Origin of the sequence: Serratia sp. JSRIV004 (assembly GCF_019968705.1) — a bacterium.
GTDB lineage: Bacteria > Pseudomonadota > Gammaproteobacteria > Enterobacterales > Enterobacteriaceae > Chania > Chania fonticola_B.
On sequence record NZ_CP074140.1, the window covers coordinates 744103 to 974788 of the forward strand.

Genomic DNA, 230686 nt, shown 5'->3' on the forward strand with positions numbered 1-230686 from the left:
GGTGCGCGTGGGGCTGGCCGGGCTGGCCGTGGTATTATTGTGGTGGGGGCTAGACCATTGGCTGTCTGGCCTGCTGTCGACCTTATTGCCTGGGTCAGCATCATGAGTCCACGGTGGCGATGGGGTCTATGGCTATGGGCTGGCTTATTGGCCAGCATCCTCTGCCTGTTTTTCCTGCCTCTCTCCCCCCCCTGGCGCTGGATAGCCTTCTTGCTCGTGATGTTGACCGGTGCTGTCGGCATCTGGCGAACGGGCCGCCAGCCGAGTGCGGCATTGAACGACACCCGGCTCGACGGACTACCGCCCGAGAGTTACCGCTTGCCCGTGGTGCTGGTCTGTGGTGACGGCCTGGCCTCGCTGTTTGGCAGCGGCAACCTGCACCAGGGCGCTCAGGGATGCTGGTTACGGGTGGATGACATCAGCCAACTGAGCCCGTTTACGCGGCAACTGCTGTGGCGACGCCCCGCGTGGGCAGCACAGTTGGCCGTGATGGTTTCGGTCAACCCACAGCAACAGACGGACGAACGCACACTCACCACGGTGTTACATGAATTACGCTGGCAACGGATGCAACTGCGCCGAGAGACCTCTTGCACGTTACCGGTCCTGTTGTGCAGTACGGTGGCGACCTGCCTCGCTAATGCCCCTCAGTGGCTCTCCCAACAGCAGGCGAAGCCCGTTACCGTATGGCCGACTCTCACCCTGCCGGAACCCCTGGCCTACTGGCAACGCCAAGGCAGCAATAGCCAACAGGCGGAGCGGGTGCAACAGACCGTGCTGTTCCGCCACCACCATGAGTGGCTACAGGCACAGGTGCTACCGGTATTGCAAGCCCGTCATGACGACGTTGCCTGCATCGTCCCACAACAGGTGCTCCTGCATCACGTCGCCGGGTTACCGGGCCTCAAACCTGCCTCTCTCTGGCAGCAGTGGCTGGTGACCCATACCGCCCTGACGCAAGTGGCGGGCTGGCATCCGGCGCAAGCCGCAGAAGACACTGTGCGACTACCTGATTTTATCTTTGCCGATCTTCCGGTCGGCGGCGGTGTATCGTCACGCCAGCGCACATTGCGCCATGCAGTGACCTTGCTGACGGGGGCTGTCGTGCTGGCCTTATGCAGCAGCGCGTGGCACAACCAGCAATTACTGCACCGTATCGTCTTCGATATTCGCTATTACGACAGTGTGGATGCGAAAGATCCCCTCGCAAAAGCCAAGGCGGTTGAGATATTGCGGCAACATGCGGCACAGCTCAATGACGGGTTCCGCAACGGTGAACCCCTGCGCCTGAGTCTGGGACTGTACCAAGGTGAACGCCTGCGTCAGCCGCTACTGGCGGCGATCAAACGCTATGTTCCGCCGTTGACCTCCCCGACAGCCCCCATTGCCGAGTCTGTTCTACACACCGTGCGCCTCGACAGCCTCTCGCTGTTTGACACCGGCAAAGCGGTGCTCAAACCCGGCTCAACCAAGGTCCTGGTCAGTGCGCTGCTCAACATCAAAGCCAAACCGGGCTGGTTGATTGTAGCAACGGGGCACACCGACAGCACCGGCGATGCACAGACCAACCAGCAGCTCTCACTCAAACGGGCCGAAGCGGTGCGTGACTGGATGTTACACACCAGCGACGTGTCGCCCACCTGTTTTGCCGTTCAGGGGTATGGCGCAAGCCGCCCGGTGGTAAACAATGACACGGAGGCAGGCCGTGCGGCCAACCGCCGTGTTGAAATCAGTCTGGTACCGCAGGCAGATGCCTGCCAGGTAGCAGACTCTCCCCCCGCGTTATCGGCTAAGGACGACGCACTCACTCAAAAAATGGAGAAGTAACCCATGGCAATTCCTGTTTATCTGTGGCTGAAGGACGACGGCGGTGCCGACATCAAAGGCTCCGTCGATGTGAAAGACCGTGAAGGCAGCATCGAAGTGGTGGCTCAGGAGCACAACCTGTATATCCCGACCGACAACAACACCGGCAAACTGACGGGCACCCGTATCCACACCCCGTTCCTGTTCACCAAGGAAATCGATGCGTCCAGCCCGTACCTGTACAAGGCGGTGACCACCGGCCAGACCCTGAAATCCGCCGAGTTCAAATGGTATCGCATCAACGACGCGGGCCAGGAAGTGGAGTATTTCAACACCAAACTGGAAAACGTCAAACTGGTGAAAGTTGCGCCAAAAATGCACGACGTCAAAGACCCGGCCAAAGAGAAGCATAACCACCTCGAAGCCATCGAACTGCGTTACGAAAAAATCACCTGGACCTACAAAGACGGCAACATCATTCATTCCGATTCCTGGAACGAGCGTACTACCGCGTAATACAGACTGCAGACGGCGCTGTCGTCTGCTTTTTTCACAGTGCCTGCGTGCGGGTGCTATGAAAAAATCCGAACCCTGCCTCTACGACCTTATGCGCTTTGGTTGACAGCGAAGGGCGGTAGCGTGCCCGAACCTGAACACCCTCAAGAGAGAATCGATATGGAAAGTCAATCTGCTGTTTTGTTGCGCCGTTTGAACCCTTATTGCGCCCGTGCGCTGGAAGGCGCGGCCTCGCTGTGTCAGACCCGTGCCCATGCCCAGATCACCCCGGAACACTGGCTGCTGAAACTGCTGGAGCAGGGCGAAGGCGACCTCACCGTGCTGGCCCGCCGTTATGAGTGGAATATGGATGCCGTCTGGCAGGCGTTACTCGGCTGGCTGGACGACCACCCCCGCTCGGTGCGCAGCCGCCCGGCACTCTCGGCCTCACTGGAAACGTTGCTGAAACAGGCCTGGCTGACCGCCAGCCTGGCCGGTGATGACCAGATCCGCAGTCAACATCTATTAACCGCCCTGCTGGAAACCCCCACACTGGTGCAATGTGACGGCATCTGGCCGCTCCTCACCCTCACCGCCAGCCAGCTTGAGCGCCTGCGCCCGCTGCTCGACAACCAATCGGAAGAACGCCCCGAACGGCAACAACAGGCCAGCCTCAATCTACCCAGTTCCTCGCTCACTGAACCCACTGCCGACAGCGACAGCATTAACCTCGCGGGTCACACCTTGAGCGAAGCCCTGCAGGCCGCGCTGGATAAATACACCCTCGACGTCACCGCCAAAGCCAGAGCCGGGCAGATCGACCCGGTGTTCGGGCGCGACACCGAGATCCGCCAGATGGTGGATATCCTCTCCCGTCGCCGCAAAAACAACCCGATACTGGTCGGTGAACCGGGCGTGGGGAAAACCGCCCTGGTGGAAGGGCTGGCGCTGCGCATTGCTGAGGGCAACGTGCCGGACAGCCTGAAAACCGTCAGCCTCCGCACGCTCGATCTCGGCCTGCTGCAAGCCGGGGCGGGCGTCAAAGGCGAGTTTGAACAGCGGCTGAAAAACGTCATCGAGGCAGTGCAACACTCGCCGACCCCGGTGCTGCTGTTTATCGACGAAGCCCACACGCTCATCGGTGCCGGTAATCAGGCCGGTGGCGCGGATGCGGCCAACCTGCTCAAACCGGCGCTGGCACGCGGCGAACTGCGCACCCTTGCGGCTACCACCTGGAGCGAATACAAACAGTACTTTGAACGTGACGTCGCCCTCGAGCGCCGCTTCCAAATGGTGAAAGTGGACGAGCCGGACGACGACACCGCCTGTCTGATGCTGCGCGGGCTGAAATCGCGCTATGCCGAGCATCATGGTGTCCATATTACCGATGACGCGGTAAAGGCGGCGGTCACGCTGTCGCGCCGTTACCTGACCGGTCGCCAACTGCCCGACAAGGCGATAGACCTGCTCGATACCGCCAGCGCGCGGGTGCGCATGGGACTGGATACGGAACCGGAGGTGTTGATGCAGGTCAGGGCCGAGCGGGCGGCGTTGCAACTGGAACAGCAGGCGATAGAAACCGATAACCAACTGTGTGCCGACACCGAACCGACGCGACTGGCGGACATCAGTGACCGTATTGAGGTCTTGTTGTGCGAGCAACACGCCCTGGAACACCGTTACGAACAGGAACGCACCCTGGCGCAACAGCTTCTGGTAGTACGGCAGGATCCGAACCGGTCGGCGGAGGTGGTGGCACTGCGGCAGCAGTTGATTACCCTGCAGGGCTCAATGCCGTTGCTGTCACTGGATGTCGACCCTCGGACGGTGGCCACGGTGATTGCCGACTGGACCGGGGTGCCACTCTCGTCGTTGATGAAGGACGAACAGAGCGACCTGCTGACGCTTGAACACCCGCTGGCCACCCGCGTGGTTGGCCAGGCTAAGGCGCTGAATGCCATCGCCCAACGGCTGCGTGCCGCCAAAACCGGCCTGACACCGGAGAACGGCCCGCAAGGGGTGTTCCTGCTGGTTGGCCCCAGCGGTGTCGGCAAAACTGAAACCGCGCTGGCGCTGGCAGACGTGCTGTACGGCGGGGAGAAATCGCTGATCACCATCAACCTCTCCGAATACCAGGAACCCCACACCGTCAGCCAACTCAAAGGCTCACCGCCGGGCTACGTCGGTTACGGCCAGGGCGGCATCCTCACCGAGGCGGTGCGCAAACGCCCCTACAGCGTGGTGCTGCTGGACGAAGTGGAAAAAGCCCACCGGGATGTGATGAACCTGTTCTATCAGGTGTTTGACCGCGGCTTTATGCGCGACGGTGAAGGGCGTGAGATTGATTTTCGCAACACGGTGATCCTGATGACCTCGAACCTGGGCAGTGACTCGCTGATGCAGTTGCTGAATGAACAGCCCGAGGCCACCGAAGGCGACCTGCACGACCTGCTGCGCCCGGTACTGCGGGACCACTTCCAGCCTGCGTTGCTGGCCCGCTTCCAGACCGTGATATACCGCCCACTGGCGCAGGAAGCGATGCGCACCATCGTACAGATGAAATTGCATCAGGTCAGTCAACGCCTGCAACGCCACTACGGGCTCACGGCCCACATAGGCGACAGTCTGTATGACGCACTGACTGCCGCCTGTCTGCTGCCGGATACCGGTGCGCGTAATGTCGACAGCCTGCTCAACCAGCAGATATTGCCGGTGCTGAGCCAGCAGTTACTGACTTATATGGCGGCGAAGCAGACGCCCAAGACCCTGACACTGGGCTGGGATGAAGAAGACGGCATTGTGCTGGAATTTAACGGAGAAGAGCAATGAGTGACAAAATCCCTGCTATCGCCTTCGACCACAGCCACCATAAACTGACGGTTCGCGGCAACAAGGCCCCGCTGGATGTGGTCGGTTTTGGCGCGGAAGAAGCCCTGAGCGCCCCCTTCTGCTATGCCATCGAATTCAGCAGCAGCGAGCAGCATATCGGCCCGGCGACGATGTTGATGCAGGATGCCTCGCTCACCCTGCAAGCCACGGTGGTGAAGGCGTTTGGCGTGGCTATCCAACAGCCGCAGCGCGTCATTCAAGGCATCATCACGGGTTTTAAGCACCTTTCTACCTCGAAAGATGAAAGCCGTTATGAAGTTTGCCTGCAACCGCGTTTGGCTCTGCTGTCGCGCAGCCACCAGAACTGTATCTATCAGGACATCTCGGTGCCGGGCATTGTGGAGAAAATCCTGCGCGAGCGCCACGACATGCGCGGTCAGGATTTTGTCTTTACGCTGGTTAACGAATACCCTCGCCGTGAACAGGTGATGCAGTATGGCGAAGACGACCTGACCTTTATCACCCGCTTGCTGGCGGAGGTAGGTATCTGGTTCCGTTTTACCGCCGACCCCAAGCTTAACATTGACGTGGTGGAGTTTTACGATGACCAGCAGCATTACTCGCAGGGACTTACCCTGCAGGCAGTGCCCCCGTCCGGCATGCATGACAGCGGTGTTGAATCGGTGTGGGATTTATCCAGCAGCCACCAGGTGGTGGAGAAATCGGTCAGCACCCACGATTACAACTACCGCACCGCCATTGCAGACCTGAGCAGCCAGGTGGATGTGACCCGCGGTGACGCCACCACCTACGGTGAAGCGTATCACTACGCGGACAACTACCTGACGGCAGGCAGTGAAGGGCGTGACCCGGAGCCGGAAAGCGGGGCTTTTTATGCTCGTCTGCGTCATGAGCGCTACCTGAACAACCAGACAGGCTTCTCCGGTGTTGCCAATACCGCCAGCCTGGTACCAGGGTTAGAGCTGAAAGTCACTGGTCCACATGCCCCCCCGGCCTTTACCCAAGGCGTGATTATCGTGCGTACCCGCAGTTCCGCCCGCCGTGACCGCAGCTTTGAGGTAGCGTTTGACGCGATACCCTATTCGGAGGATTACTGTTTTCGCCCGGCGCTCATCAGCAAGCCCACCATGGCGGGCACCTTGCCTGCACGGGTGACCAGCACCACCGCCAACGACCCTTACAGCCATATCGACAAAGAGGGACGTTACCGGGTCAACATGCTGTTTGACCGCGACACCTGGGAGCAGGGGTATGAAAGCCTGTGGGTTCGGCAAGCTCGCCCCTACGCGGGAGACGCCTACGGCCTGCACCTGCCGCTGTTGGCTGGAACCGAAGTGGCGATAGCGTTTGAAGGTGGCAATCCGGATAGGCCTTACATTGCGCACGCCTTGCATGACTCGGCGCACAGCGACCCTGTGACTATCCGCAACTACAAGCGCAACGTCCTGAGGACCCCACGGAATAACAAGATCCGGCTGAGCGATGAGAAAGGCCGCGAGCATATCAAGGTCAGCACGGAATTCGGCGGTAAGAGCCAGCTTAACCTGGGGCATCTGGTCGACAGCGAAAAGCAGCAGCGGGGGGAAGGCTTTGAGCTGCGCACCGACCTGTTTGGGGCGATACGCGCGGAGAAAGGGATATTTATCAGCGCCGATGGGCAGGCCAAGGCACAGGGCAAGGTGCTGGAGATGCAACCGGCCATCAACCTCTTGAACCGCACCCAAGACCAGATGCGGGGTATTTCAACAGATGCGCAAAGTGCCAGCGCCAACCCGGCAGACGTGCAGGCACAAATTCATTTGTTGCAGCAAAACCTGAATGAATTAAAAGCCGCGGTTTTACTGTTGAGCGCCCCCAAAGGGATTGCCCTGACCAGTGGTGAACATCTGCAACTGTCAGCTAATCAGAACCTGATCGCCACGGCGGGTAAAAATGCGGATGTCAGCGTAGCCAAAAACTTCTTTATCGGTGTGGGGAATACCCTGAGCGTTTTTGTGCGCAAGCTGGGGATGAAGTTGATTGCCAATCAGGGGCCGATCACCGTACAGGCGCAGAACGACCTGTTCGAGTTACTGGCCCGCAAGGCCATTACTATCACCAGTACCGAAGATGAAATCCAGATCACCGCAAAAAAGAAGATCACGCTGAACGCGGGGGGCAGTTATATCACACTGGATGCGAACAAGATTGAGTCGGGAACGGCGGGCGATTATCTGGTAAAGAGTGCGCACTTTGGTTACAGCGGTGCGGCCACACAAAGCGTAGAGCCCCCGACCCTGTCAGACAGGGTTACAGACCCTGCAGTACGTTCATTATTTTCTTGATTAAGGTACAGAACAATGATTATCAGTCCTCCGAGATTACGTGACCAAAACAGTTCAGAAAGCGATGCCGATTGGGTAGAACGGATGATCCCGATTGATGTCCAGCGCAATTATCCGCTTAACAGCCGTCATGCCTGGCACGGTGGTGTGCATTTGGTGCACAGCGATATTGGCAGCAACGTGGAATATATACGTGCGATTGCGGATGGTATGGTGATCTCGTTGCGTCAACCCAGTCAGGAAAAACGGGATAAACCGCCGTTGAACTACAACGGGGGGACTGATTTTGGCTACGTCTTGCTCAAGCATGAGACTGAAATAGGCAGCGGTGAGGCTGGTAAAGTCGAGTATTACTCCCTGTATATGCACATGGGGAGTATCAAAAGTGAGGTAAAACAGGGAGCCAGGGTTTATCGCAAAGACCCACTGGGCCAGGTGGGAAAGATTGATGGTCGAAATGGTATTCACTTCCAGATATTTTGCGATGATGCCAATCTGCCAAAACTGGTGGGGCGCACGACGCCGGAGCTGGATCTGAGCAAGGATGGGCGCACGGATGCGGTCTACGGTGATATGCACTTTTATCTGCCTACCGGTACGCCATTTTACCCAGCGAGGCCGGCGAATAACGGGTTAACGCCGAGAGAAAACGCACTGTATAGAAGTAGCGAACCGCTGTTTGTGACCATGCGTTTTGATAAAGGCAGTTGCAGCATGACTACCCGGCAGAAAGCCCCCGCGCCGAAAAGCGGCTATACGGAAGTGGGGGACGTGTTGGTTAACGCGGATGGGGCGGATTATGAATATAATCTTTATAAAACCACGCTTGATTTATATCCGGACAGCCCGAGTGCCGGTTATGAGTTATTGCGTTTTGGGCGGGTGATTAATACCGAACATGAAACTCTGGTGCCAGCCAACGCGCCGTTGTGGCGTACCGTCAACTATCCGGGAGGTAAAGGCTGGGTCAATCTGGCGGCCAGTGAAATCAAAAAGTTCGGCGACGGAGATTTTCCGCACTGGATGGGGTGGCTGCTTGTCGACGACGATACCGATACTAACAGCCAATGCAATTCGCTGAGTGTGATGTGCCGAACGCGCGATGAACTGAGTCGAACGATTTGTCATTTTCCGCTGGAATGGAATGAAGTAACGGCGGAGGCGCGTTATGGTTGGTTGAAATCGGCGCTGACAGACGTGAGTGTTGATATTGAAAAAGCGAATGAAGTCTTGTGTACCAAGCCTGATACGGTGGCGGGTTTTTCACCCCCTGTCTCTGCTGAGTTTGAACTGGCTGCTGCGCAGGTCAGTCTGGCGGAAAAAGACTGGAATGCGTTGATAGCGCATATCAAAGCCTTATGCTTTAACACCGATGCGTTGGGTTTACCCTCTGGGCTGGTCTGGCACTTTGAGCCACGGCAGTTTATTACGCATTTTAGGAAGTGTAATTGGAACTCAAAAAATGAGTTGGCATTAATATATCCAGATAATATATACCCTGTAACTATTTTGAAAAAAATAAGTAAAACACCGGACTCTGTACGAGAAAATTACCGTAGTATAATTAATAAAGCTTTGGAAAAATATCTAATTGTCACTCCCACAAGGAAGTCTCATTTTTTTGGACAGGGAGCGGTTGAGTCATATATGCTTGTTCTGATGATTGAAGGTGCAGCTAGCTTTAGTAAGAATCCATCTCACCCCAGCTTTGGTAGTGAAATTGATGGATATTATAATCCACCTACAGGAGGATATCTTGATTATCTAAATGGTCGTCTAGGTAATATTGAGTCAGGTGATGGTCCTAAGTTTAGAGGGCGAGGTATGAAGCAGTTAACGGGTAGGGAAAATTATAGTAAATATTGGGGGTACAGAGGATGGATTGATATAATGAAATACAAGATGACATATAAAGGGTTTGTTGAGCAGTGGTGGAATCCAACAAGAGTCAGTAAAGCACCTGTAATTTCAGAACCTCAGGCATTATCTTTAAATAATTACAACTGCATTGATGCTGGTGGTTGGTATTGGACTGCGGGAGCTAGGCCTAATAAATTTTTATCAATTAATAAAGCTATTATTGAAGGTGGTGTTAGTTTTGAACATTCAAGATCTGTGACATACTCTATTAATGGTGGGCATAATGCTGATGTGGAACGATGGAATCATACTGTTAGGATATCTAAAGTATTAATGGATGGGATTAATTGATATGAGGAAAAACATTATAATTTCATGTTTAGCGTTAATGTCAATATGTTATTTTTTAGGTTATAGTTTCGCCTTTGCACTTACTGTTGATAAGTCGGGAAATAGCGATGTTAAAATTAAAAATCTAGGGAGGTATCTTTACCTTAAAACAGATGTAAATTTGACAGGTTATAATATTAATTGCTCTGGGGATAGATTGATTTTATGGGGACACCCTATAAAAATTAATGAGAGTAACCCGCAGGATAGTACTGTGATTTTATTTGATTTATCAAAACAAAAAATTTTGAAGAAGATTGGTTTTAGTAAGGGAGTTTTTGATGTTGACTTTTTAACGAAATCTGATGAGGCATATATTGGTAGTGACCCTGGTTTCATTATCAATACTAATACGGGGGGGGTGGCTACAGTGCCGCAAGATTTTGTTCCTGATGCTCATGGCCTTTTCGAACAATGCGTAAAAGATAAAGGCTGGAAATATGATAAATATGAAAATTAAGGGTAGGGAAATAAAACGATGAAAGGAGTTATTCGTATCGGTGATAAAACCACCCACGGCGGTACGGTCACAGCGGGGTCGTCCACTATGAAATTCGGTGGTATTGGTGTTGCCCGTCTCGGGGATCCAGTCTCTTGTCCCCAACACCGAGATACTGTAATCAGCGAGGGGCACGCTACGTTCTGTGATAACGGGATCCCGGTGGCCTTCCACGGCCATCGGTGTGCCTGTGGGTGTACCCTGCTATCTTCCCTGTCTCAAGCCACAGCGAGTTAATCCTTATGCCTGTCAGATTGGATCGTCTACCCGGATTGGCACCGCGTCCGGTGCCAATCCGCTGGTGGCGTTGGCTGGGCGTTTTTCCCTGTTTCCTGCTGACTGGGGTGCTGGCGACGGCATTACGGGGGGGAGAGTCCGTGGGGCGTCAGCCGTTACTGTTCTGGCTACTGGCCCTGGGGATCCCCTCACTGTTCTGGGGCCTGTTGGTTACGGTACGTTGGTTGGTCTACGTCGGTCAGCATCTGGTGGCCGATGGTTGGGATGAACGCCATTGGCAGGTGTTGTTACAGCAAACCCGACAAGGCCGCCGTTCACTTCAGGTGTTGGCAGCGGTATTACACACAGCACATACCGATGAGGAAAATCCTGATGCTCAGCTTTCTGCTCTGGTGCAAAACGAAAATGCCCTGTTATCACAACCCTCCTGGCAAGGTCAGGCCGCAGTGCGGCATAGCCGGTTGCCGCAGTTTGAGGGCGAGTCATCGGAAGTGATGACGCAACGCCTGCTATTTTCGGTGTTCACGACGCTGGCTGAAACCTTAGCCCCCTTGGCGGATGACATTCCCCTAAAGCTGATATTGGGATCTGATACGGCATTATCTGACGAGGCATTACAACAGGTGTGGCAGGCCGCCTGGAATGATGCGGATATTGTCCACTCAATGAGCCGTGTTGACTGTGTGGGATTGTCGGGGGTGGATGACTGGCTGGATAACCATATTCATGAGGAGGCACTCCTGGTTGTGGTGGCGTTGCAGATACATTCTCAGCAACCAGAGATGACCGCCGAATCGGTCGTAGGGCTGATTTTCGGCAACCGGTTGACCCAAAAAACGTTGCCTCCGTTGGCGTATCTGCACCGTCCGGAATTCGCCACTGAAGCTCGACTGGAATACGGTGTCCGTCAGGCCCTGGACTGGGTACCGATTTCCCCTGAGTCACTTAACCATGTGTGGTTTTCCGGCCTGGACGAGGAGAATATAGCCTCGCTCAGCACGGTAATGGAAACGGTGGCATTTCCGGTGACACGTGAGCAGGGCATTTACGACGTGGGCACCTCGCTGGGTCACCCCGGATGCGTTACCCCCTGGCTGGCGATTGCTGCTGCCACACAGGCCGCTCAGTTGACACAGTCCCCCCAGTTTATCTTTAGTGGGGCGTCAGCGCCTGGCGCTGGCGTCTGGAATACCGTGGTTTCTCCCTATAATCCTTCGCAGGAGATGACGCAGTGATGCGCACCTGGACTCGTTCTTACTTCTGGCCATTAGCTATCCTCGTACTGCTAACCGCTGCTATCATGAGCTGGCTGGTCTGGCGTCAACCGCATGTGCTGGGGATCCCCCCCAACAGTAACGCACACCGTTTCTGGCAATGGGGCATTGTAGGCGGTACCGGTTTTTTCTTGCTGTCGATAGCACTCTATTATGCTGCAATCCGTCGTGCAGGTCGTCAAGCCTATGAGGCACAGCGGCAAGCACTGAAAGGGGATGATGTCTTGCGGGCAGAAAAAGAGGTACAACGCGTCCCGCCATTACAAAACGAAACTGCATTGCTTAAAACCCACCTGCGCCGCCGCTATGGCCTGTTCTGGCGTTATAAAGTGCGGTTGCTGATGGTGGTGGGTGAGCCTGAACAGATTGCCGCTTTGGCCCCCACACTGGCTGATCAAGGTTGGCTGGAAGGGCAGCGCACCGTCTTGCTGCACGGCGGCAGCCTACGTGAACTGATCGACCCGGCACGCCTGACTGCATGGCGCACACTGTGCCGCAGTCGCCCGTTGGATGGCGTGGTCTGGGCCGTCACTCAGGCACAGAGCGAGGGTGCCGCGTGGCTGGATAATGGCCTGCGCACGCTGGAAAAAGCCGGTGAGGCGCTGCGCTATCAGCCCCCCGTTTATCTGTGGCAGGTGTGTGAGAGCGGTTGGGCGCAGGATGAGCGGGTCACGCAACCGGTCGGTGTACTGTTCCCGGCGAAGGCCACCCCAACGACCCTTGAACAGCAGTTGATCTCGCTGTTACCGCCGTTACGCGGACAGGGCATGCAGCAGGTCTTGGCGCAGCCGTCGCATGATTTCCTGTTGCGCTTGGGGCAATCACTAAAAAATAAACAGGCCGCCCGCTGGCGACAGGTGTTGACACCATGGTTCGCCGATTACGCTACCCGCATTCCGTTGCGTGGGTTGATGTTCAGCCTGCCAGAGGTGTCCACGAACGCTTCTGCGAACGTGCATGAAAAAGCCTGGAGCGCTCCGGCCAGTTGGCAAGGGCTGCTGGCGGATTGCCGTTCGGCTCCGGGCCGCCGCGTCGGTCTTCCCTGGGAGCAGACGCTGTATACCGGCCTGCTGACATTGATGGTGTTGTGGGGCGCAGGCAGCGTGGCGTCGTTTACCGTCAATCGCCAGCAGATGCTCTCGGTCGCTGAGGGGGCACAGCGCCTTGCAAAGCCGCAGCCCGTGTCGGATGAACAGGTGATCGCCCTGCATGCGCTGCGTAATGATATTGGCCGTTTACAGTCGCGCGTGGCGAATGGTGCGCCGTGGTATCAGCGTTTTGGTCTGGACCATAATGCCCAACTGCTTGCGACCCTCATGCCGTGGTATGGCAACGTCAGCAACCGTCTGATCCGCGATGCCGCTGTAGAAAGCCTGCAACAACAACTCGGCGTCGTGGCCAACCTGCCCGCCAATAGCCCGAAACGCGCTGCACTGGCAAAATCCGGTTATGACCAACTGAAAGCGTACCTGATGATGGTGCGCCCGGAAAAAGCCGACGGTGCCTTTTACGCTCAGGTGATGAAAACCACCGAGCCACTTCGCCCGGGTGTCTCTCCCGGTCTCTGGCAGAGTCTGGCACCCGACCTGTGGCAGTTTTATGCCCACAACCTGCCCGGCCAGCCGAGCTGGAAAATCGTACCGGACAAGGCCCTGGTGTCACAGACCCGGCAGGTGTTGCTGGGTGAAATCGGCCAGCGTAATGCCGAAAGCACGCTGTATGAAAACATGCTGCTGTCTGTGCGCCGCAACTCTGCGGACATGACGCTTGTTGACATGACGGGGGAAACCGATGCGCAACGGCTGTTCACGAGCGCTGAAACCGTACCGGGCATGTTCACCCGCAAAGCGTGGGATGAACAGATCCTGCAGGCGATAGACAACGCGGTCACTTCGCGGCGTGAAGAGATTGACTGGGTGCTCAGCGATAACCGCCGTGCCATCTCCGATGACATCTCACCGGAAGCACTGAAAAAACGCCTGACCGAACGTTACTTCACCGACTTTGCCGGTGCCTGGCTGAGTTTTCTCAACAGCCTGCACTGGAATGAGGCGAAAAACCTGTCTGATGTGATTGACCAACTCACCTTGATGAGTGATGTTCGCCAGTCGCCGTTGATTGCGCTGATGAACACCGTAGCCTGGCAGGGACAAACCGGGCAGCAGACCGACGCGCTGTCAGACTCGCTGGTGAAATCGGCCAAGGCCCTGATGAATAAAGACGCCGAACCGGCGATAGACCAGCAGGCCAGCGGCCCGGTCGGCCCGTTGGATGAGACCTTCGGGCCGTTGTTGACGTTGATGGGCAAAGGCAACGCGCAGACGATGATGTCGTCCGATAGCTCACTTAGCCTGCAAACATTGCTGACCCGCGTTACCCGTGTGCGACTGAAACTCCAGCAGGTTGCGAATGCTTCAGACCCGCAGGCAATGACGCAGGTCCTGGCTCAGACCGTTTTCCAGGGCAAAAACGTCGATCTGACTGATACGCAGGAATACGGCAGCCTGATCGCCGCCAGTCTGGGTGAAGAATGGAGTGGCTTCGGCCAGACGATGTTTGTTCAGCCGCTGACACAGGCCTGGGAAACGGTGTTGCAGCCTTCGTCAGCCAGCCTGAATGACCGCTGGAAAAACGCCATTGTGGCGAACTGGAAGTCGGCCTTTGACGGGCGCTACCCGTTTGCCGTCAGTAAAAGCGATGCCTCCCTGCCGATGCTGGCCGACTTCATCCGCAAAGACAGCGGGCGCATCGACAGTTTCCTGACCCGTGAACTGAGTGGGGTACTGCATAAAGAAGGCACCCGCTGGGTACCGGACAGGGTCAACAATCAGGGGCTGACCTTTAATCCCGACTTCCTGGCGGCCATTAATCAGCTGAGCCAGATTTCTGACATCCTGTTCACCGACGGCAGCCAAGGGCTGCGGTTTGAGTTGTTGGCTCGTCCGGTGCCGGATGTGGTGGAAACCCATCTGTCGATTGACGGACAAAAACTGCATTACTTCAATCAGATGGAAAGCTGGCAGAGCTTCCGCTGGCCAGGCGATACCTATAAACCCGGGACCCTGCTGACATGGACCACGACATCCGCCGGTGCCCGTTTGTACGGTGACTATCAGGGCACTTGGGGGCTTATTCGCTGGCTTGAACACACAAAACAGAAAAAGCTGGACGAAGGCCGCTATCAGTTGACGTTCACGACACCGGACAAGCAGCCGCTTCAATGGATATTGCGCACCGAGCTGGGCAAAGGTCCGCTGGGTCTGTTGCCGCTGCGTAACTTCACGCTGCCCAATCAGATCTTCCTGATACAAACACCGGTGCAAAGCGAACCCCCTTTTGATCCCGATGCGATCGCCGAGGAACAATAATGGCCACATTGACCACACTACAAAACGCCTGTGGTGCAGAACGTGAATCGCTTTTAAAACAGGCGCATCTTCAGGCTGAACGTTGGGATAATTGGCTGAAACCGATCTCGTCAGATCACCCTGCCGGAACCGACCCCGGCTACGACGATGATTTTCAGCAGATGCGCGAAGAGGTCAATAAGCTCTCTGGCGCAGACACCACGCTGACCTGCGCGCTGGCGGAAAAACTGCTGACGGGTCAGTGCAAGGACGTTCGTGTTGCGACGTATTACCTCTGGGCTCGGCTGCATCGTGACGGCGAGGCGGGTCTGGCCGAGGGCCTTTCCCTGCTGGCCGGGCTGATAAACCGCTTTGGTGAATCGTTACATCCGCAGCGGGCCGCAAGCCGAAAAGCGGCGCTGGAATGGATCTCCGGCCCCCGCGTACGGGATAGCCTGTCGCTGTATCCGGAAGTCGACAACGTTGATTTTGCGCGTATTGTGGGCGCACTGACGGTCATAGAACACGGCGTGAGCAGCTGGGATGACGCCTCTCGTCCGCAACTCGGCGCATTGTTTTCCTCACTCGAAAATCGGCTCGTTCAATCCGGTGGGATGAACGCCGTCGTTCCGCAAAACAGCAGTGCGTCTTCCTCTGCGCAGGAGAGCAACAGTGCATCGCCTTCATTGCGGCCTGTGCAATCCGGGCGTGATCTGCTCGATCAGGCCAAATCGCTGGCGAAGTACCTGCGCGATCAACCGTTGGGTTGGCTCGCCGGGCATCATCTTATTAAAAGCGTGCGCTGGGACACGGTACACGAACTGCCCTCGCTGGATGCCCGCGGGCGAACCCGCCTGATGCCACCACGCCCCGAATACCGCGCACAGCTCAAACGCCTATACCTGCAACAAAGCTGGATCGACCTGCTGGATCAGGCAGAGTCGATGTTTGCCGAAGGCGCGAACCACTTCTGGCTGGACGTGCAGTGGTATTTACACCAGGCACTCACGAAATCTGGCGCACCCTATGAAGGCTGGGCAACGTGCATTACGCAGGATCTCAATCTGCTTCTGACCCGTCTGCCGGGGATGGAAAGTTTATGCTGGAGCGACGGCACGCCGTTTGCTGATGAAGTGACACAAAGCTGGATCACTCAGCAGGTGCTGGAGTCTGCCAGCGGATGGGATAGTGAAACCGCCGTTGCGGTGACGTCGGGCGAAGACGATATTCTTCAGTTCGAATCTGAAGCGCTGGCGCAAGCCGACAGCGACGGTGTTGAAACGGCGCTGCAGTGGTTGCAGTCACGCCCGGGGATCAGTACGCCGCGTCACCAGTGGCTGATACGTCTGGTGATGGCACGCGTTGCGGAGCAGTTCGGTAAAAGTGATATGGCCTTGCATTTGCTGGACAATCTCGATAACGGGGGGACGGTGCTCACTTTGCAACAGTGGGCACCAGAATTAATTTTTGAGGTCAAAGCCCGGCGGCTGAAGCTTCTGCGCATGAAAGCACAACGTAGCGGCGGTGACAAAAACAGCCTGTTGACGGAAATGGACAACCTGCTCAGCGGGTTGATAGCACTCGATCCTGCCCGCGCTGCCGTGCTGTGTGGCTAACCAATAACTCTGCCAGATTAACTGTGGATCTCTATGGACGATTTAACCCTGCGTTATTTTGAAGCCGAAATGCGTTACCTGCGCGAGGCGGGCGACGAATTTGCGCGTGCGCATCCCGACCGGGCGTCTGCACTCAACCTTGACAAAACCGGGGCCCGTGACCCGTATGTGGAACGCCTGTTTGAAGGTTTTGCCTTTCTGATGGGGCGTCTGCGTGAAAAGCTCGACGATGACCTGCCCGAACTGACCGAAGGGCTGGTCAGCCTGTTGTGGCCACACTATCTGCGCACCATTCCCTCCCTGTCTATTGTGGAGTTCACTCCGGAATGGCAGAGCATGAAAGAGCCCATGGCGGTGAGTAAAGGCTTTGAAATACTTTCGCGCCCTATCGGTGAACGTCGCACACGCTGCCGGTACACCACCACGAAGGATATTGAGCTGCTGCCTCTCACCCTGAACCGCGCGGTGCTGGATACCGAGCCAGATGGCCGCTCGGTGATCCGCTTGCGCTTTACCTGCAGTGAACTGGTGGACTGGAGCGTCATCACTCTGCGCCATCTGCCGTTCTATTTTGACGCCGATACACCGCTGGCCTGCGCCTTGCATGAGGCGCTAACGCTTAACACCGCCAAACTCTGGATACGCCTGCCGGGCCAGGCTGACCGTCAACCGCTGGACGCATTCTTTGCGCCACAGGGCTTTAGTGATAAGGACACACTGTGGCCAAAAGGGGACAGTGCGTTCAGCGGTTATCAACTGCTGCTGGAGTATTTCACCTTCCGTGAAAAATTCATGTTTGTCGCGCTCAGGGGACTGGACGCGGTGACGTTACCGGCAGATCTGGCCTGGTTTGAAATCGATGTGGTGCTGGAGAAGCGCTGGGAGCACGACTTCTCGTTCTCGGAAAAACACCTGCGGCTGCACTGCGTGCCGGTCATTAATCTCTTTCCGCTGGAATCGGATCCACTTTCACTTTCCTCGTTACAGACGGAATATCTGCTGCACCCGATGCGCGTGCAGGATGGCCATACCGAAATTTACTCGGTGGATGCGGTGATCTCCTCCAAACACTCTGGCCACCAGGTGTATGTGCCGTTCACCAGTTTCCGTCACAAAGGTGGGATGCTGCGACACGACGCGCCGGAATATTACTACCATACACGCGTCAAGCGAGGCCCTTCCGGCCTGCACGATACGTGGCTGGTATTGGGCGGCGAGGCGTTTGATAACCACACCGTACCGGACAATGAAAACCTCTCCCTCAGTCTCACTGGCACCAACGGCCAGTTGTCGCGCAAATCCCTGCAAAGCACGGTGCTGGATACGGCGGTGAAATCTACCGGGGTCAACGTGCGGGTGCGTAATGTATCCGTACCTACCATGCCGTGTTATCCGCCGAACCGTGACCGTTTTCACTGGCGTGTATTGAGCCATCTGGGCAGCAGTTTCTTGTGGATGATGGACAGCGCGGATGTGCTGCGTGGTACTCTGGCGTTATATGACTGGACGGAAAACGAGATGAACCGCCGCCGTCTGGAGGCCATCGTCGAGGTGAAACACAGCGAGATCGAACGCTTTGAACGCGGCTATCTGCTGCGCGGGGTCCATATCGAGATCACACTCGACAGCAACGGCTTTGCAGGTACCGGTGATATCAGTCTGTTCGGTGAAATGCTCAGCCGCTTTTTTGCGCTGTATACCGACATTCATCTGTTCAACCGTCTGACCCTGATACTGCAACCGACAGGAGAACGTCTGGAATGGGAAGAGAACCACAAAACCCGTCTTCCCTGCTAATCGCCAGGCTTGAACGGGATATTGGCAAGATTAATTTCTTCCGCCTCTGTCAGTTACTCGAGCAGCAACCCGGAACGCTGCCGCTGGGCAGTACCGCGGATCCTGCCGATGACTGTGTGCGTTTTCGTCCGCACCCCGGAATGGGATTTCCGGTCAGTGAGTTGAAGGCGTTGGAAATGGACGCAAAACATCAGGATGCGCCGCCGACCATTCGCACCACGTTTATGGGGCTGTACGGGGTGGATTCGCCGTTGCCGACGTCCTATATCGATGACATCACCCAACAGCGCGAAGGGCATGAGGCACTGGAAGGGTTCCTCGATATTTTTAACCACCGGTTCATGACGCAGTTTTACCGGATTTGGCGAAAGTACTCCTATCCTGCCACGTTCGAATCGGGGGGGAAAGACAATACCTCGCAAAGCGTGCTGGGGCTTATTGGCATGGGGATCCCCGGCACTCAGTCGCATTTTGCGACGCCGACCTCACGCTTTCTGGCGTTACTGGGCGTGATGCGCTTGCCAGGAAGAACGGCGGAAGGCGTGCAGGCGCTGGTGCGTCTGTTAGCCCCTTTTACGCAGGCCGATGTCACGCCGCATTGCTTGCGCACGGTGCGGATCGCTGCACCGATGCGGTTTGCCGATGACGGCACTCACTGGCTGGATGGCGGTACGGTGATGGGGGAGGAGGTCATTGATGCCAACAGTCAGTTGCTGATTTCCTTGCACACATCAGACCGTGAGGAGGCAAGAGACTGGTTGCCAGATGGTGTACTGTATACCGATTTTTTAGTGTTACTCAGGGTGTATCTGGGCTGGCGCTACACCGCCTGCATTCAGTTGACGGTACCGACACGGCTGCTCCCGGCCCCTGTTCTGGGGGAACCCGCGATAAGGCTGGGTTTGACTGGCGTACTGGGGCTGGGTGATGACGCGTCGTCAGACGATCTCCCCGCATACTTTACCGTGGCGCTGGGTCGCTACAGCGGAATGGCACCTGACAGACATAAAGAAGGAAATGGTCGTGTTATTAAATACCACGTTGAAAAGTAAACTTTGGCTGCCTGCGCTGGCTTTATTACTGAGCGGCTGCGGGCTGACCCAGACGGTGACCGATGGCACTGTCTCAGCAACAAAATCTCTGTTTTATAAGCACATAAAAGTGCTGCATCTGGATTTTACCGGACGTGAAGCATTGAATACCGATGCACACGAGGAAAGTTCGTCCTCGCAGCCAGTGTTGGTTCGCGTCTATCAGCTACGTGATGATAAAACCTTCCAGAAAACGGTGTATCAGCAGTTGGTTGATGGGGGCGATGACGCACTGAAAGCGGATCTGCTGGCCAGCCGCGATGTGGTTGTCAAACCGGGAAATGCCGTATCGCTGGATATGCCGATGGAGAAAGACGCTCAATTTGTTGCGATCGTCGGCCTGTTCCGTGATCCGGATATGTCGAAAGACCAGTGGCGTCGGGTGTTGACCCGCGACGATCTGGATCCGGATAAGCCGCGCACTGTCGAGGTGGGAAATAACACGTTGACCCTGCTTGCGGAGAAAAAATGATGTCCGGCGCTCTCTCACTCTACGAAATACTGCTGGGTAACTTTGCCGGTGGTCTTGAGCTGCATCAGGTCAACGAAGCCGATCAGGTGATCCTCTCGGTACTCGACAACATGCAGCGCATTCTCAACTGCCGGGCAGGCACGCTCAGCCATTTGCCGGACTACGGTTTACCGGACATGAGCAAAATCCTGCAAGGCATGCCCGGCTCGGCGCATGAGCTGATGGTCACGCTCTCCGCTGTCCTGCTGAAATACGAGCCACGCCTGAAGAAGGTTGACGTGGTGATGCAGGAACAAACGCAGCCGGGCGAACTGCGATATGCCATTGATGCACAACTGAAAGACCACGGATTGGTGCGCTATGGCACCGAATTTATGCCGGAGGGCAAGATAGTGATTCGGCACCTACAACAACAGCAGTGGCTGTCTTAATCAGGGTAACCACACACCATGACCTTTCTGTCTCAACGCTACCTGAAAACCGGTGGCGACCCGCGTGCGTTGGCTGATTATGCCGCACTTCGCGATGAACTGAGTAAACTCACCCACCCGGCGCGCCCGGATGTGGGCTGGCATTATGCCGAAAAACTGTGCCTGTCGCTGTTTGAACACAACGGCGTGGAGCTGCAGACGGCGGCCTGGTATACCCTGACCCGCACCCAGTTGGCCGGGGTTGCCGGGTTGAATGAAGGGCTGTCGATTATTGAGGCGCTGGTTAGCCACCAGTGGGGCGCATTGTGGCCACAACCGGTCCATGCCCGTGTAGAAATCCTCTCAGCACTCACTCAGCGTTTACATGGGGTATTGCGTACCCTGAACTGGCAATACAGTGACCTGTCTGCGTTGTATCAGTCGGAACAACGACTAAAACACTTTAGCGAGGTTTTACAGCGCCTCGAACTGCGCCACATGAGCCAACTGGATACCCTGGTGCAACTGTTGCACATCGCCGCAGTAAGGCTGGAGAATGCTCAAGGCAATGAGCAGCAATTCGCGCCAAACATCACCGGCGGGATGTTGCCGCCCCCGCAGTCGACACCAGCACCTCAGCCTTCATCAAACGTGCAACAGCCCTGGGTGTATATCGCCCAACCGGAAATGTCGCCTAAAGTTAGGGTAGTGACTACAGCGCAGAAAAAACGGCGGGAGTGGAAAGGCTTTTTTGCTGGCGTCGGCGTCAGCATGTTGTGTGCGGTATGCGTTGGCTGGATGGTTTACAGCCATTACGTCACTGATGTGCAAGCACAGGTGAAAAGCTCGCTCGCGTCGTTACCGCAAGCGTTGCCTGAGGCGGTGCAGTCTCAACTGCGCTGGGGCGAGTCAGACGCATTGAATGCTGCCGCCCCGGCATTGCTGGCGTTGACAGACAAACAGCTCTCACAGTTGGCGATGTTATCCCCCCACTGGGTGCAAGACTACGGGATGGCATTGATAAAACAGACCCACACTCTGTGGCCGGAGAGCCCGACAGCCGCCGCGCTGCAGCAGCGTTGGCAGCAGACCCTCAACGCCAATGCCTTGCCGGTTGAACAGCTGGAGGACAGCTATCAGGCACTGGCCCGGTTGCAGGCGCTGGTGACCCAACTCAACGGTCTCGATGAAAAACGGGGAAAGTACCTGACCGTCTCTGAACTGAAATCTGCACTTTATGCCATACAGCAGCCTTTACTGCGCACACCGCCGTTGGAGAGCTTGTTACGAGAACTGGCTCAGAAACCCCAGCGGAACGTTTCGGCTTCCTTGAAAACGCAAATCGACAGCCGATTGACGCAGTTGCTTAATCGTTATGCGCTGATAAACCCAGCGCAAACGGTGTCATCTTCACCAGCCCAATGACATTAACGGTAGGCAGAGAATGATGTTTGATAAAACGAGTCAACTCCGTTCAGGCCAATACTGGTCACCGGATGATATTACATTTATTAAGCGACACTATGCTAAAAAAACCATGGTGGATATCGCAGTTAAATTGGGGCGGACACAAGGTGCGGTGAGAGCCCAGGCGAGGAGGCTAGGCCTTAAGCCGCCAATCTCCGCGAAGGTCTTGCGGGAACCCCCCTCCGATATCAAGCCAGGCAACCACCGTTCACGTTGGACCATAACAGAGCTGAACTATGTGGAAACCCACTACGGTAAAACACCCACACGCGAAATTGCGGCTAAACTCGGGCGTGGGTATTCTGCGGTCCATATGGCGGCTCAGAGTTTAGGGCTTTGCAAAAAACAGGCTCAAGAATGGAGTGAAGAAGATATAGCGGTATTACACACCCATTATGCCGAGGGGGCCGGTATCACTTACGTACAAACACTACTCCCTGGGAGGTCAAAACAGTCTATTTCCGTCAAGGCTCGAGAGTTAGGTATAAGGAGTGGCTATCATTGGGAACCGAGTGAAGAGCGCATTTTACGCGACTTTTACGCACAAATGGGGGCAAAAGTGGCAAGCAAACTGCCGCGCAGAAGTGCTGATGCAATCAAGTACAAAGCCAGACTGCTGGGATTGCGCTATAACAAGCTAAAAGATATACAGGTCTCTTTTAAGCCGTGGAGTGAGGCGGAGTGGCGCTTACTGGAGAGTACCCTTGACTTGTCTTGCAGCGAACTGATGCCCCTTTTCCCACTGCGTTCACAACGATCGCTGGAAAAAGCCAGGGAAAGACTCAGGAAACGGCTGAAGGCTAAAAAGTGAGCGGAGACCTGGGGACTGCCGCACGCAATAGCATGGCTGTTTTCCTTATCGGCTTCGGAGTTGCAGGGTGCAAATGGTCTGAAACTGGTATCCACCACCATTTATCCAATGGCTATTCACGTAACTGGTGTCAGTTTGGCAATGACGAATGGCTGTTTGGGTTCCGTAATTGGTAAAAGATCAGGAGCATGGTCGATCGCCCATGCAGGTATAACCCAAGTATTCTTTCATTGATTAGTAATATCATTATTCATCATTTCCATAGCAATACTCATTCTCTATTGTCTAAAGGCTCATCAAATGCTTGGAACATTATGCTTATAAGAGTACCGTGCAGTTGGAGCGGGTTTTTTCGCTGAATGGTGAGTAGCTGATAAAAATGGATACTCCTTTGTGAGCTCTGAAATTCAATGATGTTCAGCAGTAATTCTGGTATTATAAAAAACGAATACACCTAAGTGGTTATTGACTGCCCGTAGATTGAAAAGGATGTTATATTGATGGTGATTCTATTTTTTATTCAATTGACGGATGCGTTAGGATATGTAGTGTTCGGTAAGGTGACTTAGCTATCCCGGTAGTATGTCGTTAATGCAAAGTTGGCTTTCATTCTTATCAAGTCAATGTTTCCGGTAATGCCACTAGTTAGAGTAATCAAGGGTTATATTTAATGGTAATCATTAGTAATAAAATGCCTTATTCTAAAAAATACACGCCATTGTTATATCTGGTGATGGTGCTAGCATTTTTTTTGCACATTGATAACTTTTTTTTAAAAACCAAGGGTTCTTTGGGTTTTATTGGTTTATATTTTTTATTCTTATCATTATGCCCTTATTTAATAATTATTTTTTACTTTAAAGTGTCCAAGGATTTTTACCCTTCAATTATAGGTTGTACTATTGCACTTATACTGGATAGTGTGACGCATTATTATGTTTTTATATCACCACAAAACTCAACGGCAGCCACGGGCCTTTTGTTTACGCCAGTAATGAACATTTTCCTTGTTGTTGCAATAATTGTCTTCGCTTCTTTATTTAAAAAGACAATCAAATTATTAAGTGGATTGCTTAGGAGGTAAAATAACAGAAGGAAGTTACCTAAATAGGCGCAACCAATGTCGCTATATGTCTAAAATGACGCTCTTTTTCAGTAATTTCCACATTGGGGCTCTACGCCGGAGTGCGACATGAAATTGCGTATTTACTTGTCTCATCTGTTGAGGTTGGCAGAAAGGAGGCCTGTTTTACCGTCAATAGCAGCCTGCGTGATCGCTCAGACCCGAATACGCATGGCCGCTACAGCGGATTGACGGTGGTACATCAGTAGGGGAGAGGAAATTCTTCCGCGTTAAGAATATTATTTAACTGATGGTGCCAAGTGATTATTTTATTTTGCGTAACGTAAAATTCGACGGTTCCTGCGCGGAATCGCCCTCTTGATAGTTATTACTTTGCTCCATATATCCGAATAGAGGCTTTCCCTCTTAAATATATAAAGAATTACTGTTAAGGGTCTTAAGCCTGGTCCGAAACTAATTATTGAATAAATAGGGAGACCAGAATGATGTCGACGTGATAATAAAAATACTCCGGGAAGTCACCCGGCGTTAAAATCGAGTAAATACACAGGGGAAGGGAAATAAAAAGTCAGGGGGGGTAGATAATTTTTCAAGACTAGCTTCATTGAACATAATTCTCATCCAGGCACACACCGAATTACCTGAATAAGACAAGTATGTGAGGAGAAACATGCTTAATAAAATCCACACGCTCAGTCGCACTGTGCACTGGACACCGGATGAAATTAACTTTCTTAAACAATATCAGAGTACTATGCATTTTGCAGAATTGGCTGTCTTACTGGGACGCACTCCAGGCGCGGTAAGGAGCAAGTTACATAGGTTGGGTCTGAAACAGCATAAACTTACAACGAGAGCGGAGAAGAAAATGGCACAACCCTCCTTGCCTAAAAATCATCGCTCACTCTGGACACTAAAAGAACTGAATTTCGTAGAGGAACATTATGGAAAGACATCGACACGGGAGATAGCGGGCACGCTTGGCAGGAGGCTCAGTGCTGTATACATGGTTGCGCATGCATTAGGGATTTGCAAAGCACCATCAGAACGGTGGACTGAGCAGGAAGTGGAGGTGCTGCGTAAGCATTACGCTGATGAAAGAGGTATGAGTTACGTGCAAACGTTACTTCCTAGTAGAGCCCAAAACTCCATCATAGCAAAGGCAAAACATATAGGAATAACCAGAGGGCGCAGCTGGCTCCCTGATGAAGAGCACATTTTGCGTGAATTTTACCCGGCAATAGGTACTGAAGTCGCAGAGAAACTTCAGCACAGAAGTCATGATGCAATCAAACTCAAGGCAAGTAAATTGGGATTGATATACCACAAAAAAAAGGCCACTTCAGGTACCCTATAAACGCTGGACTGATGCAGAGTGGCGTTTATTGGAAATGAACCTGGCTTTGCCCAATCACGACCCGATACGATTGTTCCCTTACCGTAAAAAGGCGGTGCTTGACAAAGCTAAGAGAGACTAAACGTAGGAGAAATTTGAAGATGTCATGATCGCTAGGCTCCGTCCTATCTGGCGATGAATGAGCTTGGAATCATATTTAAGCCTAAGTATTTAAATAAGTTTTTGCATAGAGATTGGAAGAGTTGGCATAGATATCTTCCTGGAGCGACTCCGCGAAAGTCAGACAGTAGAAGTCTCCTAATTTAAGGGATAGGCTTCGATATATGTCTAACACTAACGCTGATTTTGATATGGCCGGAATACTGTTGGGGCAATAAGCCTGTCGGCATAAAACACCTCAGGAAAAGATCGCTATTATTAAGCAGTCGATGGAACCGGGAGTGTTAGTATCCCATGTGCCCCGCTTGCATGCCATTCAGCCCAGTCTGCTGTTCAAGTGGAAACCGGCACTTACTGCAAAGGACTGACTTGGGTTTTCATCAAAAAAGGGCTCGATGTTATTAAAATCAATCGGACTGACTGTAGCTTATCTGGGATGAATTAAGGTGCTATCAGGCTATATACCGTTTTTATTATGCTGTTTGGCGCCGAAATGCCTTTAAATGAAGGCATTATCCCATTGACATAAAAAAGTATTGTTTTCTCTCCATCTAGCTTACACCCAGAGCTTGCTAAATCTCGAAGAGATGATGGCGTAATACAGTATTGCTGTTAGGTACCCAAAAATTTAGCGTGGAGTATCGGCATACAGATATTATGGCATAGAAAATGCCAAGGTGTCTGTATGGAATAGGGTAGTTGAAATGTCAACTGCTAAATATGGGGGTTAGTAAACGGATTATTTACTATAACAAAGAAATCGTTGACAGATATTGGGTTACTACATGAGGTATTTAAAGAGTAACTTGAATATACCATCTAAGAGAGATTGACACTTTGTTAATTATTTTCTCTGTTGGTTGCAAAAATGGCCGGGTAACTTTTGTTAACTCGCCAAGGTAATATAAATATTGTAATGCTCATTAGGTTTGATTTGTGTTTTACTAAAAAATTTCATCATATCAATAGCTTGAAGGGGTTGTATGAAATACAATGAAAATGAGTTGGCTAGTATTCAAGGAGGTTTTATACCACTTCTTGTTTCATGTGATAAGCATATATGTCAGGAGTGGCATAATGGTGTGAATTATTTAAACCTACTATCAATTCCGCTTAGTATACCTCAAATAGAGGGTTTAATTTATGAATTCGGAGGCAAGATTAAACTTACCCCTCCTGTAAATATAATGAAATGGTTTGCGATACTCTCTAACGGTTTTTTTCCAGTATATACAAATATTAGACCTTTAAACCAAATGGCTCAGTCTGATAAGGTGGATATGCTCCATGATATTTATGGGCACGTTCCATACTTAATTAATCCAAAATTTAACACGGTTTGCAAGTTTTTCGGGGACTCATGGGTTTCATGTGATAAAAAACACCACGAATCACTGATTAAATTGTGGTTTTATATTATCGAATTTAGCGTTATATATCAGAAGGAAAACCTCCTTGCATTTGGTGGAGGACTTATTACATCCAATTATTTTTTAAATAAATTTATAAATGGAGATATTGAAGTTCAGGAAAGTGATATATGTGAAATTCTTAATTCCAATATATCGATAACCGGCTCACCAGAGAGACTGTTTTCATTCGGATCAGTAGATGATATTTTTACTTTACTAACTTCAGGGGTTGAGCATGTTATCAAAAGCTAATGCGGAAATTTTATTTGACTTTCAATGTAAACTAAGGGGGATGTACAAAGATCTGCCTTCTTTTGAGCAGGGGTGGAAAGAAGATACAAGTAAAATCATGGAGGAGCTTTTGCTAAAGTTAGTAAATAATGATCCATTTTACCATCCTCACTATCTTGGTCATATGTCAGGCTATATCTGTGATATATCCGTTATGAGCTATTTTTTAACAATGCAAATAAATCCGAACAACCATAGCTATGATGGAGGAAGAGCAACAACAGAAATGGAAGTAGAGTGCATGAATTCAATGGCCAATATGATAGGATGGGAATCGTATCACGGCCATTTAACTTCCGGAGGTACATCAGGTAATTTAGAGGCTCTATGGTTCCATAAGGAAAATGGTGCAAAAACTATTATTTTTAGCAGTAATGCTCATTATACTCATAAAAGAATGGCAAGGCTGTTGGGGATGGATTATATCGAACTGGCATCTGATCATTGCGGTCGGATGGACATAAGGCACCTAACTAAAGTATTAACAACATTACCAACTCCATCACCTGTAATAGTCTGTACACTAGGTACAACATTAATGGGGGCGTTAGACCCTTTACATGATATTCTTGAGTTAAGAAAGAACCATTCATTTATTATACATGTTGATGCTGCATATGGTGGGTATTTTTACTTGATTAGAAATAGTTTGTCCTATGTAAATAAAATCATATATGATTCATTACCTAAAGCTGACTCTGTTGTCATAGATCCTCATAAGCATGGACTTCAAGGTTTTGGATGCGGGGCTGTACTATTTAATAAGGGCAGGCAAAGTGAAATTGAAAATGCTTACCGTCATGACTCACCATATACTTATTTTGATAGGAGAGGGAAAAATATAGGGGAAACCTCACTTGAGTGCTCTAGGCCTGGCGCAGCCGCAGCAGCTTTGTGGGCAACAATGAATTATTTACCTTTAATTGAAAATGGAGAATTTGCAGATGCTCTGATGAGTTGTCATATAACAGCAAAAAAAATCGCAAAGAGATTGGATGAGTCTGGCTTATTTAAATTACTCACTCCAGATCCTGACTTGGATATTGTTGTTTTTTATATAGACTGTATTAATATTACAGCTTCAACTGAGAAATTATATGACAGGCTGCGCCTTATAGGCTTTTATGTCGCATTAGCTCAATGTGATATAGTTTCTCATGCAGGTACGTTAAGTAGTGAGAAATGTATTAGAATGACATTAATGAAAAAGGAACATAGTGATGTATGTGATTTATTAATTGAAAATATAATCTCAATTGGTGAGGAGATCATTAGGGGAATTTAAGGGAGGTAATTAATGCTGTTATGGGAAGTTACTACATACCTTATATTTTAATTGGGAATTCACTCAATCTAGAAGGTTCACACGATGGGTTATTCTCAATTAAATCAATATAGATAAAACTCGGTTGTACATTGTGGTGGATTTTAAACTTAATTCTTTAGGATGCTGAATTAATCACTGGTAAACAATACGCCGTTTTTGCCGATAATGTAATTAAAATATCACACAAGTCTGTCTGTATAATATATCACTTACTCTGATTATATAATTAAGGATGTTGCGATTATTGAAAGTATGTGAGTTGGTTTTAATGACTCAATTAAGATGATAGCAACAAACTATAGCGTTATGGTCAAATCAACGGCGACTCTTAACATTGGTGGGTGAATAATGGTTTATATATTCGGTGGCGGTATCTCTGGCTTGTGCTTGAGTATTCTTCTTTCGAGGAATGGTGTGGATAATCATATTTATGACTCCAATGATACATATAATTCCAGGGGGTTGGGGTATACGATTTTACCAAATGGAATCTCTGCATTTGAGAGATTAGGGCTTTCTGAAAAAATAATTTCACAATCAATTAAGTTAAATAATGCATTGATAAAATCATCCAGTGAGATTAGTTTGTCATACAAACTTCCTGATTACTGCTATGGAATAACAAGGGAGTGTTTAATGAATATTCTATATGAGGAGGTGTCACCGGGTTCAGTTTCATTTTCAAAAGAGTTTGTTGGTTTTGAAAAATTCGAAAATGGATGTTATGTTAATCTTTTTGACGGAAAATATAAAAGCATCAGCAAAATGAGAGTGGATTTATTGCGTGATGTGTGTGTAGGTGCTGATGGGATAAACTCAAAAGTAAGAGGTTGTATTTTTCCTGATGTAAGTTTAAATGATAGTACAGTGAGAGAAATGTCACTAATCGCTCATCATGAAAACTTAAATGCTCTTGTAGGTAGTGACTTTATCGAAATGCATCACCCTTTAGGCGGGTTGACTTTTGGTATCGCCCCCTTGAGCAAAAACATTGCAGTTATGTATATAATTTATAGCAAAAAAAATCGAAAAAAAATAGAATGTATGAAAGGTAAATCATATTTAAAAAGCATAATAAGAGAAATAACTAATGATAAGCTATTTTGCCATGTTTTAGATTTGTGTGATTTAAATAACTCCTATCGCTGGCTATATCGAGATGCTGAGTTATTGCCTGATTTTCATAAAGGAAGAGTTGTCTTAATTGGTGATGCCGCGCACCCGATGTTACCATTTTCAACACAGGGGGTTAGTTCAGCAGTAGAAGACGCGGTGACTTTATCTGACTGTATTGTCACACATGGGAACTTAGAGGGTAATATAGATGAAATATTGAACTCATATAATAAAGCAAGGAATGCCAGTATGCAAAGTAAAATAGATGGTTCAAGGTGGTTAATGAAGCAGTTTATGATGGAAAAAAATGATTTCTCGCTGGTGAGACCATCCATTATTTTATAGGGGCATAAAAATCTTCTCTTTAGCGCATCGCTTAACATTTTATTTTTATGATTTCATCTAATGCTTTTGTTGATTAAGCATATACATTATCCCAATAATATTACTGCATAATATGTTCGCAGGTCTCTGGCTTAGGTCTTGAGCCTGCTAAATATCGAAGAGTGAGGGTGAACGCATCCCAACGATTTGAGAGCGGCCAAGGATTCTATCGGTGAGGTGTGGATAACTGTGCAGGACGTGATGCTCGGAGCGGTGGAAAGCGCTTCGGTGAAACGCCCCCGGACAAGTCGGAGCAGTGGCTGACGGACAACGGTTCGGCGTATACAGCGCATGATACGCGCAAGTTCGCCAGAGAGCTGAATCTGGAAGCCTGCACAACGGCAGTGAGCAGCCCACAGAGTAACGGAATGGCAGAGCGGTTCGTAAAAACGATGAAGGAAGACTACATCGCGTTCATGCCAAAACCCAATGTGAGAACGGCACTGCAGAATCTTGCTGCGGCGTTCAACCATTACAATGAAAACCATCCGCATAGCGCGCTGGGATACCACTCCCGGAAGGAATACCGGCGCCTGCGGGCATCGTTAACTTAAGATACAAAAGCTGTCTGAAGATGGCGGGTCAAGATCAGGTTGGCTAAGGTGGAATGGTAATATGCAAAGTTATTTAGGCTAAATTGGAGTGATATCGATAATTTTTCGTGATTTTTATGGGTGAAATTTGATGAAGTTCAATATTAAAAATTCTTATGTTTTTGACCTAAATAAGTTCAGCAGCAAGGCTGTTTTGACTTTATATCCTTATACCTATGCTGAGAAAAAGGATACACCTTTGCTTAATAATCCAAATCAAGGAATGTGTGCAGGTCTTTCGTTGTGCCTGATTAGAGTACTTTGCGAAGAAATGTCTTCTGCTAAGGGGTTAATTACGCCTGGTGATGCCCATCGTATAGCAAGTTGCTTTATTGAGGTTATTAAAAAGGCGGAAGGATACTGCAGAGATAATAAAAGTAAAAATCACGTTGAGCCTTTAAAAAAAGCCTTGTCTAGTAGAGGTATTGCCAGTGGCTTCTATGAGGGGTTTTCTTCTACAATAAAAGAAGACTCTTTTGTTAAAAAAATGACGAGTAAATTTAACGTTCCTAACAGTGATGAACACATCAAAAAAAATGCAATCTTAGTCGTTGAAAAAAAAAGAGAAAATTTCTGAGTTAGAGCATTCTTTAAGCGTTGTATTAAATGAGATTAAATTACATCAAATGGAACAAGACTCATATTTTGATGGTCTTTCTTCCGTAAATGAGTTTATTGATCCTGATGGGAGTGATAGTATTGACTTTGGATTGGGGTTGTTATCGATATACTGCAGCGAGACTCATGGTGTGAGTTATGGCTCTGTCGCTAAAGAACACAAAAATGAATTTTTAAGTGTTGAAAAGAAATATAATGCTGATCATATGGGGTTGGCAATGTGGAATGCTAATTCGGCATTTGTATTTGATCCGGCCCGAGGGTTGATTTTGGTTGAGTTTGAGCGTCTGAAAAGTAATTCAGAATTGTATGTGCTGATTGATACTGTTCTTGATGAGTGGAATGGCATCATTAAGCTATCTTTTCAACAAGTATTATGTAAGATTGCTGGTGTGAAGAAAAACATAAATTTTGATTATTTTGAAAAAAAATTAAATAATTTGAGCATGGTGAAGAAAGAGAGTAGATCTCTGTATCTGAGACCTTTATTTGAGATTTCTTCATATCCATCTTCTATCTCGTCATTGAGGAAGTAGCTGAGTAACAGCTGAATTATCTTCTCATATGAGCTAGATGTGGTAAGGCTTCCAGAGGGGGCCTATTTTTGAGGTTCTGTCGAAAATACGAAAGAGATATTATACTGCAGCCCATCAGTCCCCGCCGAGGTTGAAACAGCATAATAAAATGAGTTTTGCCAACAGAACTGAGTACCCAAAAACCTTGGAAAAACTTAAAGGACTTATCGAGCAGGGGGAGCTTAAAGTCGACTCGATCATTGCAGGGCATGATACTCCGATACATGACGTAGGCCTGATCGATCACTACCTTACACTGCTTGAGAAGGCGCCTAAGTAAACGAAGAGGTTCACGCATAGGAAATGGTTCTGTTGCATTAAGGTGTTCTCAGGTAATATGCTGTTTTGATGAGCGCGGTATTGTCGTTGACCATTCAACGCTGCATCGTTGGGTTATCCGTCTGGTTCCCGCTGGATAAGGCTTTTCACCGACACAAGCGCACAGTCGGTCGACGGTGGCGAATGGATGGAACCTACATCAAGGTCAAAGGTCAGTCGAAATATCTGTACCGCGCGGTGGATACTTCAGGCCAAACCATCGACTTCCTGCTGACCGCCAAACGGGTTGCTGCAGCGGTATTACGCTTCTGTCGCAAGGCCATTCGACACCACGGCGAACCTGAAATAGTGGTCATTGATAAAATTGGTGCCAACACGGCAGCGCTGACTACACTCAACGCCGACAAACCAGAAGAAGAAATCATGACTGTCAGACAGAACAAGTATCTGAATAATATGGTTGAACAAGATCACCGCAACATCAAAAGCCGCATACGCCCGATGCTGGGATTCAAATCGTTTCGGCGAGCGCAGACGATCCTGTCCGGAATCGAGCTGCTCCACATGATACGTAAAGGACAATATCAACATCCGCAAAGTGAAGGGTTGTCACCTGCGGAACAATTTTATTTATTGGTTGCCTGAAAATTAGGCAACGCAACTGTTGCTAACTTGCCTACGCTAGTGCGACACAACCAGTCTGAGACAATGGCAGTCGGCCCTGATAGTTGCCAGGGCCATCAAATTCAACATAAACAATAAACTATCTCCTTAGCGTGGTTTTTTACATCATTGGCCCTCCCCCCTATTACTGCATGGAGTCAAACCAGCTTTTCCAAAGTGGGACGGCAGTGGCGAAGGTACCTCTATGTGTCGTTTCTCCTGTAGATATGGCTTCAACCAGCGTATTACCTGTCCCCATTGACTGCGCATAAGTCATTGCCATTTTACCTACCCCAATGGTAATCGCTTCATCGCTCTCTCCGTAGTAGTTATGTACTGGGGATGCGATGACCCATCGGTAAGCCTGGGCAGAACTAATAAGCCGGCCATAGGCTGAGTTCGCAAAAAATTGCGGGTTAAAATATTCAGGACGAATAAGCTTGTGGAGATCTGAGGTGATGTCTTCAGGATTGAAAGGTTGACGATCATACGCTTTCTTAGCCACGTCATAATATTCATCCGTGAGCACAGAATGTGCCAGACCAGGGATCCCGTAGTAGTTCTCATAGGCAAAGGCTGAAAGTATCATGATACTGTTCAACCAGTTGGCATCAAATTTACGCGGAAATGAAAGGAATCCATTCATCAGGGCAAAAACGTCAAGTGGTGCGCTTGCGGTTGCCGTTGCCTGAACCTTCATCCCGATGCCTTCGAGCTTTTCAAGCAACGCCATCGTGACAAAACCGCCTTGTGACCAACCTGCTAAGTAAAGGCGAGTATTTGACAGTCCCATTTGAGCAAGAACCTGCTGTGATGCATTAATCATGTCATGGGTTGCTTGCTGATGACTGCCTTTTACCATGTAGCCTTCAGGTTCGGTTGAAACGCCAAGGCCAAAATAGTCTGCACCAACCATGACGTAACCCTGTGCGGCGAACTGCGCGATCATTAATTGTGTTTCGGGTGATTCATCAGGAAAAGAGGGCACCTGCTGCTTACCATAGACGGTACCATGTTGGTAAGAAATCATGGGGAAAGCATGCTCTGCGGTGTCAGGAATGGCGAGCAAGCCCGATGCCATCGTGGGTTTGTTGGCGTGTTCAGGGATCACGGAAGGGTAAGTGACACGATAAAGGTTAACGGCATTTTTAGCCTGCGTGTATTTTACATCAACGCCCGAAAATTTGGGTGTATCAACATTAAGTATGTTATTCAAATGCGCCACATCCCAGTGACCAATGAACTCATAGGTTACCCTGCCTGAAACCTGAATCGGTGTGTGAGGTGTTTCTTGCGCAAATGTTGATGCAGTACCAAATGAGAACAGAACAAATAAACAAAAACCAATCTTTCTTAACATTTCCATCTCCTCATATTTATATAAAAACACTATATATTTAATTAAAAACAAGTGAAGCGATATAGCACTCTGATACCGAATGGACTTGCCAAAGAAGCGCAATGCAGCGTTGGTGCATGGATGGCTAAACCAATACACTGGGGTCATTCCCAAACATCACCCCAGTAATGATGCCACATAAATACAACGACAAGAAACGTCACCACATCTTCAAAGCAAAATACACGGTTCTGTCGAATTAAGGCGTTGTCAGGTAACATGCTGTTTTTTGTTATGTTGCCTATTTATGTCTCTGATCTGAAACGCCTTCTGTCGCTTGCATTACCCTACCGATGTTATCGTTCAGTGCGTTCGCTGGTATCTGGCTTATGCCCTCAGCCTGCGCAATCTCGAAGAAATGATGGCTGAACGCGTATTGCTGTTGACCATTCCACGCTTCATCGGTAAGCGTACAGCGAAGGCCGTATTGACTGAGGTCGCGTAAGTTATTCTGTTGGCAATCTTATACGCCACGGCAGCAGCTCACAGACCCGGTTTAGCGGTCAGTCGGCGATCACATTCAGCACATGACGGAGATAATGCTCGGGATCGACGCCATTCAGGCGACATGTCCCCAGCAAGCTGTACAGCAACGCCCCTCGCTCACCTCCGTGATCCGAGCCGAAGAACAGGAAGTTCTTGCGCACCAGACTCACCATCCGCAAGGCATTCTCTGCGATGTTGTTATCCACCTCGGCCCAACCGTCCTCGGCATAATACGTCAGCGCTGCCCATTGGTTCAGCGCATAGGCGAACGCCTTCGCCAGTTCTGAGTGCCTTGAGAGCGTTTTCACCCTTTCCCGCAACCAGCTTTCCAACCCGTTTAGCAACGGGGTTGCCCTTCGTTGTCGTTCCAACAGACGCAGCTCTGCTGACCACCCGCGCACCTTTGCCTCGAGGGCGTACAGTTCGTCGGCATGCAGCTTGCCGTTTGTCAGCACATACTGCCGCAGAGCCTCCTCCAGCGGGGACAGCAGCCGGCAAAACGCATCTACCCACCCGACCACACCGAACGACTCAGTTCCACACCCTGTCGGGTAACCGTCGATTGTTGAACCAGTCCACCCATGCCCGTGTCGCAAGTTCCACTTCTGCGTGTGTTTTCCAGCCCTTACGGTGTATTACCTCCGCTTTGTAAAGACCATTGATACTCTCGGCCAGGGCATTATTGTAAGAGTCGCCTGTGCTGCCTGTCGACGCTAGCACCTCCGCCTTCTGCAACCGTTCGGTATACGCCAGAGACACGTATTGGGAGCCTTTGTCCGAGTGATGGATTGTACCTGAGGGGCGAGGTGCCCACAGAGCCTGTTCCAGTGCATCTAGCACGAACCTTGCTTCCATCGACGATGAGACCCGCCAGCCAACGATCGCGCCTACGAACACATCGATAATGCGACACAACCTAAAATCATCAATCACGGTCAGGAACGGGTTATCAGGAAATGCGACAGAACCGAAATGGTTTTAACTTCCTATACGTCAAGGCTATTAATGCTTCTCAATACAATAATCAATCTAGAGTGATTAATAACTTGCTTTTTAGTATTTCCGATGCTAATGTAATTTAATATCTAACGAAGTAAAAAACTTAAGGTTAGATGAAAGATGAAGCTATTATTACGGAATTTATATATGTTAGAATTTGAATTTTAATTGCCACATATAATAAACACACTTTTCCCACTAAAAAACCATGGAGCTCTTAATGAAAAAAGCTATTATAAGCGCATTTTTCTTTTTGATCATATCAAGCAGCAGTGCATATGCTAAAAAACCTGGAGGATGGACCTCTGGTAATGCAGGACATCAACTCGGTTGTCTAATAATTAGTATTCTAGGTATGTCTGGGTGTGAGAAACCGAGAATAGCTCTGCCAGATGCTAAATAGGGGCTGTCAAAAATATTCGACAAAGCATAGAGTGGCCTAACTCGGGACGTAAAAATTTTGTTACCTGACGACTCATTAATGCGACATAAACCGTAATTTTTAGCTCAGATAAATATGGAGATTTTAATAATGACAACCACATTTACAAGATTTACTGGTGACAATGCTGCGATGCTGTTGATTGATCATCAGATTGGGACTATGGGATGGGTAAAATCTATCCATTTTAATGTGATGAAGCAAAATGCACTGCTGCTTGCAAATGCAGCTAGCATACTAAAAATGCCTACTGTACTAACATCTAGTATGGAAGATAATGTACAAGGGCCTTTATTATCTGAACTTGCTAATATTCTTCCTGACAGCTTTAAAGCTCGAATTAAACGCCTTGGCGTTGTCAATGCGATGGATGATGTTAATTTTGCAACCGCTGTCGAAACCACTGGTCGAAAAAGACTGATTATTGCGGGTGTAACTAACGATGTCTGTACGGTTTACCCTGCCTTGAGTCTAGTTAATGCAGGATTTGAAGTTCAAGTCGTCGCAGATGCAGGTGGTTCACCAAGCGCTATTGCAGATGATATAGCACTTCGTCGCATGGAACGTGCAGGGGTTACACTCACCACCACAAACCAGTTATTAGCTGAATTGGCAGGAGATTGGTCCACCCCAGAAGGTACCCAATTGGTTGAATTGCTGGTAGGCACATTACAATCCCCTGCTAAGTGATATAAAGGATAGTTATATGCAACTTTATTACACATCAGGTGCTTGTTCTCTTGCTCCACATATCATGTTTGAATGGCTAAAAACGCCATATACACTTATACTCGCAGACAAAAATGACCTGAAATTTAAAAAGTCCAGTCCTATGTTGGCAGTTCCAGCACTGGTTGTTAAGGATATGGGTACGCTTACACAATGTGGGGCTATTTTACGTTATCAAACGACCCTTCCTGGGGGCGATACTTTTGGGGCAAACCCCCAAGATCTCCGTGAGTGCTACGAGTTTGATCACTGGGAATGTTTTTTGACCGGTGATGTGCATCCAGCTTTCTTTCCATTTTTCAGTCCGCAGCGTTATACCACTGATGATCGAGAACAGGTTATAGCTTCTGTTCGAGCAGCAGCTATTCCACTGGTAGAAAAAGTTTTCAATGTGCTGGATCGGCATCTTTCGGATCATGATTATATAGTCGCTAATCGAATAAGTATTATAGATGCCTATGCCACTCCAATGTTTCGGTGGGCAAAAATAAGCTTACCCGATACATTTTCAAAATACCCACATGTGGCACGACATTATAATATGATGTGTAAAAACAAAGGGGTTCAATCGGCTATGATGCAACAAAATATCTTACAATAATATTTAAAATCATAGTTTTTATTAAAATTAACCGCCCCATTTTGGGGCGGTTTTTAATTGGGCAATGTGAGGGCTACAATATGGGGTTATCGGGTGGCGCAGGGGAACCTCCCCCCTACGTTCCCACAGAACTGTAGGTGACACGGCTCTGTCCCCTTAATGCGACAGAGCCGGATTATCTCCTTGTTACTGGTTTTTCATCTGGTTGCGAAGTTTATAATATATTGAAATGCTAAGGCTTACGTGGTCGCAGGCGATCCTGAGTCTGGCACCTCTGGTCCTGAGCGCGCCAATTTCCTGAATTAGAGAAGTATACCTATAGACACACGTCAGCGCCGACGACCCAACCAGATCACTTCAGGTTCCAGTGCTGGCGCCGCCAGGTCGAGTTTGCTCAATTGCCTGTCGATTTTATTGCGATTGAACCGAACAGCATCCAGGTCGTCAACAAAGGCCCGGATATCACCGACCGTTGCTGTATCATCCGCATTAACGATGGCCTCCAGAAACGCCAGCGTCTTATCAGTTGCATTCTCGGGGGGTGCTCAGGGCATGCCATGACCGCTGATACAAAATGGTGTTTTCAGCGTTGAGTCTTCATGAATGGCCTCAACACGAACGTCATGAAGCCAGTGATCAAAGAATTAGGAATGGCTGATTAAAGACCGTTGAAGTTTATAAGGTTCATAGGCGCGAAACTCATCGTGGCGCGGGCATAAAGCCCATTCAGACGCCGGATAGATTCATGCAAGCTAACAAAATCTTCAGTATTGGTATTACAAAAACGGGAGTGACCATAGATTCCTAACTATCAAGTCTTCCATTTCACGAGACAAGACAAAAAATAAGCGGCTACAAGGATCAGCAGCGCCAGCATCACGGCCAGCACTGTTGACCTTCTTCAGAAAAACCACGCTCACTAAGCAAGGCGTCCAAACTCCCCATGCCCCACACTCTCATCATGCTCCAAGCTATCGATGTAATCAGCGTACCATTGCATCATTTCCCGTCTGCTATCAAGATATTGGGCGTGATTGTAAGTACCCCGGATGCTGTTCTTGTCCACATGCGCTAACTGGAGCTCAATCCAGGCAGTGTTAAAGTCGTGGTCGTGGGCAACAGTACTGAACACATGCCGAAACCCGTGTGCTGTCGTGTAGTCGTGCCAGCCCCGTTGTTGCAAGAAGTCATTGATGCACTTGCGATCGCGTGGGCGGTCAGGCCGACTTACGGAAGGGAACAGGTAGGATGAACCGCGAGCGGCGGTAAGCGTTTTGATTTGCGTCAGTATCGCCAGTGCCTGTCGGGAGAGAGGAACAACATGGGGTCTTCGCATCTTCATTCTCTCTTTGGGGATCTCCCATACGGCTCGGTCGAGGTCAATTTCATGCCACTCCCCCAAGCGTAGCTCACTGGAGCGTAGGGCAGTGAGTATCAGCAAGCGCGTTGCCAAGGCCATCAGGCTTTCTGCCTGGGACAAGTCATGCATGAAGGCGGCAAGCTGAGTGTCCGTCAGTGCGCGGTTATTCTGGCGTTCGGGCGGCAGTAACACCGTGTTAAGGGTGGTCACTGGATTGCCGATAGCGCGCCCGGTCGCAATGGCATAATCAAATATCTGGGCACAGACCTGACGTGTTTTACGCAGAGCTTCAAGCTTGCCCTGCGCTTCGATGGTTCGCAGACAATCAAGTACTTCAAGTGGTCTAATGTCTGCAACAGGACGGTTGCCGATAGCAGGGTAAAGGTTATTCTCAATACGGGCCACCTGATCAGCGAGATAGCGTGGCGTCCACAGACGCGCCTTGTGGGTGAACCATTCCTGCGCAATCACTTTAAAGGTACAGGTTGTTGTGTCATGGTGCGCGCGTTTGCTGGCCTGTTTTTCGTGAGAGGGGTCTTTACCTGCGGCCAGTGTCCGACGAGCATCTTCACGACAGGAACGAGCCTGTGCTAATGTGACATCAGGGTAGACACCGATGGAAAGCTTTTTCTCCTTGCCAGCAAAACGGTATTTTAAACACCAGTACCTGGCACCGGATTTTTTGACCAAAAGGTAGAGTCCCTGAGCGTCAGTGAGCTTGTAATCTTTGTCGGCGGGTTTGGCGGTTTCGATTTGTCGTGCGGTTAATGGCATGGGTAGGGTCTCCTGATTTTAGCCCCCAAAATGGCCCCCAAAAGTTTATTGATTCCCGTTGACCTCCAGTCATGATAGTCGACTAAAAACAGGGAGACAAGCCAGTAAGTATAGGGTTTGATAGGGAGTAGAAAGAAGTCTGTTGAATCTGATTGACATCAACAGACCGGTTTCGGACCTCCCTGTGGGAGAGGGTTAGGGTGAGGGGTATGTAGATCGCTAATGTTAAAGCGCTTTCAGCATGGTGACTTCGCAGTCACCGTGGCCGGTATTACCCATGGCATAGCCGATATGCTCAAAACCAAGATGCTCATACAGACCGATCGCCTGCTGCAACGTGGCGGTGGTTTCCAGATAACAACGGCCGAATCCCTGTTGGCGGGCAAACTCCAGCGCCTGCAGCGCCAGGCGTTTTGCCAAACCTTTGCCACGCAGTACCGGTAGGAAATACATTTTCTGTAATTCGCAGACGTCGGCTTCCCCGCCTTGCAGAGGCGCAACGCCACCCCCACCGGCAATCTGACCGTCTATCTCCACCACCCAGTAGGCACTGCGCGGCTGGCTATAGAGTTGGAACAAGGCGTCCAGATTGGGATCGGAAACGGTATAACCCTTATCCGCCGTCAGGCCATGCTCGGCGGAGACTTCGCGAATGACGTGAGCAATCGCGGCGTTGTCCTCGGCCGTGATTGGGCGTACCAGAAGACGCACTGGGGTAGCTGTTGTCATGTTTTTACTCACCATCAAAGGGAACCTGAAGGGCCCCGGAATTTCGTTGTTATTACGGAATGCACCGCATCAATAATACTTTGTAATAACACTTAAGCCTGGCCCTTGGCAATGCCGATAAAAAAACAGCGGGGAAAAATCACCCGCTGTTTTTGATCGGTAGCTCGCAGATTACAGCGCGGCGATAGTCGCCTGCTGTTCCTGTAGCTTCAGCTTGCCTTCTTTGCAGGCTGCCAGACGTTCACGCTCTTTGGCCACTACCGCTTCCGGTGCGCGAGCCACAAAGCCTTCGTTGGACAGCTTGCCTTCGATAGACGCAATCTCACCATCCAGCTTGCCCATCTCTTTCGACAGGCGCGCGATTTCCGCATCCTTGTCGATAAAGCCAGCCATCGGGATCAGCAGTTCGGCACCGTCTACCAGCTTGGTGACCGAAACCGGGCCTTTCTCGCCTGCAGGCAGCAGGGTGATAGAGCTCAGGCGTGCCAGGCGTTCGATAAAGCTCTGGTTTTCCTGTACGCGGCGTTGGGCATCACCATTGGCGTTACGCAGCAGCACTTCCAGCTGTTTGCTTGGCGCGATGTTCATCTCGGCGCGGATGTTACGCACCGCGATGATCGCCTGCTTGATCCATTCCAGATCGTTCAATGCCTGCTGGTCTTCCAGCGCGGCGTCGAAGGCCGGGAACGGCTGCAGCATGATGGTGTCTGCGGTTTCACCGGTCAGAGGCTTGACGCGCTGCCAGATGGTTTCGGTGATAAATGGAATGATTGGGTGCGCCAGGCGCAGCAACGCTTCCAGCACGGTGATCAGCGTATTACGCGTGCCGCGCTGTTCCGCTTCGCTGCCGTTGATCACGACCGGTTTGGTCAATTCCAGATACCAGTCGCAGAACTGGTTCCAGGTGAATTCGTACAGGATGCCTGCCGCGATATCGAAGCGATAGGTGTCCAGCGCCTCACGGTAGGCTTTCACCGTGCGGTTGAATTCGGCCAGGATCCAGCGGTCGGCCAAGGAGAGCTGCATTTCGCCACCGTTGAAGCCGCAGTCGTGCGCTTCAGTGTTCATCAGTACAAAGCGGCTGGCGTTCCACAGCTTGTTACAGAAGTTGCGGTAGCCTTCCAGGCGCTTCATGTCCCAGTTGATGTCACGGCCAGTAGAGGCCAGTGCTGCCAGGGTGAAGCGCAGGGCGTCGGTGCCGTGCGGTTCGATGCCGTTCGGGAACTGCTTCTCGGTGCGCTTGCGGATTTTCTCTGCCAACTGCGGCTGCATCATGTTGCCGGTACGTTTCTCCAGCAGGTCTTCCAGCGAGATACCGTCAACCATATCCAGCGGATCGATGACGTTACCCTTCGACTTGGACATCTTCTGCCCTTCGTCGTCGCGGATCAGGCCGGTCATGTACACGGTCTTGAACGGAACCTGCGGTTTGCCGTTTTCATCTTTGACGAAGTGCATGGTCAGCATGATCATGCGGGCAATCCAGAAGAAGATGATGTCGAAGCCGCTGACCAGCACGCTGGTCGGGTGGAAGGTCTTCAGATCTGGAGTCTGCTCTGGCCAACCCAGGGTCGAGAAGGTCCACAGTCCGGAGGAGAACCAGGTATCCAGCACGTCTTCGTCCTGGTTCAGCGCCACGTCGGCACCCAAGTTGTTTTCGCGGCGCACTTCTTCTTCGGTGCGGCCAACGTACACTTTGCCTTCGGCGTCGTACCAGGCCGGGATGCGGTGGCCCCACCACAACTGACGGGAGATACACCAGTCCTGGATATCGCGCATCCAGCTGAAGTACATGTTTTCGTACTGCTTGGGCACGAACTGGATCTCACCTTGCTCAACCGCTTCCACCGCGACTTTCGCCAGCGGCGCGGTACGCACGTACCATTGGTCGGTCAGCATTGGCTCGATAACCACGCCGCCACGGTCGCCGTAAGGCACGGTCAGATCGTGAGGTTTGATCTCTTCCAGCAGGCCGAGTTCGTCAAAGGCGGCAACCACGGCTTTACGCGCAGCAAAGCGCTCCAGGCCACGGAACTGCTCTGGCAGCTCGCCGCTGTAGGCGGTGCTGGCTTCGCCCAGGGTATCGAACACCTCTGCCACTTCGAGGATGTCACCGTCGAAGCTCAGGATATTGATCATCGGCAGGCCGTGACGCTTACCCACCTCATAGTCGTTGAAGTCGTGCGCCGGGGTGATTTTCACGCAGCCGGTGCCTTTCTCCATATCGGCGTGCTCGTCACCCACGATGCGGATGCGGCGGCCCACCAATGGCAGAATGATCTCTTTGCCAATCAGATCCTTGTAGCGTGGATCTTCCGGGTTTACCGCTACGCCGGTATCACCCAGCACGGTTTCCGGACGGGTGGTGGCAACCACCAGGTAGTCTTTGCCTTCCGCCGTTTTTGCCCCATCGGCCAGCGGATAGCGCAGGTGCCACATGGAACCTTTGGACTCGCGGTTTTCCACTTCCAGATCGGAGATGGCGGTGCGCAGTTTTGGATCCCAGTTCACCAGGCGTTTGCCACGGTAGATCAGGTCTTCTTTGTACAGGCGGACAAACACTTCTTTCACCGCGTTGGACAGGCCTTCATCCATGGTGAAGCGCTCGCGCTCCCAATCCACGGAGTTGCCCAGACGGCGCATCTGGCGGGTGATGGTGCCGCCGGACTCGTCCTTCCACTGCCAGATTTTGTCGATAAACGCGTCGCGGCCATAATCATGGCGAGTTTTATTTTCTTCTGCGGCGATCTTGCGCTCAACCACCATCTGGGTCGCGATACCGGCATGGTCGGTACCGGCTTGCCACAGGGTATTTTTACCCTGCATGCGCTGGTAGCGGGTCATGGTGTCCATGATGGTCTGCTGGAACGCGTGGCCCATATGCAGGCTGCCGGTAACGTTCGGCGGCGGGATCATGATGCAGAAACTTTCCTGGCTGGTATCGCCATTCGGTTTGAAATAGCCCTGGCTTTCCCAGTGATCGTACAGCTTCTGTTCGATCTGGGTTGGGTCATAGGCGGTATCGAGATCGGTGTTGGTCTTTTCCATTTTTATTTCAAGGTTCAGTTAGTTGGCGGCGTGGCCGTGGTCAAATGGAAGCCGACGCTGCGATAGGCTTTGTAACGTTCGCGCGCCAACTGTTTCAAGGTGTCTTCGTAAGGGACGAAGTCTACCACTTCATGGAAAGCAGTAGCAAAATCTGCAAACTGCGGCAGCAGGGCGATCAGCAGATCGCGCGGGGCATTGCCGCGTTTACCTGGCCAGCACAGCTCGACCGGGGCGCCAAAGTTTGGCCCTTCGCCTGCCAGGTTGTGCGGTACAAATTGGTGTGGCTCACGTTGCCACAGGGCTTCGTCCAGCCGCTGGGCCTGCTCCTGGCTTTCACAGGCGATCAGCACCCGCTTGCCAGCGCGCCATCTTTCGGCGGCAACGGCACAGGCCACAGCCTCGTGTGCACTGAGCGCACCAGCGGGTTCTGCGTGTTCAAGAAGGTAGAACGTTGCCTGTTTCATGATTCAATTCACCGTGGCCAAAAAATGTAAGGGCACAGCGTGCTGTGCCCTCGGTGATTATACCTGAATTACCGCGCGGATTTAATCGTCGCCGTTTAGACCAGCACGATTGAGCAGGAACTGCGCCAGCAGGGCTACCGGGCGGCCAGTGGCCCCTTTGGCCTTGCCGGAGCGCCAGGCGGTACCGGCGATGTCCAGGTGCGCCCAGCTGTACTTGCGGGTAAAGCGTGAAAGGAAGCACGCGGCGGTGATGGCACCACCTGGGCGGCCGCCGATGTTGGCCATATCCGCAAAGTTGGAATCCAACTGCTCGTAATACTCGTCGGCCATCGGCAAGCGCCACGCACGGTCACCCGATTGCTCGGAAGCGCCGATCAGCTCGTGAGCCAGCGGGTTGTGGTTCGACATCAGGCCGGTGATGTGGTGGCCCAGTGCGATCACGCAGGCACCGGTCAGAGTGGCGATATCAATCACCAGCTCCGGCTCGAAACGTTCCACGTAGGTGAGGGTATCGCACAGCACCAGGCGGCCTTCGGCGTCGGTGTTCAGCACTTCTACCGTCTGGCCCGACATGGTGGTCAACACGTCGCCTGGGCGATAGGCACGTCCGCCGGGCATGTTTTCACAGCCAGCCAACACGCCGATCACGTTCAGCGGCAGGTTCAGTTCTGCCACCACACGCATGACGCCGTATACGGTAGCCGCACCGCACATGTCGTATTTCATCTCGTCCATGCCGTCGGCCGGTTTGATCGAGATGCCGCCGGAATCGAAGGTCAACCCTTTGCCTACCAGCACGATCGGCTTAGCGTCCGGGTTAGGATTTCCCTTATATTCCATCACCGACATCAGCGATTCATTTTGCGAACCGGCACCGACCGCCAGATAGGCGTTCATCCCCAGCTCTTTCATCTGCTGTTCGCCGATGACGCGGGTGGTGATGTGGGTGCTGAAGGCGTCTGCCAACTGACGTGCTTGTGAGGCCAGATAACCGGCGTTACAGATGTTTGGTGGCATATTGCCGAGATCTTTGGCGGCCTTGATGCCAGAAGCCACGGCCAGGCCGTGCTGGATTGCACGTTCACCGCTGGTCAGTTCGCGGCGGGTTGGCACGTTGAACACCATTTTACGCAGCGGGCGACGTGGCTCCACCTTGTTGCTCTTCAACTGATCGAAGGTGTAGAGCGTTTCTTTGGCAGTTTCTACCGCTTGGCGCACCTTCCAGTAAGTATTGCGGCCTTTGACGTGCAGCTCGGTCAGGAAGCAGACGGCCTCCATGGAACCGGTGTCGTTAAGGGTATTGATGGTTTTCTGGATCACCTGCTTGTACTGGCGTTCATCGAGCTCGCGCTCTTTGCCACAGCCAATCAGCAGGATGCGTTCGGAGAGAATGTTCGGCACATGGTGCAGCAGTAACGTCTGCCCGACTTTGCCTTCCAGTTCGCCCCGGCGCAGTAGTGCGCTGATATAACCATCACTGATTTTGTCGAGCTGTTCTGCGATAGGTGACAGGCGGCGTGGTTCGAAAACACCTACTACAATACAGGCGCTGCGCTGTTTTTCCGGGCTACCGCTTTTTACACTGAACTCCATGCACTCTCCTGAATCTTAAAGACAACGACGAAAGCTACGGCTAGAATGATCTGCTCCGCCAAGATCTTCCGTCATTGAGTTAACTAACTAGGTTAACCTGAACGGCGTAAACGTTCTGTTTTGGCTACTATAGGTCTGTTCCTATAGGAAGGCCAAACAGCTTGATGTTCTAATACTATTTTAGCTGTGAAGGTTGCCACATGATGAGAAAAAATGGCGGATTAGCGATGAAACTATCGATTTTCCTGCAAAAAGACAAGTTTTCACAGGCGTAATAAGCGTGATCATCATTAGATATCTGGTACGGGAAACGCTGAAGAGCCAAATTGCCATCCTGTTTATCCTGCTTCTGATCTTCTTTTGTCAGAACCTGGTCAGGGTGTTAGGTGATGCGGTAGACGGCAATATCCCGACAAATTTAGTCTTATCCCTGCTTGCATTGGGTGTGCCGAAGATGGCGCAGCTAATCTTGCCCTTAAGCCTGTTTCTTGGCCTCTTGATGACGCTTGGTCGGTTGTATACCGAAAGCGAAATCACCGTTATGCACGCCTGCGGTCTGGGGAAACGGACCCTGATCATTGCCGCTATGGTGTTGGCGATCTTTACCTCGGCGGTGGCTGCGGTAAACGTCTTCTGGGTCGGGCCATGGGCGGCCAGCCATCAGGACGAAGTGATTGCCGAAGCCAAAGCCAACCCCAGCATTGCCGGGCTGGCTGAAGGGCAGTTCCAGCCCTCACAGGATGGTAACGCTGTGCTGTTTGTCGGCAGCGTAAAGGGCAACACCTTCAACGACGTGTTCCTGGCGCAGCTGCGCCCGAACGGTAACCAACGCCCTTCGGTGGTGGTGGCCGAGCATGGAATGATCAATCAGGGCCGCGATGGCTCGCAGGTTGTCACGCTGGACAAAGGCACCCGGTTTGAAGGCACCGCGCTGCTGCGTGATTTCCGCATTACCGACTTCACCGACTATAAAGCGGTTATCGGCCATCAGTCGGTCACTATCGATAATACCCAGTCCGAGCAGATGTCGATGCGCACGTTGTGGGAATCGAATGAACCGGATGCGCGCGCCGAATTCCACTGGCGTCTGACGCTGGTGGTTTCCGTGGTGCTGATGGCGCTGCTGGTGGTGCCGCTTAGCGTGGTCAACCCGCGCCAAGGCCGAGTGCTGAGCATGTTGCCAGCGATGCTGCTGTATCTGATCTTCTTCCTGCTGCAGACCTCGCTGCGTTCCAATGCCGGTAAGGGCAAGCTGGATCCGTTGGTGTGGATGTGGCTGGTGAACCTGGCGTACTTCGCGATTGCTCTGGCACTTAACCTGTGGGATACCGTGCCGATGCGCAAACTGCGTGCACGCCTGAGAGGAGCGGCCTGATGTTTGGTGTACTGGACCGTTATATCGGTAAAACGATTTTCAACACCATCATGATGACGCTGTTCATGCTGGTTTCGCTTTCCGGCATCATCAAGTTTGTCGATCAACTGCGTAAAGTCGGGCAGGGTGAATACTCGGCGCTGGGCGCGGGGGTCTATACCCTGCTCAGCGTGCCAAAGGATATTGAGATCTTCTTCCCGATGGCGGCGCTGCTAGGGGCATTGCTCGGTTTGGGCACCCTGGCTACGCGTAGCGAACTGGTGGTGATGCAAGCTTCTGGCTTCACTCGGCTGCAGATTGCTGGGTCGGTGATGAAAACCGCTATTCCGCTGGTCTTGCTGACGATGGCAATCGGCGAATGGGTGGCACCGCAGGGCGAACAGATGGCGCGTAACTACCGTGCGCAGCAAATGTACGGTGGCTCGCTGCTCTCTACCAAGAGCGGCCTGTGGGCGAAGGACGGCAACGACTTTATCTACATCGAACGGGTGGCAGGTGAAAAAGAGCTGGCTGGCGTCAACATTTACCACTTCAACGATCAGCGCCGGTTAGAGACGGTTCGCTATGCCGGTACCGCAGATTTTGAAGACGGCGCGTGGCAGCTTTCGCAGGTGGATACTTCCGATCTGACCAATCCGAATCAGGTCACCAGTACCCAGACGCTGACCGGGGTGTGGAAAACCAACCTGACCCCGGACAAGCTGGGCGTGGTGGCGTTGGATCCGGATTCGCTTTCCATCAGCGGCTTGCACAACTATGTGAAATACCTCAAGCAGAGTGGCCAGGAGGCCAGCCGTTACCAGCTGAATATGTGGAGCAAGATCTTCTCGCCGCTGTCGGTGGCGGTGATGATGCTGATGGCGCTGTCGTTTATCTTTGGCCCACTGCGTAGCGTGCCGATGGGCGTGAGAGTGGTGATCGGTATCAGCTTCGGCTTCCTGTTCTACGTGCTGGATCAGATCTTCGGCCCGCTGAGCATGGTGTACAGCATGCCGCCAATTCTGGGTGCCCTGTTGCCAAGCTTGCTGTTCCTGTTGATCAGCCTTGTTTTGCTGCTGAAGCGGAAATAGTCAGGCCCAATAGACTGGGCCTGTATGCAAATCAAAGCCGCGATGTGTTAGTCACCGCAGCAGAGGAAAGACGGGTGGGAGAGATCCTGCCCGTTTTTCGCTTAGAGTGCAGAGGCGCTAGAAGGGAACAGTGCAAAGGCTTCGCGGCAATCGTAAGGCTCTTCGGATCCATTACGGTTATCCAGCACTTCAAACTCTGCGGCACCGTTGTTCGCAGCCTCCAACAGCAGATCCGCCAGGGATACCGGGCCAGGTCCCATCAGGATCTGGGCATAAGAAGGTGCGGCAGGGATTGTTGCCGAGGCTTTGCTAGCCAACTGTGGTGAGCTGTCAAACACGGTGTTATCGAGCACAATATTTCTTAATGGCAGATCCTGGCCATCAGAGCTGAAGCCGCGTAAGGTGACCCGAACGTTATCTCCGTTATAAATGGAGTCTGGCGTATCCACATAGTGGTAATTCTTGATGGTGACATCTTGAATATCGGGGTAGGCCTGGCCGGTTTTTTTGCTGTAATAGGTATCTATGGTCAGCGCTTCCTGAGCGCGGCGGATGCAAATGCCATCATAGTTGATGTTCCTCACCTCTCCTCCAACGCTCATATCGGTTTTGATACGCACGCCGACGGCAAAGTCAGCATCATGGCCGTCAATGCTCATATCCCGAATCTCCACGTCTTTGACCGCGCAGTCGGTTTCACTGCCGATTGACATGCCATGGGTGAAGTAGAGGCGGTTATGCAGAATTTTGACGTTGCTGACGGTGTAAATAGGCAACTGCCCTGCATACTTTTCGGCAATCGGTGGGACACAGGCATTGCTGCTATGGGCTTTGATGGCAATACCGTCATCACCGGTACTGATGTGGTTATAGGCAATCAGGACATTCTGCGATTGGCCAGGATCGATCGCGTCGGTGTTCTTGGTCGTATCCGGGGTAAAGCAGGTGCTTGCCCGGGTATAGTTAGGGGAACCCGATGTCGCAGGGGTTGTCCCTTTCGGGCAATCATAGCCTGGAACCGTATAGGCCAGTGAAGGCGTTAACACCTTCACGCCCCAGACGACCACTCCATTGACCCCACTGGGGACAAAGTGGAATTTGGGTGCATTCTGTAAGGTGATCTTATACAGCGTGAAGTTCTGGCTGGTCGGCTTGGCGGAATTCTTGTTGGTGACCTGAATTAGCCGCGGGTTGTTCTGATTGGCGCCGGAAACGGTTTTGGTTAATGCGCCTACATCCCACCAGGTCAGGATATCGGCATATTTTCCGCTGGTGAGCACTGCTCCCCCTCGTCCGTCGATAATACCTTCACCAATCACGCCGCTGTTTATCGCATCGGTGGCGGTAATCAATGCGTTACAGCCATTATCGGCACTGGCGGTTTCGCCGCAGTTATTCTTACCGGCAATCTGGTAATCCACCGGGCTACGTGAGGCAAACAGGGTGATCCCTTGATCTACCCAGAGCGTGACGCCACTTTTTAGCGTAAGTGGGCCGCTCAAGAACGCATTCTCTTCGTTACTGCCAGCGACCAGTTTAACGGCACCGGTGTTGCAGGCGTCGATCGCGGCTTGAATACGTTGGGTATCGGGTTGGGAATCATTCACGTCAGCATCAATGGCTTCATCCAGTAGCCCTTTGGCATTCTGGTTCAGTTCGGCTGAGAGTGTTTGGCAGACTTCAGGTATTACTGGTTCTTTCCCGGCCAATTCGGGATCGTTAAGGGCTGAGGCTGGCCAGGCACCACTGCGGTCAGCGACAGGTTTCTCAGTTTCAGGGGGAACAACGGGTTTAACTGGCTCAACAGGAGAGGCGATACTACCATCCGAGTTATCACAACCCGTCAGGGCCAGCAGAAAAATCGCCATAGCTGATAATGACTTGATATTTCTTTGCATGATTTATCCCTAATAATGAAACAGCGTTCCGAAATTAGATATTGTCTTGCAAAATACGTTGCCGCAACTGTTACATGACAGGATTATGCGGTATCAAATCATTAGCCTGCATATACCTCTATTCAGCATGCCGCCGATCTTGGGGCGTTGCTTTCAGGCCTGTTGCTAAACAGAAATAACGGTTGCTTCCACCTCTTTGTTGAACAGGCCCAATTTGTTCATAGTCAGTGGGGCAGTTTTTCAAATGCCCAAAACTAACAGGTCGATGGCCGCAACCAGCTCATCACGCAGATGGGCTGCATTGGTAACTAGGCAATCTGCATTAAGATTTTTGACATCCGTAGTCGTCAGTAAACTAGTAAGGATCACGTAATCTTGTTGATCCACAGACAAAACAGGAGTCAGTGCTTTGACCTGTGAGTTTGTTGCATGCTTTAAAGCCAAGGGCATGACCAAACGAGTGCTAAGGTGATCGAGTAAATCGGACTGAACAACGATAAAGAAAGGATAGGCTTTTTTGTTTTTAGATTGATTTTTATAAACAGAAAATTGTTTCATTACAGGACACCAAAGTCAGCATCATCAGAAAAAAGGCCGTTCTCCTCAACGAAGCCATTCAATGCTTCAAGACCAGCACGATTTTCCGCTAACCAACGTTCACGTTGCCCCTTCTTCACTGCGAGTTCTAATGCGTGGTTTAGTGTAGCCGATAAGTTTAGGTCTAATGCTTTAGCCTTTTCGATCAGGTCGACACTTAAGTACACGTTAGTATTGCGCTTTTTTATTACTGAAACGGTTCCCATGGCACCTCCTGAGCATAATTTATGCGCATAACTATAGCGCATCAAAAAAAAAGCGCAACGTTGCCGCTGCGCTGTAGGAGGCTGAGATCTTACATCTGCGAGAAGATATTCATAATGACGCCACCGCCGATGATCAGCGCCATGGCGAAGATGGCAGGGAGATCCGGTTTCTGCTTGTAGAGCAGCATGGAAACGAAGGTCACCCCGACGATGCCAAAGCCGCACCACAACGAGTAGGCGACGCCCACCGGGATAAACCCCATCGCCTTGGTCAGGGCAAAATAGCACAGGCAGTAAGCGCTAATCACCAGCACCGAAGGCCCCAGCTTTTTAAAGTTGTTGGTTTTTTTGATCATCGAGGTCCCGGTGATTTCTGAACCAATCGACAGTGCCAGCCACAAGAAGCCAATGTTAAACATAGTTGATACCCTTATTCTTCGGAGGAGCCCATTTTGGAAAAGAGGTTCATGATCACGATGCCGCTGGCAATCACGATCATGCCGATAATGGCTGGCATATCAGGGTGCTGGCCGTAAAACAGCATGCCCAGGCTTGAGACCAGTAGAATCCCGGTGCCTGACCAGGTGGCGTAAGCCAGGCCGACAGGAATGTATTTCACCGCGTTGGATAACGAGTAATAACAAACGCAGTACAACACGACGATCAAGCCGAGTAATAACGTCTTGGTGGTACCTTCGCTGTTATCAAACATTTTTAAGGTTGAGGTGGCCGAGGTCTCGGAGAAGATGACCAATAACATCCATACCCATGCTTTTGCCTTGGTAGACATAGAGTTCGCTCCTGATTAATAATTATTGATATAAAGTGAAATTTTGAAGCTTGGTTATTTTTTCCCTCGGCTATATTCCAATGCCAAATCGGTCAGCTTGGCTCCCGGTGGTGAACGACCATTGAGCCGCTTGAGTTCGCTAAGCGTTACGTAGGCTTGTGGCGGCGCTGCCAAAGGCTCCGTGGCTGCGGGCTGGGCCGATAGCATCCGATCCAACGTACAGATCTCAATGCCCTGTACCGCCAGCTTTGGCAGATAATCTGCCTGAGGGGCGTTTTCCCCTGCGCGGCTCAGGCCTTTCAGCTGATTTAATTCGCTGTTCGGGTTGCAGTTATAATCCAGTGCCATAATTGGCCTACCGCTCATCCGGGCCAGATGAATAAACCGCGCAGCCTCAGACTGCAATAAACCGTTGGCCACTTCTGCCGCCGTCGCGAAATCGAGAAAAGGGATTAATACTCGCGCAATATTATCCAGCGCGCCGGTTTGACTGATTTCCGCCAGCGAAGTGATTGGCCCTAGTTGGCTCCAATCTGTTTCTGCGTGAAACTGCCGGGCATTACCGCTAAACAGGAGCACCGGCGAGAACGCCTGGCAGTGCTGCAAGCGCGCGCGGATAATTTCGTGGTAACCATCCGCTGCGGTTAACAACACCAACGCCCGTGGCCGCATCCGTGAGAGCACTTCACTGACCAACTTATCGATGATTTCACGCTGCATCATATTTGCCGCCTTAGGGAACGATAACCACGTTGTCACCGGAAGCCAGCCCGGCGGCGTTGGCTTCATCGGTATCAATGTGCAGTTCCAGAGCAAAACTGGCTTTGATCCGCACGATGACTTCGTCAAAGATCAGCCCACGCACGCCTGCCGCTTTCACCCGCACCTTCTGCCCGTTCTGCACGCCCAACCTGGCGGCATCCTGCGGGTTCATATGGATATGGCGCTGGGCACAAATCACCTGTGAATGCAGCGAAACGTAGCCCGCCGGGCCAGCCAGCATGGCGTCACCGGAGGCGTTCAGATTGCCGGATTCGCGTACCGGAGCCTTCAGCCCCAGGGTAAAGCAGTCCGCCTTGGAGATTTCCAACTGAGTACATTCGCGCGCAGGCCCCAGCACCCGCACCTTGGAGAGCGAGCCTTTTGGGCCGACGATCATCACGCACTCTTTCGCGGCGAACTGCCCAGGCTGGCGTAGCTCTTTGCATGGCGTTAGCCGATAGCCCGCACCAAACAGCTTTTCAATATCCTGCTGCGACAGATGGACATGCCGGTTAGAGACCCCAACCGGGATGGCGATGCCGGTGGGAGAAGCATAGTTCTCTGCCAGGTTATGGCGGATCCTTTCCAGTAACGACTCATTAAACATACTGTTATTCCTACCCGATCTCAGAAGCTGTACGGTTATTTAGACTCTTTCTTGCCGCCGGTGCGTGCGGGTTTGTTGTCGGCAACAGGGACTTCGACTACCGGCGCTGCGGCCTCTGCCTGCGGGGCGGCCACTTCTGCTACTGGCGCAGGCGTTTCTTGCTGTACTTTGGCCGCTGGCGGCGTAAGCTCCTTGCCTTTCAGCCCTGTCAGCAGCGCGACAACCTGTTTTTCCGGGCGGGCAATCACCAACTGGCCTTTGATAAACGCCGGTTGTTTGATCACTGCCACACCGTTGTCGATGGCGGTTTTCACCGCGCTGATTTCCCCGGCAAAGAACACGCTAACCAGGCCGGAACCAATCTTCTTGTATCCCAGCACCGTTACCGCAGCGGATTTACAGGCTGCATCGGCCGCGTGGATCGCGGCGGTCAGGCCATAGGTTTCAATCACTCCCAGGCTTAAGTTCATCTCCATCTCCTTAGTGCCTTACCAGGCGGATATCAAAGTCAAAGCGCTGGAAAAAAGCCGCCAGTTGGTCCAGTTCTTCATTGCTGTAACTTGGGTCGTCTTTGACCGGATAGATCATGTCGAGCCGCTGGTATTTGTTTTTACCCAACTGGTGATAAGGCAAAACGTCGATGCGGCTGATATTGCCTTTGCGTGCCAGGGCCATGACATAGTCAATGGCACCGGTGATGGCATCGTAAGAATCGTTATAGCCGCGTACCAAAGGCATGCGCACCACGATATGGCTGCCCAGTTCCACCAGGCGCTCCAGGTTTCTTTTTACGCCCTCGTTGCCGACGCCAAACAACGCTTTATGCCGTGCGCTATCGATATGCTTGATATCGAACAGGAACATATCGGTGCAGGTCGCCAGCTTTTCATAATTGGCTAAAGTGGTGGTGCCATTGGTTTCGATGGCGGTGTTGATCATCTGTTTTTTGCATTCGGTCAGCAGCGCGGCTGCAAAGTCGGTTTGCAGGCTCAGCTCGCCACCGCCCAGGGTGACGCCACCGCCAGAGGCATGATAGAAATCGACGTCCTGCAGGATGATATCCATCAACTCCTGCACCGTGACGTCCTTGCCCATGATGTCCAGCGCGCCGGAGATGCAGACTTCTTCGCATTTGCGGCAACCGATGCAGTCTATGTTGCGATCGAGGTGGTGCTTGAGATCGCCTTGTGCGTTTTGGCGCTGGGAATGGATCCCCACCGGGCAGACATCAACACATTGCCCACAGTCAACGCACAAATCATGTGAATACATCACCTGGAAATTGCTGGTGAGCCCCTCGGGGTTGGCGCACCAGGCGCAGAGGATGTTACAACCTTTGAAAAAAATCAGGGTGCGAATACCGTCTCCGTCATAGATCGAGTATTTCTGGATATTGAATATCCGGCCCTTTTTCTCCAGCGTGTTATCCATACTATTTTCCCCTTTCTTCGAAGGCTGATGGGATAAGACGTCCCTGTCTTATCCAAGGCTAAGGTCAGAACTTCTCAATGACCGTACGGCTTATGATCTCGTCCTGAACTTCTTTGCATAGCTCGACGAAGTAGGCGCTGTAACCGGCTACGCGGACGATCAGGTCGCGATATTTTTCTGGTTCCACCTGCGCCTGTTTCAGCACTTCGTTATCCACGTAGCTGAACTGCATCTGGCCGTTGCCCAGAATGGACGCGGTACGCAGCAGGGTGATCAGCCCGTTCTTGCCTTCCGGGGTATCGAGCAGCCCTTTGAGGAACTTGAAGTTGTGCACCATGCCGATGTTCATGGTTTCCACGTTCATCTTGCTGACGGACTTGATGATGGCGGTTGGGCCCTGCTTGTCCGCACCCTGCGTCGGGCTGATCCCGTCGGAGAGCGGCATCCAGGCCAGGCGCCCGTTTGGCGTTGCGGCGGTCAGTTCACCGATCGGCGTGTTGTTGGAAATCGACAGGGTGCCGTGGCTCAGCGTGGAGTAGAGCATCTTGTACTTGCGGCACTCGCGCTCGGTCCACTCGGTGATGTCCAGCGCGTACTGATCGACCGTGTCATCGTCATTGCCGTACTTCGGCGCGTTCAGACAGTCGCGGCGCAGCTGTTCAAAGCCTTCAAAGTTGGCCAGCAGTGCGTCACGGATCTGCTCCAGGGTGTATTTACCATCCTGATATACCAGCTTGCGGATCGCGGCCATGGAGTCGACATAGGTCGCCAGGCCGGAGAAGATCAGCCCTGGGCCGTGGTTGATCACTGCGCCACCGGCGGCTACGTCTTTACCCTGTTCCATACAGCCTTCCACCAGCAGCGACATCAGTGGTTTTGGTGCCACGTCGCGGTGGACACGCTGGCTGATCACGGTGCCAATAGCCGACAGTTTGACGATGTGCGCGATCTGCGCCTTCACCGCATTGTCGAACTCTTCGTAGGTTTTCAGGGTACTCAGCTCACCGGTATCCAAGCCTTGATAGCTGTCGAACAGCACCATGCGGCCACGGTTGAGCACGAACTCGATGGCAATCGGCCATTGGGTATAGCCGGTGGAGGTCCACTGATAGATGCGGCCGGATTTTTGCGGCTCTACACAACCCATCAGGCAGTAGTCGCGCGCGTCTTCAAAGTCGAAGCCCTTGCGCAGCATCATCTTGATGTGCGAATCATCAAAGTGGCAGGCCGGGAAGCCCATACCCGCTTTCACCACGTCGACGATCTTCTCCATGTACTTCTGCGGTGACTGGTTATGGATACGGCAGGCCAGCGACGGCTGGTACACTTTGACAAAGCGTACGGCGTCCATGATCAGATAGGTCAGGTCGTTACAGGCATCGCCACCGCTGCGTTTCTGCCCGCCGATGGTCAGGTTGATAAACGGCTGGTAACCGGCGAAGTACTTGGCGCCCAGTTCGCTGGACATCCACATCAGTTCGGCACACTTGATGATGAAGGCCTGCAACAGTTCCAGCGCCTGTTCCTGCGTCAGGCGGCCAGAGGCGATATCGGCCTGGTACATCGGGTAGCAATACTGATCCAGACGGCCCAGCGACAGCCCGGTCTGGTTCTCTTCCACTTCAAACAGCGACTCCACCGTCCAGATGCTTTGCAGCGCTTCTTGCAGGGTCTTCGGTGGGTTGGCTGGGACGTTCTCGTTGGTTTCTGCGATGGTCAGCAGCTCGGCACGGCGTGCCGGGTCTTGCTCTACTGCTGCCAGTTCACGGGCCTTGTCGGCGATGCGCTTGGCGTAGGCCACCACGCCGTCACAGGTCTCAATGGCCGCTTTGTAGAAGTAGATCTTGTCGATATCTGCCGGGTTTTCCATGCTCAGCGCCGCGAGGTGCTGCTGGGCATCGGCCTTGATGCCGTTCATCCCTTTGGTGAACAGCAGGATGTCGTAGCCTGGGCAGGTGTCGCCGCCGCCGTTAATCTGGTGGTAGGAAAGATCGCTGACAAAGGTTTCGCCGCTGAAGGCCCAAACGCCCGCTTCGCGGTACTGTGCTTCACAGATCTCATCGAGCGAACGGCCTTCCCAGAATGGCACGATCTCTTCACGGATCGTCTTCTTGTCGGCCTCGGAGATAATAAATGGATCCTGCGGACGGGTGCCCATGGTGTCCAGTTCGTCACGCACCCAGCGCCAGGCGATATCCGGTGAGAACGCCCCGGCACGCGGTTTGCCGCACGGATGGCCGACGATCAGCTCATCTTGCTGGATCAGGATCGGCGCGGTTTCACAGGCGGCACGGAAAGACTTGGCGCGCAGCAGAATGGTTGGCAGACCCGGGTTGTTTTTTGCCATCTCGGTAAAGGTGATGGCGCGATAGATAGAGACGCTAGGGCGAGCATCGAGGTAGTTGTCACGCAGGCGTTGCAGGCGCGGCGTCAGCCCTTCCATCAGTTTGTGAGTTGCCACGTCTTGCTCCGAGGCTGCCACGAACGGGGCCGATGGCGCAGTGTACTGCGGGCGAGCACCTGCCTGGCCAGCAAACAGTTTTACCTGCAGGTTGTTGTTGAGCGTCATCAGATTGCTGCGGGCTGCCAGCAACATAGCGGACAGATCGTTGATCACCAATGCCGGATCGTCGAGGCGCACGCCGTGCAGCATGGCGTCAAACATCGGGTAGCCATCCAGCTCACGTGGTGCGCGCACTTCGGAAAGCTCGCACAGCTTCAGCCATAGGCACTCGACGATTTCATAAGCCTGCTCCGGCGTCAGCACGCCACGGGTGACGTCTTGCTGATAGAAGCTGTACAGCAGCTTGTCGAAGCCGCCTGGATAAACCGCGTAGCTGCCGTTTTCCAGATGCAGCGCCAACTGGAAGAAGTAGAACGACTGGCAAGCCTCTTTAAAGCTGCTGGCCCCGTAAGCCGGGACTTTTTTCATCATGGCAGCCGCTTCCTGCAGCTCCGCCTTGCGGTACGGATGGTTTTCTACCGCCGCCATGTTTTCGGCCTTGCTGGCCAGTTTCTGCGCCAGATGCATCGCCGCATTGCAGGCGTAGATCATGGCGCGGCATTGGTTGACCTCGTCCAGCCCGGAACGGCTGACGGCGCTGCCGATGCTTCTGGCACGGTCTTCCATTTCGGCCTCGATGGCGAACAGCCCTTTGGTGATCACCGCCAGATAGTCCGGTGAGGTCTGGCCAAAGGCGGTGAAGGCCGAAGGACTGCGCAGTTCGCTTTCGCTGTGGAACACGGCGGCGCGCGGGGTGGAGGATTGGCTGCCGATGATCAGCTCATCGGGGCCGATGTAGCCGGGCAGTTGCTTGACCAGCTCATTGAACAGCTTGGCATTCTTGACCAACTGCGGCATGCCGGCCACATCGCCACCCAGCGTTTCCAGAATGGCGGCACGTTCGGTGCTGATGGTGCTGTTTTGGGATAAGAGTCTTTCTGCCAGCAGTTTTACGCGTGGCGTCAGTGAATAATGGGCCATGTTCAAATCTCTCCTGATGTCCTGCGGCTTTCACACAAATTGGCAAAATCCGTTGACTGTAATGAGTGCGTTATTGAAGCTGTACCGGGCCGCCGCTGTAGGCGAGGCGGTACAGTTTCTCCAAATCTGCCGCGTTAACGTCGCGCGGGTTGGTTGGCGTGCAACTGTCGTGCAACGCCTGCGTGGCCAGTTCGCCAAGGCAAACCTGGAAGCGGTGTTCCTCCACCCCTGCGGCTTGCAGATTGGCCGGTAGCTGCATTTCCTGTTTCAGCGTTTCGATCGCCACCAGCAGGCTATTGACGCCATCGCGTACCGAGGTGCTTGGCAGCCCCAACAGGCGCGCCAGAGCGGCATATTTGTGCGCGGCCGGGGTGTCGCAGTTGCCGTCAACGTCGGCATTGAAGGCGACCACCGAGGTCATCAGCAGCGCATTGGCTCGGCCATGCGGTATACCAAACATGCCGCCGAGGGCGTGCGCCAGGCTGTGGGTAATGCCCAACGATGCGTTGGTGAATGCCATTCCAGCCATGCATGAAGCGTTATGCATTTTTTCCCGTGCAGGCAGATTGCTGCCCTGTTGGTAGCAAGTCAGCAGGTGGCCGAATACCATCTGCACCACTTTTTCGGCCATCGCATCGCTGAAGTCGCTGGCCTTGCGGGAGACATAGGCCTCCAGGGCGTGGCACAGCACATCCATCCCGGTATCGGCGGTAATACTGGCCGGCACCGACTTCACTAGCTGAGGATCGAGGATGGCGATGTCGGGCAGCATGAACTCGTCCACCAACACCAGCTTTTGGCTGCGGGACTTGATCACCGAGAAGCTGGTGACTTCGGAACCGGTGCCGCTGGTGGTGGGGATGGCGACAAAACAAGGCTTGCTACGGCCGCTGTCTTTACGGCAATGCCACAGCGCATACATCACCGCCTTGGCTGCATCGATGACCGAGCCGCCGCCCAAGGCAATCACCAGATCCGGGTAGTCGTCATCCATCAGCTTCATGCCGCTGACGATGGCGGAAATATCCGGGTCTGAGGCCACCTCGTCATACTGACGGCAGCGGATCTGTTGCTGTTGGAGCAGGCTGGTTACCCGCTCGGCCAAGCCAAACTTCACCATCGCCTGATCGGTGACCAAAAACGCCGAGCGTCCAGGCAAGCTGCTCAGCGCGAGCAGCGCATCCTCACCGAAATGGATTTTTGGCTTAATCAGAAACTCATTCATGCCTACTTCCTCTTACTCTTAACGCTCCCGGTGAACCTTCTCGACAATGGCAACGATCGACATGGCCTTGTAGCGGTCTTTACTCAGTGCGAAATACTCTTCCACCAACACCAGATCGTTTTCACCGGCACCGACGCTATCGACGGCAACGTAGGTGCGATCTTTGATGGCTTCCAGGTCGTCACCCAGCGCCGTGACCAGTAGCAGGTTACTGCCGCGTAGTTCGTCACTTTTCTGTGTGGCCACCACATGGCCGGTTACCTTTGCGAGGATCATGTTTTCACCCTTGTTTGATGTGTTACCGGGACAGGCGTCCAAGCACTTCAGTAATGATCCGTTCGACGTTTTCTTCGGTGATGTCATTGGCTGCGGCGTTAACCACTGCGCGGGTGACCGCCCCGAAACGATCGTCGCCCTGGGCATACAGCGGTGCCGGTGCGGCCTGCGGGGTTACCGCCGCCGTTGGAGCTGCAAAGCGGTTATCGTCGAAGATGCTGGTGCTATGGTTGATTGGCGCGCTGCACGGCTGAGCTGCGGGTTGTGGTTGGCGCAGATCCTCGATGCTACGAACGCCATAGCCGACTTTACGTACGTTCAGCAGGTTCATCGGGCCGACGTTGTCCGAGCTGGAGCCGCCACCAACGGCACCGCAACCGAGCGTTAACGCAGGTATAAGATTCGTGGTTGCGCCAATGCCTCCAAGCGCGGCGGGCGTATTGATCAGGATGCGGTGCACCGGTTTTTGCAGCGCAAACTCGCGGATCACCTGCTGGTTCTGGGTGTGGATGACCAGCGTATGCCCCAGGCCTTCGTTGGTGAGCAACTCCACCACGCGGTCACAGGCGCTCATCCAGTCTTCTTCGATGTACAGCCCCAGCACCGGGCAGAGTTTTTCACGGGCGTAAGGGTTTTTACGCGAGACGCTGTTTTGCAATGAAATCAGCACTCTGGTGGTCGCAGGTACGCAGAACCCGGCGCGTTCGCTGAGGTAGATGGCGGTTTTGCCCACCACTTCAGGATTAATCATGCCGTTCGGGCGTAACAGGATATTGGCCAGGCGGGCAGATTCATCGTCGTTCATGAAGTAGCAGCCCTGAGCCAGCAGCTCGCGGTGTACATCCTGATAGATGCACTTTTCCACGATGATCGACTGCTCAGAGGCGCAGATCACGCCATTATCGAAGGTCTTGCTGGTGATGATGTCTTTCACCGCCTGCTGGATATTGGCGCTGCGTTCGATAAACGCCGGGCCGTTGCCTGGGCCACCGCTGATGGTTGGCGTGCCGGAGCTATAGGCCGCACGAACCATGCCTTCGCCGCCAGTAGCCAGGATCAGCGCGACGTCTTTGCTGTGCATCAGAGCTTTGGTGGCTTCCAGCGTCAGCTGGGTCAGGCCGTCAACGATACCTGCTGGGGCACCGGCCTGAAGCGCAGCCTGCTTGACGATTTCAATCGCCCGCTGGCTGCACTGGCGCGCATTAGGGTGCGGGGAGAAAATAATGGCGTTCCCGGCCTTCAGCGCGATCAGCGTTTTATAGAAAATAGTTGAGGTTGGGTTGGTGGACGGCACCAGGGCAGTAATAACCCCTAACGGGACGCCCACGTCCATCACTTTATTCTGCTGGTCGTCACGAATAATACCGACGGTTTTTAAATCCTTAATATGCTCAAAAACTTTTTCAGAGGCGAAAATGTTTTTTAACACCTTGTCTTGCCAATTGCCGAAGCCGGTTTCTTCATGGGCCATCTTCGCCAATTCTTCGGCATGCCTGGCCGCTTCGCTGGCAATATGTTTAATAATGCCGTCGATCTTTTCCTGTGAATATTTGGCAAACAGCAATTGTGCCTGTTTGGCATTTTTAATCAGCGTGCGAGCCTGCTGAATGGATTGTAAATCCGGATCTAATGTGGTCATTAGTCTATTCCCCTGAATAGGAGTTTAATTTTTTACTTGCTGCAATCGGGTAGAGTACTTATCTGCCACCGCCGGTGATCAGGCTGAATTACGCCTTATGCTGTGAGGCAATTTTCTCAATATCATTATGTGGGCGTGCAATAACCCGGGATGAAATCACTTCGCCAATTCGGCTGGCGGCTTCAATACCGGATTCCACCGCTGCGTTAACGGCACCCACGTCGCCTTTCACCATCACGGTGACCAGGCCGGAGCCGACGTTTTCATAGCCAATCAGTTCAATATTGGCGGCCTTACACATGGCATCGGCGGCTTCGATGGCGGGCACCAACCCTTTGGTTTCGATCAATCCGAGTGCATCTTTCATCAGTGAATTCCTTGTTATTCGGTGATTTTGTACTGCGAGATGATTTTCTGGATATCGTTATGCGGGCGGGCAATGACCAGTGAGGTAACCACTTCACCCACGCGTTTGGCCGATTCGATACCGGAATCCACCGCCGCCTTGACCGCGCCCACGTCGCCTTTCACCATCGCGGTAACCAGGCCGGAACCGACGTTCTCATAGCCGATCAGCTCCACGTTGGCCGCTTTGCACATCGCATCGGCGGCTTCAATACAGGCCACCAGCCCTTTGGTTTCAATCAATCCTAATGCGTCACCCATGATCCGTTCTCCTTGATGCGCTGTTTACGCTTTGTGCTTAATCACGATTTTGTTGATGTCGTTGTGTGGGCGGGCGATAACCAGTGAAGTCACTACTTCACCCACGCGTTGTGCGGATTCCACGCCGGAATCGACGGCGGCTTTTACCGCACCGACGTCACCTTTCACCATGGCGGTGACCAGGCCGGAACCGACGTTTTCATAGCCGATCAGTTCGACGTTGGCCGCCTTGCACATGGCATCCGCCGCTTCAATACAGGCCACCAACCCTTTGGTTTCGATTAAGCCTAATGCATCACCCATTGTTGTTTCCTCCACAAAGCCGGTTTATGAGTTGTCATCTGCTGTGCCGTTCGGCCATGAGGGGATCAAGGTTTCCGACGGCTAAGGGCACTATACCCCTCCGGTGGTTATTCAAAATATAAATTCATTAATCGATATCTATTTAGTTTTTTGTTCTAATAATAAGCCTCTATTTATCCCCTGTTTATCTTTTTGCTCTGATAATCAGCCCGAGAATAGTTCTGCTCCCTGGCAAGAAATGGCGGGTTTTGGCATTCACTTAAGGGCGGAAAAGAATGTTAAATCTATGGTATTCAAATGGGTTTTTTAGGTAGCGGAGGGGCTTGCAGACTGTGGAGTAGCGCAGGTTTTTGCCGTGGCTATTTGAGTAGCTTCACGTGCTACATATTGACCGCCGTTGTTACTGATATCACCGTACTAGCTCCCTCTCCTTTTTGGGGAGAGGATTGGGGGTGGGGGAAATAGCGATCGTCGAATAACCGGTAGGCATTATGACTATCAGGGGGGTTTTTGGGGTAATGAGAGGCAGGCCAGAGGCTTATGACAAGGGGGAACAGCTTTGCTGGGGAACGGGCGTTACTCTAACTGGCTGCCGGGTTTTAACGCGCAGATAAACAATGGGGAGTTGATCGAACTGAGCAGCACGGTGTCGGCATTGATTTTCCCCATTGCCAATTGCAGGCCGTCGTGGCTGTCTGACATTTCCCGCATAAAGTAATCGAAGATCACGTCGGGTGATTGATCGATAGAGGACTTGCTGGAAACCCAGCGGTTGATCTGATAATAGCGGGCGCCGGGGGAAACGCGCTTGCTGGTATAATCAAACTGTACGTAGCGTTGCAAATAAAGCCAGCCTACCTCGGAGTCTGAATATCCTTCCACCACGATCGAACCTTTACCTTTGGCATTAAAGTTAAAGTGAATATTGACGTTAACGGATTCAGTGACGGTGTCTTCAAAATGCATAATGGCTTTGGTTGAGCAGTTTAAAATATCATCGCGCCGGATAACATTCTGCTTAACGGTGATAAATAGTGAGACCAGTAGCAATATGATAGAGACGGCAAACAGCCTTCTCCCCCAGCCGATTGTTTTCATAATTTATTTCCATGAATAATAAAAATAGTTATCGCAGTAGCTGAATGTATTATCTTGATGTTTGGCACAGTGTGCGAGAAACGTCCGGCCTAAACCGTTGGATTGCAGCTTATCACCATAAAAGAACAGAAAACGTTCGTCTTTATCATACTTGATGTTCTTTTTTTCTTTGACGGCAATAAAGTTTTTCAGGTAATTGTCGCGCATTCTTGGATTTATCATGGTGTCGGTGGATAACACCTCAATGGGGTCCTGCGCGACGGGGGTGAAGGTGAGAGGGGTCAGGCTGCCGTTGTTACTCCACGACCAGCCGATCAGCGCGATGGCCAACAGCGATATCATCGCCCCGGCATAACCCCAGTAGCGATCGTTGCTGGTGATGACCGCCGCTACCGGCGTTGGTTCTGGAGCCATCTCGGCAGAGGATTGATGTTCGCTGGCATGTATCACCGGATGCACCAAGGAATCATCGATCACCTCGATCGTCAGCTCTGGGTTGATTTCTAGCCGGCCCCTGGCCACGGTGACGATCACGTTCTCAATGCCATAACGGCGGAAGGCTTTACGCAGGATGCTCAGGTACTGATTCAGGTTGCTGTTGGAGGACATCAGCCCGTTGTCGTCCCACACTCGCTGCATCACCGTATCGCGGCTGATCACGCCAGGATGCTGGATCATGAAGAACAGCAGGGCGTTGGCAGTGATGGTGAGCTGGCTATCTGACTTGCCGCCGTCGTCCAGCTTTAGCGAGCCTTCGGTGGCGTCATAAATAAGAAAGGCATTAATTTTGTATTTCATTATCGCCCCTGGGTGATTGGCTGCCCGCGAACCGCGGAGGTTAAAGCTCCTCGAAGGTCATTGCCGCCAGCCTCGTCACCAATGCAAGCCGCTCTTCCGGCGTCATAGTGACTCCTTCCGTGAGTTCAGAAAGCCATAGGCCGTCTGCACCATAGCGCACCAAGTTACCTACGTAGCTGCGATCCAGTTCATCGGCGTTGGCCAGATGTTGCAGCACCCAGTCCCGCCAGCATTTACGCAACACCATTTCATGCGGCATGGCCAGCGACAGCAGGGCCAATTGACGGCTGGTGTCGCTTTCACTGATACCTGCCAGGTACATCAGATAGGCCCGGGAGAAGCGCCCGCGTGGGTTATCGTCCTCGGCCATTAGCGCCATAATGCCGCGATCCATCACGGCCAGCAGGCGAATAAACAGCGCGTGGATTAGCTCCTGCCTGCCGGGAAAGTGGTGTAGCAGCCCGCCCTTACTGACCCCAGCCTGTTTGGCGACGGCGTTTAACGACAGCGCGGCAATCCCATCTTTGGCTGCGATGATACTAGCGGCTTCCAGCAGCTGCTCTTGCAGCCGTTCCGGGTCTTTTTTGCGATGCACGTGGGTATTCATGCGGCGATCATACCGACCAGCCGGTATGTCATTTTTGATCGAGGTCAATCTGCTTCCCCTAAAGGTCAGACCAATCTTGAATAATGCTAAGTAGGTCAAACTATTTTATTTATCAATCAATTAGGAAAGATTTTACTAGCTTAATCGAGGCGTCAGGCTTAATGGCGGGATACCCAAAGGTATAAAGCGGCAACTGACGGCTGCTCCGAACAAGCTCCCTCTCCCCCATACAAGTGTTGATAGTGTCTTGGTTCTTACGGTGGGAGAGGGTTGGGGTGAGGGGCGTTTACAACAACCAATCCAGTATCAGGACACCGACCAGACTGATCGCCCAGGCTAGGGTGGTGGGTACTGACCAGACCATCATCTGCTGCTTCACGTCCTTAATCCCCATCATCCGGTTGACGACCCAGAACATGCTGTCGTTAAAGTAGCTGAAGAACAGTGCGCCCATGGTGGCGGCCTGCGCGGCAGCGAGCATATTGACGCCGGGCAACTGGCTAACAATAGGAGCTGAGATAGACGCTGCGGTGATCATGGCAACGGTGCCCGACCCCTGTATCAAGCGCACCAGCGTAGCGATAAAGAAGGGGATTAACACCGGAGACAGTGGCAGATTGGCGACGTGCTGAGCCAGCAAGGTGCCGGTGCCACTTTCACGTAATACAGCCCCTAGCGCGCCACCGGCACCGGTCACCAGCAAGATAATCCCAGCGGCCTGCAAGCCTTCCTCCAGCCGCTCCAGCGTCTCGTGCTTGTCGACCTTGGGCATCAGGGTGTAAACCGCCAGCAGGACGCTGATGGCCAACGCAATCACCGGTGCGCCGAGGAAGGCAAAGGCTTGTCCCCACAGGCTTTCCCCCAGCCAGGACATTCCTTCAGCCTTGGCCAGCATAGTGTTCACCGCATTGATAAAGATCAGCACGATGGGGGCGATGATTGGCAGCAGCGATAGCGTTAAGCTCGGCAGCACCTTGGCTTCTTTCTCAGCCAGATAGCGCTGGTGGGCGGCCCGTAGGTCGTCCGGCTCATCTTCCTGGTTTTCCGGTGTAAAATCCGGGTAATAGGTGCCGAGCCAGCGCGCATAGATCACAATGCCGATCACGCAGGGAATGGCTAACACCAGCCCGGCCAGCATCATGGCGCCGATATCGACGCCGAAAATCCCCGCTACCCCTAATGGACCTGGTGTTGGTGGAACTGCGTGATGGGTAATGATCAGGCCACCCGCCAAGGCTACGCCGAGTGTCAGAAGATTGCGTTTACCCTTCTTGGCCAGTGCCTTGACCAACGGATAAAGGATGACGAAGGCCGAATCGACAAAAATCGGGATGCTGACGATATAGCCGGTGATCGCCAACGCCCACTCTTCGCGCTTTTTACCCAGCCACTTGATAAAGCTGAAGGCGATCTGCTCCGCCGCGCCGGAAACTTCCAGCACGCGGCCCATCATCACCCCCAGGCCAATAACAATCCCGATACTGCCGAGCGTGCTGCCAAACCCTTTGGAGATGGTATCTACCGTCTGCATGGCGCTCAACCCGCCGCTGATCCCGGCGATAGAGGCTGCTGCCAGCATGGCGATCAATGCATGAACCCGCGTGCGTAATACCAGCCACACCAGTACGAACACGGCCACCGCCAAACCAATGATGGGAGTATAAAGTGCCATAATCAGCTCCCGGCCTGTGGCATCTCATCACGCATAAAGGCGCGGATGATCTGCTGGAAGTTTTCATCGGCACGGAACCCCAACGCCAATGCACGTTGTATATCGAAGTTGCCCGGCCAACTGGCGACAATGTGATTGATGGCTTCGTCCGGCACAAAGTTCACCTTGGCACTAGCCTGCTCACCGGCCACCTCTTCCAGTGCGGCTAGCATCTGCTCTACTGTGACGCTGATGCCTGGCAGGTTGACGATGCGTGAGGTGCCGAACTGCGCGGTAGGCAACGTGGCGGCATGGATAAAGTTGCGTACCACGGTGCCAGGGCTGGACAGCCATAGCGTCAACTCTGGGGAGACCGGGCAGACTGAAGGCTCCCCGTGCAATGGTTCACGGATGATGCCGCTGGCAAAGGAGGACGCTGCCTTATTCGGCTTGCCGGGGCGCACGCTGATGGTGGGCAGACGCAGCACCCGCGCATCGACAAATCCTTTGCGGGCGTAATCATTGATCAACAGTTCACATAGAGCCTTTTGTGCACCGTAGGAGGATTGTGGCTGCACGGCGCACTCATCGGTGACGGTGGCCGGAAGCTGGCCGCCAAACACCGCCAGCGAGCTGGTGAAGATAAACTTCATTGCCGGGGCATTGCGGCGGGCGGCTTCCAACAGTTGGCGAGTGGCGTCAAAGTTCACCTGCATCCCGAGATCGAAGTCGCTTTCCGCATGGCTGCTGACGATGGCGGCCAGGTGATAGAGCACGCTGCAATCGTTGTCGATCAGCCGATCGGCGGCATCGTGTTGAGTGAGATCGAGCGCCAGGCAGCGAACTCGCGGATCGGCTAGCGGGGCGTTAGGTTGTTGGATATCTGCCAGCACCAGTTCGTCAAAAGGTAGCGTATTGTCTTGCAGCAACGCGGCTGCCAAGCGTTGACCCAAAAAACCTGCTCCGCCAGTAATGATGACCTTCATGGTTATATTCCTTTGTAGGGGGTGTTATCAGAGGTTGATGCTGTGCAGCCGCACGCCACGCTCTTGGAGTTGTTGCTGCGTTTCTGGCGGCAGGGCAGCATCGCAGATGATGTCGTCGAGCGCCGCCAGCGAGCAGACGCGAAACATGCCGTACTTGCCGTATTTACTGCTGTCGGAGACCAGTACCTTGCGCCGGGCCACGTCCAGCAGCGCCTGTTTCACCAGCACTTTCTCCTCGTGTGGGGTAGATAGACCATGTTCCAGATCCCAGGAACTGGTGCTGATAAAGGCCACGTCGATATTTAAGGTGCGCAACAGCATGGCGGCGCAGCTGCCGACGCAGGAATAGTTGCGCTGATCGACCCGCCCACCGGTGTGAAACAGGTTGAGCTGGGGGCGATTCATCAGGTGCTGGATAATGGAAAAATCGTTGGTGACTACGGTCAGGTTGAAGCGTTCGGCCAGTTGGCGGGCGATCTCGAAGCTGGTTGTGCCCGCGTCCAGATAGACCACTTGGCCATCTTCGACCAACCCGGCGGCATATTTGCCGATTGCTCGCTTCTGCCGGTGATGCAGTTGGGCCTTCTCTTTGTAGGCCAGCTCCTGGCGTAGCGCGTCACTCAGGCGCACACCGCCACTGACGCTAATCACCTTGCCTTCTTCTTCCAGTTGATGGATGTCGCGCCTGACGGTCATATGTGAAACGCTCATCAACTCGGCCAGGGCCACGATGGTGACCAACTGGTACTCATGTACATAGCGATAGATAAAATCGCGGCGTTCCGATGGGATCATGCTCAACTCCTGGTCGGTAGCGATGGTGCCGCTGGGTGGCTGTTATTTTTTGTTATGTTATTAATATTCAATCATTTGATTTAACAAATAAACGAGGGTTGTCACATAAGGGAGGTGGGGAGTTGTCGCGTATATTGGTATAAAATTATTTGTATTCAATATGTTGTGATTTTATTTCTCGCAAATGGGAGTCACAGAAGGTTGTGATGAAAAGTGTGAGGTGTAACAAAAAAGTGCAGGATGGTGGTGAGGGGATTGCCGGGCTCGGACAGCATGCTGACAAACTTCATCGGGTGCAAAACGTAGGAGCGCTGCATGCTGCGCCCGTTAATAGCTTGAGCCCCGCACCACTGTTCCAACACCTTCTAGCCGCGTTGACTGGGTAAGCCCAGGGTAATAAATAAGCAGAGTAAGCCGAAAAAATCGACGGGTGACGTTTTTTTCAACATTCAACTCGTTGAATGCTTGATAAGTGTTGCGCGAGGCAAGTGGGAAGGTATAATGCCCACGTTTTCCGCATACTACTTCAGTGCCGAAGTGGCGAAATCGGTAGACGCAGTTGATTCAAAATCAACCGTAGAGATACGTGCCGGTTCGAGTCCGGCCTTCGGCACCATTAGTCAGTACGCAAATCAAGTCGCCTTCGAGCGGCTTTTTTTGTGCCTGAAATTCAGTATTCGCAAGGCTTCTTGAGGTTTTTCAGACAACCTGATTCAATCAACATCAACTTGGGGTTTACGTACGAACGTCTGCAATTTGCTTTGCCACCGGATTGATTGAACGGAAAAACTCAGTGATTTCATTGCTAACCAGTGCTCAGTACTCTAGTAGAACAGTAGGCTAGGTGTCGTATGTTTGCTAGGGTTATCCATTCGCAACTCTAAATGCTTCAGACATTCTTTCCTGCTCCCGAAGAGATAGTCCCAAACCATCAGCAATTGTCCTCCATTGAGCCACGATCCCCATAAAGTTTTCAATAATTTCATCGGCCTGCGTCAAGCTCAAACGGAAATATTCAGCGACTTCACGTGCCAGTTCGAGATCTAGTGCATTATCTGCTTCGGTGATATTAAGCTTTAGGCCGTCAGACCAGGGAACGGGGTTCATATCGTAGGCTTCAGAAAGCCGCCAGCCTTTACCAGGGACCAAAATGAAACCATGATTGCGTAGGTGATCATCGGTGTTAGAGACAAGAATATTGAAAACAATCCTTGACCAGAGTTCTTGCAGGTCGGTTTTTGTTTGTGCGCCATGTCTTATCAGGACGTCTGCAAGTTCAAGATAACTGACACCTGTAGAGGCATCATCACCATCTTGATGTCTGGTCATTGTCATGGCAGAAGCAAAATGAAGGCGCTGGCCGGATCCTGTACGGTCGAACCGACGGACCATAAAGCAGTGGTAATCGCTGGCATATTTATGCGCTTCAGCTGTTGCGACGTTCAGCCCACAACCCACGGCGAGAGCATTGGCCACCATCTCCCAGCCGCCAACATCGTAATCATCTTTGGTGCTGGGAAATTTTGCGATATAGAGATGGCCATGCTTGTCCACGACACTTGCTTTGGGCCTTGCGCCACCTAGAGAACCACCCGGAGCAATGAGCATCCGCAGCCATTCCTGACCCTGTAGGGATGTATTGTCTGGATCATCTTCTAGTGCGCGGCTTGCCCTTTCTAAAGCGTGAATTTCGGTAAAGGGAGGAGCCGCTTCGTCAGCTCGGTTATCAAGAAATTCACCTTCATCATTAAGCTTGTAGCGTAGGGCCCCTACTCGATAAAGATCATGTACACCCAAGAGATAATTTGATTCGTATAGCCTGGTTCCTTCAGTTTGGATGCCGGCACGAATATCCCGTTCAAGGCGACGCTTCATCAGTATTCGGCCCCAGCGTTCGGGACTGGAGTCGCCAAATATGCCGAATTTATCCCGTGGGTGAGTGGGGTACTGGGCACCTTCGAATAAAAGAATTTCTGGATCAAGTTGCAAACGATTGAGGTCGGGATCGGCCAATGCTAGAGGGTCATACTGAAATTCAAATAACTCTCGCGTACGAGTTTGTCGGCTATGCAGGAAGCCAACTCGCTTTGGCCCGTGCATTCCATCCCAGTCTGCATATACCCCAATCATAGCCATCGTTAGCTCCCTTTGATTGACTTCTTCAATGGTTTTAGCAGAGCAACCAGATCGGCCGACGTTGTGCCTGTCGTTTTGCGGGCCGTATTGTTTGCTACGGAGCCAGCTTTTGTTGTTGCAGCTGCCTGTTTGTCTGATCTTTCGTACCTGTAGGCAACCTCAGGGCGCGGTTTTTTGTCTGCCGGGGCTTTACTTGGTTTTGCCTTGGAAGTGAAAACGATGTCGTTCTTTATCAGCCGGGAATCCTGAAGTTGGCGACCTAGTTGATCTTCGGCGGCCAACTGATTCAGATCGTTTTCAAGCCCTAACACCTGCATGACAGATAAATATGCACCTATAGTAACGCCTGCTCCTCCTGCCTCAAGCGAACGCAGTGTCATTGGCGACATACCTGCCCGTTCTGCCACCTGTTTGGCCGTTAGTTTGCGCCGAAGACGCGCAAGTTTCAGCCGCTCACCAAAATCAGTCAGCAATTGGTTAGTTGTAGGAAGTAATGGTGCTGTTTTTTTCGCCATGATGTCAATATTTTATCTTTTTAGTACAAATTACGCCATAATATTAGCATAATTTCGACATGAAGCAGCAAGGGGATGACGTGTGATACTAATATTTTTACTAAAAAGGGTTTAAAACGCCAGAATATTAGCACTTTTGAAACTGCTTCGAAGGAGGGAAGGGGATTTGTACGTATTCACTGCCCCGTATCTGCATCGTCCATTTATGCAACGTCTGTGTTACCTGGGCTCTTATGTTCCTTGCAGATAGTCAACTCGTACTAAAAGCACCCCGCTGAACCTCTGGGATGTCTAGCTTAAGGTTTGGCCCGCTTTCCAGCTTAGCCTGCAAGGATTATCATACTATCGAGACTACAGATCTAGAGAGTGTGCTATGCAACATATTATTGAAGGTTTCCTCAGTTTCCAGAAAGAGATTTTCCCGCAGCGTAAGGAGCTCTTTCGCAGCCTTGCCTCCAGCCAGAATCCTAAAGCGCTTTTTATTTCGTGTTCTGACAGCCGCCTGGTACCCGAGCTGGTAACCCAGCAAGATCCGGGGCAGCTTTTCGTTATCCGTAACGCAGGCAACATCGTCCCTTCCTTTGGCCCGGAGCCGGGTGGGGTGTCGGCGACCATCGAATACGCGGTTGTGGCGCTAGGCGTTACTGATATCGTGATTTGCGGCCACTCGAACTGCGGCGCCATGAAGGCTATCGCTTCTTGCCAGTGCCTTGACCCGATGCCTGCTGTTGCTCACTGGCTACACTATGCGGACGCGGCCAAAGCGGTGGTAGAGAAGAAAACCTGGAATAGCGAAATCGACAAAGTTAACGCTATGGTTGAAGAGAACGTGATAGCCCAGCTAAATAATATTAAGACTCACCCGTCCGTTGCCGTTGGGCTGCGCGACAACGCACTACGCCTGCACGGCTGGGTGTACGACATCGAAAGTGGCGAGATCCGCACGCTGGATAAAAATACCAAGAATTTCATTTCGCTGGCGGATAACCCCGAGGTGTACTTCGAATAACAGATGCTTGACTATGAGTGGGACCGCTCCTGGGCAGAAAACCAGGAGCCTTCTGCCTGGCGTCCTTATCTGCTATATTCGCCAGGTGGAAATTATTTAAGCAATCGGGGGTAGGTCGTTAATGGAAAACGAAGAACATATCAGTAACATTATAAAAACGCACCTCGAAGCGACATTAAACGATCTCGGGGAATTTATCTGGGCATATGTGGTGTTATCGAAAAAAGATATGTCCTGCATCTTTGGGGTAACCAACTATCCTGGTGAGTGGGTAGAGCATTATAAAGCCAACGGTTTACAGTATACCGATCCGGTGGTGATCACTGCGCTGAACCGCCTAACGCCTTTTTCATGGGATGAAAATCTGATGACGGGGGGAGGGTTTCATTTTTCCGAACTCTTCGAGCGGGCCAGGAAATTTGGGCTGAATAACGGCTATACGTTTGTATTGCATGATTATAATAATAACCTGGTCACGTTATCTTTTATTCTTGCCCCTGAAACCAGAGCGGAATTAACCCAAACGCTGATCAAGAATAAAGGTGACATCTCTGTTTTACTGGCGTCAGTGCATGAGATATATCTAACCCTGAATTCGCTGTCAGAAAAAAACGCCTCTCGCTCGGAAAAAAGCGCCCAATTTACCGAACGGGAAAACGAAATCCTCTACTGGGCCAGCGTGGGCAAAACCTATCAGGAAACGGGGATGATCCTGGGGATCACTACGCGTACGGTCAAGTTTCATATGTCCAACATCGTCAAAAAGCTTGGAGTCGCAAATGCCCGGCATGCAATACGTCTAGGTGTGGAACTTCAACTGATTAAACCGGTTAGTTGATTACAAAGAAGGCTCAGCCGCCAGCGGCCAGTCGTTCAGCCTGGTTTCGTCCGCTGTGCTGTACTTGCTGAATATCTTGGCTTTTAGCTTCCTCTGGCTCTCAGAGTCGACATGGCCGAGCAACAGATAGACCGGCTCATCTTTCTCGGAAACACCGGTTTCCAACACGGTGACATTCCAGCCGGAGGTTCTGATGATGTGCATCATCGGATGGCTGGCGACGGCAAGAATGCCATCATAGTGATGTTGCCGCGCGTAGTTAATCAGTGAGAGAAACAAAGCCATAGTGACAGGAAACTTACGGCCTAACAGCGAGTGGGTTCTTTCTTTATCCACGAAGAAACGCGTGGATTCAATGTAGTTGCCTTCTGGAATGTTGACATTGTTAAAGAATGAGGAGAATGTACTGTTCAACATATTTTGGTATTTCATGTCTATCATCCTGGTTCCGCATATAATCATGCCGTTCTCCACGCCGAAAATATAATTGGTCTTGTCATTATCAAACTGATCGACCTCCTTGCCGTCAGAGCAGTCGACAGCCCATTGCAGTCTGTCTTTAAAGGTATTTTTTCTTAACATAAAGAGATCTTCAGATTTCTCATTGCTCATTGAAGCATAGTTAACGCTGTAAATATTAAACATAATGTCACCTGTGAATGAATATATAGAGATAAGTTCATCCGGTAACATCAGTGAAGTTTCATTAAGAGCATGCCGGTACAAAGGAATGATAATGCTTTTTAATAGATTTACGCTAACCTTATTATAGGAATAAACGGGTTTTTAGCCGGTGTTGGGTGGGGCGTTTTAGGCGACACTCTGGGCTTAAAAGTGATATGTTTCTTAGCACGTGCGGACCCGAGGGAGCGGCAAGCATCTCGATCGTAGCAACGGTAACTTTTACCCATTTTTTACAACTTTATACAGATAACAGACAACTCGCTGGCCGAGACGGGCAAGAATGGATTCGATTCTTTTGACAAGGAGCTTCACCATGGATCTGAAATGTATTTTTGCGTTATTCACCCTGTCGGTGTTGCCATGGAGTGCCAGTGCCGCTCCGGCTGCCCCCAAGGTCGTCGTAAAGTCTGAAGTTGCCTCGCCAGTGGTGTTGGAAAATACCCAAGATAAAAACTACCTGAAAATCTCGTTGGTGGGCTATCCGCTGCCGCAGGAAAAACGCAGCCCGATTAATCTGGCGTTGGTCATCGACCGCTCCACCTCAATGAGTGGAGATCGTATCGAAAACGCCAGAAAGGCGGCGATCGCCGCTGTGAACATGCTCAACGGTAATGACACGCTTTCGGTCGTTGCCTATGACTCCGGGGTTGAGGTGGTGATCCCTGCCACCAAGGTCAAAGATACCAAAGAACTGATTAATAAAATTAACAAAAGTATTGAACCGCGTGGGATGACGGCGCTGTTTGCCGGGGTGAGCAAGGGTATCGATCAGGTGAGCAAGCATCTGGATAAAGAGCAGGTTAACCGAATTGTTCTGCTTTCCGACGGGCAGGCTAACGTTGGGCCAACCTCCAACAGTGAGCTGGCCGAGCTGGCCAAACTGGCGGCCAAGAAAGGCATTGCTATTACCACTATCGGCATTGGTGATGGTTATAACGAAGATCTGATGACCACCATTGCTGGCTATAGCGATGGCAACCATGCCTTTGTTGAGCAATCCAGCGATCTGGAAAAGACCTTCGCCTACGAGTTTAACGACGCTATGTCCGTGGTGGCGCAGGATGTGGTGGTGGTGATCAAAACCGCCGATAAGGTTACGCCGGTTCGTCTGTTGGGGCGTGATGGCAGCATCAGCGGCAATACGGTCACCGTGAAACTGAACCAGCTGTATTCCAATCAGGAAAAATATGTTCTGCTGGAAGTGATCCCGGCCAAGGGCAGCAACGCCCAGAGCAAACCGCTGGCCGATGTGAACGTGCGTTATGCCAACCTGAGCACCAAACAGGTCGATACCTTCAATGAGAAGGTGGCGGTGCGTTATAGCCAATCCGCTAAGGACGTGAGTGCCGCTCAGGTTGATGAGGTGCTGGTGGATTCGGCCATTCAGAAGGCAGCGATTGAAAATGAGCGAGCGGTAGAGCTGATGGATGCAGGCAAAATGGAAGAGGCCAAACAGGTGTTTAGCGCTAACGCGGCAGCCTTGGAAAGTTTGCCTGTCAGCGCCGCGCCAGCCAGACAAAAAGCCGAAGCCAGCGCGCAGAAGAACAAAGACCTGATGGGTAAAATGGAAAGCGACAGTAAGGAGTCGACCCGTAAGGCAGTGAAAGAGCAGAACTACAACATCAAAACCCAGAAGAACCAGTAGCAGGGAGCCTAATGAGCCAGCGTACTTCCAGAAGTTTGACGGTTTTTATCATCATCACCGTGGCGATCTTCAGCCTGATCGCCTATCTGGGAGTGCGCACCCTTGAGCACGAAGTGCTGCTACGCCATTACCAATCCCAAACCATGGCACAGACGCGCGTCACGCAGGCCAGCGACAGCGTTATGGACATCCTGCGGCAGAAAGCGACGCGGCTGGACGCGATCACCGACTATATTCAGCACAACGAACAGGCGCTCAAGGAGCTGGTCGAGAAGGATCACGACATTGATGGCGTGTTTGTCCTGCAGAAAAATCGGTTGTTGTATCCCAACGAAAACGGTCCACTGAGCCAAAAAGAATTAGCCTGGGTTCAGGCCATCACCCCGCTGGTGAACGATCCTTCCTTGCTGTATGGCCACAACGTAAAAAGCGAAATGGCTATCCCACAATCCGGCTGGTATATCACCGGCGAGGTGCAGGAGCCGCTGTTGATCTACTGGCGCACTATCGGCAGCGAGACCATCGGATTTCGGGTTCCTTATATCAAACTGCTATCGGACGTGATCAATGCGGTTAACTTCGATTTTGGCAAAGACACGCTGGTGCTGGTAGAGAACGGACGCCTGCTGTACCAAAGCAATCCTTACGTCGAGCTGGGAAACCTGCAGCCGTTGGCCGAACAGAGCCTGCCTTATCCGCTTACCGGCTGGCAGGTGAGCTATTACGGCAAAGCGGCCAGTACTACGGCGGTCTACCTGTGGGGCGGGGCGTTTATCCTGCTAATGCTGGCCATCATGGGCTTGATCATTTTCCGCCTCTACCGGGAATACACCCAGACGGCACGGCTGGCGCGCCAGCAGGTGGGTTTTGTCAGTCAGGTGTCCCACGAGCTGAAAACGCCGCTGACTAATATCACGCTGTATGCAGAGTTGCTGAAAGAAGAGCTGGATGAACAGCACAATGAAGGACTGCGTTACCTGGACGTGATAATCGGTGAGAGCCAGCGCCTATCGCGCCTGATCCAGAACATTCTGAGTTTTACCCGCGAGCCGAAGCTGCACATTCAGCCCATTGACCTCAACCCGCTGCTGGCGAAGATTACTCAGACTTTCACTCCGTCATATCAGGCCAAGGGGATGACGATTTCCCTCTCATTATGCGAAAGCGTGGTGGTGCAGAGTGATATCGATCGCCTGACGCAGATTATCAATAACCTGCTGAGCAATGCGGAAAAGTATGCCACGGCCGGGAAACAGGTCGATGTGCAGGTGGAGTGCAGTGCGGACAATGTGGATATCCACGTGCGGGATTATGGTGACGGTATCGCCGAGAAAGAGCTCAGGATGATTTTCCTGCCCTTTTACCGGGTGAAGTCAGGTATTACCGAGGGCGTATCTGGCACCGGCATTGGCCTGACGATTGCCCAGCAGTTGGCGCACAGCCTGGGCGGGGAGATCCTGGTGGCTCAGCAGTCGCCTGGGGTGCGCTTCACCTTGCGGCTGGCGCGTAACCTGATTACAGCACCGTAGCCGCTGTTTTTGGATAAGTGCCGCAGAGTGACTTCTATACCTGACAACAACCGCGCTCTAGCTCCCTCTCCTTTTTGGGGAGAGGGTTGGGGTGAGGGGAAAACACAGCGCTGTAGCTGATGATATCGCCCACGTCAGGCGGTAATCGCCACCGCTAATAGCATTAATTACAGGAAGTCGTAATGAAAATACTGGTCGTTGAAGACGATACGAACATTCGCCAGGGATTGGTCGAAGCGCTTTCCCGCGAGGGCTACACCCTGATCGCCGCAGAGAATGGCAAAGTGGCGTTGGAGATGTATCAGCAGGAAAAACCGGATTTTATCATCCTCGATATCATGATGCCGGAGCTGGATGGATACGCGGTATGCCGAGAGATCCGCAAACAGGATGAGCAGATCCCGATTATCTTTCTATCTGCCAAGGATGAAGAGATCGACCGGGTGGTCGGGTTGGAGCTGGGAGCAGATGATTACATCAGCAAGCCGTTTGGCATTCACGAGATCCGCGCCAGGATCAAGACCATCGCCCGGCGTTGCCTGCGTAGCAAGACCGCGCAGCCAGATGCCAGCTTTTGCTTTGGTGATTTAACCGTGTACCCGAATGAGCTATGCGCTCTGCGCCAGACGGCGAGGTTGGAGCTTTCACTGCGCGAGGTGAAAATCCTGGAGTGCCTCTATCAGCACAAGAATAAGGTCGTCACGCGCGAGATGCTGTTCGATGCCGCCTGGGGCTATGATTTCCTGCCTAACAGCCGCACGCTGGATCAGCATATCTCCAAGCTGCGCAAGACCATTGAGCTCGATGCGAATAGTCCGTTGCTGATCCGCACCGTGTATGGGATGGGGTATCGGTATTTGGGGTGAGGGTGGGCCGACATAACGTTCGGCCCAAAAGGGTTACTTCAGGGAGTGGAGCATTTTTAGCATCGAACTATCATTGGCGGTTTTAATTTTTTCGTAATATATGGGGTCTGAGATTGGTGAATCCCAAGTATGGATGTCGTTTTTATTGAATGGAATGCATTCCATAGCAACAGTTTTCAATTGCTTTATTTTTCTATCGTATTCATTCATGTCATCAAGAGTTAGCTTTAGGCTTTCCGTTCTAGCGTTAGTTATTTTAGTTGGGCAAATTAGCTGAATGTCACCTAAAGTGAAAATGTTTACGCCAGTGATAAAGAAACGACTGGGCATGTCTGGGTAGTATCTAGTATTCCATAATACACCATTAAACATAGTATGATGGTGGGTTTGGTTGTCGATATAGAAATGGTGCGTACGCCAGTCACTGATGCCCGATAGATTCATGGTCATATTTATAATCATATTAGGTATTGGGCGAACAAGTAGTGATAAAACCACCAGGGTTGTCGGTATGGAGATTAAAATTACGCTAATGCTACGTAGCATCTCACCATTCTTCTTTTCATTAATATAGATTACCCCTGGTAACATACTTAGCATGGAAAACATGAGGCTTAACATAGTAATTAAAGCTAGCTGTACGAAATCGTTACTGCCTTCGGTAAACTCTAATTGTTTCAGTAAAAATGATAGCGGAAGGATTTGCACAATTGCCGGAGTAAGCAGTAAAAATGGCATCATTATTTTTGTGGGTGTTTTCTTAAGAATGCTCTCTTCTTCGCTGTTATCTTGTGAAAGATATTTTTCTGATTTCAAAATTTTCTTATTTGTTAACCAAAAACTGAATGCTGTTGAAGTTAGCAAGAATAATGCGCTTGTTAGATAACCACTCCAATCGAAGAAATAATGAATCGAGAAAGATATCATTAATAATAGGCACGATGATAAACTGTTAAGAATGCCAACGGAAGCGAAGTTATGGGCGATTCCGTCATATTTTTTAATATCTTTTTCGTAGTTTGAGAAAGTGATGATTAGCATCAAGGATGAAACAAATAAAAAAATGCTGAAGCCCAATATTGAAAAGATAGCAAACCCTAAGATGATCCCCATGATTGACTTGACACTTGCCGCATCATGAAAGATATCTAACCTATCGATATTTGACAGGTAAAGCCATATGATTGCAAGAGTTAAACCTGTAATGAACGCAGATGAGGTGATAACGGATATGATAAATTTCTTATTTAGCATTTTTGGTGTTGAGTTATTCATGGGATGAATTCCTTTTCTGAATGTGCTCGGTAAATTATTTTTAGTGTATGCAACAAATAATCTGTAAATTCAATTTATTTTTTTTGTTGCTACTTTTTATAATTACTCAGCTAATCACTAGTGCTAATAGAATACCTGTCAGCCTAAACTTGTTAGGGGCATCGCGTTAGAGGCCTGAATTAATCCGCACCGATGTCACAGCAAGCCTTATTGATTCGTGTATAATCTCCGCAACTTTTTGTACATCTTTCTAGGGTCTTCTATGGCTGACACCAACTTCTCTCAAACTGCTGCCTTCATCTGGTCGGTGGCCGATCTGCTTCGTGGCGACTTCAAACAATCCCAGTATGGCCGTGTGATCCTGCCCTTCACGCTGTTACGCCGCCTGGAGTGTGTGTTAAGTGAGAGTAAAGATGCGGTGGTGGCCCAGGCTGAAAAAGTCAAAGCCATGAACCTGCCGGAGGAGGCACAAGAAAAGCTTATTCTGCGTGCGACCAATGATTTGGCGTTCTTCAATACCTCATCGATGGATCTCAGCAAGATGGGGCAGAACGGCATTAAGGACAACCTGGAGAACTACGTTCAGTGTTTCTCGAAGGATGCTCGTGAGATCTTTGAGCACTTTAAGTTTTATGAGTTTGTTGGCCAATTGAACGATGCCAACCTGCTGTTCAAGGTAGTAAAGAAGTTTGCCACTACCGATCTTAGCCCTGCCGCCGTGTCTAACCACGAAATGGGCTTGGTGTTTGAAGAACTGATCCGCCGCTTTGCAGAAAGCTCGAATGAGACTGCGGGGGAGCACTTTACCCCACGCGATATTGTGCGTTTGACCACTTCATTGGTGTTTATGAAGGACGATGAAGTGCTTAGCAAAGACGGCATCATTCGTACCATCTACGACCCTACAGCAGGAACTGGTGGTTTTCTTTCCTCAGGCATGGAGTATGTGCATGAGTTGAACCCAAATGCGGTGATGCGTGCTTTCGGCCAAGAGCTAAACCCAGAGTCATACGCCATCTGTAAAGCGGACATGCTGATCAAAGGCCAAGATGTCAGTCGCATCAAGCTGGGAAATACCCTGTCTAACGACCAGCTACCGACTGAGAAGTTTGACTACATGCTGTCTAACCCACCGTTCGGCGTGGATTGGAAAAAGATTGATACTGAGATCAACAACGAGCACAGCGTAAAAGGCTTTGCTGGACGCTTTGGCCCAGGGCTGCCACGCGTCTCCGATGGTTCGTTGCTGTTCTTGTTACACCTGATTAGCAAAATGCGCGATATCCGCAATGCGGATGGTTCGGTGAATGATGGTGGGCGTATCGGTATTATCCTCAACGGTTCCCCACTATTTACCGGCGGTGCGGGCAGTGGTGAAAGCGAAATCCGCCGCCATATTTTAGAGTCTGATTTGTTGGAAGGCATCGTCGCACTGCCGACCGATATGTTCTATAACACCGGCATTGCTACCTACGTGTGGATTTTGTCCAATAACAAAACCACCGATCGTAAAGGCAAAGTGCAGCTGATTGATGGCACCAACCTGTGCGGTAAAATGCGTAAGTCACTGGGCTCGAAGCGCAATATCATGGGTGAAGAAGATATCAAGCTTATCACCCAAACCTTCGGTGCCTTTAAGGTTGTGGCTCCGACCCCGTTGGATGAACTGGGCCTGGAGAAAGCCCCAGAGCAGAAATCCAACCGTGGTCGCCAGTCTGCGACCAGCAAAACCGAAGCGCCGAAAACCTTCGCTAGCAAGATCTTTAACAGCACAGATTTTGGCTATCGCCGCTTGACTATCGAACGCCCGTTGCGCTTGTCTGCGCAAATCACCGATGAGGCTATTGCCTCACTACGTTTTGCAACGAAGCCGTTTGCTGCCCCGATGGAACGTTTGTATGAAGAGTTTGGCTCACAGTGGGATAACGCTAATTACGCTGACTTCAGCGCGATTGAAGTCGAGGCCCGCGCGGTTATCAAAGCCGAATTCCCCGATCTGAAAGAGAAGCAAATCAAAGATCTGCTTGATAAGAAACTGTGGCTGGCCCAACGTACATTGATGGCAAACGCTCAGCAAATTCAAACCGCTTTTGGCAGCAAAGCCGGCGGAAAGGAGCTGGTAAGTAACGACTTTAACCAGTTTGACCTCACTTTGAAAGGTGCAATGAAAGCCGCCGATGTGAAGCTGGATGCCAAAGAGAAAAAGCAGTTTATCGATGCCATTACCACTAAAAATCCAGACGCAGAGCCGGTGGTGAAGAAGGTGCTGAAAGAGGCGGCTCAACCGCTGTATGGCGCGTTTGAATATAAGGGCAAAGTGGTGGAGTTTGAGCAAGACGGCGAGCTGCGTGATAACGAAAATGTGCCGCTAGACCCTAGCGTAGCGACCAGTATGTTGATTGAAAGCTACTTTGAGAGTGAGGTAAGGCCGCACGTCGCCGATGCGTGGATCAATGCCGACAAACGCGATGCCAAAGACGGTGAAATTGGTGTTGTGGGCTATGAAATCCCATTTAACCGCCATTTTTACGTTTACCAGCCGCCGCGTGACCTCAAAGATATTGATGCGGATCTGGATGCGGTTAGTGCTGAGATTATGAAGCTGCTGCAAGAGGTACATTCATAATGAGTAGATATCAAAGCTATCCAGAGTATAAAGATTCTGGGGTTGAATGGTTGGGGGAGATGCCTAGTGAATGGTCAGCAGTTCGCTTAAAACTTGTTGCAAATATTAATATGGGGCAGTCACCTAATTCAGAAGATTGTAACTTAGATGGCCATGGGGTTGCTTTTTTACAGGGTAATGCTGAGTTTGGCAGGGTAAATCCGAAAGAAAAACAATATTGCCCAATACCTAGAAAAGTAGCTAGGGCTGGAGAGTTGTTATTTTCAGTTAGGGCTCCCGTTGGTGCTTTAAATATAGCTGATAAAGAGTATGGAATAGGTCGAGGACTATGCAGTATTTGTAGTTCCTCATACATTAACTCATCTTATCTATGGTGGGTTTTGCCCTCTTATAAATATCAGCTGGATGCAATTGCGACAGGTAGTACTTTTGAGGCTGTCTCTGCTGAGCAAGTCGAAAATTTGTACTTTAAATTACCGAGCATTGTAGAACAATCTCAGATATCTACCTTCTTAGAACACGAAATCACAAAAATCGATAATCTAATCAAGAAACAACAGCAACTGATTGAACTGCTTAAAGAAAAGCGTCAGGCAGTGATTAGTCATGCGGTCACCAAAGGGTTAAATCCTGATGTGCCAATGAAAGATTCCGGTGTTGAGTGGTTGGATGAGATACCTGAGCATTGGGAAATAAAACGGTTAAAGCACTTCGGGAAAGTAATTGGCGGATTTGCTTTTAAAAGTAGCGACTTTACAGAGGAAGGCTATCCAGTCATTAAAATATCCAATGTTTCTCATCTCTGTTTTGAATGGGGAGATTCCTCCTTTTTACCTTATAGTTTCTCATTGCTTCATAAAGAGTATCTTGCTCCCAAAGGTTCATTGATATTCGCAATGACTAGGCCTGTCATTGCTGGTGGGATTAAAGTGACTTTGCTTGATAATGAAAGTGCTCCTCTTGTTAACCAAAGGGTCGGGTTTATGTTTGTCGAGCAAGAAGATATATCTGGTTACATATTGATTTCGACTCAGTCATCACCTTTTTTAGCTCAATTTTCGAATAACATGACTATTACGAATCAACCAAATATATCCAGTGAGGGTATTGAATCTATATATATACCAGTTCCTCCAAGAAATGAACTTAATGAAATATTGAGTTATATCGGACGCTTGACGGAGAATTATAGTGATTTAATTGATAAGGCATTTGTGCAGGTTTCTTTGTTACAAGAACGCCGTACCGCCCTAATCTCCGCCGCCGTCACCGGCAAAATCGACGTACGCAACTGGGTAGCCCCCACCAGCGACACAGAAGTGAACCAGGAGCCACAGGAGGCGACGGCATGAGCACAGACACAACCAAGGAGCTGATCTTTCAAAATGAAATGATCGATCAGATGGTGAAAAATGGTTGGATTGTCGGCAAATCAGACGGCTACGATCGTGAACGTGCTCTGTATACGTTGGATGCACTGGCTTTTGTACAAGTCAGCCAACCAAAGGAATGGGAGAAGTTTGCCAAGGTTTACCCTAACGACACCGAGCGCTATTTTCTGGATACGTTGGTAGCCCAGCTTAAAAAAGCTGATGTGAATGCCACCGATGTCCTGTCGCGCACCTATGGCACTTTGGGCGTATTACGCCACGGGTTAAAAATCCGCAATGCGCGTTTCTCCCTATGTCAGTTTAAACCCGAGCACGAGCTAAACCCTGAAACGCTGGCGCGTTACCAGCAGAATATCTGCCGCATTGTACCGGAACTGGTTTACAGCCCTTATGCCAATGCGGAGCACTTTGCCGCAACCGGCAGCAAAGCCAAAAGTTGGCGCATTGACCTGGTGCTGTTCGTCAACGGCTTGCCGGCCGCTACGCTGGAGCTGAAATCCGAGTTCAAGCAGGCGGTGCAAAACGCCATCAAGCAGTATAAAAGAACCCGTTTGCCGAAAGACCCAATTACCAAAAAGCCGGAGCCGTTGCTTAGCTTTAAACGTGGTGCGCTGGTGCACTTTGCCGTTAGCCAATATGAAGTGTTTATGGCAACCAAACTGGCAGGGGACGAAACCTTCTTCCTGCCGTTTAACAAAGGCACCAAAGAAGGCGGGGCGGGTAACGACATTCCCGACGATCAAAACCGTTATGCCACCGATTATCTGTGGAATGAGGTGTTACTGCCCAGCAACCTGTTGAATATTTTAGGCAGCTACGTTCATCTGCAAATCGAAGAAAAAGAAGACTGGAACGGGCTGAAAACCAAGAAAGAAACGCTGATCTTCCCGCGTTATCATCAATGGGACGTGGTGCGTAAACTGATTGGTGCCACAGTTGAAGAGGGCGCTGGCAATAAATACCTGATCCAACACAGCGCTGGCTCTGGTAAATCCAACTCGATTGCCTGGACTGCCCACCAACTCTCTACGCTGTATGATGCCAACGGCGAAAAGCAGTTCCATTCGGTGATTGTCGTTACCGACCGCACGGTACTCGACGATCAGCTGCAAGACACTATCTATCAGTTTGAACATGCCGACGGCGTGGTGGGGCGTATCAATAATAAAGAAGGCGACGGCTCAAAATCAGAAAAACTCGCTGCCGCGCTGGAAAATTCGCAACCGATTATCATCGTCACCATCCAGACCTTCCCGTTTGTGCTAAAAGCGATTGAAAACAGTGTCAGCTTGAAACTGCGCAAATACGCAGTAATCGCCGATGAGGCTCACTCATCGCAAAGTGGTTCTACCGCTCGTCAGTTAAAAGAAGTGCTGATGCTGGAAGAGACAGACGACGATACGGTGCTGACTTCTGAAGATGCCATCAATGCCACCATGGCTGCCCGGCGCGGTAGCAGTAACCTGAACTACTATGCGTTTACCGCCACGCCAAAACCAAAAACCTTGGAGTTGTTTGGCCGTTTGCCCAAGCCTGATGAACCGGCGTCAAAGACCAACAAGCCGGAGGCCTTCCATGTGTACTCCATGCGTCAGGCGATCGAAGAAGGCTTTATTCTGGATGTGCTAAAGAATTACACCACTTATCAGGTGGCCTATAAGCTGGTGCAAAAGATGGAGGCTGCCGACAAAGAAGTCGATAGCTCCAAAGCAAAAATCAAGTTGAGCCAGTGGGTGCGTCTGCACGATTACAACATTTCACAGAAGGTGAAGGTGATTGTGGAGCACTACAAGAACCACGTCGTGCACCTGCTTGGTGGGCAGGCCAAGGCGATGGTGGTGACCAGTTCGCGTAAAGAGGCCGTGCGTTACAAGTTGGCTTTCGACAAATACATCATTGAGAATAACTATCAGCATATCAATGCCATGGTCGCGTTTTCTGGCGAGGTGGAGTTTAACGATAAGGATCCAGACAGCCTGGCATTGCTGAACCACAAGTTCACCGAAATCAATATGAATCCGGGGCTAAAAGGCCGCGATATGCGTAAAGCCTTCGACAGCGATGATTATCAGGTGATGCTGGTTGCCAACAAATTCCAAACCGGTTTTGATCAGCCCAAGCTGTGCGCCATGTATGTAGATAAACCCTTAGGCGGGGTTGAATGTGTGCAGACGCTTTCACGTTTGAACCGTGTTTATCCCGGTAAGGTGGAATGCGGCACTTTCATCCTCGATTTTTATAACCAGCCTGATGACATCCTGCAAGCCTTCCAGCCGTATTATCAGACCGCCGAACTGATGGACGTGACCGACCCTAATCTGGTGTTCGATCTGTTCGAAAAACTCCGGTCCAGTGGCATCTTTACATGGAGCGAAGTTGAGCAGTTCTGCACCGCTTTCTTTACCAAAAACAAGTCCAACGCCGCTATCAGCAACATCTGCAAACCGGCAAAAGAGCGCTGGGAAAAGCGCTATCTTTCTGCCATTGAAGCCTATATTCAAGCTAAAGAAATCTTTGAACGCACCAAAAAAACGCAGGATGCGGTGTTAATCGCCAATGCTGAGAATACGTTTAAAGAGTGTAAAAAAGAGAAAGATCGCTTAGAAATCTTCAAAAAAGACTTGGGTAGCTTTGTTCGGTTCTACGAATTTATGTCGCAGATCGTCGAGTATGAAGATCGGGACCTGGAGAAACTTAGCCTGTATGCCCGCCATCTCAGGCCGCTGTTGCAAGAAAAGAACGTGCAGGAAGACGATGTGGATTTAGATAACGTCGTGATGAGCCACTACCGGTTATCGAGAATTCGGGAACAACATATCAAGCTGCAAGAAGACGCGGCGGATTATCAACTTGAGCCGGGTAATGACGTGGGTACGGCTAAGCCGAAAGATAAGAAAGAGGTTTTCTTATCGCATATTTTAGAGCGTTTGAATGAGCTGTTTATTACGGACAATCTTACCGATAAAGACATGGTCAACTATGCGTTTGCGGTACGTGACAAGCTCTCTGAAAACCAAACCGTCATGACGCAGATTGCCAACAATACCCGCGAACAGGCGATGCTAGGTGACTTCCCGAAAGCGATTGATGATGCGGTCATGGACAGTAACGAAGCTCAGCATGAGATGATGATGCAGTATCTGTCTAACCCGGAACTTGCCAAAGGGTTCGCCCGCGTGGTGTTTGATATGCTGAAAGGCGGGTGAAGCTAATAATGCAACATCGCAAAACTCAAACATTACCCCATGCAACAGCAAAGGAAACATCGTGATGGATATCGTTGCTAGTGTTGAAGCAGGCAAGCTGCCACTTGGTGAATTGATTAACGCTCTGGCGGAGTACAAAAATTATACCGATTCTAGGTGGGATCAGCGATATCGTGAATTTACGCTGTTGCTCCAACAACCCCTGACGTTTACCGAGCCTGAAACCGATGAGCTGGTTAAACGGCTGTGGTATGAGCGTAGTAACGGCATCGCCAGTATCCGCCAGGGGGTACCGTCTCTGGCGGAATTCCAACAGAGCCTGCCGCTGCTAAGAGATTTGACCGAGCGAATTTATCGCCAACCGGACGAGCAAACTTACCAATATGTGGGGGCAGCGTTACAACAAGCCAAGGAGACCGGGCAACTCAAACGTATGTATTGGAGTTTGAGAAACCGTGTCTTTGCGGCATTTTCTCCAGAAATCTGTACCAGCACCGTGGATGGGAATGCTTTTTCCAGAGCGGCCACGTTCCTGAATGAACAGTTCAACCTTGGCCTATCTCTTGACGGCAGTTGGCTGCAAAAAAACCATGAATTGAAACGGGCCATCAATGCGAAACTGCCAGATGCAGACCCTTATTACGTGAACATGGCGATTTGGCATCTCTATGAATTGCTTCGCGAACGCGATAACGAGGAAAAACAGGAGAAGGCCGTTAGCGATACCGCCGCCGTGGATAATACATCGGTGAGCGTTCAGTTCGCTCAGCGCTTGCCAGTGAATATGATCTACTTTGGCCCGCCAGGCACTGGAAAAACCTTCACTTTGCAGCAGAAAATGAAGGAATACACCGTTCAGGCCGCGCCAGCCGATTTTGATGCCTGGTTGGATTCTCGCCTTGAGTCTTTGAACTGGATGCAGGTGATCGCGTTGGTATTGCTGGATCTCAATAAGCGAGCCAAAGTCCGCCAATTGACCGAACATCAGTGGTTCCAACGTAAAGCGCTATTGAATGGCCGCAGCAGTAACTTTTCGCAAACTGCCTGGGCGACGCTGCAATCCTTTACCGTGCCGGGATCCACCACGGTGGCGTATAAAGGCCGCCGTGAGCCTGCAATATTCGATAAAACTGCGGATAGTGAGTGGGTCTTGGTGGAGTCACAGTTAGAACAAGTGGATGAATTACTTTCTCTTTATGCCGAGTTGAAGCACGGCCCTAAAACGGCTGAGTCTATTCAGCGATTTGCCGTAGTCACTTTCCATCAGTCTTATGGCTATGAAGAGTTTATTGAAGGTATGCGGGCTCGTGCCGATGAAAGTGGGAATATCTCTTACCCTATCGAGCCTGGTATCTTCATGCGCCTGTGTCAGCGTGCGAATGCCGATCCTGAGCATCGTTATGCCATTTTTATTGATGAGATCAACCGTGGCAACATCTCCAAGATCTTTGGTGAGCTGATCTCGCTTATCGAAGTAGACAAGCGTGCGGGCATGGAAAATGCGATGAGCCTGCAATTGTCGTATAGCGGTGAGGCATTCAGCGTTCCCAGCAATGTCGATATTATCGGTGCAATGAATACCGCAGATCGCTCGCTTGCGCTGATGGACACGGCGTTGCGCCGTCGCTTTGACTTTGTCGAGATGATGCCAGATCTCTCTTTGTTGAGCGGTGCCAAGGTCAAAGGCATTGAGCTCGAGCCATTATTGGAAAAACTCAATAGCCGCATTGAAGCGCTTTACGATCGCGAGCATACGTTAGGGCATGCGTTTTTTATGCCGGTAAAAAAGGCACTCGAGGCCGGTGATGAGGAGGTAGCGTTTAAACAGCTTAAGGCTGCCTTCCAGAAAAAGATCGTTCCACTGTTACAGGAGTATTTCTTTGATGACTGGAACAAGATCAGACTGGTGTTGGCAGACAACCAAAAGCAAGATGATGACCTGCAGTTTGTGATTGAGAAAACTGACGATCTGGATACGCTTTTTGGCAGCAATCATGCCTTACGGCGTCACGATCAGCAGTCGACGGTATATGAACTAACCGCCTTTGATCAAGAGGTTTGGAATAAGCCACTGGCTTACCGTGCGATTTATCAACCGCAACAAGCCATCCTTAATGCGCAGGTAGCACTGCATGGGTGAGGTGATCTCGGTTTTTGAATATGATCTGTTGGGGGTTGGCAAGGCCATTTCGGCTGGCGCAACCCTTATCCCGCAGGAAGCATTTGATTATCTTGAATCCCTTAGCCTGACCAGCGAACAGGGGAGCCAATTTATTAAACTCACCTCTCGTGCCGGTTGTAAGCTGCTGAAGGTGCAGAATTACGCGGGGATGCTGTATACACCCCACGGTTTACAGATTGAAATTTTGCCCAAGGTTGGTAAAAACCTCACGCGTGAACGTGCGCGGGAAACGCTGTTGATCATGCTGAGCCATCTGTCGGGCTTTCGGCATATTCAAACCCAGCAGGCAACAGTCCAGGCACAGCGAATGCCGTTGCTTGAGATATTTATCAACCAGTTTTTGTACAGCGTGAGCCAATTATTAAAACAAGGTTTACGCTCTGACTATGTGAATGAGCACGGCAATTTGCCCTTTATGAAAGGCAAGCTGATGCTCTCGGCCCAGTTACGCCATAACGTAGTGAACCGCCATAAATTTTGCGTCAATTATGATGATTACTTACCCGACTGCTCGGCCAACAGGCTGCTGCACTCGGCGTTACATAAGTTATCTAGTTTGAAGTTATCATCCGATAATCAGCGTTGGCTGCAAGAGCTACGTTTTGCTTTTGATGGCACCCCGCTTAGCCGAGATGTCGAAAGTGATATAGCGAGTTTGCGCTTGGATCGCGGTATGGCGCATTACCATGAACCACTGGCATGGGCGCAATTGATACTGAGCGGGATGAACCCGAGCGCCCTACAAGGGGAGACCAAAGCGTTGTCGCTATTGTTCCCGATGGAGGCGGTGTTTGAGTCTTTTGTCGCACAAACCCTTGCCGATGAGCTGCCGCAAAATCTCAAATTGAAATCGCAGGCAGCAACCTATTCATTGGTGAAACATGGGGAACAGGATTGCTTTAAGCTGCGCCCGGATCTATTGATCCAATCCCGTTACCCAATTAAAACCAGGATGGTATTGGATACTAAATGGAAGCTGATTAATAGCCGTTCACAACCGCAATCAATGTATGGATTGTCGCAGGCCGACTTCTATCAAATGTTCGCCTACGGCCAAAAATATCTCGCAGGAGTTGGTGATATGTACCTGATCTATCCGGAACATGACGATTTTAACCGGCCAATAGCTCAGCATTTTGCCTTCTCGGATACGTTGAAATTATGGGTTGTTCCTTATCGGATAACGGCAAAGCGAGGTCAGAGAATGATGTGGGCACATGATATCTCTGTTGCACCTCACCCCTTAAACACCTGCCCCCGATGCCACTCCACAAACTTATCCAAAGGATAATGGTCGGCGATCTTTGGCAACCGAATCGTCTTCCCAGCAAAGTCCCAGAACAATTGCTCGATCATATGGGTACCGTTCACGCCTGCAGAAACCAGCAGTTTCATGCTGTCATCAAGCCCGATGGCTCCCATATCGAATGCGGAGTGGTGCAATGAGCACAGCGCTAATCCGTTGGTCACGGTGCAGGGGCCGCCGTGTTGCTTCCATTTGATATGCGCGGCCTCCAAGCCAACGGGCGTAGTGTCGTGTTGCAGGTTGTAGCCACACACCGCGCATTGGTAGTTATAGGCACGCAATATCGTTTGCCGGAATGCTGGGTCGCGTGCTTTACGTATTCCATCAAGCTGAAAGTCCAGGCGGTTGGCTATCAGCTCCTGAACGCTGTCAGGGAAATGCTCACAGAGAATTTGCTGTGCAAGCTTGTCTATCAGAGCGGGTTGGCTGCGTAGCAGCTGATAACTTTCTTTGTCGAAGCCGCCGCTAACGCCATGTTCGATAATTTCCCGCTTAGGTGGCTCTTTGCTGCCTTTCTGCGGGCTGCAAAGCTCTGCATTCTGTAATTCCCAGAATCCGTCGCCGCGTAAACGCCAAAACGGCATGGTGGGGTAATGGTCACGCCGTTGTGGGCCGAAGCTATTGAGTAATGCCAGCAAGGGGCCGTGGATTTCTTCGCCGTAATTGAACAGCCGCTCGTGCCCTTGCTGATATTGGGAGAGCACATACAGCAGCAATAGTGGCTTATGTGGTGCACGTTGATCGCCTTTGCGCCATAAGGTCAGATTAGATATGGCGGTTTGCAGTTCCTGGCTGGTTTTCATCGGTGCATCCTGGCGGGCGGCGAAAGTGATTGCGATCATGCTCGCAAAACGAAAGGGATTCAATAGCTTCTAGGCAAGCATCAGCCACTCACTCCCTACCTTACTGGCTTTCTTACAAGGTCAGCGGGAGTCTTGATTTCAACGCGTGATCGGTTTGACAAGCTGCCACTCTGCCCCCAGCCTGATGGCATGTTTGGCATTAGTCACGCCCATCTTTTTCACAATATTGCCAATATGGAATTTTACCGTACGGACCTTCACGTCTAAAATAATGGCAATTTCCTGATAGGTTTTACCCATGCTGGCCCAATAGAGCACTTCGTTCTCCCGCGTTGTCAGGGGGGCTTTCTCTTCGCTGGAGTTATCGCGATTATTTCGTGCGGTTTCCTGGAGGCGGGTGGCGAACCTTTCGTGAACGTTAGCCAACAGCATCTGTAAACGGGCTTTGTTAGGGTGAATTTGGCCCTCTATATCGATGGATTTACTGTCATTAAGCGTCAGCGTCAGCATCGCCAGATTATGATCGTGGTCATGCAATACAAAGGTATAGCCAGTGGTAATATTATAGTTCTTTGCATGGCTGAATATATCTGAGGGCTTTAGCCTTGGGTTTATTGGTGTACTTTCATCCCAAGGAAATGGAGAGACTCTCTGCAGGGCGGAGAGTACCACGGGATCGATGCATTGGTAGTTCCTTTCTTTATAGATATCAATCCATTGGCTTGGATAACTGGAGGTTATCAATGTCTCCATAAAGTCTTTCTTGTTAAGTATCAAATGGGCGTATTTGAAATCGCCAAATTCCGCTATTTGTTTATCCAGATGGTTTTTAAAAGCGTTTTTTTCATCTTGGCTAGCACAGAAAAATGTAGACATCAAATTACCTCAATATGAAATAATAACGCTACTAACATAACTTGTGGGGTAATAATTTAATCTAGCCGTTGTTGAACGCCAGATAATATACTGGCTTTCCCGTTATTTTCGATAAAATAGCAAAAAAAACCTGACCTCGTTGGGTCAGGTTGCCACATTGGCCAACACCAGGGAAATTTTTACTGCCATTATCTTAAAGCCATCTTCTTGGTTGAGGCAAGTGCTCTGTGCCGGATTTTGGCTGTCTATCACCATTATTCGGTCTAGGATTAGTATTGCCTTACGTTGATCATTGCAGCAGCCCGGTATCTGTATTGATATTCTTGCTCCTCACTCTTGGCATTATCTGAGGTAGTTACTCAGGGCTGCATTGGTCATCCACTATTATTTGATCATTATTTGATCAGTTATGAGCCTGTTTTTCTAACGAAAAACTCTTGTAGGACCTCAATATATGCATCTCGAGTCCGCGTTATTGCTGTTTGCAGACTGCTATAAGCCGCTAATCGGGCTGTTGATATCATTGCGTTGATCAATAGATAGTTGCCATGGGGATCCAAGCTTGATCTTCACCGATAGCTAAAAAGTGAGGTCTCAGCATCGGGTTGGCGGCCTTAAAACCGCTCTCAGACGGGCTCTCATGAGATAAAACGGATTTTTTTCAATGAAAAAAGTGATTTTAATCACAAATAAAGACCCTTAAATCGCTCATTAAATGCTCATTTCGTTGCCATTATGTTGCACTGTCGTGTCTGTTAAACGGGAGGGGGTGAGACTATTCTGATTCGCGAGCTAAGCAACACGTTATAGTGTTACTTTTATGGAAATGTTCTTGATCATCCTTGTGCGTTATTCGTCCGCTAATACCCTTTATCTACTGCTGTACCAGCATTTTTTAAGAAAAAGCTTATTTATAAAGTGTGGGTGTATAAAGAATATTCTTAGTTGACTATGAGCTTCCTAATTAACTTTTTAAACTAAAATATATACTCTTAATCCTAGGAGTTTTCATAATGAATAATAACAACTTGATAGGTATTATCGATGAATAAAGCCATTCGCGATCGTTTTAACCGATTTTGAATAATTGTTTTTAGCCATTAATATTGTTTTGAAAATTAAGAAATAACTTAGTTTTGCTAAATGGTATTCTGCTCATCCAACGGCGTAATGGAGTTGGTAATATAGTAAAGAAAGGAAGGGATCCTTATGCTAAATATATTGGATTTTGGGTGCCTGCCGCAGGCCGGTTCTCCATCAAAAAGACCTTTAACCTGGCCAGATACCAATAAGTATTTCCGTGAAGGCATCGTAGGTTACTGTAACTCAGTTAATACTTCCCCGGAGCAACTCAAAGTCGTATTTGTTGACTTTCAATTAGCTAACCTGCGCCTTTTTCTGGAGCAGGACTGGCTAATGTATTCTGCTTGTAATCGCATTGTGCTGGTCACCGATAGTTACCTGTTACCCTTGGCCAATTATTATAAGAGCATGTTTCGGCAGGTTGATTCTGTGATCCAGAGAACGGGCGAGTCCAGTGACATTTTTGCTAAAATCGATCATGTTATTGCCGGGGAGCGGGTTTCTTCAACATCGCAAGTCAGGCTGTCTTCGCGTGAGATATGTTTATTACGTACTCTGATACATGGTGTCACCGTGGGCGATCTCGCCAACAGGTTGCGGCTTAGTCCTAAAACGGTTTATGCCCTGCGCCATAATATTTTAGGCAAGATGGGGTTGACTAAAATGAATGATATTTTCACTCAGGCCTATCACTCTGTCAGATAAACTATAACTACCTATTATCATAGGGCTATCAAAATTAAATGAAATATGCGGTGATTTTATATCGCAGATATTTCGTTGTTTAATTGCCGTAGGACCTTTTCGAAAATTTTAGTTTTCGAATGCGCCCTTGTGTCGCATTTATTGTGCCACGCCAGTAAATATTGGCGGGAAATTAATTGATATAAATAAAGGAAGAAATTTTATGAAGAAGTTAGCTCTGGCTTTGATTGCAGCTTCAGCGTTGGGAACAATTAATCTGGCTAATGCGGACACTCGTACTGCGAACGCGACAGCGTCTTGGGATGCAAAAGCCATTAAAGATACCAGCAGCATGCTGGTTGTTACCCCGATAAAGTCACTGACCTTTAATTACGCAGAAGGTCTGGAGCGTTTTAACTCTCAAGACGGCGCGTTCGATATCACCATCGCTGGCCAGTCTGGCGCGAGTGATTTCAAACTGACCTCTAAAATCATCTCCAACACCCTGAACCGCGCAAGCGATGACTCTGCGCTGACCGTTGGCGTTAAGTGGAACGGCAAAGCACTGTCTGAAAGCAGCGATATGGTGATGATCGATACTTCAGCAGGCATCAGCGCTGGCCTGTCAGCTCTGGCTATGGAAAGTGCTTATGCTGGTGCTAACCGTACCAGCACTCAGGGCGTGTTCGCCTTTGATATCGCGAAAGCGACCGTTGCCGGTGCTGATACGGCGTTCAAAGACCTGACTGATGGTTACTGGGATGGCAACGTAAACGTTGAATTCACAGCAACTTGGGACGGTACTTTCACCACCCTGTAAGTGATTTTGTTGTCTTAACGTAGTCAGGATTGGGGTGAATAGCCCCGATCCTTATGGAATACATGATGAACAGATGGTTTCCTACGCTGATGTGCTCAGCACTATTTTATTGTACTCACGCCGGTGCAATTAACGTTGGCGCGATTACATCAATCATTTCCCCTGAGCAGAGCGTTATCGCCAAGGAGGTGATTAATACCGTGGATGATGCCCGTCTGGTCAGCCTGAGGGTCGAGCGTATTTCCTCCCCGATGGAAGGTGGCAAAGTGATCCCCATGGAGAGCAAGCAGGAAATAATGGCCACGCCATCCAACCTGATATTGCCCGGCAAGGGTAAAGATGTTTTCCGCGTTTTCTATTCTGGGCCGAAGGACGATAAGGAGCGTTATTACCGTTTAATCTGGAATGATAATCCGGTTACCGAAGAGGGGCTGTCAAAGACCAAAAAATCCGCTTCGGCAACCACCTCGGCAACCATAAGCACCATTATGGTCGTCACACCACGGAAGGATAAGTTCGATTATCAATACCGAGATGGTGTTGCTTATAACACCGGAAACAGTTCTTTCCGCGTGGTGGCATTTGGTCCCTGTAAGCAGCCACAGACCAATGAAGAGAAAACTAAAGGGTGCCGTGAGCGTTATTACGTTATGCCGGGATTAGGCGTGCATTTGAAATTTGTTGATATCAATAATCAAAAACTCAGCGTTGGCATTTGGCACAACGAAGATTATATCAACGTGAAATAGCCTCTTTACTCATTACCTGCATCGTAAATGTTTTCCAGGTGTGGGTTAGGAGGCTATTTGGGGAAGCAAATGGGTAATAATTTCATCTTAAGGACAAGAACCAAGGCTGTAGCGTTATGTATTGCTGCGGCTCTGATGTCTATGCAGGCTAACGCCAGAAACCTACAGGATGTTCGTTTAGGAAATTATCTTATCCCGGGGGTATTTGGTCAGGCGCTGACCGAAGGTATGACCATTCCTGTATTGCTACGTTACAAAGGTGGCAACCAACAAGAAAAACAAAAGGTAGCGGATGCGCTGGTGGTGCTGGAAAAAGACCGCCTGATGATAAGAGAAATTACGCTGGCGGAAGAGTCTGAAGGGGCAACGTTGGCCGAGACGACCCAGACATTGATCCGTGGTCTGAAAGATCGTTTCTTTGATCAAAATACCCATATTGCCGTTTCGTCCGATGCCGATTTGAACCTGAATATCCGTTCATTTGTACTGACGCTGGACGTGAGTGAAAAAAGCTTGGGGACCGCAATTATCCCACGAACGAGTCTTCTGGGACTCTCTTCGGTGCCGCATTTCAGTTCGGTGCTAAATTACGATCTCGGTGTTTACCGCTCGCAGTTAAAAAAGGGCGAGAACACCTCGAATAACTATCTGACCCTGGATAACACCTTCGGCTTTGCGGAGCATCATTTCAATGTGAACGGCTCGTTTTACGGTATTGGGGAGTCCCAGCAGGATTCTCAGCTTTACCGCGCCATGTATGAACGGGACATGAGCGGACGCCGTCTGGCATTTGGCTTGGTTGACACCTGGAACCTGCAATCGTTGGGGAACCTATCGGCACTTAACTCCAGCAAGGTGTACGGCGTCACCTATGGCAATAAGTCCGCTACCCAGATCCAGAATACCCAATATTCGCTAACGCCAATTACCGTATTCTTACCTAGCGCGGGTGAAGTCCATATCTACCGGCAGGGGCGTCTGTTGAACATCCAGAATTTCCCGATGGGCAGCTTTGAGGTTGATACCAGCCGTCTGCCGTATGGGATTTATGACGTTGATGTCGATGTGGTGATCGACGGCAAAACCCATTCGCGTATGCGCCAGACGATCAACAAAGCCTTCTCTGGCAATAATGGCGTGGCGCAAGAACTTAACTGGCAGCTCTATGGCGGATATGTTAATTACGACAGCCGCAATAACCGCACCAATGGTAGCACCACCAACGAAACCTATCTGGCAGGGGCGTCGGCGGCCATGTCGATCCCGGAAATTCTCAAGATCGCCTCGGTCCCGGCGATATTTGGCCTGGCAGTGCAAACCTCGACCTATACCTTCGACAAGAAGGTGGTGAATGAAACTTCGATCAACCTCAACGTGAACCAGTTCGCCAGCTTGGGCTGGCAGGGGTTGCTGTCGCAGGGCGGGCGTTACCGCAATATTTTAAGCGCCAGCCTTATGCTACCGAAAGGCTTCGGCAGCGTGTGGGCCAACCGGGAGAAGAGCCATATCGGTAAGGAGTTGCCGGTCTATGAGTCGGACAGCTATTCCTATGGCGGAACCCTTAGCCTGAGCCGGTTCTTTGAACGTGGTGGGCAGCTTACGCTTAGCCGCACGGTAGATAAGCGCGAACGTAGTACCTCTAACAACCTGGAATACTCCACGTCACTATTCTCCGGGCGTTATGGCACGGTCAATCTACGCGCCGGTATCCAGCGTTATCGCTATGATTTCCAGTCCAATAGCACCAACCAGCGCTATATCTCGCTGGACTTCTCTTTGCCGCTGGCCGCCTGGTTAAGCACCGGTGTGTCTTCCAACAATGGCAACGTGCGGGCCAACCTGGCCGGCAACAAGAGCTTCGATGACTCGGCGTTTACCTCTGCCGGTTTCAACCTGGCCAAGCTGGTCAAGGATAAGCACAACGGTGACAGCGCTTATTCGGCCTCTGGCTATGCTGCCTTCGATACCAAATACAGCGCGGGCACCTTGTCGCTCTCACGGCCTGACAACAATCGCCTCAATGGCAACCTGACTGCGCGCGGTGCAGTGGCCTACAGCGATAAGAACTTCGCCGCCAGCGGTATTCAGGAGAAATCTGGGGTGTTGGTAAAAACCGGCTTCATCGACGATGCGGTGCTGTCGGCTCAGATCGATGGCCGCAGCTATCCGCTGAGCGGTAAGAATAACTTTATCCCGTTGCCGCCGTACTCGAGCTACAAGGTTGAACTGATGAACGATAAAAACTCGATGGACAGCTTTGACATCGTCAAGGGGCGCACTCGCAATGTCACGCTGTATCCGGGCAACGTCGCCGTTTATGAGCCGGAAGTGAAACAGTTAGTGACGGTGTTCGGCCGTATGACCATGGAAAATGGCCGGGCGATCGCCAATGCCGCTGTGCGTAACCACATCGGTAAAACCATTACGGATGCGACGGGCGCCTTCCAGATGGACGTTGATAAACGCTACCCGAGCGTGTCATTGACCATGCCAGATAATGGTATTTGCGAAGTCGATCTGGATTTGGCCAAGGCCAAGGGCGTGAAGTGGGTCGGCGATGTGGTGTGCAACGTGCAGACCATACTGGCACAACGATGAGCAAAGGGTGTGACATGAAACTGCGTAATATTTGCCAGTTGGTTGGGGTACTGATGCTGGCTGCCTTCTCTAGCCAGGCGGCCAACGTGAGCAACAGTTATTTCTTTATCGAAAATCAGGTGGATGGAGAGTACTTCATCACGCCACAGAGCACCGATCCCCGTTTCAGCGGGGCCAACGCGTTTACCAAATATGCGTCAGGCGACCAACGCAGTTTGGGCTATATGGGCTATACCGGGCTGATCCAGACCAATTCGTTCGCCGATATCTGGCTGGAGGATTCTCCCATCGCTCGGCCATTTATTGGTAACCGCTGTATGAATAATGGTAGCGGTTGCCCCTCGAACGGTTATCTGCCGGGCTATATTGGTGATAATGGCGTTTATCACGTGGCGGTTAACACCAGCAGCGGTGAAGCGCGTTATGGGCGTGGTATTTTCTCTGATTCGGCTTATGAGTATTTTAAAAATGTGTCGGTAGGCTCGACGGAAATTTATAAATACCGTTTCTGCTCTACCCGCACGGACTACAACCCTGCAGCAGGGCAAAGCTGCGTCAGCGTAGGCGGTTCGCAGACCAGCCATGAGTTCACCATCACCAAAGCGGGTAATTTGCAGTTGGAATCTACCAACGCACTGCAGGAAATTTTTATCGACAGCAATGGCAATCCGGTGATGGGAACGGGTTCTCAGTTCTGCTCTGTGGGCTACATTGGCTCACTGAGTGGCGCGATCTGTAAGCTGGTGTCTTATCAGATGCAGGGGAGTACCCTTTCGCCGATGCGCATGAACATGAAGCTCAACACTGCTGCGCTTGGGTTTACGCCTGCGGCAAATACCATTCGCCTGAGTGCCGATGGTGCCAGTGGTTGGGTGAACTACAGCGCCACGACCAACGCGGCGAATTTGATCAAAGCCGGTAGCGGCGGTATTTATGTCTTTTTATCGCAGACCTTCCTGAAGAACCTGATCGATCGGGGTGTGGATCTGAGCCACAGCCAGGATTTCTTCACTTTCCTGTTTACCAGTACGGTGGCACCGCAGTCCGGATATTACGAATTCTCGCCTTCGAACACTATCTTGCTGATCCCGCGCGATTATGGGATTAGCATTATCTCCAAAGACCTGGTGCTTAATCCCAAGCGTGAAGGCAAAGTCGGCAGCACAGAACCGCCGATCGTGTTCGACTATATTGTGACTACCTCTGGCCCAAGGCAGGCTGATAGCATTACCGCGCAGGTTTACGGTCCGGCAGGGCAGGTCAATGGGCGCCCGTACTGCGTCTTTTCCTCTACCGACGGTAAACTTAGGGTGCCGTTCTCGGCCTATCTGGCTTATACCGACAACGTCGGGCAAGTTGTCCGCACGCGTGCCAGCTGTGATGATGCACCTATCAGCCTGAATGCGGCTCGTTGGGTAAGAACCGCCTGGCCGGTTCCCTCACAAAACGATGGCAGCTTTTATCGCACCGAGTTGTCTCTCAGCTTCCCGATGAATGAGGGCAATTCGATGTGGACCCTGGATGGGCGGGATTGGATGGGGATTGTCAGCGCCACCGGCGAGGTAAGGGTCAGAGCGGTCTGGACCGGCCCTGATATCCAATAGGATCGAAAATGACGATAAGACTAGGGTGGTGGCTAGCGGGGCTGATGTTGGCGTTTCCGGCGCAGGCAATTTACCTCTCGTCCGGAGTATTTACTCTGGAGAGCGATCGCACCTTCTTCTCGCGCCAGTTTGTTAACAACACCAAAGAGACCAATCTGTATGTGATCGCTGCCTATCGGATTGCCAAACCGGGGGTTGATGAACAACCTCAGCCCCTAGAACAGGGCGAACTGCTCTATACCCCACTGCGCAAAATACTGGAGCCGGGAGCGTGGGAATATTTCAAGATCTTCTATCGCGGCCCGGCGGACGAGCGCGAGCGCTATTATCGCATAGTGATCCAGGAGATCCCGGCCAACTTGATGGAGATGCAGGGGGGAGACAAGACACCGCTGGTATCCCCGACCATGGCGCTAGATACCATCATGGTAATTCGCCCGCGCAAGATGCGTTTCACTTATCACTATGATCCGCTGGCCGGGGTGTTGAAAAACACCGGCAATACCTATTTCCGCGTGATGATCCATCAGGGCTGCGACGGGCAGGATGACACCGCCAAGGTGTTCAATCTGTTGCCGGGGGAAAGCTATCGTGGTGCCGATCTGCGTGGGCAGAATCGCAAGTTTATTATCGGGTTCAACAAGTATCAGCGTCTTGGGGAGCAGTGTTTCGAGCAGGGGCAGGGATAGGATCCCCACCCCAGTTCACCACCAAAGCTAGACTTCCTTGCGCCCCAGGTAGCGCTCTTTCATCAAAGAAACGCCAATCGCAATATCCAGCACTGGCGAAGGCGGCAGGTAGTTTGCCTTACCGAGTTCCTGCATCGCGCCAATCAGCGGATGGTCGATCCCTAGCGCATAGTCCGCCAATAACGTCCCGGCAATGGTTTGCTTGGACACGCCTGCGCCGTTACAGCCCCCGGCGGTATAAATGCCCTTCTTCAACTCGCCCCAAACCGGCGCGCCATTACGGGTGACGCTGATGGTGCCAGACCAGGTACTTGTCAGCGGCACATCCCTCAGCTGCGGGTATATCTTGTTGAAAATCTGCTGATGCAACAGGGTCGCCTGATAGGTCTGTGCAGCGGTGATCCGGCCGTTCAAGGCTGGCGTCACATGTTGGCGGATCAGGAAACGATGATCCTGGGTATAGCGCACCGTTGCTCCAGCGATCGCGTTGACCGGTGTCAGCCCCCAACTGTTCATGGTTGGCAGCTTTTGGCGTTGCTCTGCGGTTAATGGTGCGGTGATGCTGGCGAAAGTAGCCATTGCCGCCTGCTGGCTGGTAACCGGAGCCAGTTCCCTGGAGAGGGCGTTGGTGGCTAACATCACGTTGGCTGTTTTAATCGTGCCAAAGGGGGTAACCACCTGCGTCACGCTACCGTGCTGGATCGCCATCACCGGGGTATGGTTATACATCGTCACGTTGTCCGGCAGATTATTTGCCAGGCCGACGATCAGGCTGGCAGGATTAACCAGGATCGAGCTTGGGGTATAGATGCCCTTATTGTAAAAACGAGTACCCAATTTTCGATACAGCGCCTCCTTATCCATTATTTGATAGGGTTCGTTCATGGTATCGAGATTATCGGTATATTCTTTGAGCACCCGCTGATTAGTCGCATCAACCTGGCAGTGATATTTTCCGGCATTCTCCCATTCGCATTCGATCCCCTGTTGCTCAATTTGCTGGGTTAATTGATTGATCCCTTCTTGTAATAAAGAGCGATACGACTGGGCTTTTTTCAACTCCGCCGTCGAGCTGCCAATATTATGGGGTAATCCGATAATAAACCCTGAATTTCTAGCCGAAGAACTCTCAGCCGCGCAGGCTGAATCAACGATGAGGATCTTCAATTTAGGATCTTGATTGGCCAGCCGTCTGGCGAAGGAAATCCCGGCAAAGCCGCAGCCCACGACCACCCAGTCGGCCTCGGTATCGCCGATCAGCGTTGGGTAAACGGTCGGGCGCAGGTCAGGTTTTAACCAGCCATTTTGGTTTTGATTTAACGGCACTGATGCATATTTCAAACTCAAGGTCCTTTTCAAAATGTTTGCCACTCAAGGTCACTAAATAGGGTTATAAAACATTTAGCCAGGCTGAACCAGCAGATTCAGCCGTTGCTGATTCACCCCAATTTATTGACGGTCAGTTATTTATAAGCAACCGTTAAGCATTGAGACACCTCATTGGATTGCTGTAGTTTGCCAATGGGGTGGAGAGAGCGGCCTGGGGATCCTCTATGGCAGAAATTAAAATCACTCAGCAGATTTATTTCTGATTTTTTCCTTTATTCCCCTGCCATAGCTGTTTAGTATCGGAATTGGTGAGAATGCCCCATTTCTTGATGTTTTCTTCTGAAAATCGGTCATTTCCGCCCAGCAAGGTAGAGTTGTTAACTGAATTATTATTGTAACTTAGTGGATTTGACTATCCTAAACGGACTTCTAAAAAATATAAGAACGGAAATATTCTATGTCACAGATGTTAGCGCTTTTGATTGTAATGGTGATTTTATACCTGGGAGATGCGGTATCCGTGCGTACTAAAGCCTGGATCCCTTCTGTATTTGTCTGCGCGGTGTTGTTCCTGTTCGGCTACTGGACGTTTTTCCCGAAGGATATCGTCAGCCTGGCCGGTATCACACCGGCGGTAGCGGTGATGCTGATGTATCTGCTGATCACCAACATGGGGACGCTGCTCTCGGTGCCTGAGCTGATGCGGCAATGGAAAACCATTGTGATCTCGCTGTCGGGGATTGCTGGCATTATCGCCGCCGTGTTTGCGACCTGCATGCTGATGTTTGATATGAACACCGCCATCGTGACCATTCCCCCATTGGTTGGCGGCATCGTTTCGGCGTTGATCATGTCTAAGGGGGCTGCCAGCGCGGGCCTGGTTGATCTCTCGGTATTCGCTATCCTGATCTACGTAATGCAGGGGTTTGCCGGTTATCCGTTAACCGCCATCATGCTGCAGCGGGAAGGCAAACGCGTGCTGCAAAAATATCGCAATGGCGAATGGCACGAATCTGCCGCACTACTGCCAGCCGATAAAATGCCAACCACGGTCAGCGCGGAAGAAAAAATGCCGCGTATGTTTGGCCTGATCCCGGCTCATTACAATACCAGCTACTTCAAGTTTCTGCGTCTGGCGCTGGTAGGCTACCTGGCTTATCTGGTATCAGACCTGCTGGCCCCGGTGGTCACCATCAGCCCGTTCGTGCTGTGTTTGCTGTTTGGCGTAGTGGCCGCCACGATCGGTTTCCTGGAAAAACAACCGTTGCAGAAGGCCAACGGCTTCGGGTTTGCGGTGATGGGGCTGATGCTGTTTATCTTTGACACCCTGAACAGAGCAACCCCGGAAATGTTGCTGCGGCTGGTATTCCCGATGCTGGTGCTGATCGCCGTGGCGGTGGTGGGCATGTTTGTCGTCTCGTGGATCGTGGGTAAATTCCTTGGCGTCAGCATGGAGATGGCCTTCGCGATCTCCCTGACGGCGATGTATGGCTTCCCGGCGGATTACATCATCACCAACGAAGCGATAACGGCGCTGACCAAAGACGAAAAAGAGCGTGAGATCCTGACGCACCACATGTTGGCACCGATGCTGGTCGGCGGATTTATTTCCGTGACGATGGTTTCCGTGGTGCTGGCAGGCGTTATGGTCGGTTACATCACCCCAATCGCAGGATAAGTCATGAGCTATGCAAATCAGCTGCGTATTCAGCAGCATCTGGAACAACTGGCCGAGTTTACGGCTACGCCGGGCGAAGGCACGACGCGTATGAGTTACAGCCCACAAGGCCAACAGGCGCGGGCTTATATCAAGGCGCAGATGGAGGCAGCGGGCCTCAGCGTATGTGAGGACGCCATCGGCAATATCTTTGGTAAGAGCCAGGCGCAGGACCCGGCATTGCCGAGCGTGATGATCGGCTCCCACTTTGATTCTGTGCCCAACGGTGGCGCTTTCGACGGCCCTGCCGGAGTGGTGATGGGGTTGGAAGTGGCCAAGCTGTTCCAAGAACATCGGTTATTGCCGCGTTACCCGCTAGAAGTGGTGGCGCTGGTGGAAGAGGAAGGGGCCAGCTTTGGCCGTGGCCTGCTGGCTTCCTGTGCGATTGCAGGTAAGGTGGATGCTGAAGAGCTGCATCGTCTGCGCGATAGCCAGGGGCAATCGGCGGCACAGTGCATGGCGCAAGTCGGTTTTGATGCGGATCGGGTGGCCAGCGTGGTGCGGGAGCCGCAAACCCTCAAGGCGTTTATCGAACTGCATATTGAGCAAGGGCCGGTGCTGGAACAGGAAGGGTTAGACGTTGGTCTGGTAGACGTGATCGTCGGTATCACTCAGTTGGTTGTCACCATCACCGGTAAGGCCGGGCATGCGGGCACCACACCGATGGATCGCCGCCATGATGCGCTAGTGGCTGCCAGCCAGGTGATCTCTCGCGTTGGCGATTTTGCCCGCGAGGCCGGTGATGAAACGGTCGCCACCACGGGGAAAATTCAGGTGTTCCCTAACGGGGCGAACGTGATACCGAGCAAGGTGATTTTCACCGTCGATATCCGTTCCAAGCGGTTGGATAAGCTGCAACAGGTGGTTGAGCAAACCAAAGCCTGTATCCAACAGCAGGCCGGGGCGGGGATCGCCTGCCAGATTGAACAACCGTTGCTGGTAGAGCCGACGCGTCTGCACAGCGGTATCCACAGCCAGCTGCAAAAACACAGTGAAGCGCTGGGCCTGAGCCACCGGACTATGGTCAGCGGAGCCGGACATGATGCGATGATTTTTGCCGGTATCACCGACGTGGGGCTGGTGTTTGTTCCCAGCAAGGACGGCCTGAGCCACCACCCCGACGAGTGGACCGACTATGAGCAAATTCAGAAAGGCATCGACGTTATTTTTCAAACGGTAAAAGAGATCACAGAGGCAAGCAGTTATGACTAATCAAGCTATCGCGCAATCCATTAAAGCCCACGTGGAGGCGATGATTGCGTTCCGTCGCGATCTGCATGCTCATCCGGAACTGCCTTGGGAAGAGGTGCGTACCACCCAGAAGGTGGCGCAAGCGCTGGAGGAGATTGGTATTCCTTATCGTCTGACGACGCCAACGGGCGTGATTGCCGAGATTACCGGTGGGCAGCCTGGCAAGACCGTGGCCCTACGCGCCGATATGGATGCGTTGCCGGTACAGGAACTCAACGACTCATTAAGTTATAAATCGCAAACCGACGGCAAGATGCACGCCTGTGGGCACGATGCCCACACCGCCATGCTACTGACGGCAGCAAAAGCCTTGTATGAAAACCGTGAAAGCCTGCGTGGCAACGTGCGGCTGATTTTCCAACCTGCCGAAGAGATTGCTCAAGGCGCGCGTGAAATGGTGAAGCAGGGCGCGATCGAGGGCGTGGATAACGCATTTGGTATGCATATCTGGACCACCAGCCCATCGGGCAAGGTGTCTTGTAATGTCGGCTCTACTTTTGCTTCTGCGGATTTGCTGAAGGTGAAGTTCAAAGGGCGCGGCGGCCACGGCTCAATGCCAGAAGCCTGTGTGGATGCAGCGGTCGTTGCTTCGGCCTTCGTGATGAACGTGCAGGCGATCGTTTCCCGTGAAACTTCGCCGTTAGAGTCGGCAGTCGTGACCATCGGCAAAATGGAAGTCGGCACCCGGTTTAACGTGATTGCTGAAAATGCGGTGTTGGACGGCACGGTGCGCTGCTTTAACGTCGAGGCTCGTGAGCGTATCAAGGCGGCGATTGAACGTTACGCAGAGCATACGGCGGCCATTTATGGCGCGACGGCACAGGTGGAATACACTTACGGCACCTTACCGGTGATCAACGAGGAGCGCAGCGCGTTGCTGGCACAATCGGTAGTGCGTTCGGCCTTCGGCGACGAGGTGTTGTTTGCCGAGAAACCGACGACCGGCGGTGAGGATTTCAGCTTTTTTATTGAAAATATCCCCGGCTGCTTTGCCCTGTTGGGCTGCGGCAACCCGGAGAAAGGCACCGACTGGGCGCACCATCACGGCTGCTTCAATATCGACGAAGACGTGATGGCGACCGGCGCGGAGCTGTATGCGCAGTATGCATGGAGCTACTTGCAGCAGGATGCGTTTTAAGCCTGGGCAAAATTGCGTGCGGTGAGATCCCCCTCACCGCATTTATCAGTCAGTCCTCCGGCCCGCTCATCTCGCCGATAAAGTCCATTCTGTCACTGAGCCAGGTGTTCACTATCGCATCGGCAGCTTTAGCCGCCTCGCTAGCCGAGAAATGTTTCTCGGTTTGCAACCAGCCCATGGTCGCCAGACGCGCCGGTTCAATGGCGACAAGCAGTTGCTCGCGTTGTGCTTGCGGCCAAACCTTATCGTCAGACCAACTGCGGATTAGCTGTGCAGGATCGCCCGTGGCTGGCGTATTCTGGCTTGGCTTGAGGAAATCCTCGGGGGAGACGGTGGCGCGCAGGCGGAACATGGCCCAATCGGCATAGCTGGCAAAGCGGATGGTACCGGAATTCTCACTGGCCTTGCCAATCATCGGTTCTATTGCCTTGGTAAGTTGCTGCCAGGCCGGTCGTTCAAACAGATCGCCCTGCGGCGAGCAAATGGGAGCCTGTGAATCACGAGATGATCCATATAACGCCCCAAAGGCTTCATAAGCCGCTGCGCCCTGCTGCTTGAAGATAAAACAGTGCGCATAGGGGCGGCCATCGGCGTTTTCGTAGCCGGCTCGCTCAATGGTCATGCGTAAGAGCGTTAAAACAGCGACATCATGGCCGGTCTTGGGATCGTTCTCGATATCACGTAACACGGATTGGGAGAATGTGTCGTCGTTCATCGCCTTGATCACGCTTTGATGCCTGGTTTGTACCTCGGCATCCGTGACCTTGCTGGTGGGCGCAAACTGATGCAGGTAAATCAGCCAGGCGGAGGCCAGCGGGCCGCGATAAAGCTGCAACTGCTGTGCCGCCGTAACCGGGTCTGCCGGAATGCTGGCGATGATGTTATCTAGCGCCGAGGCGGCCTGCTTGGCAGTGTTCTGCAACTGGGCGGCGCGTTGGCTAAATAAATCGCTCAGGCAACTTTCCTGACCGTTGCAGGCATCCCGTTGCTTCAACCAGTTACGCTGCTCGGTGCGTAACGCGTCGGCCTGATCCCCTGGCAGGCTTGCCATTGCTAACCGGTAATTTTCGGTCAGTTGGCTGTCGAGACTGCTAAGGTCTGGGCTATTGCAGATGCTATGTTCGATATCACTGGTGGCTTTCTCACAATCGAAAGAAGCGGCTTGCACCGCCGTGTTGGCCCCGAACGCCAGGCATAGGCAGAGCAATAAGCGCGATAAAGCATGGCTGGCCAATGTTGTATCACGGAGAGAGTTAGCGCGTTGAAGCCTGACTGTCATGCTGAATTCCTTTTGGTTGTCTATTGGTTCGCCCAGTCACTATTTTTAGCTTATCGCCTATGTTTTCTAACACCTATGGAGTTGTTCTAGGCCAAAGCAGAGATGTATGAACCAAAGCGACTATCCAAACTGTATTTGACTGAATTTCGTACACTAAGCGATAATTTTGATGTGGAAAAACTTCACGTGTTCCAACAACTTCCCCTTCATGCCCCATGAAAGGAAATGCTGCGAGGCGTTCGGCTGTGGCTTCAAACAGTTCGTCCATCTTGATGGCTGCATCGGGATTTTTTTCGACAAGGTAATCCCATATCTGTTCGCTGTCATCAAGCGCCTGTTTCGTCCAATGAACTCTCACTAGTTACCCTTAACTTTTGCCCTTCGCGCTGCAAAAATAGCCTTGGCATCTTCATGTTCAACACTCTCCCCGTTCGCTATAGATTGACGGGCTGCATTGACTTTTTCTTCCAAAAAATGGCGATACTCATGGCGTTCAATATATTGTCGCATAAGCTCACGAACAACTTGTGATGCTGGGCGATGCTCCGCCTCGGCGGCAGCCATAAAAGTATCGCGTAGTTCGGCTTCAAGCTTCATGGTAAAAACGGCCTGTTTACTCATAGATAAATCCTCATCAAGGTACTAACTAAGTATATACCTTTTTATTGCCTTGAAGAAAATGACAGGGCGCTTTCATTGGGGAGACAATACCGCAATAGATCCGCGCAAAAAACAGACTGGATGGATTTACAAGAAGTTGTTCCATTGGTTGGAATTGTGATCGCAAAATGCGGCAGAGACTTGCAGATTATGAGGGCTAGCGTAAAGTCTTTGCTCTATCCTTACTCGATTTTATTACTTATCTACAATAGATTGGCAGTGGTTTCATTGTATCTATGTAATAGCTCTATGGAAGCAAGGCGACTTGGTAGCTTTAACAACCAACATCGCCCCCAACGTTCAACCCAGCGCTGCAAACCTCGCGCGGATTTCGTCTTCCGGCAAATCGATGCCGATAAACACCATCGTGCTTTTGCACTCTTCTTCTGGCAGCCATTCACGGTCCCAGTCGGCGTTATACAGCCGTTGCACACCCTGAAACAGCAGGCGGCGCGGTTCGTCTTTGATCGACAAAATCCCCTTGTAGCGCAGCAGGTTATCGGCGAACTTCAATAATAAGCCTTCCATCACCTCGGAAATCTGCATCAGCTCCAGCGGCTGGTCGTGATACACCACGATTGACTGGATATTATTTTGCGCTTGCGGAATGCGGCGGAAAACGGGGGTTGCCAGGTTGAGCTTATCGTTAAGCACAAAGCCTTCGATATCAAACAGCACGCCGAGATCGACATCACCGTGCGTCACCTTATAGACCGGCGCGCGGGCGTTCATCAGCTGTAAACGTTGGATCAGCGCTTTGTTATCCGGTACCACATCGGTTTTGGTCAGCAGAATACGGTCGGCATAGCCCACCTGGGCCTGCGAGATAGTGAACTGGTTCAACTGTTGATCGGCATGTACCGCATCCACCAGCGTGATAATGCCGTCCAGCAGGAAGCGTTGGCCGATGACGTCGTGCGAGAAGAAGGTCTGGGTGATCGGGCCGGGATCGGCCATGCCGGTGCATTCAATAATCAGCCGGTCGAATTCCAGTTGCCCCTGCTCGACGCCGTCCAACAGATCCAGCAGTGCATCTGCCAACTCGTTGGATTTACTGCAACAGATACAACCGTTGCTGAGGGTAGTGATGCGGCTGGCGCGGTCACCAATCAGCGCGTTATCGATCGGCACCTCACCGAATTCATTCTCGATGACGGCAATCTTGTAACCGTGGTTTTCATTCAGAATGTGGCGCAGCAGGGTGGTTTTGCCCGCGCCCAAAAAGCCCGTCAGGATGGTGACTGCAATGGGTTTCATGCCTGGTCCTTGTACTTACTTAACTAGCAACAGCGCATACCGCCTTTGCCATCGCCACCGTAGCGGGCATCCTGGCGTTCGCGGAAAAATTCTTTATAGGTCATCACCGGCTTGTCCGGGTGGTTGTCTTTCATATGCTGGACGTAGGTCTCATAGTCAGGCACGCCCACTAACATGCGTGCTGCCTGTCCGAGATATTTACCCGCCTGGCCGAGGTTTCCGAACATGGGTTTACTCCAAAGAAAAATACCCTACATAACGTATTATCATTATGCAGGGTATCCATCAAATCACCATCAGTGGTGCGACGAAACTTTGACGCCACCCTCAGGAACCGGCACGTATGGCGTTTCCTGATCGGTACGTTTCGGGTTTTTGTGCGCCGCCATGGCGGTTTTAATACCGAAGAAGATGATGCTGTACACCACCAACAGGAACAGGATGCTCAAACCGGCGTTGGTGTAGTTGTTCACCACGATATGGTTCATGTTGGCAACCTGCTGTGCGGTCAGTTCAGCACCGCCCTCGGCGATTTTGTCTCTGTACAGGCTGGCCTGGTAGAAGAAACCTTCCAACTGCGGATTGTCGCTGAACAGCTTCAGGCAAATCGCGTAGGTGGTACAGATCAGCAGCCAAACGGCTGGGATCACGGTTACCCAGATGTACTTGGTGCGCTTCATCTTGATCAATACCACGGTGGCCAGGACCAGCGCTACGGCAGCCAACATCTGGTTGGAGATACCGAACAGCGGCCACAGGCTCTTGACGCCGCCCAACGGATCGACCACGCCTTGATACAGCAGGTAACCCCACAGGCCAACGCAGCCGGCAGTACCGGCAATACCGGCCACCAGTGAATCGGTTTTCTTCAGGAATGGCACGAAGTTACCCAGCAAATCTTGCAGCATAAAGCGACCGGAACGGGTACCTGCATCCAGAGCGGTCAGGATGAACAGCGCTTCGAACAGAATACCGAAGTGATACCAGAAGCCCATGTTCGCGCCAGGGATGACCTGATGGAACACGTGAGCGATACCGACAGCCAGAGTTGGCGCGCCACCGGCACGGTTCAGTACCGAAGGTTCGCCGATGTCTTTGGCCGTTTGCAGGATCTGCTCAGGGGTAATCACAAAGCCCCAGGAGCTGACGGTTGCGGCAGCATGTGCGGAAACATCACGCAGTGAGGCCATGATCATCGGCGCATCTTCGGTGCCCAGACGGTGCAGGTCTGGCATGGTGATGCCCAGAGCCGCCGGTGGGGTGTTCATGGCGAAATACAGGCCAGGCTCGATGATAGAAGCCGCAACCAGCGCCATGATGGCAACGAAGGATTCCATCAGCATGGCACCATAACCGATAAAGCGGGAGTCCATTTCATTGGCCAGCAGTTTCGGTGTGGTACCTGAAGCGATCAGCGCGTGGAAGCCAGAAACGGCACCACAGGCAATGGTAATAAACAGGAACGGGAACAGGGTGCCTTTCCAGACTGGGCCAGTACCGTCAACAAACTGCGTAACCGCAGGCATTTTCAGCTCTGGGTTGAGGATCACGATACCGATCGCCAGCCCGACGATCACGCCGATTTTCAGGAAGGTAGCCAGATAGTCACGCGGAGCCAGGATCAGCCATACCGGCAGCAGGGCAGAAACGAAGGCATAACCAATCAGCGTATAGGTGATGGTGGTGTCTTTAAAGGTCAGCGCCGGGCCCCAGTATGGGTCGTGGGCAATCACTCCGCCGAACCAGATGGAGGCGATCAACAGCACGATACCGATGATCGACACTTCACCCACCTTGCCAGGACGCAGGAAGCGCATATACACGCCCATAAACAGTGCGATTGGCACGGTGGAGCAGACGGTGAACACGCCCCATGGGCTTTCGGCCAAGGCTTTCACCACGATCAACGCCAGCACCGCCAGGATGATGATCATGATCAGGAAGCAGCCAAACAGCGCAATGGTGCCAGGGATTGGACCCATTTCCTTTTTGATGATCTCGCCCAATGAGGCGCCGTTACGGCGTGAGGAGATAAACAGCACCATAAAGTCCTGTACCGCCCCTGCCAACACCACGCCGCCTAGCAGCCACAGCGTACCGGGCAGATAACCGACCTGTGCCGCCAGCACTGGGCCAACCAGCGGGCCCGCACCTGCGATCGCCGCAAAGTGGTGGCCGAACAGCACGTTTTTATTAGTCGGGACGTAGTTAAGACCGTCATTGTTCACCACCGCCGGTGTGGCGCGGGTGGGATCCAACTGCATCACCTTGGTGGCGATGTAGAGGCTGTAGTAACGATAAGCCACCAGGTAGACCGCTACCGAAGCAACGATGATCCACAGTGCACTAATGCTTTCACCACGGCGCAATGCGATGACACCCAGGCAGGAAGCCCCGAGTATCCCCAGCAGCATCCATGGGAGGTGTTTTAAAATCCCCTCGCGTTTCATGAGGTATCCTTATCCTATCTGCAAAAATTGAGTGATAAATCCGATTCTTAGATGTCGGACATTTAGCTGTAGCGTCTTCCCCTGGTTAGGGTCAGGTTTAGGAACAGCTCATCATTGCCAGGCTGGATAGGGAAAGACATCTGAATTTCAGCCAGCGGTTTTATACGCTGGCGAACGGTTGGAATGGCGGGGTGAGTGGTTTAGGCCGAAGTGTGAGTGGCGAAGGCGATCAGGTTTTGCTCCGTTTTGGCATTCGCCAACTGCTGACCCATCCAAGGGCTGAAGGCCCAGGGGGTTGCCGTTACCGCAGAGATCAAAGCGGGTAAATCAACCCAGTGGAAGTCCATCACTTCATCTGCTCTGGCTGCAACGGCACCTGTAGTCAATGCCGCATAAACCGGGCAGATTTCGTTTTCCATAATGCCGGAGGCGTCTGTCTCGCAGTAGCGAAAATCGGGATCGACGGCGGTGATCTGTTCCACGTTCAGGCCCACTTCATACAGACAACGTTGTTCGATGGCGTGTTCGGTGCTCTCTTGCCACTGCGGATGGCCACACACCGAGTTAGTCCAAACGCCGGGCCAGGCTTTTTTGCTCAGCGCTCGGCGGGTGATCAGCAACTCGCCTTGCGGGTTGAAGATCCAGGAGGAGAAAGCCAGATGCAGGGGCGTTTGTCGCTGGTGGGCCGCATATTTTTCCATCACGCCGGTGGGTTGACCTTGTTCATCAAGTAAAACGACATGCTGCTGGGTCATGAAGGTTCCAATTTAATCGCGATGTACGACTGCTACTATAGGCAAAACTGGGCGACTATCAAATATTGGGATAATCTCTCTGTTTCGATGAGGGTTGATGGAACATTCAGGAGTGAACGTGAGAAAACGGAATTTCGGTATCCTTTCGGCCCTGGTGCTGGCGGTAAGTAGCGCCATGGCATTTGCGGCCCCGGTTACGCTTTATAGCCCCTATGACCCAACGCTCGCACAGGATGCGTTTGCAATGCAGCAAACGGAGCTGGTGCTGATCCAGCCTGAGCTTAAAACGTTTGCCGATGAAAACTCGGAACAGGCGATGGATTACTCTACCGCCATGGACGACTGGTCTTATTATGCCAGCGAGATCACCCAAAGTTTTGAAGCGCTACATGTGAAGGTGGTGAGCACCGACAAACGCTATCTGATCTTTACGTTGGGTAAAGACCAACGGATGATCTTCGATAGCCAAAAACCACAGCCGGACTCGGAAGATGAGGGCGGTTGGGGAGCTTTCCTCTATCGCAAAGGGCAACCGCCTATTGCGGTTGATATCACCTTCAATGATATGGCGGTGGCAAAGGCGTATCTGGGGCTAAAATAGTTAAACCGGCGCTGCATACGGTGCCCATTCAGCCTCTATTTTCGGACCTCGTCCCAATTCAGACCAAAGCGCGCCAGGTACTTACGCAACCGGTCGGCATCGTTGGGCTGCTTTTTCTGCTGGCGCGAGACGGCAAACAGCTGTCTACCCGCTTCGGAAAGTGACGTGGAGGTTCGGCACACTTTAAGCACTGTCTCCAACTGGCTTTGCTCAAACAAATCGATATTGGCCAGCTCGACGGGGTGTTGCGCAGTGGTATTCCCCTGCCAATGGGATTTCAACCGGTCTATCTCTTCATCGACCAGCGGCAGATTAATGCGTCCTTGCTCCGCCAACGTGGCCATGCGGGCGATGGAAGATCCCAGTTCGCGGAAGTTTCCGCGCCAAGCTGCCTGCGGGGAACGGGCAAAAGCCAGGTAACGCTGTCTGGCGTCTTTATCGAAACGGACCTGCGTCTGGTTGCTGCGGGCAAAGCGCTGTAATTCGTAATCGATGTTGGGCTCGATATCTTCGCGGCGCTCAGCCAGGCCCGGCAGTGGGAAGGTCCACATATTGATACGGGCGTATAAATCCTCACGGAAACGGCCTTGGGCTATCCAGTCGCGCATATCGCGGTGGGTACCGGCAATCAGTTGAAAGTCGCTGCTGGCTTCTTTATCGGCACCAAACGGGAAGAAGGTTTTTTCCTCGATGGCTTTCAATAACATCGCCTGTTCGTCTAATCCCAACTCGGCGATCTCATCAAGGAACAGCACACCTCCGTCGGCTTCTCGCAGTAGGCCCGCCCGCGCCTGCAATGCTCCGGTGAATGCCCCTTTCACATGACCAAACAGGGTCGACATGGCGTTATCGCCGCGCAGGGTGGCACAGTTCACCGCGACAAAACGGCCTTTCACCAGATGGCGCGAGTGCCGCAGTTGGTAGATACGCTCGGCCAAAAAGGACTTGCCGGCTCCGGTGGGGCCAGTGAGCAGCATGGGGGCATTGGAACGCAGGGCCACGCGTTCAATCTGGTCGATCAGCGTGTTAAAGATGGCGTTGCGCGTTTCAATACCGGCTTTGAGGAACGACACCGAACGCTGTTGTTCATGCAGGAAACGGCTGGTGAGCGCGGTATAGCGGCTGAGATCCAGATCGATTACCGAGTAGATCCCTTGCGGGGACGGGCGATCGGCTTTTTCACCGGGAGCGGTTTGCAGCAGTTGAGCAGGCAGGTAGCGTGCCTCGGTCAGCAGGAACCAGCAGATCTGAACCACGTGGGTGCCGGTAGTGATATGCACCAGATAGTCTTCGTTCTCGGTATCAAACGGATAGCGGCTGGCGAAATCCAGAAAGGCGCTGTACACCTCTTCCAAATCCCAGGGATCTTTGAGTGCTACTTCCTGTAATACCACCTGAGTGGCTGGCGAAACTGCCACGATATCTTCCGCCACCTGCTGCGCCATACCTTTATCGCGTGGCTGATGTAGCAGCTCCAGGCGATCGATCGGCAAGTCTGGCTGCTGGCACAGCCCCACCGTTGGCCGCCACTTGTTCCAGCGGTTTTCCCGTTTGCCACGTTTATCCAGCGTGGTGCCCAGCACGCCGATCACAACTCTGCGCTTCATATTATCCCTTGCGATAAATTACTATCCTGCAAGATAAAATAACGACTTGTTGGCATCATCGCCAGTTATCTTTGATTAATTATTTATTGGTTAAATATCAATATATTGTGATTTTAATGCGTGTTTTTGACCGAGTTGGCACGCCTTTCGCTATATCCACTACGTCAAAAGAAAAAGGATGACTAAAGAATGAAGAATAATTATGAGTTGATGGCACCGGTTAACAGCGCACCGATCAAAATGTGGACACAGGGCGTGCCCGTAGAGCCAGAAGCGCGTGAGCAGTTGCTGAATACGGCCAAAATGCCGTTTATTTTTAAACATCTGGCGGTGATGCCGGATGTGCATTTGGGTAAAGGCTCCACCATTGGTAGCGTGATCCCTACCCGTGGCGCAATTATTCCGGCGGCCGTTGGCGTGGATATTGGTTGCGGCATGATTGCGGTGCGTACTTCGCTGGTGGCGTCCGACCTGCCGGATAGCCTGGCCGGGCTGCGTAGCGCCATCGAACAGGCGGTACCGCATGGCCGCACCTCGACCCGTTCCAGAAGAGATAAAGGGGCCTGGGAAACTCCACCGCAAACGGTCGATCAGCATTGGGCCACGTTGCTGCCGCGCTTCAAGCGTTTGACCGACAAATATCCGCAGTTGCTGAAAACCAACAACTATCAGCATTTGGGAACGTTGGGAACGGGTAACCACTTTATCGAGGTTTGCCTGGATGAAACGCAGCAGGTGTGGGTGATGCTGCATAGCGGTTCCCGTGGCGTGGGGAATGCCATCGGCTCATTGTTTATTGCGTTGGCGCAGCAGGATATGCAACAGCATATCGCTAACCTGCCGGATCGTAATCTGGCCTATTTCGAGGAAGGCAGCCAGCATTTTGATGACTATATGGAAGCCGTGGGTTGGGCGCAGGATTTTGCTCGTCATAACCGGGAAGTGATGATGGAACACGTGCTGGCAGCGCTGTCGCGTATCGTGACTAAACCGTTCACCACCCAGCAAGAGGCCGTGAACTGCCACCATAACTATGTGCAACGTGAGACGCACTTTGGTGAGCCGGTGTTGGTGACGCGTAAAGGTGCCGTGTCTGCGCAGAAAGGGCAGATGGGGATCATCCCCGGTTCAATGGGGGCGAAAAGCTTCATCGTGCGCGGATTGGGGAACGAAGAGAGCTTCTGCTCTTGCAGCCATGGCGCTGGCCGCACCATGAGCCGTACGGCGGCGAAAAAACGCTTCACCGTGGCCGATCAAATCCGGGCCACCGAACATGTGGAATGCCGTAAGGACAACGAGGTGATCGATGAGATCCCAATGGCTTATAAAGATATTGATGCGGTGATGGCGGCACAGTCTTCACTGGTGGAAATCGTCCATACCCTGCGGCAGGTGGTGTGTGTAAAAGGATAGCGTGATGGAACAGCAATTAAACGGCGTGGACAGCGCCATGCGGGAAAGAGTCCGGCAAGCGTTGGGTGAGGTAGAAAAACGTTACGACGTGCGGGTGCTTTATGCCTGCGAGTCTGGGAGTCGCGGCTGGGGCTTTGCCTCGCCGGACAGCGATTACGACGTGCGCTTTTTGTATGTTCACCCACCAGAATGGTATCTGCGGGTAGAAGCGCAGAGGGATGTGATAGAGCTGCCAATCGATCATGAGCTGGATGTCTGTGGCTGGGAATGGCGCAAGGCGCTTGGCTTGCTGAAACGGGCTAACCCGACGCTGATCGAGTGGCTGGATTCACCGGTGGTGTATCAGGAAGCCCCTGAGAGCGTCGCGGCGTTGCGGGATGTGGTGCCTGAGTGGTTCTCCGCGCAGCGGGCGCGTTGGCACTACCTGTCGATGGCCAGGAAAAACTTCCGTGGCTATTTGCAGGGGGAGCAGGTACGGCTGAAGAAATACTTCTACGTGCTGCGCCCGTTGCTGGCGGTGCGCTGGATAGAAGCGGGCAAGGGCGTGCCACCGATGCGTTTTGACCAACTGTTGGCTGGCACGGTGGCGGATCCGCTGTTGTTGGAGGAAATCCATGAATTACTGGCGGCGAAACGGCGCGCAGGTGAGGCAGAGTACGGCCCGCGTAGAGAAAGGATCCACGCGTTTATCGCGCAGGAACTGACGGCGGATGCCCGGCAGGAAGCCTTGCCCGACAGCCCGGCCCGCAGCGACCAATCGCTGGATGAACTGCTTTATCGCACGGTGATGGGGTAATCAACCGGGGAGAAGGAAGGCTCCCCGGTCATGAAATGATAAGGATAAAAAATGAAAACATGGTTAACACGTTTATTTGGCAAGGATATTCCAACGGCTTTCCCGGCTCCTTGGGCGGCCGACCGTACGGCAATTTATCGTTGGTTGGCACCTTGGCAGCATAGGGCCGAGCCATTGCCCGCGGAAGCGCAAACCTTGCCGGATGAGCCTCCGGCCATTGATGGCAAAATCCGTTGGTCGGCAGGGGCGCTTGATGGAGTTTTTGGTCATCATGGGGGCACAACCGAAGATGAATCGCCGGTTGAGGCCATCATGGTTACACTAAGAAGTGTGTTGCATAAGCCGCAGCAGCAGAATGTCGAGCAGCTCTATAATCTGTTGTGTCAGGAAACTCCGTTAGATTATATCGATGCATTGTTGCCTGAGGTTGCACAGGATCCGCAGTTGCCCGCCAACACATTGCAAGCTTTGGTGGAATGGCTGGCCACCGAAAGCCCGGATCGTAACGTGGTCAAGGTCGCCATGGCGCTGTTGGCTCTGTTCCCGACGCAGAAAAACCGCGAGATACTCAACGTATTGGGAGGGCATGACGAGTTCACACTCTATGCGGTAGTGGCATTAGGATCAATGCTACCCGCCGATGAGTATGAAAGCGCCTGGCTTGCATTGGCCAAGCGGACTGATGGTTGGGGAAGAGTACAACTGATCGAGCGTTTACCCACCCCCTTGACGCAACAAAGCCGCGATTGGTTGATCTGCGAAGGTTATCGCAACGCGGTGATGTATGAATACACTGCCTGGCATTGCGCTATCCATGGACAACTGCTCCAGGCAATGCAGCGGCAACCTGATGCGGCGCGGTTATTGGGCGCTGCTGAGATTTTGCAGGCGTTAATTAATGGCGGTCCGGCGCGGGATATGCATGATTATGACGATGGCGCACAGGCTTGCGAATGTTATCTGCGATGCTTGTTAGCGGCTCCTCCGGCAGAAATACAGCATTATCTGGCGGCGGGTGATATTGCACGTTTTGCACAGGAACAAAGTGGTGCAGAGAATGCCACGTGGACTCAGGATCAGTGCGGGCGGCTGGTCGAACTGACCAATGCGGTGATGGCACAGCCGCAATGGCCAGGTGTTATCGACAATGACTTGCAGGGGAGTGACAAGTATCTTTTCAATCTGGCCGTTGCCGCTAGCCGGCTGCGTCAGCAGGATCCGTGGGAGGCCATTTACTCACGGCAGTCAGCAGATCCAACGGATGACAACTGGTATCAGTTAATGCAGACCGACCAACCAGAGCATATTGCCAGAGTGATATCGCTGGCCGAACAGCAGCTGGATTTAGGGGCTATCGCCTCCGGTCCAGGAACGGCGATGGGGCTAGGGTTGGCTTACCGACAGCATCAGGCGCTGGATTTTGTGCTGCAGGATCTCAAAAAATTCCCCGGCATGGGCTGGTCATTGTTGGCGGTAGGGTTACGTAGTGAGGTGATCCGTAACCGGCATATGACGCTGAACGCTTTAGAAGCATGGCCACAGACTGCTTGGTCACCTGAAATGTTACAGGCTTTGCTGGTGGGCTTACGTATTGAACCCGATGAGCAGTTACGCGAGCGGCTGCAAGCGTTGTGCGCAAATCTGAAGATTGCGACAGCCTGAGTCGATGTAGGTTTGGTCAACCGCCCTGAGAGTCATTCTCAGGGCTTTTCAGTTTTTAGCGATAAAAATGTTTTGCCGATGATAGGCCAACTGGCTGGCATCCGGAGGGAAATCGACCGGTTGCCTCAGCCTGCGACCTTCATATTTGGCAAAATTCTCTTCGCTAATGGCGCTTTTCAGTTGTTTAAGGCGCGGTGAAAGCACCAGCTCAAGGTGTTCATTAAAGGTGATTAACCCGCGATCGAACGCTTTATCGTGCAGGTTGGACAGACATAATCCGTTGTTGGGGTTGAGCCGATGTTCAACGGTATGCTTCCACGGGCGGATATGGCTGGCGACCAGCAGCATCGGTTCTTCCAGTTCGGTCAGGCAACAGCGATTTTCATACGCATCCAGCACCCGCTTGCGGAACAACTGCTGGCCAACACGCGCATTGATGATGGTGGTTCTTTCTCTGCCACTGAAGTCTTCTATTACGCTGTCATGTAAGGCCGTGACCGGAGGCCGCAACTGTGTCATCGCCAATTGGCACTGCCGTTCAAAGGCGTCGCTGTCGAGGTTCATTTCTCGCCATAGCGCTTCATCTGCTTTGGATGCCCCTGTCAGTCCACGACGGCCAGAGTTAACGATAAACGGATCCAGACTGGCGATATTCACTAACTTCATTGCCAATGCCGAAGGTGAGCGGCCGATTAACCCTGCATAGTGGATAATGTCGGGGTTTTTAGCGTGCAATTTACCAAAAGGGATTTGGCTGTATAGCGTAAAAGCTACCAGCAACTGTTCCCGTGTCCAGAGATTGACGGCAACCATCAGGGCCTCGTTGTGGCATAACTTAATGGTGTTAGTTGAGCCACTTACTATGCCAGGCACATCGGTGATTGCCTACTTTCATCGATAACATGCAGCGCCCCTACGTGGCGAGCCAGTGAATAAATGTTTGCAGCCTCAGGGGGCCGTGGATTTTGTCTGAGATTAACGGCGTCCTGGATGACCTTTCCCATGATCATTGATCCTTTTTACGGTCAGTTAGCTATCCATTCAAACTACCGATACCGTAGGACATCGTGATCGCTGGCTCAAGATAAGCTCAGGTAATTAAGTGATAAGCTTCGTCAAGGAGCTTGACGTGGATTGACATTAGCGGGAGAGAAGCGGGAGCCAAAGGGTAAAAAGCCAGGTTGAGACTATTCTTCCCCCCCCAGCGCTGTGGCTTTCAAACGCTGGCGTAAACCGTTGCACGTTCGATTCCCTCTCCTTGGGGAGAGGGTTAGGGTGAGGGAGAATAACGCTGTTATTTCAACGCAATGCGGATCACATCATCCGGATCGGTCGCTTCTTTTTCACGGCTTGAAGCCTGTTTCACGCTCACATACAGCGTCTTACCATCTGGTGACAGTGCCAGGCTGTTTGGATGCGTTGGCGTCTTGATGGTTTCCAACAGCTTGTAGCTCTTGGCGTCGATTACGCTCACGGTGCCTTCTTTACGATGAGTGACGTAGACTTCATTACGCGCTGGGTTAAACAGCACGGCCAGGGATTCCGGCACGTCGATCTTCTGCAGAATGTTGCCGTTGTTGGTATCAACAACCAGCACCTGTGGCTGTTTGGAGTCGGTAATAAACGCACGATGGTTTGCCGGATCCAGGCTGATATTCAGGAAGAAGTGTTCCTTAGACTCATCCAGCTTCTTACGTGACAGCACCTTGTTGGTTTTGGTATCGATAGTCACCAACTCGCCATCGGCATTGGTCACATACAGGCGGCTTGCCGCTGCATCCAGCGCCAGACCGGTACCGTATTTACCGGTTTCGGTGATGGTGGTGCGCAGGGTCAGATCCTTGCCATCCACAACCCAAACCACGCTGGATTCGCCCAGGCCGGTGATATAGACGGTGTCCGTGGTCGCGTCTGCCACCAGCTCACGCGGGGCCAATGGTTTGACGGTATCAGAGCGTTTACGCGCATCCAGCACCAGGCGGCCTTTCACTTCGCCGGTTTTGCCGTCGATCGCGGTCAGCGAGTTACTGGTGGTGTTACCAAAATAGAGAGTGTCGGTCTTGGTATTGATGGCGGCACCGAACGGTTTGATATCGTTATGAATGATCTGCGTGATATCCAGCGTTTGTGGGTCGAGGCGATAGACGATGCCGCCCTTATCCAGCTTGCGGCTCTGTGAAGTTGCCAGATACAGCGCATTCTCGCCCTGGCTGTACACCATCTCGTAAGCGCCTTTACCTACCGGCTTACGCAGCAGTTCCGTTTCTGTCTGTGCCAGCACAGAGGTGGAAAACATCAGGCTGCTGAGCAGTAACAGAGGGTAAACCGCACGTCCGCCAAACTTACGGCTGGTGGTCATCATAGCGTTCATAAAAGCTCCATTTCATCAAAATACAGGTCACCACCGGGCTGCTGCTCGGCGGCTAAATCGGGCTCAACATTGAATCGAAAGCAAAATCTGGCCGGTCATGTCATTGCATGCGGCTCACTATATTTGTGAATGATAATCATTATTCTTACGGAAGGGGAGCACTTTTGTTGCTTGGGGCGATAACTGTCACGTTTAGGGAAATCAGAGAGAGGAGAATACCCGGCCAGTGTCTACTCTTCGGTCAGGATCAGGCCCAGACGCTCGGCGGTCTTTTGGATAATTTGGCCAAGGGTTTTATGGCTGAGAAGACGGCTTGAGGGTTCGACTATTGAGAGCTCACTAGCCATGACCCGTTGGCCGCCAAACAGGACCAAGGCGAAATGATCGTCATCTCTTTTTGAGTACCACTTCATTCCGTCAACGTTATGATGCTGTTGATAAATAGCCTGCGACCAGGCTCGGGTTTGTGAGTATTCGAGCTGGGTACTGCCGATCAATTCGTCACGGTCGATGCCCATATAGATGCAGTCCTGTGCTCGGCAACTGACGACGTTAAGATCCCGCTCTAGTTTCAACTGGATGTAGTGCATATTGGTAAATGGGCGTAAGTCGAAAAATTCTGTTTTGCCGGTGGCAACCACATCGTGAAAAACCGATTCTGCGATTGCGGCTTCGCAACTGCTGGCCAGATACATGGTGGGGATCAGATCCAAGGCCGCATCCCAGATAGGGCTGAAGCGGGCTCCATACTCATGGGGAAGCAATATTCTGCCGGGATTAAAACTGTCACCGGGGTACTGCGCATCATGGCAGCGATGTAACACCGTGCCTTTGGGGATGACTTCGATTCTTACCCGCAGAGTCTTACCAGGGGCAGTAATCTTGCGGCCAAGAAAAATGGGTGAACCAAAATCTTCCTTTTTGGGCTCACCCTTCTGTTTAATTTTGTTCTGCCCCATCGGCGATCCTTTTCGCTTCATATTCCGCCGCCGCAATCACATTGGCCGGATATGATTGCAACATCTCCATGGGACGGCGGCCAGCCAGCAGGGCGTTTGACGTCGCGAACCACTGGGCAAGCCCCCAGCCGTGTTTCAGGTTTTTAAAGCTGGCGAGTAACACTGCCATAACGGGGAGAGGGCGATAGTTATCATCCAGCGCATAACGGGGAAAGAGTTGTGTTGCCCCTTTCTTCAATGAAAATATGCGGTTATGGCTTTTCCATTTGCTTGGCTGGGCCGAGGGGTTCTCGGTAGCAAAGCCTGCCAGATGGGAAATCTGCTCTGCCGTGAGCCATTCACTGGCCGCCAGGATATGCTCACGTCCGCGCTCCACCTTGGAAATATCAACCAGTCCGCTGTGGTTGACGGGCTTTTGCGTATCCCGCGGAAGAATTATCCGGGCAGTGTCATCTGGATTGATCTGTTGCTCCAGGCTATGAAACATGGCTTCAAAACGTGTTTCGTCGATGTGGCATATGTCGCCATGATCGTTTTCAGCTTCTCTAACCTGGCGGAGAGTTTGCAACATGATTTTCAGGTGCTCTTCGACCACGCCGAGAGACGTTGAGTTGTCTATATCAACTTTCAGCTGAAAGAAAGGCTTCTGCGCCTTCATTTTCCTTTTACTGATGACCATCTGCAGCCCATCTTCCCTGATCCTGAGGCCATCTCTGTTGATGTCGATTTCTCGGGCCAGCATTCTCTTCTCCCGTTAGCTAAAGCTAATCGTTTTAACCATTCTAACCAAACTATCCTCAGTTATAGCAGGTTGTGTGAGAATTGACCAGAACAGATGCAGGCAACATGTTCAGTCGAAGAACGAACTCACAGCCTAATCGCACCAGCAACAGCCTGATCTGCAGCAGCTTTTTCGGCCAGATAACGGGCAGGGGGCTTACCTACTGCTTTACGGAACATGGTGACAAAGCCACTGGCACTCTCGTAGCCGAGATCTAACGCCACGGTCTGGACGCTTTCACCTTGGGTTAAGCGTTGCAGAGCCAGCATCACATGTAATTGCCGCCGCCAGTGGCCAAAGCTCATGCCCATCTGCTGTTGCAGCGTGCGACTGAGTGAACGCTCGCTCATGCCAATGCGTTGTGCCCACTGGCCCAGAGTGGATTTATCGGCGGGGTTGGCCAGCAGTTGTTCGGTCAGTTGGCGGATGCGTGCATCATTGGATACCGGCAGGTGCAGGTTCTCCAGCGGTGCGGCGGCCAGTTGATCCAACAAAACCTGCGCAATACGCCCTTCTGGGCCCTCTTCCGGGTAGAGAATATCGAACTGGCTGGCCTGCAGCAGCAGCTCTCGCAGCAAAGGGGACACTGTCAGAGTGCAGCAGTTTTGCGGCAAACCAGGGATGGCGTCCTGCTCAACGAACAGGCAATAGCATTCACTTTGGCTGGTGGCCCGCGCGTTGTGGCTGACGTTACTGGGCATCCATAGCGCGCACTGTGGCGGCACCAGCCACAGGCCATTTTCCACTTCGCAGCGGATCATGCCGCGCACCGTGTAAATCAATTGCGCCTTGCGGTGACGATGATGGGTGCATTCCCAGTCTTTCTGCACGCTTGATGCCTGAACCGCGAAGATGGCGCGTGGCACGTTATCGATATCGGGTCTGGGATGCTGGCAAGTGGCTTTCATGAGAACAATTATCACATTGGCGTGTTTGAGCAATATTATGTCTTGATTGTGCAATGTGGTCTAGCGCCAACGCCGATAGAGTAAGCGCCACTGGCGTGTTTTGTGGTAACGCGCTCATGACCGATAACGCAAAAGGAGAGGCTATGCACCAGGAAAATGTCATCAGTCAACTTCTGGCCTGGATTGAGCAAAACCTGGATCAGCTCTTGACGGTGGGTAGCATCGCGGCCAAATCTGGCTATTCCAAATGGCACCTGCAACGGATGTTTAAACACTTCACCGGTGAAATGTTGGGGAGCTATGTCCGGCGCAGAAGGCTGACGGCGGCGGCGCGTGAACTGCGCCTGACCAGCACCACGGTTGCCTGTATCGCAGATAAATACCAGTTCGATTCCCAGCAGACCTTCACCCGGAGTTTTAAAAAGCAGTTTGGTGTGCCGCCAGCGGCCTATCGCCGCAATCTGGACTGGCCTGGTGAGGGTTTGCAACCGCCGTTGCATATGACCAATGAGCCAACGCCAGAGGTGGAGATTATTGCGCTGCCGCCGATGAAATCAGGGGGGCACGTGCAGCAGGGGAGCTGTACGCTGGGGCAAGTGGGTACTCGCAACAGCCGCTGCTCCAGCAGGGATTATCCGTCACCGCGTATAGCCTGAAAGGCGACATCAGGCATTGTCAGCAGAGGTTTCAACGGCGGCAATCGGCTGTAAATATCTTATCTCGATCCACCATGGCGAGGGGGAAATGGGCTACGCTAAGGCAGGAATTTACCAAAAGAACACTTTTCCCCATATCCGGCTACAAAAAAGTGAGGTATCGGCGCGAGTAATGTTTCCATCTTGGCGGCAAGTGCACATATAATGCGCATCCGGTCAAACCAGGCCGGGCAGAACACATACCATTTTTAGCCAGTGCGGCCACCACTTTACTACGAAGATGAAAATGAGCATTCGCGCGTTATTAACCCTGTTTACCGCTCTGGTTGCATTCAGCCAGGCTGCCTTCGCCGTTGTATACCCTTTGCCCGCCAAAGACAGCCGTCTGGTTGGGGAAAATATTCAGATCACCGTGCCTGCAGACAGCAAACTGCCGCTGGAGAGCTTTGCGGCTCAATACCAGATGGGCTTGAGCAACATGCTGGAGGCTAACCCTGGTGTTGACCCGTTCCTGCCGCTGCCAGGTAGCACGCTGACCATCCCACAACAGTTGATCCTGCCAGACGCCCCGCGTGAAGGCATCATCATCAACAGCGCAGAAATGCGTCTGTACTACTATCCGAAAGGCACCAAGACCGTCGTGGTGCTGCCGATTGGTATCGGCCAGTTGGGTAAAGATACGCCGCTGGACTGGGTCACTACAGTACAGCGTAAGAAGGCAGGCCCAACCTGGACGCCAACCGCTAAAATGCGCGAAGAGTACGCTGCCGATGGTGAAATCCTGCCAGCCGTATTCCCGGCAGGCCCGGATAACCCGATGGGTCTGTACGCGCTCTATGTTGGCCGTCTGTATGCGGTCCATGGTACCAACGCCAACTTCGGTATCGGCCTGCGCGTGAGCCATGGCTGTGTGCGTCTGCGTGCTGATGACATCAAATACCTGTTCGACAGCGTGCCAGTAGGCACTCGCGTACAGTTCATCAACGAGCCGGTGAAGGCTTCCGTTGAGCCAGACGGTTCACGTTACCTGGAAGTGCACAACCCGCTGTCTGCCAACGAAGAAGAGCTGAAGTCGAAAGAGCCAGTGCCAATCACCATTACCGCGCCGGTTGGCAAAGTGCTGATGGATCCAGCCGTTGACCAGAGCGTCGTGGACGCGGCCATCAAGGCTCGTTCCGGTATGCCGGTTAAAGTGAACTGATTTAGGCTGTTGCTGTGAAAAAGACGCCTGCGGGCGTCTTTTTTTATGGAATTTAGATGGTGAGTAGATCGTTAACAATTGTGGGGTGGCGCTCAATCATCAGCAAGATTTTGAGTGAAGAGCCGGAGGGTATTCGGCGATTTTGTTCCCAACTTTGCACTAGGGAAGGACTAACTCCAACCGCCTGCGCAAACTCTTCCTGCTTCATGCCGCTGGCTTCGCGTAGTGATTTCACGTTGGGGATATGATGGCGATGGACACGAGCAGGCTGCATTTCGCCTTTTTCAATCGCGACCATCTGTTCCATGCTTTCGACCAGATCGTTAAAAAGTTCTTTGTCCACTGTGCAACCTCTAAGCAAGTGCTATACCTTGTGCGGCACCGTTTAATTCAGTTTATCCGTTAACGCTTTAAGTATCGCTTTCTCGGATTCGGTTAAGTCGTCTTTGGCGTTTTTAGGATAAACAATCAGTAGGTAAAGCTTGCCGCTGCGGGTGATAACGTAATAGATAACTCTTACACCACCTTGTTTCCCCATGCCTGGACGGTTCCATCGGATTTTTTTACAACCGCCTGTTTTACTTATAGTATCGCCGTCTGAGTGATATTTTAACAGGTGGGTTTGTAGTTCACGAAAGCTATCATCGTCTAATAGGGTTTCGCGTTGCCTGCTAAAAACTGGGGTTTCGATGAACTCAAAGTATTCCATTACGACGCCTCCATATCATTCACAATACTCGTACATAGTACGACAATCAAGTTCTGATGGTTTATTGTACAGAAAAATTGCACAGACGCCTGCGGCAATCTCAGTTTGACAATATTGTGGAGTTTGTAGGGGGGCCGTACGGGCCCCCTTGTGAGTTTGGTGGGGAATGTCTGCAGTTTCAGAAGACGCCTGCGGGCGTCTTTTTTATGGGAAAAACTCAGCGTGTTCGCTTGGCTACCAGGGTGAACTTGTAATCTTCGCTTTTAAAGAAGTTGCGGCTGAACTCAAACACCGTGCCGTCGTTGAGAAAACCGGTGGAGACCTTCTCCAGGATCGGTTTCTGCGGATCGATCCCTAACGCCTTCACCACCTCTTCGCTTGGCATTACCGGGATGATCTCCTGCTCGCTGCGGTCAATCACCCGCTTTTTAACCTGTTCGATGTAGTGATATTTGGATTTCTGCATCACTTCGTAACTGAGGTCGGGGAACAGCGCCAACGGCATCCAGGTCTCTTCCAGCGTGACCGGTTTTTGCTTGATATAGCGCACCCGTTTGACGTAATACACTTTGTCTTCAGTAGTCAGGTGCAATGCTTCGGCGATGGTTGGGCTGGCCTTGGCGACTTCAAAGATCAGCACGTCGCTGTGGGTTTCCACGTTGCGATCCGCCAACTTTTCATAAAAGCTGGTGAGCTGATAGATATCGTAATTGACCTTTTCCTCTTTGACGTACCAGCCACTGCCCTGAATGCTCTCAATCACCTGCTCTTCGGTCAGCAATTTCAACGCCTGGCGCACCGTTACCCGGCTGACGTTGTACTCCTCGCGCAGTAAAGCCTCGGTCGGTAACGCGTCGCCGGGTTTCAGTTCACCATCCGCAACCTGTTGGCGCAGGGTATCCGCAATCTGGCGATAAATAGGCTTTTTGCTCACGCTGAGTGTCCCCGGCTGGTTGTTGGATCTGCTGCCCGCATTCTAGCCTTAGGCCAGGGATAAACAAACCAATAACGCTATTTCTCGGTAAGTTGTTTTTAAGTTGAATTAATACAAATTTAATACAAAAATGACGTTGATTTGAAATTGATCACAAATTGGTGTGGATTGTGTTGGTATGATCGCCGCCTGTTTATTGACGGAGCCGCCCTGGCTTCAGCGTGAGGATTAAGATGGACCTGAGCAGCCTGACCCACCCCAGCCTGATAAACCTGCAAGTAGCCTTTGCGGGGCGCGATCAGGCCATTCATCTGCTTGCCGACCAACTAGATGCGCAAGGCAAATTACACGACAAAGCGGCTTTTCTACGCGAGGTCTTTGCCCGGGAAGCGCAAGGCCCTACCGCGCTGGGTGAAGGGCTGGCGGTGCCCCATGGTAAAAGCGATGCGGTAAAGGAAGCCGCATTTGCCGTTGCCACGCTGAACACGCCGTTGGAGTGGGAAGGGATTGATGGGCCGGAAAGCGTCAACCTGATCTTCCTGCTGGCGATCCCGCAGGCGCAGGCCGGTACCACGCATATGCAATTACTGACCAGCCTGACAACGGCGCTGGTGGATGACGATATCCGCGCGGCAGTGTTACAGGCCAGCACTCCGGAACAGTTGTTGGCCCTGTTGGCAGGAGGGACGCCGGAATCTGCCCCCAAACCGCAGGATGATTCGCGGCCTACGGTGGTGTGCGTCACCGCTTGCCCGGCCGGTATCGCCCATACCTATATGGCGGCGGAATATCTTGAGAAGGCGGGGCGTAAGCTCGGCATCAACGTGTATGTGGAGAAACAAGGGGCCAACGGGATCGAGGGCCGCCTGACGGCGGAACAGCTAAATAGTGCGACGGCCTGCGTGTTCGCTGCCGAAGTCGCGATTAAAGAAGTGGAGCGCTTCAACGGTATCCCCCGTATCGAAACGCCGGTCGCCGAGCCAATCAAACACGCCGAACGCATTTTGCAGCAGGCATTGGCTGTGGGCCAATCCGCTAACGGTGCTGAGCGGGTGCAGCAAAGCGAAGCGCCGGTGCAGAAAAATAGCGTGAAGACCGAACTCAAACAGGCATTACTCAGCGGGATCTCTTTTGCAGTGCCGCTGATTGTGGCGGGTGGCACGGTGTTGGCTGTTTCGGTACTGCTGGCGCAAATCTTTGGTCTGCAGCATTTGTTCGATCAAGAGAACTCTTGGCTGTGGATGTACCGCAAGCTGGGTGGTGGCATGCTAGGTATCTTGATGGTGCCGGTATTGGCGGCCTACACGGCATATTCGCTGGCGGATAAACCGGCCCTTGGCCCAGGTTTTGCGGCCGGGCTGGCGGCAAACATGATTGGTTCCGGCTTCCTTGGCGGTATTGTGGGCGGCCTGATCGCCGGCTATCTGATGCGCTGGGTGAAAAACCATGTGCGCCTCAGCCCCAACTTCAACGGTTTCCTGACGTTTTATCTTTACCCGGTGATTGGCACGCTGGTAGCGGGCAGCTTGATGCTGTTTGTGATCGGCGAGCCGGTGGCCTGGTTGAACAACAGCCTGACCGCCTGGCTTAACGGCCTGTCTGGTACCAACGCGTTGGTGCTGGGAGCGATCCTCGGTTTTATGTGTTCTTTCGACCTCGGCGGCCCGGTGAACAAGGCAGCCTATGCGTTCTGCCTGGGTGCGATGGCCAACGGTGTGTTCGGCCCTTATGCGATCTTTGGCGCGGTCAAAATGGTCTCGGCCTTTACGGTTACCGCTTCAACGTTGCTGGCCCCACGGCTGTTCCAACAGTTCGAGATTGAAACCGGTAAATCGACCTGGTTGCTTGGCCTGGCAGGCATTACCGAAGGGGCAATCCCGATGGCAATTGAAGATCCTGTGCGGGTGATCGGTTCCTTCCTGGTGGGATCGCTGGTGACCGGTGCGATCGTTGGTGGGATGGGGATTGGCCTGTCGACGCCGGGCGCGGGGATCTTCTCGCTGTTCCTGCTGCACGATAATGGCCTCGGTGGCTTGCTGTCGGCAGCCGTTTGGCTGGGGGCGGCGCTGCTTGGCACGGCGATCTCAACATTGGTGCTGATCCTTTGGCGCCGTCAGGCGATGAAGCAGGGCAAATACACCCTCGTTCAGCCGCAGTAATTCCAGACGAATTAGCTGTCTTATTTAGGAATTGATTATGAAAGCTGTATCACGTGTTCACATTACACCGCATATGCATTGGGATCGTGAGTGGTATTTCACCACCGAGGAGTCACGCATCCTGCTGATCAACAACATGGAAGAGATCCTGACCCGGCTGGAAACCGATCCCGAGTATCGCTTCTATGTACTGGATGGGCAAACGGCGGTGCTGGAAGACTACTTCGCCATCAAACCAGAAAACCACGAGCGGGTGAAAGCGTTGGTGCAGGCTGGCAAGCTGATCGTTGGCCCGTGGTATACCCAAACCGATACCATGGTGGTGTCAGGGGAATCGATCGTTCGTAACCTGATGTATGGCATGCGCGACTGCCTGTCCTTTGGCGAACCGATGAAGATCGGCTATCTGCCGGACTCTTTCAGCATGTCTTCGCAGTTACCGCATATTTTCAACGGGTTTGGTATCACGCGCGCCATGTTCTGGCGCGGCTGCTCCGAGCGCCACGGCACCGACAAGACCGAGTTCCTGTGGCAAAGCAACGACGGCAGCGAAGTTGCGGCACAGGTGCTGCCGCTGGGTTACGCCATTGGTAAATACCTGCCCGAAGATGAAGCCGGGCTGCGCAAACGGCTGGACAGCTATTTCACCGTGCTGGAAAACGCCTCGGTTACCAAGGATATCCTGTTGCCGAACGGCCACGATCAGATGCCGCTGCAACAGAATATCTTCCAGGTGATGGCCAAACTGCGCGAGATTTACCCGCAGCGCGAGTTTGTCATGAGCCGCTTTGAAGAGGTCTTCGAACGGATTGAGGCCAGTCGTGAACGTTTGGTGACGCTGAAGGGGGAGTTTAACGACGGCAAATACATGCGCGTGCACCGCACCATCTCGTCTACCCGCATGGACATCAAGATCGCCCACGCCGAGATCGAGAACAAAATCGTTAATATCCTCGAGCCGTTGGCGGCGATCGCCTGGTCGCTGGGTTTTGAATACCATCACGGCCTGCTGGAGAAAATGTGGAAAGAGATCCTCAAGAACCACGCCCATGACAGCATCGGCTGTTGCTGTAGCGACAAGGTACATCAGGAGATCATGACGCGCTTTATTCTGGCGGACGACATGGCGGAAAACCTGGTGCGCTTCTATATGCGCAAGATCGTCGACAATATGCCGGTACAGCACGCAGATGCCGACAAACTGACGTTCTTCAACCTGCTGCCTTACCCGCGTGAAGAGGTGATCAACACCACCATTCGTATTCGTGCCCAGCAGTTCTCGCTGGTGGACGAACAGGGCCAGCCGGTGGAGTATTTTATCCGCGCCGCGCGGGAGATCGATCCTGGACTGGTAGATCGCCAGATTGTGCATTACGGCAACTACGATCCCTTTATGGAGTACGACATTCAACTCTGTCAGCCATTGCCCGCGATGGGATATTGCACCCTGCATATTCATCCCAATCAGGCAGGCCAGCAACGCCAAGCTGCGTCGCAACCGGCAGAACTGTTGGAAAACGAGTATTACCGCATTGCCCTGAATGCCAACGGTACGTTGGATATTAGCGATAAACAAAGCGGCTATCTCTATCAGCAGGTGCTGCAACTGGAGGATGGCTCCGACGATGGCGATGAGTATGACTATTCGCCTTCCCGTGAAGAGTGGTTGATCTATTCCACGCAAAGCGCAGTGGCTACCTCCATCAAACATGAGGCTTGGCAGAGTATCGCCACACTGGAACTGCGTATGGCATTGCCAGCCAACCTGCAACAGCGGGCGGAGCGCCGTAGTGACGGTTATCTGGATGTGCTGTGCCAAGTGACGTTAGCCCACAACAGCCGCCGGATCGATATTGAGATGTGGCTGGATAACCAGGCCGACGATCACCGCGTACGGGTGTTGATCCCAACGCCGTTCGCCAGTGAAAGCGTGCTGGCGGATAACCAGTTTGGCTGCATTACTCGTCCGGTGGACGATCCGGCGATGGCCGTTTGGCAGCAAGAGGGCTGGAAAGAAGCGCCGATCCCAGTGTGGCAACTGATGAATTTTGCCGCCCTGCATGACGATCTGCATGGGTTGGCGTTGTTTACCGAGGGGCTGCGCGAGTTCGAGATTGTTGGTGAGCGCCGCGATACCTTTGCCCTGACGCTGTTCCGTTCGGTAGGCGTGCTGGGTAAAGAAGAATTGCTGTTGCGGCCAGGTCGCCCTTCTGGCATCAAGCTACCAACGCCTGATTCCCAGATGCGTGGCAAATTGCATTGCCGGTTCAGCCTGTTCGGTTTTGCAGGAGATCCACACCAGGCGGGCGTGATGCAGCAGGCTCGGGCCTACGTCACACCGGTACGCTGTTATAACAAAATCCCGTTTGATGCGATGAAGCTCAATCTGGCAAACTTCCGCACGCCGCTGCACTTTAGCCTGCTTTCGATGCCTGAGTCAGGCCCGGTGTTGAGCGTATTGAAGAAAGCCGAGGATGCCGATGCTTTGATTATCCGCGTGTATAACCCTTCGGAACAGGTGTCGATCGGCGGACAGTTAACATTGGCAGAGCCAGTCAAGGAATGGTTGGAAACTGGGATGGACGAGCATCCGCTGCCACAGCAGGATGTGGCTAAAGGGGATTTCACTAACTTGGCCCCTTGCCAGTCGAAAACCTTCCGCTTTATTCGCTAGCTAACAGCCAGAGGCGTGGATTGCCACGCCTCCGAATGCAGCTATAAACCGAATTGGCGTGCCAGTTGGTCGATAGCGTCACGCTGGAACTGGTTAAACGCTTCGCGGGGCTGCTGTTGCTGAATAAATTCCAGCATCGGGTCCTGCACCTCGGTGCGTATGCCGCTCAACTCTTCCATTACTGCCAGGCCGCAGAACGGCACATAGGCTTCGGAATAACCCCCTTCATGTACCATCACCAGCTTGCCACCACAGAGCCTGTCCGCAGCGCTTTGCACCTGCGCGGTCATAGCGCGGAAACTGTCGCTGTGCAACTGCATCCGCGCCAGTGGATCGATGGCGTTGGCATCGTAACCGCAGGCGATGATGATCATCTCTGGTTTGAACTGCTCCAGTGCCGGAATGACGATTTGCTGCATGGCGTAGTGATAGCCGTCGTCACCGGTCCCGGCCAGCAGCGGAATATTGATGTTGTAACCCGCTCCGGCCCCTTCACCGCGATCTTGTTCGCCAGCGTAGCCCGCCGGGAAACAGCCGTCTTGGTGCAATGAGATGGTCAGCACGTCATTACGTTGCCAGTAGATATGCTGGGTGCCGTTGCCGTGGTGCACGTCCCAGTCGATCACCGCCACCTTGCCTAGCCCGAAACGGTCTTTGGCGCGTTCGATGGCAATGGGAATATTAGCCAGGAAGCAGAACCCCATCGATTGATCCGGCAGGCAGTGATGGCCCGGTGGGCGCGACAGGGAATAGGCATTGTCCAGTTCACCTTTTAGCACCGCCTCGACCGCAGCGCAGGCCAGCCCGGCGGAGAGTTTGGCAATCTCATAGCTGCCTGGACCCAAAGGTGCCTCTTCTCCCAACATACCGCCGCCGTTATCACTCAGCTGTTTGAATCGTTGTAGATAATGTGCCGGATGAATGCGCAGTAAGTCTTCCTCATCGGCCAGCTCGGCACTCAGCAGCTTGAGCTGGCGCGACAGGCCGGAAACGTCCATCAGGTTTTTCATCCGCCGCTTGGTTTCCGGCGATTCAGCATGCCCAGCCCCTGAAGGCGGCTGCACCCAGCCGCCCACCGGCAGCGTGGTGGCATGTAGGCCGGTGCTATGCCAGAAACAGCGTTCATCGAAGAAAAAACCGGTTGTTCTTTTCACCTTATGACTCCTGTTAAACGGCGCGGCGCGCGCGGTGAAGCCAGCGAGATCAGCAGCAGTGACAGTAGCGCACAGCTCAATGCGCCGATCAGCAATGCGTTGATCCCGCCGGAAGATTCGATCAGGTAACCTGCCAGCGTGGGGCCAATGGCCATGCCGCCGCCAATCACCAGATTGATGCTGTTCATCAGCTTGCCGTTGTTATCCAGCACCGAGACGCGCGCCAGAATAAATGGCAGCACAAAGGTCCAGGTAAACTTGAACATCACAGCGGCGAGGGTGAAGCGAATGAGTAGCGGGTTGCGGCTCAGCAGCAGGACGCTAGCAATCAGCAGGCCGTAGCCGATCCGCAGCAGCGGTTTGTGGCTGCGTCTTGCGCCAACCAGTGCCGCCCCACCAGCCCCGATGATGCCAAACAGGGTGGCGGCGGCCAGCACCTGCCCGCTGTGCACCGGTGAAAGGCCTGCGGCCTCGGCGATAGTGCCGATAAAGGTCCACACCGCGCTCAGGCTGATGTAAAAGGCCAATACCGCCAGCACGGCAAACAGCTTGTAGATGGGGGGGCTTGGAGGCATTTGGCTGGCTGCGCTGTGACTATGGCGGAAGCCGCTGGGGAATGCGCCCAGTAACGGCAGGCAACACAGCATGATCGCCGCCAGGATCAGATAAACGGCCATCAGGCCGAAATGAGCAAACAGCGGGGGTAATGCCAGCAAGCCGAACACGCCTAGCAGCAGTTGGCCCAGCACCCAAAAGGCATAGACCCGGCTGGGGTTGGCGGTGCCCGCCGCGCAGGAAATGCAGAGGATCATCAGCGTGCCACCGGCTAGTGAAGCAATAAATCGCAAGGCCAATAGCAGGCTGAAATCGGTGGCCATCGCCGAGGCCAGATTGCCGATCAGGAAGACGATAGCCGCCAGCGTGGCGATTTTGCGCCAGTTGATCCGGCTGATCCACCACCAGGCGGGCAGCGTGGCGATGCTCATGGCTCCCAGTTCGGTGGAAAACAGATGGCCGATCTGGCCTGGTGTGAGGTGCCACTGGCTAGCTAACTGGGCAGCGACGGCGGGGGCGGTCATCAGGATCCCCGGTGCGATGGCGGCAAATACGATAATCGCCGTTAACAGCCTGGGTGGGCAGGGGAGCAAGGCCCCGGCAGAAGGCACAGAAACTGCATCACTGGACATCGTCGTTATCCTTGAGTTTCGTCAATCATTACCCTCCACGCTTTTTAAGCATGGGGAGGCCGCGCCAGCATTGGCGTATGGTTGATTGTTACTGCTTTAGTCAGGATCAGCCGTAGGCAATAAAACCGCTGGAGACCAGTTCGGTGCGATTAACCACGGCGGTTTTGGCAAAGATGTTGCGCATATGGGTTTTCACCGTCGATAGAGAGATACCCAGCTGCAAGGCAATGCGCTTATTGCTGGCCCCTTCACGCACCATATTGACGATCTCCTGCTCTTTGGCGGTGAGCAACTGGGCTTCACTATCTGGCAGTAGATCGCGGGTGGCCAACTCGATCAACGGCAGCACCGCACGTAAGCGGCTGCGCTCCAATTCGGTGAACGGCGTATCGCGGATCAGAGAAACCCCGGCAATGATCCGCTTACGCTGGCGGATAAAAATCTCCGTCATGTCACGCATGCGATTGGGTAGCATAAAGTCGTGATAATAGTGGCGGTTATTGGCGATCGCCGCTGGCGTCATGTTCACCATCTGGATGTCTTGTTGGTGGAAGTTGGCCGGTTTTAACGGGTCCAACTGTTGAAAATGGTCGAGATATTGCTGATGAGTATCAGCGCTAATACCATGAAGAATATAGTGATCTGGCCGCAGGTCCGGGTCCACCAGATAAAAAACCCCGGCAGAAACTGGGATCAGATGCGCAATGGTATTCAGACAGCTCGAGATAAAAGCATCGTTACGCATGAAGGATGATGTGGTTGTCATAATGCATTTTCCTCCGTTGATCGCTCAGTACCCTGAAGGACACCTGCAAAGGTATCTGGACAATATGTGAACGATATCAGCATAGGTGTAGCAATTATGCAACACAACGAAAACATATTAACAACGTGAGCCGGATTGCAATAAAATACATTAATAACAACATCCCCATGCTGATTGAGTGGGCATTTTTTCAGCGTTAGGTCGTGATTTCATTAATACATTAATGAATGATATTGGCGGTTGCTGCTGAATTTAAAGTGATTTCTCGTTTCTCCCTCTTCTGCTCCGCGCTACGTCCTTGACGTTTTATCTCTCCTCCGGGTTAGTTCTTAAGGACGATAGCCAAATTTTTCGATTACTTCCTACACTGCAAAACTTGGCGTGACACACCTGATGAAGAGAGGGTCGCGATTGGTTCATCCGAAAATTAATCAATTTGAGAACGGGTAACTATAGTTACCCGTAATTATTTCAAGGTTACCTATCAGAAAATGCATTGATCCCGGTAAGATTGGCCGTGAACTTCCACAGCTTTAATGCTTCTGCCGGGTCAACGGCATATTCGCAGACTCCCATGAAGGGCTCAGAATACTCAGATGCAAGTGCTGTTACATCACAATCCTCACAATAGAGCCCGCCAAGGCCGTTCAGTTTAGGGTTGGTAGCCGCCCAAACTTCGGTTGCAGCTCCCTGAGCCGTAGATTTGAAGGTCGGGTCGATTGGATTTCCCTCTTTGTCTATCCATCCTTCGCCAGCCATCTCTTCATTCGTCAGGTGGCGCTGCAACGGAGTGAAAATTTTTCCCGGATGCAATGAGAACGCACGAATATCGCGGTCTTTGCCGTAGTTGTCCAACTGAAGCGCAAACAAAACGTTTGCAGTTTTGGACTGGCCGTATGCAAGCCATTTGTCATATCCGGTGCTGAACTGGATATCATCCCACCGGATAGGCGAGTTATGGTGTCCAGCTGATGAGACGCAGACCACCCTTCCACCGGAACGAATGTTATTCCAGATTAAGTTTACCAGCACATAATGCCCTATGTGGTTGGTTGCAAACTGAGATTCCCAGCCCGATCCTACTCTACGCTCAGGGCATGCCATGATACCGGCATTGCACAGCACGTAATCGAACTGATAACGGTTGGCAGAAACAAGCGCGGCCACGCTGCTGATTGAAGCAATGTCAGAAAGATCCATCGGGAAGATAGTGATATTATCCAGCTCACTGAGGTTGCGGGCAGCTGATTCCACATCTCTTGCTCCTACAACAACATGTACTCCCGCAGTAGAGAGAGCTTTTGTTGCCTCAAGCCCCAGACCAGAGTGCCCGCCCGTTATAAAGGCAGTTTTTCCCGTCAGGTCCAGACCCCTGAGCACATCAGATGCTGTTGAAGACGCATTAAATCCTGACTTGACCGGTTTTTGAACTGTCATATTATCCTCCTGATTTTACTCTAATTCAGCCGTGGAGTGAGGGGGGTAAAACTCTTCCAGAGCAGAAATCTCGTGTTCTTCCAGTGCGATTTCAACGCTCCTGATGTTATCGGTGAGTTGTTCAACCGAAGTCACCCCGATGATGGGAAATGTCACAGCGGGACGGGATAGTAGCCGGAGATCGTTTGCCAGCCTGGATTTCGCTTCTTTGAGTCGTGTCGGATTGCCAGCAATAACCTGGGGTATGCCCCCTCATAACCACTATCTTCCTGAACCCGTCATCACAGTTCTTGTTGATAATTTTAAGAATAACAATGGGTTATTTTTATTTTCAGGTGGGTGAAACTAACTAAATAGGAAGCTGGTGTGAAAGCTATGATTATCAATCAGGAACCGACAAGTCATTACACTTATTGAATATTGCGCCTACATAATAAATACACCAAATTAAGCAATTGACCCACTAAATTCTTTACATGAATGCTGAAAAAAGGATTGAACCGCGAGATGTTATAAGTAATATCTTGGAAGTAACACTTAATTCCTGTGGTGGACTATTTGTTTGATATTAATTTAATATGGTGACAATGACCATTATAAATACACCAATTTTTAGTTCCACGGACTTTTTGATAGTCCGGCTAAATGGTTTTTCAGTTGGTATTCCTCCGATATTAGATTGTTCAGTGATTCATGCGGTCGTTCACCGTTTTATTACAACAACCTCGTCCTTAAGGACGATAGCCAGCCTTTTGCTTTCCTTCCTATAGTGAGATTACCGCCCTTGGCGGCTACAACACCGGGTAAAACTACTATAAGAGGAAGTAACCATGAACCTGTCGTCGCGGCTCAGTGCCCAGCTAGAACGGGGCAAGGTCGGGTTCCCCACCACGTTAGCCAGTTCGGTTGGGGTGATCATGGCCAGCCCGGTGATCCTCACCGTTACCAGCGGTTTTGGTATCGGTGGCGACACCTTCGCGCTGGCGATGCTGATCGCCTTTATCATGATGCAAGCCCAGCTCACCACCTTCTCGGAAGCGGCGGCGATCCTGCCCACCACCGGCTCGGTGTATGACTATATCTCCTGCGGCATGGGGCGATTTTTTGCCATTACCGGCACCCTGTCTGCCTATCTGATCGTGCATATCTTTGCCGGTACCGCCGAAACCATTCTTTCCGGCATCATGGCGCTGGTGAACTTTGAGCACCTCAATACCCTGATGGAAAGCAACAACAGCTCGTGGATGATCGGCGTGGGCTTGGTGATCATTTTCGGTATTCTGAATGCGTTTGGCATTGAAGCCTTCGGTAAGGCTGAGGTCGTGCTGACGTTCTGCATGTGGAGCACCTTGATGATCTTTTCGATCGCCGGGTTGCTTTTACCGCATGCTGTACCGCTAGAAGGTTGGTTTGGCACCACGCTGGATGTCGGCGATCCCCTGGCGGTGTTCAGCCTGGTGGGTATGGCGATGTTTATGTTCGTCGGCTGCGAGTTGGTGACGCCGATGGCGCCGGAGATCAAACGTTCTCACCGCGTGATCCCGCGTGCCATGTCCTTGGGACTATGCGGTGTAGCGTTGTGTATGGCGTTATACGGAGCAGCACTTAGCCATCAAGTGGAGAACGTGGTAGTAGATGCTGCCAATAACGTACATCTGTTGGATACGCCGATGGCTATCCCGGCATTTGCTGGCCAGATCATGGGCAACTTCGGTAAATACTGGCTGGGTGTTGGGCTGCTGTTAGCCGGGGCGGCCACCATTAACACCCTGATGGCGGCGGTGCCACGCATTATCTACGGCATGGTGCTGGATGGCGCTATGCCACGTATCTTCGCTTATCTGCACCCGCGCTTTAAAACCCCTGTGGTGGCGATTGCCGCTGCGGTGTTGATCCCCTGCGTTCACGCTTTCGCCATTCAGGGCAATCTGGACCGCATCATGCCGATGGTGCTGGCAGCAGTCTGTGCCTGGGGCGTGGCTTACCTGCTGGTGACCTGCTCGGTGGTGATCCTGCGTATCCGCCGTCCAGATCTGCCACGCGCCTATAAATCGCCTTGGTTCCCGCTGCCGCAGATTGTCTCCAGCATCGGGATCGTGCTGGCGATTTTTTACATCACGCCGCCGGGCATGAACCCACGCGATGTCTACATTCCCTTTGGCATCATGATCGGCCTGACCTCCGCCTATGCGCTGTTCTGGACCCTGTGCGTACAGAAGGTGAATCCGTTTAAACCGGTGCCGGTGGAAGAGGTGCTGGAGAGCGCCTTCAACAAGGCAGAAGCTGCGGAGGTGGAATTTGATCGGCTTACTTCCCTCACTTAATCGTTATTGGCGGCGTGACCCTCCAGGTTATCAGGCAGGGGCCACGCTCACCCGGTTGACGGCGAACCTGCAGCCTTACGCCTGTGAGCGCGTTGCCGTTAATCAGTTACGGCTCACGCTGCCACAGGGGCCGGTAATAGAGGTGGCAGAGCAGGTGCAGTCGCTGTTTTTGGCGCACATCGTCACTCACCGTTTCCGCTTGCAGGGCAACGCACGTTTTACCGAGCCGCTGGTGCTCAACATCATCACTGGTGGTTGGCTGCGTCGTAATGGCGTGGTTTATCGCACCAAGGCCAAACATGATGTTGCCCAGCAGTTGATTGCCGCGTTGCGGCAATACCCACAAATCGGCGACACGTTAGCCAAGCTCGATTTCCGCCGCGCCACGCTCACGATAACAGAGGGCAACTGGCAGTTGGATATTGAGCATTTTGCCGCTTCCGAAGTGGTCAGCCGCCTTCCCGCCAGCCGTCGCTATCTGCGGTTGGAAGCCGAGCAGCGGCGTTTGCTGTTGAGCAGTTTCCTGATGGTCAGCCAGTTGATGGAGCAATGCGATGAGTAGAGTGGTTGTGATCACCGGCGGCGGAACCGGCATTGGGGCTGCCTGTGCTCGTCTGCTGGTGCAGGAGGGGGACCGGGTATTTATCGTCGGACGTCGCCGTGAACCGCTGAACGCCTTGGCTGCGGAGATTGGGGCGTATGCCGTAGTTGGAGACGCCGCCAGCGGAGCCAGTTGGCAAACCGACATCCTGCCAGCCATTTTACAGCGGGCCGGACGTATCGACTGCCTGATTGCCAGCGCTGGCGGGATGGGGTTGGGTCGTATCACCGACGTCACCGATGTCCAATGGCAACAGGCGTTGGACAGCAATCTCAATAGTGCGTTTGCCAGCGCCCGGGCCTGTTTGCCGGAGCTGGTGAAGCACGGCGGCAATCTGCTGTTTGTCGCTTCTATCGCCTCGTTGGCCGCCGGGCCGGAGGTGTGTGGGTATGTCACCGCCAAACACGCGCTAATCGGCCTGATGCGTTCCATCGCCCGTGACTATGGCCCACAGGGCGTGCGTGCCAACGCGGTTTGCCCCGGCTGGGTGACTACGCCGATGGCCGATGAAGAGATGCAGCCGTTGATGGCGGCACATAACTTAACGCTCGAGCAGGCCTATCAACATGTCTGTCGCGATGTGCCGCTGCGCCGCCCGGCCAGTGCGCAAGAGATCGCCCAGGTGTGTCGTTTTCTCTGCTCAACGCAGGCGTCAATTATTACTGGCGCAACGCTGGTGGCCGATGGCGGTTCCACCATTGTCGATGTGCCGACCTTAGCTTTCACTTCCCTGTAAGGAGATTGTCATGAGTTCAGAAGCGGTATTTATTCAGGTTGGCGCACTGGCGGAAGGTTTCGCCCCTCACAGCCATACGCTGGAGCAGCAGGATTTGGCCGGTACTTCGTTGGCGTTCCATTTTGCCGAAGGGGAAACGGTGCAGTGCAGCTTTAACGACGATCAAACCCTGCAGTGGGGAGAGCAACGGGTTGATTACCGGGCAACCGGCATTCGCCCGGGGATCCTGTTTATCGATTTCCTCGATCCGCAGCGGCCCAACGGCAGCGTTACGCTGGTGTGCGATCGTCAGCAGGGTAACTTTACCGCCGTCTATGGTCAGTTGCCGGAGGAATCGCAGGCGCGGCTGGATGCTTTTAGCCGGGTAGAGCAGGGGTTGCCGCTCACGGCGGTGAATGCCGAATTCCGCTTTGGCCGACTGGATAGCAGCGATGCAGCATTGCCGCAGTTTACCGACGAATTGATCGGGATGCGTAATCTGTATACCTACAGCCCGACGGAGCGCTATGAGCATATTTATCTGAACAATAATTTCTACGCTTGGCAGTGCTTGGACGGGGTCGAGAAAGGGCTGGCGGATGTCGATCGCTGCCATTACGTCAAAGTGGCGGAGAAGCTGTATCTGTTCGTCTGGCGCGAGAAGATCATTCCGACGCTTGGCGTAGTGATGATCGACCTGCAAGAGATGCGCACCGATGGCAAGATCCTCGGTTATCAGGGCAGCGATTTCAGCAGCCTGAGCAACTTTGCCGTAGGCGCTCACGCGCAGATCCTGAACACCACGCATTACCCTAAGGCCTGAGCCGATGACGGCGATTTATGCCAGTGATGCGTTTGCCGGGCAGGTGGTGCTGGTGACCGGCGGTGCACAGGGCATTGGGCTGGCGCTCGTCAGCGCCTTTGCACGTTTGGGGGCCAAGGTGGTGATGGCGGACTTACAACTGCAAAAGGCACTGGAGGCGGCTGAAAGCCTGTGCCAACGGGGTTGTAACGTGGAGGCTACAGCCTGTGATATGGCCGATGCAGGGCAGATTGACGAGCTGGTCACACAGACAGCGAAGCGGCATCAACGGCTGGACGTGGTGATCCACAACGCCGCTTATTTTCCGCTGAGGCCGTTTAACCAGATTGATGCCGAACTGTTGCAACGCACCTTGAGCGTCAATTTGATGGCCCCGTTCTTTCTGGCGCAGGCGGCGTTGCCGTGGATGAAGCGCCAGGGGGGCGGACGTATTCTGGTGACCTCGTCGGTCACTGGGCCAAGGGTAGCCTACCCAGGGCTGGCGCACTATGCGGCTTCCAAGGCGGGGGTAAATGGTTTTATTCGCGCTGCCGCGTTGGAACTGGCATGTGACGGGATCACGGTAAATGGCGTGGAGCCGGGGATGATCCGCACGCCCGCGATGGCAAATCTGGGCGGGGAAGCGCTGAATCAGGCGATAGCTGCTGCGGTGCCGCTGGGCAGGTTGGGGGAGCCGGAGGATATTGCGGCAGCGATGGTCTTTTTGGCCTCGCCGGCTGCGAGTTATATCACCGGCCAGACGCTGGTGGTGGATGGCGGTGCGCTATTGCCGGAAGCCCAACCTGTCATTAATTGAGGAACCCTCTAGGTGCTGATGGGGGCTGCGAGCAGCGCCCCTATTTGTGAGCAACCACGTTGTTAGCCTGTTGATCCCCTAAGCGGATCAGCTCATCGAGCAACGTCATCAACTGATCCATCTTCTGCTTCGAGAATGCTGCTTCTATTTCCCCATATCCCTGTTCCACCTGGTGGCGTGCCAGTTCATACAGCTCCTGGCCTTGCTGGGTCAAGGACACGTACAACTTGCGCTGATCGTTAACCGGCTTGAGGCGAAAGATCAGCTTATCCCGCTCCATGCGCGACAGGATGCCGGTCAGGCTGGGGCGCAGGATGCAGGTCTCTGCGGCCAATTCATGAAACTCAATGGAACGGTTATCGGCCAATACGCGAATGATGCGCCATTGCTGCTCTGTCAGGTTGTGGCTTTTCAGGATCGGGCGGAAGAACCCCATGGCGGTTTCACGCGCCTGCAACAGGGCGATGGTTAACGATTCATGCATGTCGATGGCCTTGGCTTAATTTTATTAACAACTTAATAGTAGCCAATTTTTGACCGGCGGAGAACGGCAAAACGCGATCCGTCACGTAAAAATCCTGCAAAAAAGGTTAATTTGCTGATTAATAACGCTAATGTTCATAATTTGTGAATATTTCGTTATCACGATCACAAATTAAATTAACAACGTTGCGTAAATGCTGAACAGCGTATAAAAGTATTCATTAACATATTAATGATTGGCGTTCCGTAGAAGGAGTCTGCATGAAAGGCACCGTATTTTCCGTAGCACTTAACCACCGCAGCCAGCTTGATGCCTGGGATCAGGCGTTTCGCGCCGCCCCTTACCAAACGCCGCCCAAGACGCCGGTGTGGTTCATCAAACCGCGCAATACCCATCTTGCCAACGGTGGCAGCATCCCGTTCCCGGCCGGTGAAACCGTACAAAGTGGCGCAACGCTGGCAGTAGTGATGGGTAGCACCGCCCGCAAGGTGCCAGCGGATAAGGTGGCCGATTATGTGGCCGGTTACGCCTTGGCAAACGACGTCAGCCTGCCGGAAACCAGCTTCTATCGCCCGGCAATCAAAGCCAAATGCCGCGACGGTTTCTGCCCGTTGGGAGAGGTTGCTCCACTGGCTAGCACCAGCGGCCTGGAAATCATCACCGAAATCAATGGCGTGGAGCAGGATCGCTGGTCAACGGCCGATCTGGTGCGTTCGGTGCCGGAACTGATCGCCGCCATCAGCGATTTTATTACCCTGCAACCGGGGGATGCGGTGCTGATTGGCACGCCACACCAGCGGGTTGAGATCAAGCTAGGTGATCAAGTGACGGTGCGGGCCGCAGGTTTGCCAACCCTTACCAGCCCAGTGACGCAGGCAGGAGAATAACCATGAGACATGCTCGTATCCGCCATCATGGCCAGATTGTTAACGTCACCGTAGACGACCAGCTAAGCGTTACCCTACCCGATGGCAGTAAGCTCGATGAGTACGATGTGGAATGGCTGCCACCGGCGCAGGGCACGATATTTGCCCTCGGCCTGAACTATGCCGATCACGCCAGTGAGCTGGAGTTTAAAGCGCCGGAAGAGCCTTTGGTGTTCCTCAAAGGGCCAAACAGCCTGACCGGCCACCGCCAGGTTTCCGTGCGACCGGCGCAGGTGGAATACATGCACTACGAAGCCGAGCTGGTGGCGGTGATCGGTAAAACCGCGCGCAACGTCAGCCGTGAGCAGGCGATGGATTACGTGGCCGGTTACACCCTGTGTAACGACTACGCCATCCGCGACTACCTGGAAAACTACTACCGCCCCAACCTGCGGGTGAAAAGCCGCGACACCTTGACGCCTATCGGCCCCTACATTGTCGATCGTGACGATGTCGCGGATCCGCATAACCTGACGCTCAGCACCTATGTTAACGGTGAACTGCGCCAGCGCGGCACCACTGCCGACATGATTTTCGACATTCCGTTCCTGATCGAATACCTGAGTGAATTTATGACGTTGCAGCCTGGCGACATGATCGCCACCGGCACGCCGAAAGGGCTGGCCGACGTGCAGCCTGGGGATGAAATTGTGGTGGAGATCGAAGGCATTGGCCGCTTGGTTAACCACATCATCAGTGAAAAAGATTACGAGGAGAGCAAGGGATGAAAACCATCAACCATTGGATCAACGGCAAGAACGTCGCCAGCAAAGAGTATTTCACCACCACCAACCCGGCTAACGGCGAGGTGCTGGCGGAAGTGGCGTCCGGTGGCCAGCTCGAAATCGACCAGGCAGTAGCCGCAGCCAAAGAAGCCTTCCCGAAATGGGCCAATACGCCGATGAAAGAGCGTGCGCGCCTGATGCGTCGCCTGGGTGAGCTGATCGACCAGAACGTGCCGCAGATTGCCGAGATGGAAACCGCGGACACCGGGTTGCCGATCCACCAGACCAAAAACGTGCTGATCCCACGCGCCTCGCACAACTTTGAGTTCTTTGCCGAGATCTGCCAGCAGATGAATGGCCGCACCTACCCGGTGGACGACAAGATGCTCAACTACACGCTGATCCAGCCGGTGGGCGTGTGTGCGCTGGTATCGCCGTGGAACGTGCCATTCATGACTGCCACCTGGAAGACCGCGCCTTGCCTGGCGCTGGGTAACACTGCGGTGCTGAAAATGTCCGAGCTTTCGCCACTGACGGCGGATCGCCTGGGTGAACTGGCGCTGGAAGCCGGTATTCCTGCCGGGGTGCTGAACGTGGTGCAAGGCTATGGCGCAACGGCGGGGGATGCTCTGGTACGCCATAAAGACGTGCGTGCGGTGTCCTTCACCGGGGGGACCTCAACCGGCCGCCGCATTATTGAAAGCGCCGGGCTGAAGAAATTCTCGATGGAGCTGGGCGGCAAATCACCGGTGCTGATCTTTGAGGATGCCGATATCGAGCGGGCGTTGGATGCTGCGCTGTTCACCATCTTCTCGATTAACGGTGAACGCTGCACCGCGGGTTCACGCATCTTTATTCAGGAAAGTATTTACCCGGAATTCGTCAAACGCTTTGCCGAGCGTGCCAACCGCCTGCGCGTGGGCGATCCGATGGATCCCAATACCCAGGTCGGTGCGTTGATCAGCCCGCAGCACTGGGAAAAAGTCTCCGGTTATATTCGCTTGGGTATCGAAGAAGGAGCCACTTTGTTGGCTGGTGGTCCGGACAAACCGGCCGGATTGAGCCATGGCAACTTCCTGCGCCCAACGGTGCTGGCTGATGTTAACAACAATATGCGTGTCGCGCAGGAAGAGATCTTCGGGCCGGTGGCCTGCCTCCTGCCGTTCAAATCAGAAGAAGACGGCCTGCGCATGGCCAACGATGTGGAGTACGGCCTGGCGTCGTACATCTGGACGCAGGATGTGAGCAAAGTACTGCGTCTGGCCCGCAATATTGAAGCGGGTATGGTTTTCGTCAACACCCAGAACGTACGCGATCTGCGCCAGCCGTTTGGCGGGGTGAAATCCTCTGGCACCGGCCGGGAAGGTGGTGAGTACAGCTTCGAAGTGTTTGCCGAGATGAAAAACGTTTGTATCTCCATGGGGGATCACCCGATCCCACGTTGGGGAGTGTGAGATAGCTCCGTGCCCTTTAAAACAACAACCAAGGACTAGACCCGATAGACATCAGCCTGCGGCCAGCCGTGCCGCAGGCTGAAAGATAAAGGGAATAGGAGGACATATGGGTAAATTAGCATTAGCCGCAAAGATTACACACGTTCCTTCGATGTACCTGTCTGAATTGCCAGGAGAACACCATGGCTGCCGTCAAGCCGCCATTGATGGTCACAAAGAAATCAGTGCCCGCTGTCGCGAAATGGGCGTCGACACCATTATCGTGTTTGATACCCACTGGCTGGTGAACAGCGCCTACCACATCAACTGCAACTCGCATTTCAAAGGGCTTTACACCAGCAACGAGCTGCCGCACTTCATTCGTGACATGACTTACGAATATGACGGCAACCCGGAGCTGGGCCAGATGATTGCCGAGGAAGCTCGCAAGCTTGGCGTACGTGCCAAGGCGCACGAGATCCCAAGCCTGGAGCTGGAATACGGCACGCTGGTGCCAATGCGCTACATGAACAGCGACCGCCACTTCAAGGTGATCTCCATTTCTGCCTTCTGCACCGTGCATGATTTTGCCGATAGCCGCCGCCTGGGTGAAGCGATTAAAACCGCGATTGAGAAATACGACGGCACCGTGGCGGTATTGGCCAGCGGCTCGCTGTCGCATCGCTTTATCGACGATCAACGTGCCGAGCAGGGCATGAACAGCTACACCCGCCAGTTCGACCAGCAGATGGACGAAAGGGTAGTGAAACTGTGGGAAGAAGGGCGCTTCCGCGAGTTCTGCGAAATGCTGCCGGAGTACGCTGACTACTGCTATGGCGAAGGCAATATGCACGACACCGTGATGTTGCTGGGCCTGCTGGGCTGGGACAAATATCAGGGCAAGGTGGAGTTTGTTACCCCGCTGTTTGCCAGTTCCGGAACCGGCCAGGTCAACGGCATATTCCCTCTTCCTGCTGAAGCCTGAGGATACCCAATGCCCCATTTTTACGCTGAATGTACCGACAACATCCGCCGGGAGGCGGATTTACCCGCGCTGTTCGACAAGGTTAATCACGCGCTGGCGGAAACCGGCATCTTCCCGCTGGCGGGCATCCGTAGCCGCGCCATCTGGCTGGATACCTGGCAGATGGCCGACGGCAAGCAGAACTATGCCTTTGTGCATATGACGCTGAAGATTGGCCACGGCCGCAGCCTGGAGAGCCGCCAGCAGGTGGGCGAAATGCTGTTCATCCTGATCAAGGATCACTTCGCCGCGCTGATGGCTAACCGTTATCTGGCGCTCTCCTTCACCATCGAAGAGCTGGATCCGGTGCTCAACTATAAGCAGAACAACGTCCATGCGCTGTTTAGCAAGGACTGAACAAGGAGTGGTAAATGCTGGATAAAGACGTACTGAGCCGAGCCGTGCAGCGCCTGCATCAGGCCGAGCAGAGCCGGGAGCAGATCCGCGCGCTATCGCTGGATCACCCGGAGATCACTATTGAAGATGCCTATGCTATCCAGCGCCAGTGGGTTGAGCTGAAGATCGCCGAAGGGCGCACTCTGAAGGGGCATAAGATCGGGCTGACCTCGCGCGCCATGCAGGTCAGCTCGCAGATCACCGAGCCGGACTACGGCGCGCTGCTGGACGACATGTTCTTTAACGATGGCAGCGACATTCCGATCGATCGCTTTATCGTGCCACGCGTCGAAGTGGAGCTGGCGTTTGTGCTGGCGAAGCCGCTGCGCGGGCCGAACTGCACGCTGTTTGATGTCTATAACGCTACCGATTATGTGATCCCGGCGTTGGAGATCATCGATGCTCGCAGTCATAACGTCGATCCGCAAACCCAGCGGCCACGCAAGGTGTTCGACACCATTTCCGACAATGCTGCCAACGCGGGTGTGGTGATGGGGGGCAGGCCGATCAAGCCGGACGCGCTGGATCTACGCTGGATCAGTGCCTTGCTGTATCGCAATGGCGTGATTGAAGAGTCTGGCGTGGCGGCGGCGGTGCTCAATCACCCAGCCAACGGCGTGGCCTGGTTGGCTAATAAGCTGTCCCCGTATGACGTGGAACTGGAAGCCGGGCAGATCATTCTTGGCGGTTCTTTCACCCGCCCGGTGGCGGCGCGGCGCGGCGATACCTTCCATGCCGACTATGGCCCTATGGGCTGCATCAGTTGCCGGTTTGTCTAAGGAGAAACACCATGCTAACTAACCATTTCAAACAGGCCCTGCAGGAAAAACGCCCGCAGATCGGTCTGTGGCTGGGGCTGTGCAGCAGCTACAGCGCTGAACTGCTGGCCGGAGCCGGGTTCGACTGGCTACTGATCGACGGCGAGCATGCGCCCAACAATGTGCAAACGATATTGGGCCAGTTGCAGGCGATTGCGCCTTATGCCAGCCATCCGGTGGTGCGCCCGGCCTGGAACGATCCGGTGCTGATCAAACAGCTGCTGGACGTCGGTGCGCAAACCCTGTTGATCCCGATGATCCAAAACGCCGAACAGGCGCAGGAGGCGGTGCGGGCTACCCGTTATCCACCAAACGGTATTCGCGGGGTTGGCAGTGCGCTGGCTCGGGCCTCGCGCTGGAACCGGGTGCCGAATTACCTGCATCTAGCCGACAGCCAGATGTGCGTGCTGGTGCAGATAGAAACCCGAGAGGCGGTAAAAAATCTGGATGCCATCCTGGAAGTAGAAGGGGTGGACGGCGTCTTTATCGGCCCGGCGGATCTGAGTGCCGACATGGGCTTTGCCGGTAATCCACAGCATCCCGAAGTACAGCGCACTATCGACGATGCCATTGCCCGTATCCGTGCCGCAGGCAAGGCACCGGGCATCCTGATGGCACAGCAGGAACTGGCGCAGCACTATCTGGCATCCGGCGCGTTGTTTGTTGCCGTTGGCGTGGATACCACCCTGCTGGTGCGGGCGGCAGACTCCCTGCTCAGCAGTTTCAAACAGGATAAACCGGCGGGGACACCATCCCAGGGCGTTTACTAATCGGAGTCATCATGAGCAACGTCGATTCGCTCAAGCCGCTGAACCCGGCAGAGCAACATAAAGCGTTAACCGCCACCGAGCAGTCGGTGATTAAAAAGTTATTTCGGCGCCTGATTATTTTCTTATTTGTGTTGTTTGTTTTCTCTTTCCTTGATCGCATCAACATCGGGTTTGCCGGTTTGACCATGAAGCAGGACCTTGGTCTTAGCTCCACCATGTTCGGCCTGGCCGCAACGCTGTTTTACGTCACCTACGTGATCTTCGGTATCCCTAGCAACATGATGCTGAGCAGGGTGGGGGCACGGCGTTGGATCGCTACCATCATGGTGCTGTGGGGCATTGCTTCTACCTGCACCATGTTCGCCACTGGGCCAACCAGCCTGTACGTGCTGCGGATGATCGTCGGCATTACCGAGGCGGGCTTCCTGCCAGGGATCCTGGTGTATCTCACCTACTGGTTCCCGGCGTTTTACCGTGCCCGGGCCAACGCGCTGTTTATGATTGCCATGCCGGTCACGATGGCATTGGGGTCGCTGGTGTCCGGTTATATTCTGGCGCTGGATGGCATGATGAACCTGAAAGGCTGGCAATGGCTGTTCCTGCTGGAAGGGATCCCTTCGGTGATCCTTGGCGTGGTGGTGTGGTTCTACCTGGACGACACACCGGCCAAAGCCAAGTGGCTGACTAGTGAAGAGAAGGCCAGCCTAAAAGCGATGATGGAAGCAGACAAATTGCAACTGGTGCAGCCGGAAGGGCCAAGCAGCCACCGGGCATTGCAACAGCGCAGCCTGTGGCGTGAGGTGCTGACGCCGGTGGTGTTGATGTATACGCTGGCCTATTTCTGCCTCACCAATACTCTGAGCGCCATCAATATCTGGACGCCGCAGATCCTGCAGAGCTTCAACCAGAGCAGCAGTAACATCATGATCGGTTTTCTGGCGGCAATCCCGCAAATCTGTACCATCGCCGGTATGATCTGGTGGAGTAAACGTTCGGATCGCCTGCAGGAGCGTAAATTCCATACCGCGTTACCTTATCTGTTTGCCGCGGCGGGTTGGTTGTTGGCTTCGGCGACCAACCACAGCATGGTTCAACTGTTAGGGATCGTGATGGCGTCGGTCGGCTCGTTTACCGCGATGGCGATCTTCTGGACCACGCCGGATCAGTCAATCAGCTTCGAAGCTCGAGCGGTGGGGATCGCGGTGATCAACGCCACCGGTAACATCGGCTCGGCGGTCAGCCCGCTGCTGATCGGCTGGTTCAAGGATGTGACCGGCAGCTTTAACTCCGGGCTCTATTTTGTCTCGGCGTTGTTGATTATCGGGGCCGTGCTGGTATGGCGCATCCCGATGAAGGACTCGCGCCCGCGGGCCACGCCATAAACTTTGATAGTGCTTGAGGATACGCCCCCTCTCCCTTTGGGAGAGGGTCGGGGTGAGGGGAAATTGAATCGGTAATATTTTCCTTTTCACCCATTCCTTCTCTTATTTTCACCGGAGGATAACGTGCAGAAAAGTAACGGCTTTATCGCCAATATCGATATTGGCAAAGAGTATGACGCGCGTTACGCCGCTGATGAGGTGCACTACGAAACTTTTGCCGGGCTGGCGGCATTTTTTGGCCGGGATATGCAGGTGCACTGGCACGACCGCTTCTTCCAGTTGCATTATCTGGCCACTGGCAGGATAGAGCTACAGCTCGACGATCAGCACTATTCGGTGCAGGCTCCGCTGTTTATCCTCACCCCACCCTCAGTACCACACGCCTTTTTCACCGAACCAGACAGTGACGGTCACGTGTTAACGGTGCGGCAGGAACTGATCTGGCCGTTGCTGGAACGCCTGTATCCGGGCAGTAATCTGGCGCTGGATATGCCGGGAATTTGCCTTTCGCTGGCCGCAGTACCGCAAGAGTTGGCGGCGCTTGGGCATTATTGGGAACTGATCGCCCGCGAGTTCAGCCAAAAGATGGCCGGGCGCGAGCAGACGCTGGCATTGCTGGCCCAAGCGGTCTTCACGTTGATGCTGCGCAATACCTCATTGGATGACAAGGCCGCCAGCGGCGTGCGCGGCGAACTGAAGCTGTTCCAGCGTTTTAACAAGATGGTGGACGAGCGTTTTCGCGATCACCTGTCGGTGCCGGAATATGCCCAGTCGCTGGGAGTGACGGAATCACGCCTCAACGACCTGTGCCGCCGTTTTGCCAATCGGCCACCCAAGCGGTTAATCTTCGATCGCCTGCTGCGTGAAGCCAAACGGCTGCTGCTGTTCAGCGCCTGCACGGTGCATGAAACGGCTTACAGCCTGGGGTTCAAAGATCCCGCCTACTTCGCACGCTTCTTCAATCGGCTGGAAGGCTGTTCGCCTTCCGCCTATCGCGCTACGCAACACGTGCTGTCATAACCAGGAGCGGGTCAGCCTTTGTTGGCCACCAAATCCGCGACTAGCCGGTTGACCGGATCGCTCATATTGGTGAACTTGGTCAACTCCGAGCGGGTAACAACCACAAACACACCGATATTTTGCTGCGGCACCATCGCCATATAGGTGATGAAGCCGCCGCCGCCGCCGGTTTTCTGGATGATCCCTGGCAGACCGTCTTTCGGCGCCATATAGACCCAGCCCAGCCCTAAAGCAGAGGCTTCACCCGGTACGTCCATGCCTTTCAGTGACGTCAGATCTTTGCGCTGGAAATACATGGTTTGTTCGGTTAAAGCCGTTGGCTTGCGCGAGCCGCTTACGTTGGAGGAGAGGAACTGCTGCATCCAGCGCTGCATATCGCGCGGCGTTGAGTAAACGCCACCGCTGCCACTGGCGGCTGTGGTATCGCGGCAGGCGCTTGGCCCAGAGGCAGCCACCATCAGGCGTGAGCACTGCTCTGCGCTTGGCGTCAGCGTGGTATCAACCATCCCCAGTGGGCCAGTGACTTTCTCGCGCAACAAGACGTTATAAGGCTTGCCAGCGGCACGTGACAACGCATCGGCCAATAGGTCGTAGGCCAGATTGGAGTAGGCCGCCCGCACGCCCGGTGGCACGGTAATGGTGGCATGAGACAACCACTGCCAGCGCTGCGACTTGGTGGGCCAGGTAAACACCGGCGTTTTTGGCGGTTTCTTGCCGGGTTGCTCACGCGGCAGGGCGCTGGTGTGCGTTGCCAGGTTCAGCAAGGTAATCGGCTGGCGAGAATTGTAGGCAGGAACGACGGCCCCTTTGGGAGCATATTTGCGCAGTGGATCGGTGAGTTTAACCTTACCTTCCGCCGCCATTTTGACCATCACTTCGCTGGTCATCAGTTTGGTGATGGAGGCGATGCGGATCAGGGAATCTGGCCGTGGACGCAGATCGTTGCCCGGTTTGGTATCGCCAAAACTGCGGTTAACCACCTGATTGTTATCGATCACCACCAGCGCCATACCGGTTGCGCCGCTGTTATAGAAGATATGTTCAGCATACCGATCGACAATCTGTGAGGTGAGCTGCGCGTCGGTCGCCTGACTGGCCAAGGGGGTGGCACACAGGCCAAGCGCCAGCAATAACGTGGAGAGTGAGGTCTTCAACGGTCGTGTTCCATATAAAAATGTGGCAGGGAAGGCGTAAGTTGTCCGCTAGTGTAATGCGCTACGGCGCGATTGGCATGTGGTAAAAGTGGCGACAGGTAAAAGTTTTTCACCTTTCCCCTTCCGGCGAAGGGGAAAAGATCAGGCGACTGGCTGAGGGTGGGGGGCTAGCTGAATATTGTTGCGGCCACTGTTTTTGGCCCGGTACAGCGCGGCGTCGGCGGCACAGATCGCAGAGTCGATGTCCAGCTTATCCAGAGCAGAAATCCCGGCGCTTAACGTCACCCTGGTTGTCTCCTGCGCGTGGAAACGATGGGTGATGGTCAATTCCTGCACGCATTGGCGCACCTTTTCCGCCAGATAGGCCGCGTAATCTTCACCGACGTTGGTCAGCAGAACCAAAAACTCTTCTCCGCCGTAACGCACCACGATATCCCGTGAGCGCACCGCATCGCGGATGGTCGTTGCCACCTGGACTAAAGCTTGATCGCCCAGGGTGTGACCGTAGCGATCGTTGTAGACCTTGAAGTGGTCAATATCGAGTAGCAGCACAAAGTGGTTGCCCGAAGTGGGCGAGAGCAACTGATCCAGCTTACTCTCCAGCCCACGGCGGTTATACAGGCCGGTTAGCGGATCGATCATGCTCAGATCGCTGAACTTATCCCGTTCGTGATACAGGTTGGCCACCAGATGTTGGGTAAACATTTCGCTGCGCTTCAACAGCAAATGATGCACCGAGAAGGCGACGATTGGCAGCAGGGTGGTGAACAGAATACGCATGGTGTTATGCATGCCGTCCAGCCACAGGATTATCAGCGCCGAGGGAACGGCATGCAGACAGAAGGCCAGCAGGTTATCCGTCAGCGAGATCGCGCTGATAAAGAAAATACTGAACAGGCTGATCAGCAAAAAGCTGTGGTTGTCACTGGCGATAAGTTGACTCTTGCTATAGATGTGCGCTGCCCATAGCAACCCAAGGGTGATGGCGAGCAGGTTGAGCCTTTGGACATAGTGGCGCGGTGAATACAGCGTAAATAGCATGGCCGCCAGGCAAATTGCTGGAATGCACAATAGCGGCAGCGTGAATGCCGGGATTTCTTTAAAGGGCACGAATAAAGTAAAAATGGCAGAGGCTGCATTCATCAACAAGAAAAGAAACAGGGATAAGCGCTGTTTGCTGGTTTGCAGTTGCTGATAAGAACGCGAGTTCATACGGGGATCACTCTTTACCAATGGGGCCGGTCGAAGGAAAAATGTTGGACAATGCCTGCTGAATAATTCCAATTAGTTATTATTAACAGACTATAAATGTTAAGAATTTTCTTATATGAAACTAACATTTTTCGCGCAGGCTGTCATCCGCGTTCAGCCGGATCTTGAAAAGAGTGCGGGCCCAAAAAAAGTGTTATATGATATTGGTTATCATTATCACTTAAAGGGTGGGGTTATCATGTTAGCAGCCATGGTTACCGCTTGTGGATTATGGGGCATCAGTTGGTGCCTGGGGAATCGGCTTGCCAGCGCCTGGGGCGTGTTGCTGCCCTGTGCTCTGATGCCGTTTCTGGCGTTGATCGACCTGGATATGATGCAACTACGTACTCTGATCGTGGTTGCTATGCTGGCCACGCTGGTGATGCTGTTTAACAGCCGCTGGCGTCATTACCTGCTGCTCCCTTCCTGCATGGCTCTAGCCGGAGGACTGGCCGCAATCAGCCTGCATTTCAGCTTTAACTGAAACGACAAAACCACGCCTGAGCGTGTTGGTTTTTTCAGTGAGTTTTAATGCAGGAACAGCTAGAAGAGAACCCATCAAGTGGTGCGAAGAGAGGGACTTGAACCCTCACGTCCGTAAGAACACTAACACCTGAAGCTAGCGCGTCTACCAATTCCGCCACCTTCGCACAGTTTGATGTGTTGCTTTGATGTCGATTTATATCACCAGCTTGGTGCGAAGAGAGGGACTTGAACCCTCACGTCCGTAAGAACACTAACACCTGAAGCTAGCGCGTCTACCAATTCCGCCACCTTCGCATACGATGCTGTGCAATATAAATCATGTGGTTATTTGGTGCGAAGAGAGGGACTTGAACCCTCACGTCCGTAAGGACACTAACACCTGAAGCTAGCGCGTCTACCAATTCCGCCACCTTCGCATACCAGATACGTTACCGGAGTAACGCTACCACGGAGGCGAATTCTAGAGATTTTGGCGGGGACGTCAATAGTTATTTCCTGGATTAGCGGCGTTTGCTGTAAAAAACGGCATATCAGCGCTTTTATGGCCCTCGAACAACGTAATCAGCCAATCAATCAATACCCTGACACGAGGGGCGAGGAAACGGCCAGGCGGATACATGATGTAGATCGGCATCGGCGGTGGTGGCGTATCGGCCAGCACTTCCACCATTTCACCACTTTGCAACCAGGGAGAGAGCGTATAACGCGCCCCCTGGATGAGGCCCAATCCGGCACGGCAGGCACTGGTGTAGGCATCGGCTCCGCTAACGCTCAATCTGCTTGGCAATTCGCGAAGCTCAAGGTGACCATCACGGCAAAATTCCAGCGGGTAGTTGCGGTTATTCACCAAAGAGAAATAGCCCACCGCCCGATGATGTTGCAGCTCGTCGATCGATTGTGGGGTACCAAACGCTTTTAGATAATCGGGGGAGGCGCAGGTGAGCTGCGGCAGTTGGGCAATCCGCCGGGCAACCAGCGTATCGTCTGCGGTTTCCCAAGCCCGCAGCACGCAGTCCACACCTTCGCGCAGCAGATCAACGTGGGTGTCGTTGGCCCCCAGCGCAATTTCTATTTCTGGATAGCGTTGATAGAACTCATCGAGCGCCGGGATAACGATTTCCCGCGCCAGCGAATGGGGCATATCGATCCGCACCTTGCCGGTAGGTTGCAGCTTGTGGTGGCTGAACAGGGTATCTGCTTCTTCCAGGGCGTCCAGCAGGTGCAGACAACGTTGGTAGTACAGCGTCCCCTCGGCGGTGACCTGAACCTGGCGCGTGGTGCGCACCAATAATCTGACGCCAAGCCGTTGCTCCAGGCGTTTGAGCACGTTGCTTACCGTGGCTCGCGGCAGTTGTAACCGTTCGGCCGCGCGGCTGAAGCTGCCTAGTTCCACGATCCGGGTAAAGATGCGCATAGCCTGAACCTGATCCATTTTTCCGCCCGCATTGTTGGTGATTTATGAACAGTGATGTGCAATCTGCATTATTTATCTTTGTGGCATAAACAACCAGACTTTGTTTCGACATCCATGTTCAACAAGGACCACACAATGCAACAGCGCAAATTAGGTACTAATGGCCCCCTCGTCTCTGCCCTGGGTTTAGGTTGCATGGGGATGAGCGATTTTTACTTCACCGGCTATGACGAGCAGGAAGCGATCGCCACGCTACATCGGGCTCTGGAACTGGGGGTGACGCTGCTGGACACCGCAGATATGTACGGCCCGCACACCAATGAACAACTGATCGGCAAGGCGATCAAAGGCAAACGCGACCAGGTATTTCTGGCCACCAAGTTCGGTATTGTGCGCGATCCGGCAGATCCCACAGCGCGGGGCGTGAGCAGTAAACCGGACTATATCCGTCGCTCGGTAGAAGGCAGCTTGCAGCGGCTGGGGGTAGAAACCATCGATCTTTACTACCAGCATCGGGTCGACCCTACGGTACCGATCGAAGAGGTGGTTGGCACCCTGGCGGATCTGATCAAAGAAGGCAAGATCCGTCATATTGGCCTGAGTGAAGCCTCGGTTGCCACGTTGGAACGCGCTCACCAGGTGCATCCGATCACCGCGTTGCAGACTGAATATTCCTTGTGGAGCAGGGATGCCGAGCAGGGGCAACTGGCCGCTTGCCAACGTTTGGGCATTGGCTTTGTCGCCTATAGCCCGCTTGGGCGTGGCTTCCTGACCGGGGCGATCCAGAGTATCGAGGACTTGGCTGCAGACGATTTCCGCCGCGACAATCCACGTTTTCAAGGGGAAAACTTTGCTCGCAATCTGGAGCTGGTCACCAAGGTCAGTGAACTGGCCAGGCAGAAAGGCGTGACCCCGTCGCAACTGGTGTTGGCCTGGGTAATGGCGCAGGGGGAAAATATTGTCCCAATCCCTGGTACCAAACGTCGGCGCTATCTGGAAGAGAACGTCGCGGCAGCGGAGATCTCGTTAAGTGAGCAGGAATTGGCAGCGATCGAGGCTGTATTCCCACAGGCAGGCGTGGCAGGTGCACGCTATACAACGGTAGGTATGGAGTTGGTTAACGGTTGATGGCAGGGGGCTACAGTGAGGATATTTCCCCCTAACCAGAGTGGTAAGGGGGAATCCTGACCTACTACCTTTTCTTCTTCGCATCGCGTGGCTGGCGGGCCACGGTGGCTTTGTACACCTTGAAGCGGCCATTCTGCGCCAACACTTCATGGCTGCCGAAGGTGGCATCCAGAATATCCGGGTAAGGCAGGAAGGCGTTGGCGACGATACGCAGTTGGCCACCGATTGGCAGGTGTTTTAACGCCCCGCGGATCAGCGTTTCTGCGGCGGTCAGGCTGGTGGCCAGGCCGTCATGGAACGGTGGGTTGGAGATGATCAGGTCAAAGCGGCCGGTAATGTCGGAGTAGACGTTACTGACGATCACTTCCCCTTCAATACCGTTGGCAGCCAGTGTCGCCCGGCTGGATTCTACGGCTGCGGCGTTGACGTCGCTGAGGGTCAGCTTCATTTTCGGCGACAGTTTAGACAGCACCGAAGCCATTACGCCAGCGCCACAACCCACGTCCAGCACTTTGCCTTTCATGTGTTTTTCCAGCGTGGAGAGCAGCAGTGAACTGCCAACGTCCAGGCCGTCACGGCTGAACACGCCAGGCAGCGTCTTCACTTCCAGATCGTGCAGCTGATAGCTTTCCCACCAGTCGGCCAGATCAAACTGGGTCTGCACATCGATGCGGCCATGATACAACCCACAGCGGCGAGCGCTGTCGATCTTGGCAAGCGTGGCATGGCCTTCCAGGGTTTGTTCCGCACTGCGCACGCCGCTGCGGTTTTCACCGACGACAAAAATTTCTGCGCCAACCGGCAGCAGGGCCAGGATATTGCACAGTTGGAACTGAGCTTCCTGCTTGCTCTTTGGCCAGTAATACACCAGCGTATCGCACTCGGCGACGAAGGCAGGATCGATCGTCAGGCCGAACTGTGCATGCTCTCCCATCGTCCGGTTCAGTAACTGCCAGTGATGGTATTGCTGGGTGTGGACACGCACATCCGCGGCCTCGAATTGGGCCGGCAGGGTATCCTGCAGATCGCCGGCAAACAGCACGCGGCGTTCCATAAATTCATCACTGTGGCGCAGCATGACTTCACTGGCGGGGGTTAATGCAGACATCAGTTTTCGGCTCCTCAAGATTTAGCCGGAGATTATAGAGCTTTGTGGCCAGATGTTCGACGGGTTTGTTGGCGCAGGCTGCGCGGGTTTGTTAGCATAGCGCGGCATAGGGCAGGTAGGGTGCGTCACACACGGGGATCGGCATGGCATCAAAACGCGACTGGTTGTTACAACAGCTGGGGATTACGCAGTGGACATTACGCCGCCCTGGAGTGTTGCAGGGGGAGGTGGCGGTAAGCGTGCCCCCACACGTGCGCCTGCTGGTGGTGGCGCAGACATTGCCAGACCAGCACGACCCGCTGTTTTGTGACGTGCTGCGCAGCCTGGGGCTGACGGCGGCACAAACCTATGGCCTGACACCGGATCAGGTAGCGATGCTGCCACAAGATACCGAGTGCAACAGTTGGCGGTTGGGCGTCACGGAGCCGTTAGCGGTGGCCGGCGCGCAACTACATAGCCCGGCGCTGGCCGAGCTTTCTCAAGATGCGAGTGCGAAACGCGCGCTCTGGCAGCAGATTTGTCATCATGAACAGCATTTCTACCCTGACAGCGGCCGATCTGGCCACAGCCTTCAAGATTGAACAAGCCAGCCATGCGTTTCCCTGGACCGAGGCGACGCTAGCCAGCAATCAGGGTGAACGTTACCTTAACCTGAAACTGGAAGCTGAAGGGCAAATGGCGGGTTTTGCCATTACCCAAATCGTGCTGGACGAAGCCACGCTGTTTAATATTGCCATCCATCCAAGCTGGCAGCGCCGGGGCTTTGGCCGCACTTTGCTGACTGCCGTGATCGAGCAATTGGCAGCGCGCGGTGTGGTCACTCTATGGCTGGAGGTTCGAGCCTCCAACCGCGGAGCGATAGCACTCTACGAAGACCTTGGCTTCAATGAAGTGACGGTGCGCCGCAACTATTACCCCGCAGCCAGTGGCCGCGAAGACGCGATCGTTATGGCGCTGCCGCTGGGGTAGCTACTTATAGTTCCCCTTGTGCAGCCAGTTTGGCCTGCCATTATCTTGTACCGAAGAAACCATTGATTGTCACCGGTTGGTAAATCAGCGAAAATACTCGGCTACTATCTTTTTATTACCGCTTTGCCTGGCGCCGCGATTGGCGCGTTGTGATGATGAGCAGGGCGGACTAACCATAGAAACGTGAAAAACATGTCTCCTAGTGAATTCGCCCGCGAAGTTGCGAAAAGAAGAACTTTCGCCATTATCTCGCACCCCGATGCGGGTAAAACCACCATCACCGAGAAGGTGCTGTTATTCGGACACGCTATCCAGACCGCCGGTACGGTAAAGGGCCGTGGCTCCAGCCAGCATGCCAAATCCGACTGGATGGAGATGGAAAAACAACGTGGTATTTCAATCACCACCTCGGTGATGCAGTTCCCGTACCGCGACTGCTTGGTCAACCTGCTCGATACCCCTGGGCACGAAGACTTCTCCGAAGATACCTACCGTACCTTGACGGCGGTGGACTGCTGCCTGATGGTCATCGACGCCGCAAAAGGCGTTGAAGATCGTACCCGCAAGCTGATGGAAGTTACCCGCCTGCGTGATACGCCGATCCTGACCTTCATGAACAAACTTGACCGTGACATCCGCGATCCGATGGAAGTGATGGACGAAGTTGAGCGCGAACTGAAAATCGCCTGCTCGCCGATCACCTGGCCGATCGGCTGCGGCAAGCTGTTCAAAGGGGTTTACCATCTCTATAAAGATGAAACCTATCTGTACCAGACAGGTAAAGGCCACACCATTCAGGAAGTGCGCATCGTTAAAGGGTTGAACAACCCGGAGCTCGATGCTGCCGTAGGCGAAGATCTGGCCGCCCAGCTGCGTGATGAGCTGGAACTGGTGCAAGGGGCCTCCCATGAGTTTGAGCAGGAAGCCTTCCTGGCAGGCGAACTGACCCCGGTGTTCTTCGGTACCGCTTTGGGCAACTTCGGTGTCGATCATATGCTTGATGGGCTGGTGGCCTGGGCGCCTGCGCCAATGCCGCGTAAAACCGATACCCGTGAAGTGGTCGCCGCTGAAGAGAAATTCACCGGCTTCGTGTTCAAGATCCAGGCAAACATGGATCCTAAACACCGCGACCGTGTGGCGTTTATGCGCGTGGTGTCTGGCCGCTATGAGAAAGGCATGAAGTTGCGCCAGGTTCGTACCGGCAAAGACGTGGTGATCTCCGATGCGCTGACCTTTATGGCCGGTGACCGCTCGCACGTTGAAGAAGCCTATCCAGGCGACATCATTGGCTTGCATAACCACGGCACCATTCAGATCGGCGATACCTTCACCCAGGGTGAGGATATGAAGTTCACCGGTATTCCGAACTTTGCGCCAGAACTGTTCCGCCGTATCCGCCTGCGCGATCCGCTCAAGCAGAAACAGTTGTTGAAGGGGCTGGTCCAACTGTCGGAAGAGGGGGCGGTGCAGGTATTCCGCCCAATCGCCAACAACGATCTGATCGTTGGTGCGGTCGGCGTGCTGCAGTTTGACGTGGTGGTTGCCCGTCTGAAAAGCGAATACAACGTGGAAGCGCTGTATGAATCGGTGAACGTCTCCACAGCCCGTTGGGTCGAGTGCGACGACGTGAAGAAATTCGAAGAGTTCAAGCGTAAGAGCGAGCTGAACCTGGCGCTGGACGGCGGCAACAACCTGTCGTATATCGCACCAACCATGGTGAACCTCAACCTGACTCAGGAACGCTACCCAGAAGTGGTGTTCCGCAAAACCCGCGAGCATTAATCTCGTCAACAGGGCGCTTCTAAGCGCCCTGTGTTTTCCTTCTTCAGCCCCCATCCTGCTAATTATTAAACCCTTCTCACTAATCCTTTCGTCTAGACCGAACAAGATTTTCCGCGATCTGGCGGCAAGTTTTCGCTGATGGTCTATATTTATCAGGGTGCGTAGCGATATCTGAGCGTAAAATACTATCGTATCCACATATTTTAGAGAGTTATTCGGTAGTGTTGCCGATCGGAGACAGTCCTATCTTAGTAATATCAATAAGATAGTGATGTGGATCCCAAATCAACTGTCATATGTCTCCAATAGACGACAGTTTTGCGCTTAATTGTTGCTCATTTGTTTTGTTGTTGTTGATTTTTAACGGCGTTTTTAACTTGGCACGGGCATTGCAGGTATACTTACCGTAGAGCAATAGTCCGGTCGTGAACGTTTGATTGTATAGAGATCGTGAAGTATTCATTTGAGTTAGCCGCACTCTGGCGGCACCAGAGCCCACAGCAGTTTGGGGTTCTACAACAAGAAGGAAGAGATCGATGAAAAATACCAAGTTTGCACATTCGCTGATGGCAGTCGTTTTGGGTTCGGTACTGGTTAGTGGTTCAGCCCTGGCTGAAGAGACCATGATGAACAAAGCATCAGGCGTAGTTGATAGTACTGGTGCCAAAATCGATAGCTCCATGAAAAAAGTCGACAACTATATGGATGACAGCGGCATAACGGCTAAAGTTAAAACTGCGCTGGTTGACGATAAAGCCATCAAAAGCACCGACATCTCGGTGGAAACCGAAAAAGGTGTGGTGACGTTAAGCGGTTTTGTCGCCACTCAGGCTCAGGCTGAGAAAGCGGTAGACGTTGCAGGTCGGGTAGAAGGGGTCAAATCCGTCAGCGATAAGCTACACGTGAAAGATCAAGCGACCCAGTCGGTGAAATCCTATGCCGGTGACACTGCGACTACCAGCGAACTGAAAGCCAAACTGCTGGCCGACGACATCGTGCCTTCACGCAACGTGAAAGTAGAAACCACCGATGGTGTGGTGCAGCTTTCCGGTGAGGTGAAAACCCAGGCGCAGTCTGATCGTGCAGAAAGTATTGCCAAAGCCATTGATGGCGTGAAAAGCGTCAAGAACGATCTGGCGGTAAAACCTTAATCGTCAGTAACAGTAAGCAACAACTCCCAGGCTAACGCCTGGGATGTACTACCAGAAATAGAATAATCCGCAGTTTTAAGCCGCACCCAGCAGGGGCGAGCCAAACGCGAAATTTTTATCACCATGGTAAGGAGAGGCTTATGTTTCGATGGGGCATTATATTTTTAGTTATTGCATTGATCGCCGCAGCACTGGGTTTTGGTTCGTTGGCAGGTACTGCTGCCTGGGCCGCCAAAGTCGTGTTCGTGGTAGGGATCATTCTGTTCCTGGTCAGCCTGTTTACCGGCCGTCGGCGCCCTTAGCGTCTCTCTAAACTGTAACAAAGCTTGATTCTTTTTCTCGGCGCCAGGAGGCAGGTCATGAATAGCGACATCATTGTTGGCCGTTGGAAACAGCTGAAAGGCCAGGTTTGGCAGGCATGGGCGGAGTTTTCCGGCAATGACGGCCTGTGGCTGGCAGGGAGCAATGACTGCCTCTCTGGCGTATTACAAGAAGATTACGGAAGAGAGCAAGAAGAGGTATCCTCGAGAAAACGGCCACATTGAGGATATAGGGTTGGGATACAGAATACCCATCACGCTCGGGAATATTGAACCCCTGGCGTATAAACCATACCGGCCCGGTAAAATGGCGCTGGTGTGTGAGGGCGGCGGACAGCGCGGTATCTTTACCGCCGGTGTACTGGATGAATTCCAGCGCGCCCGCTTCAACCCTTTTGAGCTGATGATTGGCACCTCTGCCGGCGCGCAGAACCTGTCGGCATTTATTTGTGGCCAGATGGGCTACGCACGGCGGGTGATCACCCGCTACACCACCTCTGCCAATTTCTTCAACCCGCTGCGCTTTGTACGTGGTGGGCATCTTATCGATCTCGATTGGTTGTTGGACATCACCTCGCAACAGTTGCCACTGGCCTTTGACGTGGCGGAGCAACAGTTGGGCGATGGCCGTGAATTTTTGATGTGTGCCTGCCGCAGCGATGACTTTACGCCGGTTTATCTCCCTGCGGCACGGGATAGCTGGTTACCGGCAATCAAGGCCTCCAGCGCCATTCCCGGTTTTTATCGTATGGGCGTAGAGCTGGATGGCATCAGCTATCAGGATGGCGGCATCAGCGATGCTATCCCCGTGGAAGAGGCCTATCGCCGTGGGGCGGATACCATCGTGGTGATCCGCACCGTACCTTCACAGATGGTTTATACGCCGAAGTGGATGAAACGCATGGAGCAATGGCTGGGTGAAAGCAGCCTGCAGCAAATGGTGCGGGTGTTGCAGCATCATGAGCAGAGCTATTTGCGCATCCAGCAATTTATTGAAAAACCTCCCGGTAAACTGCGCATCTTCGAAATATTCCCGCCTAAGCCGCTGGCGAGCAATGCGCTCGGCAGCCGTTTGCCCGCGCTTAATCGCGATTACCATCTGGGCCGCCGTTGTGGGCGCTATTTCCTGGCTACGGTTGGCCACTGGCTGCTGGAGCAGGAAAAGATGGATGGTATGAAGGTGAAAAAGTCGCTCTCGCGTCGTCTGATCCAGCCGGAAACCGTGCGGATGCCTTCGCCGATTATTACCGATGTGCTCAACCCGCAGGGCCATGCCGTGCAACCTGAACTGCCACCAAAAATCATCCTGCCAGGTGACGGAGATGTGCTGTGAGTTACGCCTTTACGGATACCCATTGCCACTTTGATTTCCCGCCTTTTAGCGGGGATGAGCAAGCGAGCCTGGCACTGTCCGCGCAAGCTGGGGTGCAGCAAATTATTGTGCCAGCGGTAACGGCCGATCGCTTTGTGCGTATTCTCAAACTGGCGCGCGAACATACTCCGTTGTTTGCCGCGCTGGGGTTACACCCACTGTATATCGCCCAACACCATGATGAGCAGCTCGAACAACTGGCAGGTTTTCTGGCCAGTAAGCCGCAGAAGCTGGTCGCGGTGGGGGAGATAGGGTTGGATCTGTATATGGCCGAGCCGCAGTTTGAACGCCAACAGGCGTTGCTCAAGGCACAGCTGAAGCTGGCAAAGCAGTATGATCTGCCGGTGATCCTGCACTCTCGCCGTAGCCACGATCAGTTAGCTGCCGCATTGCGTCGTACCGAGGTGCCGCGCCGTGGTGTGGTGCATGGCTTTGCTGGCAGTCTGGCTCAGGCGCAGGCCTTTATTCGCCTCGGTTATTACATTGGTGTAGGCGGCACGATCAGCTACGAGCGGGCGCAGAAAACCCGCCAGGTGATGGCGCAGTTGCCGTTGACCTCGCTGTTGCTGGAAACCGATGCGCCGGACATGCCGTTGGCGGGTTATCAAGGGCAGCCGAACCGACCTGAACGGGCTGCGGAGGTATTTCAGGTACTCTGCCAACTGCGGCCTGAATCTGCCGACGACATTGCCGAACAGCTACAACAAAATAGCCAATCCCTGTTTGCATTAGATCCGTACCTCTCACTTTAAATGTGATTTGAATCACGTTGTGTGATTTTCAGTTACTTCCACTTGTATATATTTGTGACATAAAACGAGTCTCATCCCGCCTCGCTCAGTATAATTGCGTCCCATTATCGCCCTTGGGCAACCCGTTTTATCCTGCGGGTCGGGGGCATTTCTTCTTCGCAACAGGGACATATTCGTATGCAACTCTTCATGAGCCTGGTCGGTATGGTGGTCTTGATCGCCATTGCGGTGCTGCTTTCCAGCAACCGGCGCGCTATTAAACTGCGTACCGTACTCGGCGCGTTTATCATCCAGGTTGGCATTGGCGCGCTAGTGCTCTATGTCCCGATCGGGCGACGTATTCTTGGTGGCATGTCGGAAGGGGTGGCAAACGTCATCGCTTACGGTAACGAGGGCATCTCTTTTATCTTTGGTGGCCTGGTTTCCGACAAAATGTTTGAAGTGTTCGGCGGTGGCGGCTTCGTGTTCGCCCTGCGCGTGTTACCGGTGATTGTGTTCTTCTCCTCGCTGATTGCGGTGCTCTATTACCTGGGCATCATGCAGGTGGTGATCAAGCTCCTCGGCGGTGGTTTACATAAGCTGTTGGGTACTTCGCGGACGGAATCGCTGTCAGCCACGGCCAATATTTTTGTGGGGCAGACCGAAGCGCCGCTGGTGGTGCGCCCTTATATCGCCACCATGACCCAGTCGGAACTGTTTGCCGTGATGTGCGGCGGCCTGGCTTCGGTAGCCGGTTCCGTGCTGGCGGGCTATGCCCAGATGGGCGTACCGTTGGAATACCTGATCGCCGCGTCCTTTATGGCCGCGCCGGGTGGGCTGTTGTTTGCCAAACTGATGGTGCCGGAAACCGAAAATACCCAAGACCGAGCCGATGCGATGAAGCTGATCGCCGAAGATGACCGCCCGGCCAACGTCATCGACGCTGCTGCCTCGGGTGCGGCATCCGGTATGCAGTTGGCGCTGAACGTGGGGGCGATGCTGTTGGCATTTATCGCTCTGATCGCGTTGCTTAACGGTATTCTTGGCGGTATTGGTGGCTGGTTCGATTTCCCACAGCTGTCGCTGGAGCTGATCCTGGGCTGGGTGTTCTCGCCAATCGCGTTCCTGATTGGTGTGCCTTGGAGTGAAGCGATGGTGGCCGGTTCGTTTATCGGGCAGAAGGTGATCGTTAACGAATTCGTGGCCTACATGAACTTTGGTGCCTACCTGCGTCCAGATGACGTGGTGGCTGCTGAGGGTCTACAGGTGTTGTCACAGCACACCAAGGCGATCATCTCCTTCGCGCTGTGTGGGTTTGCCAACCTGTCTTCCGTAGCTATCCTGCTGGGTGGTCTAGGCAGCATGGCACCAGGCCGTCGTCACGACATTGCTCGTTTCGGGTTGAAAGCGGTGGCAGCCGGTACCTTATCCAACCTGATGAGCGCCACCATCGCCGGATTCTTCCTGGCGTTGTAAGCTATACTTGATATCAACAACCAGGCTCTTGAAGGGGCCTGGTTGCCTGCAAAAAGGGCATTCGCCTGACGACCGCCGTCTCTTTAGTGAATTTGTGAACAATATCGCGTTATTTTGTGATGATCTTCACATATAATTCAGTCCTGTTACAGTGCTATCCTGTGTAGTGTGAATCAGAGCACAAATATGCCAGAGTGATCGTGTTCAAATGGCGATTGCTGGCTATGCGAAAATCGAAGGGCTATGTGCGGTGAGAAGGATCTCAGTTGCTGGCGTGGGAAGACTATCCCGCGCGCTATCTTCAAGGAACCAAGTCCGCTCGCCAACATCAGAATGCTCAGTTGGAGAGTTTTATGACCGAATTAACCGCAGCAGCGCAACGCGCGCTGAACCTGATGGATTTAACCACGCTGAACGAAGATGACACCGACGAGAAAGTGATCGCGTTGTGTCGTCAGGCGAACAGCCCGGCAGGCCATACTGCCGCCATCTGCATCTATCCGCGTTTTATCCCGATTGCCCGCAAAACGCTGCGTGAGCAGGGGACGCCAGATATCCGTATCGCCACCGTCACCAACTTCCCCCATGGCAATGATGATATCGACATCGCCGTGGCAGAAACCCGTGCGGCCATCGCCTACGGTGCCGATGAAGTTGACGTGGTATTCCCTTACCGTGCCCTGATGGCCGGTAACGAGGAAGTCGGGTTTGAGCTGGTCAAACAGTGCAAGCAGGCCTGCGCCGCTGCCAACGTGCTGCTGAAAGTGATCATCGAAACCGGTGAGCTGAAGCAGGCGGAACTGATCCGTAAAGCCTCCGAGATCTCTATCAAGGCTGGTGCTGATTTTATCAAGACTTCTACCGGTAAGGTGCCGGTCAACGCCACGCTGGAAAGCGCTGAGCTGATGATGACCGTGATCCGTGATATGGGCGTAGGCAAAACCGTTGGCTTCAAGCCAGCCGGTGGCGTGCGTACCGCTGAAGATGCTCAACAGTATCTGCAACTTGCCGGGCGTCTGCTGGGAGAAGACTGGGCCGACGCGCGCCACTTCCGCTTTGGTGCTTCGAGCCTGTTAGCCAGCCTGCTGACCACGCTGGGGCATAGCACCCAAGCCGCTGGTAACGGTTACTGATTTTCTCTCACGTCTTGTTGCGTTGGGGCTGCCAAGCGGCCCCGTTAACGCAGCGCGCAGGCGTATCGAATGACTCTATTTAGCTAAAACAGGGGGCTACTTTGTTCTTGGCACAAGAAATAATCCGTAAAAAACGTGACGGGCAACCGTTGAGCGAAGCTGAGATCCGCTTCTTCATTAACGGCATTCGCGATAACGTGGTGTCAGAAGGGCAGATTGCTGCGCTGGCGATGACCATCTATTTCCACGACATGACCATGCCAGAGCGTGTGGCGCTGACCATGGCAATGCGTGATTCCGGCACGGTGCTGGACTGGAAAAGCCTGTCGCTGAACGGCCCGATTGTGGATAAACACTCTACCGGCGGCGTGGGCGACGTGACTTCGCTGATGCTTGGCCCGATGGTGGCAGCCTGTGGCGGCTACGTACCGATGATTTCAGGCCGTGGTCTGGGCCACACTGGCGGTACGCTGGACAAACTGGAAGCGATCCCAGGTTTTGATATTTTCCCGGATGACAACGCGTTCCGTAAGATCATCAAAGACGTTGGCGTGGCGATTATCGGCCAGACCAGTTCACTGGCTCCGGCAGACAAGCGTTTCTACGCGACGCGCGATATCACCGCTACCGTCGACTCCATTCCGCTGATCACCGGCTCTATTCTGGCTAAGAAACTGGCCGAAGGGCTGGATGCGTTGGTGATGGACGTGAAGGTTGGCAGCGGTGCCTTTATGCCGACCTACCAGCTTTCTGACGATCTGGCGCAGGCGATCGTGGGCGTTGCGAATGGTGCCGGTTGCAAGACTACCGCGCTGTTGACCGATATGAACCAGGTGCTGGCTTCCAGCGCCGGTAATGCGGTCGAAGTGCGTGAAGCGGTACGCTTCCTGACCGGGGAATATCGCAATCCGCGTCTGCTGGAAGTGACCATGGCGTTGAGCGTGGAAATGCTGCTGTCTGGCGGCCTGGCTACCGACGATGCTGACGCTCGTGCCAAACTGCAGGCGGTGCTGGATAACGGCAAAGCGGCGGAAATCTTTGGCCGCATGGTGGCGGCACAGAAAGGCCCAAGCGATTTTATCGAGCGTTACGACAGCTATCTGCCAGCCGCGACGTTAACCAAGCCGGTTTATGCCGAGAAACCAGGTATCATTACCGCGATGGATACCCGTGCTCTGGGTATGGCGGTGGTGTCACTGGGCGGTGGCCGTCGTCGCGCGACCGACAGCATCGACTACAGCGTGGGCCTGACCGATGTGGCCCGCCTTGGCGACACTGTCGATACGCAGCGTCCATTGGCGGTTATCCATGCCAACGACGAAGAAAGCTGGCAGCAGGCGGCAGATGCGGTACGCAGCGCGATGGTTCTGGGCGACAAAGCGCCAGAAGTCACGCCGGTGGTTTACAAACGCATCACCGAATAACCTCTGTCTAAAGAATCAGGAGTGGCAGCGGCCTTTTCGCTGTCGCCCTCAGCGTGAATACGCAGGAGAGTATGATGAAACGTACATTTATTATGGTATTAGACTCATTCGGCATTGGCGCGAGTGAAGATGCCAAAAGCTTTGGTGATGAAGGTTCCGATACCCTTGGCCATATCGCTGCTGCCTGTGCGCGCGGCGAAGCCAACGTGGGCCGTAGCGGCCCGCTGACCCTGCCAAACCTGAGCCGTTTGGGCTTGGGCAAAGCGGCGGAAGAATCGACCGGCAAGTTCCCGGAAGGGTTGGATAAAGACGCTGAAATCATTGGTGCTTACGGCCATGCCAGCGAGCTTTCCTCCGGTAAAGATACGCCATCAGGTCACTGGGAAATTGCCGGTGTGCCAGTCTTGTTCGACTGGGGCTACTTCTCGGACGAGCACAACAGCTTCCCGCAGGAACTGCTGGACAAGCTGGTGGCGCGTGCCAACCTGCCAGGCTACCTCGGTAACTGCCATTCATCCGGTACCGTGATCCTGGATCAACTGGGCGAAGAGCATATGAAAACCGGCAAGCCGATTTTCTACACCTCTGCGGACTCGGTGTTCCAGATTGCCTGCCATGAAGAGACTTTCGGCCTGGATCGCCTTTACGAGCTGTGTGAGATCGCTCGTGAAGAGTTGACCGAAGGTGGCTACAACATCGGCCGTGTGATTGCCCGTCCGTTCCTGGGGAATAAGCCAGGTGAGTTCCAGCGTACCGGTAACCGTCACGATCTGGCCGTGGAACCCCCGGCTCCAACCGTGCTGAAAAAGCTGGTAGATGAGAAGGGTGGCGAAGTGGTTTCCATCGGTAAGATTGCCGATATCTATGCCAACGTAGGGATCACCAAGAAGGTGAAAGCTACCGGGATCGACGCCCTGTTCGACGCCACCTTGATCGAGATGGAAAAAGCCGGTGACAACACCATCGTGTTCACCAACTTTGTTGATTTCGACTCCTCCTACGGCCACCGCCGTGACGTGGCTGGCTATGCTGCCGCGCTGGAGCTGTTCGACCGCCGTCTGCCAGAGCTGCTGAAGCTGGTGAAAGGGGATGACATCATCATCTTCACCGCTGACCACGGCTGCGACCCGACCTGGCCAGGCACCGACCACACCCGTGAGCACATCCCGGTTCTGGTCTATGGCCCGAAAGTCAAACCAGGTTCGCTGGGGCATCGCGAAACCTTCGCCGATATCGGCCAGACCGTCGCCAGCTATTTTGGCGTATCGCCGATGGATTACGGCAAATCCATGTTTTAATATCGCTTTAATGACGCTGGCCTTGATGCCAGCGTCTTTATTTCAATGAATTGAGGGAAGTGATTATGGCAACGCCACATATTAATGCTGAGATGGGTGATTTCGCTGATGTAGTGCTGATGCCGGGGGATCCGCTGCGGGCAAAATATATCGCAGAAACCTTCCTGGAAGGCGCAGTGGAAGTGAACAACGTGCGTGGCATGTTGGGTTTCACCGGCACCTACAAAGGTCGTAAAATCTCGGTAATGGGCCACGGCATGGGCATCCCATCCTGCTCTATCTATGCGCGTGAACTGATTGCCGAGTTTGGCGTGAAGAAAATCATCCGTGTCGGCTCTTGTGGCGCCGTACGTGATGACGTCAAACTGCGTGATGTGGTGATCGGCATGGGGGCTTGTACCGATTCCCAGGTTAACCGTATGCGCTTCAAAGGCCACGACTATGCGGCCATTGCGGATTTCGACATGGTGCGTAATGCGGTAGACGCTGCGGCTGCTCAGGGCATCCCTGCACGCGTGGGTAATATCTTCTCCGCCGATCTGTTCTACACGCCAGATCCGGATATGTTCCAGGTGATGAAGAAGTACGGCATCCTGGGCGTAGAGATGGAAGCGGCAGGCATCTACGGCGTGGCCGCAGAGCTGTATGAAGAGTTTGGTAGCACGGCGTTGACCATCTGCACCGTTTCCGACCATATCCTGCGTCACGAGCAGACCACTGCTGCCGAGCGTCAGACCACCTTTAACGAGATGATCGTTATCGCGCTGGAATCTGTCCTGCTGGGCGACAAAGCGTAATGACCTCGCGGGCGCAGCACGCTGCGCCCCATTTTATCTATTCACCCTTATACCAACCTTTCTAGCTAATTCTTTACCTTTCCGCTAATTAGCGCTATTACTCTATTCATCTATCTATTCACTAATCTATTCAGCGATGAGCACAGTCGAAAAAATTCTGCGTAATGGACCCGCTTCTTCCCGGGAACTGACTGCCGCATTGGGGATCAGCCAACCCACGCTGTCGCGCCGTATCCGCGATTTGGCAAGATCGGTTCTGGTCATCGACAAAGGCAGATCCACGCGTTATGCGCTCAGGCGGGAGGTGGCTGGTGAGTCGAATTTCCCACTGTATCAAATCGATAAGCTGGGTAAGGCGCATCTGTTTGCCACGCTCTATTCCCTCTATCCGGCAGACAGCTGCGCGGTGTTCGATGAACAAAGCGGTAAGTGGCAGTTGTATGATGGTTTGCCTTGGTATCTGAACGATCTGCGCCCGGTAGGTTTTCTTGGCCGCGCCTGGGGGAAAGCCGTTGCACGGCAGCTAAAGTTGCCGGAAGACGTTCTGCAATGGAATGAAGAACAGCGCCTGGTAGCGCTTTGTCATTATGGTGAGGATATGAGTGGCGATCTGTTGCCAGGCGCAGAGAGTTATCAGCGTTGGTTAACGCGTGCGGCTGAAATCCCGGTACCGATGGCGGGCAAGGCCAAGCATTACGCTACGCTGTCTACACGCGCATTAGCGGGGGAACTGATTGGTTCTTCTGCCGGTGGCGAGCAGCCCAAGTTTAGTGCCTATGCCGAACTGTCGGGAGGTCGCCGAAGTCATGTGTTGGTGAAGTTCAGTACGGTACCGGACAACGCCATTGCGCAACGCTGGAGCGATTTGCTAATCGCAGAGTCATTGGCATTGCAAGTGGTTGCAGAGGCCGGGTTGTGTTCCGCACCGACAAAGGTGCTGTTTGGCGATAACCAACAGTGTTTTTTGGAGATCGAACGGTTTGATCGTATTGGTGAACATGGGAGAGTCGCTCTGGTTTCACTGGAAGCGTTGGATGCCGAGTTTAGCGGCAGCGGCGGGGCTAACTGGGTCACCGCAGCGGAAAAGCTATTGCAGCAGGGGATCATCGATCATCAAACCTGGAAAAAAATCGGTCTATATTGGGCATTTGGCAGGCTGATCGCCAATAGCGATATGCACCAGGGGAATCTATCGTTCCTGCGTACGGAGCAGTGGCCGATGGTATTGGCTCCGTTGTATGACATGTTGCCGATGGCGTTTGCCCCTGCCAATAGCGGTAATATGCGAAAAACAGCGGTGGAAATCAGATTGGGCAATGAGGTCAACGGCCCCATTTGGCGGCAGGCCGAGTTGATGGCGGTTGAATTCTGGCAGCGTACGGCACAACATCCGCAGATCAGCGAATCGTTCCGGGCCATTGCTGCTCAAATGCGGGTACAGCTTCAGACGCTGAACGATCGTATTCAGCGCTTGGCTTAATCTTTCTTTGTCTCTTCCTGCTCTGCCGGTTTCTCGTCATCACCATCATCTACCGTGTTACCTTCTGCCAGCGGCGTGTTGGCGGTTAGCAGGTAAGGCGACTGCTGCCAGCGGCTGCGGCGGCCTTGCAACAGGGTACGGGCCAAAATAATGCCGATGGCCAGCGCCAGCAGGATCATCAGGCGCAGCAGGTTGGTGGTGTTATCCACCTGTTTGGATTCGGTGGCCAGCACGTGAGTATCCAGCGTTACGCGGATAAAGCCCAGCGGGCCATCTTTGCCCTGGATTGACTCGACAAGTTGGTGGTTGAAGTAGCTACCCGCGCGTTTGCCATCCAGCGCCAGGCGATCGCGCACGCTAATCTGCTCGCCGGAATGGGCGATCAGGGTGCCGTCCAACTGATAGACGCTGGCGTCCAGAATACGGCTGTGATCGGTCAACTGCGTGAGAATGCGCTCAACCTGCTGATTGTCTATGTCGCTGTCGCCATCCATCAGCGGAGTCAGGCTAAAAGCCACCTGCTTGGTCAAGGTTTGTGCCAATTCTTCGACCTGTTCCGATCGCGCCATTTGGTGGCTCAGGCTAAAATAGGAGGCACCTTGCATCAACAGCACCAGCAACGCCAGGCAAATCAGGATAATCGCGGTGCGATGCAGGCGGAATTTCAGTTTAGCTTTAGCCATTAGGCTTCCTTTAGGGCGGTCATCCGGGAGTCACGATTGACCACCTGGCTGTGCGGTACCGGGATGTACCAATACCGCGAGCGCAGCGATGCGCTAGAGCGGCCAACTAGAGATTCATAGGGTAATATGTTGCCAGAAGCAATGGCGATAGGATAGCTTGATGCGTCGTTTTATCATGCAGTGTTATTCAGGAGTTAAGGATGCCAAATAGTCTGACCTATTGCGATCTCCCCGCTGAGATCTCTCAATGGCCGGGGTTGCCTCTTTCGTTGAGCGGTGACGAAGTCATGCCGCTGGACTATCGGGCGGGCCACACCGGTTGGCTACTATATGGCAGAGAACTGGATAAAGAGCGTATTACTCAGTTCCAGCGCAAGCTGGGTGCCGCGATGGTGATCGTGACGGCCTGGGCGGTGGAAGATTATCAGGTGGTTCGCCTGGCGGGCACGCTAACTGCGCGCGCCAAACTGTTGGCGAACGAAAGCGGACTAGACGTTGCCCCACTGGGCAAAATCCCTAACCTGCGCAAGCCGGGCCTGTTGGTGATGGATATGGACTCAACGGCGATCCAGATTGAGTGCATCGACGAAATCGCCAAGTTGGCCGGGGTGGGCGAGCAGGTCAGTGAAGTGACCGAACGCGCGATGCGTGGCGAACTCGATTTCACCGCTAGCCTGCGCCAACGCGTGGGTACGTTGAAAGGGGCTGATGCCAATATCCTCAAGCAGGTGCGTGACGAATTGCCGTTGATGCCTGGGTTGACCAGCCTGGTGCGCAAGCTGCAGGCGCTCGACTGGCACGTCGCCATTGCCTCCGGCGGCTTTACCTATTATGCCGAGTACCTGCGTGACAAGCTCAAGCTGGTGGCCGTAGCCGCCAATGAACTGGAGATCCGCGACGGTAAGCTGACCGGCGAGGTGCTGGGGCCGATCGTGGATGCGCAGTTCAAGGCCGATACTTTGGTGGCGCTGGCAGAGAAGCTGGGGATCCCACCGCAGCAAACCGTAGCGATCGGCGACGGTGCCAACGATTTGAAAATGATGCAGGTGGCCGGGCTGGGTATTGCCTATCACGCGAAGCCTAAGGTCTATGAGAAGGCGCAGGTCTCGATCCGCCATGCTGATCTGCTGGGAGTGCTCTGTGTGCTCTGCGGCAGTTTGAAACACGATGTGAGGTAAGCTGTGGCAAAAGCAGTAAAGCGGGCATTTGTCTGTAATGAATGCGGCGCTGATTATCCGCGCTGGCAGGGGCAATGCAGTGCCTGTCAGGCCTGGAACACCATTACAGAAGTGCGCCTGGCTTCAGTCTCCTCTTCCGCTGCTCGTAGCGAGCGTTTAAGCGGCTATGCGGGCGATGCCGGTATCAGCAAGGTGCAGAAGCTTTCGGACATCAGTCTGCAAGAGCTGCCGCGTTTCTCTACCGGCTTTCTGGAATTTGACCGCGTACTGGGCGGCGGCGTGGTGCCGGGCAGTGCGATCCTGATCGGCGGTAACCCCGGCGCGGGGAAAAGTACGCTGCTGTTGCAGGTGCTGTGCAAACTCGCCGAGCAGATGAAAACCCTGTACGTCACCGGTGAAGAGTCGCTGCAACAGGTCGCGATGCGTGCCCATCGTCTTGGGTTGCCCACCGGCGGCCTTAACATGCTGTCGGAAACCAGTATCGAGCAGATCTGCCTGATCGCCGAGCAGGAGCAACCACGGCTGATGGTGATCGACTCGATCCAGGTCATGCATATGGCGGATATCCAGTCATCGCCAGGCAGCGTGGCGCAGGTGCGCGAAACGGCGGCCTATCTCACCCGCTTTGCTAAAACTCGCGGCGTGGCGATCGTGATGGTTGGTCACGTCACCAAAGATGGCTCGCTGGCCGGGCCGAAAGTCCTCGAACACTGTATCGACTGTTCGGTGTTGTTGGATGGCGATGCCGATTCCCGTTTCCGTACGCTGCGCAGCCATAAAAACCGTTTTGGTGCGGTCAACGAGCTGGGCGTGTTCGCCATGACCGAGCAGGGGCTGCGTGAGGTGAGTAACCCTTCCGCGATCTTCCTCAGCCGGGGTGATGAAGTGACTTCCGGCAGTTCGGTGATGGTGGTCTGGGAAGGTACCAGGCCACTGCTGGTTGAGATCCAGGCGCTGGTCGATCACTCGATGATGTCTAACCCACGCCGTGTTGCCGTGGGCCTTGAACAGAATCGTTTGGCAATCTTGCTGGCAGTGTTGCATCGTCACGGTGGCTTGCAGATGTCCGACCAAGACGTTTTTGTCAACGTGGTGGGCGGCGTCAAGGTTAGCGAAACCAGTGCCGATCTGGCATTGCTGTTGGCGTTGGTCTCCAGCCTGCGCGACCGCCCATTGCCTAACGATCTGGTGGTGTTTGGCGAAGTGGGGCTGGCAGGGGAAATCCGCCCGGTGCCTAGCGGCCAGGAGCGTATTTCCGAAGCGGCCAAACACGGTTTCAAGCGGGCGATCGTGCCACATGCCAACGTGCCGAAGAAACCACCGGCCAATATGCAGGTATTCGGCGTCAAGAAGCTGGCGGATGCGCTGGACGTGCTGGAACAGTTTTATTAATTGCCGCCCGCTGCGCGGAATATGCTATTTTGTTTAGCATAATAAACGGGAGGGTTTATGCGGCAGTTCGATTACCTCAAGGCAGCGATTAAGCAACAGGGATGTACCTTACAGCAGGTAGCTGATGCCAGTAGCATGACTAAAGGCTACCTCAGCCAGCTGTTGAATGACAAAATCAAAAGCCCGAGCGCGCAGAAGCTGGAGGCCCTGCACCGTTTCCTGGGGCTGGAATTCCCGCGTCGGGAGAAGAAAGTCGGCGTGGTGTTTGGTAAATTTTACCCGCTGCATACCGGCCATATCTATCTGATCCAGCGCGCCTGTAGCCAGGTTGACGAGCTGCATGTGATCCTGTGCCACGATGAACCGCGCGATCTGTTGCTGTTCGAGAACAGCTCCATGTCACAGCAGCCGACGGTCAGCGATCGTCTGCGCTGGCTGTTGCAGACCTTTAAATACCAGAAAAATATCCATATTCACTCTTTCGACGAAAAGGGCATCGAACCTTACCCGCACGGCTGGGACGTGTGGAGCAACGGCGTGAAGAGCTTTATGGAGCAAAAGGGCATCGTCCCGAGCTATATCTATTCCAGCGAAGAACTTGATGCTCCCCGTTACCGTGAACACTTGGGGATTGAAACCATCCTGGTTGATCCTGAACGTTCCTTTATGAATATCAGCGGCAGTCAGATCCGTCAGGATCCGTTCCGCTATTGGGACTATATCCCCACTGAAGTGAAGCCGTTCTTTGTTCGTACGGTGGCGATCCTGGGCGGCGAATCCAGCGGTAAGTCAACGCTGGTCAACAAGCTGGCGAACATCTTCAACACCACCAGCGCCTGGGAATATGGCCGTGACTACGTCTTCTCCCACCTCGGGGGTGACGAGATGGCGTTGCAGTATTCCGACTATGACAAGATCGCGCTTGGGCAGGCCCAGTACGTGGATTTTGCGGTGAAATACGCCAATAAAGTGGCGTTTATCGACACCGACTTTGTCACCACGCAGGCGTTCTGTAAAAAGTATGAAGGGCGGGAGCACCCGTTCGTTCAGGCGTTGATCGACGAATACCGTTTCGATCTGGTGATCCTGCTGGAGAACAATACCCCTTGGGTGGCCGACGGCTTGCGCAGCCTGGGTAGCCCGGTCGATCGCAAGGCGTTTCAATATTTGTTGGAAGAGATGCTGCACGCCAATAACATCGAATATGCTCACGTAGAGTCGAGCGATTACGAGGAGCGTTTCTTGCGCTGTGTCGAGCTGGTGCAGCAACTGCTGGCGGCGGATGCCAGCCGCTTGGTGAAGTTTTAGGGACGTTTTAGGCTGGTAAATGTCGATGTAGTGGCGATGTAGTGCCCCTCACCCTAACCCTCTCCCACAGGGAGAGGGAACCGATCGAGTGTGTTTGAAATTGTCGTGACTCACCTTTGATGGGGAGGCGATCGAGTTTGCCAAGATGTTCTCTTCACTTCCAAACGAGCAGAGGCTATCAGCTCCCTCTCCCTGTGGGAGAGGGTTGGGGTGAGGGGGCCATCGCTTAAATATCATGTATATAGCAATTTATTAATACCTGATAAATCGACCTTTCCACTAACTTAGTAAGTTATCACCAGCTTGCCCTGCATATGCCCATCCAACAGCTTGGCATGCGCGGCGGTCAACGTATCCACCGTCAGCCCCTGTAGCGTTTCGCTCAGCGTGGTGGTCAATTTACCCTCATCGAGCAATTGTGCCACCTGTTTGAGGATCTCCCCTTGCTGGGCAATATCCGGCGTGGTGAACATGCTGCGGGTGAACATGAATTCCCAATGCAGCGCCGCACTTTTCAGCTTCAACGCATTTTGATCCAGCGGTTGGCTGTTCTCAACGATGGTGCAGATATGGCCGAGTGGGGCGATCAAATCGCTGATGGCTTGCCAGTGGCCGTCGGTATCGTTCAGGCACAGGATATAATCCACGCTCTCAATCCCTTCCTTAGCCAGGTTGCCTTTCAGATCGCGGTAATCCACCACCAGTTCAGCACCCCGTTCGCGGCACCAGGCGGCCGATTCCGGGCGAGAGGCCGTAGCGATGACTTTCACCTTGCTACGCTGTGCCGCCAGGGGGATCGCCAGCGAGCCGACGCCACCGGCTCCGCCGATGATCAATAGCGTTTTACCGGCAGCCGCATGCTGAATATTCAGGTGTTCAAACAGGGCTTCCCACGCGGTAAGCGCGGTCAGCGGCATCGCGGCGGCTTGCGCCCAGTCCAGGCTGGCCGGTTTATGTGCCACGATACGTGAGTCAATCAGCTGATGGGTGCTGTTGCTGCCCGGACGGGTAATATCCCCGGCATACCACACCTCATCGCCGGGTTTGAACCCGCTAACGCTGCTGCCCACTTCGAGCACCACGCCGCTGGCATCCCAGCCGAGAATACGTGGCTGCTGCAAACCCTTCTTTTGCAGGCCAGCATGAACCTTGGTATCGACCGGGTTAACGGAAACGGCTTTCACTTCCACCAGCAGATCGTATTGACCCGGTGCGGGTTTTTCTGGAGCGATCTCGATAAAACCGGCTGGATTTTTCGGATCGACGGCAATGGCTTTGATTAACATAATTGTGCTCCTTCGCATGAATAGTTCCAGTGTAGACCCTGAGGAGTAGAGTGATAAGATGGACAATAACTAACTAAGTGTTCGTCTGAGGTGAACAATTATGTTCAAGCAGTTGCAGGATATGGCGTTGTTTGCGCTGGTGGCGGAGTGCGGCAGTTTTACTGCGGCAGCCAAACGGGCCGGGCTGCCTAAATCCAGCGTCAGCCAGCGTGTCAGCCAGTTGGAACAAAAGCTCGGTCTGCGCTTGCTCAACCGCACCACCCGGCAGTTAAATTTGACCTTTGCCGGTGAGCGCTATCTTGAACATTGCCAGGAGATGCTCTCTGCTGCCGAACGGGCCGATCTGGCCTTGCAGCGCTTACGCGATAACCCCAGTGGCCGTCTACGCATCTCCACACCAGCCGGGCTGGGGGCGACGTTGCTTCCGCGTCTGGCGGCAGATTTTCAGCGCCAATATCCGGATGTCTCGTTGGAAGTGTCAGTGTCGGATGCCATGGTGGATATGGTGCAGGAGAGCTTTGATGCGGCATTGCGTACCGGCAGGCCGCAGGATTCCTCGTTGATTGGCCGCCGTCTGGGGCATGCTCCCCGTTATTTGTTGGCTGCACCGGAGTATCTGGCCCAACATCCGCCATTGCTGCATCCGCAGCAGTTGCAGCAGCATCTTTGCATCGCTCACCGCGCCTGGCCCGCCTGGATATTGCGCCGGGGTGAGGAGTACTACCGTTGGCAATTGCCGCTGCGGCATACCACAGATAATCTGTTATATGCGCGCGAATGTGCCATTTTGGGGGCGGGCATTACACTGTTGCCCGCGTTTCTCAGCCGCGAAGTGGTCGCGCAAAAGCAGTTGGTGGAAGTGTTGCCGCAGTGGCAGGCCGAAGGGAATGAACTGTATCTGGTTTACCCGAGCCGTAAGCTTAATTCCCCGGCGCTAGCCTGTTTTATCGATGTCGTGATCCAGCATCCGGTCTTTGTGGATTATGCGCAGGCGCTGGATTGGGGATAAACAAAAAGCCCGCAGAATGCGGGCTTGAGAGCATAGATAGCCAACCGGATGTTACTTGGTGACTTTCTTGTACTTGATACGGCGAGGTTCCAGTGCATCGGCACCCAGAGTACGTTTTTTGTACTCTTCGTATTCGGTAAAGTTGCCTTCGAAGAACTCTACCTTGCCTTCATCCTGATAGTCCAGAATGTGGGTGGCAATACGGTCGAGGAACCAACGGTCGTGCGAGATCACCATCGCACAGCCCGGGAACTCCAGCAGGGCGTTTTCTAGCGCGCGCAGGGTTTCGATATCCAGGTCGTTGGTGGGTTCGTCGAGCAGCAGTACGTTGCCGCCAACCTGCAGCAGCTTGGCCAGATGCAGACGGCCACGTTCACCGCCAGACAGTTCGCCCACGCGTTTGCCTTGATCGACGCCCTTGAAGTTAAAGCGGCCAACGTAGGCACGGCTTGGCATTTCGGTGTTGCCCACGCGCATGATGTCCTGGCCGCCGGAAACTTCTTCCCACACGGTTTTGGAGTTATCCATGCTGTCGCGGAACTGATCGACCGAGGCCAGCTTGACGGTATCGCCCAGCACGATGCTGCCGGAATCAGGTTGTTCCTGGCCGGACATCATACGGAACAGTGTGGATTTACCCGCGCCGTTCGGGCCGATGATGCCAACGATGGCACCCTTAGGGACCGCGAAGGTGAGATCTTCGATCAGCAGGCGGTCGCCGTAGGATTTACGCAGATTGTTAACTTCAACCACTTTATCGCCCAGGCGGGTGCCAGGTGGGATAAACAGTTCGTTGGTTTCGTTACGTTTCTGATATTCGGTGCTGTTAAGTTCTTCAAAGCGTGCCAGGCGGGCCTTGCCCTTGGACTGACGGCCTTTGGCACCTTGACGCACCCACTCCAGCTCTTTCTCGATCGACTTGCGGCGAGCGGCTTCGGTTGAGGCTTCTTGCGCCAGACGAGCGTCTTTCTGCTCCAGCCAGGAAGAGTAGTTACCTTCCCACGGAATACCTTCGCCACGGTCCAGCTCCAGGATCCAGCCAGCCACGTTATCGAGGAAGTAACGGTCGTGGGTGATCGCCACTACGGTGCCTTCGAAGTCGTGCAGGAAGCGTTCCAGCCAGGCCACGGATTCGGCATCCAGGTGGTTGGTCGGTTCGTCCAGCAGCAGCATGTCTGGTTTTTCCAGCAGCAGGCGGCACAGCGCTACGCGGCGGCGCTCACCACCGGAAAGGTTGGCGATTTTTGCGTCCCACTCCGGCAGGCGCAGTGCATCGGCGGCGCGCTCCAGCTGGGTGTTGAGGTTGTGACCATCGTGAGCCTGAATGATCTCTTCCAGGCGGCCCTGCTCAGCGGCCAGCTTGTCGAAGTCGGCCCCTTCTTCAGCGTACAGGGCGTACACTTCATCAAGGCGCTTGAGGGCACCGACCACTTCTGCCATCGCTTCTTCAACCGACTCGCGGACGCTGTGCTCCATATTGAGCTGCGGTTCCTGCGGCAGATAGCCGATCTTGATGCCCGGCTGCGGGCGAGCTTCCCCTTCGATATCGGTATCGATGCCGGCCATAATGCGCAGCAGGGTAGACTTACCGGAACCGTTCAGGCCCAGTACGCCAATTTTGGCCCCAGGGAAGAAACTCAGGGAAATGTTTTTCAGAATATGACGCTTCGGCGGAACTACTTTGCCGACGCGGTGCATGGTATAGACGTATTGAGCCACGTTGCTCTAAGCCTCTTGGTTACTAGTGTTTATGATGTCCCACTCTTGTTATGGGGCATGTATGGGGCATTTTTGCTTAACTTTGAATTTAACAGTGCCAACTGGTCAGTATTGTGATCTGGTATCCAGTCGCCGTACACGTTAAACAGCATCTGCGCCGAGGTATGCCCCATCTGCGTTGCAATAAACGCAGGATTCGCCCCGGCGGACAATGACCAGCACGCAAAAGTATGGCGCGACTGGTACGCTTTACGATGCCGAAGTTTAGCCCGTTTCAAAGCTTTATCCCAGTTATCACTGATCGATGTGACGGTATAGCGATCTCCGACAATGCCGTGTGAGTTTATTCCCGGCTTAAAAACGAAGGTGCATGCGTCTTCCCGCCTCTTCCCCACCTCCCTTAACATCACGTCTACGGTGATCTGCGGCATCAACCTGGTTAACGCCTGCTGCCTTTTCAGTGCATCCAGCACCGGCTGCATGAGGAATATCACGCGGTCGGTACCGGCTTGTGTTTTCGGTAAGGTGTATTGCTTAACCGAGGTCCAGTTGCGGCGCACTGTCAGCGTTCCTGCCTGCAGATCGATATCCTCCCACGCCAGCGCGGCTATTTCTCCGTGGCGCAGCCCCGTATAAACGGCCAATGTCCACATGTTCACTGATTGTTCATTGCGGCATGCGCCGATTAGCCTGGCAAATTCATCCTGCGATAGTGGATCAGGGCGCACCTTCGAGCGTTTCAACTTGTTGACGGCAATCCCGGGATCCGCATCAATATAGCCATTGTCATACCCAAACTTGATCGCGCCTTTGGTGCAGGTCAGGTAGTCATTAACAGTGGCCACGCTGCGGCCTTTGGTTACCGTTTTACGATTGCGCCGCGGCCTTTGCAAGCCGGTCAGCAGCTCGTTTCTCAGCAGCAACAAATCCTCTTGTGTGAGCGTCCTAGCCAGTCGATTCTTCCCGATAATCTGGCTGCATGTTTCCAACTTAACCTGGTACCGGCGCTGAGTATTGAGGGATAGCTCAGGCACTTTTATTGAGAGGTAACGGGAGAACAGTTCGGAAACCGTCAGATCCTTGCTTGCACCTTTTCCTTCGGAAACCGCAGCTGATTGTGGGAATTGTTTGGCATAATCAAAGCTTCCAGAACGGATCGCGAAACAAACCGCTTGGCGCATTTCTCCCGCCGATTTCCGGTTCCTTGGTGTGTCAGGGATCCCCAGTGATTCCCTACGGCGTTTCCCGTTAAAGATAAACCAGATGCGAAGGAAACCACCGTGGCTCTCCACCCCGGTGGGATAACTTTTTTTCTTCTCCATGACATAGCCTTATTCATTCCGTCGGCTGGTGGCCACGCTGGCTTGTAAACCAGGCATTGATTGTGGGAAGGTGGTACATGGTGTCACTGTTGGGCTTGTTACAGCCATCGGTTGATACCAGGATCCATTCCTTCCCCTGCCGCCAGGCACCTTTACGACGGTAAGCACGTATTTTCCCATCCGTAAGACCGGTAACTAGCATCAAATGCTCTTTGGTCACCCAGTCGTTAGGCTGGACGATTATTGCGCTCATGCTTTGTAAGGCTGATAACTCGAGAGCCGCCATAGTATTTCTCCACATAGTTACAGATTAGGCCCGCTGCAACGGGCCGCCAAAAATTACAGATCTTGCTGGTGGGGTGACAATAACCGCTGGTGGATGGCTGAAACGTACTGCGCCTGGTGAATTGCATCGGCCAATGCGTTATGTCGATCACCGTTGAACGGGAGATCACGTTTTGGGTCAAACCCAATCAGCCGGCCGAGATTTACAATGGTACGAACGTCCAGGTCGTTGAACCAGTTCCAGCATGGCGGCAAGCCACAGCGCTCATAAGCACTGCGAAGGATTACGTTATCGAAAGAGGCCCCATTCCCCCACACTTTGAGATATTTTGGATCTTCACCGTGCTGGCGAACGAAAGCACTGAGTTCGCAGATGGCCACGTTAATGGTTACTGCGGCATCGGTGGTGATCGCCGCCCGGGCCTCACTGCTCTGCATCAGCCACCAGTTAATGGTATCCCCACTAGGAACGGCACCAGCCGCCATATCGCTAGCAAGATTCACTGCGGTATAGAACTGCTGGCCAAGTTCACCGGTGGTTGGCTCAAAGAATACGGCACCGATCGCCACGATTGGTGCGTTGGGCTTATTGCCCATGGTTTCCAGGTCTACCATCAAGTTATTCATTAACGTTTGCCTTCTTGTTATCCATGGCCCGCTCAATCAGCAGGCGCTCTGGGTCTTCTAAGTAATGGGTGCACATCTTGGCCACTTCACTATGTGCTTTATTCTGAGTAAGGATCACCACCAGTATTGGACTCAGCGACCGTCGGTCGACGTTCCAGCCGTACTTAGCCAGCGTGCCGATCAGGTCATCCACAATGGCCGTATCAGGTAGCTGCGGCGTGGCTGTCATCTGGGTCTCCTGGGGGCGGTGCAACTTCTACCATCGCTCTATATGCGAGGGTGACTTTATCGACCCCTCCCTCCATGGCCCTATGTCCAGCTGCCCACTGTTTTGTCGTCGGTTCGTTCGGTACCAGCTTCCAACCATCCGGAATTACCGGAGAGTTCAACGTGTAACCCTGGCTTACAGGTTCAGCTGGCATTGTGGCGCGACAGGCGTCAGGAGGAGTAATACCGTTCACCTGATCGCCCTCAGTTACCAGCCTGATAAGCATCGCCATTAGTTGCACAATTTCGCCTTCCACCTGATCCCAACTCATGCGATTTTCGGCAAAATGAACGCTAGCCTGTACCACTTCCCCGGCTTCCTCGGCCACTTTCAGCAGCACATAGTTTGGCTGCGGGTGCTTCTTCATGGCCTTATCGGCAGACAGTCGAGCCTCTACCACCAATGACGAAAAATAATCATCCGGTGCAATTGGTGCTGGCTGCTCAAGCTCTGCTATACGCCGCCCCAAAACATCGACGCTGGCCTTCAGGCTCTCTTCTCGACGTACTGCAGCAGCTAATTTAGCCCGCAGACCGTCGGCACATTCGTGCTTGCCGCTCTGGCCGCGCTGGAACGAAAAGCCACAATCACAAGTAATAGTGTCTCCTTCACTTTTCATGCTCATCAGTAACCCCCACGCCGAGTTGCCAGCCTGATTTGCTGATACATTTCACCCGCCGCTACACGTTCCTCTCCCAGATCGCAGGCGCAGAAATAAGCGTGAGCTGCCTTTGTGCATTCCCGGTGCAGGCGGAGTAACTCGATTTTCAGCGCCTCAACGTGGCATCTGCTGATAAGGTCTGCCAGGGCAGTAGGTTCCCCCTCAACGGGGCGAAGCCAGTAACATACCGGGCCATCTTCCGTGTCGTGGATAGAGCCGATAAACCAGCCTTCACCTGCTGGTGGGGTTGGGATCCACTTGCTGATATCGCCATCACCGGCTTCCAGGGCTTCCAACTGCTCATCAGTGACATCGTTTTCCATCCACTGAAGAAGGCCGGTAACGCGATTAGCATCTAGCCACGCTGCAAATTCGCCGGGATAGCTGTACTCTCTGCCGTCTGCCGGTTCGAAGAAATCAGGGTGGGTCCAGTAGCCGCACTGATCGCGCTGCGGCTCCATTGCTGTGATAATTTTTTTCATGATTTTTCCTTGGCCGGTATAACGGCTTCAACTGGCAAGCATTCATACTGGGGTGGTAACTGCTGCTGGTGGATATCCGCCAGGCAGTTGGAGCGATCCGGGTACACCCAGCCCTGTGGGACATAATCGCAAGGCTGGTAGGTGTAGCAGACGAGGAGGAATAGACCGAACATCAGGACCCCCTTACGCCGGAGAGCTGCAGGAACCGCTGCATAAACATGGTGCGGGCCTGTAGCGGATTAACAGGGCGTACCAGGATCACGTCCGAAGGTGCGATGCCTGCAAGCATCGGCCACGGCTCGGCGTCATCGATATCAAGATCCCGGCGCTCGGTCGCCAGCAGGACCAGATCGGCATGCTTGACTGCTTGGCTATGGGGCGGAGGTAGTCCGAACTTATGGCGGATCACGAAATCAATACTGTTTTCAATCCCGCGGTAATCCGGAATAAGCTTCTTCAGTGGCGATGGAATATCTTTGCAATAGGCCTCATGAGCATCATGCAATAAGGCTTCCAGCGCAAACTCACCCGGCACGATCTGGTTAACCAAAACGCAATGCTGTGCCACGCTATAGAATTCAGGCAGGTGACCGGCAAAACGGCATTCATGCGATAAAGCTTGTGCAATATCTTCAATGCAAATACTTTCAACAGTTGGTTTGGCATAATTAAAACGCTTGCCGGTGAATGTTTGAATCCATGACATATATATTTCCCCACACGGTTTAGGCAATACTTCACCAAATACCCCATTACTGGGGTATTTGAGGCTGCATTACTTAATTAAAAATCAGGCTTTAAAATTACCAATAAAGGTATCAACTGGTTTACCTTCGAATTTACCGATCAGCAGATTGCGGAATTCATTGGCGATAGCTTCTTCCTGTGCTTCAAGTTGAACGATGCGAAGGGTGAAGCACGGCTCATCACTTTTAAGAAGGCTATTGCGAAGGCTGAACGGGCGCTCACTCAGACCTTCATAGGGGACGCATTTAAATTCAAATGCAACCGGCATGACCTCTTTGCTGGTAGCCTCAACACTTTGCATCAGTGATTTTTTACCGCTGAAATCACCATCTTCATGATCCGCTTCCTGCATCTGTTTAATACTGACGCGACGAACTGCGCTAGCGGCCTGCGCTATCGTCAAAGTCTGGCCGTCAGCACTAAACGCGGTAAGGAACTCGCTCCAGTCTTCCAACCACTCTGCAATCTGCTTCTGGTTAAGGCGCTTGCCATCGATCGCCAGCAGCGCGCGGAATGGTGCAGTTTTTTTGAGTTGGATCTCAGCAGCGTTATCTGCATGCCCTGGGGCTTCAAGGGTGCCGATGTTGAACACAGCGCGGGCGCTCATGTTATCCGCGTCGATAAAACAGCGTGCAGGCTCATCAGCATTGGCGTAGCCAGCTGAGTAACGCACGAAGTCATCAATGCTGGTTGTTTCCATGCAGCCACGGAAGCGGAAACGCTCAAGATTAAAGCGCTCCAGACTTTCAATGCCAACACCTTCAGGAAGAATTGCAGTAGGGCAAGCAAGGCCATCAATATCGCGAAGATGATATCCAGAAATAACCAAGTCTTTAACTTGCTGAATTGCGGTTCCGTCTAATTGAGACATAATAATTAATCCTTATTAATATTGGATTTATAAATGCGCTTTATTACTGCGCGACTTTTAATTTTCCGTCAGGGTGACCAGCGACCGTAAATAATTGGCCTTGATCTTCCTGAAGAATAGTCAGTTTGCCACCCTTGCCGACATACATAGGTGTTTCAGTAGTATCTTCTTCTGAAACTTTCCCGCGAGGGGTAGGGGTGACAAATTTCAGTTTATGCTTAATGCTGACGCGTTTTTCCTCAACTGAATTACTGAGGCGGTCAAGATCAAATTCAAGAACGACTTTCCCCTTTCCACCATTATTGAGAACGCCCAGCGCGGTAGCGTTTAAAGCTGCTGAGATTTTGTTTTCAAATACACCGGCATCCAGTTCCCCGAGAAAATCAGGGACGTTAGTTTTGCGGTCTTCACTCATTGAAATATCCTCACACGATGCGGCGATCGCCGCGGTCATCTCCACACACCAGGTGGCGCACCGTTCCGGTTTTTCTTAGACTATCCAGGTTTAAGGGGCCGGACAGTACGCCACCTGATGTGTAAAAAGGGCGGCCAGCCTATGAACATTGTCGTCACCTCTCTGTTAGAAGAAGTTCGACTGACCGCCAAAGCTACACACAGCATTGAGTTGTGACACCAGGGCGCGACCCCTGCTTACTTCCGGCCGCTCGGTTTTAGTATTGGCGGTATGGAGGCCGCCCAGCCGATTTCCGGTCTTCCTCCCGCCTGCGGTGCAGTACGCTTGTACACATCACAACGGTCTGCTCACTCTCGAAAGGTCCCCACCATTCGCCCCCGTATTGAGGAGTCGGATATGAGTGAGCAGACCGTTATGGGCCTGGGCGCTTCTCCACCTCAGACGGCGGTGGTATCTTTGGAGTTCTCACACAACCAAAAAGCAAATCTACTGTCTAAAAAAACGGATATGTTGATCTTTCCGGTAACTGGCTGGCAAATTGGCTCATTATCTGGGCACTATGCTTTTGTACCTAAATTTCAGTTTATTACGTCACCCATTCAGCAGTTAGAAGAAGCACAAGAAACTCAATTTTTCGGAATTACTCCAGATATAGCTAAAGCCATGATCGCTGACCTGAAAAAGCACATTGAAACGGTAGAAAAGTCTTCAGGTGCAATTCATCCATCAGAGAAGCATTAACGCCGAAAACTCCTAAAATTTCCGATTTCTTGAAGAGCCGAATCTCAATGGCGCTTTTTTGCATCTTATTGTCGATCCCTAAACCCCTCACTATCGACTCCCTGAATTGAGTGTGGTCGCGATATGAGGAAACTATATACTGTCGCGAATTGCGGAGCAAGTGGGTTGAGTAAAAAATTTGTAAAGCGCTATAATCAAGTGTATAAATATACAGTATAAATTTTTTTGAATGTTTTTAATCAATAACTTAAAAGCAAATCATTGCTTTACGGGAGAATTCATGGCGATATTCGAACTCAAACGAGTTGGAGGAGGGCTGTATGAGGAGGTTACCCGCGAAGAACAATCCCCGCAGGTTGAAAATCAGTTGCGAATTTTTCTGCTTAAGAAGACAGCGACGCCTATCATTTCTACACCAGCACCTATCTCTATTAAAGGGACTCGAGGTTCATCAACACCTAAAAATTTCTTTCCGGCAACTTCTAAGTATTTAAAAACAGAGACCTCATCTTGAATTTTTGCGACAACAAAGTCATTTGATACTGGGTTTAATTTAACGTCGACAATAACACGAGTTCCGGCTGGAGCAACATCACAACCACTATCTTTTTCAATGATATATGCCCGATTGTTCAGGCCGACTTCTGCTGGTACGGTTATCACTTTATCTGTCTGACCGTCTTTGTTCCATATAGGTACAATGGCCTCGTCCCTAGGAGTGTTTTTCTCAATAATCTTAAAATCTTCAGGGTCGCCAAAAAGCAACCACCGCGAAGAAACGCCCAATGCTTTTGCAAGCATGTTGATCTCATCGAGTTTCGGTTCTCTATCACCGCTCAACCAACCGCTAACAGTTGATCTCCCTCTGCCAATTTTTTCCGCAATGGCCTCGTGAGACACCTTCTGTTGAGCTGCCAAATCTCTGGCTCGTTCATACCAATGCATAAATAAATTACCTATTTTGTTACTTTCTAACATGGTCGCACATTGCGGAGTGTCGTTCTGTTGACTATTGAGGAATTTATGCGGATACTAACTCCGAGATTTGCGACCATGAGAAACTGAAATGACCCCTTTATTGAAATTCAAGCAAGAGAAAAAACTTACTCTCAAAGACCTTTGTTTGCTGCTGGGAGAGACTACTGCATACGAGAAGGCCTTAGGTGACGTGGTTAATGGAAAACGACTGGTCCCAGTGGGGAAGGCTCTGAAATGGGCTGAAAAAACAGGGATTCATCCACATAAACTGCGGCCTGACATTTACAAAGCTAGCCATTTCCCAAACAAATTTAAGTCTCGGGCGAAGACTACCCCGATGGTTCAATGAACGTAACTACCAAAGGAAAATCAACATGGTAGAGCAAAACCTGAAAGACGTAGTTAAGAGCATGTGCAAGGCAGTTGCTGGTGGTCGTTCTGCGATGGCTGGCGCGTTGGGCATGACTGATACCACCTTCACCAACAACCTGTATGAGAAGAACGGTTGCCGCTTCTTTGAGATCAGCGAACTGGAAGCCATGGAGGATATTTCGGGCACTAACCTGCTTACGGAATATTTTGCCCGGCGCCGTGGGTTGCTGTTGGTTGAGATCCCTGTGTTCGAAGAACTGGACCAGGTGGAGCTGTTCAGCAAAAGCATTCGCACGGCTGCACGTCGCGGCCATGTGGATCAGATCATCCAGGAGTCGCTTAAAAATGGGGTTATTGATGAGAAAGAAGCGGATGAAATCATGCGCTATCACCGCAAGCATCTGCAAGCGCGTGACGCCGAGGTTAGAGCGATATTGGCGCTGTTTGGCAAAAAAGCCAATGTCCAGAAAGGTTGACGCTCAAAGGTTGCAGCCCTTGGGCGTCGGGTGCGAATAAATCGTGTGTGGAGAAATAATCGCATGAGCATTGTAACCAGAAAATCAACAGTACCGCAAATACGTTGCCGTGCAATGACTGTCGATAATTCTACTGTGTCGTTCCGGTATGAGGTCAATGTACTCGGCCAGTGGGTCACCAGCAACTACCAGTTTGCGTGCTGGGTGGTAGATAACGGCAAGTGGCTGGCGCGTGAGCGGGAGGACGGCTGATATGGGCGATAACATCCAAGAGTTAAACCGAATTTTCCGTGATCAGCATGATATCACCGTAAATGTGATCCGCTATGAGCGTGACACGCAGAGAGTTGTTTACCGCCGCCCGGGCTACGAGTGGGAGTGTGCATGCTCGTTGATCATCTTTCGGGCACGTTTTACCGAGGTTGTTGTATGAGTAGAATTTTTGAGGTTGTTCAGGCTATGTCAGGGCAGGGGAATTGCATCACGATCCCAACGCCTTATCTCGACTTTTTTTTTGCTGACCCTCAGGCACACCTACTAGGCGCCATTTTGAACCAGTTGGTCTTCTGGTCTGGTAAGCCGTCGTCTCAGGAAAATGGGTGGTTCTACAAGACGCACGAACAGTTAGCCGCTGAGATTCACGGTGCTAAACCTGATCAGGTTCGCAAGGCAGTAGACAAGATGATCACCAAGTATTTACCTGGTGTAATCCTGGAGACAAAACGCAAAGTTAACGGCACTCCGAAGAAACACTATCAGGTAAACGGAGAGGCATTAATTGCCAAAATATTCCCGCCAGCACTGGAATCGTCAGTATTGCCAAATGGAAACGGCGATATTGCCGAAACCAATCGGCAAAAAAGCCAAATAGAAACGGCAAAACTGCCAAATCTTGGAGATGGCAATATTGCCGATTCTTATCTCTATACAGATCAATACACAGATCAAAACAAACAGATCATAAAACCTGTTGGTCAACTGGCTGCGCCAGCCGACGAACCGCAGGAAGATTCTTTGAAAATCGATTATGAGGCTGTACTGAAAACCTTCCACGAAACGCTGCCAGAACTGCCAAAGGTTCTCAGACTGACCGACGAACGCCGCACGGCGCTGCGCAAGCTTTGGAAAGGCTACGACCTCAACCTCGAGAAGTGGGGCGCTTATCTGCGTTACATCTCGAAAAAATGTCGCTGGATGCTGGAAGACCGCCCAGACACCAGCGTTGGCAGGACGTGGCGTAAGAAGGACTTCGATTATCTGATCAAAGAGAAATGCTATCTCAAGGTCAAGGAAGAACGGGCCAACGACCTGCCGAAAGTCGAGAGACTGGATACCACCGCCCGCGATGATGCCTACCTGCGTATCGTGACTCAGCGTCGCAAGCCGCGCAACGAGGTAGAGACTATTGCCCAGAAACTGGCTGGTTCCTTGGGCCGTATGACTGACTACGACGCCCGCCGGGCATGGACAGGCATTTGGGCACAAGCCGTGGCTCAGGCCAGTGAGAACGATTTGGGGAGGTTGGCAGGATGAAAGTGACCGCAAACAGCTATTTCTGTGGCGCAGGGTTGATGGATATCGGTCTGATAGACGCTGGTATTCAGATCAACCAATCTTTTGAGATGGATGCCGACGCCTGCAAAACCTACCGGCATAACCTCGGAGATCACGTTAAACAATGTGATCTGACGCAGGAGCTGGTACTGGAACAAGATAAGTGCCATGGCATGTTCTTCACGTACCCATGCACCAAGTATTCCACGATTGGTGATATTCACGGCGCCCGTACCGGCGACGAGCTCTATCTCCACGCTCTACGCCATATGTTCATAGCCCGGCCTGAATTTTTCGCTGCTGAAAATGTCCCTGGCATGTTGGCTTTCCCGATCGTCATGGAGGCCATGACCAAGATGCCTGACTACTACGTGACAGTGTTCTGCCCGGTTAAGTCAGAAACATGGCTGCCACAGCGTCGCAACCGACTAATCATTATCGGCACCCGCCGCCCGTTTGCTATCCGGCCGCCGGAGAATACCAAGCCGATAGCACTCGCTGACATTTTGGAAGATGAGCCGAAAATTACGCTGCCAGCGGCAATAAAAGCTCGGCTGAGTGGAGCATATCGTGACCTGCCGATAATCAGTGATCCAGCGCGTGGCGATATAGCGCCAACATGTGTTGCCCACTATGCAAAAGACAAAAGCACTCGGCTGGTAGTGGATAAGCGCTATCCGCAAGGTGTTCGCCCTTATTCAGTCCGTGAATATGCGCGCCTGCAGGGTGTTCCTGACTGGTTTACGTTCCCTGTATCTGACACGGCAGCCTATAAGCAGATTGGCAATGGGGTTAGCAAGCAAGTTGGTGAATGGATCGGGCGTGAAATGACTCGCTACATGAACATGACGAGGGCGGCAGTATGATTTACCAATTGAATGTAGGCCGCTGTGAAGAAGTGTTGCGCGGTATGGCTGATAACTCTGTTGACTCTATCGTCACCGATCCACCGTATGGCCTGAAGTTCATGGGTAACAAGTGGGATTATCAGGTTCCGACCGTCGAGCAGTGGAAAGAGTGCCTGCGCGTCCTTAAGCCTGGTGGCCATCTGCTGGCCTTTGGTGGATCACGTACCTATCACCGCCTGGTGGTGAACATCGAGGATGCGGGCTTTGAAATCCGTGATCAGCTTATGTGGATCTACGGCAGCGGTTTCCCCAAGTCGAAAAACCTCACTGATGAGCATGCAGGGAAAGGCACAGCACTGAAACCTGCCCACGAACCGATCGTGATGGCTCGTAAGCCGCTGGCGGGGACGGTAGAGGGTAACGTTGACCAATACGGTACTGGCGCCCTGAATATCGATCTGTGCCGTGTACCAACCGAAGAAGCATTAACCGGTGGCGCCGGTGGCCTGTTGTCGCATGTACGGGATGATAAAGCCCCAGATGCAGAAGAGTGGAAAGCCGACCAGCTTGGCCGGTGGCCTGCCAATGTCCTGCACGATGGCAGCGAAGAGGTGATCTCCGAATTTCCAAAGAACGCCGGAGCCAGGGCACCAGTTAAAGGGACCGAGCCAACCAAAAACGGTTTCAGCGGTCCGGTTAAGTTCGGCGGTATGATTAACCGCGTGCAGGGTTACCACCATGGTGATCAAGGCAGCGCAGCGCGTTTCTTCTACTGCGCCAAGGTCAGCAAATCAGAGCGTGACGATGGTATGGAAAGGTTCGTGCCGTTCTCCGCCACTGATATGACCGGAGGCCGTAAAGAAGACAGCGCAGGGATCAACAACCCCCGAGCTGGCGCCGGGCGTACCGGTGGCGCCAGAAACAACCACCCAACGGTTAAACCTGTAGATCTCATGCGCTACCTGTGCCGCCTGGTCACCCCTGCTGGTGGTGTAGTGCTGGATCCGTTCATGGGTTCCGGCAGTACCGGCAAAGCAGCGCTGCTCGAGGGGCTTGGCTTCATTGGAATTGAGCTGGATCCCGACCATTTAACCACTGCCGCAGCACGTATTGGCCACTCGCTTAAAGTTCTCGGTGAGACCGATTCAGATACCTTTGAGGACTTCCAGCCAGAAGAACAACAACCAGAGCCCCAAAATATTCCAGAAATTATTTCTACTGGGGAGGTGGACGCATGATCTTAACCCTCCCATTCCCGCCAAGCATGAACAGCTACTGGCGTTCACCGAACAAAGGGCCGCTAAAGGGGCGCCACCTAATCAGAGAAAGAGGGCGCAAGTTCCGGACAGAGGCTATTGCCCGCGTGCTGGAGCAACTGCGCCGCCAGCCTAAGCCGATCACTGCTGATATTGCTGTGACGGTGGTGTTCTGCCCTCCGAACAATGCCAGCTGGGATCTGGATAACTATTTCAAGGCTCTATTTGACGCCATGACCCATGCCGGTGTGTGGCTCGATGACAGCCAAGTGAAGCGGATCGCTGCTGAGTGGGGGCCGGTAACCAAGGGCGGCAAAGTTGAGCTGTGTATCAGTGAGGTGGTTACGTGAGGGGATGTGACATCATGAAAAATAAGCAATATAGTGATCCGTGCGTATCCACCCTTGCAGGGGTAACAGATGCGCTGGTTGGTTCCGTCTATTTGCAGATAGCGGGGCGGGACCGTACAACAGCTTGTGTGGAGAAAAGAACATGAATCAGTCTAATCTGATTGGTGGCGCTTGCGCATACCAACCTACCGTTAATACCCTTGAATTAGCTATGACCAGCTTGGAGATCGCCGAGTTGGTAGAGTCTCGTCACGATAATGTAAAGCGGACCATAGAGAGCCTTGTCAGTAAGGGGGTGATTGCTTTCCCTCAGACTGAGGAAAGGCCTACTGCTGGCCGCCCCGTAAGCTACTACGTTTTCGAAGGTGAGAAGGGTAAGCGTGACAGTATCATCGTTGTTGCCCAACTTTCCCCTGAATTTACCGCCCGCTTAGTCGATCGCTGGCGGGAGCTGGAAGGGAAGGGACGTACCCCCCAAACATTCTCCGAGGCATTGCGCCTTGCCGCTGATCTGGAGGATGAAAAGCAAAGGCTCAAAAGTCAGCTTGCTGTAGCAGCCCCAAAGGTAGAGTTTGTTGATCGGTATGTTGAGGCTACTGGTTCACAGACATTCCGCCAAGTGTGCAAGCTGTTGAAAGCCAAAGAGCCTGACTTCCGCTTGTTCCTGTATGAAAAACATATCATGTACCGCCTCTCCGGAACATTTACCCCTTACCAGCAGCACATAGACGCAGGCCGGTTTGAGGTGAAAACCGGTACCAATCAGATCAATAACCATGCCTTTACGCAATCACGGTTTACTGCGAAAGGCATTAAGTGGATCGCCGGGTTATGGGCCGAACATTTGGCTAAGGCAAGTGCTGCATGAGGGCGCTACTAAAGCCGGTTGTTGTTCGTGAGCTAAACCAGGTGATATTGCGCACAGGCAAGGATCTGCTGCCTATGTTCGGCGGGCGAGTCCTGATATCGACCGAGCCGCACGAATTCAAGGCGCTGCCATCTGGCGCGCTGCCAGTGGATAACCAACACCTGGCTACAGATCCGCGCCTTTCTTCTTTCTTCTCCAATGAGCGGGTACTTTCTGCTGCTGGTGGCATCAATGCGCTGGTGGACTGGCTAGACCGGTCGAATGAGTGCCAGTGGCAAGCTTCCGCTGACGATTATCACGATCGGAACATGAGCACGATCCGGTACGGCGATGGCGCAGTTCGCCTGTGTTGGCATCACGAACACACCATTGCAGATCAGACGCTACCGGCCCTCGATGCTTTGGCGGCCAGGAACGTAGCTGATTTTGTCCTTTACCGCGCCAGAACGCACTTCCGCTTTGACGAAAACCACCAACTGAGCCTGCCGGAACTGTGCTGGTGGGCTGTGATGGAGCAGGTTTCCGACCTACTGCCGGACTCTGTGGCCAGGTTTTCTCTGCGCTTGCCACCAGCAGAGGTTCCAACCGGTACCCGGAAAGAGGGCGATATTGTGTGGGAGCGTGCGCCGATGGAGGTCATCAACGAATACGTTGAGCAGATCAAGCCGGTGCTGGCGGTCGACATCGATCCCGAGCCACCAGCAGGTTTCATGCTGCGGCCCAAGATGAAGCGGTGGGAGTGCGAGAAGTATACCCAATGGGTTAAATCGCAGGTGTGCTGCTGTGGCTGCGGGCGTCCGGCAGATGACCCGCACCACATCATCGATCATGGCTTCGGCGGCACGGGCACCAAACCACACGACATATTCGCCATTCCGTTAACACGGGAGTGCCACAACAAGTTGCATGACGATGTGGCTGCATGGGAAGCAGAGCACGGCAGCCAACTTTATCACCTGGCGCGTACCCTCGATCGGGCGTACGGCATCGGGGCAATCGTTACAGCAAATAAGCGCGGGGCAAAGGTATGAGTCCAGAATATCGAAAGTATGTTCGTGAAGCGGTATCTTTGGCCCTGACCAATCTTTCTCGGACAGGAAAAGGCCAACTTGCAGCATTCGAAGGTGCAGCGCTGGCAAGAACAACGCGCTTTAAACGTCAGCGGAACCGCACTGTGGTCGTAGGTAATAGGAAAGTGTGTGCAATCATCGATCCTTTTCACTGCCCTGAAACCCGGACCAGAAAGCAACCATTCCCCCCGATCGATCCCCTCACTTTCTCAACCAGTTCGTGGCGGCGCGCAATATCAGCGATTGAAACGCACCAGAACGCTTGGGTTCTCTATTGTTACGGCCAAGACCTTAATTATGATTATCAGGTTCTCATCTGTCAGCACATATGGGGTGAGTTTCAAAGGGAGATCCAAGGGCAAAAGGTAACAGCCAAAGTACGTAATAGATTGGCTAGCCTTGTCTGGTTGGCGGTACAACATTGGGTTGGTGTTCGTGGGGGCTTGCTTGGCCATGATTATTATGATGCTGAGCTGGCTGAACTTGTAGGTGTTGCTCCGGATAACTGGTCAAAAAACTATGCCTCTCGATGGGACACATTGCAAAGGTTGGTAACAGTGCTGGATAAGGACGCATTACAGAGTGTGGCTCGTAGCAGAAATGCAAGAAAAGAACTTTTAACGGCATGATACTTGCAAAAGTCAACAAAATAGGCCATATTTAATGTAATTTTGATATTTTGCCAATATTGCAATTGGTGCAAAGGACCTCGCTTCGGCGGGGTCTTGTCGTTTCTGGAGGTGCGCATGTCATGCTCATACTGCGGTATTGCATTGCATACCAAGGCTAACTGCCCTGATACATACTCTGTATCCTCACGGCGACTAAATCTCCGTTGCACATACTGTGGTGGTTCCGGGCATACAGCTAATGCCTGTCCGCGCAATGCTAGTTCCAGCAAGCGCAGGCAGTTAAATGATGATTTTTATTTAGATTGAGCCTCGGCATAGTCCGGGGCTTTTCCATATCAGGATTGCGCTGTTGCGTGGCCTTTTTGCATTAAAAAAAAGCCCCGAACAAGTGGGCTAGTTCAGGGCGAGGGCGTTCAGAAAGCATGTAATTATTCTACATCGGCATGCTACCGATATTATAAGCGTAGCTGATTGATTGTAATTAACTAGCTAAAAGTAAAAAAGAAATATCCTAAAACCATACAGGCTGCGCTCATGCGTGGCCTTTTTTATTCCTTACGCCGGAGCACTGGTAATGGACAATCACAACCTGCCGCCCGGCTTTGTCGAGGCGTTTCTTATGTGGATCAAACTTAACGCCCCTGCGGTATACGGCTCTTTTGCCGCGTTCGGCATGGCGACGCTATTAACGCTGCGTGATGGTAAATCGTGGCTTGATGCGCTTTATGCGGGCCTTATCTGTTTGTTAATAACGCTAGGCGTTATCAATTCCCTCGAGCTGTTTGGTATGAGTCAGGACAACGCACTGATCGTCGGTGTGGTCATTGGTGGCATGGGGGTAGAGAGATGCATCTCTATCCTCCGCATATTTGCCAGCATGAAGACCAATACACCGCTGGATGAAAAGGACAGGAAAAATGACCCGTAACTCTAAGTTATCAGAGCATTTCAGCAGTAACGAATTTGCATGCCGTTGCGGCTGCGGTGCTAACCAGGTATCGGCGGAACTGATCAAGGTTCTGGAAGACGCCCGCACACACTTTGCTGTGCCCATCACCATCGTCAGTGGTCGTCGTTGCCCGGCACATAATGCAAAAGTTGGCGGGGCAAAGTCCAGCCAGCATCTGCTGGGTACCGCCGCCGACATTCAGGTAAAAGGCATTCAGCCAGCCGCAGTGGCCGCGTATTTTGAAGGGAAGTATCCGGGCCGCTACGGTGTGGGGCGCTATGCCACGTTTACCCATATTGACGTTCGCACCGGCCCGTCACGCTGGAAGCAATGATGGATAAGTTCGGAACGATAGGTGTGTTGCTGTTGGCTATCTGTCTGGGCTGGTATGCATCCTTACTCTCAGACGATTTGGATACTGCGCAGGAGGCCAACGGAAAGTTGGTAAAAGCCCTGGAAAGTAGGGATGAAACGATCGGCGCCCTAAAAGGTGCTGCTGATGCCGATCGCCACGCCACCGAAGAACAGTTAAAGCTTGAACAGCAGAAGAGGGCAAAAGCCGATGCTGAAAACAGAACGTTACGCGACGCGCTGGAGCATAGCGGTTGCAATAACCAGCGCTTGCCTGATGATGCTCTCCGTATCCTGCGCAGAGAGACCAGCACCCCCGCCAGCCCCTAAGCTGATCTATGTGTACCCGCCAGCGGTACTGCTTCAACAATGCAAACAGACCCCGTTCACAGGGGAAACCTTCGGTGATGCCGTCATTGCGTTGCAGGTGAGCCAGGGTGAACTGGATATATGCGCCTCTCGTATTGAGGGGCTGATTAAGTGGCAGCGGGATAATCCGAGAGGTAATAATGAACATCAAAAACTTAAATAAAGCTAATGGTATAAAAATATTATTAGAAGAACTGCAAGATCAGCACCAGATGATTGTTAGGGGGGATGCATTAGGGGTAACTATCTCAGGTCGTTATCAGGACGCTGCGTTTGTTAAAACCATTCAACCTCATGTGTTGGCTGAATTGAACGGGCGTATTGAGGCAAAGAAACAAGAACTCGCTGAGCTTGGTATTACCTTCGCCTGACTGTTATGGCATTACAGGTGGCATTCACAGAGTGCCATCGATAATGCACGATAACCAAGAGCCTCGGCATAGTCCGGGGCTTTTCTATTTGAGGTACCCCAATGAAACAATTACAGCTTAAAGACGTTATGCAGCGCTTCACCATCACCACCCATGAGGATGGCTATGAGGTAAGCAACCCTGCCGGTACCGCTCAATATGATGCATGTGGCGCACGTACCACCGTGAATGGTATACCTGAATACTTCCCTAGCAGCATTTCCGTGAAGGATGGTACCAAGCCTGAAGCGGTGAGAACTGATGCTGAGTTGGCATCTGGTGGCTTCCCTGATGCTGCCAAGGTGCAGGCAAAGCAATTCAAGGTATACAAGGCAGAGATGAACATCAGCGTTAACGTTGATAAAGACAATCTCGATAAGCTTGAGGCGCAACTGAAACGCATTGCCGCACTGAGCCAGCCGCTCAAAATTAAAGATGGTCAGATATTTATCAAAGAAGCCGTGATCAATGGTTGCACTACAACCCGCTCTGCGATTGAAGTGCAAATAGCATTCCAGAACTGGCAGGAAGCGCACAACCAGCATGCCCGTGATGCGGTGCTGGAGGTCATCAATAAAGAGCTTCAGTCAGGCGGTGTTATCCACCAAGCCATGAAGCGCTAAGGCCATGCCCGCGCGTATCCCGAGAGCATGCCGCAAGCACGGCTGCCGCCATACCACCACTGACCGCTCAGGCTACTGTACCGAACACCAGAACACAGGCTGGGAAGTACACCAGCAGGGCAAGAGCAGGCACCAGCGCGGCTATGGTAACGACTGGACTATTCGCCGCGCCCGCATCCTCAAGCGTGACAACCACATCTGCAAGGAATGTCTACGGGGTGGTCGAGCGGCACCGGCTACAACCGTCGATCACATCGTACCCAAGGCACATGGGGGTACCGATGACGATTTGAACCTTGAAAGCCTGTGCTGGCCTTGCCACCGCAGCAAGACGGCAATGGAGAGACTGCGATGAGTTGCCATACCGATTGATACCACAAATAAATTATTGCATTTTGAATTATTTTATATCAAATGATATTAATTCTCATCAATGGGAGGGGGGGATCAAATCTCTGCAACATTTCGCCCAAAGTACCGCCGCTATGGTCATTTTTTTATACCCGCGAAAAATCAAATTTAATCTGGAGTGATTATGGCTGGAGCTGCAGGCCGTTCCGGGCGGCGCCCGAAGCCGACTGCACGCAAAGAATTGGCAGGCAATCCCGGTAAACGCGCTCTCAATAAAGATGAACCCGTATTTACCCCACTTAAAGGGGTTGCCCCACCGGAATGGTTTGAGGAAGAAGGGCTAAATCTAGCCTCAGTTATGTGGCAAATGACCACAAAGGAATTATGTGGGCAGGGAATTCTGTGCGTTACAGATTTGGCGGTGCTTGAGCGCTGGTGTGTTGCGTATGAGTTCTGGCGGCGGGCGGTAAAAAAAATTGCCGAGCAGGGCAATACCATTCTTGGTGCGACTGGCGGAAGGGTGAAAAACCCTGAGCTGACTGCCAAAAAAGAACAGCAGTCTGAAATGGACAGCACCGGTGCGATGCTTGGCCTAGACCCCAGCAGTCGCCAACGCTTAATTGGCCTGGCCGGGCAAAAGAAGTCCTCAAACCCTTTCATTAAGTTGATCACGTCATGACGAGAAAATCATACCCCAACGTTAATGCGGCCAATCAATATGCGCGGGATGTGGTGCGCGGCAAAATAGTGGCCTGCCAGTTTGTTATTAGCGCCTGTCAGCGTCATCTTGATGATCTGGCCGAAGAGAAAGGGCGGAAATTTCGGTACCGCTTCGATCGCGACCTGGCCGAGCAGGCTGCGCGCTTTATCCAACTGCTACCACACACCAAGGGCGAATGGGCCTATAAGCGCATGCCGATCACCCTGGAGCCGTGGCAATTGTTTATCGTCTGCGCTGTCTTTGGCTGGGTACACAAGGGGACTAAGTTGCGTCGGTTTCGTGAGGTTTACACAGAGATCCCGCGTAAAAATGGTAAATCAGCTATCTCTGCTGGTGTTGCGCTCTATGGCTTCACTTGTGATGGGGAGTTTGGCGCAGAGGTATATTCCGGCGCGACCACAGAAAAACAGGCTTGGGAGGTATTTCGCCCTGCGCGTTTGATGTGTAAGCGCACCCCGATGCTGATGGAGGCGTTCGGGATCGAGGTCAACGCTTCGAATCTGAACAGGCCAGAGGATGGCGCCCGTTTTGAGCCCCTGATCGGCAACCCGGGTGACGGTTCCTCACCCAGCATGGCGGTGGTAGATGAGTATCACGAACACCCTACCGATTCCCTGTATACCACCATGCTTACCGGTATGGGCGCACGGCGACAACCCTTGATGTGGGCGATCACCACGGCAGGTTACAACATTGAAGGCCCGTGCTACGACAAGCGCCGAGAAGTTATAGAGATGCTCAACAGCACCGTCCCGAACGATGAGCTGTTCGGCATCATTTATACCATTGATGAGGGCGATGACTGGACGCAGCCTGCTTCACTGGAAAAAGCCAATCCCAATATGGGGGTATCTGTCTATCGGGATTTTTTGCTCAGCCAACAACAACGGGCAATCAATAACGCCAGGCATGCCGGTACCTTCAAAACCAAACACCTCAATGTTTGGGTGGCGGCGAAGAATGCCTACTACAACCTGGTCAGTTTAAAGCGTTGCGAAGATACCACGCTGACGCTGGAAAAGTTTGAGGGGCAACCCTGCATTCTGGCTTTTGACTTGGCCCGCAAGCTAGACATGAACAGCATGGCCCGCATATTTACCCGAGATATTGACGGTAAGCGACATTACTACAGCGTCGCACCGCGCTTTTGGGTGCCATATGACGCCGTTTACAGTGTGGAAAGAAGTGAGGATCGCCGTACTGCCGAGCGATTCAAGGCGTGGGTAGAAATGGGGCTGCTAACTGTTACAGAAGGGGCGGAGATCGACTACCGCTACATTCTGGAGGAAGCCAAGGCGGCAAATCGCTTAAATCCGGTTGAAGAGTCCCCGATAGACCCCTTCGGCGCAACCGGGATTTCTCATGAGCTGGCAGATGAAAATATGTCGCCAATTACGATAGTCCAGAACTACACCAATATGTCAGATCCCATGAAAGAGCTTGAAGCAGCCATTGAATCCGGGCGCTTTCATCATGATGGAAACCCGATCATGCTTTGGTGTATCAGCAACGTGATCGGCAAATACCTGCCGGGTAATGACGATGTAGTGAGGCCAATAAAAGAACAGGCAAGCAGCAAGATAGATGGTGCGGTGACAGTGATTATGGGCATTGGCCGCGCAATGCTGAATGAACCTGGTGATTTCCTTTCCACTCTCGATCCAGACGAAGAACTACTGACCCTATGAAATCACTCATTATCGACCTTTGCGGGTTGGCCGGTTTCGGCTTGCTCGTCGCAGGGCTTTACCTGCAATACGGCACCGCGATAGCGCTAATGGCGGGTGGCGGTTCGATGCTGGCGTTTGCGCTGGCGGTGGCAAGGGGGAATAACCGTGCTATTTGATGCTCTTTTCCGTAATGAATCGCTGGAAAATCCCGCCACCCCGATCACCGGTGACAGTCTTGATATGGGATTTCGGTCGGGTGATGTCTTTGTCAGCCCTGAAACCTCCATGAGGTTGGCGGCGGTTTATGCCTGTATCTATGTACTGTCATCAACCCTGGCACAGATGCCGGTGCATGTGATGCGCAAAACCGGCGATAAGGTGATACAGGGCCGGGATCACCCGCTGTTTTACCTGGTGCACGACGAGCCGAACGAGTGGCAGACCAGTTATAAGTGGCGAGAGCTGAAAGAGCGCCATGTGTTGGGCTGGGGGAATGGCTACACAAAGGTCGTTCGCTCTCGCCGAGGTGAGGTTACCGCGCTGGAAGCCTGCATGCCATGGCAAACCATGTTGCTCAATACCGGTGGTCGATACACCTACGGGGTATACAACGAAGAGGGCAACTTTTCCATTAACCCCCATGACATGATCCACATTCGGGCGCTGGGCAATAACCAGAAAATGGGGCTGAGTCCCATCTTGCAGCATGCTGAAACGATCGGTATGGGGATGAGTGGCCAGCAATACACCAGTAACTTTTTTGGCGGCAATGCGCGTCCTGCTGGGATTGTCTCAGTAAAGGGGGAGCTGAATAAAGACTCTTGGGCTCGTTTAAAGGAGATGTGGCAAAAGGCTACGCTAGCACTGCGCGGCCAGGAAAACAAAACCATGCTGCTTCCTGCCGATCTAGATTATAACGCGCTGACCGTTTCACCTGTCGATGCCCAACTCATCGACTTGATGAAGCTCAACCGGTCGCAGATTGCCGGGATCTTCAATATTCCGGCGCACATGATCAACGACCTGGAGAAGGCGACGTTCTCCAACATCACCCAGCAATCCATCCAGTTTGTTCGCCATACGGTCATGCCGTGGATCGTGAACTGGGAGCAGGAACTAAACCGCCGCCTGTTCACAGCCGCAGAGCGGGCGGCCGGGTACTACATCCGGTTTAACCTGGCTGGCCTGTTACGTGGTACCCCGCAGGAGCGCGCCCAGTTCTACCACTTTGCCATTACAGACGGATGGATGAGCCGGAACGAGGCCCGTGCCTTCGAAGATATGAACCCGGTAGACGGCCTGGATGAAATGCTGGTCAGCGTCAATGCGGCCAACCCAGTCAAAGACTTTACAGACCCCAAAAAAGAGGAAAACCCCGATGAGTGACAGAGAAACACGCTGTTACGGTGGTGAGGTGCGCGCCCAGCAGGAAGAAAACCAGCCTACGCACATTATCGGCTACGGCTCGGTATTCGATAGCCGCTCAGAGGTGCTCTGGGGCTTTCGTGAAATCATCAAGCCTGGTGCTTTTGATGATGTACTCAAAGATGACGTTCGCGGCCTGTTTAACCACGATCCCAACTTCATCTTGGGTCGCAGCTCGGCGGGTACCTTGTCGTTATCCGTGGATGCGCGGGGGCTGCAATACAACATTGTGGCACCGGAAACCCAGACCATTCGCGATCTGGTGATCAGCCCTATGCAGCGCGGCGACATCAACCAATCTTCCTTTTCCTTCCGCGTCGCCCGTGATGGCGAGGACTGGTATCAGGATGAACAAGGGGTGGTGATCCGTGAGATTACCAAGGTTTCGCGCCTGTTTGACGTAAGCCCGGTGACCTACCCCGCCTATCAGGAGGCTGATTCAGCCGTCCGATCCATGAAAGCCTGGCAGGAGGCGCGTGATAGTGGCGCGTTGCAGAAAGCCATTAACCAACGAATGGCGCGCGAGCGCGTGCTGACTTTATTAAATGCGTAAGGAAAGACCATGCCTATTATCAAATTGCACGAACTGAAGCAAAAACGTAACACCATCGCCACCGACATGCGCGCTCTGAACGACAAGATCGGCGATACCGCCTGGACGGAAGAACAGCGTACCGAGTGGAACAAGGCCAAGGATGAGTTGACCAAGATCGATGAGCAAATCACCCGAGAGGAAGAGTTGCGCGCTCTGGATCAGACCTTTGTGGATGAAAACCAGCAGGAACAGCGCCAGCAGATGAACAACGGGAACCCAGAGCATCAGCAACAGGAAAGACGCGCTGCTGCGTTCGACAAGTTCCTGCGTCAGGGCTTTGCTGAACTGAGCGCCGAAGAGCGTTCCGCTGTGCGTGAGCTGCGCGCCCAAGGTACCTCTCCAGATGAAAAGGGGGGTTACACCGTTCCTACCCAGATGCTGGCTAAAATCGTGGATGCCATGAAAGCTTACGGCGGTATTGCCAGCGTGGCGCAGATCTTGAACTCTTCCAACGGTCAGGACATCACCTGGTCAACGTCTGACGGCACGGCAGAAGAAGGGGAGCTGCTGGGCGAAAACACGGCCGCATCAGAGCAGGATGTTGAGTTCGGTACCGCGATCCTTGGCGCGAAAAAGCTCAGCTCCAAAATCATCCGCGTTTCTAACGAGCTGCTGCAGGATAGCGGGGTTGATATCGAGGCGTATCTGGCTGGCCGCATCGCCCAGCGTATCGGGCGCGGTGAAGCCAAATATATCGTTAAAGGTACCGGCGCAGGCTCACCAGTGCAGCCTAAAGGGCTTGAAGTCTCCGTAACCGGTACGGTGCCGGCCAAGGCGGTAACGCTTGATTGGACGGACATTAACGCCCTGAAGCACAGCATTGATCCTGCCTACCGTAACGGGCCTAAATTCCGCCTGGCATTCAACGATTCCACGCTGAAAACGCTCACTGAGCTGGTGGACGGTAATAAGCGCCCGCTGTGGTTGCCGGATATTGTTGGCGTTGCGCCTGCGTCGGTGCTGGGCATGCAATACGTTATCGATCAGGCCATCGAAGACATGGCACCAGGCAAGAAGTTTGTTTACTGCGGTGACTTCAATCGCTTCATTCTGCGCCGTATCACCTACATGACGTTGAAACGCCTGGTTGAGCGCTATGCCGAGTACGATCAGACCGCGTTCCTGGCGTTCCACCGCTTCGACTGTGTACTTGAAGATGCCTCAGCGATCAAGGCACTTGTCGGTACTGCCAGCAAGTAAGCTATCGAGCTGACGGTACCCGCTACGACAGGTTTTTTTATGCCTGCTATCCAGGAATGGTGGCAGGCATTGGAGGATTTATGGTTCCTTCCCTCGAAGAACTGAAATTACAGTGCCGCATTGATGCTGACGATATTATTGAGGATCAACTCCTCACACTTATGTGCGCAGCCGCCAAACGGAGGGCTGAAAACTTCATTAATCGAACGCTTTATGATGAAGCCGTGCCAGAAGGTGAGGGTGAGGGGCTTGTGATCAGCGCCGATATCAAACTGGCGCTGATGCTACTGGTAGGTCATTGGTTTGAGAGTAGAGAGGAGGCTACAGGGGTACAACAAACCAGTATCCCATTTGGTTTTGCCTCTCTTTTAGAGCCTTACCGATTTATTCCGCTGTAAGGGGGCGCTATGCAAGCAGGCCGACTGCGCCACCGCGTCACCATTCAGAACTTTGTCCCGGTGGAACTCGCTTCCGGGCAGGAACTGGAGGAGTGGCGCGACGGTAAAACCGTTTATGCCGAGGTGAAAGCGATCAGCGGGCGCGAGTTGGTAGCATCCGGCGCAGAGAAGGCAGAAGCCACTATCCGCGTTTGGATGCGTCACCGCACCGATGTTTCTGCCGCCTCTCGGCTTTTGTGTCTGAATGGCCCGTTTAAAGGGGCTGTATTGGAGATTACCGGCCCACCAATCCCCGATCCCAAGGGTAGACGGCTGGAAATTCTCTGTAAAAGTGGGGTGAAACCATGATCAGCGGCAACCTGGATTTTTCCGGCCTGCTCGACATTTCGAAGGATTTGGAGCTGTTGAGCAAGGCCGAGAACCGCAACGTGTTACGCCAGGCTACGCGGGCGGGGGCAAACGTGCTGCGCGATGAAGTCAAAGCCCGAGCCCCAAAGAAAACCGGCAAACTGGCGCGTAATGTCGTTGCGGTAAACATGCGGGCCAAGGATGGCGGGGCGGTGGCTGGGGTGCATATCCGGGGCCGTAACCCTCGAACGGGCAACAGCGACAATTCGATGAAGGCCAGCAACCCGAAAAATGCTTTCTACTGGCGTTTTATCGAGTTGGGTACGGTGAAAATGGCACCGATACCGTTTATCCGGCCTGCCTACAATGCCAAGGAGGCGGAAGCAGTAGAGGCAGCATTTGCCAAGGTTAACGAGGCCATTGATAAGGTGCTTTCAAAATGACCGAAGCCGACCTGAACGCGTTGTTAAAACCGCTGGTGGGCGGGCAGGCTTATCCCTATGTCGTCAAACTGACGCCCAAGGGAGAGCCCGCAGTAAAGCCACCGTGGATCGTCTACACCGTTCCCGATGAAAATCGGGGGGATGTGTTCTGCGGTACTGCCGAAACAGCCTCCATGGTGCAGATCGACGTGTATGCGACCAGCATTGACGAGGCGAAAGCCATACGTGCCAAAGCCGAGGCAGCGGTGACGGTGTTGTTACCCGCAGAAATCCACCTCTTCAGCGGCCATGAACCCGATACCGGCCTTTTTCGTGCCTCATTCGAATTCCGAGTGTGGCAATAACCCAACCCGCTTGCACAACCGCTTACGAGCGGTTTTTTTATGTCTGGAGAAAACGTATGTCAAGTAAGTATGAAAAAACACAAGGCACGTTGATCAGCGTTTCCGCTGGTGAGGTCAGCGAAGCTAATCCTGTTGGGATTACCTGGCTTGCCGCATCGTGCAGCACCAAGGAACTGAGCTACACGGGTGGCCAAAAGGCTGATATCGATGTTACCACGCTGTGCTCGGAAGAACAGGAGATGACAAACGGCCTGAAAGCCCCGTCTGAAATGACCATTGGTAAAAACTGGAGCGGCTACGATGCTGCCCAGGATTCTCTGATGGATGCGTATGACGATGACAGTCGCCGTGCCATTCGTATCGTATTCCCTTCCGGAAACGGCTTTGCCTACCTTGCCGAGGTGCGTCAAAACAGCTGGAGTGCCGCCACATCCGGCATCGTATCCGCCTCATATACGCTGCGCATTATCGGCAAACCGGTACGTATTTACGCTGTAAACATTCCAGTGACTGGCGTCACGCTGGATAAATCCACCGCCTCCGTGGCTGTTGGTGCCAGCATCACACTGACCCCAACTATCGCCCCGGCGTCAGCCACTAACAACGGCATGACCTGGGCATCATCGGCACCCGAAAACGTCATGGTAACCAATAAGGGCGTCATTACCGGTCTTACCCCTGGCAGTTCAACCATCACCGTCAAGACCACGGACGGCGCTAAAACGGCTACGTGTGTCGTGACCGTCACGGACAAATAGGAGCATTAACCCATGGCAGCAAAGAAATTAAGCCTTAAGGCGCTGGCGTCAGCGCCGATGGCAGGGTTTCGTACCAAGTCGGTAACGATCGACGAGTGGGGTGGGGCCAAGGTGATCCTGCGCGAACCCTCTCCCGCCGGTTGGGGCCAGTGGCGCGAGATTATGGAGCCTGAAGAGCTCAAAGAGGGCACAAAGGCGGTTGCGCTTTCCATCACGGAGCAGACCCAGCGCAACATCCGCGCTGACGCGGTGATGTTTATCGATGTTCTGCTCGATGAAGATCAAAATCCGGTATTTACCCGCGAAGAGCTGGACGAGGTTGTGGGTTTTTACGGGCCGGTGCATTCCCGTCTGCTCAAGCAGGCGCTTACCCTGCAAACTTCGCAGGAAGACGCTGAAAAAAAGTCAGAGAGCCAGAAACCTTCTTCTTGATGCAACTGGCTTTACGCCTGGGTAAAACACTGGGCGAGCTGCAGCAGTCAATCAGCGTCAGTGAATTGCGTATGTGGATGGCCTTTAACCGGATAAGCCCGATTGGCGACGAGCGCAATGATTACCACGCGGCGCAAATCGCCACGGCCGTTTTCAACTCCCAGAGAGCGAAAGATCCTCTGTCTATTTCCAGCCAACTTCTGTGTTGGAATAAAGATGAGGAAGCGGAGGACGCGGAAGAAGATACGTCAGGGCTTGAGGCATTTTTGGGAAAACTGGCTGATTAATACCCGCTCACGTAGCGGGTTTTTTTATAGGTGAAATATGGCATCTTTGCGCGAGCTCATCATTAAAATATCGGCCAACTCCAGTTCGTTCCAATCGGAGATCGCCCGCGCCTCACGCATGGGGGCCGATTATCATCGAACCATGACGCAGGGGAACCGCCAGGCGGCGAATGCGACCCGACAAAGTCAACGGGCTTTAGCCGATCTGAACGTGCAACTTGCCACGGTGCGCGGCAGTGCTCTGGCGATGGCGGGGGCTTTCGCCGGGGCGTTTGCTACCGGCAACCTGATCGCGATGGCTGACAACTGGAACTCGCTGAATGCGCGGGTAAAGCTTGCGACGACGTCTGCGCAGGATTTCAGCATTGCACAAACCGAGCTGATGCGGATCAGCCAATATACTGGTTCAACGTTTGAATCTAACGCCAGTCTTTTTTCGAAAGCATCAAGTTCGCTGCGTGAATATGGGTACACAACCAAGGATATTTTGTCTCTTACTGAAGCGTTGTCTACCGGTTTGCAAGTGTCAGGGGCTTCTGCTGCGGACACCGAATCAACAATCACCCAATTATCACAGGCGTTGGGCCGCGGTGTTCTGCGCGGGCAGGATTTCAACTCCGTTGCGCAGTCCGGTGGGCGGATTATGAAAGCGCTGGCGGATGGTCTTGGCGTTGCGCAAAAAGATCTGAAAGGGCTTGCTGATGCTGGAGAACTGACAAACCCGAAGATCGTTCCTGCTTTGATCAGTCAGCTTGGCCAATTGAGGAAAGAATATGAAACGATGCCTAATAGCGTTAGCGCGGCGTCAACCCGCATCAACAACGCATTTATGCAGTGGATTGGCGGGCAGAACCAGGCGACAGGAACCACGGCAGCACTTTCCAGCATCCTGGATGGATTGGCTAAAAACATTGATACCGTCGCATTATCTCTTGGGGCACTGGTGTCTGTTGGCGCTGTGCGCTATTTCGGCGGTATGGTGTCAAGCGTGGGGAGCGCAACAGCGGGCATGGTATCCGCATATCGCGCTGAGGTATCTCTTGCGGCTGCCCAAGTACGCGGCACTCAGGTTGCAACAGCCAGAGCAAGGGCTGCTGAATACCGCGCACAAAAGGCGTTGGCCGCTGCGCGGGGAACGGATGGGCAGGCGGCAGCGGAAAGACGGCTGGAGGCTACGCAGCGTGGCGTTACGCGCAGTATTGCAGCCAGAACTGCCGCACAAGGCGCATTGAATAATGTGACAGGCTTGGGTAGCCGATTAATGTCTGGGGCGCTTGGCCTGGTTGGCGGCTTCCCTGGATTAATTATGGCAGGCGCTGCTGCCTGGTATGTTTATAACCAAAGGCAGGAACAGGCTCAACAGACAGCCATTGCCTATGCGGATTCGCTGGGTTCCGTCGTTGAGAAGATGCGTGAGCTTAATCAGGTGCAACTGAAGGGGGCTCTCGCTGAGGCGGGCGATTCCATCAAGGCACAAAGAGACAATATTGACGATCTGACCTCTGCTCAGGCAAATGCAAAGGCTGAGCTGCTTGAGCGGCTGAAACTGGTCAAGCAGTTCTCCGTTACGCAGGGGGAAAGTAACGGGCATACGACCAATGCGGCTAAACTTCAGAGAAAATACGATAAAATCACTCGTGACCTGAGCGATGCCCAGACCAAACTGGGTAGAACAATTGCAGATCAAGCCAAGTTGCAAGGTGAACTGAACCGTGTAACCACTGAGTCCGAAGCATCGTTTAATGTTTTTAAAAAGGGGCTGGTTGAAACTTTCCACCTGTCAGAAGCTGCGGCGGTGGGGTTGGCGTCAACGCTCCAGGTGCTTAAGGAGCTCAACGCCGAACAGGGAAAATCAGGTACCAGCGTAACCCCTCCTGTTGATACAGCGAAATATGACGACTTCATTAAAAAACAGCAAGAAAGCCTTGCCCTGTTAAAAGTTGAAGGCGTCGAACGGGCTAAACTGAAAGCTGTACAGGATGCCATCAAAGGTGAGGCGCTGAAAGTTGATGGCGCTGGCAATGTCGTTGCTGATATGAAGGATCAAAAAGCAGCTATCGAGGCCAATGCCGTAGCTGAATACAACCTTCAGGAGCAGCAGAAAGAACGCAACAAGACCACCAAGGCAGGGGCCAGTGTCGCGGGTGATTACCAGCAGAAGATCGCCAGCTTGAACAAGGAAATCCAGATTGAAGGTGTCCGGCTAAAAGAGGGTGACGCAGCGGCTGCATTATTCGCTGCATCTCTTGAATCTGGTACAAAGTGGACTGACGCGCAGCGAGCAGGGCTTGAGGAGCTCAATAAGAAACTTGCAGTGGCAAAACAGCGTTGGGAGGATCACAACGCTGCTATTGCTAACGATCCCTACCGACAGGCAGCCGATACTCAGAAAAAGGCCAGTGAACAGCTACAGCGTCAGATTGCAGACGGCGAAATCAACGGGGCGGAGGATATCGCCCGCCGCAAGCAGGATATCGACACCGCCTATCTGCAGGCGAAGGCCGAGGCCGCTCAGCGTTACGCTGTTTCCGGTACCGCCGAGCTGGCCGGTAATGTCGATCCTATCAAGAACCTTGAAAACCAACTGGCTAAACGGCAGGCCCTGATCGAGAGCTACGCCACTGCGGGTGTGGTGTCGCAAAGCCGCGCCAATCAACTCATTGTGGCAGCGGATCGTGAAGCGATGGAGCAGCGTTACCAGGCATCACTGCAACTGTATGCCAGTCAAGGCGATATGCAGAAGATGGCGGTTGACCTGTTCCAGACCTCACAGGAGCGGCTTGGTAATATGCTTACTGGCATGCTGACGGGTACCCAGACATTCAAGGAGGGCATGACTAACCTTTTCGCTTCACTAACGCAATCCATCATTCAAAACCTGATCGACATCGCAGCACAAGCACTGGTAACCAGCTCATTCATGCAGACGATCACCGGCGTAGTCGGTGGGCTTGCCAGTGGCATTGGTGGGGCGGCATCCGGGGTTAGTGGCGCAGCAGGATCGGCAGGAACGGGCGCGATGGGATTGAGCACGAGCTGGACTGAGTATGACCTTGGCGGCTACACAGGTGCTGGCGGTAAATATGAACCCGCTGGTGTGGTGCACCGTGGCGAATTCGTGATGACCAAGGAAGCTACTGAGCGGATCGGTGTAGAGAATCTTTACGGCATGATGCGTGGCTATGCAACGGGCGGGTTAGTTTCTCCTCCCAATGCTAGCGGTTCTCTGGGCGTACGGGCAACGACTGCTAGCCAACCGATCGGTGTGAGTGTTGGCAGTAACGCGCCGATCGTTAATATTACGGTTGAAAGCGGCGGGCAAACGACGACATCAGTACCGCCAGGCATGGAACAGTTTGGTAGTGAAGTGGGCGCGTTTGTCGATCAGCGTTATCGGGCGTTGATTGGTAAGGACTTAGGCCAAGGGGGCAGGATCACCGCGGCAATCAGAGGGGGCAGATAATGGCGCTGGAAACGTTCACTTATGCCGCCAGGCTAAACCCGACAGGCGAGCACTCCTTCCGGGTTCGTGAGGTGCAATTTGGCGATGGCTATAAACAGCAGGTTGGCGATGGGCTGAACACTGATCTCCAAAGCTGGTCATTAACGTTTGTCGGAAACTGGAAGCGTACTTTTGAGATCAAGAGTTTTTTCAAACGCCACGGCGGATATAAGTCCTTTAAATGGATGACGCCAAATTTTGAGCCTGGGTTGTTCACTTGCAAAACGTATCAGGTAACCGCGCTGGGCAAGAATGGTCGCGGCGATCAGATGTACCAGCTCGCGGCCACCTTCGAAGTGGCATTCAGACCGTAGGTAAAACCATGTCTATCAATACCGATCACCAGGTGCTTGAGCCTGGGAGTAAAATACGCCTGTTCGAAGTAGACGGCAGTCAATTTAGCGGGCCTGAGTTGTATTTTCACAGCCACCCGATCCCTTTTACCCCAGCGGAGCTGGAAAAGGCTGGTGATGATCCGGCCAAACTACCGGCAAAATCTATCTGGTTCGGCGGGCGGGAATACAAGCCGTGGCCGGTGGAAATTGAGGGGTTAGAGGTTACAAGCGACGGTACAGCGCCGAGTCCCACGCTGTCGGTCGGTAATATCGATGGTACAGTGGGTTCAATGTGTCTCGCATACCAAAACCTAGCAATGTTTAAGGTCACGATCCGCGACACCTACGCCCATTACCTCGATGCCCGAAACTTTCCGGAGGGCAACCCGCAGGCCGACGCGACACAGCAAAAGGTTGATGTGTGGTATATCGATCGCAAGATAAGCGGCAACAATACCGGCATCCAGTTTGCACTGTCTTCGCCCGCTGACCTGCAAGGCATCATGATCCCAACCCGGCAAATTCACAGCCTTTGCACCTGGTGCATCCGTGGCCAGTATCGCGGGGCATCATGCGGTTACACCGGTACCAAGTATTTTGACGCTGACGGCAAGCCGGTTAGTGATCCGTCGAAAGATGCTTGTTCTGGCCTGCTGTCCACCGGTTGCGAACCTCGCTGGGGAAAGGGCAATCCGTTGCCGTTCGGTGGCTTCCCTGGCTCGGCTCTGTTGAAGAGGTAGTGATGAGAAAGCACATTATCAGCGCTGTGATGGCGCATGCTGAAGAGGCATATCCCGCCGAGTGCTGTGGGCTGGTGGTGCAAGTCGGCAAGCGGCAACAATATTTGCGCTGTCGAAATACCGCCTCGGAGCCTACCGAGCAATTTAGCATGCATCCGGAGGACTATGCGGCGGCAGAAGATGAAGGGGAGATCGTGGCTATCGTTCACAGCCACCCTGACGCTACAACGCAGCCGAGCCAGCTCGATATAGCGCAATGTGACCTGTCACAACTGCCGTGGATTATCGCAAGCTGGCCGGAAGGCGATATCAGAACGATTATACCCATTGAGGGTATAAAACCGCTGCTGGGCCGTACGTTCGTGCATGGCATATGGGATTGTTACGCTATCGTGCGGGACTGGTATCAGTTGGAGTGCGATATCACGATACCCAACTTCGAGCGTTCGGATGGCTGGTGGGAGCGCGGCGAAAACCTTTACATGCAGCACTATGCCGAGGCTGGATTTATACCGGCTACCGGTGATCTGCTGGTGGGGGACGTAATTATTATGCAGGTGCGTGCCGACGAGCCGAACCACGCAGGGGTATATCTCGGCAGTGGGGTTATGCTCCACCACATGTATGGTCAACTAAGTAAGCATGTTCCTTATGATGGATATTGGCAGGATAGGACGATTATCACGCTTCGCTATAGTGCCTGATCTGCTATTATCTTTCCTTGACCATAAGAGGGATAACAGAATGCGGAAGTTACTTTTAGCCTTTGCGGCCACAACTCTATTGTCTGGGTGTGCTACGGACGCGGTTCCAGTAAAAGAGGCCATTACTGCGCCAAATGAGCGCGTTTTTAATTATCAAGATTCATCGAAAGGCGACTCATCCCTCACTATCATTAGAGATAGCGGGGTGGTTGGTGGTGGTTGTTATATAACAGTGTTTTTAAATGGCGCAAGAGTAGCGAAGTTAGATACTAAAGAGAAAGCAACATTTCATATTAATAGTGGTGAATGGATTGTTGGAGCAGGGCATGAAGGAAGGGGGTTGTGTTCTGGGGGGAAAGAAAGGCAAGAGCGTGATTTTATAATTAAGCCTGGTGAAGAGAAGGATTTAAGAGTTTTCACTGATAATAATGGTAATGTGGATATAAAACCAACCACCATTCAGTAAATCTAATTTTCATATAAAAGGTCGCAAAGCGGCCTTTTATACTTTGGAGGGAGCATGAATACTACACCGCATGAATATAGAATGGTCAGACTATATGGCATTCTTGGGGCGAGGTTTGGCCGGGTTCATAAACTGGTCATATCAACCCCAAAAGAAGCTATCAAGGCACTTTCTATAACTATTCCTGGCTTTGAGCGTTTTTTGAAAACAGCTAAAGAAAGAGGGCTAACCTTCTCTGTTTTTATTGGGAAGAAGAATATCGGCAAAGATGAGCTTGAGTTCTCAGGATGTGAAGATATCCGTATTGCTCCAATGATTATCGGCAGTAAAAAGGCTGGTGTTTTCCAAACAATTCTAGGTGCCGTAATAGTAGCTGCGTCAGCAATCGGCTATTACTTTGCACCAGGAAACCCATTCTCAACTTTTGGTTTTCAAATGGGGGGCGCAATGATGCTCGGCGGGGCGATTCAGATGCTATCACCCCAGCAGGGCGGCCTTGCTCGACGTGAAAGCCCAGATAATAAGCCGTCCTATGCTTTTGGCGGGCCAGTGAACACGATCGCCCAAGGGAATCCCGTCCCGATTCTTTATGGAAAGCGCCGGATCGGTGGTGCCATCATCTCTGCGGGGATTTTTGCGGAAGACCAGCAGTAAGTAACCTGCTTTCCTCATTGGCCAGCCTCGAGCTGGTTTTTTTACGCCTGGAGAAAACCAATGTCTGTGATAGAAGGCCGCAAGGGCGGCGGCGGTGATGCGCGCACACCTGTAGAATCCAATGACTCTCTGCAATCCACCTCTTATGCAAAAATCCTGTTGGCGCTTGCCGAAGGGGAGTTGGCCGGTGGTTTGGATGGTACCAACATTTTTCTTGATGGCACCCCGATCATTAGCCATGACGGTTCGGAAAACTTTCCCGGTGTGAAGTGGGCGTTTCGCCCTGGCACCCCCGACCAGGACTATATTCCCGGTATGCCGGATGTCGAGAACGAGATCACCGTTAGCACCGAGCTCACCAGCCTAAAACCGTGGGTTCGTTCGCTGACTAATACACAGCTTTCCGCCTGCCGTATTCGTTTTTCGTGGTCACAGCTGCACCTGCAGCAGGATAATGGCGATGTGGTTGGTTATCGCATCGAGTACGCGATCGACGTTGCGACAGACGGAGGTGCTTATCGTGAAATGCTGACCGCGGCGGTTGATGGTAAAACCACGACCAAATACGAGCGTAGCCACCGCATAGATTTACCGAAAGCGTTCAGCGGCTGGCAGATCCGTGTACGCCGCCTAACACCGAACAGCACCAGTAACCGGGTAGCCGATAAGATGGTTATTGAGTCGATTACGGAGATGATCGACGTGAAACTCCGGTACCCAGAAACGGCTCTGTTATTCGTCCAGTTCGACGCGAAACAGTTTCAGAACATCCCGCAAGTTTCCTGTGAGCCGAAAGGTAGCGTGGTCCGCATTCCCACGACCTACGACCCGATCAGTCGCACCTACACCGGTACTTGGAACGGCAGCTTCAAATGGGCATGGACGAATAACCCTGCGTGGGTGTTTTATGATCTTCTTATCAATGACCGCTACAGCATTGGCAGTCGTGTGAAAGCCGAGAACCTTGCGCTCACCAAGTGGGATTTGTACGCCATTGCGCAATATTGCGATCAGCTTGTTCCTGATGGTCGCGGGGGTAGCGGTACTGAGCCACGCTTTCTCTGTGATGCTTACATTCAGTCCCAAGAGGAAGCCTGGACGGTTTTACGTGACTTCGCGAACATCTTCCGAGGCATGACCTACTGGGCAAACAACAGTATGAATGCGCTGGCAGACATGCCCCGCGACGTGGATTACATTTATACCCGCGCCAACGTCAAAGACGGGCTGTTTACAGAGAGTAGCGCCAGCGAAAAGACGCACTACAGCACGGCAATGGTGAGCTGGAGCGATCCGGCCAACGGCTACCAGGACTCCGTAGAGTCGGTCTTCGATAACGAGCTTATCCGCCGCTACGACGTCAAGCAGGCCGATCTGACCGCCATCGGCTGCACCCGGCAAACCGAAGCGATCCGCCGCGGAAAGTGGCTACTGCTGACCAATGACAAAGACCGCGTGATTAACTTCACTGTGGGCATGGATGGCAATATCCCGCTGCCGGGGTGGATCATCGGTGTTGCAGATGAGGCAATGGCTGGCCGCCCGCTTGGTGGCCGTATCAGTGCTGTTTCTGGCCGCAACATCACGCTTGATCGCGTGTCGTCGGCAAAGGTCGGTGAGCGTCTGATTGTGAACCTGCCCAGCGGCAAATCACAGGCCAGGACAATCAGTGCCGTGAGCGGAAAAGTAGTCACTGTCTCGACCGGCTACAGCGAAGTGCCAGTGTCAGACTGCGTATGGGCTGTGGATGCGACCGACCTGGCCATTCAACAATTCCGCGTCACTGGCATCACTGAAAAAGAAGACGGTGTTTCGTTCGATATAACGGCCATCGAGTATGATCCGAATAAGTACGCCCGCATCGACACAGGCGCACGTATCGAAGACCGCCCGATCACTGTCATTCCACCTGGCGTTCAGGCTCCACCGCAGAACGTTAAGATCGGCAGCTTTACAAAGGTAAGCCAAGGGCTGGCTGTAACCACATTGCGCGTTACGTGGGATTCGGTCGAAGGGGCGATCGCTTACGAATCGGAGTGGCGGCGTGATAATGGCAACTGGATACCCGGCCCCCGTACATCAACGCTCGGTTTCGAAGTTGCTGGCATTTACGCAGGCCGCTATCAATCCCGCGTCCGCGCGATTAACGCTGCTGAAATTTCGAGTGTCTGGGCAAATGCCATGGAAACGCAGCTTAACGGCAAGGAAGGGAAGCCACCCAAGCCTGTGGGGTTTACTGCATCGCCGTTATTGTGGGGGATAGCACTCAGTTGGGGATTTCCTTCGGGTGCTGAAGATACGCTTAAGACGGAAATTCAATATTCTGATAACCCCGCGGGCAATAACGCCATGCTGCTTTCAGACGTACCCTATCCGCAGCGCAGTTATGAACAATCAGGGCTGAAAGCGGGCCAGGAATTCTGGTATCGCGCGCGATTGGTTGATCGCACAGGAAACCAGGGCGACTGGATTGAGTGGGTGCGGGGGCAATCCAACGCCAATGGAGGGGATTATCTTGAAAATATTGGTGATGGCTTTATGTCATCGGCAGATGGTGATCGTCTTACCAGCCAGATCAACATGAGCCTCGACGGCATTCTCCAGGATGCACTGGCCAATAACGCCACTGTGGATCACCAGTGGGCGCAGTACGGCGAAGTGCGTGCCGATATCCTGGTTGTCAAAACAACGATTGCTGAGGTTGATAAGGCATTTGCTGAAATGTCGACGCAGGTGCAGGCGCAGATCGGGGACGTTACCGCGGCTCTGGAAGATAAACTGACGGCTACGGTTGATGTTGCTGGCGCAACTGCGGTGCATACGCTGAAAGCCGGTGTAAAGATAAATGGCGTGTATTACAGCGCCGGGATGTCTATTGCGGTATTGGCGCAAGCTGGCCAGCCAGTAGTAACTCGCGTTGGATTTAATGCCAATCAGTTCGTACTGATGAGTGGTAGTGGCAGTAATCAATATTCGCCTTTTGCTGTGGTTAACGGGCAGGTGTTTATCAGCGATGCATTTATTCAGGATGCATCAATTACTTCTGCAAAAATTAAGCATGCATCAATCGGTGGTGCTCAAATTACGGATTATCTCCAGTCAGATAATTACTCCCCCGGAAGCGTTGGAATGAAGCTGGGCTTTAGGAATGGTTATGTTGAAATCAATGGTTCAGTACCTGGGCTTGGACGAACTGTTGTCAATAACGATGGTGTGGCAGTTTACGACAGTGCAGGGCAAATAAGAACAAAGCTCGGGAGGATATATTGAGCCGATACGGACTTGTAGTTTATCCCAAAGATGGTGGCGCGGGTGTAGATATCAGTAACGGTTCTAAAGCCTGCGCCTATCGTGGCTTTTTTAACCCAGAGTTTGACCAAAACGGAGAAACATGGTCATACCCGGACCTCTCGCCTGGAGCCTCATTATTTATTGTCCCAAGAAGAACGGTTGCCATTATTCAAACAGGCGCGGTTCCCAGAGTAATATCATGCAGTGGTGTGCAAATATCGGGAGGTACAGTGCATGCCTGGTTTGATGGATTTAATTCCAGGCAGGACAAAGGCAGGCGTCCCATCGAGTTTGATGCCTTTCAGGTATCAGGAGCTGGAGGTGTACCTCGTTATGGACTCCAGCTTATCGATGCAACAGATTACAGCGAAATTAACGATCTGGGCGTTGCGGGGAAATGCGTCTGGCGTGGTGTTGTTACCGTGCGCGGCGCCTGGGCAATCCCCGACATTCCTGATCGTGCCAACGCGATTGTTTTTGCTTACTGGGATCGTGATGATCGCGCTGTGGATTTTGACCGTGAAAGCATGACTGTGAATGTCTATAGAGAAGCAGGTAGAGATGTCATCAGCGACGGCAGTGCAGATTGCCAGATGTGGATATGCATCTTTTCAAACGGCTCTTATCCGGTTCCTCCACGCTATGGATTGGCAATCTGGAATGCCGCAGGGCAATGCACATTCTCCTCTGATAATGCACCGATGCTTTATCGTGGTAATTCATTAAACACACAGCGTATACCGGGTAACTATGCATACCCCGTAGCGGCCACAGCAAAGCCACTGGTGCCGATTTGCCGCCTTGGTATTCATGATGGAATGAATTTATCGAATAACTATCTTGATTATCGCCATGCTGGAATGCGAATGGCTGGCGGTGGCGTTACAGCCTGGCGCACGAAATATATCAACAGTTACGACCATAGCAAAATCAATATTCAGTATCGGCTGACAACAATCAATCTGCCCGTACTGGACGCCGCAGATTATTTTAGTCTTTAAATAAGGGGCAGCTTATGCCAGCAGGAACTATCACGCTCACGACCAACTCGGCTACCGTTAAAGGCGCGGGTACGGCGTTCATCACAGAACTGAAGCCCGGCGATTTTGTTGTAGCGGTTGTCGGTGGTGTTACGTATACGCTGCCGGTGAAAACCGTCGATAACGCGACGCAGGTGACGCTAGTCCGCGTCTACGATGGACCTACGCAAGCCGGAGCAGCATGGTCAGCCGTGCCGCGTGAAACACAGAACTCAATCACCGCCCAGCTCGTCGCTGAAGCATCAAGAGCGCTGCGCGGGTTGAACTATGATAAAGAAAATTGGCAACAGGTATTCAGCGGCACGGGTAATGTCACGGTCAAGTTGCCCGATGGCAGCACGTTCACCGGGCCAGCATGGCGAGGTTACGCAGGACAATTATCTATTCTAAGAAATGATATTAATACAGTAGCGGAGACAACCGCAGGTAAGTTAGCAAAAGATAAAAATCTATCTGACTTAAGCGATAAAGCCGCCGCTCGTACTAGCCTTGGCCTGGGAACAGCAGCAACGGCTAACGTAGGTGCCAATAGTAATCAAATCATGTTAAATGGCGCATGGGGGCTGGGGGGGAGCTATAAAGGATTTAAAACCATTAATAGCAATAATGTTAATTACCTACTTAATGAACTTGGCGAGCGTGGCCTTACAGCCTTTAGAAACAATACGCCAATAAATGACAACGGTGACGGATGGTATACTCCTGCTTGGGGACCGTCGATATGGTGCCGAACAGAAGACGTTTATGCTGCGTTTAACATGGCATCAACAGCAAACCATCTATCAGTATCATGTGGCAACCTTCGCGAAGGCTGGGTAATGCACAAAGTCATTTGGCATAGTTTTAATACAGTTGTTGATGGTAATGGATTTATTAAGAAAGCCTCGCCAATAACGAGTATTTATCGGGATGGCACCTGCAAAAACAATATGGAGTCGGAGGGAGTTACCTGCAAGCGGCTTGATGTAGGCATTTATCACGTTGATGGGTGTTTGGGTTTTTATAACGATAATGGTTGGAAATTCGAAGTACCCAAGGACGAAAACGGCAGTGCATTATTGTGGGTGGACTATGAAGTTAAAAAGGACGGCTCAATTATATTCAAGACGTACCACAGGACAAATGATTGTCCCATTTCTGCGTTGCAGAATAACATTGACGGTTACGCCAATGGTGACAGCATCGATATCCCTGAAGGTAAGTTTTTAATGGTTCGCCTAAACGTTCCAAACAGTCAATTCGCCGAATATGTTCCGGATGATTCAATCCCCATACCAGAGTCGGCATTAGCTGACTAAAAAGTCAGGCTGGTCAATGGATATCCCAGGTGGCCGCTGGATTGATCTGCGTGTTGAGATGCCGCCCTGGATGAGCTGTATTCGGAGCTTGCACAGGGTGAAACGCCCGTACCTATCTAAGAGCCCAGGAAGTGACAACCAGGCTGGGAGAAATCCCGGGTTGCAATTTCTGAGTTATCGACTACGTTTACTAGCGCAGTATAGTTATCATTTAAATCAAAGGAATTGTTATGATTAAGAAAGCGTTAATTATCTCCATGTTTGCTCTGGGTCTACCTTCTTTCGCTTCCATTGCTGCCGATGCTACAACTATGGCACATGAAGAGGCAGCGGTTAAGCATGAAACCGCCGCTAAGCACCACAAGAAGGCTGCTAAGCATCATAAAGAAGGAAAGCACGAAGAAGCCAAGAAAGAATCAGCTTCGGCAATGGAACACTCTAAAGTTGCTCATGAAAAAACCATGGCTGCTGATGCAGAAAGTGCCAAGAAGTAAATTTTAATAGTGCTGCCCCTGTATCATTTTGGCAATGCGTGCTGAATTTTCAATAACGATACTGGGGCAGTACTCTGCACTGGATAGCTATCTGTCAGTTCCGCTAACAGTCATGCTGGATGCATGCAGAACTGGAAGAATTAATGCCATGCCCACCAAGTGATTATGTTGAAAGCAGCAGCCGATATCAGAAGAACTACTGTGATTAAAAAATTGGTGTCAATGTCTGGCTTCAAGCAAAAATCCTTCCGTGGTGGCATCAAGTTATGAAATATAGTCACTATCCACGAATTTGCAATATTCACGACTGAAACCAGTCATCAGCACTTTCCCACGTCTCCTGCAGTATTTCCTCGATCGCCTCTCTATCTGCTGGTGTCGCCCTGCCAACTGATAGCCCATCCATGCCACCTAGCCGAACAGTAGCCACCGCGTCAGGAAACTTACGCTGTAGGCGCTTGTTCAGTTCAATGGCCAGAGCAGACGCAGCACCTGCCGGCAGCTTTTTTTTCTTATCGATAGTCACTTCAATATGCAGCATGGTTTAGCCCTCCACGATTTAACTGTTTATTTGTACAGTTAAATTATTCTTTGTTCAATATGGATTTTAGCAAAGCTTCAAATTTTTCGAGAAGGAAGGTTTTAAGAATAGGTGCCAGGTGAAACGCCTGTACATATCTAAGAAATCAAGGAGTGATTAGCAGCCCCGTTAGAAATCCCTGTCTCTACGTTACGATGGGGCATAAATGGGGCAAAAACTTTGCAAATATGGGTAGAGCTGAGCTGGAAAGACTAAACAGTAAAGGTAGAAAAGTGCAGTTAAAACATAGGATAAGCAGTGTTAAGCAGACCTGGTAAAAAGAGGCTCAGTACTGTATAGACGTATTGAGCCACGTTGCTCCGAGCCTCTCTATCAGTTTTTATAGGATGTCTGGCGGCCTGAGTGTAGCCCGTTTCAGCACCGGTTCCCAGATCCCCTATGACGATCGCCAAGTATAACCGCTAATGCTCACCATTAGGTGAACTTTGCTGTTTCTTAAGGGGTGACGACGATCGCCACGCGACGGTTTTCAGCACGCCCGCTGGAGGTGGCGTTACTGGCTACCGGTTGGCGTTTACCCATGCCGCGAGTTTCTATATTGGCACGCGGGATGCCGACACCAGCCAGGACATCGGCCACGGCGTTGGCGCGGCGCAGTGAAAGCTGGTCGTTGTAGCTGTCTTCACCGTAGTTATCTGTGTGGCCGTCCAGGCGGAATTGCACGATGTCTACGCTCTTCAGCGCCTTGCCCATCTTCTCGACAATCTCGGTACTTTGCGGGCTCAATTTACCGACGTTGTTACCGAACAGCACCTTGTCGGAAAAACCAAACTCCCAACCGTTTTCGGTCAGTTTGAACCCCTGTGCCTGCAGTAAAGCGATCTGTTCTGCCGTCAGCCCTTGTGGCTTGCTCTGGCAGCCTGCCAGCGTGAGCAAGGTGATAAACACTAATGCCAGTAGGGAAAAAGACCGTTTAAAATTTTGCTGTAACATTGATTTTTCTCTTTTTGGTTGTTTGAGACCCGGTGCTGACGCTATTTGCGCATCGCTAACCGCCAGCCTCCATGGGACAGGTGTTTTGCCCGGTACATTGCGTCATCCGCTTCGTGCAGCAGTTCCTGAGTGGTAGAGGCATGTTCAGGGTAAAATGCGATGCCGATACTCAGTGCGGCGATCACTCTTTCCTTGTTGGGCAACACAATGGGTTGTTGCATACACTCGATGATGATGTCGGCAATCGGCAGCACATCGTTGGTGTCTTTGAGCGGTGCCAGCAGGATGGCGAATTCATCGCCCCCCATCCGGGCGACCAGATCGTGCTTGCGCAACCTGCTGCGCAGGCGTTCTGCGATGGTGATCAAGACGGTATCACCGGCAGCATGGCCATGGTTATCGTTCACCTCCTTGAAACGATTGCCGTCGATAAACAGTACCGCCAGCTTTTCATCGGGTTCGAGCTCTGACAGCGCGCGGCCCAACTGAGCTTCAAAGAAGGCCCGGTTTGGCAACCCGGTCAGGCTGTCGTGGGTGGCTTGGTGGGTTAATGCGTCATTTTCTTGTTGCAGGTGCCGTTGCCAGGCTTCGATTTCATCCAGCAGGCCGTTAAAATCACAGCTCAGTTCGTGCAGTTCGGCAATCGGTGCTGAAGGCACCCGCAGTTCGAAAGTCCGATCGCGGCGTACCGTATGGGCAACATTGGTGATATCGTCCAAGGAGGTCACGATCCCTCTGAGCATTCTGCGGGAAAGTATCAGGGCGCACAATGTACTGAGCATCAGGCAGGCAATCATGCCTACCATGCCGCGCAGCAAGAATTTCAGCAGACTGCTGCCATTGCCGGTCAGCCAGACCAGACCTATCTGTTTGCCTTCACGGGCAATGGGCAAAACCACCGCTTCCGGCAAGATCCAGCGGGCCACCATCTGTTCCAACCCATGCAATGGGCTATCCGCTGGGTGGCTCCAACTGGCCAAAGCGACACCCTGCATATTCAGGATTTTAGCCTCTGACACTTCTTCGTTGGAAGCGATCAGCATCAACGCTTCGCGAGCGGCGGGGCGGTCTTCAAACACCACGGCGGCTTCAGCGGTATAACTGATCGAGCGGGCAATCAGATGCAGGTTATGGTTGGCATAGGCTCGAAGGGCAAACAGCGCAAGCAACGTCAGGAAGATCCCTGCGGCACCGACGGCGATCAACGCCAGACTCAGGTTCATCCGTTGCAGCACTTGGCCCAGCGTAGGGCGAGAGGTAGCCGAACCTTTGTGACCTAACAGTTTCATTGCGGCGGCCCCTTTTTACGCGCCAACTGCAGCACGTTAGGGTGCACACGCACGCCACTGCGCGCCAGTGAGTCCAGATTCACTTTAAAACCCGCCTGATCGTTGCTGATTTGCAAACAAAAGGCACTGCCAACAGCACATTCCATATCCTTTTCGCTGATGCTGAGGATCGAGTGACCCGAAATCCGGTGGAAGAAATCTTGTTTCTGGGCGTCATTAACGTCGCCCAAATACACTACATCGCAGCTAGTTGCCAACTGCGGATTATCTATCTCGATCCGCAAGGTTTTGATTGGCTGCGGTGCTGTCAGCAACACTGGGTCGAACAGACCTTCGGCATACTGGACAGGCGCAGTCACGCACAAGCGGATCGGATCAGGTTTGGCGGGCCAGCGAGCATAGCTGATAATCCCCACCACCACGGTGGTGACGGTATGAATGCGTTTTTGGTAGGGATCTTGTGTATCAGCCCCGGCCAAGCTGGGAAACGTCAACAGAGCCAGCAGCAGTATCGGTAACATGCGACGCGATCGGACCGGGTTGCTACATAAACCCAGTGTCCTGACAGCCAACTTCCTGGCCTTTATCGACATCTTCATTTGCCATTCCTGCCTACGGCCGGCTTGATGGCACGGCAGTCTGATACTAAATAATTGAGCCTAGTCGAAAAGGGTAAAACTTTGCCGCGTACCATCAATCGCACTACCAAAAAAGCATAACCTGACCGTCTTGAGGGCGAATTGTATTATAAGAGCAGTTTGTTGTGCGCTTTATGCTCGGTTTTATGAGATTTTTCCTAGGTATTTTTAACGTTATAAAACGCCCGGCAGGGTTTGCCGGGCGTTTTAGTGAAAATTGCGAGTCCTAAGGTACTTATAATAACGTTTTTCGGCTCGCTTTGATGCGGTTAATCACCCATTTTTCTACTTCCACTATCAGGAATAGCGCAATGGCTATCATCAGCGTCACGCCCCAATAGAACAGCGGCAGCGGCGCGGTGCCAAACAGCGCGTTCATAAACGGCAGATAAATGATGGCCATCTGTAGCAATAACAACACGCCACTGACCAACCACAGGCCCTTATTGAGGAACAATTGGCGGTTGAGCGGGAAGCGGTCTGCGGTACGGCAGTTGAACATGTAAACCCACTGCGCGGTGACCAGGGTTTGCAGCAGCACGGTGCGGATCAGCTCGCTGCTGTAGCCGCGTGGCGCCATCCAGGCTTCCAGTGCGAAGGCGCTGATGGCGATCAGCACGCCGACGAAGCCGATGCGCCAGATAGCGTGCAGATCCAACACGTTGCTGCCCGGCATCCTTGGTTTACGGTGCATCAGCCCTTTTTCGGCGGGCTCATAGGCCAGGCCAAAGGATAGGGTAGTGGAGGTGGCCATGTTCATCCACAGGATCTGGATGGGCGTCAGCGGCAGCATGGCACCAGCCAGAATGGCGATGATGATCAGCAGGCCCTGTGCCAGGTTGGTCGGCAGCACGAACAGGATGGTTTTCTTCAGGTTGTCGTAAACACGGCGGCCTTCTTTTACCGCGCTGGCGATGGTGGCGAAGTTATCGTCGGTCAGCACCATATCGGCGGCTTCTTTAGTGACCTCGGTGCCTTTGATCCCCATGGCGATACCCACGTCGGCCTGTTTCAACGCTGGTGCATCGTTGACGCCGTCGCCGGTCATCCCTACCACGCCGCCTTTATCCTGCAGCGCTTTTACCAGACGTAGCTTATGTTCCGGGCTGGTACGGGCAAAGATATCGTAGTGCACGGCGGCTTCAGCCAACGCCTGGTCATCCATATGTTCCAGCTCGGAGCCGGTGATAGAGTCCTGGCTGTTGCCAATTCCCAGCATGGCACCGATGGCCATGGCCGTTTTCTGGTGATCGCCGGTGATCATCTTCACGCGGATCCCCGCTTGCTGACATTCGGCGATGGCTGCGACCGCTTCAGGACGTGGTGGATCCATCACACCAGCGATACCGATAAACACCATCTGCTGGCGGATATCGCCGTGATCCAGTTCCACTTCGCCGTCTGGCGTCGTTTTACTGGCGGCGGCCACCATGCGTAAACCTTGCTCGGCGAAGCGCGACATCTCCGCTTCCCAGTAGCCGAGGCGGAAGGGCTGGATGCCGGAATCGGTCAGTTCGAACTCGCACAGTGAGAACAACACGTCTGGCGCACCGGTAAGGAACACCTGATTTTTGCCTGCGACCTGGCTACGTACCGCCATGTATTTGTAACTGGAGTCGAACGGGATTTTAGCCAGTTGGCGTGCTTCACCAATCGCTAATCCAGCTTTCATCGCCAGCACTTTCAATGCGCCTTCCGTCGGGCTGCCGGTGACCAGCCAACGGCCGCTGTCATCCTGCTTGACCTGGCTGTCGTTACACAGGGTGATCGCGGTAATGAACTGCGCTAACGGTGGGATATCTTGAACTTGCGCCGGTTTGTTACTGTCGGCAAAGAAAATGCCGCCAACCGGTTCATAGCTTTCCCCTTCCACGCGGTAGGCATGGTCAGCCATGATGACGTTTTTTGCCGTCATTTCGTTCATGGTCAGCGTGCCGGTCTTGTCTGAGCAGATCACCGTCATCGAGCCCAAGGTTTCTACCGTAGGCAGTTTGCGGATAATCGCGCGGTTACGTGCCATCGACTGCACGCCCAGGGACAAGATAATTGAAATGATGGCAGGCAGACCTTCGGGTACCGAGGCCACCGCCAGGCTGATCAGCGCCACCAGCAGCTCACCGAGCGGCATATCACGCATCGTGAAGGCAAACACGAACAGCAACACCATCATCACCAGGATCAGGATGAAGATGTTTTTGCCCAGGCGATCCATCTGTTGCAGTAACGGGGTGCGCTGGGTCTTAACGGTCGAGATCATCTCGCTGATGTGGCCGAGTTCGGTATAGCCGCCAGTTGCGATAACCACGCCCTTGGCATTCCCGGCGCTGATAGTGGTACCGGAGAACAACAGGTTGGTGCGATCGCCAATCATTACTTCATCAGGGATAGCGTCGGTTTGCTTCGAGACCACGGTAGATTCGCCGGTCAAGATGGCCTCTTCAACCTGAAGGTTGTGAGATTCCAGTAGCCGCAGGTCGGCGGGAATTTTATCGCCAGGGCGCAATAATACGATATCCCCCGGGACCAAATCTTCCGCATTCACGGTGTGGTTAATTCCGTCTCGTACCACAATAGCCTGGCTGGAAAGCATATTCTTAATGCCTTTCAGCGATTTCTCTGCGCTGTTTTCCTGCACAAATCCGATAAGGGCATTGATCACGGCAACGCAAAGAATAACCACCGTATCGATCCAATGCCCCATAATGCCTTTGAGGAAGGCGGCGGCCAGCAGAATATAAATCAGCACATCGTTAAAGTGGGCAATAAAGCGCATAAAGGCGCTTTTGCCTGCCTGCTCCGGCAGGGCGTTGGGGCCAAACTTCTTCAGCCGTTCGGCGGCTTCCTGTTCGCTTAGGCCTTGTTGCTGAACGTTTAAATGCTGAAGCGTTTGTTCAATATCGTATTGATACCAGGCTTTTTCCGGCTTGGGTGGCGCTTGGTATTCAGTGGGGGAATGTTTTGGCATGGAGTGCCTCTCCTTAAAGTCGTTCGAATCTAAGTCCCCATCTGTGTCGGCAGCCCTTTTGCCGGGTTGATATTCCATTGTTTTCTGTCACACAGACGTTAAAGGTAGTCATTTTCAGTTAGTGGGTGGCCAATTATCTGCCGCGTGATAGTAAATAATCGCAAACTTGAGTTTTTGATCTGAGATAATAAAAACAAAGTAATAGGAATTGTTTTAATCAGTGAGAAAATGTTTCTCTATTAATGTCTCTTTAACGTCATTTTTTGTATAGGAAAACTCGTGTCTGCATAGAAAACTATAGAACACCGGGGTTATTGTGTGATGAAAAAATTGCCCATAATCCCATGATTTTTCAAAACGTCGTCTTGTTGTTCTGCCTGGCGATTGCGCCAGGCAGGGTGGTTTTCATCTGGGTTGATAAACTTGTTATAAAGTAATGAATGGATACGCGTTTTTGCTGTCTATGATTAATACCTGATGCCAGCCCATGGTGGCGGCACGGTTTTGTTCCCGGCGTGGCTTCCCACGGTGGGGCGTGAGATATTCGCAGAGCAGGATCTACTGGCCCGTTGGCTGCTGACGCGGCGCGGCAGCGGGGTGGATCGGTTCTGGCAAGCTAACCCAGCGAGGAAAGAGTAAGTATGGTCAAGGTGGACAAATGGCGGTTGTGGGCTGTAGGCCTGTGCCTGACGGCATTTTCTGGTGCAACATTGGCAGACTCCCTGGACGGCGAACGCCAGCGTTATCTGCAAATCAAGCAGGCCTGGGACAGTAAGCAGATGGACGTGGTGGCGCAGTTGATGCCAACGCTGCAGGATTACCCCCTGTATCCTTATCTGGAATATCGCCAGTTGACGCAGGATCTCAGCACCGCCAGTGCGGCTCAGGTCCAGCAGTTTTTGCGGTTGCATCCTACGTTGCCACCCGCAAAATCGCTCTCTGCCCGTTTTGTGAACGAGCTGGCGAGCCGTCAAGATTGGACTACCCTGCTGGCCTTCAGCCCGCAAGAGCCTAAACCTGTTGCGGCGCGCTGTAATTTCTATTACGCCAAGTGGGCCACCGGCGATCAGCAGGCAGCTTGGGCTGGTGCCGATGATATCTGGATGAGCGGTAAAACCTTGCCAGGCTCCTGCGATAAGCTGTTCAGCGTCTGGCAGGCTGCCGGTAAGCAAACGCCGTTGAATACGCTGGCACGGATGAAGCTGGCGCTGAAAGAGGGCAACAGCGGCCTGGTGAACTACCTGTACCGCCAACTCCCAAGCGATTATCAGACCATGGGGGATGCGCTGGTACGGTTGCAAAACGATCCCGCCACGCTGGAAGCCTTCGCCCGTAGCGTCGGCCCAACAGATTTTACCCGTTCGGCTACCACCATCGTATTCGCCCGTCTTGCCCGTCAGGACGTAGAAAATGCTCGAGCTATGATCCCAACGCTGGTCCGCCTACAGAAAATGAGCGAAAGCGAGAAGTTGGCAATGGAGGAAGAGGTGGCCTGGCGGTTGATGGGCAATGATGCCACCTTTGAGCAGACCCAATGGCGCGATCAGGTGATCCTGCGCAGCCAACAGCCAGCCTTGCTGGAGCGCCGCGTGCGTATGGCGCTGGGCGTGGGCGATCGTCAGGGGCTGAAAACCTGGCTGGCACGCCTGCCTGAAGAATCGCGGAACAAGGATGAATGGCGCTACTGGCGTGCCAGTGTCATGATCGATGAAGGTAAACGCAGCGAAGGGGAAGCGATACTGCGTAGCCTGATGAACGAACGCGGCTTCTACCCGATGGTGGCGGCGCAAAAACTGCAGGTGCCTTATCCGGTGATGGTCGCCGTGGCGGCAAAACCGCGTACCGATCTGGTGAGTGGCCCGGAGATTGCCCGGGTGCGTGAACTGATGTACTGGAATATGGATAACCTGGCGCGCAGCGAGTGGAGCTCATTCGTCGCCAGCCGCAGCCGCCCGGAGCAGGAAGCGCTGGCCCGCTATGCCTTTGAGCAGAAATGGGCCGATCTGAGCGTACAGGCAACGATCGTTGGCAAACTGTGGGATCATCTTGAAGAACGTTTCCCGATGGCCTGGCCACAGGAATTCCGCCGTGCTACCGAAGATAAAGGCATTACGCCGAGCTATGCCATGGCGATAGCCCGCCAGGAGAGCGCCTGGAACCCGAAAGCGCAGTCGCCGGTCGGGGCCGCAGGTTTGATGCAGGTTATGCCGCGCACCGCGAAACATACGGTGGATCTGTTCGGTATCCCGGGCTACAGCAGCCCGAGCCAGCTGTTTGATCCGCAAACCAATATCACCATTGGCACCAGCTATCTGGAGTCGGTGTACCAGCAATTTGGTCGTAACCGTATTCTTGCGTCTGCGGCTTATAACGCTGGCCCATCACGGGTGAATACCTGGTTAGGCAATAGCGATGGCCGGGTAGATGCCGTGGCGTTTGTGGAAAGCATTCCGTTCTCGGAAACCCGTTCTTACGTGAAGAACGTGCTGGCCTATGACGCGTTTTATCGTCACTTCATGCATCGGCCAGCGAAGGTGCTGACGGATGCCGAGTGGCAAAGACGTTATTGATATCCCCGTCGTCTTTCAAGCTGTAGCGTTGTTACCGGTATTTTGACGCTTACTCGCGGTATGCTATGCTGCTGTACTAGTTAAATAGTATGGTGGCTGGCATGACGCAATTATCGCTAAACGATCCCGCTCTTTCAGAACAAGGCAATGAAGATTGGCTGCGCTTTGTCGCACTGCTGCAGAGTTCGTTCGATCAGGATTTGCACCAACAGTTGATGCAACTGCTACTGACGCCGGATGAGCGTACTGCGCTGGGGACACGGGTGCGTATTATTCAGGAACTGATGCGTGGCGAAATGAGCCAGCGCGAGCTGAAGAATGAGCTCGGGGCAGGTATCGCAACCATCACCAGAGGATCAAACAGCCTGAAGATGGCGACGCCAGAGCTGAAACAGTGGCTGGAACAGCAATTACTGGGGTGAAGCAATCACCCCGGTGGCTTATTGCTGCGGCGTATTATTACTGCTGTGGCTGCGGTAAATCGGATTGTGGAACGGCACCAGTGCCAGCAGCAACGCCTGGTGGTAAACGCTGGTGCGGCTCAGTCGACCATCGGTAAAGATACCGATCGCTCCCCCCTGACGTTTGACTTCGCTATTGCCGGTGATCAAGGTCATTTCATCGCCTAACTCGCGACCGGCTCGAATACCCTGTAAAATTGATTCTGGCAGCATCAGGCTGGCAGAACGCGATTCGCCACGGGTCGTCGGATTTTCTACCGTCATCCAGGCGAACGTCATATTTTCTTCGATCCCGGCTTCTACTCCGACCCAAAAGTCGGCTTCTGGCCGCACCTGCCGCGCTTCCATCACACGCTGGCGTGCGCCGGTACGGGTTTCGGTATTGCCAATGGGTTGCAGTGAAACGCCGCTGGCGACGTCAACCGATTCTATGCGGCATTGGTCTGCGCCAAAGGTATCTTCAAATGCCAGTTGAATAGCCCTGATCTTTGCCGGGTTGGTAGTTGCAGCGATAACATGATACATAACGGCTTTAGCTTCCTTAAAGTGGGGCTGTGTCTTGCCATGATTTTTGATGGCGGCAAGTTATGCGTAGTGCAAGGCACGAGCCACAGATAAACTCAAGTTTCACGCAGTATAACGGAAAAGCATAATGTTACAGGTATACCTCGTTCGCCACGGCGAAACGGAATGGAACGCAGCACGCCGCATTCAGGGCCAATCCGACAGCCCATTAACCGCCACTGGCGTTCACCAGGCTCATCTTGTTGGCAAACGCGTTAGCCGCGAGGGCGTGACGCACGTGATTTCCAGCGATCTGGGTCGCACCCGTCAGACCGCGCAAATCATTGCGGACGCTTGCGGTTGCGACGTTATGGTAGATGCCCGGCTGCGTGAGCTGCATATGGGCGTTCTGGAAGAACGTTTGATCGACAGCCTGACACCGCAGGAAGAGCTGTGGCGTAAACAGATGGTCGATGGTACTGCTGACGGCCGTATCCCTCAAGGTGAATCTATGACGGAGTTGGCCACGCGGATGCATGCGGCGCTGACCGAGTGCCTGAAACTGCCGCAGGGCAGCAAGCCGTTGATTGTCAGCCACGGCATCGCGCTGGGGTGCCTGATCGGGACAGTTTTAGGGCTACCGGCCTATGCCGAGCGCCGTCTGCGTTTGCGCAACTGCTCGTTGTCACGCGTCGACTATCAGCAAAGCCCTTGGTTGGCTCCAGGCTGGATTGTGGAAAGTGCGGGCGATATCTCGCATCTGGACATGCCCGCGTTGGATGAGCTACAGCGCTAACGGCGGATCGGGATCAGATAGTCGCAACGGATCTCGCTGGGTGGCTGAGGCGGACGCCGGTCACCTTGCGGATAGAAGCGCTCAATATCGTGCCCTTTGCGGCGGGTCAGTTCCAATGCTGGCAGGCAAGTGCCGTACAGTATCAGAATAAAGTCCTGCAGGCCGGAGGCTGGCCCCTGATAGCTGAACATGGCATATTCTCCGCCTTGCAGCGTGATCGGCTGGCCTTCCTGCACCTTGGTCGGCACATGTTGCGCCTCCAGGGCAGTGGTATACAGCACTTCCTGCTCGTCGTCTTTTTCCTGGCTTGGCCGCGAGTGGTGCAGGCCGTAAAGCACCGGTGGCAGGGTGTCTATCTGCCCCAGGTACTGTTGCCAGAATTGGGTACGCAGCTCGGAGCGGAAGCTGGATATTTGCTCCAACGTACAGGAGTAGCTCTGCGTCAGGCCGATCAGGTCCAGCTCGGGTAGCGTGACAAACTCTGGATGTGGCAGCGTAAAGGCGCCCAGACGTATTGGCGGGCACATGCCGAAGGCGTTCCAGTCTTCTGAACGGCGATACAGCGCCGGGGTTTGCGCAAACTGTTTTTTGAATGCGCGAGTGAAGGTCTGCTGTGAGTCGAAACGATACTGCAAAGCAATATCCAGAATAGGCCGACTGGTGAGGCGTAATGCGACGGCGGCTTTGGACAACCTTCTTGCCCGAATATAGGCGCCGATGGCGTTCCCAGTGATATCCTTAAACATCCGTTGCAGATGCCATTTAGAGTAACCCGCTTTTGCCGCCACGTTATCCAGTGACAAAGGTTGGTCCAAATGGCTTTCCAGCCAGCTAAGCAGATCACGAATGATACCGGCTTGATCCATAGATCTTCCTCGTAGAGCTTCAGGTTCGGAACCCGAACTGTTTGATTTGTCATGCTGATACCTGATGCCCACTGACTTATTGATCAATCAGTTGCATTACATACGGCGCTTTTGCGATATGCGTTGCGGGAAGCGGGGGAAAACTGGTGTTAACAGGCATTAAGCGATGACGATGCCGCATAATAGCAACTTTTTTCCTCCACGACTCCCAAAGATTTTTTTCGCTCTCTGTGCTAAAAAGAGCTGACTGGGCCGAGGAAAACCCATTTCTATGACCTGAAGCATCGGCGTTCTTATTAGCAGCCCTGTGATTTAACACGCTGTTCTATTGGAGTTAAGTGAATGAAAAAAGGATGGATATTTTTGTTCGGTCTGGCTTGCGCAACGGTTAATAGCGCGCAGGCGGAACAGGTAGGATCGGTCGATACGGTATTCAAACTGTTTGGTCCAGATCATAAAATTGTGGTTGAAGCGTTCGACGATCCCGATGTTAAAAATGTAACTTGTTATATCAGCCGGGCTAAAACCGGTGGCATAAAGGGTGGGTTAGGGCTGGCAGAGGATACCTCGGATGCTGCCATTTCTTGCCAGCAGGTTGGCCCGATTGAGCTGAGCGACAAGATTAAGAAGGGCAAGGCTGAAGGAACCGTGGTGTTCCAGAAGCGCACCTCTTTGGTGTTCAAAAAGCTGCAGGTCGTGCGTTTTTATGATGCCAATCGCAATGCGCTGATCTACCTGAGCTATTCCGATCGGGTAGTAGATGGTTCACCGAAAAATGCCCTGAGCGCGGTGCCCATCATCCCTTGGGGTGAAGCCAAATAATCCAGACGGGCGCAGCATGCAGCGCTCCTACGTTGTAGCCTGTTCAGATGGCATCGCGTCTGGCCTCAACAAAAAAGGGTTCAGCAAGCTGAACCCTTTTTAACCTGTGACGTTAAGACAGGCTTATTCTTCCAGATCGCCGCAGAAGCGGTAACCTTCACCATGAATGGTAGCAATGATTTCCGGCGTGTCCGGCGTGGATTCGAAGTGCTTACGAATACGACGGATGGTCACGTCTACCGTACGGTCATGCGGTTTCAACTCACGGCCAGTCATTTTCTTCAGCAATTCACCACGGGACTGGATCTTGCCCGGGTTTTCACAGAAGTGCAGCATGGCGCGGAATTCGCTGCGTGGCAGTTTGTACTGCTCGCCAGCAGGGCCGATCAGAGAGCGGCTGTTGATGTCCAGCTCCCAACCGTTGAACTTGTAGCTCTCGACCAGCTTGCGCTCTTCGCCGACGCTACCCAGATTCATGGTGCGTGACAGCAGGTTGCGCGCACGGATGGTCAGTTCGCGTGGGTTGAACGGTTTGGTGATATAGTCATCGGCGCCGATTTCCAGGCCAAGGATTTTATCGACTTCATTATCACGACCGGTCAGGAACATCAGCGCGACGCTGGCTTGTTCGCGTAGTTCACGCGCCAGCAGCAGGCCGTTCTTGCCTGGCAGGTTGATATCCATGATAACCAGGTTGATATCATTTTCGGACAGGATGTTGTGCATTTCTGCACCGTCATTGGCTTCATGAACAATGTAGCCTTCCGCCTCGAAAATGCTCTTCAGGGTGTTACGAGTGACTAACTCGTCTTCGACAATCAGAATGTGCGGGGTCTGCATATTTGCTACCTAAAATTGCCAACAAAATAGAAAATAGGAAGTACAGCAGTCTCGGTGTTCTTCCATGGAGGGCAGAGATACCGCTCACGTTCCCTCAATTACCAAACGACTACAGTACGTAAACTCGTTCTTGATGCGCTTTCCATCAATGTCAACAAGATCGCTAGCTGGGTGGGGGGGCTATTTTTTACCACCCCGAATGATGCCAAAACGGCGCATATCCTAACCCTATTAACAGCAATATAACAGTGTGTGCCGAATTCATCACCTAACAAAACTACGCTTTGTTGACATATATCAAATTCAATTGTAGCACGTTAACAGTTTTGTGAAAAACACTTACAGAACTGCCATGTTAAGTCACAGATCGTCAAATTCTGTGAACGATTCAGCTTTGTTGGAGCTGATGCGTTACAATTGAAAGCTAACTGTTTGGGGTGAAAATATAGCGCTTTGTTTTTAATGAAAATTAAAACTTAACCTACATTTATGATTGTTTCGTCCGATTTATAGGTTGAAATGCCTATTTAATAATATTATAGCAAGCGATCATTTACGATGTTAATCGTTTGTAAATATAATCAGACAAATCCCAACAGTCAAAGAACTATTCTCATTATTTTTCTGGAGTCTTGATGCAGCTTCATATCGTGTTAGTCGCGCCCGCTCGGGCGGAA

216 protein-coding genes, 4 tRNA genes and 10 pseudogenes (2 of these 230 running past the window's edge) are annotated in these 230686 nt (G+C 52.7%); 141 read left to right on the top strand and 89 right to left on the bottom strand.

What is annotated here, in order from left to right; genetic code table 11:
* The 26 genes and pseudogenes from tssL to KGP21_RS03640 form a co-directional block, all read left to right on the top strand.
* On the top strand, positions 1-106 hold the 3' portion of the coding sequence (gene tssL / locus KGP21_RS03515; RefSeq protein WP_223497940.1) for a type VI secretion system protein TssL, short form. 584 nt of this gene lie to the left of the window's left edge; only the last 106 of its 690 coding nucleotides appear in the window; the start codon falls outside the window, past its left edge; it ends in the stop codon at positions 104-106.
* Positions 103-1827 (top strand): OmpA family protein, encoded by a 1725-nt coding sequence (locus KGP21_RS03520; RefSeq protein WP_223497939.1) that lies wholly within the window; start codon positions 103-105, stop codon positions 1825-1827. Before tssL ends, KGP21_RS03520 begins: the two co-directional genes overlap by 4 nt.
* Before the next feature lie 3 nt (positions 1828-1830).
* Positions 1831-2322, top strand: a complete 492-nt coding sequence (locus tag KGP21_RS03525; protein WP_223497938.1) for an Hcp family type VI secretion system effector — start codon at positions 1831-1833, stop codon at positions 2320-2322.
* A gap of 159 nt (positions 2323-2481) precedes the next feature.
* Complete coding sequence (gene tssH / locus KGP21_RS03530; RefSeq protein WP_223497937.1) at positions 2482-5130, top strand: type VI secretion system ATPase TssH; 2649 nt, start codon at positions 2482-2484, stop codon at positions 5128-5130.
* A complete protein-coding gene (gene vgrG, locus KGP21_RS03535; protein WP_223497936.1) occupies positions 5127-7475 on the top strand; it encodes a type VI secretion system Vgr family protein in 2349 nt (782 codons plus the stop codon). The genes tssH and vgrG overlap by 4 nt, the downstream gene beginning before the upstream one ends.
* A gap of 15 nt (positions 7476-7490) precedes the next feature.
* Positions 7491-9686: a M23 family metallopeptidase gene (locus KGP21_RS03540; protein WP_223497935.1), complete on the top strand. Its 2196-nt coding sequence runs from the start codon at positions 7491-7493 to the stop codon at positions 9684-9686.
* Complete coding sequence (locus KGP21_RS03545; protein WP_223497934.1) at positions 9673-10185, top strand: hypothetical protein; 513 nt, start codon at positions 9673-9675, stop codon at positions 10183-10185. The genes KGP21_RS03540 and KGP21_RS03545 overlap by 14 nt, the downstream gene beginning before the upstream one ends.
* 18 nt (positions 10186-10203) lie before the next feature.
* Complete coding sequence (locus tag KGP21_RS03550) at positions 10204-10461, top strand: PAAR domain-containing protein (protein ID WP_223497933.1); 258 nt, start codon at positions 10204-10206, stop codon at positions 10459-10461.
* Between the two features lie 5 nt (positions 10462-10466).
* Complete coding sequence (locus KGP21_RS03555; protein ID WP_223497932.1) at positions 10467-11696, top strand: hypothetical protein; 1230 nt, start codon at positions 10467-10469, stop codon at positions 11694-11696.
* Positions 11696-15103, top strand: coding sequence for an ImcF-related family protein (locus tag KGP21_RS03560; RefSeq protein ID WP_223497931.1), 3408 nt, complete (start codon positions 11696-11698; stop codon positions 15101-15103). Before KGP21_RS03555 ends, KGP21_RS03560 begins: the two co-directional genes overlap by 1 nt.
* Positions 15103-16698 (top strand): type VI secretion system protein TssA, encoded by a 1596-nt coding sequence (tssA, locus tag KGP21_RS03565; protein ID WP_223497930.1) that lies wholly within the window; start codon positions 15103-15105, stop codon positions 16696-16698. The genes KGP21_RS03560 and tssA overlap by 1 nt, the downstream gene beginning before the upstream one ends.
* 33 nt (positions 16699-16731) lie before the next feature.
* The gene (gene tssF, locus KGP21_RS03570; protein ID WP_223497929.1) at positions 16732-18495 is read left to right on the top strand and encodes a type VI secretion system baseplate subunit TssF; all 1764 of its coding nucleotides are present in this window, start codon (positions 16732-16734) and stop codon (positions 18493-18495) included.
* The gene (gene tssG, locus KGP21_RS03575; RefSeq protein WP_223497928.1) at positions 18459-19547 is read left to right on the top strand and encodes a type VI secretion system baseplate subunit TssG; all 1089 of its coding nucleotides are present in this window, start codon (positions 18459-18461) and stop codon (positions 19545-19547) included. The genes tssF and tssG overlap by 37 nt, the downstream gene beginning before the upstream one ends.
* Positions 19519-20058 carry a type VI secretion system lipoprotein TssJ gene (gene tssJ, locus KGP21_RS03580; RefSeq protein ID WP_371822033.1) on the top strand — a complete coding sequence of 180 codons (540 nt, stop codon included), beginning with the start codon at positions 19519-19521 and terminating at the stop codon, positions 20056-20058. Before tssG ends, tssJ begins: the two co-directional genes overlap by 29 nt.
* Positions 20055-20489, top strand: a complete 435-nt coding sequence (tssE, locus tag KGP21_RS03585; RefSeq protein ID WP_223497926.1) for a type VI secretion system baseplate subunit TssE — start codon at positions 20055-20057, stop codon at positions 20487-20489. Before tssJ ends, tssE begins: the two co-directional genes overlap by 4 nt.
* Before the next feature lie 18 nt (positions 20490-20507).
* The gene (locus KGP21_RS03590; protein WP_223497925.1) at positions 20508-21893 is read left to right on the top strand and encodes a VasL domain-containing protein; all 1386 of its coding nucleotides are present in this window, start codon (positions 20508-20510) and stop codon (positions 21891-21893) included.
* A 19-nt stretch (positions 21894-21912) separates the two neighbouring features.
* Positions 21913-22746 (top strand): SANT/Myb domain-containing protein, encoded by an 834-nt coding sequence (locus KGP21_RS03595; RefSeq protein ID WP_223497924.1) that lies wholly within the window; start codon positions 21913-21915, stop codon positions 22744-22746.
* 1754 nt (positions 22747-24500) lie between these two features.
* Positions 24501-25187, top strand: a complete 687-nt coding sequence (locus KGP21_RS03600) for a hypothetical protein (RefSeq protein WP_223497923.1) — start codon at positions 24501-24503, stop codon at positions 25185-25187.
* A 350-nt stretch (positions 25188-25537) separates the two neighbouring features.
* Positions 25538-25690, top strand: a pseudogene (locus tag KGP21_RS03605) (transposase); the annotation flags it as partial.
* 639 nt (positions 25691-26329) lie between these two features.
* Positions 26330-27010: a hypothetical protein gene (locus KGP21_RS03610; protein WP_223497922.1), complete on the top strand. Its 681-nt coding sequence runs from the start codon at positions 26330-26332 to the stop codon at positions 27008-27010.
* Positions 26994-28334 (top strand): aminotransferase class V-fold PLP-dependent enzyme, encoded by a 1341-nt coding sequence (locus KGP21_RS03615; RefSeq protein ID WP_223497921.1) that lies wholly within the window; start codon positions 26994-26996, stop codon positions 28332-28334. The genes KGP21_RS03610 and KGP21_RS03615 overlap by 17 nt, the downstream gene beginning before the upstream one ends.
* 390 nt (positions 28335-28724) lie before the next feature.
* Positions 28725-29837 carry an NAD(P)/FAD-dependent oxidoreductase gene (locus KGP21_RS03620; protein ID WP_223497920.1) on the top strand — a complete coding sequence of 371 codons (1113 nt, stop codon included), beginning with the start codon at positions 28725-28727 and terminating at the stop codon, positions 29835-29837.
* 225 nt (positions 29838-30062) lie between these two features.
* A pseudogene (locus tag KGP21_RS03625) lies at positions 30063-30430 on the top strand (integrase core domain-containing protein); the annotation flags it as partial.
* Between the two features lie 130 nt (positions 30431-30560).
* Positions 30561-31046 carry a hypothetical protein gene (locus KGP21_RS03630; protein ID WP_223497919.1) on the top strand — a complete coding sequence of 162 codons (486 nt, stop codon included), beginning with the start codon at positions 30561-30563 and terminating at the stop codon, positions 31044-31046.
* A complete protein-coding gene (locus tag KGP21_RS03635; RefSeq protein ID WP_223497918.1) occupies positions 31021-31623 on the top strand; it encodes a hypothetical protein in 603 nt (200 codons plus the stop codon). Before KGP21_RS03630 ends, KGP21_RS03635 begins: the two co-directional genes overlap by 26 nt.
* A gap of 389 nt (positions 31624-32012) precedes the next feature.
* A pseudogene (locus tag KGP21_RS03640) lies at positions 32013-32586 on the top strand (IS6 family transposase); the annotation flags it as partial.
* Positions 32587-32749: 163 nt separating this feature from the next.
* Here KGP21_RS03640 and KGP21_RS03645 read toward each other — a convergent pair.
* Complete coding sequence (locus KGP21_RS03645) at positions 32750-33964, bottom strand: S9 family peptidase (RefSeq protein ID WP_223537233.1); 1215 nt, start codon at positions 33962-33964, stop codon at positions 32750-32752.
* A gap of 316 nt (positions 33965-34280) precedes the next feature.
* Here KGP21_RS03645 and KGP21_RS03650 point away from each other — a divergent pair.
* Positions 34281-34408, top strand: a pseudogene (locus KGP21_RS03650) (IS6 family transposase); the annotation flags it as partial.
* Positions 34409-34506: 98 nt separating this feature from the next.
* Here KGP21_RS03650 and KGP21_RS03655 read toward each other — a convergent pair.
* A pseudogene (locus KGP21_RS03655) lies at positions 34507-35057 on the bottom strand (transposase); the annotation flags it as partial.
* A pseudogene (locus tag KGP21_RS03660) lies at positions 35021-35395 on the bottom strand (DDE-type integrase/transposase/recombinase); the annotation flags it as partial. The pseudogenes KGP21_RS03655 and KGP21_RS03660, both read right to left, overlap by 37 nt.
* A gap of 313 nt (positions 35396-35708) precedes the next feature.
* On the opposite strand from KGP21_RS03660, the gene KGP21_RS03665 reads away from it, so the two are divergent.
* The 3 genes from KGP21_RS03665 to KGP21_RS03675 all read left to right on the top strand — a co-directional run bounded on the left by KGP21_RS03665 (position 35709) and on the right by KGP21_RS03675 (position 37260).
* Positions 35709-35891: a hypothetical protein gene (locus tag KGP21_RS03665; protein WP_223497916.1), complete on the top strand. Its 183-nt coding sequence runs from the start codon at positions 35709-35711 to the stop codon at positions 35889-35891.
* Between the two features lie 129 nt (positions 35892-36020).
* Positions 36021-36620: an isochorismatase family protein gene (locus tag KGP21_RS03670; RefSeq protein ID WP_223497915.1), complete on the top strand. Its 600-nt coding sequence runs from the start codon at positions 36021-36023 to the stop codon at positions 36618-36620.
* 16 nt (positions 36621-36636) lie between these two features.
* Positions 36637-37260: a glutathione S-transferase family protein gene (locus KGP21_RS03675; RefSeq protein ID WP_223497914.1), complete on the top strand. Its 624-nt coding sequence runs from the start codon at positions 36637-36639 to the stop codon at positions 37258-37260.
* A gap of 919 nt (positions 37261-38179) precedes the next feature.
* On the opposite strand, the gene KGP21_RS03680 is transcribed toward KGP21_RS03675, so the two are convergent.
* The 5 genes from KGP21_RS03680 to pepA all read right to left on the bottom strand — a co-directional run bounded on the left by KGP21_RS03680 (position 38180) and on the right by pepA (position 45228).
* Positions 38180-39394, bottom strand: coding sequence for an integrase arm-type DNA-binding domain-containing protein (locus KGP21_RS03680; protein ID WP_223497913.1), 1215 nt, complete (start codon positions 39392-39394; stop codon positions 38180-38182).
* 225 nt (positions 39395-39619) lie between these two features.
* Entirely contained in the window at positions 39620-40123 is a 504-nt protein-coding gene (locus tag KGP21_RS03685) for a GNAT family N-acetyltransferase (RefSeq protein ID WP_037376601.1), read from the bottom strand.
* Between the two features lie 171 nt (positions 40124-40294).
* Positions 40295-43171, bottom strand: coding sequence for a valine--tRNA ligase (locus tag KGP21_RS03690; protein WP_059199580.1), 2877 nt, complete (start codon positions 43169-43171; stop codon positions 40295-40297).
* Positions 43172-43185: 14 nt separating this feature from the next.
* Positions 43186-43635, bottom strand: coding sequence for a DNA polymerase III subunit chi (locus KGP21_RS03695; RefSeq protein ID WP_021179113.1), 450 nt, complete (start codon positions 43633-43635; stop codon positions 43186-43188).
* Between the two features lie 81 nt (positions 43636-43716).
* Positions 43717-45228, bottom strand: a complete 1512-nt coding sequence (pepA, locus tag KGP21_RS03700) for a leucyl aminopeptidase (protein ID WP_021179114.1) — start codon at positions 45226-45228, stop codon at positions 43717-43719.
* A 280-nt stretch (positions 45229-45508) separates the two neighbouring features.
* Here pepA and lptF point away from each other — a divergent pair, with 280 nt between their 5' ends.
* Both lptF and lptG read left to right on the top strand, forming a co-directional pair.
* Positions 45509-46603: an LPS export ABC transporter permease LptF gene (gene lptF, locus KGP21_RS03705; RefSeq protein WP_021807814.1), complete on the top strand. Its 1095-nt coding sequence runs from the start codon at positions 45509-45511 to the stop codon at positions 46601-46603.
* Positions 46603-47673 (top strand): LPS export ABC transporter permease LptG, encoded by a 1071-nt coding sequence (gene lptG, locus KGP21_RS03710; RefSeq protein WP_021807815.1) that lies wholly within the window; start codon positions 46603-46605, stop codon positions 47671-47673. The genes lptF and lptG overlap by 1 nt, the downstream gene beginning before the upstream one ends.
* Positions 47674-47774: 101 nt before the next feature.
* Here the strand turns inward: lptG and KGP21_RS03715 are convergent, their stop codons facing one another.
* The 22 genes from KGP21_RS03715 to KGP21_RS03820 all read right to left on the bottom strand — a co-directional run bounded on the left by KGP21_RS03715 (position 47775) and on the right by KGP21_RS03820 (position 67492).
* Entirely contained in the window at positions 47775-49571 is a 1797-nt protein-coding gene (locus KGP21_RS03715) for a glycoside hydrolase family 28 protein (RefSeq protein ID WP_223537235.1), read from the bottom strand.
* A 240-nt stretch (positions 49572-49811) separates the two neighbouring features.
* Positions 49812-50129 carry a CcdB family protein gene (locus KGP21_RS03720; protein WP_024486364.1) on the bottom strand — a complete coding sequence of 106 codons (318 nt, stop codon included), beginning with the start codon at positions 50127-50129 and terminating at the stop codon, positions 49812-49814.
* Positions 50129-50374, bottom strand: coding sequence for a type II toxin-antitoxin system CcdA family antitoxin (locus KGP21_RS03725; protein WP_218519922.1), 246 nt, complete (start codon positions 50372-50374; stop codon positions 50129-50131). The genes KGP21_RS03720 and KGP21_RS03725 overlap by 1 nt, the downstream gene beginning before the upstream one ends.
* Positions 50375-50463: 89 nt before the next feature.
* A complete protein-coding gene (locus tag KGP21_RS03730; RefSeq protein ID WP_021179117.1) occupies positions 50464-50793 on the bottom strand; it encodes a multidrug efflux SMR transporter in 330 nt (109 codons plus the stop codon).
* 11 nt (positions 50794-50804) lie between these two features.
* The gene (locus KGP21_RS03735; RefSeq protein WP_021179118.1) at positions 50805-51164 is read right to left on the bottom strand and encodes a multidrug efflux SMR transporter; all 360 of its coding nucleotides are present in this window, start codon (positions 51162-51164) and stop codon (positions 50805-50807) included.
* A 54-nt stretch (positions 51165-51218) separates the two neighbouring features.
* Positions 51219-51887 carry a hypothetical protein gene (locus KGP21_RS03740; protein ID WP_223537237.1) on the bottom strand — a complete coding sequence of 223 codons (669 nt, stop codon included), beginning with the start codon at positions 51885-51887 and terminating at the stop codon, positions 51219-51221.
* 10 nt (positions 51888-51897) lie between these two features.
* On the bottom strand, positions 51898-52533 hold the full coding sequence (locus tag KGP21_RS03745; RefSeq protein WP_094982215.1) for a phosphate propanoyltransferase: 636 nt from the start codon (positions 52531-52533) through the stop codon (positions 51898-51900).
* A 35-nt stretch (positions 52534-52568) separates the two neighbouring features.
* Positions 52569-53003: a BMC domain-containing protein gene (locus KGP21_RS03750; RefSeq protein WP_223537240.1), complete on the bottom strand. Its 435-nt coding sequence runs from the start codon at positions 53001-53003 to the stop codon at positions 52569-52571.
* Positions 53004-53013: 10 nt separating this feature from the next.
* The gene (gene cutD, locus KGP21_RS03755; RefSeq protein WP_021807820.1) at positions 53014-53964 is read right to left on the bottom strand and encodes a choline TMA-lyase-activating enzyme; all 951 of its coding nucleotides are present in this window, start codon (positions 53962-53964) and stop codon (positions 53014-53016) included.
* A gap of 64 nt (positions 53965-54028) precedes the next feature.
* Positions 54029-57448, bottom strand: a complete 3420-nt coding sequence (cutC, locus tag KGP21_RS03760; RefSeq protein WP_223537243.1) for a choline trimethylamine-lyase — start codon at positions 57446-57448, stop codon at positions 54029-54031.
* 70 nt (positions 57449-57518) lie between these two features.
* On the bottom strand, positions 57519-58673 hold the full coding sequence (locus KGP21_RS03765) for a 1-propanol dehydrogenase PduQ (protein WP_021807822.1): 1155 nt from the start codon (positions 58671-58673) through the stop codon (positions 57519-57521).
* 18 nt (positions 58674-58691) lie between these two features.
* The gene (locus KGP21_RS03770) at positions 58692-58949 is read right to left on the bottom strand and encodes a EutN/CcmL family microcompartment protein (protein WP_021179125.1); all 258 of its coding nucleotides are present in this window, start codon (positions 58947-58949) and stop codon (positions 58692-58694) included.
* Between the two features lie 22 nt (positions 58950-58971).
* A complete protein-coding gene (locus KGP21_RS03775) occupies positions 58972-60588 on the bottom strand; it encodes an acetaldehyde dehydrogenase (acetylating) (protein WP_209524039.1) in 1617 nt (538 codons plus the stop codon).
* Positions 60589-60676: 88 nt separating this feature from the next.
* A complete protein-coding gene (locus KGP21_RS03780; protein WP_021179127.1) occupies positions 60677-60955 on the bottom strand; it encodes a BMC domain-containing protein in 279 nt (92 codons plus the stop codon).
* A gap of 14 nt (positions 60956-60969) precedes the next feature.
* Positions 60970-61254, bottom strand: a complete 285-nt coding sequence (locus tag KGP21_RS03785; protein ID WP_021807825.1) for a BMC domain-containing protein — start codon at positions 61252-61254, stop codon at positions 60970-60972.
* Positions 61255-61278: 24 nt separating this feature from the next.
* Entirely contained in the window at positions 61279-61557 is a 279-nt protein-coding gene (locus tag KGP21_RS03790) for a BMC domain-containing protein (RefSeq protein WP_004249182.1), read from the bottom strand.
* Between the two features lie 576 nt (positions 61558-62133).
* Entirely contained in the window at positions 62134-62655 is a 522-nt protein-coding gene (locus KGP21_RS03795) for a FidL-like protein (protein ID WP_223498806.1), read from the bottom strand.
* 3 nt (positions 62656-62658) lie between these two features.
* Positions 62659-63453: a winged helix-turn-helix domain-containing protein gene (locus KGP21_RS03800; RefSeq protein ID WP_021807827.1), complete on the bottom strand. Its 795-nt coding sequence runs from the start codon at positions 63451-63453 to the stop codon at positions 62659-62661.
* Between the two features lie 40 nt (positions 63454-63493).
* The gene (locus KGP21_RS03805) at positions 63494-64060 is read right to left on the bottom strand and encodes a TetR/AcrR family transcriptional regulator (protein WP_021179131.1); all 567 of its coding nucleotides are present in this window, start codon (positions 64058-64060) and stop codon (positions 63494-63496) included.
* 286 nt (positions 64061-64346) lie between these two features.
* Positions 64347-65735, bottom strand: coding sequence for a GntP family permease (locus tag KGP21_RS03810; RefSeq protein ID WP_223538499.1), 1389 nt, complete (start codon positions 65733-65735; stop codon positions 64347-64349).
* Positions 65735-66697, bottom strand: coding sequence for a D-erythronate dehydrogenase (gene denD, locus KGP21_RS03815; RefSeq protein ID WP_223537246.1), 963 nt, complete (start codon positions 66695-66697; stop codon positions 65735-65737). The genes KGP21_RS03810 and denD overlap by 1 nt, the downstream gene beginning before the upstream one ends.
* Positions 66698-66724: 27 nt before the next feature.
* Positions 66725-67492 (bottom strand): DeoR/GlpR family DNA-binding transcription regulator, encoded by a 768-nt coding sequence (locus KGP21_RS03820; RefSeq protein WP_021807830.1) that lies wholly within the window; start codon positions 67490-67492, stop codon positions 66725-66727.
* Between the two features lie 531 nt (positions 67493-68023).
* Between KGP21_RS03820 and KGP21_RS03825 the strand changes: the two genes are divergently transcribed.
* Positions 68024-68108 (top strand) — tRNA-Leu (locus KGP21_RS03825).
* A 248-nt stretch (positions 68109-68356) separates the two neighbouring features.
* Here the strand turns inward: KGP21_RS03825 and KGP21_RS03830 are convergent.
* On the bottom strand, positions 68357-69628 hold the full coding sequence (locus KGP21_RS03830; protein ID WP_223537249.1) for a type II toxin-antitoxin system HipA family toxin: 1272 nt from the start codon (positions 69626-69628) through the stop codon (positions 68357-68359).
* A gap of 2 nt (positions 69629-69630) precedes the next feature.
* On the bottom strand, positions 69631-70143 hold the full coding sequence (locus KGP21_RS03835) for a helix-turn-helix domain-containing protein (protein WP_021807854.1): 513 nt from the start codon (positions 70141-70143) through the stop codon (positions 69631-69633).
* A gap of 373 nt (positions 70144-70516) precedes the next feature.
* Between KGP21_RS03835 and KGP21_RS03840 the strand changes: the two genes are divergently transcribed.
* Together KGP21_RS03840 and KGP21_RS03845 are read left to right on the top strand one after the other, a co-directional pair.
* On the top strand, positions 70517-71152 hold the full coding sequence (locus KGP21_RS03840) for a carbonic anhydrase (RefSeq protein ID WP_021179138.1): 636 nt from the start codon (positions 70517-70519) through the stop codon (positions 71150-71152).
* Positions 71153-71273: 121 nt separating this feature from the next.
* Positions 71274-71990 (top strand): LuxR family transcriptional regulator, encoded by a 717-nt coding sequence (locus tag KGP21_RS03845; protein WP_021179139.1) that lies wholly within the window; start codon positions 71274-71276, stop codon positions 71988-71990.
* On the opposite strand, the gene KGP21_RS03850 is transcribed toward KGP21_RS03845, so the two are convergent.
* Positions 71991-72635 carry an acyl-homoserine-lactone synthase gene (locus KGP21_RS03850; RefSeq protein WP_071682435.1) on the bottom strand — a complete coding sequence of 215 codons (645 nt, stop codon included), beginning with the start codon at positions 72633-72635 and terminating at the stop codon, positions 71991-71993. It lies immediately after the preceding gene.
* A gap of 352 nt (positions 72636-72987) precedes the next feature.
* Here KGP21_RS03850 and KGP21_RS03855 point away from each other — a divergent pair, with 352 nt between their 5' ends.
* The 3 genes from KGP21_RS03855 (at position 72988) to KGP21_RS03865 (ending at position 76714) form a co-directional block, all read left to right on the top strand.
* On the top strand, positions 72988-74319 hold the full coding sequence (locus tag KGP21_RS03855) for a VWA domain-containing protein (protein ID WP_115158983.1): 1332 nt from the start codon (positions 72988-72990) through the stop codon (positions 74317-74319).
* An 11-nt stretch (positions 74320-74330) separates the two neighbouring features.
* Positions 74331-75848, top strand: a complete 1518-nt coding sequence (locus KGP21_RS03860) for a sensor histidine kinase KdpD (RefSeq protein ID WP_223537252.1) — start codon at positions 74331-74333, stop codon at positions 75846-75848.
* A 182-nt stretch (positions 75849-76030) separates the two neighbouring features.
* A complete protein-coding gene (locus tag KGP21_RS03865) occupies positions 76031-76714 on the top strand; it encodes a response regulator transcription factor (RefSeq protein WP_223500818.1) in 684 nt (227 codons plus the stop codon).
* Between the two features lie 33 nt (positions 76715-76747).
* Here KGP21_RS03865 and KGP21_RS03870 read toward each other — a convergent pair whose 3' ends face one another.
* Positions 76748-77989: a hypothetical protein gene (locus KGP21_RS03870; protein WP_223500820.1), complete on the bottom strand. Its 1242-nt coding sequence runs from the start codon at positions 77987-77989 to the stop codon at positions 76748-76750.
* Between the two features lie 262 nt (positions 77990-78251).
* Between KGP21_RS03870 and KGP21_RS03875 the strand changes: the two genes are divergently transcribed.
* The 5 genes from KGP21_RS03875 to KGP21_RS03895 all read left to right on the top strand — a co-directional run bounded on the left by KGP21_RS03875 (position 78252) and on the right by KGP21_RS03895 (position 88685).
* A complete protein-coding gene (locus KGP21_RS03875; RefSeq protein ID WP_223500822.1) occupies positions 78252-80615 on the top strand; it encodes a class I SAM-dependent DNA methyltransferase in 2364 nt (787 codons plus the stop codon).
* Entirely contained in the window at positions 80615-81967 is a 1353-nt protein-coding gene (locus tag KGP21_RS03880; protein ID WP_223500823.1) for a restriction endonuclease subunit S, read from the top strand. Before KGP21_RS03875 ends, KGP21_RS03880 begins: the two co-directional genes overlap by 1 nt.
* Positions 81964-85212: a type I restriction endonuclease subunit R gene (locus KGP21_RS03885; protein WP_223537254.1), complete on the top strand. Its 3249-nt coding sequence runs from the start codon at positions 81964-81966 to the stop codon at positions 85210-85212. Before KGP21_RS03880 ends, KGP21_RS03885 begins: the two co-directional genes overlap by 4 nt.
* Positions 85213-85276: 64 nt before the next feature.
* A complete protein-coding gene (locus tag KGP21_RS03890; protein ID WP_223537257.1) occupies positions 85277-87352 on the top strand; it encodes an McrB family protein in 2076 nt (691 codons plus the stop codon).
* Positions 87345-88685, top strand: a complete 1341-nt coding sequence (locus KGP21_RS03895) for an McrC family protein (RefSeq protein WP_223500826.1) — start codon at positions 87345-87347, stop codon at positions 88683-88685. The genes KGP21_RS03890 and KGP21_RS03895 overlap by 8 nt, the downstream gene beginning before the upstream one ends.
* Here KGP21_RS03895 and KGP21_RS03900 read toward each other — a convergent pair.
* Both KGP21_RS03900 and KGP21_RS03905 read right to left on the bottom strand, forming a co-directional pair.
* A complete protein-coding gene (locus KGP21_RS03900) occupies positions 88631-89503 on the bottom strand; it encodes a phosphorothioated DNA-binding restriction endonuclease (protein ID WP_223498847.1) in 873 nt (290 codons plus the stop codon). The two genes, KGP21_RS03895 and KGP21_RS03900, sit on opposite strands and share 55 nt — an antisense overlap.
* A 138-nt stretch (positions 89504-89641) precedes the next feature.
* Positions 89642-90379, bottom strand: a complete 738-nt coding sequence (locus tag KGP21_RS03905) for a LuxR family transcriptional regulator (protein ID WP_223500827.1) — start codon at positions 90377-90379, stop codon at positions 89642-89644.
* 1209 nt (positions 90380-91588) lie between these two features.
* Between KGP21_RS03905 and KGP21_RS03910 the strand changes: the two genes are divergently transcribed.
* The 6 genes from KGP21_RS03910 to KGP21_RS03935 all read left to right on the top strand — a co-directional run bounded on the left by KGP21_RS03910 (position 91589) and on the right by KGP21_RS03935 (position 98606).
* Entirely contained in the window at positions 91589-92167 is a 579-nt protein-coding gene (locus KGP21_RS03910; RefSeq protein WP_037376594.1) for a LuxR C-terminal-related transcriptional regulator, read from the top strand.
* A 202-nt stretch (positions 92168-92369) separates the two neighbouring features.
* Positions 92370-92966, top strand: a complete 597-nt coding sequence (locus KGP21_RS03915) for a common pilus major fimbrillin subunit EcpA (RefSeq protein WP_021807862.1) — start codon at positions 92370-92372, stop codon at positions 92964-92966.
* A 65-nt stretch (positions 92967-93031) separates the two neighbouring features.
* The gene (locus KGP21_RS03920; RefSeq protein ID WP_059199606.1) at positions 93032-93715 is read left to right on the top strand and encodes a hypothetical protein; all 684 of its coding nucleotides are present in this window, start codon (positions 93032-93034) and stop codon (positions 93713-93715) included.
* 135 nt (positions 93716-93850) lie between these two features.
* Entirely contained in the window at positions 93851-96313 is a 2463-nt protein-coding gene (locus KGP21_RS03925; protein ID WP_094982242.1) for a CS1-pili formation C-terminal domain-containing protein, read from the top strand.
* Between the two features lie 14 nt (positions 96314-96327).
* Positions 96328-97917, top strand: coding sequence for a hypothetical protein (locus KGP21_RS03930; protein ID WP_021807865.1), 1590 nt, complete (start codon positions 96328-96330; stop codon positions 97915-97917).
* An 8-nt stretch (positions 97918-97925) separates the two neighbouring features.
* Positions 97926-98606 (top strand): hypothetical protein, encoded by a 681-nt coding sequence (locus KGP21_RS03935; protein ID WP_021807866.1) that lies wholly within the window; start codon positions 97926-97928, stop codon positions 98604-98606.
* Between the two features lie 27 nt (positions 98607-98633).
* Here the strand turns inward: KGP21_RS03935 and KGP21_RS03940 are convergent, their stop codons facing one another.
* Positions 98634-99947, bottom strand: coding sequence for an FAD-binding oxidoreductase (locus KGP21_RS03940; RefSeq protein ID WP_059199609.1), 1314 nt, complete (start codon positions 99945-99947; stop codon positions 98634-98636).
* 445 nt (positions 99948-100392) lie between these two features.
* Between KGP21_RS03940 and KGP21_RS03945 the strand changes: the two genes are divergently transcribed.
* From KGP21_RS03945 to KGP21_RS03955, 3 genes are read left to right on the top strand one after another with little or no spacing between them, the layout of a single operon-like run.
* Complete coding sequence (locus KGP21_RS03945; protein ID WP_021807869.1) at positions 100393-101613, top strand: hypothetical protein; 1221 nt, start codon at positions 100393-100395, stop codon at positions 101611-101613.
* 3 nt (positions 101614-101616) lie between these two features.
* On the top strand, positions 101617-102864 hold the full coding sequence (locus tag KGP21_RS03950; RefSeq protein ID WP_179252859.1) for a Zn-dependent hydrolase: 1248 nt from the start codon (positions 101617-101619) through the stop codon (positions 102862-102864).
* On the top strand, positions 102857-104041 hold the full coding sequence (locus KGP21_RS03955) for a M20 family metallopeptidase (protein WP_021807871.1): 1185 nt from the start codon (positions 102857-102859) through the stop codon (positions 104039-104041). The genes KGP21_RS03950 and KGP21_RS03955 overlap by 8 nt, the downstream gene beginning before the upstream one ends.
* Positions 104042-104090: 49 nt before the next feature.
* Here KGP21_RS03955 and KGP21_RS03960 read toward each other — a convergent pair whose 3' ends face one another.
* From KGP21_RS03960 to idi, 7 genes are all read right to left on the bottom strand, one after another.
* Positions 104091-105320, bottom strand: coding sequence for a lysozyme inhibitor LprI family protein (locus KGP21_RS03960; RefSeq protein ID WP_223537260.1), 1230 nt, complete (start codon positions 105318-105320; stop codon positions 104091-104093).
* Positions 105321-105393: 73 nt separating this feature from the next.
* The gene (locus tag KGP21_RS03965) at positions 105394-105678 is read right to left on the bottom strand and encodes a type II toxin-antitoxin system mRNA interferase toxin, RelE/StbE family (protein ID WP_071784895.1); all 285 of its coding nucleotides are present in this window, start codon (positions 105676-105678) and stop codon (positions 105394-105396) included.
* Positions 105678-105941 (bottom strand): CopG family ribbon-helix-helix protein, encoded by a 264-nt coding sequence (locus KGP21_RS03970; RefSeq protein ID WP_021179157.1) that lies wholly within the window; start codon positions 105939-105941, stop codon positions 105678-105680. The genes KGP21_RS03965 and KGP21_RS03970 overlap by 1 nt, the downstream gene beginning before the upstream one ends.
* A gap of 339 nt (positions 105942-106280) precedes the next feature.
* The gene (yjiA, locus tag KGP21_RS03975; protein ID WP_223537262.1) at positions 106281-107237 is read right to left on the bottom strand and encodes a GTPase; all 957 of its coding nucleotides are present in this window, start codon (positions 107235-107237) and stop codon (positions 106281-106283) included.
* A 23-nt stretch (positions 107238-107260) separates the two neighbouring features.
* Positions 107261-107464, bottom strand: coding sequence for a YbdD/YjiX family protein (locus KGP21_RS03980; RefSeq protein ID WP_179249570.1), 204 nt, complete (start codon positions 107462-107464; stop codon positions 107261-107263).
* A gap of 69 nt (positions 107465-107533) precedes the next feature.
* Positions 107534-109687, bottom strand: a complete 2154-nt coding sequence (locus KGP21_RS03985) for a carbon starvation CstA family protein (protein WP_021807874.1) — start codon at positions 109685-109687, stop codon at positions 107534-107536.
* Positions 109688-109887: 200 nt separating this feature from the next.
* On the bottom strand, positions 109888-110442 hold the full coding sequence (idi, locus tag KGP21_RS03990) for an isopentenyl-diphosphate Delta-isomerase (RefSeq protein ID WP_223537264.1): 555 nt from the start codon (positions 110440-110442) through the stop codon (positions 109888-109890).
* A 118-nt stretch (positions 110443-110560) separates the two neighbouring features.
* Here idi and KGP21_RS03995 point away from each other — a divergent pair, with 118 nt between their 5' ends.
* Positions 110561-111043, top strand: a complete 483-nt coding sequence (locus KGP21_RS03995) for a hypothetical protein (protein ID WP_037376596.1) — start codon at positions 110561-110563, stop codon at positions 111041-111043.
* A gap of 35 nt (positions 111044-111078) precedes the next feature.
* Here KGP21_RS03995 and rtcR read toward each other — a convergent pair whose 3' ends face one another.
* On the bottom strand, positions 111079-112650 hold the full coding sequence (gene rtcR / locus KGP21_RS04000) for an RNA repair transcriptional activator RtcR (RefSeq protein WP_223537266.1): 1572 nt from the start codon (positions 112648-112650) through the stop codon (positions 111079-111081).
* A gap of 189 nt (positions 112651-112839) precedes the next feature.
* On the opposite strand from rtcR, the gene KGP21_RS04005 reads away from it, so the two are divergent.
* The 3 genes from KGP21_RS04005 to KGP21_RS04015 are packed head-to-tail and all read left to right on the top strand — an operon-like array spanning position 112840 to position 116521.
* Positions 112840-114063: an RtcB family protein gene (locus tag KGP21_RS04005; RefSeq protein WP_059199615.1), complete on the top strand. Its 1224-nt coding sequence runs from the start codon at positions 112840-112842 to the stop codon at positions 114061-114063.
* A 4-nt stretch (positions 114064-114067) separates the two neighbouring features.
* Entirely contained in the window at positions 114068-114859 is a 792-nt protein-coding gene (locus KGP21_RS04010) for a nucleotidyltransferase domain-containing protein (protein WP_094982194.1), read from the top strand.
* A gap of 51 nt (positions 114860-114910) precedes the next feature.
* A complete protein-coding gene (locus tag KGP21_RS04015; RefSeq protein WP_223498854.1) occupies positions 114911-116521 on the top strand; it encodes a hypothetical protein in 1611 nt (536 codons plus the stop codon).
* Positions 116522-116569: 48 nt separating this feature from the next.
* Here the strand turns inward: KGP21_RS04015 and KGP21_RS04020 are convergent, their stop codons facing one another.
* The 5 genes from KGP21_RS04020 to KGP21_RS04040 form a co-directional block, all read right to left on the bottom strand.
* Entirely contained in the window at positions 116570-117334 is a 765-nt protein-coding gene (locus KGP21_RS04020; RefSeq protein WP_218519908.1) for an HNH endonuclease, read from the bottom strand.
* Positions 117335-117815: 481 nt separating this feature from the next.
* On the bottom strand, positions 117816-118817 hold the full coding sequence (locus tag KGP21_RS04025; protein ID WP_371822171.1) for a PQQ-binding-like beta-propeller repeat protein: 1002 nt from the start codon (positions 118815-118817) through the stop codon (positions 117816-117818).
* A gap of 305 nt (positions 118818-119122) precedes the next feature.
* A complete protein-coding gene (locus KGP21_RS04030) occupies positions 119123-119851 on the bottom strand; it encodes an RES family NAD+ phosphorylase (RefSeq protein ID WP_223537268.1) in 729 nt (242 codons plus the stop codon).
* Complete coding sequence (locus KGP21_RS04035) at positions 119832-120593, bottom strand: hypothetical protein (protein ID WP_051363780.1); 762 nt, start codon at positions 120591-120593, stop codon at positions 119832-119834. Before KGP21_RS04035 ends, KGP21_RS04030 begins: the two co-directional genes overlap by 20 nt.
* Positions 120594-120718: 125 nt before the next feature.
* Positions 120719-121540: a helix-turn-helix domain-containing protein gene (locus KGP21_RS04040; protein WP_021807988.1), complete on the bottom strand. Its 822-nt coding sequence runs from the start codon at positions 121538-121540 to the stop codon at positions 120719-120721.
* Between the two features lie 143 nt (positions 121541-121683).
* Here KGP21_RS04040 and KGP21_RS04045 point away from each other — a divergent pair.
* Both KGP21_RS04045 and KGP21_RS04050 read left to right on the top strand, forming a co-directional pair.
* Positions 121684-122139: pseudogene (locus KGP21_RS04045) on the top strand (helix-turn-helix domain-containing protein); the annotation flags it as partial.
* Between the two features lie 337 nt (positions 122140-122476).
* The gene (locus KGP21_RS04050) at positions 122477-123397 is read left to right on the top strand and encodes a L,D-transpeptidase family protein (protein WP_021179171.1); all 921 of its coding nucleotides are present in this window, start codon (positions 122477-122479) and stop codon (positions 123395-123397) included.
* A gap of 52 nt (positions 123398-123449) precedes the next feature.
* Here the strand turns inward: KGP21_RS04050 and nadS are convergent, their stop codons facing one another.
* The 3 genes from nadS to KGP21_RS04065 form a co-directional block, all read right to left on the bottom strand.
* Positions 123450-123740, bottom strand: coding sequence for a NadS family protein (gene nadS, locus KGP21_RS04055; protein WP_071682469.1), 291 nt, complete (start codon positions 123738-123740; stop codon positions 123450-123452).
* 42 nt (positions 123741-123782) lie between these two features.
* A complete protein-coding gene (locus KGP21_RS04060; protein ID WP_039995466.1) occupies positions 123783-124106 on the bottom strand; it encodes a type II toxin-antitoxin system RelE/ParE family toxin in 324 nt (107 codons plus the stop codon).
* A gap of 217 nt (positions 124107-124323) precedes the next feature.
* Positions 124324-125040 (bottom strand): GntR family transcriptional regulator, encoded by a 717-nt coding sequence (locus KGP21_RS04065; RefSeq protein WP_021807990.1) that lies wholly within the window; start codon positions 125038-125040, stop codon positions 124324-124326.
* A 233-nt stretch (positions 125041-125273) separates the two neighbouring features.
* On the opposite strand from KGP21_RS04065, the gene mngA reads away from it, so the two are divergent.
* Together mngA and mngB are read left to right on the top strand one after the other, a co-directional pair.
* Positions 125274-127199 (top strand): PTS 2-O-a-mannosyl-D-glycerate transporter subunit IIABC, encoded by a 1926-nt coding sequence (gene mngA / locus KGP21_RS04070; RefSeq protein ID WP_179253644.1) that lies wholly within the window; start codon positions 125274-125276, stop codon positions 127197-127199.
* A gap of 37 nt (positions 127200-127236) precedes the next feature.
* Positions 127237-129873, top strand: a complete 2637-nt coding sequence (mngB, locus tag KGP21_RS04075) for a mannosylglycerate hydrolase (protein ID WP_223537270.1) — start codon at positions 127237-127239, stop codon at positions 129871-129873.
* Between the two features lie 41 nt (positions 129874-129914).
* On the opposite strand, the gene KGP21_RS04080 is transcribed toward mngB, so the two are convergent.
* The 6 genes and pseudogenes from KGP21_RS04080 to KGP21_RS04105 all read right to left on the bottom strand — a co-directional run.
* Entirely contained in the window at positions 129915-131027 is a 1113-nt protein-coding gene (locus KGP21_RS04080) for a class II histone deacetylase (protein WP_223537272.1), read from the bottom strand.
* Positions 131024-132214, bottom strand: a complete 1191-nt coding sequence (locus KGP21_RS04085; RefSeq protein WP_223537275.1) for an MFS transporter — start codon at positions 132212-132214, stop codon at positions 131024-131026. The genes KGP21_RS04080 and KGP21_RS04085 overlap by 4 nt, the downstream gene beginning before the upstream one ends.
* Positions 132215-132320: 106 nt before the next feature.
* A complete protein-coding gene (locus tag KGP21_RS04090; RefSeq protein WP_021179178.1) occupies positions 132321-132980 on the bottom strand; it encodes a LuxR family transcriptional regulator in 660 nt (219 codons plus the stop codon).
* A gap of 477 nt (positions 132981-133457) precedes the next feature.
* Complete coding sequence (locus tag KGP21_RS04095) at positions 133458-134417, bottom strand: SDR family NAD(P)-dependent oxidoreductase (protein ID WP_021807995.1); 960 nt, start codon at positions 134415-134417, stop codon at positions 133458-133460.
* Positions 134418-134432: 15 nt separating this feature from the next.
* On the bottom strand, positions 134433-134573 hold the full coding sequence (locus KGP21_RS29695) for a hypothetical protein (protein ID WP_371824840.1): 141 nt from the start codon (positions 134571-134573) through the stop codon (positions 134433-134435).
* Between the two features lie 456 nt (positions 134574-135029).
* Positions 135030-135128 (bottom strand): annotated as a pseudogene (locus tag KGP21_RS04105) (integrase); the annotation flags it as partial.
* A gap of 119 nt (positions 135129-135247) precedes the next feature.
* On the opposite strand from KGP21_RS04105, the gene KGP21_RS04110 reads away from it, so the two are divergent.
* The 5 genes from KGP21_RS04110 to KGP21_RS04130 are packed head-to-tail and all read left to right on the top strand — an operon-like array spanning position 135248 to position 139676.
* Positions 135248-136741, top strand: coding sequence for an APC family permease (locus KGP21_RS04110; protein WP_021179181.1), 1494 nt, complete (start codon positions 135248-135250; stop codon positions 136739-136741).
* Positions 136716-137303, top strand: coding sequence for a DUF3156 family protein (locus tag KGP21_RS04115; RefSeq protein ID WP_223537278.1), 588 nt, complete (start codon positions 136716-136718; stop codon positions 137301-137303). The genes KGP21_RS04110 and KGP21_RS04115 overlap by 26 nt, the downstream gene beginning before the upstream one ends.
* Positions 137296-138078 carry an SDR family NAD(P)-dependent oxidoreductase gene (locus KGP21_RS04120; RefSeq protein ID WP_037376672.1) on the top strand — a complete coding sequence of 261 codons (783 nt, stop codon included), beginning with the start codon at positions 137296-137298 and terminating at the stop codon, positions 138076-138078. The genes KGP21_RS04115 and KGP21_RS04120 overlap by 8 nt, the downstream gene beginning before the upstream one ends.
* Positions 138079-138088: 10 nt before the next feature.
* A complete protein-coding gene (locus KGP21_RS04125) occupies positions 138089-138880 on the top strand; it encodes a MoaF C-terminal domain-containing protein (RefSeq protein ID WP_179248441.1) in 792 nt (263 codons plus the stop codon).
* Positions 138881-138884: 4 nt separating this feature from the next.
* Positions 138885-139676, top strand: coding sequence for an SDR family oxidoreductase (locus KGP21_RS04130; RefSeq protein WP_223537280.1), 792 nt, complete (start codon positions 138885-138887; stop codon positions 139674-139676).
* 40 nt (positions 139677-139716) lie between these two features.
* Here the strand turns inward: KGP21_RS04130 and hpaR are convergent, their stop codons facing one another.
* Positions 139717-140160: a homoprotocatechuate degradation operon regulator HpaR gene (gene hpaR / locus KGP21_RS04135; RefSeq protein ID WP_021808000.1), complete on the bottom strand. Its 444-nt coding sequence runs from the start codon at positions 140158-140160 to the stop codon at positions 139717-139719.
* Between the two features lie 260 nt (positions 140161-140420).
* Between hpaR and KGP21_RS04140 the strand changes: the two genes are divergently transcribed.
* The 9 genes from KGP21_RS04140 (at position 140421) to hpaA (ending at position 148654) form a co-directional block, all read left to right on the top strand.
* The gene (locus KGP21_RS04140) at positions 140421-141047 is read left to right on the top strand and encodes a fumarylacetoacetate hydrolase family protein (protein ID WP_223537282.1); all 627 of its coding nucleotides are present in this window, start codon (positions 140421-140423) and stop codon (positions 141045-141047) included.
* A 2-nt stretch (positions 141048-141049) separates the two neighbouring features.
* Entirely contained in the window at positions 141050-141814 is a 765-nt protein-coding gene (locus KGP21_RS04145; protein WP_021808002.1) for a fumarylacetoacetate hydrolase family protein, read from the top strand.
* Positions 141811-143265: a 5-carboxymethyl-2-hydroxymuconate semialdehyde dehydrogenase gene (gene hpaE / locus KGP21_RS04150; protein ID WP_021808003.1), complete on the top strand. Its 1455-nt coding sequence runs from the start codon at positions 141811-141813 to the stop codon at positions 143263-143265. The genes KGP21_RS04145 and hpaE overlap by 4 nt, the downstream gene beginning before the upstream one ends.
* Before the next feature lie 106 nt (positions 143266-143371).
* The gene (hpaD, locus tag KGP21_RS04155) at positions 143372-144229 is read left to right on the top strand and encodes a 3,4-dihydroxyphenylacetate 2,3-dioxygenase (protein WP_021808004.1); all 858 of its coding nucleotides are present in this window, start codon (positions 143372-143374) and stop codon (positions 144227-144229) included.
* Positions 144230-144238: 9 nt separating this feature from the next.
* Positions 144239-144625 carry a 5-carboxymethyl-2-hydroxymuconate Delta-isomerase gene (locus tag KGP21_RS04160; RefSeq protein WP_021179191.1) on the top strand — a complete coding sequence of 129 codons (387 nt, stop codon included), beginning with the start codon at positions 144239-144241 and terminating at the stop codon, positions 144623-144625.
* Positions 144626-144639: 14 nt separating this feature from the next.
* Complete coding sequence (hpaH, locus tag KGP21_RS04165) at positions 144640-145443, top strand: 2-oxo-hept-4-ene-1,7-dioate hydratase (RefSeq protein WP_021808005.1); 804 nt, start codon at positions 144640-144642, stop codon at positions 145441-145443.
* 11 nt (positions 145444-145454) lie between these two features.
* Positions 145455-146252, top strand: a complete 798-nt coding sequence (gene hpaI, locus KGP21_RS04170) for a 4-hydroxy-2-oxoheptanedioate aldolase (RefSeq protein ID WP_021808006.1) — start codon at positions 145455-145457, stop codon at positions 146250-146252.
* Positions 146253-146263: 11 nt separating this feature from the next.
* Positions 146264-147634, top strand: a complete 1371-nt coding sequence (gene hpaX, locus KGP21_RS04175) for a 4-hydroxyphenylacetate permease (protein ID WP_059199638.1) — start codon at positions 146264-146266, stop codon at positions 147632-147634.
* Between the two features lie 123 nt (positions 147635-147757).
* The gene (gene hpaA / locus KGP21_RS04180; protein WP_059199639.1) at positions 147758-148654 is read left to right on the top strand and encodes a 4-hydroxyphenylacetate catabolism regulatory protein HpaA; all 897 of its coding nucleotides are present in this window, start codon (positions 147758-147760) and stop codon (positions 148652-148654) included.
* Between the two features lie 11 nt (positions 148655-148665).
* Here hpaA and ampH read toward each other — a convergent pair whose 3' ends face one another.
* Both ampH and KGP21_RS04190 read right to left on the bottom strand, forming a co-directional pair.
* Positions 148666-149808 (bottom strand): D-alanyl-D-alanine-carboxypeptidase/endopeptidase AmpH, encoded by a 1143-nt coding sequence (ampH, locus tag KGP21_RS04185; protein WP_021808009.1) that lies wholly within the window; start codon positions 149806-149808, stop codon positions 148666-148668.
* A gap of 141 nt (positions 149809-149949) precedes the next feature.
* A complete protein-coding gene (locus KGP21_RS04190; RefSeq protein ID WP_021808010.1) occupies positions 149950-151020 on the bottom strand; it encodes a GGDEF domain-containing protein in 1071 nt (356 codons plus the stop codon).
* Positions 151021-151258: 238 nt separating this feature from the next.
* Here KGP21_RS04190 and KGP21_RS04195 point away from each other — a divergent pair, with 238 nt between their 5' ends.
* Complete coding sequence (locus KGP21_RS04195; protein WP_021808011.1) at positions 151259-151543, top strand: DUF1435 domain-containing protein; 285 nt, start codon at positions 151259-151261, stop codon at positions 151541-151543.
* A 79-nt stretch (positions 151544-151622) separates the two neighbouring features.
* Here KGP21_RS04195 and KGP21_RS04200 read toward each other — a convergent pair.
* The 4 genes from KGP21_RS04200 to KGP21_RS04215 form a co-directional block, all read right to left on the bottom strand.
* Positions 151623-151709: transfer RNA gene (locus KGP21_RS04200), tRNA-Leu, on the bottom strand.
* Between the two features lie 43 nt (positions 151710-151752).
* Positions 151753-151839: transfer RNA gene (locus tag KGP21_RS04205), tRNA-Leu, on the bottom strand.
* 35 nt (positions 151840-151874) lie between these two features.
* Positions 151875-151961, bottom strand: a tRNA-Leu gene (locus KGP21_RS04210).
* Between the two features lie 65 nt (positions 151962-152026).
* Entirely contained in the window at positions 152027-152977 is a 951-nt protein-coding gene (locus KGP21_RS04215; RefSeq protein WP_021808012.1) for a LysR family transcriptional regulator, read from the bottom strand.
* Between the two features lie 117 nt (positions 152978-153094).
* Between KGP21_RS04215 and KGP21_RS04220 the strand changes: the two genes are divergently transcribed.
* Positions 153095-154087 (top strand): aldo/keto reductase, encoded by a 993-nt coding sequence (locus KGP21_RS04220; RefSeq protein WP_223537284.1) that lies wholly within the window; start codon positions 153095-153097, stop codon positions 154085-154087.
* 64 nt (positions 154088-154151) lie between these two features.
* On the opposite strand, the gene rsmC is transcribed toward KGP21_RS04220, so the two are convergent.
* Complete coding sequence (gene rsmC / locus KGP21_RS04225; RefSeq protein ID WP_024527242.1) at positions 154152-155195, bottom strand: 16S rRNA (guanine(1207)-N(2))-methyltransferase RsmC; 1044 nt, start codon at positions 155193-155195, stop codon at positions 154152-154154.
* A gap of 143 nt (positions 155196-155338) precedes the next feature.
* On the opposite strand from rsmC, the gene KGP21_RS04230 reads away from it, so the two are divergent.
* The 14 genes from KGP21_RS04230 to yjjJ all read left to right on the top strand — a co-directional run bounded on the left by KGP21_RS04230 (position 155339) and on the right by yjjJ (position 169128).
* On the top strand, positions 155339-155776 hold the full coding sequence (locus tag KGP21_RS04230) for a DNA polymerase III subunit psi (RefSeq protein WP_021179210.1): 438 nt from the start codon (positions 155339-155341) through the stop codon (positions 155774-155776).
* Complete coding sequence (rimI, locus tag KGP21_RS04235; protein WP_037376676.1) at positions 155721-156164, top strand: ribosomal protein S18-alanine N-acetyltransferase; 444 nt, start codon at positions 155721-155723, stop codon at positions 156162-156164. Before KGP21_RS04230 ends, rimI begins: the two co-directional genes overlap by 56 nt.
* A 192-nt stretch (positions 156165-156356) precedes the next feature.
* On the top strand, positions 156357-157946 hold the full coding sequence (prfC, locus tag KGP21_RS04240) for a peptide chain release factor 3 (RefSeq protein ID WP_021808015.1): 1590 nt from the start codon (positions 156357-156359) through the stop codon (positions 157944-157946).
* A 536-nt stretch (positions 157947-158482) separates the two neighbouring features.
* Positions 158483-159097, top strand: a complete 615-nt coding sequence (osmY, locus tag KGP21_RS04245; RefSeq protein WP_021808016.1) for a molecular chaperone OsmY — start codon at positions 158483-158485, stop codon at positions 159095-159097.
* A gap of 140 nt (positions 159098-159237) precedes the next feature.
* The gene (locus tag KGP21_RS04250) at positions 159238-159399 is read left to right on the top strand and encodes a DUF1328 domain-containing protein (RefSeq protein ID WP_004933089.1); all 162 of its coding nucleotides are present in this window, start codon (positions 159238-159240) and stop codon (positions 159397-159399) included.
* A gap of 57 nt (positions 159400-159456) precedes the next feature.
* Positions 159457-159642 (top strand): CsbD family protein, encoded by a 186-nt coding sequence (locus KGP21_RS04255; RefSeq protein WP_021179216.1) that lies wholly within the window; start codon positions 159457-159459, stop codon positions 159640-159642.
* A gap of 10 nt (positions 159643-159652) precedes the next feature.
* The gene (locus tag KGP21_RS04260; protein WP_223498863.1) at positions 159653-160750 is read left to right on the top strand and encodes a patatin family protein; all 1098 of its coding nucleotides are present in this window, start codon (positions 159653-159655) and stop codon (positions 160748-160750) included.
* The gene (locus tag KGP21_RS04265; RefSeq protein ID WP_059199643.1) at positions 160747-161541 is read left to right on the top strand and encodes a TatD family hydrolase; all 795 of its coding nucleotides are present in this window, start codon (positions 160747-160749) and stop codon (positions 161539-161541) included. The genes KGP21_RS04260 and KGP21_RS04265 overlap by 4 nt, the downstream gene beginning before the upstream one ends.
* 177 nt (positions 161542-161718) lie before the next feature.
* Positions 161719-162996: a NupC/NupG family nucleoside CNT transporter gene (locus KGP21_RS04270; RefSeq protein ID WP_059199644.1), complete on the top strand. Its 1278-nt coding sequence runs from the start codon at positions 161719-161721 to the stop codon at positions 162994-162996.
* A 353-nt stretch (positions 162997-163349) separates the two neighbouring features.
* On the top strand, positions 163350-164129 hold the full coding sequence (gene deoC, locus KGP21_RS04275; protein ID WP_037376682.1) for a deoxyribose-phosphate aldolase: 780 nt from the start codon (positions 163350-163352) through the stop codon (positions 164127-164129).
* 101 nt (positions 164130-164230) lie between these two features.
* The gene (deoA, locus tag KGP21_RS04280; protein WP_024527235.1) at positions 164231-165553 is read left to right on the top strand and encodes a thymidine phosphorylase; all 1323 of its coding nucleotides are present in this window, start codon (positions 164231-164233) and stop codon (positions 165551-165553) included.
* Between the two features lie 74 nt (positions 165554-165627).
* The gene (gene deoB / locus KGP21_RS04285; RefSeq protein WP_021179221.1) at positions 165628-166851 is read left to right on the top strand and encodes a phosphopentomutase; all 1224 of its coding nucleotides are present in this window, start codon (positions 165628-165630) and stop codon (positions 166849-166851) included.
* A gap of 65 nt (positions 166852-166916) precedes the next feature.
* Positions 166917-167648, top strand: coding sequence for a purine-nucleoside phosphorylase (deoD, locus tag KGP21_RS04290; protein WP_021179222.1), 732 nt, complete (start codon positions 166917-166919; stop codon positions 167646-167648).
* A gap of 136 nt (positions 167649-167784) precedes the next feature.
* Positions 167785-169128 carry a type II toxin-antitoxin system HipA family toxin YjjJ gene (yjjJ, locus tag KGP21_RS04295; RefSeq protein ID WP_223537287.1) on the top strand — a complete coding sequence of 448 codons (1344 nt, stop codon included), beginning with the start codon at positions 167785-167787 and terminating at the stop codon, positions 169126-169128.
* Here the strand turns inward: yjjJ and KGP21_RS04300 are convergent.
* Positions 169125-169811 carry a YtjB family periplasmic protein gene (locus KGP21_RS04300; protein WP_021179224.1) on the bottom strand — a complete coding sequence of 229 codons (687 nt, stop codon included), beginning with the start codon at positions 169809-169811 and terminating at the stop codon, positions 169125-169127. The genes yjjJ and KGP21_RS04300 overlap by 4 nt on opposite strands.
* Before the next feature lie 200 nt (positions 169812-170011).
* On the opposite strand from KGP21_RS04300, the gene serB reads away from it, so the two are divergent.
* Genes serB through nadR form a run of 3 tightly spaced genes read left to right on the top strand, consistent with a single transcriptional unit; the run spans position 170012 to position 173689 of the window.
* Positions 170012-170989, top strand: coding sequence for a phosphoserine phosphatase (serB, locus tag KGP21_RS04305; protein WP_021808022.1), 978 nt, complete (start codon positions 170012-170014; stop codon positions 170987-170989).
* Positions 170990-170992: 3 nt separating this feature from the next.
* Positions 170993-172381, top strand: coding sequence for a DNA repair protein RadA (radA, locus tag KGP21_RS04310; protein ID WP_021808023.1), 1389 nt, complete (start codon positions 170993-170995; stop codon positions 172379-172381).
* A 57-nt stretch (positions 172382-172438) separates the two neighbouring features.
* A complete protein-coding gene (gene nadR, locus KGP21_RS04315; RefSeq protein ID WP_074028452.1) occupies positions 172439-173689 on the top strand; it encodes a multifunctional transcriptional regulator/nicotinamide-nucleotide adenylyltransferase/ribosylnicotinamide kinase NadR in 1251 nt (416 codons plus the stop codon).
* Positions 173690-173973: 284 nt separating this feature from the next.
* Here the strand turns inward: nadR and KGP21_RS04320 are convergent, their stop codons facing one another.
* Positions 173974-174975, bottom strand: coding sequence for a zinc-binding alcohol dehydrogenase family protein (locus tag KGP21_RS04320; RefSeq protein WP_021179227.1), 1002 nt, complete (start codon positions 174973-174975; stop codon positions 173974-173976).
* Between the two features lie 100 nt (positions 174976-175075).
* Between KGP21_RS04320 and KGP21_RS04325 the strand changes: the two genes are divergently transcribed.
* Positions 175076-175984: a LysR family transcriptional regulator gene (locus tag KGP21_RS04325; protein ID WP_223537289.1), complete on the top strand. Its 909-nt coding sequence runs from the start codon at positions 175076-175078 to the stop codon at positions 175982-175984.
* A gap of 51 nt (positions 175985-176035) precedes the next feature.
* Here the strand turns inward: KGP21_RS04325 and ettA are convergent, their stop codons facing one another.
* From ettA to KGP21_RS04380, 11 genes are all read right to left on the bottom strand, one after another.
* The gene (gene ettA, locus KGP21_RS04330; protein ID WP_021179229.1) at positions 176036-177703 is read right to left on the bottom strand and encodes an energy-dependent translational throttle protein EttA; all 1668 of its coding nucleotides are present in this window, start codon (positions 177701-177703) and stop codon (positions 176036-176038) included.
* Between the two features lie 29 nt (positions 177704-177732).
* Complete coding sequence (locus tag KGP21_RS04335; protein WP_223537291.1) at positions 177733-179025, bottom strand: site-specific integrase; 1293 nt, start codon at positions 179023-179025, stop codon at positions 177733-177735.
* A gap of 13 nt (positions 179026-179038) precedes the next feature.
* Entirely contained in the window at positions 179039-179311 is a 273-nt protein-coding gene (xisR, locus tag KGP21_RS04340) for an excisionase family protein (RefSeq protein ID WP_223537294.1), read from the bottom strand.
* 53 nt (positions 179312-179364) lie between these two features.
* Positions 179365-179937 carry a 3'-5' exonuclease gene (locus tag KGP21_RS04345; RefSeq protein ID WP_209552372.1) on the bottom strand — a complete coding sequence of 191 codons (573 nt, stop codon included), beginning with the start codon at positions 179935-179937 and terminating at the stop codon, positions 179365-179367.
* Positions 179930-180166: a hypothetical protein gene (locus KGP21_RS04350; protein WP_065683629.1), complete on the bottom strand. Its 237-nt coding sequence runs from the start codon at positions 180164-180166 to the stop codon at positions 179930-179932. The genes KGP21_RS04345 and KGP21_RS04350 overlap by 8 nt, the downstream gene beginning before the upstream one ends.
* Complete coding sequence (locus KGP21_RS04355) at positions 180141-180830, bottom strand: hypothetical protein (protein WP_223537296.1); 690 nt, start codon at positions 180828-180830, stop codon at positions 180141-180143. The genes KGP21_RS04350 and KGP21_RS04355 overlap by 26 nt, the downstream gene beginning before the upstream one ends.
* Complete coding sequence (locus tag KGP21_RS04360) at positions 180830-181348, bottom strand: hypothetical protein (RefSeq protein WP_223537299.1); 519 nt, start codon at positions 181346-181348, stop codon at positions 180830-180832. Before KGP21_RS04360 ends, KGP21_RS04355 begins: the two co-directional genes overlap by 1 nt.
* Positions 181345-181521: a DUF1482 family protein gene (locus KGP21_RS04365; protein WP_223537302.1), complete on the bottom strand. Its 177-nt coding sequence runs from the start codon at positions 181519-181521 to the stop codon at positions 181345-181347. Before KGP21_RS04365 ends, KGP21_RS04360 begins: the two co-directional genes overlap by 4 nt.
* Entirely contained in the window at positions 181521-182054 is a 534-nt protein-coding gene (locus tag KGP21_RS04370; RefSeq protein ID WP_223537305.1) for an HD family hydrolase, read from the bottom strand. Before KGP21_RS04370 ends, KGP21_RS04365 begins: the two co-directional genes overlap by 1 nt.
* An 84-nt stretch (positions 182055-182138) precedes the next feature.
* Entirely contained in the window at positions 182139-182966 is an 828-nt protein-coding gene (locus tag KGP21_RS04375; protein WP_223537307.1) for a YfdQ family protein, read from the bottom strand.
* A gap of 43 nt (positions 182967-183009) precedes the next feature.
* Positions 183010-183381, bottom strand: coding sequence for a hypothetical protein (locus KGP21_RS04380; protein WP_223537310.1), 372 nt, complete (start codon positions 183379-183381; stop codon positions 183010-183012).
* 396 nt (positions 183382-183777) lie between these two features.
* Between KGP21_RS04380 and KGP21_RS04385 the strand changes: the two genes are divergently transcribed.
* Positions 183778-184122, top strand: a complete 345-nt coding sequence (locus KGP21_RS04385) for a bssS family protein (RefSeq protein ID WP_223537313.1) — start codon at positions 183778-183780, stop codon at positions 184120-184122.
* 363 nt (positions 184123-184485) lie between these two features.
* Here KGP21_RS04385 and KGP21_RS04390 read toward each other — a convergent pair whose 3' ends face one another.
* Entirely contained in the window at positions 184486-185100 is a 615-nt protein-coding gene (locus KGP21_RS04390; RefSeq protein ID WP_223537317.1) for a helix-turn-helix transcriptional regulator, read from the bottom strand.
* 374 nt (positions 185101-185474) lie between these two features.
* On the opposite strand from KGP21_RS04390, the gene KGP21_RS04395 reads away from it, so the two are divergent.
* From KGP21_RS04395 to KGP21_RS04580, 39 genes and pseudogenes are all read left to right on the top strand, one after another.
* The gene (locus KGP21_RS04395; protein ID WP_223537320.1) at positions 185475-185948 is read left to right on the top strand and encodes a YmfL family putative regulatory protein; all 474 of its coding nucleotides are present in this window, start codon (positions 185475-185477) and stop codon (positions 185946-185948) included.
* A gap of 253 nt (positions 185949-186201) precedes the next feature.
* Positions 186202-186381: a DUF4222 domain-containing protein gene (locus KGP21_RS04400; RefSeq protein ID WP_223537323.1), complete on the top strand. Its 180-nt coding sequence runs from the start codon at positions 186202-186204 to the stop codon at positions 186379-186381.
* Complete coding sequence (locus tag KGP21_RS04405) at positions 186378-187481, top strand: hypothetical protein (protein ID WP_223537325.1); 1104 nt, start codon at positions 186378-186380, stop codon at positions 187479-187481. Before KGP21_RS04400 ends, KGP21_RS04405 begins: the two co-directional genes overlap by 4 nt.
* The gene (locus tag KGP21_RS04410; RefSeq protein WP_223537328.1) at positions 187478-188368 is read left to right on the top strand and encodes a DNA cytosine methyltransferase; all 891 of its coding nucleotides are present in this window, start codon (positions 187478-187480) and stop codon (positions 188366-188368) included. The genes KGP21_RS04405 and KGP21_RS04410 overlap by 4 nt, the downstream gene beginning before the upstream one ends.
* Positions 188365-189588, top strand: coding sequence for a site-specific DNA-methyltransferase (locus KGP21_RS04415; RefSeq protein ID WP_223537330.1), 1224 nt, complete (start codon positions 188365-188367; stop codon positions 189586-189588). The genes KGP21_RS04410 and KGP21_RS04415 overlap by 4 nt, the downstream gene beginning before the upstream one ends.
* Positions 189585-189956 (top strand): RusA family crossover junction endodeoxyribonuclease, encoded by a 372-nt coding sequence (locus tag KGP21_RS04420; protein ID WP_223537333.1) that lies wholly within the window; start codon positions 189585-189587, stop codon positions 189954-189956. The genes KGP21_RS04415 and KGP21_RS04420 overlap by 4 nt, the downstream gene beginning before the upstream one ends.
* Before the next feature lie 142 nt (positions 189957-190098).
* Positions 190099-190824 carry a phage antirepressor KilAC domain-containing protein gene (locus KGP21_RS04425; RefSeq protein WP_371824841.1) on the top strand — a complete coding sequence of 242 codons (726 nt, stop codon included), beginning with the start codon at positions 190099-190101 and terminating at the stop codon, positions 190822-190824.
* Positions 190821-191855: a DUF968 domain-containing protein gene (locus KGP21_RS04430; RefSeq protein WP_223537336.1), complete on the top strand. Its 1035-nt coding sequence runs from the start codon at positions 190821-190823 to the stop codon at positions 191853-191855. The genes KGP21_RS04425 and KGP21_RS04430 overlap by 4 nt, the downstream gene beginning before the upstream one ends.
* Positions 191852-192523: a bacteriophage antitermination protein Q gene (locus KGP21_RS04435; protein ID WP_223537339.1), complete on the top strand. Its 672-nt coding sequence runs from the start codon at positions 191852-191854 to the stop codon at positions 192521-192523. Before KGP21_RS04430 ends, KGP21_RS04435 begins: the two co-directional genes overlap by 4 nt.
* 577 nt (positions 192524-193100) lie before the next feature.
* Positions 193101-193454 carry a phage holin family protein gene (locus KGP21_RS04440; RefSeq protein ID WP_223537342.1) on the top strand — a complete coding sequence of 118 codons (354 nt, stop codon included), beginning with the start codon at positions 193101-193103 and terminating at the stop codon, positions 193452-193454.
* Positions 193444-193809 carry a D-Ala-D-Ala carboxypeptidase family metallohydrolase gene (locus tag KGP21_RS04445; RefSeq protein ID WP_223537345.1) on the top strand — a complete coding sequence of 122 codons (366 nt, stop codon included), beginning with the start codon at positions 193444-193446 and terminating at the stop codon, positions 193807-193809. The genes KGP21_RS04440 and KGP21_RS04445 overlap by 11 nt, the downstream gene beginning before the upstream one ends.
* Positions 193806-194156: a DUF2570 family protein gene (locus KGP21_RS04450; RefSeq protein ID WP_223537348.1), complete on the top strand. Its 351-nt coding sequence runs from the start codon at positions 193806-193808 to the stop codon at positions 194154-194156. Before KGP21_RS04445 ends, KGP21_RS04450 begins: the two co-directional genes overlap by 4 nt.
* A gap of 179 nt (positions 194157-194335) precedes the next feature.
* Positions 194336-194566 (top strand): hypothetical protein, encoded by a 231-nt coding sequence (locus KGP21_RS04455; RefSeq protein WP_223537351.1) that lies wholly within the window; start codon positions 194336-194338, stop codon positions 194564-194566.
* Between the two features lie 101 nt (positions 194567-194667).
* Positions 194668-195228 carry a hypothetical protein gene (locus KGP21_RS04460; RefSeq protein WP_223537354.1) on the top strand — a complete coding sequence of 187 codons (561 nt, stop codon included), beginning with the start codon at positions 194668-194670 and terminating at the stop codon, positions 195226-195228.
* Between the two features lie 4 nt (positions 195229-195232).
* Positions 195233-195583: an HNH endonuclease gene (locus KGP21_RS04465; RefSeq protein ID WP_223537357.1), complete on the top strand. Its 351-nt coding sequence runs from the start codon at positions 195233-195235 to the stop codon at positions 195581-195583.
* Between the two features lie 180 nt (positions 195584-195763).
* Positions 195764-196258, top strand: a complete 495-nt coding sequence (locus tag KGP21_RS04470; RefSeq protein ID WP_074028196.1) for a phage terminase small subunit P27 family — start codon at positions 195764-195766, stop codon at positions 196256-196258.
* On the top strand, positions 196255-197988 hold the full coding sequence (locus KGP21_RS04475; protein ID WP_223537360.1) for a terminase large subunit: 1734 nt from the start codon (positions 196255-196257) through the stop codon (positions 197986-197988). Before KGP21_RS04470 ends, KGP21_RS04475 begins: the two co-directional genes overlap by 4 nt.
* Positions 197985-198146: a hypothetical protein gene (locus KGP21_RS04480; protein ID WP_223537362.1), complete on the top strand. Its 162-nt coding sequence runs from the start codon at positions 197985-197987 to the stop codon at positions 198144-198146. Before KGP21_RS04475 ends, KGP21_RS04480 begins: the two co-directional genes overlap by 4 nt.
* On the top strand, positions 198136-199356 hold the full coding sequence (locus KGP21_RS04485) for a phage portal protein (RefSeq protein ID WP_223537366.1): 1221 nt from the start codon (positions 198136-198138) through the stop codon (positions 199354-199356). Before KGP21_RS04480 ends, KGP21_RS04485 begins: the two co-directional genes overlap by 11 nt.
* Positions 199349-199948, top strand: coding sequence for an HK97 family phage prohead protease (locus KGP21_RS04490; protein WP_121606650.1), 600 nt, complete (start codon positions 199349-199351; stop codon positions 199946-199948). The genes KGP21_RS04485 and KGP21_RS04490 overlap by 8 nt, the downstream gene beginning before the upstream one ends.
* An 18-nt stretch (positions 199949-199966) precedes the next feature.
* Entirely contained in the window at positions 199967-201190 is a 1224-nt protein-coding gene (locus tag KGP21_RS04495; protein WP_223538502.1) for a phage major capsid protein, read from the top strand.
* An 80-nt stretch (positions 201191-201270) separates the two neighbouring features.
* Positions 201271-201588, top strand: coding sequence for a head-tail connector protein (locus KGP21_RS04500; protein WP_223537369.1), 318 nt, complete (start codon positions 201271-201273; stop codon positions 201586-201588).
* A 9-nt stretch (positions 201589-201597) separates the two neighbouring features.
* Positions 201598-201936: a phage head closure protein gene (locus KGP21_RS04505; RefSeq protein ID WP_223537373.1), complete on the top strand. Its 339-nt coding sequence runs from the start codon at positions 201598-201600 to the stop codon at positions 201934-201936.
* Positions 201933-202379: an HK97-gp10 family putative phage morphogenesis protein gene (locus KGP21_RS04510; protein WP_223537375.1), complete on the top strand. Its 447-nt coding sequence runs from the start codon at positions 201933-201935 to the stop codon at positions 202377-202379. Before KGP21_RS04505 ends, KGP21_RS04510 begins: the two co-directional genes overlap by 4 nt.
* The gene (locus tag KGP21_RS04515; protein WP_223537378.1) at positions 202376-202723 is read left to right on the top strand and encodes a DUF3168 domain-containing protein; all 348 of its coding nucleotides are present in this window, start codon (positions 202376-202378) and stop codon (positions 202721-202723) included. The genes KGP21_RS04510 and KGP21_RS04515 overlap by 4 nt, the downstream gene beginning before the upstream one ends.
* Positions 202724-202779: 56 nt before the next feature.
* Positions 202780-203226: pseudogene (locus tag KGP21_RS29700) on the top strand (phage tail protein); the annotation flags it as partial.
* A 39-nt stretch (positions 203227-203265) separates the two neighbouring features.
* Entirely contained in the window at positions 203266-203481 is a 216-nt protein-coding gene (locus tag KGP21_RS29705) for an Ig domain-containing protein (RefSeq protein WP_371824856.1), read from the top strand.
* Positions 203482-203493: 12 nt separating this feature from the next.
* Positions 203494-203913: a phage tail assembly chaperone gene (locus tag KGP21_RS04525; RefSeq protein ID WP_223537382.1), complete on the top strand. Its 420-nt coding sequence runs from the start codon at positions 203494-203496 to the stop codon at positions 203911-203913.
* Positions 203913-204200 carry a DUF4035 domain-containing protein gene (locus KGP21_RS04530; RefSeq protein ID WP_223537384.1) on the top strand — a complete coding sequence of 96 codons (288 nt, stop codon included), beginning with the start codon at positions 203913-203915 and terminating at the stop codon, positions 204198-204200. The genes KGP21_RS04525 and KGP21_RS04530 overlap by 1 nt, the downstream gene beginning before the upstream one ends.
* A gap of 211 nt (positions 204201-204411) precedes the next feature.
* Positions 204412-207663 (top strand): tape measure protein, encoded by a 3252-nt coding sequence (locus KGP21_RS04535; RefSeq protein ID WP_223537386.1) that lies wholly within the window; start codon positions 204412-204414, stop codon positions 207661-207663.
* Entirely contained in the window at positions 207663-208016 is a 354-nt protein-coding gene (locus tag KGP21_RS04540; protein WP_223537389.1) for a phage tail protein, read from the top strand. The genes KGP21_RS04535 and KGP21_RS04540 overlap by 1 nt, the downstream gene beginning before the upstream one ends.
* An 8-nt stretch (positions 208017-208024) precedes the next feature.
* Positions 208025-208777: a phage minor tail protein L gene (locus KGP21_RS04545; RefSeq protein WP_223537392.1), complete on the top strand. Its 753-nt coding sequence runs from the start codon at positions 208025-208027 to the stop codon at positions 208775-208777.
* A gap of 2 nt (positions 208778-208779) precedes the next feature.
* Complete coding sequence (locus KGP21_RS04550) at positions 208780-209481, top strand: C40 family peptidase (RefSeq protein WP_223537395.1); 702 nt, start codon at positions 208780-208782, stop codon at positions 209479-209481.
* A gap of 40 nt (positions 209482-209521) precedes the next feature.
* Entirely contained in the window at positions 209522-209947 is a 426-nt protein-coding gene (locus KGP21_RS04555; protein WP_223537397.1) for a hypothetical protein, read from the top strand.
* 54 nt (positions 209948-210001) lie between these two features.
* A complete protein-coding gene (locus tag KGP21_RS04560) occupies positions 210002-210601 on the top strand; it encodes a tail assembly protein (protein WP_223537398.1) in 600 nt (199 codons plus the stop codon).
* Between the two features lie 60 nt (positions 210602-210661).
* Positions 210662-213871, top strand: a complete 3210-nt coding sequence (locus KGP21_RS04565; RefSeq protein WP_223537399.1) for a host specificity protein J — start codon at positions 210662-210664, stop codon at positions 213869-213871.
* Positions 213868-214893: a DUF6453 family protein gene (locus tag KGP21_RS04570; protein WP_223535725.1), complete on the top strand. Its 1026-nt coding sequence runs from the start codon at positions 213868-213870 to the stop codon at positions 214891-214893. Before KGP21_RS04565 ends, KGP21_RS04570 begins: the two co-directional genes overlap by 4 nt.
* A gap of 14 nt (positions 214894-214907) precedes the next feature.
* Positions 214908-216230 carry a DUF3430 domain-containing protein gene (locus tag KGP21_RS04575; RefSeq protein ID WP_223535723.1) on the top strand — a complete coding sequence of 441 codons (1323 nt, stop codon included), beginning with the start codon at positions 214908-214910 and terminating at the stop codon, positions 216228-216230.
* Positions 216231-216460: 230 nt separating this feature from the next.
* A complete protein-coding gene (locus KGP21_RS04580) occupies positions 216461-216724 on the top strand; it encodes a hypothetical protein (RefSeq protein ID WP_223535721.1) in 264 nt (87 codons plus the stop codon).
* Positions 216725-217025: 301 nt separating this feature from the next.
* Here the strand turns inward: KGP21_RS04580 and KGP21_RS04585 are convergent, their stop codons facing one another.
* The 5 genes from KGP21_RS04585 to KGP21_RS04605 all read right to left on the bottom strand — a co-directional run bounded on the left by KGP21_RS04585 (position 217026) and on the right by KGP21_RS04605 (position 223150).
* The gene (locus KGP21_RS04585) at positions 217026-217262 is read right to left on the bottom strand and encodes a DinI-like family protein (RefSeq protein WP_223538503.1); all 237 of its coding nucleotides are present in this window, start codon (positions 217260-217262) and stop codon (positions 217026-217028) included.
* 498 nt (positions 217263-217760) lie between these two features.
* Positions 217761-218258, bottom strand: coding sequence for an OmpA family protein (locus KGP21_RS04590; protein WP_059199697.1), 498 nt, complete (start codon positions 218256-218258; stop codon positions 217761-217763).
* 41 nt (positions 218259-218299) lie between these two features.
* Complete coding sequence (locus KGP21_RS04595) at positions 218300-219547, bottom strand: diguanylate cyclase domain-containing protein (protein WP_209528876.1); 1248 nt, start codon at positions 219545-219547, stop codon at positions 218300-218302.
* A complete protein-coding gene (locus KGP21_RS04600; RefSeq protein ID WP_059199699.1) occupies positions 219544-220146 on the bottom strand; it encodes a YfiR family protein in 603 nt (200 codons plus the stop codon). The genes KGP21_RS04595 and KGP21_RS04600 overlap by 4 nt, the downstream gene beginning before the upstream one ends.
* A 274-nt stretch (positions 220147-220420) precedes the next feature.
* Positions 220421-223150 (bottom strand): cation-transporting P-type ATPase, encoded by a 2730-nt coding sequence (locus KGP21_RS04605; protein WP_179252260.1) that lies wholly within the window; start codon positions 223148-223150, stop codon positions 220421-220423.
* A gap of 477 nt (positions 223151-223627) precedes the next feature.
* Between KGP21_RS04605 and KGP21_RS04610 the strand changes: the two genes are divergently transcribed.
* The 3 genes from KGP21_RS04610 (at position 223628) to trpR (ending at position 226142) form a co-directional block, all read left to right on the top strand.
* Positions 223628-223789: a hypothetical protein gene (locus KGP21_RS04610; RefSeq protein WP_218519895.1), complete on the top strand. Its 162-nt coding sequence runs from the start codon at positions 223628-223630 to the stop codon at positions 223787-223789.
* Positions 223790-223800: 11 nt separating this feature from the next.
* Positions 223801-225720: a murein transglycosylase gene (gene sltY / locus KGP21_RS04615; protein ID WP_094982241.1), complete on the top strand. Its 1920-nt coding sequence runs from the start codon at positions 223801-223803 to the stop codon at positions 225718-225720.
* 101 nt (positions 225721-225821) lie between these two features.
* Entirely contained in the window at positions 225822-226142 is a 321-nt protein-coding gene (trpR, locus tag KGP21_RS04620; RefSeq protein WP_021179237.1) for a trp operon repressor, read from the top strand.
* An 18-nt stretch (positions 226143-226160) separates the two neighbouring features.
* Here trpR and yjjX read toward each other — a convergent pair whose 3' ends face one another.
* Entirely contained in the window at positions 226161-226706 is a 546-nt protein-coding gene (gene yjjX, locus KGP21_RS04625; RefSeq protein WP_021179238.1) for an inosine/xanthosine triphosphatase, read from the bottom strand.
* A gap of 127 nt (positions 226707-226833) precedes the next feature.
* Here yjjX and gpmB point away from each other — a divergent pair, with 127 nt between their 5' ends.
* Positions 226834-227481, top strand: a complete 648-nt coding sequence (gene gpmB, locus KGP21_RS04630) for a 2,3-diphosphoglycerate-dependent phosphoglycerate mutase GpmB (RefSeq protein WP_021179239.1) — start codon at positions 226834-226836, stop codon at positions 227479-227481.
* Here the strand turns inward: gpmB and robA are convergent.
* On the bottom strand, positions 227478-228347 hold the full coding sequence (robA, locus tag KGP21_RS04635; protein WP_021179240.1) for an MDR efflux pump AcrAB transcriptional activator RobA: 870 nt from the start codon (positions 228345-228347) through the stop codon (positions 227478-227480). The genes gpmB and robA overlap by 4 nt on opposite strands.
* A 342-nt stretch (positions 228348-228689) precedes the next feature.
* Between robA and creA the strand changes: the two genes are divergently transcribed.
* Positions 228690-229169 carry a protein CreA gene (gene creA, locus KGP21_RS04640; protein ID WP_223537401.1) on the top strand — a complete coding sequence of 160 codons (480 nt, stop codon included), beginning with the start codon at positions 228690-228692 and terminating at the stop codon, positions 229167-229169.
* A 123-nt stretch (positions 229170-229292) separates the two neighbouring features.
* Here creA and arcA read toward each other — a convergent pair whose 3' ends face one another.
* Positions 229293-230009, bottom strand: a complete 717-nt coding sequence (gene arcA / locus KGP21_RS04645) for a two-component system response regulator ArcA (protein WP_024483588.1) — start codon at positions 230007-230009, stop codon at positions 229293-229295.
* Between the two features lie 108 nt (positions 230010-230117).
* On the opposite strand from arcA, the pseudogene KGP21_RS29710 reads away from it, so the two are divergent.
* Together KGP21_RS29710 and KGP21_RS04650 are read left to right on the top strand one after the other, a co-directional pair.
* A pseudogene (locus tag KGP21_RS29710) lies at positions 230118-230255 on the top strand (hypothetical protein); the annotation flags it as partial.
* Positions 230256-230644: 389 nt separating this feature from the next.
* Positions 230645-230686 carry the start of a tRNA/rRNA methyltransferase gene (locus KGP21_RS04650; RefSeq protein ID WP_179249560.1) on the top strand. 645 nt of this gene lie beyond the right edge of the window, so the window shows 42 of its 687 coding nt (coding positions 1-42); the start codon lies at positions 230645-230647; its stop codon lies off the right edge, out of view.

What these genes read in the sequence shown, in the direction of transcription:
- KGP21_RS03850 (WP_071682435.1), bottom strand. Translation starts at nt 72,635, where the DNA reads ATGTTTAATATTTACAGCGTTAACTATGCTTCAATGAGCAATGAGAAA.
- robA (WP_021179240.1), bottom strand. Translation starts at nt 228,347, where the DNA reads ATGGATCAAGCCGGTATCATTCGTGATCTGCTTAGCTGGCTGGAAAGC.
- KGP21_RS04470 (WP_074028196.1), top strand. Translation starts at nt 195,764, where the DNA reads ATGGCTGGAGCTGCAGGCCGTTCCGGGCGGCGCCCGAAGCCGACTGCA.
- KGP21_RS04515 (WP_223537378.1), top strand. Translation starts at nt 202,376, where the DNA reads ATGACCGAAGCCGACCTGAACGCGTTGTTAAAACCGCTGGTGGGCGGG.
- KGP21_RS04050 (WP_021179171.1), top strand. Translation starts at nt 122,477, where the DNA reads ATGAAAATGAGCATTCGCGCGTTATTAACCCTGTTTACCGCTCTGGTT.
- KGP21_RS03860 (WP_223537252.1), top strand. Translation starts at nt 74,331, where the DNA reads ATGAGCCAGCGTACTTCCAGAAGTTTGACGGTTTTTATCATCATCACC.
- KGP21_RS03980 (WP_179249570.1), bottom strand. Translation starts at nt 107,464, where the DNA reads ATGTTCGGAAACCTCGGCCAGGCGGGTAAATATCTCGGACAGGCAGCA.
- tssE (WP_223497926.1), top strand. Translation starts at nt 20,055, where the DNA reads ATGATGTCCGGCGCTCTCTCACTCTACGAAATACTGCTGGGTAACTTT.
- KGP21_RS03800 (WP_021807827.1), bottom strand. Translation starts at nt 63,453, where the DNA reads ATGAAATACAAAATTAATGCCTTTCTTATTTATGACGCCACCGAAGGC.
- KGP21_RS03890 (WP_223537257.1), top strand. Translation starts at nt 85,277, where the DNA reads ATGGATATCGTTGCTAGTGTTGAAGCAGGCAAGCTGCCACTTGGTGAA.
- KGP21_RS03805 (WP_021179131.1), bottom strand. Translation starts at nt 64,060, where the DNA reads ATGAATACCCACGTGCATCGCAAAAAAGACCCGGAACGGCTGCAAGAG.
- idi (WP_223537264.1), bottom strand. Translation starts at nt 110,442, where the DNA reads ATGACCCAGCAGCATGTCGTTTTACTTGATGAACAAGGTCAACCCACC.
- KGP21_RS03725 (WP_218519922.1), bottom strand. Translation starts at nt 50,374, where the DNA reads ATGGGAACCGTTTCAGTAATAAAAAAGCGCAATACTAACGTGTACTTA.
- KGP21_RS03955 (WP_021807871.1), top strand. Translation starts at nt 102,857, where the DNA reads ATGACTAATCAAGCTATCGCGCAATCCATTAAAGCCCACGTGGAGGCG.
- nadR (WP_074028452.1), top strand. Translation starts at nt 172,439, where the DNA reads ATGCGGCAGTTCGATTACCTCAAGGCAGCGATTAAGCAACAGGGATGT.
- KGP21_RS04095 (WP_021807995.1), bottom strand. Translation starts at nt 134,417, where the DNA reads ATGACAGTTCAAAAACCGGTCAAGTCAGGATTTAATGCGTCTTCAACA.
- KGP21_RS04385 (WP_223537313.1), top strand. Translation starts at nt 183,778, where the DNA reads ATGAGTGAGCAGACCGTTATGGGCCTGGGCGCTTCTCCACCTCAGACG.
- KGP21_RS03615 (WP_223497921.1), top strand. Translation starts at nt 26,994, where the DNA reads ATGTTATCAAAAGCTAATGCGGAAATTTTATTTGACTTTCAATGTAAA.
- KGP21_RS04120 (WP_037376672.1), top strand. Translation starts at nt 137,296, where the DNA reads ATGAGTAGAGTGGTTGTGATCACCGGCGGCGGAACCGGCATTGGGGCT.
- cutD (WP_021807820.1), bottom strand. Translation starts at nt 53,964, where the DNA reads ATGGATAACACGCTGGAGAAAAAGGGCCGGATATTCAATATCCAGAAA.
- KGP21_RS04455 (WP_223537351.1), top strand. Translation starts at nt 194,336, where the DNA reads ATGAACATCAAAAACTTAAATAAAGCTAATGGTATAAAAATATTATTA.
- KGP21_RS04555 (WP_223537397.1), top strand. Translation starts at nt 209,522, where the DNA reads ATGCGGAAGTTACTTTTAGCCTTTGCGGCCACAACTCTATTGTCTGGG.
- KGP21_RS04255 (WP_021179216.1), top strand. Translation starts at nt 159,457, where the DNA reads ATGAATAGCGACATCATTGTTGGCCGTTGGAAACAGCTGAAAGGCCAG.
- KGP21_RS03675 (WP_223497914.1), top strand. Translation starts at nt 36,637, where the DNA reads ATGCAACTTTATTACACATCAGGTGCTTGTTCTCTTGCTCCACATATC.
- deoB (WP_021179221.1), top strand. Translation starts at nt 165,628, where the DNA reads ATGAAACGTACATTTATTATGGTATTAGACTCATTCGGCATTGGCGCG.
- KGP21_RS04145 (WP_021808002.1), top strand. Translation starts at nt 141,050, where the DNA reads ATGAGACATGCTCGTATCCGCCATCATGGCCAGATTGTTAACGTCACC.
- KGP21_RS04420 (WP_223537333.1), top strand. Translation starts at nt 189,585, where the DNA reads ATGATCTTAACCCTCCCATTCCCGCCAAGCATGAACAGCTACTGGCGT.
- KGP21_RS03680 (WP_223497913.1), bottom strand. Translation starts at nt 39,394, where the DNA reads ATGCCATTAACCGCACGACAAATCGAAACCGCCAAACCCGCCGACAAA.
- KGP21_RS04590 (WP_059199697.1), bottom strand. Translation starts at nt 218,258, where the DNA reads ATGTTACAGCAAAATTTTAAACGGTCTTTTTCCCTACTGGCATTAGTG.
- KGP21_RS04505 (WP_223537373.1), top strand. Translation starts at nt 201,598, where the DNA reads ATGCAAGCAGGCCGACTGCGCCACCGCGTCACCATTCAGAACTTTGTC.
- KGP21_RS03745 (WP_094982215.1), bottom strand. Translation starts at nt 52,533, where the DNA reads ATGTTTAATGAGTCGTTACTGGAAAGGATCCGCCATAACCTGGCAGAG.
- hpaH (WP_021808005.1), top strand. Translation starts at nt 144,640, where the DNA reads ATGCTGGATAAAGACGTACTGAGCCGAGCCGTGCAGCGCCTGCATCAG.
- KGP21_RS04465 (WP_223537357.1), top strand. Translation starts at nt 195,233, where the DNA reads ATGCCCGCGCGTATCCCGAGAGCATGCCGCAAGCACGGCTGCCGCCAT.
- KGP21_RS04030 (WP_223537268.1), bottom strand. Translation starts at nt 119,851, where the DNA reads ATGGGGCAGAACAAAATTAAACAGAAGGGTGAGCCCAAAAAGGAAGAT.
- KGP21_RS04395 (WP_223537320.1), top strand. Translation starts at nt 185,475, where the DNA reads ATGGTAGAGCAAAACCTGAAAGACGTAGTTAAGAGCATGTGCAAGGCA.
- KGP21_RS04250 (WP_004933089.1), top strand. Translation starts at nt 159,238, where the DNA reads ATGTTTCGATGGGGCATTATATTTTTAGTTATTGCATTGATCGCCGCA.
- KGP21_RS04605 (WP_179252260.1), bottom strand. Translation starts at nt 223,150, where the DNA reads ATGCCAAAACATTCCCCCACTGAATACCAAGCGCCACCCAAGCCGGAA.
- KGP21_RS03695 (WP_021179113.1), bottom strand. Translation starts at nt 43,635, where the DNA reads ATGAAACAGGCAACGTTCTACCTTCTTGAACACGCAGAACCCGCTGGT.
- KGP21_RS04060 (WP_039995466.1), bottom strand. Translation starts at nt 124,106, where the DNA reads ATGGAATACTTTGAGTTCATCGAAACCCCAGTTTTTAGCAGGCAACGC.
- tssH (WP_223497937.1), top strand. Translation starts at nt 2,482, where the DNA reads ATGGAAAGTCAATCTGCTGTTTTGTTGCGCCGTTTGAACCCTTATTGC.
- KGP21_RS04565 (WP_223537399.1), top strand. Translation starts at nt 210,662, where the DNA reads ATGTCTGTGATAGAAGGCCGCAAGGGCGGCGGCGGTGATGCGCGCACA.
- yjjJ (WP_223537287.1), top strand. Translation starts at nt 167,785, where the DNA reads ATGAGCACAGTCGAAAAAATTCTGCGTAATGGACCCGCTTCTTCCCGG.
- KGP21_RS03665 (WP_223497916.1), top strand. Translation starts at nt 35,709, where the DNA reads ATGAAAAAAGCTATTATAAGCGCATTTTTCTTTTTGATCATATCAAGC.
- vgrG (WP_223497936.1), top strand. Translation starts at nt 5,127, where the DNA reads ATGAGTGACAAAATCCCTGCTATCGCCTTCGACCACAGCCACCATAAA.
- KGP21_RS03590 (WP_223497925.1), top strand. Translation starts at nt 20,508, where the DNA reads ATGACCTTTCTGTCTCAACGCTACCTGAAAACCGGTGGCGACCCGCGT.
- KGP21_RS04130 (WP_223537280.1), top strand. Translation starts at nt 138,885, where the DNA reads ATGACGGCGATTTATGCCAGTGATGCGTTTGCCGGGCAGGTGGTGCTG.
- KGP21_RS03765 (WP_021807822.1), bottom strand. Translation starts at nt 58,673, where the DNA reads ATGAATGAGTTTCTGATTAAGCCAAAAATCCATTTCGGTGAGGATGCG.
- KGP21_RS03820 (WP_021807830.1), bottom strand. Translation starts at nt 67,492, where the DNA reads ATGATCCCATCGGAACGCCGCGATTTTATCTATCGCTATGTACATGAG.
- KGP21_RS04425 (WP_371824841.1), top strand. Translation starts at nt 190,099, where the DNA reads ATGAATCAGTCTAATCTGATTGGTGGCGCTTGCGCATACCAACCTACC.
- KGP21_RS04345 (WP_209552372.1), bottom strand. Translation starts at nt 179,937, where the DNA reads ATGAATAACTTGATGGTAGACCTGGAAACCATGGGCAATAAGCCCAAC.
- KGP21_RS03550 (WP_223497933.1), top strand. Translation starts at nt 10,204, where the DNA reads ATGAAAGGAGTTATTCGTATCGGTGATAAAACCACCCACGGCGGTACG.
- KGP21_RS04435 (WP_223537339.1), top strand. Translation starts at nt 191,852, where the DNA reads ATGAGTCCAGAATATCGAAAGTATGTTCGTGAAGCGGTATCTTTGGCC.
- KGP21_RS04110 (WP_021179181.1), top strand. Translation starts at nt 135,248, where the DNA reads ATGAACCTGTCGTCGCGGCTCAGTGCCCAGCTAGAACGGGGCAAGGTC.
- KGP21_RS03600 (WP_223497923.1), top strand. Translation starts at nt 24,501, where the DNA reads ATGCTTAATAAAATCCACACGCTCAGTCGCACTGTGCACTGGACACCG.
- KGP21_RS04580 (WP_223535721.1), top strand. Translation starts at nt 216,461, where the DNA reads ATGATTAAGAAAGCGTTAATTATCTCCATGTTTGCTCTGGGTCTACCT.
- KGP21_RS03950 (WP_179252859.1), top strand. Translation starts at nt 101,617, where the DNA reads ATGAGCTATGCAAATCAGCTGCGTATTCAGCAGCATCTGGAACAACTG.
- xisR (WP_223537294.1), bottom strand. Translation starts at nt 179,311, where the DNA reads ATGGCGGCTCTCGAGTTATCAGCCTTACAAAGCATGAGCGCAATAATC.
- KGP21_RS04410 (WP_223537328.1), top strand. Translation starts at nt 187,478, where the DNA reads ATGAAAGTGACCGCAAACAGCTATTTCTGTGGCGCAGGGTTGATGGAT.
- KGP21_RS03630 (WP_223497919.1), top strand. Translation starts at nt 30,561, where the DNA reads ATGAAGTTCAATATTAAAAATTCTTATGTTTTTGACCTAAATAAGTTC.
- KGP21_RS04190 (WP_021808010.1), bottom strand. Translation starts at nt 151,020, where the DNA reads ATGAACTCGCGTTCTTATCAGCAACTGCAAACCAGCAAACAGCGCTTA.
- yjiA (WP_223537262.1), bottom strand. Translation starts at nt 107,237, where the DNA reads ATGAAACCCATTGCAGTCACCATCCTGACGGGCTTTTTGGGCGCGGGC.
- hpaI (WP_021808006.1), top strand. Translation starts at nt 145,455, where the DNA reads ATGCTAACTAACCATTTCAAACAGGCCCTGCAGGAAAAACGCCCGCAG.
- KGP21_RS03670 (WP_223497915.1), top strand. Translation starts at nt 36,021, where the DNA reads ATGACAACCACATTTACAAGATTTACTGGTGACAATGCTGCGATGCTG.
- KGP21_RS03900 (WP_223498847.1), bottom strand. Translation starts at nt 89,503, where the DNA reads ATGAAAACCAGCCAGGAACTGCAAACCGCCATATCTAATCTGACCTTA.
- mngB (WP_223537270.1), top strand. Translation starts at nt 127,237, where the DNA reads ATGAAAGCTGTATCACGTGTTCACATTACACCGCATATGCATTGGGAT.
- KGP21_RS03930 (WP_021807865.1), top strand. Translation starts at nt 96,328, where the DNA reads ATGAAACTGCGTAATATTTGCCAGTTGGTTGGGGTACTGATGCTGGCT.
- KGP21_RS03915 (WP_021807862.1), top strand. Translation starts at nt 92,370, where the DNA reads ATGAAGAAGTTAGCTCTGGCTTTGATTGCAGCTTCAGCGTTGGGAACA.
- KGP21_RS03875 (WP_223500822.1), top strand. Translation starts at nt 78,252, where the DNA reads ATGGCTGACACCAACTTCTCTCAAACTGCTGCCTTCATCTGGTCGGTG.
- tssG (WP_223497928.1), top strand. Translation starts at nt 18,459, where the DNA reads ATGGGAAGAGAACCACAAAACCCGTCTTCCCTGCTAATCGCCAGGCTT.
- yjjX (WP_021179238.1), bottom strand. Translation starts at nt 226,706, where the DNA reads ATGTATCATGTTATCGCTGCAACTACCAACCCGGCAAAGATCAGGGCT.
- KGP21_RS03935 (WP_021807866.1), top strand. Translation starts at nt 97,926, where the DNA reads ATGACGATAAGACTAGGGTGGTGGCTAGCGGGGCTGATGTTGGCGTTT.
- denD (WP_223537246.1), bottom strand. Translation starts at nt 66,697, where the DNA reads ATGAAGGTCATCATTACTGGCGGAGCAGGTTTTTTGGGTCAACGCTTG.
- KGP21_RS04370 (WP_223537305.1), bottom strand. Translation starts at nt 182,054, where the DNA reads ATGTCATGGATTCAAACATTCACCGGCAAGCGTTTTAATTATGCCAAA.
- KGP21_RS03970 (WP_021179157.1), bottom strand. Translation starts at nt 105,941, where the DNA reads ATGAGTAAACAGGCCGTTTTTACCATGAAGCTTGAAGCCGAACTACGC.
- KGP21_RS03730 (WP_021179117.1), bottom strand. Translation starts at nt 50,793, where the DNA reads ATGTTTAACATTGGCTTCTTGTGGCTGGCACTGTCGATTGGTTCAGAA.
- KGP21_RS04215 (WP_021808012.1), bottom strand. Translation starts at nt 152,977, where the DNA reads ATGGATCAGGTTCAGGCTATGCGCATCTTTACCCGGATCGTGGAACTA.
- KGP21_RS03610 (WP_223497922.1), top strand. Translation starts at nt 26,330, where the DNA reads ATGAAATACAATGAAAATGAGTTGGCTAGTATTCAAGGAGGTTTTATA.
- KGP21_RS04085 (WP_223537275.1), bottom strand. Translation starts at nt 132,214, where the DNA reads ATGTCCAGTGATGCAGTTTCTGTGCCTTCTGCCGGGGCCTTGCTCCCC.
- KGP21_RS03895 (WP_223500826.1), top strand. Translation starts at nt 87,345, where the DNA reads ATGGGTGAGGTGATCTCGGTTTTTGAATATGATCTGTTGGGGGTTGGC.
- mngA (WP_179253644.1), top strand. Translation starts at nt 125,274, where the DNA reads ATGGACCTGAGCAGCCTGACCCACCCCAGCCTGATAAACCTGCAAGTA.
- KGP21_RS03795 (WP_223498806.1), bottom strand. Translation starts at nt 62,655, where the DNA reads ATGAAAACAATCGGCTGGGGGAGAAGGCTGTTTGCCGTCTCTATCATA.
- KGP21_RS04460 (WP_223537354.1), top strand. Translation starts at nt 194,668, where the DNA reads ATGAAACAATTACAGCTTAAAGACGTTATGCAGCGCTTCACCATCACC.
- KGP21_RS03645 (WP_223537233.1), bottom strand. Translation starts at nt 33,964, where the DNA reads ATGTTAAGAAAGATTGGTTTTTGTTTATTTGTTCTGTTCTCATTTGGT.
- KGP21_RS04125 (WP_179248441.1), top strand. Translation starts at nt 138,089, where the DNA reads ATGAGTTCAGAAGCGGTATTTATTCAGGTTGGCGCACTGGCGGAAGGT.
- KGP21_RS04375 (WP_223537307.1), bottom strand. Translation starts at nt 182,966, where the DNA reads ATGTCTCAATTAGACGGAACCGCAATTCAGCAAGTTAAAGACTTGGTT.
- KGP21_RS04575 (WP_223535723.1), top strand. Translation starts at nt 214,908, where the DNA reads ATGCCAGCAGGAACTATCACGCTCACGACCAACTCGGCTACCGTTAAA.
- KGP21_RS04325 (WP_223537289.1), top strand. Translation starts at nt 175,076, where the DNA reads ATGTTCAAGCAGTTGCAGGATATGGCGTTGTTTGCGCTGGTGGCGGAG.
- KGP21_RS03790 (WP_004249182.1), bottom strand. Translation starts at nt 61,557, where the DNA reads ATGGGTGATGCATTAGGCTTAATCGAAACCAAAGGGTTGGTGGCCTGT.
- KGP21_RS04355 (WP_223537296.1), bottom strand. Translation starts at nt 180,830, where the DNA reads ATGAGCATGAAAAGTGAAGGAGACACTATTACTTGTGATTGTGGCTTT.
- KGP21_RS04530 (WP_223537384.1), top strand. Translation starts at nt 203,913, where the DNA reads ATGCAACTGGCTTTACGCCTGGGTAAAACACTGGGCGAGCTGCAGCAG.
- KGP21_RS04380 (WP_223537310.1), bottom strand. Translation starts at nt 183,381, where the DNA reads ATGAGTGAAGACCGCAAAACTAACGTCCCTGATTTTCTCGGGGAACTG.
- KGP21_RS04025 (WP_371822171.1), bottom strand. Translation starts at nt 118,817, where the DNA reads ATGTTTTCCACCTCTGTGCTGGCACAGACAGAAACGGAACTGCTGCGT.
- KGP21_RS04490 (WP_121606650.1), top strand. Translation starts at nt 199,349, where the DNA reads ATGAGTGACAGAGAAACACGCTGTTACGGTGGTGAGGTGCGCGCCCAG.
- KGP21_RS04480 (WP_223537362.1), top strand. Translation starts at nt 197,985, where the DNA reads ATGAAATCACTCATTATCGACCTTTGCGGGTTGGCCGGTTTCGGCTTG.
- KGP21_RS04230 (WP_021179210.1), top strand. Translation starts at nt 155,339, where the DNA reads ATGGCATCAAAACGCGACTGGTTGTTACAACAGCTGGGGATTACGCAG.
- KGP21_RS04430 (WP_223537336.1), top strand. Translation starts at nt 190,821, where the DNA reads ATGAGGGCGCTACTAAAGCCGGTTGTTGTTCGTGAGCTAAACCAGGTG.
- KGP21_RS03960 (WP_223537260.1), bottom strand. Translation starts at nt 105,320, where the DNA reads ATGACAGTCAGGCTTCAACGCGCTAACTCTCTCCGTGATACAACATTG.
- KGP21_RS04350 (WP_065683629.1), bottom strand. Translation starts at nt 180,166, where the DNA reads ATGACAGCCACGCCGCAGCTACCTGATACGGCCATTGTGGATGACCTG.
- KGP21_RS03620 (WP_223497920.1), top strand. Translation starts at nt 28,725, where the DNA reads ATGGTTTATATATTCGGTGGCGGTATCTCTGGCTTGTGCTTGAGTATT.
- KGP21_RS03785 (WP_021807825.1), bottom strand. Translation starts at nt 61,254, where the DNA reads ATGGGTGACGCATTAGGATTGATTGAAACCAAAGGGCTGGTGGCCTGT.
- hpaE (WP_021808003.1), top strand. Translation starts at nt 141,811, where the DNA reads ATGAAAACCATCAACCATTGGATCAACGGCAAGAACGTCGCCAGCAAA.
- KGP21_RS04015 (WP_223498854.1), top strand. Translation starts at nt 114,911, where the DNA reads ATGAAAACATGGTTAACACGTTTATTTGGCAAGGATATTCCAACGGCT.
- KGP21_RS04020 (WP_218519908.1), bottom strand. Translation starts at nt 117,334, where the DNA reads ATGGTTGCCGTCAATCTCTGGACACGGGAACAGTTGCTGGTAGCTTTT.
- KGP21_RS04525 (WP_223537382.1), top strand. Translation starts at nt 203,494, where the DNA reads ATGGCAGCAAAGAAATTAAGCCTTAAGGCGCTGGCGTCAGCGCCGATG.
- hpaD (WP_021808004.1), top strand. Translation starts at nt 143,372, where the DNA reads ATGGGTAAATTAGCATTAGCCGCAAAGATTACACACGTTCCTTCGATG.
- KGP21_RS04300 (WP_021179224.1), bottom strand. Translation starts at nt 169,811, where the DNA reads ATGGCTAAAGCTAAACTGAAATTCCGCCTGCATCGCACCGCGATTATC.
- KGP21_RS03865 (WP_223500818.1), top strand. Translation starts at nt 76,031, where the DNA reads ATGAAAATACTGGTCGTTGAAGACGATACGAACATTCGCCAGGGATTG.
- KGP21_RS04540 (WP_223537389.1), top strand. Translation starts at nt 207,663, where the DNA reads ATGGCGCTGGAAACGTTCACTTATGCCGCCAGGCTAAACCCGACAGGC.
- KGP21_RS03540 (WP_223497935.1), top strand. Translation starts at nt 7,491, where the DNA reads ATGATTATCAGTCCTCCGAGATTACGTGACCAAAACAGTTCAGAAAGC.
- deoD (WP_021179222.1), top strand. Translation starts at nt 166,917, where the DNA reads ATGGCAACGCCACATATTAATGCTGAGATGGGTGATTTCGCTGATGTA.
- KGP21_RS03750 (WP_223537240.1), bottom strand. Translation starts at nt 53,003, where the DNA reads ATGAACTTAAGCCTGGGAGTGATTGAAACCTATGGCCTGACCGCCGCG.
- rtcR (WP_223537266.1), bottom strand. Translation starts at nt 112,650, where the DNA reads ATGAAGCGCAGAGTTGTGATCGGCGTGCTGGGCACCACGCTGGATAAA.
- prfC (WP_021808015.1), top strand. Translation starts at nt 156,357, where the DNA reads ATGTCTCCTAGTGAATTCGCCCGCGAAGTTGCGAAAAGAAGAACTTTC.
- KGP21_RS04040 (WP_021807988.1), bottom strand. Translation starts at nt 121,540, where the DNA reads ATGAAAGCCACTTGCCAGCATCCCAGACCCGATATCGATAACGTGCCA.
- KGP21_RS03855 (WP_115158983.1), top strand. Translation starts at nt 72,988, where the DNA reads ATGGATCTGAAATGTATTTTTGCGTTATTCACCCTGTCGGTGTTGCCA.
- KGP21_RS03910 (WP_037376594.1), top strand. Translation starts at nt 91,589, where the DNA reads ATGCTAAATATATTGGATTTTGGGTGCCTGCCGCAGGCCGGTTCTCCA.
- KGP21_RS03770 (WP_021179125.1), bottom strand. Translation starts at nt 58,949, where the DNA reads ATGATCCTCGCAAAGGTAACCGGCCATGTGGTGGCCACACAGAAAAGT.
- KGP21_RS03595 (WP_223497924.1), top strand. Translation starts at nt 21,913, where the DNA reads ATGATGTTTGATAAAACGAGTCAACTCCGTTCAGGCCAATACTGGTCA.
- serB (WP_021808022.1), top strand. Translation starts at nt 170,012, where the DNA reads ATGCCAAATAGTCTGACCTATTGCGATCTCCCCGCTGAGATCTCTCAA.
- tssA (WP_223497930.1), top strand. Translation starts at nt 15,103, where the DNA reads ATGGCCACATTGACCACACTACAAAACGCCTGTGGTGCAGAACGTGAA.
- KGP21_RS03845 (WP_021179139.1), top strand. Translation starts at nt 71,274, where the DNA reads ATGGAAAACGAAGAACATATCAGTAACATTATAAAAACGCACCTCGAA.
- KGP21_RS03775 (WP_209524039.1), bottom strand. Translation starts at nt 60,588, where the DNA reads ATGACCACATTAGATCCGGATTTACAATCCATTCAGCAGGCTCGCACG.
- rimI (WP_037376676.1), top strand. Translation starts at nt 155,721, where the DNA reads ATGAACAGCATTTCTACCCTGACAGCGGCCGATCTGGCCACAGCCTTC.
- arcA (WP_024483588.1), bottom strand. Translation starts at nt 230,009, where the DNA reads ATGCAGACCCCGCACATTCTGATTGTCGAAGACGAGTTAGTCACTCGT.
- KGP21_RS03720 (WP_024486364.1), bottom strand. Translation starts at nt 50,129, where the DNA reads ATGAAACAATTTTCTGTTTATAAAAATCAATCTAAAAACAAAAAAGCC.
- KGP21_RS03780 (WP_021179127.1), bottom strand. Translation starts at nt 60,955, where the DNA reads ATGAAAGATGCACTCGGATTGATCGAAACCAAAGGGTTGGTGCCCGCC.
- creA (WP_223537401.1), top strand. Translation starts at nt 228,690, where the DNA reads ATGAAAAAAGGATGGATATTTTTGTTCGGTCTGGCTTGCGCAACGGTT.
- hpaX (WP_059199638.1), top strand. Translation starts at nt 146,264, where the DNA reads ATGAGCAACGTCGATTCGCTCAAGCCGCTGAACCCGGCAGAGCAACAT.
- KGP21_RS03555 (WP_223497932.1), top strand. Translation starts at nt 10,467, where the DNA reads ATGCCTGTCAGATTGGATCGTCTACCCGGATTGGCACCGCGTCCGGTG.
- KGP21_RS03835 (WP_021807854.1), bottom strand. Translation starts at nt 70,143, where the DNA reads ATGGCGAAAAAAACAGCACCATTACTTCCTACAACTAACCAATTGCTG.
- KGP21_RS04595 (WP_209528876.1), bottom strand. Translation starts at nt 219,547, where the DNA reads ATGAAACTGTTAGGTCACAAAGGTTCGGCTACCTCTCGCCCTACGCTG.
- KGP21_RS04600 (WP_059199699.1), bottom strand. Translation starts at nt 220,146, where the DNA reads ATGAAGATGTCGATAAAGGCCAGGAAGTTGGCTGTCAGGACACTGGGT.
- KGP21_RS04450 (WP_223537348.1), top strand. Translation starts at nt 193,806, where the DNA reads ATGATGGATAAGTTCGGAACGATAGGTGTGTTGCTGTTGGCTATCTGT.
- KGP21_RS03525 (WP_223497938.1), top strand. Translation starts at nt 1,831, where the DNA reads ATGGCAATTCCTGTTTATCTGTGGCTGAAGGACGACGGCGGTGCCGAC.
- KGP21_RS04415 (WP_223537330.1), top strand. Translation starts at nt 188,365, where the DNA reads ATGATTTACCAATTGAATGTAGGCCGCTGTGAAGAAGTGTTGCGCGGT.
- KGP21_RS03560 (WP_223497931.1), top strand. Translation starts at nt 11,696, where the DNA reads ATGCGCACCTGGACTCGTTCTTACTTCTGGCCATTAGCTATCCTCGTA.
- KGP21_RS04500 (WP_223537369.1), top strand. Translation starts at nt 201,271, where the DNA reads ATGGTTCCTTCCCTCGAAGAACTGAAATTACAGTGCCGCATTGATGCT.
- KGP21_RS04195 (WP_021808011.1), top strand. Translation starts at nt 151,259, where the DNA reads ATGTTAGCAGCCATGGTTACCGCTTGTGGATTATGGGGCATCAGTTGG.
- KGP21_RS03715 (WP_223537235.1), bottom strand. Translation starts at nt 49,571, where the DNA reads ATGCAAAGAAATATCAAGTCATTATCAGCTATGGCGATTTTTCTGCTG.
- KGP21_RS04440 (WP_223537342.1), top strand. Translation starts at nt 193,101, where the DNA reads ATGGACAATCACAACCTGCCGCCCGGCTTTGTCGAGGCGTTTCTTATG.
- rsmC (WP_024527242.1), bottom strand. Translation starts at nt 155,195, where the DNA reads ATGTCTGCATTAACCCCCGCCAGTGAAGTCATGCTGCGCCACAGTGAT.
- KGP21_RS03870 (WP_223500820.1), bottom strand. Translation starts at nt 77,989, where the DNA reads ATGAATAACTCAACACCAAAAATGCTAAATAAGAAATTTATCATATCC.
- KGP21_RS03690 (WP_059199580.1), bottom strand. Translation starts at nt 43,171, where the DNA reads ATGGAAAAGACCAACACCGATCTCGATACCGCCTATGACCCAACCCAG.
- KGP21_RS04610 (WP_218519895.1), top strand. Translation starts at nt 223,628, where the DNA reads ATGCCAGCCCATGGTGGCGGCACGGTTTTGTTCCCGGCGTGGCTTCCC.
- KGP21_RS04335 (WP_223537291.1), bottom strand. Translation starts at nt 179,025, where the DNA reads ATGGAGAAGAAAAAAAGTTATCCCACCGGGGTGGAGAGCCACGGTGGT.
- KGP21_RS04220 (WP_223537284.1), top strand. Translation starts at nt 153,095, where the DNA reads ATGCAACAGCGCAAATTAGGTACTAATGGCCCCCTCGTCTCTGCCCTG.
- KGP21_RS03840 (WP_021179138.1), top strand. Translation starts at nt 70,517, where the DNA reads ATGCAACATATTATTGAAGGTTTCCTCAGTTTCCAGAAAGAGATTTTC.
- KGP21_RS04405 (WP_223537325.1), top strand. Translation starts at nt 186,378, where the DNA reads ATGAGTAGAATTTTTGAGGTTGTTCAGGCTATGTCAGGGCAGGGGAAT.
- KGP21_RS04445 (WP_223537345.1), top strand. Translation starts at nt 193,444, where the DNA reads ATGACCCGTAACTCTAAGTTATCAGAGCATTTCAGCAGTAACGAATTT.
- KGP21_RS04545 (WP_223537392.1), top strand. Translation starts at nt 208,025, where the DNA reads ATGTCTATCAATACCGATCACCAGGTGCTTGAGCCTGGGAGTAAAATA.
- KGP21_RS03945 (WP_021807869.1), top strand. Translation starts at nt 100,393, where the DNA reads ATGTCACAGATGTTAGCGCTTTTGATTGTAATGGTGATTTTATACCTG.
- KGP21_RS04090 (WP_021179178.1), bottom strand. Translation starts at nt 132,980, where the DNA reads ATGACAACCACATCATCCTTCATGCGTAACGATGCTTTTATCTCGAGC.
- KGP21_RS04510 (WP_223537375.1), top strand. Translation starts at nt 201,933, where the DNA reads ATGATCAGCGGCAACCTGGATTTTTCCGGCCTGCTCGACATTTCGAAG.
- KGP21_RS03985 (WP_021807874.1), bottom strand. Translation starts at nt 109,687, where the DNA reads ATGAAACGCGAGGGGATTTTAAAACACCTCCCATGGATGCTGCTGGGG.
- KGP21_RS03740 (WP_223537237.1), bottom strand. Translation starts at nt 51,887, where the DNA reads ATGATGCAGCGTGAAATCATCGATAAGTTGGTCAGTGAAGTGCTCTCA.
- trpR (WP_021179237.1), top strand. Translation starts at nt 225,822, where the DNA reads ATGACGCAATTATCGCTAAACGATCCCGCTCTTTCAGAACAAGGCAAT.
- KGP21_RS04390 (WP_223537317.1), bottom strand. Translation starts at nt 185,100, where the DNA reads ATGTTAGAAAGTAACAAAATAGGTAATTTATTTATGCATTGGTATGAA.
- KGP21_RS04005 (WP_059199615.1), top strand. Translation starts at nt 112,840, where the DNA reads ATGAAGAATAATTATGAGTTGATGGCACCGGTTAACAGCGCACCGATC.
- KGP21_RS04365 (WP_223537302.1), bottom strand. Translation starts at nt 181,521, where the DNA reads ATGTTCGGTCTATTCCTCCTCGTCTGCTACACCTACCAGCCTTGCGAT.
- KGP21_RS04360 (WP_223537299.1), bottom strand. Translation starts at nt 181,348, where the DNA reads ATGAAAAAAATTATCACAGCAATGGAGCCGCAGCGCGATCAGTGCGGC.
- cutC (WP_223537243.1), bottom strand. Translation starts at nt 57,448, where the DNA reads ATGGCCCATTATTCACTGACGCCACGCGTAAAACTGCTGGCAGAAAGA.
- KGP21_RS03925 (WP_094982242.1), top strand. Translation starts at nt 93,851, where the DNA reads ATGTCTATGCAGGCTAACGCCAGAAACCTACAGGATGTTCGTTTAGGA.
- KGP21_RS04560 (WP_223537398.1), top strand. Translation starts at nt 210,002, where the DNA reads ATGAATACTACACCGCATGAATATAGAATGGTCAGACTATATGGCATT.
- lptG (WP_021807815.1), top strand. Translation starts at nt 46,603, where the DNA reads ATGTTTGGTGTACTGGACCGTTATATCGGTAAAACGATTTTCAACACC.
- KGP21_RS03545 (WP_223497934.1), top strand. Translation starts at nt 9,673, where the DNA reads ATGGGATTAATTGATATGAGGAAAAACATTATAATTTCATGTTTAGCG.
- hpaR (WP_021808000.1), bottom strand. Translation starts at nt 140,160, where the DNA reads ATGCATGAATCGTTAACCATCGCCCTGTTGCAGGCGCGTGAAACCGCC.
- deoC (WP_037376682.1), top strand. Translation starts at nt 163,350, where the DNA reads ATGACCGAATTAACCGCAGCAGCGCAACGCGCGCTGAACCTGATGGAT.
- KGP21_RS04270 (WP_059199644.1), top strand. Translation starts at nt 161,719, where the DNA reads ATGCAACTCTTCATGAGCCTGGTCGGTATGGTGGTCTTGATCGCCATT.
- KGP21_RS04475 (WP_223537360.1), top strand. Translation starts at nt 196,255, where the DNA reads ATGACGAGAAAATCATACCCCAACGTTAATGCGGCCAATCAATATGCG.
- KGP21_RS04400 (WP_223537323.1), top strand. Translation starts at nt 186,202, where the DNA reads ATGGGCGATAACATCCAAGAGTTAAACCGAATTTTCCGTGATCAGCAT.
- gpmB (WP_021179239.1), top strand. Translation starts at nt 226,834, where the DNA reads ATGTTACAGGTATACCTCGTTCGCCACGGCGAAACGGAATGGAACGCA.
- osmY (WP_021808016.1), top strand. Translation starts at nt 158,483, where the DNA reads ATGAAAAATACCAAGTTTGCACATTCGCTGATGGCAGTCGTTTTGGGT.
- KGP21_RS03685 (WP_037376601.1), bottom strand. Translation starts at nt 40,123, where the DNA reads ATGACAACAGCTACCCCAGTGCGTCTTCTGGTACGCCCAATCACGGCC.
- KGP21_RS04320 (WP_021179227.1), bottom strand. Translation starts at nt 174,975, where the DNA reads ATGTTAATCAAAGCCATTGCCGTCGATCCGAAAAATCCAGCCGGTTTT.
- KGP21_RS03885 (WP_223537254.1), top strand. Translation starts at nt 81,964, where the DNA reads ATGAGCACAGACACAACCAAGGAGCTGATCTTTCAAAATGAAATGATC.
- KGP21_RS04010 (WP_094982194.1), top strand. Translation starts at nt 114,068, where the DNA reads ATGGAACAGCAATTAAACGGCGTGGACAGCGCCATGCGGGAAAGAGTC.
- KGP21_RS03830 (WP_223537249.1), bottom strand. Translation starts at nt 69,628, where the DNA reads ATGGCTATGATTGGGGTATATGCAGACTGGGATGGAATGCACGGGCCA.
- KGP21_RS04140 (WP_223537282.1), top strand. Translation starts at nt 140,421, where the DNA reads ATGAAAGGCACCGTATTTTCCGTAGCACTTAACCACCGCAGCCAGCTT.
- KGP21_RS03905 (WP_223500827.1), bottom strand. Translation starts at nt 90,379, where the DNA reads ATGTCTACATTTTTCTGTGCTAGCCAAGATGAAAAAAACGCTTTTAAA.
- KGP21_RS04160 (WP_021179191.1), top strand. Translation starts at nt 144,239, where the DNA reads ATGCCCCATTTTTACGCTGAATGTACCGACAACATCCGCCGGGAGGCG.
- KGP21_RS04550 (WP_223537395.1), top strand. Translation starts at nt 208,780, where the DNA reads ATGAGAAAGCACATTATCAGCGCTGTGATGGCGCATGCTGAAGAGGCA.
- KGP21_RS03880 (WP_223500823.1), top strand. Translation starts at nt 80,615, where the DNA reads ATGAGTAGATATCAAAGCTATCCAGAGTATAAAGATTCTGGGGTTGAA.
- KGP21_RS03520 (WP_223497939.1), top strand. Translation starts at nt 103, where the DNA reads ATGAGTCCACGGTGGCGATGGGGTCTATGGCTATGGGCTGGCTTATTG.
- KGP21_RS03920 (WP_059199606.1), top strand. Translation starts at nt 93,032, where the DNA reads ATGAACAGATGGTTTCCTACGCTGATGTGCTCAGCACTATTTTATTGT.
- tssF (WP_223497929.1), top strand. Translation starts at nt 16,732, where the DNA reads ATGGACGATTTAACCCTGCGTTATTTTGAAGCCGAAATGCGTTACCTG.
- pepA (WP_021179114.1), bottom strand. Translation starts at nt 45,228, where the DNA reads ATGGAGTTCAGTGTAAAAAGCGGTAGCCCGGAAAAACAGCGCAGCGCC.
- KGP21_RS03735 (WP_021179118.1), bottom strand. Translation starts at nt 51,164, where the DNA reads ATGTCTACCAAGGCAAAAGCATGGGTATGGATGTTATTGGTCATCTTC.
- KGP21_RS04035 (WP_051363780.1), bottom strand. Translation starts at nt 120,593, where the DNA reads ATGCTGGCCCGAGAAATCGACATCAACAGAGATGGCCTCAGGATCAGG.